Below are 230,686 nucleotides of genomic sequence, written 5' to 3' on the forward strand. Positions count from 1 at the left end.
CGACAGCGATATTGCAGTCAACTCCGACTATTTGCGTACTGTCTCGGCGCCGCTGGCCGATGCCGGAGTCGGCGTGGTGACGTGTCTTTACGTCGCGCAGAGTGTGGGTGGCTTCTGGCCCCGCCTGGGCGCGCTCTTCATCAACGAGTGGTTTGCGCCTTCCGTGCGTGTGGCGCACGCGGTTGGCTCCCGCCGGTTTGGCTTTGGCGCGACCCTCGCATTGCGACGCACGACGCTTGAGCGCATCGGCGGTTTCGCCGTGCTGAAAGATTGTCTGGCCGACGACTACTGGCTCGCCGAGCACGTCCGCAACCTTGGACTCCGCACGGTGCTGTCACCTGTGATGGTCGCCACGGACGTCATTGAACCGACATTCGCGACGCTGTGGCTGAGGGAAACCCGTTGGTTGCGTACGATCCGGTCAGTGAACCAGCCGGGGTTCGCGTCGCTCATCATTACGTTTGCCACACCATGGATTGTGGCCGGTGCATGGCTAGCGTTCGATTTTCGTTCGGGCGAGCTAGCGAGTGCGCATCCCTGGGGGGCAACAGCGCTGGCGGTGAATTCGGCCATAGGCGTGGCCGCGCGAATAGTGCTCCACGCGCGTGGCGCCAGTGATTCACATTCGTTCTGGCGAGATCTGCCACTCGTGCCGCTGCGTGATACGTTGCTGGCGTTGCAATGGCTTGCGGGAGCGTTCGGTTCTCACGTCGTGTGGCGTGGAGCGCGCGTGCCGGTCGCACCGTCCAGCAACCCGATCAATCCTTCCGTATAAACGCGCCGGATTCCACTGAAGCATCCGATGGACTTTGAAATGACATACAGTTCGCTCGCGCAACGCGAAATTTTCCCTATAGAACACAAGTTGCCGGAGCAATCATGAAAGCGCTTTTTTTGCAGGCGCCGTCGTACGACGGCTTCGATGGTGGCGCGGGTTCGCGCTATCAGGCCAAACGCGAAGTCCGCTCGTTCTGGTATCCGACGTGGCTTGCGCAGCCCGCGGCACTCGTGCCCGATAGCCGCGTGCTCGATGCACCGGCAGATGGTCTGTCGGTGGATCAAACGCTCGACATTGCGCAGCAATACGATCTGGTGGTGATCCACACCAGCACGCCGTCCTTTCCGACCGACGCCCTGTTCGCCGAAGACCTGAAGAAGCGCAAGCCTTCCGTACTGATCGGCATGGTGGGCGCGAAGGTCGCCGTCGATCCTCACAATTCGCTGGTTGCCACCGAGGCGATCGATTTCCTCTGCCGCGAAGAATTCGACTTCACCTGTCAGGAAGTGGCCGAAGGCAAACCGTTCTCGCAGATCAAGGGCCTCAGCTATCGCGCCGCCGACGGCTCGATCGAGCACAACGAAGCGCGCCCGATCCTCGAAAACATGGACGAGCTGCCGTTCGTGGCGCCCATCTACAAGCGCGATCTGAAGATCGACAACTACTTCATCGGCTATCTGAAGCATCCGTACGTGTCGATCTACACGGGCCGCGGCTGCCGCTCGAAGTGCACGTTCTGTTTGTGGCCGCAAACCGTGGGCGGCCACCGCTACCGCACGCGCTCGGTCGAGAACGTGCTGGCCGAAGTGAAGTGGATTCGCGACAACATGCCCGAAGTGAAGGAGATCATGTTCGACGACGACACGTTCACCGATTTCAAGCCGCGCGTCGAGGAAATCGCCCGCGGTCTTGGGAAACTGGGCGTGACGTGGTCGTGCAACGCGAAGGCGAACGTGCCGTACTCGACGCTGAAGATCATGAAGGAAAACGGCCTGCGCCTGCTGCTGGTCGGCTACGAGTCCGGCGACGACCAGATTCTGCTGAACATCAAGAAGGGTCTGCGCACCGACATCGCGCGCCGTTTCAGCGAAGATTGCCGCAAGCTCGGCATCAAGATTCACGGCACTTTCATTCTCGGTCTGCCCGGCGAGACGCAGGACACGATCCAGAAGACGATCGAATACGCCAAGGAGATCAATCCGCACACGATCCAGGTGTCGCTCGCCGCGCCGTATCCCGGCACCAGGCTCTACAACGAGGCCGTTGAAAACGGCTGGCTCGAAGAGAACAAGGTGATCAACCTCGTCAGCAAGTCGGGCGTGCAGCTCGCGGCGATCGGTTATCCGCATCTTTCGCGCGACGAGATCTACCATCAGCTAGAAAACTTCTATAAGCGTTTCTATTTCCGGCCGTCGAAGATCTGGGAAATCCTGCGCGAGATGCTGACGAGCTGGGACATGATGAAGCGGCGCTTGCGTGAAGGCGTCGAATTCTTCCGTTTCCTGCGCGCGCACGAGGCATGAACGACACTGATCGCTTGCGTCAACGGATGCTGATTATCACGGCCGACGACTTCGGCTTGCATCCTCGCGTAAACGAAGCGGTTGAACTCGCCCACCGGCACGGCGTCTTGACCGCAGCGAGCCTGATGGTGGGCGCGCCTGCGGCCGAGGACGCAGTTGCGCGCGCCCGCTCGCTTCCCCAGCTGTGCGTCGGCTTGCATCTTGTCCTCGCCGATGGCACGGCTCAACTGCCACGCGAGGTGATTCCCGCACTGGTGAACGCAGAAGGCCGGTTCGGCAGCAACATGGTGCGCGACGGCTTCCGCTTCTATTTTCTACCACACGTTCGCGCACAGCTTGCTCTCGAAATTCGCGCGCAGTTCGCGGCGTTCGTGAAGACCGGCTTGCCACTCGATCACGTCAACACGCACAAGCATTTTCACCTGCATCCAACCGTGCTCTCGCTGATCATCGAAATCGGACGCGACTTCGGAATGCACGCGATGCGTCTGCCGATCGAACGCGATGCACCCCTCTGGTTGCGGCCATGGATGAGCCTGGTGCGCAGCCGGCTCGACCGCGCCGGCATCGCACACAACGACTATGTGGTCGGACTCGCGGACACCGGGCGCATGAGCGAATCGGCCTGGCTTGCCGCGCTCGAAGGGCTGCCTGGCGGTGTCGGCGAAATCTATTGTCACCCTGCCACACCGGGCGACGCTCCATTGACGCCCGGCATGCAGTCGTACCGTCACGCAGATGAACTCGACGCGCTGCTATCCCCGCGCGTGGCAGAGGCGATCGGTGCCGCGGGCGCGACGCGGGGCGGTTTTGTCGATTTGCTCGCAAGGCGCGTGCAATCGACATGAAATGGCTGCGTTGGATAGGATTGCCGCTCGGCATCGCGATACTCATCGCGCTCGTATTGCATGAAGGTGCGGGCGATGTCATGCGCGTCATCGCTAAAGCCGGATTCGGGCTGCTGTGGTTGCTGCCGCTACACGCGTTGCCATTGTTGCTCGACGCCTACGCGTGGTATCTGTTGCTGGGCAAGCGGGCCTCGTTGCCGTTTCTCTGGTGGGTCGCGACCGTGCGCGAGGCGGTCAGCCGATTGCTGCCGGTCGCGAGCATTGGCGGCGAATTCGTCGGGATCGGTCTCGCACGCTGGCGCATCCGGGACGCGAGCGCGGTCAGTGCGTCGGTCGTCGTCGAGGTGCTGGTCACGATGGCCGTGCAATACGCGTTTGCCGCGCTTGGGCTCGTACTGATCGCCACATCCACGCATCAAGTCAGCGCGATAAAGACGATCGGGCTCGCTTTGGGGCTCTCACTGCCGCTGCCGGTCCTGACGGCCGTACTCCTACGTCGTGGCCGGCTATTTCACAGGATCGAACGCTTCGCAGCGAGACTGTTGGGCCACGCGCACCCCTTGCTGCGCGATATCGACGGAAAGCGGCTCGATGCGGATATCGACGCACTGATGTCGCGCACAGGCCTGCTTCTGGGCGCTTTCTTCTGGCAATTCGCCGGCTACGTTGTGGGCGCGCTCGAGACATATTGGGCGCTGTCCATGCTGGGGCATCCGGTGTCGGTGAGCGGCGCGTTGGCAATCGAAGCTTTGACCCAAGCCGTGCGTCACGCGGCGTTCATGGTGCCGGCCGGTCTTGGTGTGCAGGAGGCAGCGGTCATGCTTCTCGCGCTGGTGGTCGGCGTGGATCGGGAGACAGCGCTATCGCTGGCACTCGTCAAGCGGGCACGCGAGGTAACATTCGGCTGCATTGCGCTTGTTTCATGGCAGGCGGCGGAAATCGTGCGCGGGCGCGTGAGGTGAATCGGAGCCGATATCTTATCGGCTTCGATGTTCGTTGCGGCAAATCAAGCCGCGCCAGCAGCACAGTACACACACAATCAAGGTAGAAAAGCATAGATGACGCAAACGCCAGTTCAGCCCGCTCCTTCACGTGATATGGGCGCACGCTCCGTTCAAGGAGGCGTCCCTGCGGAATGTGTCCTATGCGACTCACCCGATCTGACGTATGCGTACGAGGGTGACATGTGCGAGTCGCTGTGCTTTTCCAGCAATGAGCAAGCGCGAACAGCGCAGATCGAGGCTGCGCTGGCGGCTATTGTCGTGTGCAAAGACTGTGGTTTTGTTTGGGCAGTGCGCTAGGTTGGGCCACCGCCTGGTCGTTGCCATGCCGCCGATACGACTTTGCATGGCACATGCAGCCACTATTGCGAGCTTTGTGTGAAACAGCGCGTTTTCGGAAACAATACTTTCCAGGCGCGACGGTTACCGATTCGAGAGGACATGGATAGACTGCGCCAGCCAATAGCAACACTGGCTGTCGCTCAAACCACTACGTCCCACGAGGCCGTTCAACATGAAGTCTACGTTCCAACATGGCGTGCTCAGCGCGTTCGTCGCACTTGCTGCCGCTATTCCCGCACTCGCGTTCGCACAATCGACCACGCCTCTTACGCGTGCTCAGGTAAGAGCAGAACTGGTTGAACTGGAACTGGCAGGGTGGCACCCCGGCGCGGGCAGCGACCCGCATTACCCGGACGACATCCTTGCCGCGGAAGCGGTAGTGGCCGCGCGTCATGCGGCCGGCCGGACGGGCGCACAGGCCGGATATGGTGAAGATGATCAGGGTACGTCGGAGTCCGGAGGACCCCGAAAATAACTGCTTGTTGCGTGCCAACGCGCAAGAACCGTGTTGTGCGTTCGGCAACAACGACGCATGCCGGCGGCCTGCTTGCCGATGATTCACCTCTCCAAACCAGGTTGTTGCGCAGGTTGGAAAGGACTCTTCCGCTTTCGCTGATACGCGAAGAAATTTGGATCACTTAACGTTTGGCATCGATCAATCGAATGGCTTCATGCGGTGGCGCGTGAAGGCGTTGCTGGTCGACAAAAAACGAAGGTATTCAAACCATTCAACGGAAGGGGATTAGCGGTGGTGATGAAACGAATCTGCGTGGCGATGTTCGCAATCACGCTTGCGACAGCCGCACATGCGCAAAGCAGCGTGACGCTTTACGGGAAGATTGAAGATGGTTTCAATTACACGACCAACGCGCGAGGGCATGACGCGTTCCAGATGCAAAGCGGGTATGACTACGGAAGCCGCTGGGGTCTGAAGGGAACCGAAGATCTCGGCGCTGGATATCACGCTGTGTTCCAGCTCGAAAGCGGCTTTGACGTGAACACCGGCAAGATGGGGCAAGGTGGCAGGGAGTTCGGCCGCCAGGCGTTCGTGGGCATTGCATCGGACCAGTACGGCACGTTGACCGTGGGGCGGCAATACGACCCGAGCGTCGACATGTTTTCGCCGATGACAGCGAACGGTAACTGGACGGGATATCTCTTCGCGCACCCTTACGACAACGACAACACCGACTATTCGTTCCGCGTCAACAACTCGATCAAATACGTTACGCCGACCATTCATGGTTTCACAGCCGAAGGCATGTACGCATTCAGCAATCAGGCGGGCGGGTTTTCGAATAACCGGCTGTATGGTTTCGGTGCGCAGTACCAGAACGGCGGCCTGCAGATCGGAGCCTCGTATCTCAAGCTGAATAATGCGAGTTCCGCCGTGGTTGCGCCCGCCAATTCGTCCGGCGCGGTGACCAGCGACAATACATTCAACGCCCGGTCGCAGCAGAACATCGGCATTGGCGTCAACTACACGATCGGAAAGGCGCTCGTCGGTCTCGCGTATTCGCATGTCGATGTTTATGATCCGACGGCGAATGCGTACTTCACGGGCACCACGCAACCTCCTGGCGGCACATGGAACGCGTGGAAGTTCGATAACTTCGAAGTGAGCGGTCTGTATCACTTCACCCCCGCGCTTTATCTCGGCGCATGCTACACGTACACACAGGCGCGGCTTTCGTCGACGGTCGGGCAATTCGATCCCAAGTGGCATCAACTTAGCCTGAAGCTCAATTACGATCTGTCGTCGCGGACATCCGTCTTTGCCGAGGGAGCCTATCAACACGCGATCAGCGCGAACACGGGCACTGACTTCGACTTCGCCAATATTCCAGGTTCGGCCGACGTGTCGTCTGGACGTAACCAGATGGTCTATCGCGTTGCCTTGTTGCACATGTTCTAAGCCACCTGTGTGAATTGGCCGGATGCCAAGTCCCCACCTTCGCCGCCGCCCTGACCGGCGCCGGCGGAGGGTATTCGTACATTGCCGCGGGCCCCGGTACAGAACCATTGTTGTCCAATCTGGAACTGAGGTTCTTTCGATGTCCGATTGATCTACCCGTACAAGACTTCTAGAATTTTTGCCTGAAGCATAAAGGCGCGAGCGCTCATCTGGCCCCGCGCCAGTGCGTCGGCGCCACCCAACGCATGCGGCTACGCGCGTCGACCTTGCTTGTGGAGGCATGCAGCCAGGATGGAGAAAGCGGTGCAAGTGTCGATGGAACAGAATTCAAGGGAAATACAGTTACGCGCGCTGATGAAACTGGGCAAGGAGCGCGGTTTCCTGACCCACACGGAGATAGTCGACCACCTTCCGGATTGCGTCGCGGAGTCGGACGCCATTGAAGGCATCGTCAAGGCGTTCGGCGACATGGGTATTGCTGTGCGCGATACCGCTGCGGCCTGCGACGCGCTTTTGCTGAACGACGCCGCCCAGCAATCGGCGCCCGACGATGTCGCCGAAGACGAAACGGCCACGGCGCTGACCATCGCCATATCCGAACCCGGACCGGCAGCCGACCCGATGCGCGCCTATTTGCGTGAAATGGGCGCAACCCCTCTCTTGACGCGCGAAGGCGAAATTGCCGTCGCGCGCCGTATCGAAGCTTGCTTGCGAGAGATGCTCGAGGTAATCGCCTCGCGTCCCGCCACGATCGAGGCGATCCTCGCGCGCGCGGATCGTGTTGCATCCGGCGAACTCGATTTAGACGATCTGGTCGACGGAATCTTCGAGCCATGCGCCAATGAGGCGCTCCAGACATTGCAAGCTGGCGAGTCAGGGCAGGCCGACGACGGCATTGCATCCGATGAACCAGGCGCCACGGCCGAGGCCGACGAAGCCCGCATCAATCGGTTGACGGCGAGTTGCAAGGCGATCTTTTCGCAGGTACGCGAACGGCTTGTCTTGTGGCGGGCAGCGGTGGCGGGAGGAATCAGCCAGCGCGATAGGGTACAGGCCATGCTCGCGCTGATCGCAGCCACAGTCGGACAGATTCGCTTCAGTGCACGCACAATCGGCGAACTCAGCGCCGAAGTCCGGCAGGCGGTCGAGGAGATTCGCGGCATCGAGAGAAACGTTTTGCGGCTCGCCGTGGATCAAAGCGGCATGCCGCGCGACGTGTTCATTAGTACGTTCGTCGGAAGCGAAACGGATCCCGGCTGGCTTGCACGCGCGGCCGCCGCGGCACCACTTTGCAGTGCGGCGTTGATGCGCTGCGCGCCTTCGATTCAAGGCCAGCAGGAAAAGCTGACCCGGATCGAGGCGCGCGAAGGCTTGTCGCTGCAGGAACTCAAGCGGATCAGCAGACGGATGAACGTGGCGGATCGCGCGCTTCAGGAAGCGCGCCGCGCGATGATCGAAGCCAATCTGCGGCTGGTCGTTTCGGTCGCAAAGAAATACGTGCAGAGCGGCATGCCGTTGCTCGATCTGGTTCAGGAAGGCAACATCGGCTTGATGAAGGCAGTGGACCGCTTTGAGTACCGGCGTGGCTTCAAGTTCTCGACGTATGCCACCTGGTGGATTCGTCAGTCAGTTTCGCGAGCGATTGCGGACTATGGCCGCACGATACGAGTGCCGGTCCATATGGCGGACGCCATGCACCGCGTCAAGCGGGTGGCGGGCGAAATGCGTCAGGAAACGGGGCGGCAAGCCCGTTCCAGCGAACTCGCGGCGCGCCTGGGCATGAGCGAGGACAAGGTGCGCAACGTGCAGAAAGTCACGAGACAGCCGGTTTCGCTCGATATACCGATCGGCGAGGAGGCAGACACTACGCTTGGCGAAATGGTCGAAGATCCCTCCGCACTCGCCCCGCTCGACGCCCTGCTGCAAGCCGATCTGCGTGTGGCTATCGACGCGGCGCTGGGTGTGCTGACGCCGCGCGAGGCGAAGGTGATCAAGCTACGCTTCGGCGTCGATGCGGTTTCCGAACACACACTGGAAGAACTCGGCGATCAGTTCGACGTGACCCGTGAAAGGGTGCGCCAGATACAGAACAAGGCATTGCAGAAACTGCGTCACTCCGACGGGATCAACACCTTAAAAGGCTATCTCGAACATTGAGCCGTTTGGCGACAGATTGAGCCGCATGGTATGCGGCCAATCGCGCTCGCTTTGGAGTATTTGTTTGGTTTTGATGGCACGCAAATGAGCCGTTCGCCGCGAGCCGCAGTCATACGCGACCAGCAACGCTGGCGGCGCAGTGACCCTCGCGGCCCTGCGCCCTCCATTCCGCACGGTCTGTCCTTAATGCTTGGTGTAAAGCGACTGCCTATCCAGGCTGGCCGCCGGAACCGCGGCGCGGCTCGTGCCTGTTGCCGAGGTGCCGACCGTCGAGCCGCCGTACGAGGCTGCCGAGGCCTTTTGTGCGGCGACCTTGGCTTCCGCGGCCTGGATGTCGGCGGGATACGTTGGATCTTCGCCGCGCGCCGGGTTGTAGCCGGCCTTTTCAAGTTCGACGAGTTCGGCGCGCACCTGGGCGCGCGTTACCGGCTGATCGGATTGTTGTGCAAACGAAATTGCCGGTGCCGCAAGAATGGCGCTGATAGCAACAACCGGGAAAAGCGACCTGAACATGACTGACCTCATCTGTGTTTGATTGATGTGACCCATTTTATAAAGGATGACGTAATAAATTAGCCGCCTCGGGTGGAATGGTCCCTTGGTGGATGAGGATAGATCGAGCGAGCCTGCTGATCTCTCCCGGGCCGTAAGCGGGTGAATGACGTGGGCCGCACGGGCGCATTGTTACCCTGGCGACAACGGAGGTTCCCTAAGAGCCCGCTTAATACGCGTATTTGGCGGTCCTAGAATGGACATTCTTCCCTTGGCGACGGACGAAGCCATGACGCGGTTCAATTCCGTAAAGGGCAACCACCGCCGCGTTTTCCTATGGACCTCCGATATTCACGTAGTCCCTCATTGAGCCAAAGAAACGAGGTTTCGCGCTGGCTGAGGCTGGCGAGAAAGGCGTCGTCCCATTGGGCGCTCAATGACGGTCTGATCTGGTTGCACCTGTTCAAGACGGTGGCGGCGGCGCTGCTGGCGCTCGGCATCGGGATGCTGCTCGACCTCCAGCAGCCGCGCACCGCAATGACGACGGTCTTCGTTCTGATGCAGCCCGTCAGCGGAATGGTGCTCGCGAAGAGTTTTTACCGGGTAATTGGCACGGCTGTCGGCACCGTGTTTGCGATTCTGCTCGCGGGCGTCTGCGTGCAGGACCCGGAGTTGTATCTGTTCGGGCTGACCTGCTGGATTGGGCTGTGCACAGCGGCGGCGGTTCGAAACCGGCACTTTCGGTGGTATGGCTTCGTGCTCGCCGGTTATACGGCGGCGCTGATCGGCGTCCCTGCGTTGATGCAGCCGAACACGATTTTTCTGGCCGCGCTGACACGCGCTGCCGAGGTATCGATCGGTATTTTGTGTTCGACTGCGGTGAGCGCGCTCGTCTTCCCGATCAAGGCGACGACCACTTTATTCCGCACGTTGAAGCGGCGAACCATCGAGTTCACGGATTTTGCAGCCGGCGTACTGTCGACGGCGTCGTCGGCGGATATGTTCGAGAAGCGCTTTGCCGCACTTGTCGACGAGATCGTCGGATTCGAAGCGACCCGCACCTTCGCCTCGTACGAAGACCCCGACATGCGTGCCCGGGCGGCAAGGCTCGCGCGACTGAATAGCGACTTCATGAATGCGTGCGCCCGCCTGCATGCGCTGCACCAACTTCTCAAACGATTGCACAGCAGCGGCGCGGCAGAAACGATCGCCGCCATTTCCCCGTTTCTCGACGAACTATCCGTGTTGCTCGTGGATGTCGGAAAAAAGCTGCAAAAGGGGGAGGCCGACATGTCGGAGCTACTGGAGCGAATCAAGGGTTTCCAGAGCGGTCTCGCGCGGCGTGCGCGCGAAACGCAGCGGGAGATCGAACGGGTCGCGCCACGCTCCATGCTGGATTACGTCACCGCAATGGAGTTGGTTCACCGGTTCGCCGGCGAATTCCTGTCGTATTTCGACATTTACCTCTCGTTGGCCAATTCGCGCAAACATGCGCTTGACCGGTCGCGCGTACGGTACGAACCACAAACCAGTCCGTATGTTGTTGGACTCGCATTCGTTCGCACGGTATTGGCGGTCGGCGCCGCGAGCTGGTTCTGGATCGCTTCCGGCTGGCCGGGCGGCAGCTTTCTGGTGACGGGCGCGGCTATCACCTGCGCACTGAGTTCGACCTCGCCCGTGCCGCCAAAATTCACCTTGCAGATTGCAGCTGGAGCCGCGCTCTCGATTCTGTTCGGCTGCGTGTTCCTGTCTCACGTCTATCCGAACATCGATGGGTTTCCGCTCTTGTGCGCGGCGCTTCTGTTGCCGCTCGGCCTCGGTGCGTTCCTCACGGCGCGGCGGTCCACTGCGGCATACGGTGTCGGCTTCGCAGTGTTTTTCTGCTTGCTCGCCGGGCCCGACAATGTGATCGACTACGCTCCCGACGTTCTGATGAACAACGGATTGGCAATTCTCACGTCGATGCTGCTCTGCGCGATTGCGTTCGCGGTCATCTTTCCGCCTCAAATGCCCTGGCTCGTCGAGAAGATCAAGCGTCACTTGAGGGGGCAAGTCGCAATGGCATGCACCGCGCCACTGCCCGGACTCGACGGGCGCTTTCAGTCGAGCACGCACGACCTGATGTCGCAACTGCGCACGCTGCTCATCACGCAATCGCATCGACATCGCGACGCGTTGCAATGGATGCTCGCCACGCTCGAAGTGGGGCACGCGGCCATCGACCTGCGTGGCGAATTGCAACAGGCGAATGAAATGAGTGGCCGGTCGCCGAAGCCTCGCTGGCTTGCGTCGATCGATCTGGCGGTGCGCGCGTTGCCGGTGCTGTTCGATCAACCCAATGCGAAGCATCTGAGAAGCGCGCTCGCGACCGTTAACGTGGCGATCAGTACGGCGCAGATCCGGCTGGAGGAGTTGACACCCCATACGGCGGAGCGCTATCGCATGCTGAGGATAATCGGTTGCCTGCATTTCGTTCGGACCGCACTACTGGATCGCGACGCGCCGTTTCCGCGCGACTGAGGGCGGGGACGCGTTGCGTATCGCCATTAGCGCCGTGTGGTGGAAGAGTGCTTTACACATTGGCACCTGTATGGGCGCGATAGCGCGGTGGTAAAAAGTCGAGCGCCATATTCGCTCAACAATCGAATGCCATTGAAATCAGGTCATGGAGACCACGGACCGGCATCGATACCAACCCTACGCGTCATTCAATGAACAATTACAGGCAATCGGCCAGAAGCCGAGCCATTGCGCTTTCCGCGCACTTCGGGGACACACGCGGACACCGCCGCGGTGCGAGTCGTCACGCGCGGTTGCGAGTTGCTGTGGTTCTGGCTATCACGTCGCCATTCGTGCATGCGCAAGCTTCGTTGCGGCTGACAGGATCGATGGACGCCGGGATTGCGTACGTTAGCGATGCAGGCAACGCGTCGGGACATCGGTCGGCCTGGCAAGCGAAGAACGGCGACGTCAACATCAGCCGCTGGGCGCTGACGGGCGAAGAACCGATTACCAGCGACCTGAATGCGCTCTTTACGCTGACTAACGGCTTTTCCGTCATGACGGGCACAGCCGCGCAGCAGGGCCGGCTGTTCGGGTTCCAGTCGTTCGTCGGGCTGGCCTCGAAGCGTTCAGGGACGGTTACGTTAGGCCGTCAGTTCGACGCGGTGGTTCAATACGTCGAGCCTTTCGCACTCGGTGGGACCGCTTACGGCGGAACAGCCTTTGCGCATCCGTACGACAACGATAATCTGGATAACTATACGCGTACGAACAACTCGGTCAAATACTCGAGCCCGGAGTTTCACGGTTTGACTTTCGGCGGAACGTACGGCTTTTCAAACAAGGCCGGGGCTTTTGACGATAGCCGCGAGTACAGCTTGGGCGCCAGCTACCACTATGGCGGAATGCGCGTGGGCGCAGGTTACTTCCAGTTCAACCACGCTTCGAATCTCGCCACCGCCAACACGAATGGTGCTGAGCCGGCGGGTGCGCCTTTTAACGCCGACCGTCAACGAACGTATGCGGTGGGAGGAAACTACCGGTACGACAACGCACTCGTCGGACTCTTGCTGAGCGAGACGCGGCTCGACAACGCGACGTCGATCAACAACGTCGCCGACACGGCCATTTCGTTGCCACACGACGACATCCGTTTCGAGAATGCCGAAATCAACTTGCGCTACTTCATTACGCCTAAGTGGCATGTCTCGGCAAATTACGTGTTTACATACGGCCGCTTCGACACGCCTACTGGCGTGCGCTATCCGAAATGGCACCAGCTCGGGCTGTTGAACACTTACTTCCTGTCACCGCGAACGGACGTATATGCCGAAGCGTTATACCAGCGTGCGAACCAATTAGAAGGAACGGGTATTCAAGGCGCCCAGATTTCTAACTTTTCTCGCGCCTCGGGGGCGAATCAATTCGTCGCTGCTGTCGGTTTGCGTCATCGCTTCTAACGCGACGCCGCTTGCTTATCGCCGGCGACATGTGGGGTGCCTTTGGCGGCTAGACGCGTAGAGCACCACGCAGCTCCCGGAAATCGATGTGCGGCAGGCTCCCCGATGGTCGACGGTCCGCCACGCTGAATACAGGTTTGTCGTGTTCGGCGCACAACTTTGCCGCGATGTTATGTGGGAACGTGTGCAATGCCGCATTGTAGATCTGGGCCGCTTCGTCGTAACGCGTGCGAGCGTCACCAATGCGTGTCGCCCAAAGGGCTAGGTTGCCCTGCAGCGCACGGAACGTGGCATCCGAATTGAGGCGCGGCTCGGATTCGGCTTCGACCATCAGCGCGGACACCGCTTCGGTGAGCTGCCTTTGCGCAACGTCGAAACGCTCGAATGCAATGGGATGATTTGCCAGCGCGGGCGTGGCCTCCATGGCGACGATCTGGGCGCGGGCACTCGCCACCGCCGCGAGTACGGACGTCCCGCGTTTCAGCTTGGCCTGTGCGATTTCTGTCACCTGCGCGACGAGCCGGAGCCGTTGCGAATAGAGATCCAGCACCTCGCTCAATGATGCCTTGAGTTCGGCGTCGTTCGGCGGCGCAATATAGGTTCCGCAGCCGCCTGCTGCCAGAAGTGCGAAGGCAGCAGCCATGAAGCAAACCGTTTTCGTGAACGATCGGGTTGCTACATTGAACGCTGCGATCAGCGCCACTGTCATTGCGATTCCTTTCGGGTGACCAGAGGTTGAAAGAGCAGTCGCCGTGCGGCGTCGTCCCCATAATCCACTGCGTCGACCAGGTTAGACGAAGCGGCGCGGTTGAGTTTGACTACGATCAAGCGCGACGCGCTGCATCGTTGAATATGGCTGAATATGGCGTTTGCCATGAGGGAATACGTCGATGCCCTATGATAGGGTTCACGTACATCCATTCATGCGATGCTGGGAATGCGGCCGTCTCATCGAAACCGCCTTGTCGGCGCCGGTGCTCATCGCCGGACATGCGTCGCACCACCGACAGAAGAGACTGCAAGCTTATGGTGAATCCTGCGCAAAGCAGCGGCGCAATCAATCATTTGATGGATGACGAAGCGGACCTTTACGATCCAACGCGCCGGCTCATTTTCAGCGCTCTGTTGAGCGCGATGACCGATCACGCCGCGGACATAGTGGATGCCTTTTATCTGAAACTGGCCGCACTACCGAGGTCGAAAGCCATTCTCGAAGCGCTGTCGCCTGACGAACTGGAACACCTGAAAGCGAAGCAGCAGGACACGCTGTTGAAGATGGCGTCCCCCGATCTGACTGCACGGGAACATCGTGAAATGGCGTTGCGGGTGGGTCGCGTGCACGCGATTGTCGGCCTCGATCGCGAAGAACTGGTGCGCAGCCGGATCATTCTCTCGACTGAGATTCGTCGTTTGGTCGATACGGCGCAGCATAACGAGGCATTATCGCTGCTGGCGCGCCGGTTGACGCGCGATCTCGCCTTTCAGACCGAGGCCTATCAACAGGTGCAGGCGTCGCGGCAGCAGGTTCTCATGTCGCTCACACGTGTGGCGTGGGAGGCCGAAACTTATACCGAACTGATCGGCCTCACGGTGAATCTCCTTAGCCGGCACGAAGAAGTCGCGGGATGTTCTGTTGGCCGCCCTGACTCACAAGGCGTGTTTCGGTTCGAGTCCGCGTCGGGCGGGGCGATCCGCACGTATGTTTCGCATGTCGAGGCCGGCAGCGAGCAGCAGATCACGACAGACCCGATGCAGCCGCAAGGGCAGGGGCCGGCAGGGCGCGCATGGCGCAGCGGCGAGGTGCACCGGGTTGTCGATATTGCAACGGATCCGAGCATGGAGCCCTGGCGGGAGCGCGCCGAAACAGCGGGTTTTCGCTCCAGCATTGCCATTCCGTTGCGGCAGCCGGGCAAGACGGCGAAGGCCATTCTTTCGCTCTACAGTCCGTACCCCGGAGGCTATTCGTCTGAAGATCAGAGTGCGTTCATTGCCATGCTCCAGAGTCTGCTGGGGCTGGCGATCGACAGGATCGAGAACTTCGAAGGTCACACGCGCACCGTTCCCTATACGCAGCGGCAGCGTTGGACCGAGCTTCTCCACTCTGACGCGTTGCTGATGTATTACCAGCCCTTGCTCGACATCAAGACGGGGGAGGTCACGAAGATCGAGGCACTCGCCCGGCTGCGTGACGGCGCACATATTCTGAGTCCGGCCGCATTTTTTCCAGTCATGTCGTCGAACGATTTTTTCGACCTCTATGTCAGCGGCCTGAACCAGGCGCTCGCGCAAAGAAATGTGTGGTTGGAGGACGGCATCGACCTTGCCGTCTCGATCAATTTGCCGCCCGCCGCACTCAGCGATGTCCGGTATTTCGCGGCGACGCAGCACGCGTTGACGCAGCACGGCTGCACACCGCGTGTTCTCACGCTGGAGGTGCTGGAAACCGACGATCTGCCCGCGAGCAACGACGTTCTGCAGGCACTGAACCGCTTCAAGGCACTGGGCGTGATTCTCGCGGAGGACGACCTGGGTTCCGGTCACAGCAGCCTGAATCGTCTGCGGCAGTTGCCGTTCGACTGGATCAAGATTGATCGCAACATCACGAACCTCGCAGACCAGGATGCCAATAGCGTATTGCGCTTTATCTATCAGTTGACGAGACTCGGCCACTCGCTCGGGAAGTCGGTGGTGGTCGAAGGTATCGAACACGTCGATCTGCTCGACGCGATCGGCATTCTAGGTGCGGATTCCGTGCAAGGCTACGCGATCGCTGAGCCGATGGCCGCCGACCAGCTGGCAAACTGGCTGGCGACGCGCCCAAGTACACCACGCCCGCCACATGGCCTCGATCGCAACAGCGCATTCGTGAAGCTGGCGCAGTTGCTGATCTGGGAGGAGCGGCTGCATCTCGTGTCCGAGGACCGGCACGCATTGAGTCGGCTGGCTGATATCAGCAATACGGCGTCTGCGTCGAACGCCGGCGGCACGCTTTCGGAAGCTCCGCTCGCGTCCGCCTGTCAGATCTGCCCGTTCTCGACTTTCTTCTCCGATATGGATTCGATCTTTCCGGCCGGCTTCGCCGATCAATCCGCCAAGCGCGCTTTTATCGATACCGCAATCAACCATGGACCGCGCAGCGACGCTTACCTGCTCGCAAGGGAAGCGGTCGTCGAAGCGATTCTTGCGACAGCGGCGTGAGCGGCCGCTTTTCCCCGACCGCGATCAGACAGTCAGCCGCTACCGTGCTGTCCACTGCTCCCACGCAAGCAGCGCATCAGCACACTGCTTCGGCGCCAGCAGAGAAAACTCCGTGCGTTCCCGATTCGTCAAGGCCGATAGACGGCTAGCGCGATGGCATGCCTTGTGCTCTTTGTCTTGACGAGAAGAGCCGGATCGCTCTGCATGTTCGAGTCGGCGTCAGGCACTTTGCGATCAAACCCGCATTGACGGTTTGCGGCAAGCGTCTCGCCGTTGGCGGGGCAGCGTGCAATCTCAAACGCCGGGACGGATTCGCTTTCGGTCGGGCAGCACGGATAAGGGCTGCGCCGCCCCCCAAAAGCCCACGTCACCGCAGGAGAGAGTACCTTTCGATAATGGATTCCGCCCGGTTGCCCTTCCGCGAGCAGTCGGCTACCTTGAAGCCAGTCCGTTATCGGAGGATCTGCCGTGAATACCAAGCAAAGCAAGAAGGAACACCTCGACGCTGCTGCATCGCATCATGAGCAAGCAGCGCGATTTCACCGGGAGGCGTCGCAGTATTACGAGGCGGGCAAGGATTACGATCACGCCGCCCACCAGGCGGTATTGGCGCAAGGCCATGCACTATTTGCCATCGCAGAGTCCAATCTCGCCGCCAAACATACCGGCGCGCCATTGCCGGCAGGGTCCATTGAAAGCGGTTTGACTGCCGCAAAACATCATGCCGCCGCGTCGGAACTTCACACGCAGGCCGCGCAGCACATGCGCCGCGCTGCAAAAGTTTTCGACGACGATCGCAGCGCGGTTGCCCATGAAACGCAGTTGGGGTTTTCTCTTGCCTCGCGCGCAGTCGCGCACGGCAACGAGGCAGCCAGGCAATATGTCGCGTCGCTACGGGACAAAAGCGCTTGATTCTTATCTGTCGGCGATGCGCGTGAGCGCTTCACGAACAGAGCGGCAATGTCATGGTCTTCGGGGCGCGCTCAGCGTCCTGCTTTGAGCTGTGTCCACAACCTGTTTTCCAGGCGAAGAATCTCGGTCGGCAGCGGTAACGACAGCACCAGCGATTTCATTCGCTCACCGCTCGGATAGACCGCTTCATTCGAGAGGATCTCCGCATTGACAAAAGTACGGGCCGCAGCGTTAGCGTTCGGATAAAAGACGTGATTGGTAATCGCCGCACTGACTTTAGGCTGAAGGATGTAATTGATCCATTGCATCGCGGCTTCTGGATGAGGCGCGTCTTTGGGTACACCCATCAGATCGAACCACAGCACGGCCGTGCCTTTCGGAATCACGTAGCGAACTTCGTAGGCACGATGCGCCTCCTGCGCTCGCCGTTTGGCAATCCCGACGTCGCCCGACCATGCGAGCGCGAGGCAGACATCGTTATTGGCGAGGTCGTTGATATAGCCGGAGGAATTGAACTGGGTGATATAAGGTCGAATCGTCTTGAACAACTGATAGACAGCCTGGTAGTCAGCAGCGTTTGTGCTGTTCGGATCCTTATGCAGGTAGATCAGCCCAACCGAGAATGCATCCTCGGGCGAGTCGAGTACGGAAACGCCGCAGGATTTGAGTTTGGATAAATACTGCGGGTTAAACAGCAAGTCCCAACTGTCATATGGCGCGTCCTTGCCGAGTAGTTGCGTCACTTTCGTTACGTTGTAGCCAAGGCCATCCGTGCCCCACGACCACGGCACCGTGTACTGGTTGCCCGGATCGGCTGACGCAAGCATTTTCATGAGCCCTTGATCCAGATTGGCCAGATTGGGAATCTTGCTCTTGTCGAGTTTCCGGTAGACGCCCGCTTCGATCTGCCTGGCAGCATATGCGGACGATGGCACCACCACGTCGTAGCCGGATGAACCGCTAAGCAGTTTCGCCTGCAAAGTGTCGTCGCCATCGTAGACGTCATAGCGCGTGTGAATGCCCGTTTCCTTTTCGAAACCCGAAACTGTGTCATCCGCGATATTGTCCGACCAGTTGTAGACGTTCAGTTCGTCTGCTTTCGCATGATGTGCGCTCATGGCCATCAAGCCTGCCGCGGTGAGAATGCCAGTGATGAGATAGCGGGGAGACATAGTGCCCTTCCGGTAGTAGTCAGGTGTCTTGCTTAACGGGGATATGGCGAAGCAGGTCAGCCGGCGAACTGATGCATGACAGGATGCGAGTCACGGCGCCAACCAGCCTGCTTCAGCGCTTCCAGAAGCCGCGCCGCGCCGAGCGCGTGCACATGAACGCCTTGTCCATGCATATCGTCGGCCGCGAATAGCGCGTTGAGAATCGCCTCTTCAACGGCGTCCGCAGCGGCGACGAAGAGCGGCGAAATGAAATCACCGTTGACGCCCAGCACGCTCATAAGACGCTCGCCCGCCATGCCGTAATCCGCAGGCGGGATAGCATGGTTACCCACTGAAAAAGCGACGAAGATGTCACCGCTCGCATATTCGGTACCGCCGCCCACGCGAGCGAGCCCAATGCTCGCGCGTCGCGCGAGTTGGTCGCATTGATGCGGAAGCAGCGGGGCGTCGGTGGCCAGCGTCACCACGATCGATCCCATCCCCGGCACGCCTCTCTGGCGCGCGCCGAATGGCGAGGGCACTTCCCGTAACGCGTCGCCAACGGGATATCCGGCTACGCGAAGTGCCTCGCGGCGGCCGTAGTTCGCCTGGACCAACGCGCCAACCGTCCAGCCCCCTTCATGCGCTTCCAGTCTGCGAGAACTCGTTCCGATACCGCCTTTGAATTCATGACAGATCATGCCGGTACCACCGCCGACCGAGCCCTCGGCGACTGGCCCGCTCGCTGCTTGCGCCTGCGCTTCGTGAACGTGTGCCGCGGTGACATGCTGCCCCCAGATGTCGTTCAACACGCCGTCAAAAGTTTCCAGCACGACGGGCATGCACCAGTACTGGCTTTCGCCGACCGATGAGCGCTCGGCGGCGACTAGCGCATCGCGAACTACACCGACGCTGTGCGTGTTGGTGTAAGCGATCGGCGTGGACAGCAGACCTGACTCGCGAATCCATTCCAGACCGGTCGCGTCGCCGTTTCCGTTGAGTATGTGGCAGCCGGCAAAGCATGGCTCGAGCCGCGCCATGCCAGGGCGTGGCTCAATGACCGTGACACCGGTTCGAATCGTGATGTCCTCCCGGTTTTCGACCAGGGTACGATGACCGACTCTGACGCCTTGCACGTCGGTGATGGCGTTGAACGGGCCGGGCATGCCGTGACCGATCCGAACGCCGATGTTTCTGACACCCATAGGTTTGCTCCTGTATCGCTGCGAACCGCCCGTCCACGCGTATGCGTCGGGGTACTGCGATACTAGGGCGCGAGGCTGCGGGTGAACATCAGGCCGAAGGGCTAGAACGACAGTGCGATCTACCCTCATAGGGGTAGTTGGAGGAGATAGACATGCAGCTTGACGTGTCGGACGTGGCATTTCATCAACGGCTTGGACGCCTGGTTCAAAAACTCGACGACAAGCAGTTCTGGACTGCGCTCACGGATCTATTGCGTGGAGTGACCCACTTCGACAATTGGGTGGCGGTGATCTTCTGGAGTGGCGACAAGCCGAGATTGATTGCGGAGACTCAGACCCGCGAGCCACACGACGAGCTATTTCACGGATATTTGAACGGCGTTTATTTGCTTGATCCGTTCTACCAGTTCAGTCTGGGTGCAATCAGCCCAGGTGTGTATTGTCTCGACGAAGTTGCGCCGGATCACTTCCGCGAGACTGAGTACTTTCGCCGCTATTTTTCGATCAACGTACTCGAAGATGAAGTGCAGTTTCTCGCGCCGCTACCGGGCGGCGGGACATTGTCGCTATCGTTAGGCAGCAAGCGGCGCTTCAATTCCTCCGAAATCGGCACGCTCTGTCTTTACAGCGCGTGGATCATTCCATTGATGTGCCATGCCGTGACGGCGCAGGCCGGTGCGCTCGCGCCGGCTGCAGGCACGACGGCGGAAAGCGACCGACGCCTTCATTTCGAACAGGCCTTGCGCAAGCGCTCCACCGAATCGCTGACCAATCGTGAGATTGAAATCGCACTGATGATCCTTGCGGGCCATTCGACCAAGAATATGGCGCGGTTGCTTGGGGTGTCGCCTGCGACCGCGAAGGTTCACCGGCGAAATCTCTATAGGAAACTGGATATATCGTCGCAGGCAACGCTATTCCTGCTCATCCTTGACAAAGAGCCGGAAGCGCTCTGATATCAGGATGTTCTTATGCGGCGAGTGCCTCTCCGACTCTCCATTCGACAGCACAAGGAAAATCGTCGAGAATCGGTTGTAGTCACCACGCCGAACCGCCTTGCGTATAAGGTCGGCGCGTAGGTCGGCGCGTCATATCCAGGCCGATACGGCGTGCCGACTCGTCTGACAATGCCGCCGCTCCAAGCATTGCGGCTCTACGAAACGGGACCAGAATTCGATGAATAAAGATCCAGCGAATCCATCGGAACGCATCGATCAGCTGATCGCAGAACTAACGGATTGGCGCGGAAAAACGTTCGCCAGTATCCGCAAGATCATTCTTGAGACCGACGTGGAGATTGTCGAAGAATGGAAGTGGATGGGCAGTCCCGTGTGGTACCGGGATGGAATGATCGCGGTCGCTAACGCCCACAAAGGCAAGGTGAAACTCACGTTTGCAAACGGAGCGAGCCTCGCGGATCCCGACAAGCTCTTCAACGCAGGCCTCGAAGGCAACGCACGACGGGCAATCGATTTCTTCGAGGGCGACAAGGTCGAGGCGCGTACTCTAAAAAAACTCATCCGTGCCGCGATTGATTACAACCAGAGAAAATTGAAGAAGAAAGCGCCTGCGACTAAGCGGGCGAAAGCCGACAAAAGCGACGAGGCCTGAAGCTATGGCTATGCTTACGTGGTATCCCGCCGGCGCGATCAAGCCTCACCACCTCTCGCGAATACCGTCGACATCCAACGTTGCGCGGACCGCATAACCCAATCCGTCACACTAGACGCCCACAATTAGACCCGTTAGTCTGAGAGCGTTGCGCGACGTAGTTTGGCTATGCTGTTCCTAACCGACAACGTGGGAGCCGAATCATGGAAGTGAGCACGGAAGCGCTTGTTGACATGCTGAGAGAGGTCGAAGCCGACGACCCGATCGACTACGCCGATCTTCCTTTCGGGGAGCAGGAACTCAGGCGTCTTGTCATGACTTCTCTCGTCGAGCGCCACCACCAGGTGGAAGCCGGCAACCTGTCGGTCTCCGACATTCATGCGCTGTATCTTCTCAGCACCGCCAAGCTTGTGCTCGAAAACACCGTGCTTCACGCCAGGCTGCTTCTGCTTCAAGGGCAGCAGATCGATGTGCAGTCGCTGCTGGCCCCGTTCACCCTGAAAGGCAAACCCTAGGCCGGCAAGGCGAGGCGCCCGGCTACCGGGCGGCTCGCCGCCACGTGCCGCTTAGTTCTCGAAATAGTTCAGGCCGAGCGCGCCCTTCACCTCAGCCACCGTCGCGCCTGCCACTTCCCGTGCGCGCAGCGTGCCGCGGCGCAGGACGTTGAGGACCTCCGCACGGTCGGTTTCGAACTCGCGGCGGCGCTCGCGGATGGGGGCGAGCATCGATTGCAGACGTTCGTTCAGCACGCGCTTGACCACGCTGTCGCCAAGGCCGCCGCGGCGGTAGTGCGCCTTCAGTTCGTCGACCATTGGTACGTCGGGCTCGAACGCGTCGAGGAACGCGAACGCCACGTTGCCTTCCACCTGGCCCGGGTCGCTCACGCGCAAATGGTTGGGGTCCGTGTACATGTTGTTCACGGCCTTCGTGATTTCGTCGGGAGTTGCGCCCAGCGTAATGGCGTTACCCAGCGATTTGCTCATCTTCGCTTTGCCGTCGATGCCAGGCAGCCGCGCGACGTGCGAGAGCACCGCTTCGCATTCGACCAGCACCTGTTTGTCGACCGTGTTGTTGAAACGGCGCACCAGTTCGTTGGTTTGTTCGATCATCGGCAACTGGTCGTCGCCTACGGGCACGCGCGTCGCCTTGAACGCCGTGATGTCCGCGGCCTGGCTCACCGGATACGTCAGAAAGCCGGCGGGGATGTCCCGCTCGAAACCGCGCAGCACGATTTCCGCCTTGATGGTGGGATTGCGTTCGAGGCGCGCGACCGTCACGAGATTGAGCAGATACTGGGTCAATTCCGCCAGCTCCGGCACCTGCGACTGGATGAAGATGGTCGACTTGGCCGGGTCGATGCCGACGGCGAGGTAATCGAGCGCCACCTCGATCACGTTTTCCGTGACTTTCTGGTGACGGCCCACGTTGTCGGTCATGGCCTGCGCATCGGCAAGCAGCAGGAATTGCTGGGCTTCGTGCTGAAGCTGCACGCGCGAGCGCAGCGAGCCGATGTAGTGGCCAAGGTGAAGCGGTCCGGTCGTGCGGTCGCCGGTGAGAATAATGGGCGGGTTCGTGGTCTGGTTTGCGTCTGTCATGGTCTGGGGTCTGCGTTCTGCGTTTTGTCGATACCACCAGCCGTCAGCGCGCAGAAACGAAAATGCCGCCAGGACTGGCGGCATCACGTTTCGATGGACGAGTGGAAACGGGCCGCCTAAGTCAGGCGCGCCATCAACAGCTCAGCGTGATCGGCTTCGTATCCATGAACGGAGTATAACGCGGCGGATCGCCATGCCGCCAACCACGCACCGGACGATGTCGCAGCCCGGCGCCGCGGCCGTTCTCTCAACACCCCCGCCCGGAGCGTGCAGACGGCTTCCCCGCGCGAAGCCGCCGAACTGCGCGTTACCGCCTAAGCCGCGGAGAAAACGACGGCCGCGGCGTTCTCGACCTGAGTGAAAGTGCGGACAAAACGATAGGCCTGGCCGCCGATTTCCATCTCGTTGATGCCCGAGCGGGTCAGCTCCAGCATGTCATTGGCGAGCGGGATGGAGATTGTGCCGACCTTCTTCATTTCCTCGAGCAGGCCGGCCGGATCGCCGAGGTAGATGGTGCAAGCGTCGTTCGTATGGCGCGTCATGACCACGCTGGCCGCCTTGTCGAGGGAAAGCTCGAGATATTCGACCAGGGTCTGCAGCGACTCCGGCACGGGTTCGTGAGAGACGTGCATCGATGTATTTGCGACTGTCATTGTGTGGTCCCCCATCGCGCCAATGTCCGGGCAGTCCGCTGGAGATCAGCGGTGCATCCACTATACGGCATCGTACATCGATACTCGACCCGTCCAGAAGGCCTTGGACGATACCGTGAATGCCGGGCTTCATCGCTCTTGCGCAGCGTGCGGTTAAAGCGCATGCCGTGAGCGCGCGCTGAATCGCCGTCAAGAAGCCGCGCCATTGCGTCATTATTTCTTCTTCCCGGCGACCGTGGCCATTTCCTCAGTCGAATAAACCTGCTACTTTATGGTTGCGTAATAATTGCAATGCAAGCCGTTTTCGGCCCATCCACCACCAAAGATGCGTAGGTCATGGCTTTCAGCGAACCAAGGTCTCCATTTTTCGAGTGGGTTGTCTCTTCCTCTCAGAACCTGAGCGCGGACAATCGGCAGATATTGCTTGCGAATCTGTTCACGCGAACCTCGTCGATTGTGTTTGCGTCCGTTTGTGAAATCAGCGTCTGCGCGACCGCATACTTCCTTCATCCCAAGCCCCTCTACGCAGGCTGGGGCGCCGCCGTTGTCGCATTGTTGATCGCACGGCTCGCGTTGATCTGGTTGTGCTCCTCGCGTAGCGCCAAGGGGCGGCCAACACCGACATCCGCGTTTCTGTTCGCAAGCCTGCTCTGGAGCATGCTGTTCGGTTTCGGCGCGTTGCTTTGCAATATCAGCGGAGATCAAACACTTTTCCTGCTCGGCAACGTTTGCGCCGTGGGCGTGATTGGCGGATTGGCCGGACGCAATGCCGGCACGCCCCGGCTGGTCATGCTGCAGATTACGTGCATTCTGGCGCCCCTTGCTCTCGGCGCGGCGCTGTCTCCTGGTTCCGGCAAACTGGTGTTGCTGTTTCAGGCGCCCTTTTGCGCCGCAGGCTTCTTTACGGTCGCGCTGCGCAGCAATCGCGATACGGTCGCATTACTCCTCGCACGGGAAAGCAGCCATCGGCTCGCCCATCACGACAGCCTGACGGGCTTACCCAATCGCACGCGTATCAGTGAGCTGCTGCTTGAGCGCACAGAGAGAGGAGCGTTGGGCAAAGGCCAATCGTTCGCTGTTCTACTGATCGATCTCGACGGATTCAAGGCGATCAACGACAGTCTTGGCCATGCCGCCGGCGACCAGATCCTTCAGGAAGCGGCGATTCGCTTGCGCGAAGTGTTGCCCGGCGGCGAGCTCGTTGGACGACTGGCCGGCGACGAGTTCGTCGCGTTTTCCGACGGTGGCGGGCAGGCCCGCGACGTCCGGATTCTGGCGGACCGCATCGTCAAGACCCTGGCGCGCCCATTCGCGCTGCGCGAGGCGCTGGTGCATATCGGCGCGAGCGTGGGGATCTCGCTCTATCCCGAGCACGCGAGAACCGGCCCGCAATTGCTGATTTGCGCCGATCGCGCGTTGTATGCCGTGAAACGCAGCGGCAAGAGTGCGTACGCCATTTTCGATGCGGGCAAGCACGCGTCGGATGAAAGCCTGAGCCTTCTGCGCAGCGACCTGGAAGGCGCGCTGCATTCGTTCAGCGGCTTGCGCATGGAGTATCAGCCCATCGTCGATCTCAGCAGCGGCGCAGTGTCAGGACGCGAGGCGCTGATTCGCTGGACCCACCCGACCCGCGGCGAACTCCCGCCGTCCTCATTCATTCCCACTGCCGAACGTACGGGACTCATTCTGGCGTTGGGGCAGTGGGCTTTGCTGCAATCGTGCACGGAAGCGGTGACCTGGCGCGACAAGGTCACCGTCGCCGTGAACGTTTCACCTGTGCAATTGAGGGAGGAGTCGTTTGCGTCGACCGTCGCGGGGATTCTGCGCAAGACCAGGCTGCCGCCGCAGCGCCTGAATATCGAGGTCACGGAAACGGTACTCTTGAACGACGATGTCGTGACCCGGCGTAATATCGCGAGGCTGCGGGCATTGGGCATTGGTCTTGCGCTGGACGATTTCGGCACCGGCTTTTCCACCATGTCGACCCTTGTGCGTTTCTCGTTCGACAAGCTCAAGATCGACAGCTCTTTCGTCAAGGAGTCCGTGCATCGCCGCGAATCGGCTGCGGTGGTGCGTGGGATCGTGGCATTGGCGCGGGAGATCGGCATGCCGACCACGGCCGAGGGCATCGAGACGCAGGAACAGCTGGATTTCGTGCGCGTGTGCGGATGCACGCATGCTCAGGGTTTTCTGCTTGGCCGGCCCGTGCAGGGGCACGAGATCGCGCGGATCGAAGAAAAGGCCGCCGCGCATTCCGCGAAGGAATGAGCGCTCATCAATTCCGGCACGGAGGCCGATATGGAGCCCACCTTGCAATACCAACTGCGGCTTACCGTTTCGCCAGAACTGGCCGACGCATTACGTGCTGACCCGGCGTGTGCATCGCATAGCGCGCTGCGTGACGTGCTGCTCAGGCATGACGCGACGTTGAAATGCCAGTTCGACGCATTCGCCGACTACGTGCGCGAAGCGCAACAGCAGGGTACGGAAAATTATCCGCTCTATCAGTGGACTCTCGAGACGATCGAGAATCCGGAGAAGCAAGCCAGGTACTTGCGCTCGTTTACCGTCTACGTGAACGGCGGCGAAGTTTACGGCAAGGAAGTCACGGATATGATGGAGAACGAACTATTGGGATTGGTCAGCGAAGATGGAGTTCAGCGCGTCTCAAGGTTCGATACCAATCCTGCTAATAATCCGCAACCGCCAAGGCGCTAGCGCTTGCCGAATCTGAAGTCCGCCGCGCCTCCGCGCAGCGTCAGCTAATCGTCATTTTCGATTTTACATTTGACGACAGGACATCGAGTTCGTGAGACGATGCATGCTCACTTTTTCTTAAGGAGAGCGACATGGGACTCTTGGACGAAGTAGGAAAGATTGCGGGGGCGGTCGCCGCCGTTGAAGCGGCGGAAAAAGTGGATCCGGAAGCGGGTTTGCTTACGAAAGGCATCGCCGCTGTTGCCGGTTTCGAAGGTGCCGGTAAGCTGGAGTCAATGTTGGAAAAGAAAGACAACGACCAGCAGGACGTTGCGGACAACGCCCAACCCACAGACGACACGAATCCGCAGGCGTGAGCAGAAGTCTGCTGCCGGCCGCATGATCCGCGACGGAATGCATGGGCCGGCGATTCCTCGGCGCGCTTCGCCGAGCGCCGCCAGATACCCCATTACGTTGTGCACGTTGCCACCCGCTGGTAGTCGGGCGTTCTACCGTTAGCAGTTTTAAAATCAATCAAAGATCTTTATCGATCTACCAAGCTGTCAATTGTCTGAATGGCAATGCGGAGTGGACGCATGGAACTGTCCGCTTTGGGAGGTTTCATCCGGGTGTCATCGCCTCGCGCCTAGGATGGCTGTCGCCAGGCTCATGCGCCGGCATCCTTCCACCTCCGCAAAAAAACACCAGACATGTCGAACAGAAAAATCGTAAAGACTTCGCCGACCGATCAGGGTGCTTCCATCGTCTCGCGCCGCGGGTTCCTGAAGTTGGCCGGTGCGTCCAGTCTCGCTACGGCGGCGGGCACGCTTTCATCAGCGGCGCGCGCGGCGAACAGCGCGCCTGACGGCACACCGGAGCAGGTCCACCTGACCTGGGGTAACGATCCGGCCAGTGAGGTAACGGTCTCCTGGGCGTCGCTTGCACCCGCGGTGAACCCGCAAGTCCGTGTCGGCGTCGCGGGTGCGGCGAAACATACGGTGCATGGCGTCCAGACCACTTATACGGATGGCCTGAACGGCGAGGTTGTGTTCACGTATCACGCGCATCTGCGCGATCTGAAGCCCGCTACGAGCTATGAATACCAGGTGAGCGCGGAGAACGACAGCCATGCGGCTCAGCCTTTTACGGCGAGCTTTCGCACTGCGCCGCGCGGCCGCGCGCCGTTCCGCTGGACCAGCTATGGCGATCTCGCGACGCCGAACACCGGCTGGGTGTTGTCGTCGCCGCAAAGCCGTTTCGCGGTGCAGGCAGTCGAGCGCTTTGAGCCTCTGTTCCACCTGCTCAATGGCGACCTGTGTTACGCCAATCTGAATCCGGCGCACCAGCCGGAGGTATGGCGCGACTTCGGCAACAACTGCCAGACGTCGGCGTCGAACCGGCCGTGGATGCCGTGTCCGGGCAACCACGAACTCGAATTCAATAACGGTGAGCAGGGCCTCGCCTCGTATCTCGCACGCTATAAGCTGCCGGACAATCACACGCGCTTTCAGGGCCGCTGGTACAGCTTTCGCGTGAGTTCCGTGCTCTTCGTTTCGCTCGATGCGGACGACGTCGTGTATCAGGACGCAGCGGCCTTCGTCGCCGGCCCGGATCCTCTCGTGCCGGTTGCGAGCACCGGCAATCCGCCGATCCAACCCGGCACGTCGCTCTATGTGCGTGGATATAGCGCGGGCGAGCAGACGCATTGGCTCGAAAGGACGTTGCGCCGTGCGGCTGAAGACGACGAAGTCGACTGGATCGTCGTCCAGATGCATCAGGACGCGCTGAGTTCATCGAAGACCGGCAACGGTTCCGATAAAGGCATCCGCGAAGCCTGGTTGCCGCTGTTCGACCGCTATGGCGTCGACCTGGTGCTGTGCGGGCACGATCACGATTACGAACGCAGTTACCCCGTGCGTGGCTGCAATCACCACAAAGGCACCGACATCGCGACGGGCCAGCCGGTCGATACGCTGCAGCCGAAACCGGTGATGTCGGCAGTGTCCGCGGGCGCGTCGACGTTCGATACGAGTCACGGCACGATTCACCTGATTCTCGGCGGTGGCGGCACGAGCGCGCCGCTGGATGTCTACGGCGTGGATGCCGGCACGGGGCTGCCGCAGGCGCGTATCTTCACGCGGCCCAACCGCCCGGTTGCCGGCACCACGTCCGGGACGTTCGTGCGTGCGGGCGCGGACGCAGTGGAAGACGCGATCTGGTCGGCGCAACGCGATACCGGCACCGGTTATGGCATTGCGGTGTTCGATCATGATCCCGGGCATCCCGGCGGCGAGACCACGATTACGATGAACTACTATCACGCGCCTGGCGCAGATCAGACTCCGACGCAGAACTACGAGTTGTTCGAGACGATCGAGTTGAAGAAGACGCGACGCAGATAAGGTTCGAACACGCGGGGCTCGCCGGCATGACCTCGCGCGCCGCACGAACTACGCCTCCTCGACCTTTCCGGATGATTTTGTTACACGTCTTACGGATGTGAATCGACGCAGTTACAAAAGCCTTTCAAAAGCGCAGTTATACTCGGCGCCGTCCAAACATTGAAAAGGCTTTTTATGTCGAAGAGAATCCTCCGGATGGTTGCCGTCGCAGCGCTCACCGCTTCGGCATCGTTGTCGGCGCTCGCCGGCGATATGAATAACGCGCTTGGCGGCGCGCTCGGCGGCGTGGCCGGCGCAGCAGTGGGCGGTGCGTTAGGCGGCAGCACGGGCGCCGTGCTCGGCGGAGCAGTCGGCGGCGGCGCGGGCGGCGCGGTGACGTCGAACCGCAGGGAGCGTACGGGCGCGATCATCGGCGGCGCGCTGGGCGGCGGTGCGGGCACCGCGGCGGGCAATGCAATGGGCGGTCGCAGCGGCGGTCTCGTCGGCGCAGCGCTGGGCGGCGGCGCCGGGTCGGCGCTCGGCGGCAACATGTCGCGCTCCAACTCGTACGCGGACGACTATTCCCGCGGCTACCGGTCGCGCAAGCATCATCACAAGCATCGGCACGACGACTGAATGGCGCGCGAACGGGCGAGTGGCAGGCAAACTGCCTGCCCGCTCGCTGATTGCTTCGCGCAACACGTGACACACTCTGCATTGACATTGGTTCGTGCGCCGTTATCGTAAAGGCTCTTCGCAGTCGACTGCCGGCACGCTCGCTGCGGGAACACTTCACGATTTCCCCATCCTCACGGAACATAAAAACGATGCTACGAGTGTATTGCGCAGGGCCGCTGTTCAACGCAGCCGAGCGATCCGAAATGGATTCGATTGCCGCCACGCTGGAGGCTGCGGGATTGTCGACGTTTCTGCCGCATCGCGACGGGCTGGAGTTCGCGAAGCTCAAGCCGGAACTCGAGAAACTCGGCGCCTCGGTCGAAGAAGCCTCGCATATGCTCGACCGCGCGATCTTCAGTCTGGATACGTATCAATTGCTTACGCGTTGCGATGCGGTCGTGGCCAATCTCAACGGCCGGGTCGCCGACGAGGGCACGGTTGTCGAAGCGTCGCTTGCGTGGCACGCGGACAAGCCGCTTGTTTTATTCAAAGCTGACGCACGGACCATGCTCAGCGGGTCCGATAACCCGATGCTCACCGGGTTGGGTGATTTCAAGGTGGTCGATCAACTGGCTGCGCTGCCGCAGGCCATTCTGGAAGCTGTTGCGCGCGATCGGACCCAAAGGGCCGAGCAGACGTTGGAGAGCGGCGCGCAGATCGCGGCGCTTCGCGAGGGCGGCGGCGAGTTAAGTGCGCTTGCAAAGACGCTATACAGCGCTTTCAAAAAGCCATAAGGCCGATGCCTGCGTCAGCAGACGCACCGCAAAAATCCCGCTCCGCCGACTCCCCAATCGCGCCGGAAAACGCTAAGCTTCGCCCCCTCGTTGTTCCTTTCACGCCACGCCGTTTATTTTTTTGACGCGCCGTTTATTTTCATCGCCCTATGATTGGACTGCTCGTTTTTCCGCCGCAGTGGCTGGTACGCATTCACTGAGCGATTCGAAAACCCTGTAATCAATCAGCGCGCACGATGGCAAAACCATTTGAATTTCGTTGCGCGCAATAAAAATCAAACAACACCTCATGCTTCTCGCAGTTTGCGCAACAACGGTTGTAGAAACGTACTGCATGCACGGTCATGGCGCTGGCGGAAAGAGCAATTGATACCCTCAATGACTGCTTGATCACGATCACGGAGCCAACAAGTATGAAAAAGTCTTTACTCGCGGTCGCGCTCTTTGGCGCATATACAATGTCGGCGCATGCGCAAAGCAGCGTGACCCTCTACGGCCTTATCGATGCTGGATTGGTGTACACGAACAATCAGCTCGGACACAGTAATTGGCAGGAAGTGAGCAGTTCGACTCAGAACACGGTCTTCGGCCTTAAGGGCTCGGAGGATCTGGGCGGCGGCTTGCACGCGATCTTCAAACTCGAGCAGGGCTTCCTGCTGAACAACGGCGCCCAGGCATTCTCCGGTGATGGCTTCGGCTCCCAGGCATGGGTCGGCCTGCAAAGCGATCCTTACGGCACGTTGACGTTCGGCCGCCAGTTCGACGTGATGAACGACCTCGTCGGACCGCTCACGGCGGAGTTCAATACGTGGGGCGGTAACATGGCCGCGCATCCGTTCGAAAACGACAACCTCGCTGCGAATTCCGTCGTGATCAACAACTCGGTGAAGTACGCGAGCCCGACCTACCGGGGCATTACGTTCGAAACGATGTATTCGTTCAGCAACAAGGCGGGCGACTTCGGCAATAACCGTTCATATGGATTCGGCGTTTCCTATGCGCAAGGTCCGATCAATCTCGCTGCGGGCTACCTGCAACTGAACAACGCGGGCAACGGCAGTGGCGCGGTCACGTCGGGCGATACGAGCGCGAACTTCCTCGCGGAACGCCAGCGTATCTGGTCGCTGGGTGGCAATTACACATTCGGGCCGGCTACCGTCGGGCTGGTGTGGAGCCATTCTCAGATCGACAACGCAGCGGGCGTGTTCTCGTTCGGCACGGGCAGCTACCTCGGTGCGGGCGACACGTCTGTCGGATCGCTGAACGGTTCACTGCGCCTCGACAACTACGAAGTGAACGCAAAGTACGCGCTCACGCCGGCAGTGACCGTATCGGGCGCCTATACGTACACGCATGGCGCATATAACGGTTCGTCGCCGGGATGGAACACGGCCATGCTGCAAACGGACTACGCGATCAGCAAGCGCACGGACTTCTATCTGGAAGGCGTCTATCAGAACGTGCACGGTGCGCCGGCGGACTCCGTCCTGTCGCATGCGATGATCAACACGTTGTCGCCGTCGGCGACCAACACGCAGGTGGCGGTCACTGTCGGTATGCGTCACGCGTTCTAAGCAGCTTCGGATCGAGTGATTCATGAATGCGTATGCCTGGCATCTGCCGGGCATACGTCATCCTTCAAGCGCGATGCTCAAGGCCTTCGGTCGACCGGAGCGGTCCGGGTCAGCCGCGCAATCGTCCCATCTCCCACGCAGCGTTGCATCGCATGGACAAGGTTCAGCGCGACGCGTCCTGTGAATCCTCGTTCTTCGCTTCGGCCAGAATCTGCTGGATGGCCTGCTCGAAAGTTTCCACGGGTTGTCCGCCGCTCACCAGATAGCGGCGATTGAAGATAATGGCCGGCACCGACTGGATGCCCATCGCCTCGTTGTTCCGTTCCTCCGCTCGAACTTCGGCTGCATACGTTCCGTTTTGCAATACGTGACGGGCCTCCGTGGCGTCGAGTCCTACGGATTGCGCCGCTTCGATCAGCACTTCGTGGTCGCTCGTGTCCTTGCCTTCGGAGTGGTAAGCCCGCAGCAGCGCCAGTTTGAGCGGCAACTGCTCGCCCTTGACGCCGGCCCAATGCAGCAGACGGTGCGCGTCGAAGGTGTTGTAGACGTGTTTGCGCGGGCCGAATTCGAAACCCACGCTCGCACCGCGCTCGCGGATCGCCGCCTGCGTTTCCTCGATCTGCTCCGGCGTGCGCCCATACTTCTTGCCGAGGTAGTCGACAATATTCTCGCCGTCCGGCCCCATGTGCGGATTCAACTCGAACGGATGCACGACGATGCGAGCGTCGACCGCGTCGCCAAGGCGCGAAATCGCACGCTGGAGCGAGGAGAGGCCGATCGCGCACCACGGGCATGCGATATCGGAGACAAAATCGATGGTGAGCGCTTGTGTCATTGCGGTGTTCCTGATGGAGATGATCTAGTGCGTGGCCGGCCTGATGCCAAGGCGACAGCCGCGAACAGCGTAACCCGAATCGCGGGTATTTGCAGGAGCGCGCTCGTGACGGGGTGCGAGCCGGGGATTTACAATTCACCACCGCGGCAAGAGCGATTGACCACACGAGCAACAGGGATGCCGATAAACGTCATAATCCGTCGTCTACGGCAACAACTGCTTTTCCAACGTTGAAAGGAGTTTCAAATGAGCAAGGGATATTGGGTGTCGTCTTATCGCGCGACGAAAGATGCGGCCAGGCTGGCCGCGTATGCACAGCTCGCTGCGCCCGCCGTGGCGGCTGCCGGCGGCAAGTTCATCGTGCGCGGCGTGGCGGACGAGGCACGTGAGCAGGGTTTGAAGGAGCGTACGGTCGTGATCGAATTTCCGACCTACGAAGCGGCTGTCGCCGCCTATGACAGCGAGCCCTACAAGAAAGCGCTGGAGGCGTTGGGCGACGGCGTGGAGCGCGATCTGCGCATTGTGCGCGGCGCCGAGTAACAACGAGGATGGGGCGCCGCTCATACGGCGCACGCCCCGGCCGGTAACGCGGCATGATGAATGCGCGGGCAGGCCGCCACCTGCCGCGCTTACCCGCAAACTTTACTTCACCGCACCCAACGCAAGTCCCTTCACCAGATACCGTTGTAGCCACGCGAACACAACCGAAACCGGCAGTGTCGCGCAGAGCGTGGCGGCCATCACGAGATGCCACTGTACGACGTATTTCCCCGCGACCATGTCGGTCACCTGCACGGTCAGCGTCTTGTTCTCCGGTGAGCGGATCAACGTATAAACGACCGCAAATTCGTTCCACGCATTGATGAACGTGAAGATCGCGGTGACGACGATCGCAGGCACGGCCAGCGGCAAGAACACCTTGAAGACCGCCTTGGTCCGTCCGCACCCTTCGAGCCATGCCGACTCTTCCAGATCACGCGGCACCGTCTGGAAATACGAGGACAGCATCCACACGGCAAACGCGATATTGAAGGCTGCGTAAGAGACGATCACGCCGATCTTGGAGTCGACCAGGTTTCCATCGCCATAAGGAATCATCGCGGCGAGCCGGAACAGGCCGACCACGAGCAGGATAGGCGACAGCATCTGCGTGACGAGCAGAAACTGGCGATAGAACCCGCGGCCTCGAAACGGAAACCTCGCCAATGCATAAGCCGCCGGCAGACTGACAGCCAGCGCAAGCGCGGTCGACAGCAAACTGATCACCGTGCTGTTGCGCAGCGCCACGCCGAAGTTGGCTGCCACCCACATGTCGGAGAAATTGCTCCACTGCCAATGCACCGGCAGCCACCGCGCCGGATAGACAAAAATCTCGGAAGCCGGCTTCAACGCGGTGAACAGCATGACGGCAAATGGAAACAGCACGACCACGACCAGTGGCGACAGCGCGAGCCAGCACCACAGCGAACGCTTCATCTTGACGCTCAGACTCATGACGGATCTCCTTCTTTCGCGGGCTGCAGGCGCAGATAGGCGATCGAGAATACGAACAGCATGACGAGCATGATCAGCGACACGGCTGCCGCTTCGCCAGGACGCCCGAGCCGGAAGCCAAGCTCGTAGAGATAGGTGACGAGAATGTGCGTGCTGTTGTCGGGGCCGCCCTGCGTCATCACCCAGATGATCGGAAAAGAGTTGAACACGTAAATCACATTCAACAGAATCGTCATGTTGATGAACGGCCGCAACAGCGGCATGGTGAGCTTGCGAAACTGCTGCCAGGCGCTCGCGCCGTCCATGCGCGCGGCTTCATAAATATCGCCTGGCACGGACGACAATCCGCCGAGCAGAATCGTCACCGTAAACGGGATCGAGACCAGTATGCCGACCGCGATTTCGACAGGAAACGCGAGTTCCGGCGTAGCCAGCCAATGAATCGGACCGCTGATCAATCCCAGCCTTTGCAGCGTGACGTTGACCATGCCGTAGTCGTCGTTGAAGGCCCAGCGCCAGACCACGGCGGTCATGGTCAGCGAGACGGACCACGGCAGCATCACAATCGTGCGCGCCACGCCGCGTCCATAGAAATCCTGATTCAGCACCAGTGCGACCGGCACCGAGATCAGCACCGTGCCACCGACCACGCATACGGTCCAGACGAGGGTTCGTTTGGCGGCGGCAAGAAACGCGGGGTCGCCGAAGATCGTATAGAAATTCTGCAGACCGGTGAAATCGCGAATGGCGCCGAAGCGCGAGACCTCGTGAAGCGATTGCCACACGATGTTGAAGATCGGATAGCTGATGATGAAAAGCGCCAATATCAGACTCGGCGCTATCAGCAACCAGGGCGCTTGCAGGCGTGTAGAAGCGGAACGGCTCATGCGTGCTCGATCGTAAGACGCGTCTGGAGGAATCAGCAGGCGCGACGGGATGGGCCGGATAGTGCGTGATGGCCGGAACGCGCACCGCCTTCCTGGTGGCGGCGCGCGTTCCGTGTTCAGCAGATCAAGACGAGATCAGTGCGAGATCAGTACCGGATCGCTACGGAATCAATGGCCGAGCGACTTGTTCGCCTGCGTGGCCGCCGCGTTCAATGCGTCAGCCGGCTTCGCCTTGCCCAGGTAAATCGACTGCATTGCGTCGGTCACGGCCTTCGCGGTGTCTTCCCAACCCGTCACCGTGGGTGCGAAGCGGGCGGTCGGCAGCAAGGCGACGAACGCCTTCGTGTCCGGATCGTTGAACGCCGGATCCGTCGATTCAGCCTTGGTGGTCGGCAGGAAGCCCTCGGTCGTGGTGAACTCCACGCGCGGTTCCTTCGTGAACAGATAGTCGAGGAACTTCCACGCCGACTTCTTCACCTTCGAGTTCTTGAACATCACGATCGAGTCGGTGACGGCGTACGTAGCGTGCGTCGTGCCCATCGGAATCGGATCGATGCCGTACTTCAGATTCGGGGCTTCTTTCTTGATCTGTTTCGACAGGAACGGCGCCGAAATTACCATCGCAACGCGGCCCTGCTTGAAGAGGTTCTGCACGTCTTCGCGGCTATAGCCGGTCACACCCGGTTGCGTCAGACCTTGATCGATCATCGACTTGTACAGCGTGGCCGCCTTGATGCCGGCCGCCGAATTGAACGCCGCCTTGTTGTCCTTGCCGACCACGTCGCCGCCATTGGTCCACAGAGCGTAGTAATAGTAGACGTCGGTTTCGATTTCCTTGCCTTGCAAGCCGAAGCCGGCAATGCCCTGCGCCTTCAGTTTCTTCGACGCTTCGATCACGTCGTTCCAGGTCTTCGGGCCGTCCGGATAGCCGACCTTCGCGAGCAGGTCCTTGTTGTAGTACAGCGCGCGCGCCGAAGCGGCGATCGGCAGGCCGTAGACCTTGCCGTTGATTTCACCCGGTGCGAGGAACGGACCGATGAAGCGGCCCTTGAAGCTCGCATCCATGTAGCCGTCGAGCGGTTCCGCGACGTCGTCCTTCACGAAGTCGAGCAGCCAGCGCGTGCCGACGATCGCGAGGTCGGCGTTGGCGTTGCCGGAAATGTCGGTTTGCAGCTTCTGTTGCAGCGTGTCCCAGTTCACGTCTTCGATCTTGATGGTCGTGCCGGGATTGGCCTTCTCGAAGTTGCGGGCCATTTTTTCGAAGTACGGCGCGGTCGCGTCGCTGTAGTGGGCGACGGTCACGCGGACCGTGTCGGCGTGAGCCGCGACGGCGATACCTGCGAACGCGAGCGCCACGGCAACTTTGCCGAGCGCGAGGGAAGCACGGGCATGCAACGACATTTCTCTCTCCTGTGTCGAACGGAGTGAGCGCGCTGGCGCTGACTCCGGTCCCATCCAACGATGGTGGGGTGGTTGGCTGCCGTCGCCGGCCGCTTTGGGTTAAATTGTTTGAAAAAATCCTACATGACGAAAAATGGCTTGTCACGTAGGGTCTGCCATATTTTTTCCGAGCCGGTTTTGTGCATAAGATGCTGTAAAGCAGGGATATTCTGCATGGCGTGATGTCATGGATACCCAATCTTCGGGATGACTAGACGATCGCGTAAAGCCGGGCGTGTAAGAAATTTACAGGCTAATCCAGGCCTGGCGGTGCGATTGAAGAGCGAGGCGGACAATGAATCGTGTGGTGTTGGTAACGGGCGCTTGCGGCGGCATCGGCAGCGTGTTGTGCAAACGCTTCGTGGAACAGGGCGATACGGTGCTGGCGCTCGACATCGACGCCGCCGCGCTCGGCGCGTTGACCGCACAACTCGGCGAGGCGCATGTCACGCCGATTGCGGTCGACCTCGGCGAGGCCGCCGCAGTGCAGCAGGCGGTGGCCGCCGCGGTCAAGGTGCGGGGTCCGGTGGACGTGCTGGTCGCCAACGCGGGCGCGGCACAAGGTCTGACGCTTGCCACGACGGACGTTGCGAGCTGGCAGCGCGACATCCATCTGAATCTGAACGGCACGTATCACACGGTCGAAGCCGTGCGTGCGTCGATGATCGAGCGGCAGCGCGGCGCGCTGGTACTGATCGGTTCGGTGAACGGCATGGCCGCGCTCGGTCATCCGGCTTACAGCGCGGCGAAGGCCGGGCTCATCAGCTATACGAAGGCGCTTGCGCTCGAACTCGGCCGTTACGGTATTCGCGCCAACATCGTGTGTCCGGGCACGGTGAAGACGCAGGCGTGGCAGGCGCGCGTCGACAAGAATCCGCAGGTCTTCGAGGATCTGAAAAAGTGGTACCCGTTGCGTGACTTCGCGACGCCCGACGACATTGCCGACGCGGTGCTGTTTCTCGCCTCGCCGATGGCGCGCGTGATTACCGGCGTCGCGTTGCCGGTGGACGGCGGCCTGATGGCCGGCAACCGTCTGATGGCGGAAGAACTGACGCTCGAATCACTGTGAAATCACCGTGAACCGCCTGAAGCAACATGCGGGCGGCGTGAATTCGAGTCAACGAAAGAAGACGATGAGGACAGCATGGCAGCAGTGCAACTGAGTGGCATCTTCAAACGTTACGGCGACACGCAAGTGGTGCACGGCATCGATCTCGACATCGACGACGGCGAGTTCGTCGTGCTAGTCGGGCCGTCGGGCTGCGGCAAGAGCACGTTGATGCGCATGGTGGCGGGACTCGAAGAGATCAGTGGCGGCGATCTGATGATCGGCGGCACGCGCGCGAACAGCCTTGCGCCGCAGCAGCGCAATATCTCGATGGTGTTTCAGAGCTACGCGCTGTATCCGCATCTGTCCGTCTATGAAAACATCGCGTTCGGGCCGCGGATTCGCAAGGAGTCGGCGGCGAGCTTCAAGCCGCGGATCGAGGCCGCTGCAAAAATGCTGAACCTGGGCAGTTATCTGGACCGTTTGCCGCGCGCGCTGTCTGGCGGCCAGCGGCAACGCGTGGCAATGGGCCGCGCCGTGGTGCGCGAGCCGTCGCTGTTTCTGTTCGACGAGCCGCTCTCCAATCTCGACGCCAAGCTGCGCGTGCAGATGCGCACGGAAATCAAGGCGCTGCATCAACGGCTGAAGAATACGGTGATCTACGTCACGCACGATCAGATCGAAGCGATGACCATGGCGGACCGCATCGTGGTGATGAACGCGGGGCGTATCGAGCAGATCGGCCGTCCGCTGGAGCTATACGATCATCCGGCGAATCTGTTCGTGGCGAGCTTTCTCGGTTCGCCGTCGATGAATTTTGCCGAAGGTGTGATCGCGAACCGCGCGCAAGGCCAGGGTCTCGCACTGAAACTCACGGACGGCGGCGAGATCGTGCTGGAGGGCGCGCCCGCTTCGGCCGTGCTCGGCGCGAAGGTCACGCTCGGCGTGCGGCCGGAGCACATCGAGACGATGGCGCCGGCACCCGACGCGACGATGGAAGTCGAAGTGGTCGAGCCGACTGGCGCGGAAACGCACTTGTACGGGAAAATAGGCGGCAGCACGTGGTGCGTAACGACTCGTCAGCGCTCGAAGGTCGAGCCCGGCGAGCGCGTTGCGCTACGCCTGCCGGCCGAACATATTCACCTGTTCGATACGGAAAGTGGACGCAGGCTGGTCTGAACCGCGTGTTGTCGTTCGAGGTCGATCCAGGCTCGCCTCACGCATGATTGATGCTGCCACGTAAGGAACACCGGGTGTCCGCACCGAACTTGATTCCCCACATTCGCAGCGCACTCGCCAGTTTGCGGCCCGCCGAGCGCAAGGTCGCCGAGATGGTGTTGAACGACGTCGACTTCGCGATGCGCGCGAGCATTACCGAACTTGCGCAGCGCGCCGAGGTGTCCGAGCCATCTGTCACGCGTTTTTGCCGCGCGATCGGTGCGCATGGCCTGCGCGACTTCAAGATGCAATTGGCGCAGAGCGTAGCGGGCGGCGTGCCGTACGCATCCACGGCGGTGGCGCGCGACGACGATGTGCAAACGCTCATGGAGAAGGTGGGCGAGGCGGCGATCGACGGTATCGCCCATGCGCGCGGCGCGCTGGATCCAGCAGTGGTCGAGAGCGCGATTGCAGCGTTGTCGAGCGCACGGCGGGTATTTTTCTTCGGCGTCGGTTCGGGCTCGGGGCTGGTCGCGCAAGATGCGGCGTTGCGGTTTCTGCGGCTCGATATTGCGTCCACCGCATTTACGGATGGTCATCTCCAGCGGCTTTACGCGGGCCTCATGGAACCGGGCGACGTGGCCTTTGCGATTTCACATTCGGGCCGCAGCGTCGAAGTGAACGAGAGCATTCAGATCGCCAAGGAGCGTGGGGCGACGACGATTGCACTGACCAATGTCGGCTCGCGCCTCGCGTGGCTGGTCGATATTCCGCTGCTGCTGCGCGTGCCGAGTCCGATCGATCCGAATACGCCGGGCGTGTCGCGGCTCGTGCATCTTTGCATCATGGACGCGCTGGCGATCGGCGTCGCGCTCAAAGCAGGGCCGAATACGCTCGAAAAGATGCGGCATGCGAAGGCGAGGTTGGCCTCGCATGAGCCGGAGGCGGCGGGGGATTGATTGGAGGCGCGGTGGTGAGCCGCGCGCGCAACGCCGCTGCAGGTTTCAATCTTCTGCAGTTTCGATTATCCGGCTCCCCAAACGCGTACAAACTGACCTTTCTTCAAATTAAAAAAAACGATTACTCGGTCGTCGCCGCCATCCATCCAAAGCGCCGTGACAACCGCATGGTCGCGGCGCGCAGTGTCTGCGCCGGCCCGCCCTCCAATTCGCTGTCGAAGCTGCCGCTCGGTCCCATCAATGCCAGTACCAGGCAGATGCTGCCCGTATGATCCAGCACCGGCGCGGCCAGCGTGTCGATGCCCGGCACAGGTCGGCTCAACGCCGTATCGATTCCATGCGCGCGGATTTGCGCGAGGCGCTGCGCGTAGGGTTGAGTCAGTGGAGGCGGCGCAGACGTTGCCTCCGTGCCGCCGCGGACCTTAGCTCCACTCTCTGACGCCGCTTTCCCCGCAAAAACCTGTGCCGCATCCGCCCCCGCCAACCGCAGATGATCCTGCGTCAGCAAACCGGCGCGTACGTCGTCCGCGACGTAGGCGGCAAACACGCGGCCTATCGCCGTGTTCACCAGCGACATCACCGTCCCGACCCGCAGGCTCACATGCAGTGGCCGCGCCGATTCCTCCAGGCGCACGACCGTCGGCCCGAGCGGTCCCAGCACCGCCATCGCGACGCTCATGCCCGTGGACGCCGCCAGTTCGACCACCTCGGGTTCCGCTTCGCGCGTTGGCGATAAGCGCTGCAAACCGATCAGCCCAAGCTCCAGCGCGAGTGGCCCGGCTTCATAACAGCCGGACGCATCGCGATTGAGCAAACCGATTTTCAGCAGACTCACCAGATGCGGAAACGCCTTCGCTGGCGGCATGCCGGCGGCGGCCGCGAGATCGCGCAGGTTCAACGGCCGCGCCGCTGCGACCAGCGCCGCCAGCAACTCGCCGGTGCTGTCGAGCGACTGGATGCCGCGCTGCGGTTTCGCATCGGCGGATGGGGCGTGAGGGGTGTCGAGAGAATCGGTCACGATGCGAGAGACGCTGACAAGGAAGGTTCTGCTGCCAGTTGGGCGCCGATGTCGCGCGCCGTGGCAAGCAGCGCACGCGCGATCGGCCCGTCGCTTGCGACGTCGATCGCGCCGGTCGAGCCGATCACGGTGAGCGCGAGCGACAGGCGGCCATCGGCGTCCAGCACCGGCGCGCTCAGACTGCTGATGCCCGGACTCGGCGCATCCACGCTGCTTTCCAGGCCGCGCACGCGGATCGCGTCGAGGGCGGTCTCGAAGGCAGCGCTTTCGTCAGGCGGCGTCATGGTGCGATTCGCGGGGCCGGACTGATTTGCCCACATCGCATCGCGCACCTCGCGCGGCAGAAACGCGCAAAACACGCGTCCCGTCGATGTTGCCGGCAGCGACATCACCGTGCCCACATGCAAGTTGACGTGCAGCGGAAAGCCCGCGTGCTCATAGCGAACGATGGTCGGCCCTTGCGGCCCGGCAATACAGATCGCGACGCTAAAGCCGATCGCCTCGGCCAAGGCGGCCACGCGCGGCACGGCGGCGCGAAACGCCGGCTGGTTCTCCAGGTGTAGCAACCCGAGCCGCAGCGACAGCGGACCGGGTTCATAGCGGCCCGACAGTTCGTCACGCTTGATCAGACCCAGCCGGCTCAAGCTCACCAGATAAGCATGCGCCTGCCCCGGCGCGATCTGCGCGGCGGTGGCGAGGTCGGACAAGGCGAGCGGAGCGCGCGCCTGCGCGAGCGCCAGCAACACGCGGCCGCCCACTTCGACGCTCTGAATGCCACGCTGCGTCTTGCCGCCGTCCGCTGTCTCGCGGCCGTCCGCGCCTTTGCCCGTGGCCGGTTTCGCTGCTTTGCTCACACCTGCGCTCGTCCGTAAAAAAGGGTTCATGTTAACCGAAGGGCCGCGCATCGCTGTGCTGATCTTAGGCTGTTTGAAATTTGCGTATAGCGATACATTTCGCTATTGACAAATAATTGCCTGCCGTCCTAAGATGCATTCACCCCGACACACCGGCGCAGTCACAGAGTCAAAACGGGGCGAGACAATCCTCCAATACCGTCAGCCCGCGCGGCATTCGCGCAGCCGGCCGTCTCGCCTCACGTCCAACTTTTGAGGGAGACACGCATCATGGCAAAGGCATTCGCATCCCAGGCCGACCTGGAAGTCAAAAAAGTCACGTGGACCAAGTTGTCCGAGAACGCCTACGCCTACACGGCTGAAGGCGATCCGAATTCGGGCGTGATCATCGGCGACGACGGCGTGCTGATTGTCGACACCACCGCCACGCCGGCCATGGCGCAAGACCTCATCGCGAAGATTCGCAGCGTGACGGATAAGCCGATCAAATACGTCGTGCTGTCGCATTACCACGCGGTGCGCGTGCTCGGCGCATCGGCGTATTTCGAGGAAGGCGCGCAGGAAGTGATCGCGAGCCGCGGCACGTACGAGATGATCGTCGAGCGCGGCGAAGCGGACATGAAGTCGGAAATCGAGCGCTTCCCGCGTCTGTTCGCCGGTGTCGAAACGGTGCCGGGTTTGACGTGGCCCACGCTCGTATTCGAAAAGGAAATGACACTGTTCCTCGGCAAGCTCGAAGTGCGCATCGCGCATCTCGGCGCGGGTCACACCAAGGGCGACACGGTGGTGTGGCTGCCGTCGCAGAAGGTACTGTTCTCCGGCGATCTGGTCGAGTACGACGCGGCCTGCTACTGCGGCGATGCCCAACTCGAACAATGGCCGGCCACGCTGGAAGCATTGCGCGCGCTGAAGGCCGACAAGCTCGTGCCGGGCCGCGGCCCCGCGCTGACCACGCCGGAAGACGTCAACAAAGGTCTGGATTACACGAAGGACTTTGTCACCACGCTGCTGCAGCAGGGCCGCGAAGCCGTCGAGCAGCAACTCGACCTGAAGGCCGCGATGGCGCACACGCGCAAGGCGATGGACCCGAAATTCGGCCACGTCTTCATCTACGAGCACTGCCTGCCGTTCGACGTGTCGCGTGCTTTCGACGAAGCGAGCGGTATCACGCATCCGCGCATCTGGACCGCGCAACGCGACAAGGAAATGTGGGACGCGCTGCAAGCCTGACCGAGACAGACGCACAGTAAGACAAAGCAGAGCGGAGAAGGACGGAGACACAAGATGAGCACCAACTACCAGACGCTGTCGTTCGAATACCAGCCGTGCCGTGAACAGAGCGCGCCAGGCGGCGCGGAGCAGGCGGTCTATCCCGTGATCGTGGTCGGCGCGGGCCCGGTGGGTCTCGCTACCGCGATCGATATCGCGCAGCAGGGCGTGCCGGTCGTGCTGGTCGACGACGATTGTTCGCTGTCCACCGGTTCGCGCGCGATCTGCTTTTCGAAGCGCTCGCTCGATATTTTCGATCGCTTGGGATGCGGCCAGCGAATGGTGGACAAGGGCATCAGCTGGAACGTCGGCAAGGTGTTCCTGAAAGACGAACTGGTGTACACGTTCAATCTGCAACCGGAAGCGGGCCACAACCGGCCCGCCTTCATCAACCTGCAGCAATACTACGTTGAAGGCTTCCTGCTCGAACGCGCGCAGGAAATGCCCAATCTCGAAATCCGCTGGAAAAGCAAAGTGGTCGGCGTGCAGCAAAGCGGTACGCCCGGCACTCACGACGCCGGCGTGACGATGACCGTTGATACGCCCAACGGTCAATATGCGTTGCGCGGCCGCTATGTGGTTGCCGCCGACGGCTCGCGCAGTCCGATCCGCAACCTGATGGGACTCGACAGTAAAGGCGTGACGTTCAAGGATCGCTTCCTGATCGCCGACGTCAAGATGGAAGCCGAGTTTCCAACCGAACGCTGGTTCTGGTTCGATCCGCCGTTTCATCCGAATCAGTCGGTGCTGCTGCATCGTCAGCCGGATAACGTGTGGCGGATCGATTTCCAGTTGGGTTGGGACGCCGATCCGGTGCTGGAAAAGACGCCGGAGCGCGTGATCCCGCGCGTGCGTGCGTTGCTCGGGCCAGACGCGAAGTTCGAGCTGGAATGGGTCAGCGTCTATACGTTTTCGTGTTTGCGCATGGACCGCTTTCGCCACGGCAACGTGCTGTTCGCCGGTGACTCGGCGCATGGCGTGTCGCCGTTCGGCGCACGCGGTGCGAACAGCGGCGTGCAGGATGCGGAAAACCTCGCATGGAAACTGGCCATGGTGCTCGAAGGCAAGGCCTCCGACGCTTTGCTCGACACCTATGCGAGCGAACGCGAATTCGCCGCGGACGAAAACATTCGCAACTCCACCCGCTCCACCGATTTCATTACGCCGAAGAGCCCCGTGAGCCGTGTGTTCCGCGACGCGGTGCTGAAGCTCTCGCGTCATCATCCGTTCGCGCGGCAATTGACCAACAGCGGCCGTCTCTCGGTGCCGGCGGTGCTGCGCGATTCTCCGCTGAATACAGCGGACAGCGAGCCCTTCGAAGGCGCAATGGTGCCGGGCGCGTCGTGCGTGGATGCGCCGATGCAGGTGGCGGGACAGCCCGCGTGGTTCTTGCAGCACCTCGGCCAGCAATTCACCGGCGTGCTGTTCTGTGGCGAGCAAGGTGTCGATCAGGCCACTCAGGCCGCGTTGGACGCGTTGCGCAGCGGACCGATTCCGTTGAAGCTCGTGGTGGTGACGCGTGACTCCGAACAGCGCGGCGCGTTGGCAGGCGCTCAAGTCGCGCACGATATCGAAGGGCTGGCCCACTCGCGTTATGACGCAACGCCGGGCACGTTCTATCTGATTCGTCCGGACCAGCATGTTTGCGCGCGCTGGCGGCACCTTGCTGCGGCTGATGTGGAGGCCGCATTGAAACGCGCGCTGTACGTGCAAGGCACGGCTTGAACGTCCGGCAAAAGCGGCTCGCGTAGCACGCGCCGCATCAGCAAAAAATAGCAGGAGACAGACATGACACTGAATACGCAACCGAATCTCGCCCGTCCCGACGATTTCTACGAGGCGTTGATCGATATGCATCGGGATCTGGACGATGCGCAGAGCCAATCGGCCAATGCGCAACTGATCCTGCTGCTCGCCAACCATATCGGCGATCACGCCACGCTGCTCGAAGCGATGCAGCATGCGCGCGAGGGGGTGATCGACGTTTCTTCGGGGCGCGGCGCGCAGTCGCATCCGCTGGCGGCCTGACCCGGCTCTCGTAGAACCCTGATCCCGTACCTGTAACGAAAACCCGCGCGTGGCCGTTCGTGCCACGCGCAATCCACGACGGCAACGCGGCGTGTCGACCACCTCGCCTGCCGTTTCAGTAGCAGACAACAACGCGGCGCAGCAAGACGCCGGACCCAACGGGTCCGTTGGACCCTCACGTTTGGAGATAACCGATGAGCCAACCCCTCGCCCCCGCGCTCGAGCCGGGCGCATCCGCTGCCGCGCACGACGACCTGCTGTATCGCAAGGTTTCGCTACGGATCATTCCGTTTCTGTTTCTCTGTTATGTGGTGTCGTTTCTCGATCGCATCAATATCGGCTTTGCGCAATTGCAGATGAAGCACGATCTCGGCTTCAGCGACGCAATGTACGGGCTTGGCGCCGCGGTCTTCTATGTGGGATACGTGTTGTGCGAAGTGCCGAGCAACATGCTGCTCGCCCGCTTCGGCGCACGCCGCACGTTCACGCGGATCATGCTGCTGTGGGGGATTGCATCGGTCGGCATGATGCTGGTGTCGAAACCCACGCATTTCTATGTGTTGCGCTTCATGCTTGGCGTGTTCGAGGCGGGGTTCTTTCCCGGCATCGTCCTGTATCTCACCTACTGGTATCCGGCGCGGCGGCGCGCGGCCGTGCTCTCGATCTTCTTCGCGGGTGTGGCGGTGGCAGGGGTGCTCGGTGGCCTCGTGTCCGGCTGGATCATGCGTGACATGGGCGGCGTGCTGGGCCTGTTCGGCTGGCAATGGATGTTCGTGATCGAAGGCGCGCCCGCCATCGTGCTCGGCCTGCTTGCCGCGTTCTATCTGGTGGACGGCCCGCAACATGCCGCGTGGCTCACCGCGGCGGAGAAAGCGCAATTGATCGCGCAACGCGACGAAGACCGCCGGCCTGCGGCTGACGCGCATTCGTCACGCTCGTTCACGCAGGCGTTGGGTAATCCGCGGGTGTATCTGTTCGCGTTCGTCTACTTTTCGCTGACCTGCGCCTCGCTCACGCTGAACTTCTGGATGCCGCTGATGATTCGCGACTTCGGGGTGCACGACGTCCTCGCCATCAGCCTGTACACGGTGATTCCCAACGCCATCGGCGCGGTGGGGCTGATTCTGATCGCGCGTCATTCGGATCGCCATGGTGAACGTCGCCGGCATTTCGCGGTGTGCACGATTGGCGGCGGCGTGGCGCTCTCGTTGCTGACGCTTCATCTGACCAGCTTTCCCGCGATGCTCGCGATTCTTTCTCTGGCTGCGGTTCTGATCTTCGCGGCCCTGCCGATCTTCTGGACGGTGCCGTCGGGGTATTTGTCCGGCACGGCGGCGGCGGCCGGGATCGCGCTGATCAGCAGCATCGGCATTACGAGCGGTATTGTCAGTCCGTGGGTGATCGGGTTGATCAAGACGCACACCGGGAGCATGGACAACGCGCTGTATGTGCTGACCGCGTTGCTGTTCGTCAGCGGCGTGGCAATGCTGCTCGGCGTGCCGAAGGACGGCAAACGCGCGTGAAGACGCGTACCGGTCCGGACGGGATTATGGGGTACAGTCGCGAGTATTCTGTTGCGACAGCCCGTAGACCGTCCGAACCTTCGCGATGCATTTCATCGACCCTGTTCCGCTGCCGCACGACGGCCCGTCCGACATTGCAGTGTGGCGGATCGATATCGACTTCGCCGAGTCGCTGAACGCCCCGGCTTTCGCGTCCCTTAGCGACGAAGAACTCACGCGCGCCCGTCACTTTCGCCGTCATGAAGACGCGTTGCGTTTCGCCACCGTGCGTGCCGCGTTGCGTGAGCAACTCGCGCGGGGCCTTGGCATCGCGGCACACGCCGTGCGCTTTGCAGCCGATGCCAACCACCGTCCTCATCTCGCGGAGTCGGATCGCTTCGATTTCAACGTGTCGCATGCGGGCGAGCATGGCCTGATCGCGATCTCGCCGATGCGGCGCGTCGGTGTCGATATCGAGCAGCACAGCGACACATTCGATTGGCATTCGATCGCGACGCTGACGCTCGATCCGAAAGAAGCCGTATGGATCGAAGGTCTCGACGCGGCTCGGCAAACCGCTGCGTTTTACGATGCATGGGTTGCCAAGGAAGCGCTCGTCAAAACGACGGGCGCGGGCATCACGCGCGGGTTGCAACATCTGACGGTGCTGCCGCGTGAGAGCATGCGCGTGACGCTGCGCAATCAGATTCCCGACGACATGCGTGAAGTCGACGCGCGCTGGCTTGCCGCGCCGGACGGCTACGCCGCGTGCGTCGCCTGGTCGGCGACGGCGTTGCGGCGCTAGAGGCCATAGAGCGGCCCATGCAGCGCGTTACGCGTTTGCTTCCCCAAATACCAATGACTTCGGCCAGCCAAACGTATGTACCTGTGTGAGCGGCTGCGCTAGCGCGACCGCCGCACGAATCTTGCCGGCCATCGGCACATCGAGTACATGCCAGCGGCCATATTCCGCGAGATCGAACGCGCCGGTCGCGGTGGGACTGAACAGCAGTTCCAGATCGATATCGACAGGCGCGTAACGCAACGCACTGCAAAGGCTGCTATAGCGAGCGTGCCGGCGCGATGCTTCCGGCGTCTGATCCGGCGCCGCGCCGGGCGCGGGCACGACGACGCTCAATCCGAGCGTTGTCGCCGCAACACCGATCATGATCCAGATACCGCCGTACGCGATATCGATTGTGATGCCGCGGCCGTCGCGCGGATGGCGCGCGCGCAGTTTCTCGTTGCCGTCGTCGTGTAGATCGACGGCGTGCGGCTCGCTGTCGAACAGGTGAGCGACGATCCACCGCACCACCACGCGCGCGCTAATGAAGCGTTTGCGCAATGCGGCGTTGGGATGCAGTCGCGCGCGCTCCCGCTCGGTCTTGGAAAGCCAGCTATCGCCTTCCTGCACGGGCACCGGTAGCCATTCGCAGCGGAATCGCCACAGATGTAATTCGCCTGCGCGTGGTGCGACGACATTGTGTGGACGGCTACGTGTCAGTGGATGGCACTGGAATGCCGTTGCCGTGGCGATCTCGCGTGCGAGTCGGGCGGCGTGCGCTGCAGGTGTGCCAGCGGCGCCCTCAGCGGTGCGCTCAACCGCGCTTGCAACTGAGCCTTCAATTGCGCCTTCAACGCCGCCCTCGACTGCGCGTGACGCACCGCTGTCGCGCCCACGCGAGGCCGTCAGACAAACCTGGTCCGAGTCTAATGACATACGCGGGCTTCCTCAATGCATGTAGGTGACGCGCCTTGCTTGCACGTCGAGTTCCACACCGGCGTCGAGCAGATCGATGGCGAACCAGCGAATCAACTTCAGAACGCCGCTTACGGCGGGCGCCGGCAGCCAGTCGTTCAGCATGCGCAATGCGGCGCCGCTGTGCGTTTTTTGCAGCAGCGCGATGGTTTGCAAAACCACTGCTTCGTCTTTGCCGAGATCGCTGGCGCAGCGGCAGCGCATGTCGAGCGGACGATACGACACGTGCATTAGCGAACGCATCAGCAGATCGAAGTGTTCGATGCCGTCCTGGCGCAAGCCGGCGCCGCTGAGTATGTCGCGCCAGTGCGCACCGCCGCTCGCCGTCTCGCAAGAGGGGCGCAGCCAGGTGCGCACGGCGCTCAGGACGGTGCGATCGGGGGCGTCGGCGGAATCGGCCGGATGGTCGTCGATCAGTTCCGGACGGCCGGTGTGCTGAGAGCGAAAGTTCATCGATGCTCCTGGATGGACACGGTCCAACGAATCGCGCCGGCCAGATGGGACAGATGCCGCGTCGCAGGCCAGCGCATGTCGTGCGACGGATGGGCGATGACGCAGAGACTGCGTCAGATGTTTATGTCGGTGCCGGCATCAGCTGCTTGGTTCACCTTGAGCCGGCTGGGTTGGATGATGAGCCAAATTCCGTCTAAATGCAAATCATTCGCATTTAGAAGTGTTGTCACAGTGATGCACGCCCGGCGCCTGTCGGAACACGTGCGCGGCCATGGCGCAGAAGGTCGATGCCACAACGCAACTAACGGTCAACCCCGCCAGGCGTCCGCGGATATGATGGCGAAGTGCCGAATTCAGTCTTTCCGGCACAAACGGCTTGCAGTCTCCTTGCCCACTTCCGCCAGCCAAATGCCGATAAAAACACTCGACGCCGCCTCGACTTCCAAGCCTACCCAGACGGCGCAGCGCCTCCCCACGCTGATGCTTGCCGCCACGCTGTCGCTAGGAAGCGCGATTGCGCTCGGGCTTGCGCGTTTCGCCTACGCGCTGCTGTTGCCGTCGATGAAACTCGACCTCGGCTGGAGCTTCGCGCAAGCCGGCGCGATGAACACGGCTAATGCGTTGGGTTATCTGCTCGGAGCGCTGGCTTTTCCGCGCCTTGCGCGCCGCTGGTCAGCCGGCGCGCTGTTTGGCGGCGGTTGCGTGGCGACGGCGCTTTTAATGGCCGGCAGCGGCCTGGTTGCCGACACGCACTCACTGCTCGCGCTGCGCGTGGTCACCGGCGCGAGCAGTGCGGGGATTTTTATCAGCGGTGGCGTGTTGGCGGCACGGCTTGCGTCGGCGAGACCGCACGACGCGGGGCTCGTCCTTGGCTTGTATTACGGCGGCACGGGGTGGGGCATCGTGGCGTCGTCGGTGCTGGTGCCGCTGACCATTGTCAACGTCGCGCACGGTTGGCAGTTTGCATGGTTCGCCCTCGCGCTCGCGTGCGCGGTGCTCGCCGCGGTGGCCGTCGGCGCGGCGCGAAAAATCGAGAGCGTGCATCCGACGCTGTCGTCAGCTGCGCAGTCACACACGGCCGCCAACGCGCCCCGCTGGCCGCGATTCAGTCTGGCGCTGACGGGATACGGATTGTTCGGCGTCGGCTATATCGGCTACATGACGTTCATCGTCGCGTTGCTGCGCAATGCGGGCATGAGCGCGGCCGTCGTCACGGGCTTCTATCTGCTGCTCGGCGTGGCGACCGTGGTGTCGGCGCGCGTGTGGTCGAGTCTGCTCGACCGTATGCGCGGCGGCCAGGCGCTTGCGGTCCTCAACACATTGCTTGCAGTGGCGACGCTGCTGCCCGCGCTGTTCACGCAGCCTTGGGTGGCGTTCGTATCCGGCGCGCTGTTCGGCGCGACATTCCTTTCGGCCGTGGCGTCGACTACAGCCTTTGTGCGCCACAATCTGCCCGCGAGTCACTGGGCCAAGGGCATCAGCGCGTTCACGATCGTATTCGCGTTCGGGCAGATCGTCGGGCCGATGGTGATCGGCTGGGTCTCGGACGGCGCGGGCCTCGCGCGCGGGCTGGTGTATTCCGCGCTGTTGCTCGCGGCAGGCGCGGTGCTGGCGGCGTGTCAGAAGCCGCTGCGCTGAATGTGGGGCCGCGTATGCAGGCAAGTGCGCCGCGCGCCCCACATGCGCACCTCACATGTCACACCTGCACGGACGGGATGCTCTTCATGCAACGCAAGGCGAACATCGAACGGCTATGACGGATGCCGGCGATCTTGTAGAGCTTCTCGCGCAGAAAACGCTCGTAGCCCGCCGTACCGTCGACCGCCACCTTCACCAGATAGTCGTAGTCGCCCGATACGAGATAAGCCTCTAGCACCTCGGTGAGCGTAGCCAGTTCGGCGCCGAAGCGGGCGAGGGCGTCGTCGTCGTGGCGGTCTAACGTCACTTCGAGCAGGACGACGTCCGCGAAGCCGAGCTTCTGCTGATCGAGCAGGGCGACATAGCCGCGGATATACCCATCGGTTTCCAATTGACGCGTGCGGTTCCAGCACGCGGTGGTCGACATGCCAACCAGCTCGGCCAGTTCGGCGTTGCTCAGCCGGGCGTTTTTTTGCAACTCGCGCAGGATCTTGCGATCCTGGTTGTCGAGCGGGCGACTTCGGGTGCTCATGGGCGATAGCGGAAGATTGTTCTTTAAATTTGTATTCTAGCTGAATATCGTCCCGACTCTGACCATAAGCTTCATTGCTTTAAGAAGCCTATCCAGACTGTCTCCGGATATATTTTCAGGGTGCATTCATGCCCGGGACAACCGTCCGGGCCGCGGGCCTCGCGCCCACGGTCTCATGCGGCCACAAGCCGCCATCCGGGTCTCGCTGTCTTTCACAGGAAGGCGGCACGCGGGCGATTTCCGGCGTTACCCACGTCGGAGGGCGCGCTCGCCGGGCATGAACGCATGTTCCCAACCGACATGCATTGGTTCTCGTGTTTGCACGGAGCGTGGCATCGACGGCAATTTCTTCTCATCGTCTATGCACGGTTTTACATAGGCCGATGCGGCAACGTGCGGCGAATCATTGGTGCAGCGTGTGCTGGTTAGCATGGGCGCCGCTCTGCACTGAGCGCATCCACTACAGCGCAGCGCAGCGGCCATCATGGATCGCTTGGAAAAATAGCCACACGTTCTCGCTTGGTTAGCCCGCTTTGACGGGCCCCTTTACCGCGCTCTGTACCGCAACATTGCGATAGACGTCGCGACAAAATTGCATGCCGTGCTCATGCGTGCCGTTCACGGCCGCCGCAATATGAACCGTTCCTTCCACACGCTGGGGCGCCGGCGGATTGACCAATGCGGCGTCGATCGCGAACGGATCGGCCGGCGACGCGCGCATGATGCCGATGCCCCTGATCGTCACCGCAAGGCATGGATCGGATGCTTGCGCGCCGTGGCCGGCCGCCACGTCGAAATTGACGTTGAGCGTCCAGAAGCCCTCATGAATACCCTGATGAATAATGACGGCCTTCACCACGTCCTGGTGTGACAGCGTGTACTCGTTGCTTGCCATCGGTCCCTCCGTGCTCGCACGCTTTCCGGGCATACGTATGCAGATATGGCATTGTGCGTGGACCAGCGAAGATTAGTTTTACGCGCCATTCGCTGCAGTGCAAGCGGAAAGATATGCACGCGCGTGCGCCCGCAAGCGAGCATCGAGCGGACGCACGAAAGGCGACAGCCGAACACCGGCGTCGCCTTTCGTGTCGCAGCCTCAGAGAGGCCGCGCCGCAGTGAAACGAAGCAATGAAACGAAGTTCAGTTCAACTGCGCAAGTGGTGAATTCTCACCAAGGAGTTAATGGAAAATGAGGTACAGGATGACCAGTACGATCAACGGAACGCCAAGCAGCCAGCCGAGAAGATAAGGCATGGTGTGATCTCCTTTCGTATCGAGGTTTGAATACGAAAGTGATTGAGCATCCGGCGTGCCTGACGTGCGACGTGCTGTTACGGGACGCCCTGGCGGTCATCTCAGGGCAAATTTTCCCGCAGAACAATGCTGAATTGCACAGGCTTCACGTCGCTCAATGCATCGCGTTTCTCGCGCACGTTGCGGAAAATGCGCAGACAATTCCCCACCATGGCTTGCGGCGTCTGCGTGATCAACGCGTCCATGGTGCCGTCGATCAACAAGGCTCGCGTGTCCGGCGTCAAGCCATGACCGACGAACAGAATCTTCTGTTCCGAGCGCGCTTCGACAATCGCGCGCGCCACGCCATCCGATCCGCCGCCGCTGTTGTAAATGCCGGCCAGATCCGGATGCTGCTCCAGTAGCTTGCGCGTCTGCATATAGTTGCGCTCGCTATCATCGTGTCCTTCACGCAATCCAATCACGCGCACTTGTGGGAACGTCGATTCGATCAAATGGAGAAAGCCGATCTCGCGCTCCTCATGTCCACGATAGTTGAGGCTGCCCGCGAGCATCGCGATCTTTCCGCTCGGCCGCGGACCCATGAAGCGTCCGAGCAGTAGCGCAGCCGTGCGCCCGGCTGCACGATTGTCGATACCCACATAAGCCAGCCGCCGCGCATTCGATAAATCCGAAATCAACGTGATGGCCGGCACGCCCTGGTCGGCCAATGCATTCACGGCATCGCGCACAACGGGATGTTCGAGCGCCATGAACACCACGCCGTCCGCACGCTGTCCGTAATGCAACAGACGGTCGGCCAGTTCCTTCGGGTTGAAACTCTCGACGTAGTGCACGCGGCACTTCATATCCAACGCGTTCCATTGATCGTGCGCGAAGTCGATGTAGTCGCCGAGCATGCGCAAATAGCGATTGGTGCCGGCGGGCAGCAGAAACGCGATGCGCATCGGCTTCGAGGCGGACACGGTAGGCGCCTGAGGCGTGAGCAGATAGCCGAGTTGGGCGGCCGCTTGCAGCACGCGTTGCGCCGTTACGGCACGCACGCCTTCGCGGCCGTTGAGCACGCGATCCACCGTGGCGGTCGAAACGCCGGCGGCGCGCGCAATGTCGGGAATGCGCGCGCGCGCAGCGGCGCTGAGGTGAACCGTTTCGGACATAGCAGTCCTTCACAGAAAGGAAGTCCATCAAAAACCATCAAGTTCGCGGTTTGACAGCGCTTGCCGCGGACGCCTAGTCTTGCAGCTATCACGCGACGACTCAACACCGGCGACTGGAAATCAAGGCGTAGGAGCGGGCGATGATGGTTTTTGATGGATTCGACAGTCACATCAATTATAAGCAAGGAGACGCTCAAATGACCAACCTCGCGAGACGCACCCTGCTGCGTGCGGCGGCCGCCGTGCCGGTAGCCGGCGCGCTGGGCTTTCCGGCGATCGTGCGCGCGGCGTCCGGCCCGGAGTTCGTGTTCAAGTACGGCAACAACCTGCCGCTCACGCATCCGTTGAACGTGCGCTCGCAGGAAGCGGCCAACCAGATCAAAGAGGCGTCGAAAGGGCGCATGGAGATCCGGATATTCCCTAACAACCAGCTGGGCGGCGACACCGACATGCTCGCGCAGGTGCGCAGCGGCGGCATCGAAATGTTCACGCCGTCGGCGCTGGTGGTATCGACGCTTGCGCCATCGGTTGCGATCAACGCGGTCGGCTTCGCGTTCAGCGACTACAACCAGGTGTGGGGCGCCATGGACGGCAAGCTCGGCGCATACGTGCGCGCGGCGATGCAGAAGGCCGGCCTCGAATCGTTCGAAAAGATGTGGGACAACGGTTTTCGTCAGACCACCACCAGCAATGGCCCGATCACGAGCGCGCAGACCATGCGCGGTCTGAAGATTCGCGTGCCGGTGAGTCCGCTCAGCATCGATATGTTCAAAGGACTCGGCGCCGCGCCGACGAGCCTGCAATTCAGCGAGGTCTATTCGTCGCTGCAAACGCATATTGTCGATGCCCAGGAGAATCCGCTGCCGATCGTGCAGGTCGCCAAGCTCTACGAGGTGCAGAAGTACTGTTCGCTGACCAATCACATGTGGGACGGCTACTGGTTCGTGTTGAACCCGCGCGCGTGGCAACGCTTGCCCAAGGATCTGCAGGGCATTGCCAGCGACGCGTTCAACCAGTCGGCGCTCAGGCAGCGTGAGGATGTGCGCAAGCTGAACGACGCGGCAGTCGCGGATCTGCAAAGCAAGGGGCTCTCGATCAACCGTCCTGCGCCGGATACGTTTCGCGCGGCGTTGCGCCAGGCGGGTTTCTACGCGGAATGGAAAAGCAAGTTCGGCAATCAGGCGTGGGACCTGCTCGAACAGTCAGTCGGCAAGCTGGCCTGACCGTGCTGCATACGGGCGAGGCTGAGACGAAGCGCGGCGAGCCGCCGCGAGGAGGCAGCAGGATGTCGAATCACGCATTGAATCCGGCGGAAGCGGGAGTGCCGTTGCACACCGCGAGCATGCCGCGCCGCTGGCTGAGGAGTTTCGATCGCGGTCTGATCGCGCTCGTCGAAGTGTGCGCGGCGGCGCTGCTCGCCATGGAGATCGTCGTGATGCTGGCGGGCGTGGTGTGTCGTTATGCGCTGCACCAGCCGCTCGTATGGTCCGATGAACTGGCGGGCATTCTGTTCCTGTGGCTCGCCATGCTCGGCGCGGTGCTCGCGTTGCGGCGCGGCGAACATATGCGCATGACCGCGCTGGTCAGCCGGCTGTCGGCGCCGCGTCGCGCGTTGGTCGATACGCTGGCGATCGCCGCATCGATCGCGTTGCTCGCGCTGTTGATCGCTCCTGCGTACGACTATGCCTCCGGCGAGGCGGCGATCGTGACGCCCGCCTTGCAGATCAGCAATGCGTGGCGGGCGCTCGCGTTGCCGATCGGCGCCGCGCTCATGCTGCTGGTCGGGCTGATCCGGCTGGCCCAGGTGAGCCGCGTGCGCGACGTCGTGATCGCGCTCGGGATCACCGCCGTACTTGGCGCAGTGGTCGTGTTCGCCGGGCCGTGGTTTCAAACGCTCGGCAAGACCAATCTCGTGATCTTTTTCGTCGGCGTCGTGGCGGTCGGGATTTTTTCGGGCGTGCCGATCGGGTTTTCGTTTGCGCTCGCCACGTTCGGTTATCTGGGCCTCTCGACCTTTACGCCGCTCGAAGTCGTGGTCGGGCGCATGGACGAAGGCATGTCGCATCTCGTGCTGTTGGCTGTGCCGCTCTTCGTCTTTCTCGGCCTGCTGATCGAGATGACCGGCATGGCGCGCGCGATGATCGAGTTTCTCGCGAGCCTCGTCGGCCATGTGCATGGTGGCCTGTCGTTCGTGCTGATCGGCGCCATGTACCTGGTGTCGGGCATCTCCGGTTCGAAAGTGGCGGACATGGCGGCGATTGCGCCGGTGCTGTTCCCGGAGATGAAAAAACGCGGCGCTTCCGAAGGCGATCTGGTTGCGCTGCTCGCCACGACCGGCGCACAAAGCGAAACCATTCCGCCGAGCATTGTGCTGATCACGATCGGTTCGGTGACGGGCCTATCGATCTCCGCGCTCTTCACGGCGGGCATGCTGCCAGGCGCTGTGCTCGCGCTGATTCTATGTGCGGTGGTGTGGTGGCGCTATCGCAAGGAAGACCTGAGCGGCGCGCAACGTTTCAGCAAGCGGCAGATCGGGCGTCTGTTCATCGTGTCGCTGCCCGCGCTCGCGCTGCCGTTTGTGATTCGTATGGCCGTGGTCGAAGGCGTGGCGACGGCGACCGAGGTGTCGACCATCGGCATTGCGTATTCGATGCTGATCGGGCTGCTGGTGTATCGCCGCTTCGACTGGCGGCGGCTTGGCCGCATGCTGGTGGATGCGGCGACGTTGTCGGGTGCGATTCTTTTCATCATCGGCTGTGCCACTGCCATGGCGTGGGCGCTTACGCAGTCCGGCTTTTCGCAGGATCTCGCGCAAGTCATGGGCTCGATGCCAGGCGGCGCATACGGTTTTCTCGCGGTGTCGATCGTCGTGTTCGTGATGCTCGGCAGCGTGCTCGAAGGGATTCCGGCGATTGTGCTGTTCGGACCGCTGCTGTTTCCGATCGCGCGGCTCGCGGGTGTGCATGAAGTGCATTACGCGATCGTCGTGATTCTCTCGATGGGCGTGGGCCTCTTTTCGCCACCGTTCGGCGTCGGCTACTACTCGGCGTGCGCGATCAGCAAGGTCAATCCCGACGCGGGCATTCGGCCGATTGTCGGCTATATGGGCGCGTTGCTCGTCGGCCTGATCGTGGTCGCGGCAATTCCCTGGATTTCGATCGGGTTTCTCTAAGCGGGTCTCTCAGGTTTCTTAACAGGTTCGACCTTCGGGCGCCGCGTTTTCGCCGCGCCGGGGCGTCGCTCGTCTTTCAACCCCGCAGCATCGGGAGAGTTTCATGAGTCGTTTCTTTGGCGAAATCCGGCAGGCAGGTTACGTGGTGCGGGATATCGAAGCCGCGATGGACTATTGGAGCCGCGTGCTCGGCGTCGGTCCGTGGTTTTATAACGAACGCGTGCCGATCGAAAACTATACGTACCGTGGGCAAACGTACGAGGTGCATAACTCGGTTGCGCTGGCGAACTCGGGACCGTTGCAGGTCGAATTGATCCAGACGCGTAACGACGCACCGTCGATGTATCGCGACTTTCTCGCCGCGGGCCATACGGGCTTGCAGCACAACGCGTACTGGACCACCTCGTTCGACGCCGATCTCGCGCGCCTGCAGGCGCAAGGTTTCAAAGTCGCGATGAGCGGCGAAGTGGGACGCAACGGGCGCTTTGTCTACTTCGACACGGAGAATCATCCCGGTACGGTGATCGAGTTGTCCGAGATCGCCGGGCCGAAAGGCAAGCTCTTCGACATGATCTACAAGGCGTCGCTCGACTGGGACGGCCGCGAGCCGGTGCGCCGCTTTCCTGATCTGGGCACGCTATGAGCGCGGCGCCGCAACCACAGACCGTCGACGAAGACACGCTCGAAGCCGACTATCTGATCGAGACGCCGCTCGACCCTCGCCGCGTCGCGGACGTCATGGCCGGCGAACAGTCGAGCGGCACGTTCGTGCGCGTCGCCAACGAATCGGATGCGCTGCGCGCACGCAGCCGCGCGAGCGTGCTGCGCGTCGAAGAACTCGAGGCGGCGGCGCAGCCCAGCTTGCCGAATGCATGGCTCGCGCGCCAGGGCACGCCGGGGCCGTGGCGGCGCGCGCGCATCACGCTGTCGTTTCCGCTCGCCAATATCGACGCGAATCTGCCCACGTTGGCGGCGACCGTGGCCGGCAATCTATACGACCTCGGCGAGGTGACGGGCATGCGGCTGCTCTCGCTACGTTTGCCGGCTTCGTATCGCGCGCGTTTCGAATGGCCACGGCATGGCGTGGCGGGCACGCGCGCGCTGACGCAAGTGAAGGACCGGCCGATGATCGGCACCATCATCAAGCCTAATGTCGGCCTGAGCGCGGCGGAAACGGCGGCGCTGGTGCGCGATCTGTGCGAGGCGGGCGTCGATTTCATCAAGGACGACGAGGTGTGCGCAAATCCCGCGCATGCGCCGCTTGCGGAGCGCGTGCGGGCAGTGATGTCCGAAGTGCGCCGCTACCGTGAACGCAGCGGCCGGCCCGTGATGGTCGCGTTCAATATCACCGACGACCTCGACGCCATGCGTCGCCACGCGGAACTGGTCGAACGCGAGGGCGGCAGTTGCGTGATGGCGAGCATCAACTGGTGCGGCTTTTCCGCGATCCAGACGCTGCGCCGCGCGACCCCGCTGGTGCTTCACGCGCACCGCAACGGCTACGGCATGATGTCGCGCGATCCGGCGCTCGGCATGTCGTTTCAGGCTTATCAGACGCTGTGGCGCTTGAGCGGCGTCGATCACATGCACGTGCACGGTCTCGCCGGAAAATTCGCCCAGAGCGACGCCGAAGTGATCGAGTCGGCGCGCGATTGCGCGACACCGCTCGCCGCCGGTCGCGACGATACGGTGCTGCCGGCGTTTTCGTCAGGGCAGTGGGCCGGCACCGTGCAGGCGACCTTCGACGCGGTGCGCTCGACCGACTTGTTGTTCATGTCGGGCGGCGGCATTCTCGCGCATCCGGCCGGCCCAGCTGCGGGCGTCACGAGCGTGCGCCAGGCGTGGGCGGCGGTGCAGGCCGGCACGCCGCTGCCGGAGTACGCCGAGCACATGCCGGAACTGCGGCGCGCGCTGGCGTTTTTCGGCAGCCGCACGTGACCACTGCACGCGACACGGAACGAACGATGAGCACTGTGCGCGACAGATCTAGCGACGCTCCCACTTACGCCTTCTACGGCGACGACTTCACCGGCGCGACCGACACGCTGGCTCATCTCGCGCGCGCTGGTTTGCGCACCATGCTGTTCTTCGCGCCGCCGGATGCCGCGCGCCTTTCGACGCTCGGCCGGCTCGATGCGATTGGCGTGGCGGGCGCCGCTCGGAGCATGGCACCCGCTGCACAGCGGCAGGAGCTCGAGCAAGTCGGCGCCGCTTTTGCGGAACTCGGCGTGCGGGTGATGCACTACAAAGTGTGTTCGACGTTCGATAGCGCGCCGGAGACCGGCAGCATCGGCGTGGCGCTGCGCACGTTGCGCGCGTATTGTGCGAACGAACTCGTCGCGGTGATCGGCGGTCAGCCGAATTTGCGCCGCTATTGCGTGTTCGGCGAATTATTCGCGGCAGCCGGTGCGAACGATAGCGCGCAGACCGTCTATCGCATCGACCGTCATCCGACTATGAGCCGCCACCCTGTCACGCCGATGAACGAAGCGGACTTGCGCGTGCATCTTCAGCGTCAGGGTGTGGACAATGCGCAATTGATCGACTGGCGCTGCTATGCCGGCGGCGACGCCGGGCTCGAAGCGCAAGTCCAGCGCCGGCTCGATTCGAAACCCGACGCGTTGCTGTTCGACGTGCTCGACGATTCGCATCTGCAAGCGCTAGGCCGGCTCATCGCGCGTCATGCCGCGAGATCGGCGCCTTTGCTCGCGATCGGCGCGAGCAGCGTCGCGCAGGCGTACGCGTTAGCGCGTGAGACCGGCGCCGAACTTGCCGCGGCGCAAACCCGAAGCGCGCCCCTGTTGACCCGTGCGCGCGGACCCGTTTTCGTACTGGCGGGCAGTCTGTCGCCGTTGACCGAGGTGCAGATCCGAGCGGCGCAATCCTATCTGCGCGTGGAACTGGACCCCTTGCAAATGACGGGCGACGCGGCGAGCGACTATCTGGCCGGCCGGTTGGCGGCGATCACCGGCCCGTTGCGCGACGGACGCAACGTACTTGCGTTCACAAGGCGCCAACCGTCGGGCGAAGGCGGCGCGCTGCCGGCACTCGCGCACGCGTGTGCTTCACTGTTGCAACAGGTGCTCGGTGCCGTGCGCTTGCACCGCATCGGCATTGCGGGCGGCGACACGTCGAGTCTTGCCGTGCGCGCGCTCGGCGCATGGGGACTGTCGTATATCGCGCCGTTATCGGCGGGCGTCACCGTGTGCCGTCTTCACGCCGATCGCGCGGAACTCGATGGCATGGAGATCATGCTCAAGGGCGGGCAGATGGGCGATACGGATCTCTTCGAACAACTGCTCACGGGCAACGGCTAACCGTTGTCCCCGAAGCCCGGATACAGCGTCATGCCGCCGTCGACGAACAACGTCGTGGCGATCACGTAGTCGCTTTCATCCGAGGCGAGCCAGATTGCGGCCCTGCCGATATCCTCCGTTGCGCTCGGCCGCCTCGGCATGCGAGTGATAGTTCACGACGACGGCCGCGCCTGCGTCCGCAAGCGCTTTGGCGACACCGTAGCCTATGCCGGAACTGGCGCGTGTGACGAGAGCAACCTGATTCGCGAGTCATTTTTCCATCGTGTCCCCCCGGCGTGACAAGTTGGGATGTGAGCCGACCGTCGACAAGGAAAGGCCGCCGGATATCCATGCAGCGAACTGCAGAGATATCCGGCGGCCTTCGACCCAACTTCAAAGAATATGACTGTTGCGTCGCTACGGCATCAACGGCTAGATGACGCCGACGACCAGCAGCACGATCACCACGATCACCACGAGACCGATACCGCCGGTAGGACCGTAGCCCCACGAACGGCTATGCGGCCACGACGGGAGCGCACCGATCAAGAGAAGAATCAGCACGACTAGAAGAATAGTTCCCAACATATGAATGACCTCCGCCTGGTTGATAAGATCTGCCTTCACGACAGCCACACAGGGCCCGCATTGCGAGCGTTCCTGCGTACTGCAGTTTCGATGTCATGGTTCAGCAAACCGCATGCCCAGGGCGAAAGTCGAGCAGGAAATTCTTTGTCGCGTCACTGCGCGGGGTTGCGGGCGGTTCCGATACGCGATGCAACGAGATCCGCCACGAACGCGATAGCGAGTGCTATTGCTCCGCAAGTGAAGATCAACGCGTAATCGTTATGCGTGTGCGAGAAAAGGTACGAGTAGCCGTATCCGCCCAGCGCCTGGAAGAGCGCAAAGGCTGTCGTCGCGCGGCTCCACGCGGCGCGCTGTTCGGTGTGATCGTGCGGCACGAGTTCGTGAATGCGTCCGAGCACGAGCGGCACGACGCCCGGTGTGAAAATGCCCAGAATCACGGTCGATACAGCCAGCGCCACTGCGCTGCCTGAGAAGGCGAGCAGTGCGACCGCCGCGGCTTGCAGAAGCAGTCCGACGCGGTACGCCTTGCCGAAGCCGATGCGATCGGCAACGTTGCCGCAGATCACCGGACCGACGATCGCAGCGAGCCCATACAGCACCCAGTAGTCCGCGCCGATGGCAGCGCCACGCCCCAAGCCGCGAGCGACGTAGTCGACGAGCAGCACCATCGCCGGTACGAGGCCGAGGGCGTTCGCCGCGTATTGCGCGTACAGCACGCGCAGCGTCAAGCCGTGCGGGCGCGCCGTGTGATGTGCGCCGGGCGGCACGACTGCGGCGGGCGGGTTCGTGGAGGGCCAGCCGAACCAGCTCACGGCGGTCAGCACCAACGCCACGATGCCGAGGCCGATCCACGCAGACTGCAAGCCGAAGTGAAGCAATTTCGGAATCAACGTGCCGGATGCCGCGATGCCCAGGCCCAGCCCGAGAAAGATCATGCCGCTCACGAAGCCACGGCGCGGAGCCGGAATATGCGGAAGAATCGAGGTCGCCACCAGCACCATGATCGCGCCACCGGAAATGCCCGACAACAAACGCCACGCAAAGAACCAGCTCACCGAAAGCGGATACGCGCAGGCGAAGAAGGCGGCGGTCACCACGACCATCAGCAGGCGCAACGCGGTGCGGTTCGAGAGCGCCGATGCAAGCGGCCGGCCGATCAACGCGCCGACCAGATAACCGGCGAAGTTCGCCGCGCCGAGCGTAACCGCTTGCGACGAGCTGAACCAGTGCGCCTGGATCAGCGAGGGAATCAACGGCGTGTAAGCGAAGCGGGCGAGGCCGATGGCGACGAGACTGCCGCACAGTCCGGCGAGCGTTGCAAAGAGCGCGCGGGCGTCGAGTGAGACCGGACTGGCGGACGTTATCGGTGCAGCGGACATGACGGTTCCTTTACCGGTGCGCGCGCTGATGGCGGCGCTGCCGGATGGCGGTGATGAAATCGAATTGGAGGGTTGCGCCTTGTCAGGCGCCCGGCTCAAACGTTGTTGTCTTGCGCCGGTAGGGCAGGCAGACCGAGCAGCAGCAAAGCCGGTGCTATCGCGCCGATCAGCAGCGCCGGTTGCGGATCGACCCGCGCGAGGACGCGAACGCCGATCAGCGTGGCCAGCAGGTGCGTCGCGGCGTCGTCGGCGGAAACAACGGCGGTGATCTCGCCGTTCTCGCTCGCCGCGACCATGCGGCGGTAGAAAAACGCCCGGACTTCTGCGAATTCCGTGGCGACGATTTGACGGAATGCTTCGTCGTCCGATGCGGTTTCGATCGCCGTATTGACCAGCATGCAGCCGCGTTTTCCTGGGTCGGAGAACGTTCGCTCCAGGATCTCATGGAAGAACAGAGTGACGCCCTGAGCCGGCGACACGCTGCGCTCCAGCCGATTAATGCGCTCGCGCAACGTGTGCTCGAGATAATGCTCGAGCGCACGCAGATACAGCGTGCGCTTGTCGCCGAATGCGTTATAGAGGCTCGGCTGCGTCAGGCCGGTCGATTTGACCAGGTCACGCGTGGTGGTCGCCTCGTAGCCCTTTGTCCAGAAAGCCGCGCTCGCCGCTTCCAGCACTTCGTGTTCGTCGAATTCACGAGGTCTTGCCATGATGAATGTCCTTCCTGCGTCGCTGACGACTATTCTGTATCGGTCGATATAGAAACGGATTATATATCGACCGATACAGAATGCAAGAAGAAGATGGGGCGGCGTCTTCAGAGCACGCTGCGGTGCGGTGGAAGGGCGTCTGCGGCTGATTGGCCGTCCTGCGTGAGGTCGCTTTCCGAATAGCTGATGCGCACGGGGGGCACGAACCACGCGAGGCACAGCCCGATCAGCGCGGCGCCGCCAGCCACCAGAATGCCGATATGAATCGATTGCACCAGTGCTTCGCGGGCGGATCTCATCATGGCGTCGCCCGCGTGCCCGGCGCTCACCAGACGATTGATCAACGCGGCCTGTTCCGCGCGATCCACCAGCAGTTCAGGACTGGCGAAGGATTTGAACCACTGCGTCGCCTGATAGGTGTCGAGCGAGCGATGCACGCCGCGCGAATAGAGATGGCCGAGCAACGCGCCGGTCATCACGGTGCCGAGCATGCCGCCGAATGTCCTGAGCGATTGAAGCAGCGCGGTGGCCGCGCCGACATGATCCCGCGCGACGATCTGCTGCGAACAAATCGTCAGGCTGGTGGCGACCAGGCCGAGGCCGATTCCGCTGATACCCATACACGACATCCACACCAGATGCGGCTCCGTGCCTCGCAAGACGACCACGCTGAGACAGGCAAGCGCGGATAGCGCAAAACCGACATACATGATGCCGTTCGCGCGATGGATCCGTGTGACGATACGATTGTTGACCACGCTGCCCACCGTCGTGCCGAGCAGCAGCGGCGTAATCAGCATGCCCGAGTCATGCGCGGACATCGCGTAGCCGCCCTGAAACAGCAGCGGCACGTAAAACACTAGCGAAAACAGCGCGAAGCCGCCGAGCACCGACATGGCGAAGAGCGCGGAGAGCTTGCGGTCCATGAGCATGTCCACCGGCACAATCGGATAGCCGACGCGCCGCTCCCATAACCACAGAATCAGTCCGCAAGTCGCGCTCACGATGATCAGCACGACGGTCGTGGCGTCGAGACCGCGCCTCGGAAGCAGCTCGATCAGCAGTTGCACTGCGCCGAACGTGAGCGCGAGCAAGAACGCGCCGAGCCAGTCGAGCCGCACTGGGCCCTTGCGCCGCAGATGGAGAAGCGGCGGCAGAAAGCGCTGCACGAACAGCAGCGACACGAGTCCGACCGGAACGTTGACGAAGAACACCAGCCGCCAGCCGCCATATTGCGTCAACATGCCCCCGAGGGTCGGCCCGATCATGTTGGCGATGCCGAACGCGGACGTGACGAACACCAGCCAGCGCAACCGCAGTTTTGGATTGGGGAACAGATCGGCGACAGTGGCGAACACCGTGCCGATCAGAATGCCGCCGCCGATCCCTTGCAGGCCGCGTGAAATTACCAATACCAACATGCTGTTGGCGAGTCCGCACAAGACGGAAGCACCGGTGAACAACAGGATCGCGGCGAGTAGAAACCGCTTGCGGCCGAACAGATCGCCCAGTCGCCCGAAGATGGGAATCGTGATGACGGAAGCCAGCATGTACGACGTCGCGACCCACGCGTACAGGTCGAAGCCCTTCAATTCGGCGACGATGCGCGGCAGGGCGGTGCCGACAATGGTCTGGTCCAGCGCCACCAGCATCGCGACGAAGGCGATGCCGAGCATCGCCAGCAGCGATTCGCGGAACGGCAGCAGTTGCCCGCTCGGAAGCGGCGCGGCGAGCCCGGCGCTCATGATGTGTTTACTTGTTGCGGGCGGCCAGATGTCTACCGAGGGCGGCGCCCAGGTCTTCGTCGGTCATGGCCGGGAAGATGCTCATGGTGAGCAGGTCGCCCCATTCGAGCGCCAGCGCCGAGATGCCGCGCGTGTCGTCCGCTTCGACGACCGCAAAGCCGTGCAATCCGCCGATAGCGTGCCAACGCCCCAGCAGTTTGATACCGTCCGGCGCCTGGCCGCCGGTCTTCATGAAGCGTTCGATAACGGAACCCTCGGCAGTAGGTTGACCGGTCCATTGGACGATGAATTTCATGGGCGTCTCCAATTCGAATTGGCGATGCCGGCTCGTGGCGCGCTGCCATCGTCGCTGAAGGTCTGCGACGCGTCTTGGATGCGGCGCGACCGCTTTAGCGCCAGCAAGCTGTCCGGATAGTGCGTGCTATTGGCGGACGGCGAAAAAAACCACGTGGCGTCCTAAGCATCATAGGTGAGCGCACGGCCGGCGGCGTCGCCGCGTGCGGACATTCACCAGGCTAAATGAACAAGCCCGTTCCGCGACGAAGAAACGAAGCGGGATGTTTGCGGGCGCGGGCATCTCGGGCGTCGTCGGGCAGCAACTTGGCGGTGCGTCGCCCGAAAAGAAATCGAGCGGCTGGCCGGTGTGAATTGCCGGCTGCCGCCCGGGTGTCTTGTGAAGTGTGCTGAGGTCTCCTCGCACTATCAGTATAGGAAATCTATCCACGGCTCGCCGGATGGTGAGACTGTGCCGGCAGTAGTGAGGCCCCCCGGCCCTCGCTACTGCGAGCCGTCAGACGTTGGCGTAGTTGGCGCCCCAGAGCGAGGGGCTCACGTTCAGGTGCAGCGGCACGAAGCCCGCGCCGATCACGCCGACGTTGTTGAGTGCGGCAACGTTGACGTATTGCATCTGGTTGAGGTTCTGGTTGACCGAGACGTTGACGTTGGCAATGCCGCCAAGGCCGGCGACCGAGGGCAGGCCGGGCACGCTGCTGCCGGTGCCGCCGGCCACCGCCGACATGGCGCGGCGGTCGAGCTCGCGGGTGCCGGACAGATCGCGAATCATGAGGGATGACATGGTGCTTCTCCAAAGGTACGCGCAGGACGCGGGTAGTCGGCGGGCGGTGAAGCGCGCCGGAGAGCCGGGCGCCTCGCCGCGTCACGTCTTACACGTGGATGTTGTTGCTCGTGGTGACGTACGGGTTGACCGTCGAGTGGATGCCGGAGGCGAACGCGACGTTGTTGCCGTTGGCGTTCTGCAGGTTCAGTTCGTTGTTGATCAGCTGCGTGGCATCGACCTTCTTGCTGTTGTTCGGGGCAAAGACGGGGCTGAAGTTGAAGTACGACGACGAGGGATAGTAGCCGGTGCCACCGCGCACGGCGCTCATGGCCTTGCTGTCGAGTTGTTCGGTGATGGAGAGGTCTTTGATGGTCAGCGTGTTCATGGTGAATCTCCTGAAGGGAAAGGGCATTGGCCTGGGAAAGGTTGCGAGCAACTTGTCTGCTCGAGTGTCACTAATGCACGGGCTGTGCCAGTTTTATTCAAGGTTCCTAAGAAAGTTGACGGAGGCTTGCTGCGTAAGGCTTTCGCGTGGTGGTGCGAGGTTGGAAGTGGCGCATCGCGGCATGTGGGAGATGAGCGGCTGACGGTGTGCGCCCGACAGACCCCGTCGTGCTGTTGGATCTCTCACGACACCGGGCGCCGAGAACCCCGCTGCATCGGCGCGCGCGTGTGCCGACTTCGGGAATGCGAAGTCGCTGGAAACTGTCGAGCGGGAGTTGGAGGCGGCGCGCGCGAAATTCGCGGCAAGGGGGCTCGGCTGTCGCGCTGTCGTCAGCGCTGATCGCCTGAACGCGATCGGCCGGTAGGCGGGGGCATTGACCAGATCAAACGGACAGGCCCCCTGCGCAACGTGGTCGCGCAGGGGGCCTGTTTCCAATTGCGGACATCTCGCGCGTCCTACAGGTAGGTGCCGCTAATGCGTCCTTCGAAGATAGCGGTGTTGATTCCAAAGTCGTCGACGTGAGCTTGCGAGCCGCCGTCGACAGTGACGACAACGGAACGACCGCCGCGAACAGCTTTCATCTGTTCGGCGGTCAGCGTCAATTCGTCATGGGCGAGATCCGCGGAACGCGGAAGGTCTTTAATGATGAGGGCGGATTTCATGGCATTGCTCCTGAAGTTGGATGGGAGAGCACGGTGCGGTGCTCAGTCCATCATCTGCAAGGGCTATGCCAAATTGCGCGCGTTGAGCGAGGAAACCGTATGCGAGGCGTCAACGCAATGCCTGCAGGGGCGAGACGGCATGCGCCTATTCGACATGACGTCCGGGGACGGTGAAATGGCCAGGAAGTGTTCGGCAAGGCCCGACCAACCGCGTGCGGGCTGTCGGGCAGCAGCGCTCCATCTCCAGCACAAGAAAACGGCACGCGTGTGTGACGCGTGCCGCTTGCGTGAATATCGCGCTGAGAGTTCGCGCGGTTTAAGGTTTGCGCTGCATGGCCGCGCGTGCGATCGTCTGGTGCGCCGCGGGGAATCCGGGCGGATACTCGACGACGCGTGCGGAAGCCGGCACCAGCGGCGCGGCCACATTCAGCCGCGCGCCAATACGAGCGCCGCCAACAATGGCGGCCATTGCCTGACGATCGAGTTCGACGCTATCGGTGAGGTCCTTGATGATGAGTCTCGCCATGGTGGCTCCAGGAAAGAAGTCGAGCGGCTGGCCGGTGTGAATTGCCGGCTGCCGCCCGGGTGTCTTGTGAAGTGTGCTGAGGTCTCCTCGCACTATCAGTATAGGAAATCTATCCACGGCTCGCCGGATGGTGAGACTGTGCCGGCAGTAGTGAGGCCCCCCGGCCCTCGCTACTGCGAGCCGTCAGACGTTGGCGTAGTTGGCGCCCCAGAGCGAGGGGCTCACGTTCAGGTGCAGCGGCACGAAGCCCGCGCCGATCACGCCGACGTTGTTGAGTGCGGCAACGTTGACGTATTGCATCTGGTTGAGGTTCTGGTTGACCGAGACGTTGACGTTGGCAATGCCGCCAAGGCCGGCGACCGAGGGCAGGCCGGGCACGCTGCTGCCGGTGCCGCCGGCCACCGCCGACATGGCGCGGCGGTCGAGCTCGCGGGTGCCGGACAGATCGCGAATCATGAGGGATGACATGGTGCTTCTCCAAAGGTGCGCGCAGGACGCGGGTAGTCGGCGGGCGGTGAAGCGCGCCGGAGAGCCGGGCGCCTCGCCGCGTCACGTCTTACACGTGGATGTTGTTGCTCGTGGTGACGTACGGGTTGACCGTCGAGTGGATGCCGGAGGCGAACGCGACGTTGTTGCCGTTGGCGTTCTGCAGGTTCAGTTCGTTGTTGATCAGCTGCGTGGCATCGACCTTCTTGCTGTTGTTCGGGGCAAAGACGGGGCTGAAGTTGAAGTACGACGACGAGGGATAGTAGCCGGTGCCACCGCGCACGGCGCTCATGGCCTTGCTGTCGAGTTGTTCGGTGATGGAGAGGTCTTTGATGGTCAGCGTGTTCATGGTGAATCTCCTGAAGGGAAAGGGCATTGGCCTGGGAAAGGTTGCGAGCAACTTGTCTGCTCGAGTGTCACTAATGCACGGGCTGTGCCAGTTTTATTCAAGGTTCCTAAGAAAGTTGACGGAGGCTTGCTGCGTAAGGCTTTCGCGTGGTGGTGCGAGGTTGGTAGTGGCGCATCGCGGCATGTGGGAGATGAGCGGCTGACGGTGTGCGCCCGACAGACCCCATCGTGCTGTTGGATTTCCCGCGACACCGGTTCAGCGCGCAGGCAGCGGGCCAATCCTGGTTTGCGAAAGCACGGACCTGGAGCTAGTATCGAAGCGGCACATGTAACTGGTTACGACAGGTTTTCTATCGGCCTGAGAGGCTGGGATCGCATGCGATCCGGCCCAACGGCAGCGGCGGTGCTTCGCACAAATGGCTAGCCTTGCGCGTGTGATTCACGACTTTCAGAACGGCGAGCTGTCCCGTGACGAGTTCGTGGCTCAACTCGACAGCACGTTGACGACCGAGGGACTCGGTCCCACGCAGCTGCTGGACATGCTTGGCGCGGCCCAGCGCAAAGCACCGTTGCCCGACGATCTCTATGTGGAAGTGCGGCGGCGCATCGAACAGTTGCGCGTTTCGAACGTGGCTGCGGGCGGCGACGAAACGGGCATCCAGACCACAGTCGAAATTCCATCGGTGCGCTCGGCGAGCGCGGGTAGCGCCGGTAGCGCCGGCAACGCATCCCACGCAGCCGGTAACGGCAACGGCGGCGCGACGGGAAAGGACCAGATCAAAGGTACCGGCGACACGCTGAATAACCGCTTCGTGCTCGAGGAATGCCTGGGCGTCGGCGGTATGGGCACGGTGTACAAGGCGCTCGACCTGCGCAAGCTCGAGGCCTCGGATCGCAAACCGTACCTCGCGATCAAGGTGCTCAACGTCCAGTTCCGCGGCAACCCCAATTCGCTTGTCGCGTTACAGCGCGAGGCGCGCAAGGCGCAGGTGCTCGCGCATCGCAACATCATCACGGTGTACGACTTCGACCGCGACGGGCCGATCGTCTATCTGACCATGGAGTACCTGTCCGGCAAGCCGCTCAGCCAGTTGCTGCGCACGCCGGGCTACCAGGGCATGCCGGTGCGCGCCGCGCTGCCGATCGTGCGCGGCATGAGTAGCGCGCTCGCTTACGCGCACGAACGCGGCTTCGTGCATTGCGACTTCAAGCCCGCCAACGTATTTCTCACGACGAATGCCGAAGTGAAAGTGATCGACTTCGGCATCGCTCGCGTGTTTCAGCGTCCGGAAGAAGAGAGCGATGCCACCGTTTTCGATCCAGGCAGTCTCGGCGCATTGACGCCCGCGTATGCCAGCCCGGAGATGATCGAGCACCGCGAGCCGGATCCGCGCGACGATATCTACGCGCTCGGCTGCATCACCTATGAGCTGCTGACCGGCCACCACCCGTTCGACCGGTTGTCGGCGACACAAGCCCGCAATGCCGATTTCAAACCGCAGCGGCCGGCCAATCTCGACTCGAGACAATGGCGCGCACTGCGCTCGGCGCTGTCGTTCGATCGCAATACGCGCATGCCGAGCGTGGAGCGCTTCATCGCGGAGTTCGACAACGAGGCGCGCGCGGAGAAGTCGGGTACGTTGGCGAAGGTGGGACTCGCGAGTTTCGCGGTGGTGTGCGCGGCGGCGGTCGGGGTGTTCGCATTCCGCTCGGCGCCGAACCGGCAGAACGGGGCGCAGACGCAGGCGGGCGCGTCGCAGGCTTTGGCGGAGCAGACGGCTTCGTCGTCTGCGGGTGAGACGGTCTCTGGGCCGGTTGCCGCGGCAGCGCCGCCTCCGCCGGCCAATGTCGTCGCGGCGGCGCCTGCCACGGCACCCCCGGCAAGTCCGGTCGCGGCCGTGCCCGCCACGCCACCCACGCCCGCGCCGAAGCCGGCTCTCACGCTCGCCGCCATCACACCCGCGTTGACGCAAGTGCCCTGTTCCGCACTTTCCGCCTCAGTACAGGACCATTCGCTGACGGTGCGCGGTTATGTCTCGCAACGCTACGGCACCGCGCATCTGAAGGACACGCTGGCGGCGTTGCCGGGTGTCGATACGCTGACGCTGGCCGTCGAGCCGCTCGCCGACGACAAGTGCGACACCATCAAGGCGCTCGCGCCCTACTGGGTCGGCAACATGCAGGCCGGGCACGTTGCGGCCTTGCATGTGAGGCCGTCAGGCGGACAGTTGAGCGATGGCGACCCGCTCGTTGTCGACGTCACCACACCGGGCTACGACTCGTATGTGAACCTCGACTACTACCAGCTCGACGGCAGCGTCGTGCACATGGTGCCGAGCCCGCGCGCAAAGGACAATCAGGCGCCGCCGCACTACGCCGCCACCATCGGCAGCGCGGGGGACTGGATCATTTCAAAGCCGTTCGGATCGGAGATGGTCGTGCTGCTGATTACGCCGGCGCCGCTATTCGACAAGCCGCGTCCGGAAAGCGAAGCACGCGCCGATTATCTGCGCGCACTCGACGCGCGACTCGCACAGATCGGCGGCAAATACGGCCGTGATCACATCGTCGCCGATTTCGCGCCGATTACGACGAAGCCACGCTCGCCCTAAGTCCGCACCTTGGATGCGGCTTGCTTGACGGTGGCGAGCCGGGCGCGGGCCCGACAACTCACACCAGTCACTTGAGATCCTTGACGACCCGAAAGCCATCCTGCGACTGGCGCACGCCCGAGCTGTACTTGAAGCGTGTCGCGCTGAGCATATAGCCGCCGCCCTCGCGCCACGAACCGCCGCGAATTACGCGCATGTCGCAGCCGGGGCTGTCCCATGCGTGGCCGTCGGCAGGCGCGCCCTGGTAGGAGTTGTGCCAGCAGTCGGCGGTCCATTCCCACACGCTGCCGTTCATGTCGTACAGACCAAGCGGATTCGGTGCGAACGAGCCGGCGGACTCAGGTCCTTCCTTGTGCCACGGGTCGCCGCAGTCCTTGCAGTTGGCGTTACCTTTGCGCATCTGGTCGCCCCACCAGTAGGCAGTCGTCGTGCCGCCGCGATCCGCATATTCCCATTCCGCTTCGGTGGGCAAACGGTATGGTTTGCCGGTGCTCTTGCTCAACCATTTCACGTACTGCTGTGCGTCGTCCCAACTGAGATCGCGCGCCGGGGCAGCTTTGTTGGTATTGCTTTCGGGTGTGAGTTTCTGACAGCCGTTGGCGGCGACGCACGCGTTCCACTGCTCCACGGTCACCTCGTACTTGCCGATTGCGAACGGCGCACCAATGCTCACGTGATGTACCGGCTTTTCGGACGGATCGTCGGTGCTGTTGCCCATCGAGAATGAACCTGCAGGCACGGTAATCATGATCGGACAGGTGGCGCAATCGCGGCTTTCGCCGGCGACCGGCGTATGCGTGACGGGCTTTTGCGTTACCGCCGCCGCAGGTGGCGCGGCCGGCGGGGCGGCGCTTGCGGTGGGCTTCGGTGCCGGCGCACTGGGCGGCGGCGTTGGCCGTGCCGCTTGCGGCGCCGGTGCCACGGAAGGCGCGGCAGGTGTGGCTGCGGAGGGCGCACTCGACGCCCCCGCTGCGCGCAAACGCTCGATGCGCGCGTGAGCGAGCGTGGCGAAGCGGCCGCTTGGATAGGCCTTCAGATACGCCTCGTAGTCGCCCGGGTAATTACTGTCCTTGATCGAATTCCAGAACGTGATTTCGTATTGTTCGCTGCTGTCTTTCGGCAAGATGCCTCTGCTGCGCAGCGTGATCACGGGATTGTCCAGAGCGGCGGACGCAGCATCGGACACGAGCAACGACCGAGGCAGCGAGGAGGCCAGCCACGGCGTTTGCTCGCCACCCGTTACGTCGCGAACCTGCGCCGCGATGCGCTGGAACAGATTCGCCAGGGGCTGCGACGGAGCGCTGTCGAGCGCGTGCAGCCATGCATTCGTGTAGACGCCATGACGCACGCCGTCCGCCGCGAAACCGCCAGGCGCGGTCGCGTAGGCCACTACCGTGCTGTCCGGAAGCGCGGACGTATTGCCCGCCACGTCCGCCGAGAACGGGTTGTTCAGACACGTATCGAGGATCACGAGATTGAGCTGGCCGTCACGCGGCGCGCGCATTGCCTGCAATACGGCGTTGAGATCGACGCCCTCTCCGACGACCGCAGCCGGCAAGCGAGAATCGAGTCCCGCGGGGATGAGCAGTGTTTGCGGGCCGATTCGCATGCCGTGTCCCGCGAAATAAAAGAGGCCGACGCCGCCTGCCCGCAGGCGCTCATGGAATTCGCCGATGGCTTCCCGCATTTGCTGCGGCGTCGCGTTCGTGCGCATGATCACGTCGAAGCCGAGTGTTTTCAGCGCGTCACGCATGGCTTCGGCATCGCGCGGAGCGTTCTCACGCAGTGCATCCAATTGCGTGTCAGTGCGATCCACAAGTTCGGTGTGATCGGCGTGATCGGCACCGTACGCGCCGTTACCAATCACTAGCGCAATACGTGGAGAAGACTGCTTGCCTGATTGTGGCGTGAACGGAGTGAGCGGCAATGTCGCCATGTTCGCCGCACTCGCGCCCCGCTCGACGCCATCAGGTTGCGGCGCCGCATAAGCATCGCCCCAATGCGCCTGCATTGCCCCGGCCATGCACACCAGCATGAATATTCGCCACATCTTCACATCCTGTTTGTTCCGGACAGAACATAGGCAATCGAGGACCGCGCCACTCGCAGCAGTTGCTGGAGTCAAAGGCGCGAAGCATCGACGCCGCTATCGACCATCCATCTGCAACCTCTTAATAACGATAGCACGCGCTTTGCGCGCCACAACAGTCGGCGTGCCCCGAATGCGTTATACGGTTAACGAGTGTGGCGTATCTTTTTGGCAAGTTACGTCCTAAGCTAATTCACAAAGTAAGGCGGCACGGTCGTTTTATCCAAGGGCGGCCGTCCAACCACGCATGCGCCCGTGGCGTGCAGCCGAAACGTTCGGCATGCGTCGTGCAGTCGGGTCGCCATGACCATTCGTCGGGAGAGTGCGCTATGCGAAGAACCGTTACCCCCGTTGTTACCGACGTGCGTCATGGAGCGAATGCGCATTGCGAGGCGCGGCGCAAGGCGCTGCGCGCGACGCTTGTCCTCGTGTTCGGCAACATGGTGCCCGGCGCGTTTGCGCTGGCCGAGTCAACCACTTCGCCGCCGGGCGCGGAGGAGTACATCATCTGGCCACCGGATGGCGCGGTGATTCACGGCGGCAAGTTGTGGGTGCGCATGGGCTTGCGGAACATGGGCGTGTGCCCGAAGGGCGTCGTGTTCCCGAACACCGGCCATCACCATCTGCTGATCGACACCGACCTGCCGCCGCTCGATCAGGAAATCCCATCGGATCGCAATCACCTGCACTTCGGCGCGGGTGAGACGGACGCGCGGATCGAGTTGCCGCCGGGCAAGCACACACTGCAACTCATTCTCGGCGATCACAACCACGTGCCGCATGTGCCGCCCGTGTATTCGAAGAAGATCACCATCACCGTGCTAAAAGACTAGCGCGATCCGTTCGTTCAAAGCGGATCCGTCAGGACGGAGAGACCTCCATGTACAAGATCATCGCGGCCGCGGCGCTCGTCATGTCGGCGGCATTGGCTTCGCCAAATGTCGTCATTGCGGGTACGACGCCCGCACCGGCGGGTGCCCATGCATATATCGGCTATCCCAACGACGGGCAGGTCGTACCGGCCAACAAGCCATTCAAGGTGTGGTTCGGCCTGCGGTATATGGGCGTGGCGCCCAAAGGCGTCAAGTATCCGAATACCGGCCACCATCATCTGCTGATCGACACCGACCTGCCGCCGATGGATCAGGAAATTCCGTCGGATCGCAATCATCTGCATTTCGGTGCGGGCGAAACGGAGACCACGATTCAGCTCCCGCCAGGCAAGCACACGTTGCAGTTGCTGATGGGCGACGACATGCATATTCCGCACAATCCGCCTGTGTATTCGAAGAAGATCACCGTCATCGCGCGGTGACGCAATCCGCGGCGTGACGCTCCGGCAGTCGGATGTTACGCCGCAACCAACAGCTTCGCGCGTTCTGTTGGCCGCGATCCACCATGCTCCGCGCACCGCTTCTCCGCTTCTCTCGCGATCCGTCTTCCGATCCGCCCCGCAACCTTTTATCCACGGCGCTCCGGCAAATTTCTTAGGAGAAAAAAGGAAGACTGGCACAGCCCATGCATTAGTGACACTCGAGCAGACAAGATGCTCGAACCCAACCGCAAACTGTGCAGTATTCCCTTCCAGGAGATTGACCATGAACACGCTGACCATCAAAGACCTGTCCATCACCGAACAACTCGACAGCAAGGCCATGAGCGCCGTGCGCGGTGGCATGGGCTACTATCCTTCGTCGTCGTACTTCAACTTCATGCCGATGTACGCGCCGAACAACAGCAAGACGGTCAATGCCACCCAACTGATCAACACGCAACTGGACATTCAGAACGCCAACGGCAACAACGCAGCGTTCGTCTCCGGCATCACGACCACGATCGATCCGCACGTGAGCGCAAGCAACAACATCAACGTGCACTAAATGGCGCAGGCCGCCGCGGAGGCCAGACGGCCTCCGCGGGCTCTTACCGCCCGCTCCTCAAAAAGATTTCGCAGCCAATCGTTCTTTCCACGCGCCCCCCGCGTCACCGCACGAATCCCGCACCGATCTTCTTGCATCGCTCCGATGGTGAAGCCGCGCAGGAGATGCTTTACTTAAAGGGTGCGTTCTCCTCGTGCATTGAAATGGGCGTTATCGGAGACCATCGTGTCAGCGTCGCTTTCATCAACTCGTCAGCGCTTCTACCGCGGGATATCGTTGCTGCGCTGCGTTAGCGCGGCAACGGCTTGCGCGCTCTCGCTGGTGGCCTGCGTCGATGTGAGCATGCCCGACTACAAGCGTCCCGACACGCCCGCCAAAACGTCCTGGTCGGATCAGAAGGGCTCGCCGGTGTCGGCGGCCGCGACCATCGAGCCCGACTGGTGGAAGGGTTTCCACGATCCCTATCTCGACACGTTGATCGCGAAGGCAATTGCCGGTAACTTCGACATCAAGGTACTGGCAGCGCGTATCAACGTGGCTGGCACGCAGATAGGCGAAGCCAAAGCGGGCGCCTTGCCGACCATGGATTTAGGCGCCGGCGCCGATTTCGAAAAAACCACGCACCAGACCTTTTCCAAGCAGTACAACCTCGCGACGCAGGTGAACTGGGACATCGATATCTGGGGCAAAGTCGAAAAAGGCGTGCAGGCGCAAAAGGCGGAATTCCACGCCAGCGAGGCTGACTGGCGCGCTGGGTATCTCGAACTGGTGTCGAACGTGTCCAGCACGTACTTCCAGATTCTGCAATTCGACGACCAGATCGAGCAGCAGCAGAAAACGCTCGAAACGAACCGGCAGATCCTCACGATTTACGACGGCCAGCGGCGTAACGGCCTCGTGCCGCAAACCCAGGTGTTGCGCCAGCAGGCGGAGATCAACCGCCTGACCAATCAGTTGCTCGAGCTGCGCCGCTCGCGCGCGCTTGCCAACAACGCGCTCTGCACGTTGCTCGGCGTGCCGGCTGGCGAGTTTCAGATGCCCAAGGGGCATTTGCAGCAGCGCGTGCAACTGCCGCCCGTACCAGACGGCCTGCCCGCACAATTGCTCGCGCGGCGTCCCGACGTGGTCGCCGCTGAGTTCAGAGTGCTGGAAGCCTACGACCTCGTCGGCCAGGCCAAGCTCGCGCAACTGCCGACCATCAGCCTGACGGCGCACGGCGGCACCGCTAGTTTTGCGCTGACCGACCTGCTTAAATCCTTCACGTACGGATTCATGCCCAGCATCAACATTCCGCTGCTCGATCCGGGCGTGCGGGCACATGTGAAAGTCACGCAGGCCCAATCGACGGTTGCCGAACAGCAGTATCGCGTGGCGGTGATGGCCGCCTTCGAGGAAGTGGAAAACGCGCTGGTCAATGTGAATTCGCACAAGGAACAGCGCGCGGAGTTGCAGCAGGAAGTGTCGCGGCTGCAAATCGTGGCGGACCAGATCCAGTCGCAGTTGCGCCTCGGCCTCGTGTCCCAGCTGGAGGTTTTCGAAACCGAACGAACTCTGCTGGGGGCGCAGCAGGAGCTGCTCGCCAACCATCAGCAGATTCTGTCCGACACGGTATTGCTTTATAAGGCGCTGGGCGGAGGTTGGCCGAGCGTCGACGTGCAGGCAGAAGTAAAGGAGCACTGAGCTAATCCGCAGTGTGGCGCGCAGCAGGGGGTATTTCGGCTGTAACTGACGCACTCATTGCCTTCATAACCGACGATCGGAAAATTGACACGCGCCATGTGTGACTTACAATCTTTAAGGGGCCGCCTAATGCTCGGCTCACTCAAACAATATCTTTCCGCCGTAGTCCTTTGTCCCGTTTCCGTTGCGCGCTCGTCGCAACGGGTAAACGCTTAGTGATCCAGATAAAATGGCTGCCGGCGAAGCTCCGATTGCTGAGATACGCGCGACTGAAGACGCTGCGTTCGACGTAGTGTTGTCGCCGGCTGCGTCGGCGCAGCGTCCCGCGCTCGACGCGATCCGGATCGTCGACAATCTGTTTGCGATCGGGCGCAGCGAGGCACCTTTTACCGACTATCCCGCGGAACGGATTGCGCGCCTGTCCCGCCGTCATGCGCGGATTTTCATGGAACACGGCGCGGTCTACGTGGCCGACCTCGGCAGCAAGAACGGTACGACGGTGAACGGCGTCGCGGTGCGGCAAACGCCGGCCCGCGTGCGCGCCGGCGACGAACTGTGCTTCGGCGGCGAGCTCTGCTACCGGGTGAGCATCGAGCCACGCGCGCGTATCGTGGCGGCTGCCGCTTCTCCCGCCGCGCCGGGATTGCTGCTGGTGCCGCAGCGCGACGACCTCGGCCTGCAACCCATCGAGGTCCAGGCGTTTCCGTTTCTCGTCAGCAAAACAGACGACGTCTTTTCGCGCTACAAGGACCGCTATCCGCATCAGGTCAACTACATTTCGCGGCGTCACGCCCACATCTTTCTGAAGGGCGGTGAGCTGTATGTCGAAGATCTCGGCAGCACCAACGGCACATTCGTCGGCGGAAAACGTCTGGACGAATCCGCGCTGCCGCTCGTAGAGGGAGACCTCGTTGCATTTGGCGGAGATCACTTCGTCTACAGGGTGACGCTGCAGAAGCCCCCTGAAGTCGAGCCCACCGTGACCCAACTCTTTCTCAACCCGGCCGCCGACGAAGCCGGCGATCCAGACAAGACCACGTTCGTTGGCGCCGCGCATTCCTTCCTCGATATCTTTTGCGTCGACCCCGGTCTGCAACGCGAGGACGAAGTCAACGAGGCGGCGCAGTCCACCTCCGCGCACGCCAAGCGGGATGCGCCGACGGGCACGGAAAAAATGGCGAGCGGCACGAGCGGAGCGAATGGCGCCGCGCATGCAGGCGCGGGCAAGCGCAAACCGCAACGTTGGCGCCTGCTCGTGGGTGAACTCGGCAAGGCTTTTGCGATCGGCGACCGCACGAGCGTGCGGCGCATTGCGGTGTGGGGCGGCGTGGCCGGGGTGGTGCTGGTGGCGGTCGCCTCGGCGCTCTACATGCGTGGTTCGTCGGAGCGCGAGTTAAAGAATCTGCTGGCAAGCGGCGATTACAGTAGCGCGGTTACCACGGCAAAGGGCTATCTGGCGAGCCACCCCACGGACACGAAAGTCAGCGCGCTCGCGAGTGAAGCGCTGTTGAAGGCGAAAGTCCCCAACTGGCTGAATGCGCTGGAAAAGGCGCAGTTCGATCAGGCGGACGCGTTGCTCAACGAGATGAGATCGTGGAGTACCAACAATGTGGACGCTACTTCGCTGATCGGCGAATTGCAGTGGGTTGGCGATCTGGAACGCTTCGTGGCGGGCCGCGGTGGCATGGAAGCACCGATTCGCATGTACACGGACGAGGGCAAGATCGGCAATCTGCTGCAACGCTGGGAGGACGACGCGAAGAGCCATCAACGCGCGCTCGACCGGATCGCTTCCTATGTGCCCGTGTTCGCCGACCCCTATGCGCAGGCACTGAGCCATCTGCGCAAACTGGAAAGCGACGATTCGGTTTATCTCGCCGCCATCGACCGCCTGAATGGCACGATTCGCACCGAACTGGCGCGCGACAAACCCGCTGCGCTGCCTCCCGTGCTCGACGATTACGCGCAGCGCTATCCGCGCCTCGCGGGTATAGACCGGGTGCGCGGGGATTTGCGCCAATACACCGATTTGCTGAATGCCGCGTTGAGCCGGCAACTGACGCCATTGCTCGCCATGCTGAAAGCGGCGCATTTCAGCACGCCGCCGTTTCAGGCGCAGTTTCAGCAACTGGCGGCCAGCCGTTTGCCGTCACCCGATGTCATTGCTCGCCATGACGCCGTGACGGCGGCATGGCAGCACGGTGACGCACAACAGGCACTAGCCGGGTTGCAAGCCATGCCCGCCGGGCCGTGGTCCGATGTGCTCGCTGCGGAAATGGCGCACAAGAAGGCTCTGCTCGACCAGTATGCGCAATTGCAGAAAACGCGCGGCGACAAGGATTACGACCAGCGCCTGCTGTCGTTTTACGCAAGCCTCGATCCGGGAATAGACGTGTGGTTCCTGCAGTCGATTCAGAAAGACGTAGCCGCCTTGCACGACAAAGCGTTGGCGCGTGCGCAAGACCTGATGTTGCGCGCTCAAAGCTTGTGGAAGCAGTACCGCGCGAGTGGATCGATCGGCGGAACGCAGCGCCTCGAAGCGGGTATTTCGCCGGGATTTCGCAGCGAGGCGCGTCTGCTTTCGGATGCGCAAACGTCGGCGCAACAGGGCATGCGCATCTACACGCAACTGAAGGCCGATCATCCCGCCGACTTCGACCGTCTGCTCGCCGATATCGACGCCGAAGCCAATTTGCAGCGCCGCTCGCTGACGGAGTTGCGCATGGTGCTGGATCCGGGACTTCTGAAAGCGAAGCTGGCATTGATCGGAGGCGAGCAGAGTGAAACGCGACAGTCACCCTAGACCGTTGTCGGAGGCGCTGGAGGATCACAGTGTCGAAGGCATTGCGATTCTGATGGCGGAGCCGGTGCGGCTCGCGCGCGCGCTGATCTGGGCGATGGTCGCGCTCGTCGTGGTCGGCCTGCTGTGGTCGTTCGTGGGGCGCGCGGACGTGATCGTCAGCGCGCAAGGCACGTTGTCGCCCGAATCGGAGGTGCGCCGCATTTATGCGCCGATCGACGGCGAACTCACCGATCTGTATATCGCCGAAGGGCAACCCGTATCGAAAGGCGACGTGCTCGCGCGGCTCAATGCACGCGGCGCGATCGAGGCTGCCAGCAATGCGCTGCAAGCACAACTCAAACTGGAAGACGCCGAGCGCGACTGGAAGCAGTTTCCCGAGAAGAAGGCGCTGATGGAGCGCAAAGCCGCCGCGCTGAAGGCGCAGATGGAAGTGGAAGCGCGCCAGCACGAAAATCGCGTGTCCGAAGGCACGACCAAACTCGCGGAGGGGCAGAAGGCCGAACTCGACGAAGCGCGCAGCGTGCTCGACAACGCCCGCCGCACGCGTGAAGCGGCGCGTCAGGAACTGGACCGCTACTCGCGGCTCTTTGCGCAGCCGGGCGGCGGCGGCATCGCCGAATTGCAGGTGGAGCAGAAACGCACCGCGGCGATGGAAGCGGATAACGCATACCGTGTCGCGCAATCGAAACTCGCGGAACTGGATTTCCGCCTGAGCCACGAATATGCGCAGGCGAATGCGCAACTGGAAACCAGCGGCCAGCAGACCACCGACCTGCAGCTTCAATACGATTCGGCGGTGCGCGACATTACCGACGCGGAAGACAAGTTGCGCCTGCAACTGCAAAGCGCGCGGCTGGTGTCCGAAGCCGCCGCGCGGATTCGTTTCGAGAATATCGACAAGGACAATTTTCTGCTGATCCTCGCACCGGTCTCGGGCGTCATCACCGACGTCACGTCGACGCAGCGCGGCGACAAGATCCAGGCCAACGCGCCGCTCGGCGGCATTGCGCCCAAAGATGCGCGGCCCGTTCTGAAGATCGAAATTGCCGAGCACGACCGTGCTTTTCTGCACGAAGGTCTGCCCGTCAAGTTGAAATTCAATGCCTTTCCGTATCAGCGCTATGGGCTGATCAGCGGCACGCTGGCCTATATTTCGCCGGCCACCAAACCGTCGTCGACGGACAAGCAGCCGGTCTACGAAGGCCGCGTCACGCTGGACAAGGATTACTACCAGATTGCCGACACGCGCTATCCACTGCGTTACGGCATGACGGCAAGCGCCGAGATCGTGGTGCGTGAGCGCCGCCTGATCGATCTGGGTCTCGATCCGTTCAGGCAGGTGGCGGGTTGACCGCGCGGATCACACGTCAATAAAAGGAGCGAATGAGATGACCGCGATAGTGCGAATCGATGACGAAGTCGTGGACGTGGCCGAGTTCATTCGTCTTCTGAAACTGACCGGCCAGTTCGAGAGCCTGATCGAGCAGATCGTGCGCGACAAGCTCACGGTTCACGCCGCGAAGAAACAGGGCATCACCGTGAGCGCCGATGAAATCCAGCAGCGCGCCGATCAATTCCGCCGCGTGCGCGGCTTGCATCGCGCGACGGATATGAATCAGTACCTCGATGCGCTCAATGTCAGTCTCGACGAATTCGAGGCCTTCATTACCGACGGGCTGTACCAGGAGAAGATGCTCGACGAGATCGGCAACGACGCCGCGATCAAGGACTACTTCGCGCTGAATTCGCCGAAGTTCGACGCGATCGAAGTGAGCCATATCGTGCTCGACAGCGAGGGCAAGGCGAAGGAAATGATTTCGTATCTGCACGACGACCCCGATAGTTTCGCCGACATGGCGCGCGAGCACTCTATTGCTGATACGCGTGAGGCTGGCGGCGTGATTGGCAAGGTGCTGCGCGGCTCATTGAAGCCCGATATCGAAGCGAAGATTTTCAATGCGGCAGTGGGCGACCTGCTGGGGCCTTTTCCATCGGCGGATCGATCGTGCTTCGAGATTTTCGCCGTGACGGCCAAATATCCCGCAACGCTCGATGCCGATGTGGCTTCGGAAGTCCGGCGCCTGCTGCGCGAAAGCTGGCTGATTGCACGCGCTCAGGAGCACGTGATCGAAGCGCGCTAGCGCGTTCGTGCCCTGCACGCCGCATTGAAACAACGCAACTACACGCCGATTCGAGGTCCGCAAGCACATGGATGCACCCCAGACCGCGCCTTCCACAGCCGAGTTTCTAACCTCGGTGGAAATTCTCTCGCCGTTTTCGCGCGACGAGATCGACCGTCTTGCCGAATATGCGCAAGCGCGCTTCTATTCATTCGGCGAAACGGTCTGCTCCGCGGGTGAGACGGCCGACGGACTTTACGTGGTTCGTTCAGGTTCCGTGCGGATCTTCACGGAGGAGCACGGCAAGGAAACCAGCATGGGCGTGCGCAAATCGGGCGAGATCTTCGCCGATATTGCGATGTTGCGCGCCTATGTGCATGAAGCGTCGGTGCGGGCGTCGGCGAAAACCGAGTTGCTGTTCATTCCGCGCGCCGCGATCGAGCCGGTGATCGCCGGCAATCAGGCCGCGCTGGCGTTCGTCGCCAGTTATGTCGCGATCAACTCAGCGGGCGGCTTCGTCGCGCAGTTGTTCGATCTGCGCGGCAAACTGAACAAGGCGGAACTCGAAGAGTATGTGCGCAGCGTGGGTGTGAAGCGGGTCGCCGCCGGCAAGGAGATTCTCAAGCAGGACGGGCGCGAGGACCGGCGGCTGTATGTGGTGCGCCAGGGTGAAGTGCGCATCGTCCGGCATGAGGAAGGCCACGACTACACGCTTGCCACGCTCGGCGAAGGCGAAATATTCGGCGAGAAAGCGTGCCTGATGCGTCAGGAGCAGATGGCTTCGGTTGTCGCGACAACCGACACGCGCCTGCTGGTGATTCCGGAGCGCACGGTTCACTTCATTCTCGAACGCAATCCGAAGCTGCGTGAAGTGCTCGACGAACGGATTCGCTACGGGGACCGCGAGTTACAGCGGCAAAAGCGGGTCGAACAGCGGCGCAAGCTGCCGCTCATGCTCGATCTGCAGACCAAGCCGGAGTTCGGCGAGAAAGTCATCAAACGCTTCGCGCTGGTCGAGCAGGCTGAAGAAATGGATTGCGGCGCGGCGTGCCTCGCGATGATATGCCGCCACTACAGCATTCCAATGACGCTCGGCAAATTGCGCGAGCTAGCCAATGTCACGACTCAGGGCGCCACACTCGACAGTCTCGCCCGCGCCGGCGAATCGCTGGGTTTCACGGCGCGCGGTGTGCAATGCACATTCGATTCGTTGCGCGGCTTCGATCTACCGTTCATCGTGCATTGGGAGGGCTACCACTACGTCGTGGTGTATGGACTCTCCAAAGAGTATGTGTGGGTCGCAGACCCGGCCGTCGGCTTCAAGAAGATGACCGTGGAAGATTTCGAGCGCGGATGGAGCGGTACCTGTCTGCTGTTCACCGGCGGCCCGAATCTGCTGCAAATGTCCGCCGCGCGTTCGCCGTGGATACGCTTTGTCGGCTATCTCACGCCGTACAAAAAGATTCTCGGCCACCTGTTTCTCGCCACATTCGTGATTCAGGTGTTGGGTGTGATTCCGCCGCTGATTATCCAGAACATTCTCGACGGCGTGATCGTGCATCAGAATGTCAGCCTGCTGCATCTGCTGATTGGCGGGTTGATCATCGCTAATGTCTTTTCGCAATTGATGTCGTCGATTCGCGCCTATCTCGCTAATTTCATGGTGCGCAACATGGACTTCGCGATGATGTCGCAGTTCTTCAAGCACACGCTGTCGCTGCCGTTCTCGTTTTTTGCCAAGCGCAAGACCGGCGACATTTTCGCGCGCTTCCAGGAGAACCAGACGATCCGCGCCTTCCTGACCGAATCCACCGTCACCACCGCGCTGAACCTGCTGATGGTGTTCATCTACTTCACGATCATGTTCGTCTACAACGTGAAGATGACGCTGGTGCTGATCGCGTTCGTCATTCCGATCATGGCGCTGACGGCGATTGCCACGCCGAAGATCAAGGGTTATGCGCGCGAAGTGTTCACCGCCTCGACTGAATCGAAGTCGTTTTTGATGGAAGCGCTCGCGGGCGTGGAGACGATCAAGGGCATGGGCATCGAGCGGCCAGTGCGCTTGCGCTGGGAGAAGAAGTACGCGAAGGCGCTTGAAGTGCAATATCGCGCGCATGCATTCAACATTCTCGTGGGACTCGGCAGTCAGTTGCTGAACGCCGCCACGACGATTGCCATTCTCTGGGTCGGCGCGAATCTCGTGCTGGCGCGTGAAATGACGATTGGTCAGTTGATCGCGTTCAACGCATTCATGGGTAGCGTGCTGGGTCCGTTGATGGGTCTGGTCGGCTTGTGGAGCATGCTCAACGACGCGGGCGTGGCGATGGAGCGCCTCGGCGACGTGCTCGATATCGAGCCCGAACAGAAACCGCAGGATTTACCCTCGCGTGTGATGCTGCCCGAACTTCAGGGCGAAATCAGCCTGAGCGGCGTCTATTTCCGCTACGGCGAAAACGACTCGGCCTACGTGCTCGAGAACATCAGCTTCGATATCAAGCCGGGCGAACTGGTGGCGATCGTGGGCCGCAGCGGTTCGGGCAAGACCACGCTCGCCAAGCTGCTGGTAGGCTTCTACACGCCGACCGAGGGCAAGATGACGATAGACGGCTACGATCTCGGCGTGGTCGATAAAGCCTATTACCGTGCGCAGATCGGCTACGTGATGCAGAGCAACCTGCTGTTCTCCGGCACGATCGCGGAAAATATCGCGAGCGGCGACGACGCGCCCGACCGGCGTCGCATCGAGGAAGTGGCGAAAATGGCCGACGCGCACGCATTCATCAGCAAGATGCCGCTCGGCTACGAGCAGATTGTCGGCGAACGCGGCATCGGCTTGTCCGGCGGGCAGATCCAGCGGCTTTGCATTGCACGGGCGCTGTATCACGATCCGCGCCTGCTGGTGTTCGACGAAGCGACCTCGGCGCTGGATTCGCAGTCGGAGAGCAATATCCTCGGCAATATGCACGACATTCTGAAAGGCCGCACGGCGGTGATCATCGCGCACCGGCTTAGCACGATCATGCGCGCGGACAAGATTCTCGTGCTGTACGAAGGAGCGATTGTCGAACAGGGCCGTCACGATGAGTTGATCCAGCGCGGCGGCATGTATTACCAACTGGTCCAGAAACAGTTGAGCGCATGATGATGAAAATACTCGACCAGATTGAAGAGGCCAGCCCCGCGATTTCGTACGCGGGCCTGATCGAGCGGATCGAGATCTTGCGCTCGACGTTGCGCTGGTCGTCGCGGCTGGAGCGCGCGGACATCGACAAACTGCTTCGGCAAGCCACCTCGCTGCGCGACGAGGTGATGCAACTCTCGCACAAAGAGCGTTTCGTGCAAGCGGCGGTGGCCGCCGAACCGCAGGAGCGCGTCGACCAATCACGAGGCGCACGGCGCAAGGCGCTGCTCGAACGCAGCTTCATTTTTGAAGGGACGTTCGGCGACAATCCGCGTTTGCTCGAATCGCTCGAAATCGCCGAGAAAGCGGCGCCGACCGATTTGCCCGTGCTGATCGACGGCGAAAGCGGCACCGGCAAGGAATTGATGGCCAAGGTGATTCACGCCAACGGTTCGCGTGCGGACAAGCCCTTTATTTCCGTGAATTGCGGCGCGATTCCCGACAATTTGCTGGAGTCGGAATTGTTCGGGCATCGCAAGGGGGCATTCACGGGGGCTTCGAATGACCGCAAGGGTAAATTCGAAAGCGCCCATACCGGTACGATTTTTCTCGATGAGATTGGCGAATTGCCGCTCGCCGGGCAGGTGAAGTTGCTGCGTGTGCTGGAAGCGCACGAAATACAGCGCGTCGGGTCCGATGAAACGATCGCGGTGGATACGCGCATTGTCGCGGCGACCAATCGCAATCTGCGGCAACTTAGTGAAGAGGGCAAGTTCCGCGAAGACCTCTTTTACCGGCTGAGCGTGATTCATGTCACGCTGCCGCCGCTGCGTGAGCGCCGCGATGAAATTCCTTTGCTGATCGCGTGGTTCGGCGATGAAGCCGCGGGTACGCTCAAGCGCAGGCCCGTGCGAATGACGCCGCGTCTGCGGGACTTTCTGCTGAACTATGCGTATCCGGGCAATATCCGCGAACTGCGCAACGTGATGTATCGCGTATCGTGTCTAGCCGGCGATATGGCCGATGTCGATCACTTGCCGCAGGACATGCGGCCCGCGGCGCCCGGATCCGCGGCGTCGTTCAACGCGGCGACCACGACAGGGCAGGAGCCGATCAGCGTGACGAACCTGATGTCGCTGAGCGACGCAAAGCGTGCGGCCAGCGACGACGCCGAAAAAGCCTTTCTCGAGCGCGGCCTTCGCGAAGTGAGCGGCACGGTCGCGGAACTGGCCCGCCGTATCGACATGAACCGTTCGCATCTGCAGATGCTGCTGAAGAAGCACGGCCTGCATTCAAAGGACTTCCGCAATCGCAATGTGCCGGCCGCTAGCCGGAACGGCGCGGACGAGCGCGACGACGAAAGCGAAGAGACTTGAGTCCGCAACATTAATCGCTGTCAGTGCAACGGGCTCAAGGGGATGGGTTCAGCAAGGTTTTGTCGGATGCGTTCGGGTCTTCGGCGCGTACGACCACGGCGGTGATGTTGTCGCGGCCGCCGCGCGCGAGAGCCAGCTCGACGAGTTCTTCAGAGGCGTTTGCGTTCGCCGCCTTGCTGAGCACCGCGAGCATGTCTTCTTCGCCGACCTCGTTGCTCAGGCCGTCGCTGCAGAGCAGGAAGATGTCGCCGTCCATCACTTCGATGGCGTCGTCGTCGAGTTCGAGTACGTCTGTCGCGCCAACGGCTCGCGTGATCATATGCTGCGCCGGATGGTGCCGCGCCTCTTCCTCCGTGATCACGCCGAGTGACTTGAGCGCTTCAACCTGACTGTGATCGCGGGTGAGTTGCCGCAAGCTGCCTTCGCGCAGCAAATACAGGCGACTGTCGCCGGCCCACACATAGCCGCAGAAGCGGTCACAGGCAAGCAGTGCGACGACTGTACTGCCGATACGCTGCACCTGGCGGCGCGCGGCTTCTTCCCTCAATTGACGATTGGCGCTTTGCAGGCGCGAGCGCGCGTCGGCGACGAAGGCCTTCATGCTGACCGGCGAGGTCAGCCGGGCGAGCGCGTCGATCACCAGACGGCTCGCCAGATCGCCGACCGCGTGCCCGCCCATGCCGTCGGCAACGGCCCAGCGCCCGAGGTCGGACTGGTCCAGGCAGGCATCTTCGTTGATTTCGCGGACGCGTCCGGGATCGGAACGCGCTGACGACGTCCAGCGAAATTGGCTCGCACAGGTCACAACGTTTACACCGTATCGTTTCTGCTGCGTGCGTCGGGAGAGACACTGATGTTCGAGTTCGCGCCGGTGTTGCGGACGTCGACCGACTGGAACGTGTTGATCATCTGGTTAGCATAGAAGTTGTTGGTCACGTCGTACAGGTTCACGACGGGACCGATGCTGGGCGTGCTGCGTACGTAAGGCTGAATCCAGCCATACACCCACGGTGCGCCGCCGCCACCGCGAATCGCTGTCATCGCCTTACGGTCTAGCGCGAGGTTCAGCGAGAGGTCGTTCACAGTAATAGAAGACATGTCGTTCTCCGGTTGGCCGCGTGTAACGCGCGCGGTGACGCGCGGTTTTTAATGAATCTGGGCGTTATATTGCAAGTGCCATGCCAATTCGCCGGCCTTTTTCGTGGTTTGTCGTCATGCCTTGATGGCCGGGCGATTGCGTGCCTTGGCGCACATACCGGATGAGCGCATGCGGATTCATCGGTCGGCTGCAAGCCAACAAGCGCGAACGCTAACCGGTGTCGGACCCAACAGATTCTTGCGTCCCAATGCCCCCGCTATCGGACCGGCTTCCACCTCGTGTGGCAACCGTAAATGAGCGTCGTACGCCAACACTTCGTCGAAAATTCTGTCGGCTCACATCGCACACTCGTCGCATCCGAAACGCTCCAATTTCTCGCGAAGCCCTTTAAATAAAGGCTTTTGCGCGCATGGCCCGGATGATGCAAATAACCTCGCAACAGTGTTGGAAATCGAAGCGAGGCCAGCCATGAACACGAACCCTCTTCAGACGAGCAGCGACAGCAGCGAAGACCGCCGCGACGCCGCGTCCACCATCGACCTGCCGATCGGCGCGCATCTCGTCACGCAACGTCGCGGTTACGAACACCACGGCATCTATGTGGGCAATGGCCGCGTGGTTCATTACGCGGGCTTTGCGAGTTCAGCGCATCGCGGCCCTGTTGAGGAAGTGGAACTGGAACGCTTCGCTGCCGGACACCCGCTGTCGATCCGTTCGACCCCGTCGGCCCGCTACGTCGGCGACGAAGCCGTGCGCCGCGCACGCTCCCGTCTCGGTGAAAACCACTATCGCCTGCTGACGAACAACTGCGAGCACTTCTGCTCATGGTGCCTGCTCGGCGAAAGCCGTAGCGAACAGGTGCATTGCTGCCTGCGCCATCCGCGTACCGGCATGCATGCGCTGGTGTGCCTCGTGAAGGCTTTCGTGGAAGCCAGCGCGAAGGGCGCTCAAGGTTCCGTGCAGTTGGCGTGAGCCGGCCACATCCCGTTTCAGTGATTCAAACATTCAAGCATTCAAGCATTCAAGGAGAACATCATGGCTGCCGCGGAAAAGACCTTGCATTGGGCTGTGGACAAATGGCTCGCCCCGACCCCGTCGATGCCCGCACGCGTCGTGCAGTTTTGCCACCGTGCGTCGCAACATCAGCGCTATGTCTGCGTGGAAGCCTTGCGGCCAGGCGGCCTGCTGTCAATCTTCTTCTTCCGTCATGACGACGGCTCGTGGAATGTGTTCCCGCCGCAAGCCGAACGGCCCGCAATGAACGGCCATCGCCGCACGGCGCTCTGCTAACTGGCTAGTTGCGCGCCTGCGCGGCCGCTTCCTTGATGATCCACTGATTGAACAGCAGCATCGCCGGTGTCATGGGTTTGCCCTTCAACCATGTCAGCCAGTAACTGCCGGCGTGAACCTTCACCTCGAACGGGCGCACCAGCCGGCCTGTGTTGATCTCGTGATCGAACATCAACGCGGGCGCGAGCGCGATACCCGCGCCCTGCATTGCTGCTTCCACCATCAGCCGCGACGAATCGAACACCGGCCCGCGAATCGGTCGCGGCGGAATACCGGCGGCCGCGAACCAGCTCATCCAGTCGTCGGCGCGATAGGAGCGCAGCAAGGTCTCGTTGGCGAGATCGTCCGGCTTCGACAGCCGCGCGGCGATCTCCAGCGTGCACAGCAGCGCGAGCGGCGCGTCGAGCAGCCGCGTCGCGAGCGAACCGGGCCACGTGCCGTCACCGAAGCGGATCGCGAAGTCGAGACCTTCGGTGGCGAGGTCGACCAGGTTGTTGTTGGTCAGCAGCCGCAGTTCGACGAACGGATGTGCGTCGCGAAACGACTTGAGGCGCGGCATCAGCCAGCCCACCGCGAATGTGCCCACCACGCCGAGCGTCAGCACCTCGTGAAAGTGGCCGCCTTCGAATTGCTTGAGTACGGCTTCGATCCGATCGAATGCGTCGGTCAGCACCGGACGTAGCGCGAGGCCCTCGTCGGTCATGGCAAGGCCGCGCGGCAGGCGCTTGAAGAGTGCAGTGCCCAGCCGCTCTTCCAGGGTTCTGACCTGCTGGCTGACGGCGGCCTGGGTGACGTTCAGTTCGAGCGCCGCGCGGGTGAAGCTCAAGTGCCGCGCGGACGATTCGAAAGCGCGCAGCGCGTTCAATGGCAGGTACGGTCGCATGGCGAAGGCATAAGATTTTCTTGTGAGTTGGCTAACTTATCATCGTTTGTCAGCGGCTGGCGGAAAACCGATAGTTGCGGCTTCACACAAAGGAGCGGCGATGATCACGAGACGAAAGTTCGCGGGCGCGATGCTGGGTGTTTCAATAGCTGGGGTTGCGGTTGGCAGTGCCGGCGCGTTCGGCAAGGCGGTTAAAACGGGGGCCACCGCGCAGGGGCGCGAATTGGCCCGGGCGGATGCGATCCGTCGGCGGCTTGCCGAAATCGAGGCGGCGAGCGGTGGGCGCCTGGGGGTGTCGATCGTCGATACGACGTCGGGCTTGCACGCGGGTCTGCGGACCGACGAGCGCTTCCCGATGTGCAGCACCTTCAAGGTCCTGGCGGCGGGCGCCGTGCTGGCGCGCACCGACCGCGGCGCGGAAGATCTGCAGCGGCGCGTGGTGTTCTCACATAGCGACGTGGTACCGAATTCGCCCGCCACGAGCAAACACACGCGCGAGCTGACCGGCAACGCGGGCATGAGCATCGCCGAGTTATGCAAGGCGGCGATCACGCTGAGCGACAACACGGCAGCCAATCTGTTGCTGGCGACTTTCGGCGGACCGGCAGGGTTGACCGCATTCGCGCGGGGGCTGGGCGACGGCATCACGCGTCTGGATCGTAACGAGCCGACGCTGAACGAAGCCATTCCCGGCGATCCGCGCGACACCACCACGCCTAACGCCATGCTCGGCAATCTGCGCGAGCTCCTGCTCGGCGAGTATTTGGCGTCGTCGTCGCGGGCACAACTGCTGGCGTGGCTCGCCGCCAACGAAACCGGCGGAGCGCGGCTTCGCGCCAAGTTGCCGAAGGGCTGGGGCGTGGGCGACAAAACCGGCACTGGCGATCACGGCACCGCCAATGACATCGCGATTCTGTGGCCGCCCGGCCGCGGCCCGGTATTGGTGACAGTGTATCTGACTGAAACGGATGGCAACGCGGCGCGCAGCAATGCGGCGATTGCGGATGTGGGCGCGCTGGTGGCGGCGTCCATCTGAGCGCGGCGCGCAGCGGGTCGCGCTGGCAACCTGGGCCGCGCGAGAGTGCGGCGCGCCTCGCCGAAATCCGTTGCGGCAGTCTAGCTGGCTTGTGCGATTCGTGAAGCGGCCGGTGCGTCCGATGCGGACCGGGAGCTAGCCGCTGGGGCCGCGGCCGCGGGAATCAGCTTGCCATTCACCAGCAGACTCAGCGTCTTCACCACCAGGATCCCGATGATCAGATTCGCCGCAATGAACAGAAGCGGCGCGGCCCATTCGAGCGGACCCGTCGCGCCGCGTTCGACCATCCGAAGGGCCATGGTCGGCAGGGCGGCGACGCCGAAGCTGAAGGCCCAGTAACCCGGCGTGAAGGCCTGTTGGCGAATCCACGGCAGCAGGCGCAGGAGCAGCACCGCCTGGTACAGGCCATAGCCGAGCAGCACCAGGGCAAACAGGTCAGGCGTGCCGCTGCTCAGGCTCAAATAGGTCACGCCACCCACCACCGGCGGCGCGAGTTGCACGCCGAGCAGCGGGCGCAATGCTTCGGGCAGTGGTTCATGCACGGCGGCGCGGTGCAGGATCAGCGATTCGATTGCAAGCCACGACAGCACACCCGCGCCGAAGAGAAGCCCGCCCAACTGATGGAACCCGAACGCGGCCGCAGCCGTGCCGGCAACGAAGCTCGGCGCTACCGTCGGCAGATAAATGGCGGGCGTTACCAGTTCAGGCTTGCGCCCGCCCTGCCAGAGCCGTCCATGCAAATACACGCCAAGCGCCAGTTGTGCAATCGCGGCCACGCCGAACAGAGCGAGCGCCAGCGTATGCGCGTACGGCTCTATCAGTTGCGCGGCGAGCAGGCTCGAAACCGGACCGAGCGCCGCAAACGACGATTGCACGGGATGCTGCATTTCCGCGCGCGCTTCGGCGCCATGCGTCAACCATTTTTGGCCGTAGGCGGCCAGAATGACGAGCCACACGACGAGCGCGGCCACCGTCATCAAGCCGCCTATCGCGGCCGGCAGGTGCCAGAGCCTGATCGCCACGCGCCACAAATTGGCAAACGCCAGTGCGCCCACCGCGATCCCGAAGAAAGCAACTGGAATTCTCCCGCGATTGCTGCTCATCACCGATCCTCCGAAAGTTGCGTCGCGCTCCAGTGTTCCGGTATCGCGCGATCGATGACGTACTGTAAAAGGCTGCGGCAAAACGCAGAATGCTGGGTGCGCTCAACAAATGGCGCGATCGTCTCAAGATGCCGGGAGCGGCATGGGCTGGGAGGTGTTGCCCGCGTTGCGCGTGGTTTCGCTGGCGTTCCGAATGTCGCACGCAGCGGTGAAGGCGGGTTGCGGCCGGGCGCTTTCGCGTTTAGCGCGTCGGCCCGCCGAATCAGCGGCCTGACGTTGCTTTATGCGGCCATGCGCTGAAGCATCGCGAGCAATGCGTCGAATGACAGCGGCTTGCGGGCGTATGCGATGGTGGGGTTCGGCTGCGTGGGGATATCGGCGGCCGCGCTGCACAAAATGATCGGAATGGCGCGCAGATCGGGATCGGCGTTGAGCGCCGCGCACAACTGCAGCCCCGACATGACCGGCATCATGCAGTCCGAGACGATGATGTCCGGACGGGTCTTGCGTATCTGTTCGAGCGCGGCGGCCCCGTTCGACGCGACCAGCACCGTGTAGCCGTGCCGCTCCAGCAGCAACCGCCACACTGTGAGAATGTCGAACTCGTCGTCCACGACCAGAATGGTTTTCATGGGCGGCTACGTATTTCGCCGTGGCGGCAGCGTGGCCGACAGGCCGGTCGCCGGATACACGTTGGCGGGGTTCGCCAGGGTGTCAATCACGTCGAGGCCCTGAGCCGAAATAACGAGTTCTCGCAAGGAGGTGTCGTGAGCACTCTCACGTTGCTTGACCACGGAAATCATGCGCCGTAGGCCCGTTTCCGTTTCGGCGTAACGCAGCAGCAAGAGGTTTTCGGTCAGCGCCGACATCCGCACGCTCTTCGCATGGCCGGGGTCGGCATAAAGCGGCAGCTCTTCAGTCAGCAGCGTGGTGACACAGGCTTCGCGAAGCTGGTGCAGCAGCGCATTCAGGAACAGGCCAAAACGCTCGGGGCGCAACGCGGAATCGCGGAACCCCTCCACCCCGTCAATCACGATGCGCGACGCGCCGATCTTCTTGACCGTGGCGAGTGCGGTGGCCGCAAGCTCATCGACAGCCAGCTCGACGGCCGGTTGCCACTGGACGACGAGCCGGCCGTCTTCGTGAGCCTCGGTGAGCCCGATCGATACGGCCTCGGCTTTACCGATCAGCCGCTGCGGACCTTCGTAAAAGCCAAGGTAGACGCAGCGCTCGCCGCGCGCGACGCCGGCCGCAAGAAACTGCAGGCACAGCAGCGTCTTGCCGACGCCCGACGGCCCGATCAGCGTAGTCGTGGAGCCTTGCGCAAAGCCGCCGCCCAGCAGGCTGTCGAGATGCGGCAGGCCAAAGCCGAGGCGCGCTTTCAGATCCACAGGACCCGGCGGCGCAGCACATTGCGCTTCGAGACGCGGGAACATCAGGAGCCCGCTTTCGGCAATGCGGAAGAAATGCTTGCCCATTAAATGATTGCGCGCGCGCATCTTGTGGACTTCGATTTCGCGCGCGCGGCGCATGCCGTCGTTGTACCGGTTCAGTTCGATCAGACCGTCGACCAGCGTATGCTCCGGATGCGGTTCGTTACCCGAGAGCGGCGCGAGCAGCAAGGTCGTGCAATCCATGGCTGCGACCAGCGCGTTCAACTCATGGATAAATTTCGATAGCGACAACTCGGTTTCGCTGAATTCGCGCGCGCTGCGAAAGCCGTCGATGATCATGAGGCTCGGGCGGTAATCGTAAATGCTCGAGGCGATCAGTTTGAGGAAGCCGTCGAGACCGTCCTGCATCAGTTCGTGATAGCCGGAGACGAACAGCATCTGCTGTGCGACCGCTTTTTCATCGAAGAAGCTCAGACCCTTGAGATGCCCCAGCAGCTTGTCGTGCGATTCGGCGATCAAGGTCATATACAGCACCTTCTCGCCCTGGCTTACACGATGAAAACCAATCTGGCTCGACAGAATCGTCTTGCCGGCGCCGGCCATGCCTTCCAGCAGGTAGACGCCGCCGCGGACCAGACCTCCGCCCAGGATCTCGTCGAGACCGGGGACGCCCGTTTCCACGTTGGATCGGGAAGACGACGGAGATTCGTGGATAGTCATTGTCGAAGTGTCATTCAAGGTGCGCAGAAGCGACGGCCCGCACTCGAACCGTCTGTTACTCAAACTACATTTACCAGCAATTCGCGTTCCCGCTGTCGCACGGCAACGCTCTCGCGTGGGCGCGGATGCGGGGGATTCTATCTGGTGACGGCCCGGTTGGCGAACCGCCACTCGGGGCGGCGCGGAAGGGACGCGCGGCCAATGGGCGCGAACGGGCCGATCCGATGGCCGCCATATAGGCAAGCTTTTCAATCGATGCAATGGCAACCGAAAGAAGAGTGGCGGCGCCGCGCCGTATACAATTCGGCAGCGCCAGATTTCTGCCCACTTTTCGCCATTCCCGACCTGATCCAATCCATGCCGAATTTGACCCGGGCCTTCCTTCTCGGCCCGCTCCTGAAAGGCGTTTCACGCTCCTTTTATCTCACACTGCGCGTGCTGCCCACCGGGATGCGCGATCCGATCGGACTTGCCTACCTGCTGGCGCGCGCGGCCGACACGATTGCGGACACTTCGCTGATCTCTCCGGAACAGCGCCTCGCCTTGCTGCTGTCGCTGCGCGATCAGGTGAACGGCGCAGCGGACGACGATGTGCTGTTCCAGCGCATGGCGGCCGAAGTGGCCGGGCAGCAGGTTCAGTCGGATGAGAAGGTGCTGCTCGAATCGCTTGGCCCGGCGCTCGACGTGTTGTTGCAACTGAGCGAATTCGATCGCAAGGCCGTTCGCGAGATCGTTTCGACGCTGACCGAGGGCATGGAGTTTGACCTTCGCACCTTCCCGGACGAACGTTCCGGCCAGATTGCTGCGCTGCGAGAATACGAAGAACTCGACCGCTACACGTACCTGGTGGCGGGTTGCGTTGGCGAATTCTGGACCACGATGACTTACGCGCACATGCCCGGCACGCTGAAAGAGCAGCCCGAAACCATGGCGCGGCGCGGTGTGCGTTTCGGCAAGGCGCTGCAGATGACCAACGTGCTGCGCGACTGTGGCAAGGATTTGCGGATTGGCCGCTGCTACCTTCCGCAGACTATGCTCGACCGATATGGTCTAAGCGCGCAAGACCTGCTGCTGCCAGCCAATTCCGTGCGGGCCCGGCCGCTGATGATCGAGCTCCTGCGGAAGACACTCGATCATTTTCGTGAGGCGCTCGACTATACGCTGGCGATTCCGGCGTTTGCGGTACGACTGCGTCTCGCGAGCCTCTGGCCGATTCTGATCGGTCTGGAGACGCTCATCCTTCTCGTGGACAACAATGCCTGGCTCGATCCCGAGAAAGTCTCTAAAGTCAGGCGAAACAAGGTGTATCAGATCATTGCTTCGTCGCTGTTGCTGGTGCCTTCGAATGGGCTGGTGCGCCACGCTGTCGAACGGCGGATCAGCCAGATCGAAGCGCGTTTCTGAATGTCGTGAGCTGTTCGTTGTTTCGGTAGGGCGCCGCACCGTCTCCCATGCAATGTGGGAGAGCGTACCGAATAAAAACAGGGTGGGCCGTAGTTTGACGGACAACTCCTTTGTCCGATTCAGATTTACATGGCGCTTACCGGCAAACAACATTGCGACACGCTGGACCTGATCCGCGCATTAGCGGCGGGCGCGGTGTGCGTTAGCCATCTGCGCAATCTCATGTTTGTCGATTACCGCGCGAGCGCCGGAATCGGGCTGGCCGGCAAGCTGTTTTATTTCATCAGCAACTACGGCCACACCGCGGTGATCGTGTTCTTCCTGCTGAGCGGATACTTCGTGGGCGGTTCAGTGTTGCGCCAGGTCGAGGCTGGAACATGGAACTGGCAGCGTTATCTGACCGAACGCATGTCGCGGCTGTGGATCGTGCTGATTCCCGCATTGCTTCTAACCATGTTCTGGGACCGCATGGGTATCGCGCTGGCAGGCGGGCCGTTCTATCTTGGCACCGAAGGTACGTTCGATCAGCAGATCAACGTCGCTTCGCATCTCGGTGGCGCGACGCTGGCATGCAACCTCGTGTTCCTGCAGACCCTCGCGTGCGGCACTTATGGTTCCAACGGACCGCTGTGGAGCCTCGCCAACGAGTTCTGGTATTACCTCTGGTTTCCTGCGTGCTTCGTGCTATTGCGTCGGCGGCGAGGCTTTGTGGCCTTCGGCGCGGCTGCATTCGCATTCGCCACGATGATTGCGTTTCCGTCGCTTCTGAACGGGTTCGGACTATGGCTGCTCGGCGTCGTCCTGGTGGTGCTGGAGAAACGCTTTCCGTCGCGCGGCGCGCGTACGGGCTTGCCCTGGTTCACGCTCGCCAGCGGAGCGGCGTTTATCACCGCGCTGGTGTGTTCGCGTTTGTTCCTGTGGAGCAACGATTGGATCGTCGGCGTACCGTGTTTCCTGTTCCTGCGCTGCATTCTTTGGGAAAACGTTCGACTGCGTCCGGCGCTTGTGTCGCGTGTCGCGATACGCTTTTCCGGGTTGTCCTATTCGCTGTATCTGACGCATTTCTCTTTCATTCTATTCGTCGCCGCAGTCGGATTCGGGCAGCGCATCCAGTTCGATGCCCGCGGCGCGCTGGTGCTCATGATCATGCTCGTTGCGTGCTACCTGTATGCGTACGCGGTCTATATGCTGTTCGAGCAGAATACAAAACGTGTGCAGAAGAGCATACAGAGGCTTCGCTTTCTGCGCGTCACGCCTGATCCAGTCACCTCGCATAACGGATCGCGCGGAAGCATTACCTGATTTAATCTGCATCATAAAACAGCGTTCGATCGGGAAACCCCTAGGACCACGCATCCAAGGTTCGCGTTAGTCTGCTCAAAAGAGGAGGCGAACCATGAGACAGGCGTTCAATATTGCCGTGGTGCTGCTGCTTGGCTATCTGATGGCGGATAGGGCGCTGATGCGCGCGCAAGCGGGGGAGATGGGGACGATAACGTGCCACCAGGGCGCTGAGCTGGTCAAATCGAACGCGCTGAAAAAAGGCTTTGGAGACATGGGCGCCAGCAGCCAGGGCGAGAATTTTCTATCGAGCTGTCTCGTCACCGGGCGCGGTCAGGTGGGCGATCTGGTGGCGCGCGACTGACGCGATTCGCTCGCCCAATATATGAAGCTGGCCTATACCCGCGTTCTGCCGAGGTTGAGGCGTAGCCAAACCGGTTGCCAGTAAAAAGCGCCCGGACCGCTAAGGTCCAGGCGGAAGCCATCGGGAGCCCGATGACGGAGGTAAGGAATACACAACTGGCCCGCGATCGGGAAGACTCGGTCGCGGGCCAGTTCATTTGAATCAGTGCGCGCATTGTGTCCGCGCGCTGAGCGTCCTGGCATCGCGCAAGCGGCGTTGCCTGCGTGCGCCGGACCGCTGAACAGCGGGTTGAGGCTAGGCTCCTGCCTGATTACCGCTTGGGCCTCGGCTTAGTTGCCGAAGTAGACCGACCTCGGGCCGTTCGCGAGTGCCGGGCGGCCGGATTGCGACGCGCCACTCACCACACCGCCAAAACCACTTTGTGCTGCCTGCGCGGTGCCATTCTGAGCGTCGACGCGAGCTTGCGCGGCCCGAATGTCAGCCGGGTAGTGCGGGTCGTCGCGGCCGGGTTGATAGCCTGCTTTCTCGAGTTGAATCAATTCCGCACGCACTTGAGCGCGGGTCACGGGCTGGTTGGACTGCGCAAACGAAGCGACAGGAGCGGCCAGTACAGTGGCGATAACAACAGCTTGAATGAGCGATTTCATGATCAACTACCTCCAGTTCGGTTTTTTGTGTTGCTACGAGCGTTCTCGTTCGTAGTCAGTGATTGCATTCTAGATTTGCGATCTGGAGAGAGTAATCCCCGTTTCAGGTAATGTTTGTTGCTGAAACTGAGACAAACTGCCATCAACGGACGATGCACATGGAGAGTCGTTCGCCCATCATTGCATCGTCCGGACGTCGAAGCGCGAGTCAACTGCCTGAATAAATCGGACCTTGTCCACCCGGTGCGAACGGCTGAAATATCTCGCCATGCGAAGGAGCGGGCGCTGCTTGTGAGCGCGCCGCGGAAGTGGCGGGCTCGCGTAGCGTGACGGCGCTGTCCGGCGTAATGGGTACGCTGGGCTTGGCGAGTAACTCGGTCTTTCGCATCGATCCTACCGAGGTGCCGAAGTAGTAGCCGATGATGCTGATCCACGCCGTTCCCAAAGCGCCGACGATCACGTTGACGAGATCCTTGTTCGGCCCCGGAAGCGGTTGGAACGCCATGAGCAACAGAATGCCGAAAAAGCCTGCCGTCACCGCCATGGCGAGCACTTTGGGCACCCAATCCTTATTGCTGATACCCATTGCGCGCGCGTCGGCCCGATCGGCGGCCTGAATACGCGCCATGTCGCTTTCGTGCGCGAGGCCTGCCTGGGCGGCAGTGACCATCAGTTGTTGCAACTGCAACGAGTTCGCGCTCTCCGCCTGCCGGATCTTCTCCATTGCGCCGGGATCGTTCAACGCGGATTCCACGAAGGTGGGGTCGCTCGGCGTTCCGAGTGCATGTGAAATGATCGACGCTGCGGCGGTGACACCGAGGCCGACCGGACCACCCACGAGCCCTGCGAGAAGCGGGGCGGTGCTGCCAATGTTCGATGCTACTTTTGACCAGTCCATCATGCTGCTCCAAGGAGAAGGTTAGCGGCCATTCTTTCTGTCCATCCACGGCTGAAATTGGGCCATGCATGCAGGTTCCGCAGGTAACGCAAGCGATAGGCGGCAAAGCGCATGACAAACTTCAGCGGGTCCGCGCTTTTGACCGCGTCCAGGGTGTCCGGGCCGAACTTGCCGTCTTCTTGCGCGCCGGACGCTTTTTGCATCCACAACACCACCAGTCCGCCGTTGTAGTTGGCGTCGAATATCTGGAACGCCACTCGCGAGTCGAGTTCGTCGAGGTGCAAGGGATCCCAGTACCGTTGTTTCGCGATCTGTTTCGCGGTGTCCAGCGGCAGATCTTTCATGGCGCCGGTATAGCCCTGGCTGCGCGCCACGCGTGCTGTTACGCCCCACATCGTTTCTCCGCCAGGATCATGCGGATTGAAGGAGTACCCGCCTTCATTTCCGATCAGAGCCTTGAACGCTTCATCGAAGTTGTCCATCGATCATCTCCTCTTCCACTGTGTGTATGACTGCAACGGTAAAAGTGTGTCTGGGCCGAGCCGCTTGCGTGGCGGTCCATCCGGTACTACTGGGCGCCTGTTAAGCGGTTTGAAACGGAAGTGCTGCGGGGGGATGGGAAACCGGTCTGACTTGACTATCGGGTTTCGTCATGTCGCGGCGATCGCCTTCCTGAACCGCTTTGGCGACGCGCGCCAGACGACTCTCCCGCGCCGACAGACTCCCTGCGTCGAGTTGCAACGCTTGCGCATATTTGCGCGAGGCGCCGAGCAGATCGCCTTTGCGATCCAGTGCGCGGCCCCATTCCGCGTATGAAGGCGCCAGATCCGGGCGCAGTGCGACCGCGCGGGAGAGCTTTTCTATCGCTTCGTCATATCGGCCGACAGTGACGAGCGCTTCGCCCCAATCGTGCAGGTTGTCGACGGAATCCGGCTTCATGCGGTCCGCCTGCTTGAATGCGTCGAGTGCTTCGGAGTGACGATTCGCATGCAGCAGCACGTCGCCGAGAAGGCGCAAATTTTCGGCCGTCTTCGATTTCTCGCTCGCGCCGGCTCGCAATGCTTCGAGTGCGTCGTCGATGCGATGCTGCTGTTCGAGTGCAATGCCGAGGCTTGCACGCAGCACCGCCGAATGTGTGTAGACGGTCAGCGCTTCGCGGGTCTGCTGTTCGGCTTCTTTGGAGAGTCCCTGATTGGCGAGCAGCCACGCTTTGCCGGCGAGTGCCCATTCGCCTTGTTCGGAGGCGGGCAGTGCCAGAACTTCGTCATAGATCGAGACGATCTCGCCGTAATCACATTGCGCGAGCGAGCATCGGGTTCTCTGCACTTGCGAATAGAGGTGACTGGCGAGAATATTCGGCTCGGCCAGACGCATGGCTTTGACAGCGATGTCGTTCACGAACTTTTCCAGATCGCGTCCTTCGAAAGGCACCGTGCTTTCACGGGAATTGAAGGGGCCACCTTCAATCTGCACATGGGCGATGTAGGAATCCGCGCTGTCGTTCACCTTGGTGATGCCGACGTGAACGACAACGTCCGTGCGCTTGATGATGCCTTTGATGAAACGCACCGTCGTCGCATATGACATTTCCTGACCGGGGATTTGAATGTCCGGTTGCGCGTCGTTATCGGTCATGGTGTCGTGGGGAATCGATTCGGCGTCCTGGCCGATCGCTCTCATCGAAGACATGATGCGTTCCGCGAGGAAGTTCGACGTATAGCCGCGTTCCACGAGCGACTGCGGCGTTTCGACCGGCGGCACCAGCAATTGCCGCGTCAGCACGCCACGTACGACGAGACAGAAGAAGCCGATGGTGAGCACCGCGAAGACCCACGGCAAAACATAGGGCCACAATTGCTTCGGACCGCGCCCGATGAAGCCGGCGGTGCGTAATCCGAACGGCACGAGTCCGTTGGCAAGGTGATGAGTTCGAGTGCGATGCTTCGAACCACTCTCCGCGGAAAAAGACCGGCTTCGCCAATTCACTGGGCGACGCTGACTTTGCACACTCGACATGACGCACCTCGATTCAACCGATGTTGGTAAGTGCACGACTGGATGTCGACTCTTATGCATCGACCGTGCCATAGCGCACGGTGTCTTGTACGGCGGGCGTGTACGGGATGACGGCCGTTGTGAACGGCGCAAATGTGTTGTGCGTGGACCGACGAATGCGGATCGCGAGTTTGTTGGGGTGAGACAGGCGGCGCGAAACGGTGAAGCAGGCGGCCGCCTGTCTACGAAAAATGGCTGCTTCGATTAGACGCCGCATTCGCTTCGTCCAGCCAGACGATCACGAAATTACGGCGTTATTACGCAATGAAGTGGACGATTCACGATCCACGTCATGCCGTCGGTTTCAACGCTATTGCGCTCTTTAATTGCCGCCCTTGAATAGATCTTGCAAGCGCGCCGCTTCGCCGCTTTTCTGCGATTGAACGAGTTGCTGGTAGACAGCTGCGCGTGAAAGTCCTTGTGTGCTTGCAGGGCCGCCGGACATCGAAGTGGTGGCGGGTTGTCCGCCCACCGCGTCGGCTGCCGACGGTTGAGTTTGCGCCGTACTCTCCGTGCCGGCGTCCTGAGCGTGCGCTTGCCATGTCAAAGCGCAAAGCAGTCCGCCTGCGATGATCAGAGCCTTCTTCATGTCCATCTCCTTCAAACCCTCGGCGTCGCTCTCGCGACACCTCATTGCGGAACTTCCGCCGGACCTGCACGCAACACATGGCGTCCAATCCGACGAAACACAGGGCGGAGACGATTACCGGCTTCCCTGTCGAATTCTGCGCAGCGCACCAGAGAGGTGCGTTATCGAAGTGCTTCGTGTAGCAAGGAAAGGCGCGCGCTGAGGCTCTTTTGTTCGGCGACGGTTCAGAGAGCCGTTCTTGCCTCCGCCATGTGAAGCAGACGTATAGATCGGTTCCGGATTCAAGCATTAATCAGCCATCCTGAATGCGTATTTGGAAAAAGTATCGGGGGGTGGAGTGGCGGTGATACGACATGTGTCGGCGGTGGCCAGCGCACAAACAAAAATGCCGTTCAATCCATGATTGAACGGCATTAGCCTTCGACGCAAGGTGTTGCTACTCGGCGTACAGCGACTCCGCGATCAAACGGCAGCCGGCCGCCACTTCAACAGCCGCTGTTCGACCGCAGTCAACAGATAATCCGCTGCGAGTGCGACCACAGCCAACACAATCATCGCTGCGAACACGCCGCTTGCGTTGAATGCGCCTTGGGCAGTGGAAATCAGCAGACCGATACCCTGCTTCGAGCCGAGAAACTCTCCCACGACCGCACCGACCAGCGCAAAACCGAAGCTCACGTGCAAGCTGGCGAGAATCCAGCTCAACGCCGACGGAATCACCACCGAAGTCGTTACCTGCCGGCGCGACGCGCCGAGAATCTGCGCGTTCGCGATCATATAGCGGTCAGCTTCACGCACGCCCTGGAAAGCGTTGGCGAACACGACGAAGAACACCATCACCACGGCCAGCGCCACCTTCGACGCCATGCCTAGACCGAGCGCAATCACGAACACCGAACCGAGCACCACGCGCGGAATCGAGTTGGCGATCTTGATGTAGAGGCTAAATACGTCGGAGAGCAGCTTGTTGCGGCCGAGCACGATGCCGCAGAACACCCCGGCGACCGAACCGATAATGAAGCCGAGGCCCGTTTCTTCGAGCGTGACCCACACCTGGGTGAGCAGCGGACCTTGCGAGGTGCCGTTGACGAACCAGTCGACGATCTGGTCGAAAATCGCGCTTGGCATCGAGAAGAAGAACGGGTCGATCCACTTCAGGCGCGCCGACAGTTCCCACCCGCCGAGTACGACCACCAGCACGACAATACGCAACGAGATCACCAGCGCGTGACGCTGCCGAATGCGTTTTTGGGCCACACGTTCGACTTGCGCGAGCGATGCGGCGTCGATGCCCGAAGGCATCATCTGTTGAGGGGTTGTAGACATGTTTGCCGTTCCTTGATTAACCAATCTGCACTTCTTCGCGCAGGTCGTGCCAGATGTCACGCGAGATTTCGATGAAGCGCGGTTCGTAGCGGATCTCAGACGTAACGCGCGGACGCGGCAGATCGATTTCGTACACTTTCTTCAGTGTGGCCGGGCGCGCGGTCAGTACGAACACGCGGTCGGCCAGCGCAATCGCTTCTTCCAGATCGTGCGTGACGAATACCACCGAACCAACACCGCCCCACAATTGCAGAAGCTCGTCCTGCATCAACGTGCGCGTCTGCATGTCGAGTGCCGAGAATGGTTCATCCATCAACAGGATCTCCGGCTTGTTGATGAAAGTCTGCGCGAGTGCCACACGCTTCCTCATGCCGCCGGACAGTTGATGCGGATAGTGCTTGCCGAACTTGTCGAGGCCCACGCGACGCAGCCATTCGTTGGCTTCGTCATACGCGGCCGATTTCGAGCGGCCGCGATACAGCGGGCCCGCCGCCACGTTGTCGAGCACGGAGCGCCACGGGAACACGGCATCGGCCTGAAACACGAAGCCGATGCGCGGATCGATGCCGTCCACCGGCGCGCCCATCACGCGTACTTCGCCCGTGGTGGGCTTCAGCAAACCGGTAATCATGCTGAGTGTGGTGGACTTGCCGCAACCCGTGGGGCCGACTACCGCGACGAATTCGCCACGAGCCACCGACATGCTGAAGTCGCGCAACGCGATGGTCGCCTTGCCATCGGGAGAAATGAAACGGCACGATACGTTGCGCAGTTCGATCGCTGGCGTATCGCGTGACATGGGTTGATTCATCGGCTGCTGCCTCGCTGTTCTCGTGACGTTGATTTAAGAGCGTTACTTCGCCGCGGTCTTGACCGCTGCCGACACGTAGTCGTTGGTGTAGGTCTTGGCGAGATCGATATGCTTGCCCTTCACCGAAGGATTGAACGCCGAGAGCACCTTCAACACCGTATCCGGACCATCGGCAGGCATCTTGCCGTCCTTCGTGAACATCGGCAGCGATGCTTTCAGCGCGCCGACGTACAGGTCTTTATTGTTGCCGTAGTAGTCCTTCGGCATCTTCGCGGCGATTTCTTCCGCGCTATGCGTCGCGATGAAGTTCAGCGTTTTCGCGAAAGCGTGCGACAGCTTGGCAGCCTCGTCCTTGTGAGATTCGGCCCACGCGCGCTGCACGTAGAAGCTCGAAGCCGGATAGGTGCCGCCGAGCGCGGCGCGCGTGCCTTCCAGGGTGCGCATGTCGACCAGCACCTTGGCGTCGCCGGTCTTCAGCAACTGCGAGACAGTCGGCTCGGTCGTCATGCCCGCGTCGATGCGGTTCTGCTTGATGGCCGCAATAAAACTGTTGTCCGCGCCGACGGGCAGCAGCGTGTATTGTGTCGACGGCACGCCCGCACGTTGTGCGAGGTACTGCGTGAGAAAACTGGTCGACGAGCCGAGGCCCGTCACGCCGAGGGTCTTGCCCTTCGAGTCGGCCATGCTCTTGAAGGTCTCCGCCGCCTTGGTGGAAACCATCTCCACTTCACCCGGCACCTGACCGAAAATCACCAGCGCCTGGACTTCCTTGCCTTTGCTTTGCAGGTCGATGGTGTGGTCGTAAAAGCCCACTACACCTTGTACCGCGCCCGCCAGCAGTTCGTTTTCCGCGTCGACGCCGGCCGGTTGCGAGAGGATTTCGACGTCGAGCCCTTCGTCCTTGAAGTAGCCGAGTTGCTCCGTGAGCTTGGCGGGGAGGTAGATGATCTTGGTGGCGCCGCCGACCATGATCGTGAGCTTTTCGGCGTGAGCCGCGGCCGAGGCGGCGGCGAGGGTGAATGCAACACCTGACACGGCGGCAATCTGGCGCAAGGTACGCATGAAGCAGTCTCCTTAGGTTTAGTCGCCGCAGGGTGATGCATGCGGCGCTTTCTGGGTGAATGACGGCGATTATAGAAATTTGAAACCTTCTGGTAGCTTTCGGGGTTGGGGGCAAATCATGGGTGTTAACCCGCAACTTAGCCGCAACCCCGCCCAAAACTCGACAGCGTATGCCGCAAACCACAGGGGAAGCGCGCAAAGCCCTTGTTTTACGGCACAATCGACGGCCTGACTTTTGCCGTTCCCGCCATGAAGCTGCTGCTCATCGAAGACAACCCCACACTGGCGCACTGGCTCGCGAAGATGCTGGAGCAGGAGTCGTTCGCGCTCGACGCCGTGCAGGACGGCGACGCGGCTGACCAGTTGCTGCGCACGAACCACTACGACGTGATCCTGCTCGACCTGAATCTGCCCAAGCTGTCGGGCAAGAACGTGCTGCGCCGTCTGCGCCAGCGCGGCGACGCGACGCCGGTGCTGATTCTCACGGCGAGCGGCTCGATCGACGAAAAGGTCGAACTGCTTGGGGCCGGCGCGGACGATTATCTGGTCAAGCCGTTCGAAGTGCGTGAACTGATTGCGCGGATCAAGGTGGCGATTCGCCGGCAGTCACCCTCGAAGGCGAGTGAAGTGGTGTGCGGCGATCTGGCGTTCGACATCGATACGCGGCAGTTCACGCTGAAGGGCGCACCGCTGAACGTCACACCGCGCGAGCGCTCGGTGCTCGAAGCGCTGATCCTGCGACTGGGAAAGACCGTCACCAAGCCGGCGCTGGTCGACGCGATCTTCACGCTCGCGGATGAGCCCAGTGAGGACGCTGTCGAAATTTACATCTCGCGTCTGCGCAAGAAACTCGACGGCAGCTCGGCGGCGATCGTCACGTTGCGCGGCCTCGGCTATCTGCTGCGCAAGAAAGAAGATGACCAATAGCCTGCGCATGCGCCTGTTGTGGTGGCTGCTGGTGCCACTCGCGTTGTATGTATTCGTGACCGGCAAGGCCGAATACGATAACGCGCGGCGCACAGCGGATCTGGTGCAAGACAATCAACTGATCTCGTCGGCGCGGATGATCGCCGGCGAAGTGGAATGGGTGGACGGCTTCCTGCGCGCGGACGTGCCGCCCGCTGCGCTCGAAGTATTCGTGTCGCCTTACCGCGACCAGGTGTTCTATAGCGTGAGCGTCGACGACCGCCGGCTCCTCGCGGGCACGCCTGAGTTTCCCACACGTCCTACGCAGACCGCGGATACGCCCGATCACTACGACACGCATTTGCAGGGCCACGCCGTGCGCGCGGTCGGCCTTGTGCGTCTCATGTACGACAACGGCGCGACTCATCGCGTGCTCGTGACGGTCGGTAAAACCGTGCGCTCGCGCGATGCCATGGCCGAGCAGTTATGGCAGCCGCAACTTGTGCGGCAGATCGAGATGATCGTGCTGGCGGTCGCACTGGTGTGCATCGGCCTGACTTTCGAATTGCGGCCGCTAATGAAAGTGAAAGAGGATGTGGCCGACCGCGATCCAATGCAACTCGCACCGATTCGTGTCGAGAGGCTGCATACCGAGTTGCGGCCAATCGTCGAAGCTATCAATCAGTGCATTGCGCGGCTGGGCGTTCAGGTGGCCGCGCAGCGCCGCTTTATCGCCGACGCTGCGCATCAGTTGCGCACGCCGCTTACTTTGCTCGGCACGCAGTTGCAGTTCGCGCGTCAACAGGGGGGCTTGAACCCCGCTCTCGATGAAGCATTGGCCGCCATGCATCGCAGTAATCGTTCGATGGTTGGGCTCACGAACAAGCTACTGTTGCTCGCGCAAGCGGAGGCGGCAGACAACACGCAACTGGCGGTGGAAACGGTGGACCTGGTCCCACTTGCCATGGAAGTTGTGGAAGATTTCGCCCTGCTCGCGCAGGCGCGGGGCATCGATCTGGGCGCCGAACTGAACGGGACCGCGCCGGTAGCCGGGCACCGCGGGCTGCTTCAGGCGTTGATAGCGAACCTCGCTGAGAATGCGATTCGCTATACCGGAAGTGGCGGTCACGTGACCGTGGGCGTGGATGCCAAAGCCGATACCGTCACCGTACGCGTATTGGATGATGGCCCTGGCATTCCGGCCGAGTCGCGCAGCCGCGTTTTCGAGCCGTTTTTCCGTGCGTCCGCGGATACGGAGGGCACTGGACTCGGCCTTGCCATTGTGCGTGAAATCGCAGATGCCCATCACGGCGCAATCACGCTGAAGCCGGGCGAGGGCGGCAAAGGCGTGCATATCAGCGTTTCGTTTCCACGCGCGGCGGCAGAGCAGCCTCAGGCGGTTTAAAGCCTCGGTAAAGCGGCGTCGCGTGTACGGTTGCAGAGGATCTAATGACTGACGGTGATGCGGATCAGTGCGTCCTGCAAACACGACCGTCAACGCAGTAGCTCGCCTCCGATTTGCTACGGCATGCGAAGCAAATCAAATAGCCGATCAGCAACTCGAAAGCTCTGCGCAACATACTGGAAGCAGCTCATTCACCTGGTCGAGCACGCCCGTCTTCTTCCAGGTCATATATCGAAGATAACAAGTCTGCTGCGGCGGAAAAGTGGCCGGAAGCCTGTGCCATTTCTCTTTTCTTTGCTGCAACCAGAGTATCGCGTTGAGAATTTCCCGATCGCTGCGGCGAGGCCGACCGCGGGTAGATCGAAGGTCGGGAAAGAGACTCTCGACGCGCGCCCAGTCGTCGTCGGAAAGAGGGATTTGTAGCATGGCTGCCCCGGAACACTGTGTGAGGAATGCGCAGTCGTTTTCCGCTGCATCTGTGGCGATACTAGTAAATCTTTTCTTATCGGTCAAATCGTCTTGTTGCGATGCGTCGCGGTAGATTGTTCCGGGTTTTCTCGCTTGAAGTGCTTGACTTCTTTGATGGGCTGGACTTGGCGAGCTTGGTCAGTATCCGCATTTGTTCCGCGCACTAGCGATGATGTGCGGTGCAACGTAACGTAAAGCGGAACGCTACGTAACGTATGGCGTCGCGCAAACGTTTGGCGAGGCAAATCACGCTTCGCCAAGGTTGCTCCTTGCGCTGTGCAATGCGATGCCCGGCGGGGGTTTCCGGCAATCCGGCGAGCTCTAAGCGGTAGTGGTCGCGCCTATTGGCACGACATGTGCATATGTCGGCGGGACAAAAAACAAATTCGCCATGCACACGCTCGACTATGCAAAACCTGAATTGCTTGCGCTCCCGCTCACGAAGCGTGCGGCGCATGCCGCGCGTATCGCGCCAAACGACCTGGATGATGCCGGTGATGTTCCCGTGGGACTGAGCGAATTCGAAAGCCGTGTCCTGGAGGGGTTGAGCGCGGATGAATTTCACCTTGTGTTTCAAGGTGCATATCGTGCGGCGAGCGGAATTCTGGCGCGTCTGGAAGCGCAGGTTCGTTGGACGCATCCTGATTATGGCGTGCTGCTTCCGGGCAGTTTCATGATGCCGATCGAGCATCCGCAGGTCGCGTTGGAAATGGCGTTGTTTATTGTGGACGGTGTATGCCGCGAACTGCGCGGTTGTCTTGACGCGAATCTGCCCTTGCAGCCGGTCGCGATCGCGATGCCGGTTCATGTGGCGCTGCATGAGTCGCTCGCGGGCGAAATTGCGCGAGTGTCCGATTCCTATGGGGTGTCTCCTGCGTTGTTTGAAATTGAGGTTTCAGATAGCGCTGAAGCGGCGAAACTCCTTTCGTTGCGCACGTTGACTGGGAGTCTGCGGGATGCGGGTGTCAGCATCACGCTCGGCAAATGGGGCAACGGCGGGTCATCGATGGCGCTACTCGGTGCGCTGGATGTGGACACCGTGACGGTCGCGCGTGAATTGATGGCGACCGTGCCGCACGATAAGCGGGCGGGGGCGGTGATGACCGCGCTGATGGATCTGCTGCATGCGCTCGATGTGCGAGTGGTGGTGAGCGGTGTCGATACTAAAGAGCAATTTCAGTGGCTGAAGCGGTGGCCTGAGGTGTTGGTGCAGGGGTTTCTGTTCGAGCGTCCGCGGGCTGGGTTGGCGAGTGTGTTGGGGCTACGGCGGGAGGCGTGACACGCGCGCCGGACGTTACGTAACATCGCGCGGTGCATTGCAATCTAATCGACATCGGCAGACGTTTCACGTTGTCAATTTATCTTCTCGGATCAAGCGTGGACGCGCTGCTCAGGGAATAGACGCTGACGATCACACGAATAAAAAAGAAATTGGCACGCTTGGTGCTTTATTGGTTTCGCGCTGCACATACCGCGCGTGAAGTAGAAACATAAGTTGCTACGAATTCTGTTTAAAACGATCGCCTGATCGGGGGTTATCAGGCGGCCTTCTCAGCGCAGAGCGATGCGGTCTTCCGCCGAAGATCGCGGAGTATTTGCGTTCAGTCGCCGTGTCCGCATCAAGCTGGGACGCGGGTGTTTTTTCGAAAAATCCCCCAATTTTTATTTGCGTTCAACCGGTCGGCCCGTCGCGCGACCCGTTGAGCGAATCCACGTTATCCGCGCCGGGGTGCTGTTGTCGTGAATAGCGTGTGATGGAAGCAGGTCATGAGAACTGTTGAGCCAACGCAGGTTCAGCGGCTCGAAATAAACGTTTGGCGTGAGAGACCAGCGCGGGGTAAAGAATGGATACGGCGAATTTCAGGCCGCAGATAAAGACGATATCGGGGTTGCAAAGCCCTATCGCGCGTTTGCTCGACGTGATGCTTGTCGTGCTGGGCGCGTTGGCTGCGGCGCAAGTGCGTTTCGGAGATTTTGCGCCAGACCGGATAGATAGTGGGTTCATTACGTTTGCAGCAGCTTCAACGCTAGTTCTCTTTCCAGTGCTCGGCGTCTATGGCTCATGGCGCGGACGTGCCATGTGGCGGTTGATAGGACAGGTGTCGTTGGCGTGGCTCATCGTTCAGGGTTGTGGACTCGTGTTGATGTTCTCGCTGCATCGTACGGACTACGTATCACGACTTTGGTTCGCTTATTGGACTGCGCTGAGTGGCGGCGCGTTGATTGTCTCGCGCGTTGCCATGCATATCGTGCTGGACCGAATTCGCAATGCGGGTCTCAATCTGCGCAGAGTCGCTGTAGTCGGATGCGGCGCCCACTGCCAGCAGGTGGTGCGCAATATCGAAGGTTCGCCGTCTAGCGGCTTCCGAGCCGTGGTGGCATTCGATCTGCGGCCGGCTGTGGGAGTCGTCGGATCCGGCGTGCCGGTTTTTGACGAGATCGACAAATTTGCTGCGCACGTCAGGTCACACGGTGTACAGGAGCTGTGGCTCGCACTGCCATTATCGGAGGAGCAAGCCATCTCGCGTTTCGTGAGCGAGTTTCGCGACGATCTTGTAAACGTACGCTTTGTGCCGGACATGCGCAGCGTCGCGCTATTCGATAGCGACGTGATCGATTTGATCGGTATGCCAGCGATCAATCTGGTGGCGTCACCTGTGCCTGCACGCGCTCTGTTGAAGAAAGAGATATTCGACCGCATATTCGCCGCGCTTGCGCTCATTGCACTCGCGCCGCTGCTGATTGCCATTGCTACCGCGGTGAAATTGTCGTCGCGTGGCCCGGTGTTCTTCACACAGAAGCGTAAGGGCGCGGATGGCCGTATCTTCAGGATCTACAAGTTTCGCTCAATGCGCTCCCATGTGGTTGAGTCAGGTGTCGTCAAGCAGGCCACGAAGGGTGATCCGCGGATCACGCGAGTCGGGGCGTTTCTCAGGCGCACGAGTCTCGATGAGCTTCCGCAATTCTTCAATGTGCTCTGCGGCGACATGTCGGTCGTCGGACCGCGGCCGCATGCAATCGAACACGATGAGCTCTATCAGAAAGTCGTCAACGGATATATCCACCGTTACCGCATCAAGCCGGGCATCACTGGATGGGCACAGATCAACGGATTCCGCGGGGAAACGGATCAGATCGAGAAGATGCAAGGGCGAGTCGAACACGATTTGTATTACCTGCGTAACTGGTCATTCGGCCTCGATATGAGAATTGTCGTCGCGACGATTGCGAAGGGCTTCGTCCATAGCAATGCGTATTGACGGACCTATAACAGCAAAACATGGCCACGACATTGCGCGGACAAATACTACTATTGGCTCGGACAGCAGTGACCTTGGCAGTTTCCCTGACATTCTCGGCTTCGGCGTTCGCCGTGGAACCCGCGCTAAGCGCGTTGGGTCAGGCGGGTGGACTCGTGATTCCGTATGCGTTTGCATTGCCGGAAGGTACGGTGGAAGTGCAGTACAACAACTATATCGATCCGCGCTACGGGAAAGAGGCGACAGACTCGCAGATGTATTGGGGCGCCGTCGGGTTGTTGCCGTATGTCGAGCTTTCCGGCGGGCTTGCGAATTATCCGGGCGATGTTCACGCGCCTTTTACGAATGCGGACCACTTTTTGTTTCGTCACTTGATGGGTGACGTAAAAGTCGAAGTGCCGAAGTTCTTCAAATATCAGCCGAGCATAGCGTTCGGTGTGACGGACGTTGGCGGGCAAACGCATTTCTTCCGCTCGAAATACGGCGTGGTGTCACAGGCGTTTGGACCGATGACGTTGACTGCCGGTTATGGACAAGGGGATCGGCTCGACGGATTTTTTGGCGGTGCGCAGATATTGCTCTGGAATACCGGCTTGTCGCTGTTGGCGGAAGACGATTCGAGAACGCCTTATGCGGGCGTTCGTTACCAGTCGCCACGAATTAGCTGGCTTGCCGATGCAAACGTGATCGGCACATTGATGCGCTCGATCCGTTCGACAAACGGAGTTTCGCCGCGCACGTCTTTTTCCGTGGGTATTGAAATTCCGCTGGGTAAGCGCTTTAGCGCGCAACGTTGTGCCGATGGATTGTGCGAAGCGCCGAAAGCGTTGCCGGTGCAAGCGGAAGAGGATGACGAGCAAGTGTCGACCAGGCTCGCAAGTCTAAGGCCGATCGACGTGCGGGACTCGGCAAGCAGCATAAATGCTCTTGCCGGTGCGCCGATCGCGTATGTGCCGCCACTGCACTCGTATGCGTCGGTAATGTTGAGTGAAATCGCGCCCGCCAGATCGTTGGGTTCGCCGGCTCCTGTCATGCCGGATGCGCTCGAAACATTCGCACTCGATGAAATTGCCGCGCAACTTTTCGCAGCCGGTCTGGAACGTGTACGTGTCGGCATGAGTGGGCGTGACCTGGTCGTCGAATATGAAAACCATCGTTACAACCAGAACGAGACCGACGCGCTTGGCATCGTCCTTGGTGTGGCAAGCGTGAATGCGCCGCAAGGTACAGAGAAGATTCGCGTGGTCATCAAGAAGGCGAATGAGCCTTTGGGCGAGGTTGTGGTCGATCGGGCGGCATTCGCCCAGTTCGTTGCAGGCGCTGCGCCGTCGGCTGCCAGCGCCTCGCTGACGATGAGCACGCGGCCGACATATGACCCGGACTCCATTGCGTGGCATGGCAATGAGCACACGCATGGGCTGACCCGTATTCAGATCGAACCGATAGTGAGCTATCTGTATGGTACTGAGTACGGCGTTTTTGATGCATCTCTCGGTGCCAACATCGAGGGATTTGTCCCACTCTGGCGCGGCGCGGAGTTATACGCGAGCTATATCGCGCCGCTCTACAACACGAAGAATATGGATGAGGGTCGTGTCTTTAGCGACTACCGCTTGCGTGGAGGGCTGAATGCGGTTGCGTTGGCGCAGAGCTTCTGGATTGTGCCGGGGGTTTTCAACGTGGCGTCGGTGGGCAAGTTCGACTACTCGTATGTCGGCGTGCAAAACGAAACGACTATGTTCGTGCCCGGTCGGCCTGACCTGATCCGTTTGCGCCTCGCCTATTTGCATCATGAACCCGGCCACGACACCTTGCCGAGTGAGAAGAACGCGCAACTGACGTACCGCTGGGTGCAGCCGTCCTGGAAGCTGTGGATCGAGGCAGGCGTCGCACGCTTTGTCGGTGGGGACAAGGGTCCGGTCGCGACGTTCACGCGCTGGTTCGACGACGTGTCCGTCAGCGTGCACGGCGAGCATAGCGGGCAAGGTACCTTTGTGGGCGCTGCGGTCAGTTTTCCGCTCACGCTTCGGCAGGGCATGAAGCCGGGGATCAGTCAGGTGGATGGGACGGGGCAGTTCGATCTGGATTTCCGTACGCGGGTTGGATCGACGAATTATCTGTCGGCGAACGGGGCAGAGAGCATGAGTTTCCCGTATAGCACGCAGCAGTTTTTGTTGAATCAAGGGCGCTTTAGCGGAGAGTACTTCTCCACGCAGCTTTACCGGATGAGAGATGCGTATTTGCGGTACGGGCGGCGCGATGACGACGCGAATAGAACGCAACCTCAGCCGGACGCAAGGGAGCTTTCAAGGCGCATCGAACTTTGTCGCGAAGCCTACGGGAACGGGTTGAAAGGCGTTAGCGATGCACCGGTAGTTGTGCCAGTCAATTGTGAATGATCTTCTTTGGAGATAGCGATGAAGCTTCTTAACGGCGCCACGCTGCGCACGCTGCAGTTCGGATCGATGGTTCTTGCGGCTAGTGCGCTGGTGGCTTGCGGTGGTGGTCATGATAGCGGCAGTTCGCCCGGCGCTACGGTCAACGGCACGGCAGCCATTGGCGCTGCGCTGGCGAACGCAAGTGTCGTGCTGACGTGCAAGAACGGCAATGGCAGCGCGACGGCGAATGCGAGCGGTGCTTATTCGGCGAAGTTTAGTTTCGACGGTCCTTGTGCAATTACCGCGTCGAGCGGCGCGATCGCGATTCATTCGTTTGCGGCCGGTGCGGGTACGTTCAACGTGACGCCGCTGACGGAGTTGCTTTTGAGTTATCTGGCTGGGCAGTTGGGGACGACGGTGAGTGGGTTGCTGTCCGGCATCTCTTCCAACGCTTCGTTTCAGAGTGCACTGACGAATAGCGCGGTGATTGCGAATGCCCAGGCGGCTGTGGTGCAACTGATCCAGAAAACGTATGGGATCACGCTGTCGTCATCGTCGTTTTTGACGGTTTCGTTTACGCCTGGCTCACCTGGTGCGGATGCGGATCTTGAGACGTTGATGGCCGCGGGCGCGATCACGAGCTATGGGCAACCGGCTCCCGCGCTGGCTGCTGCGGCGGTGGCGGCTGGGGCGGCGGCGCCGATTTCGGGCGGTAATACCGGGGCGACGGGGGGAACTGGCGGAACGGGAGGGGCGGGGACCAATAGCAAATAGGCCACATAACCTTGGACGGGCAAACTGACTCTCGATGATGGCAGCGCGCAGTTCCAGGTTTCCGCGGATTTTTAGGAAACCTCTGGTGCTTGACACGCATCGATTCGCGATGAGAAAGCGAGGCGCGGTCTCTGGATCAAGCAGCGGGTAGCTAGGCTGACGCGAGAGCAGTGCGCTGCAGGTGGTGGAGACGCTTTAAAGGGCTAGCACGCTAGAGACGTTGATACGCGAATAGCGAAATGACAAGAACGAGAGGATCGGCTGGGGGCCGGGAAAATGAGAATACTGCATGCCGCAGAGACCATAAAAGGCGGGGTAGCGACTGTTATGCGTCAACTTATGCTGGCGCACGTCAACGAACAGGATGTACGTGGAATCTCATGCCTTGTTCCGGCGCACCATCGAGATGAACTCCCGTCGCTTGGCGCGGATACTATCCATTGCTTTGAGCGTTCCGGTCGAAACTTCATTTCGCTGTGGCGCTTCCTGACAGCTTTTGTCACTGTAGTTTTAAGGGAACGCCCTGATGTGGTTCACCTTCACAGTTCGTTCGCTGGTGTAGTCGGGCGCCTATGCTTGCTTCCCCTAGCTGTGGTCGTGCGCCCAAAGGTTGTTTATTGCCCCCACGCGTTTCCGTTCCTGATAAAAACTTCGAAGTCCTGGCTGCTGATGTACAGAACTGTGGAAAACCTCCTCGCGTTTTTTACGGATGTGATCATTTGCGTCAGCCAGCATGAGCGGCAGTTGGCGCTTCGTGCAGGGTTGAAAGCGAAAAAGTTGATCCTGGTGCACAACGGGATACAGCTTCCGAAGCAACTGCAAGAGCTTCGTTCATGCGAGAAGGAATCTCCGCTTCAGTTGCTGTTCGTCGGTCGCTTCGACCGGCAAAAGGGCTTCGACGTACTTCTTGCAGCAATGAATTTGCTGGAGGAGTACCCGGTGGAGTTGGTTGCCGTAGGTGAGCCGGTAAATGGTGCGGTCGCTCCCGTTCCTCAGAAGAACGTCAGATATTTGGGTTGGCTTGATTCCGAAAGTCTGGGACCTGTCTTTGCGGCAGCACATGTTCTGGTTGTGCCGAGCCGATGGGAAGGTTTTGCGATGGTGCCACTCGAGGGGATGAGTTACGGACTACCCATTATTGCCAGCGATTGTTCGTCTCTGCCAGAGGTTGTCGTCAACGGTGTAACGGGATGTCTTTTCCCGGTCGAGGACAGCAAAGCTCTCGCCGAATGTATTCTGAGCAGAACAAAAGAGGATTGGATAACAATGGGCGCGAACGGGTCGACCAAATTCTTCAATGAGTTCACCGCCTCCAGAATGACCAATTCGACGTTGAATATCTATCGCAGTCTACTCGGTCGGCAAGTGGCTGTTTACGGTCTGTCCAAACTTTCATAGACACACTTGGAATCAGAAGGCGGACAAGCGAATGGTCAGGATCAAAGACTCGCTAGTTTCGATGAGCGGCGTTGTTACGGCGCAGGTCCTGTTGTTTCTCAGCATTGTGTTGCTGGGCCGGGAGCGCGGTCCAGAGATTCTGGGGCAATTCAACGGCTCTGTCGCGCTAGGTACTTTGGTGGGAACACTGCTGGCGTTGCGTTACGAATTAGCCTGTCTGTCTGACAGATCGGAAGTTTCTTTCGAGGCGCTGATTCACGTACTCGCTTTGGGTGCGGCCATCGCTACGGCGGTTGCCGCGGTCTTGCTGGCGTACGGGCGGCATCATTTGCTTCTGGTCGAACTGTATGCGGTCGCCACATTCATGTTCAATCTGGCTGCGGCATATCTGAACAGCCTGAAACGCTATGGATTGATTGCGTTAGCAAGAATAGCGGTGAATGTCGGGTTGCTCGTGTGTGTGGCCAGTCCATTTCGGGGCTGGCTCAAGGCGGAGCCGTTTTTTGCCTATACGATCGTCACTACCGTTATAGGGCTATTGGCATTGACCGCGACACTATGCAATGGGTGGTCTAAGGGTTACCGGGTCACATTCGATCCGAAATTCTATTCTGTGAATCGCCGATTTGCTGCATATATCCTTCCCGCGACTGTCTTGGGGTCGGTTATGACCTACGCATTAGCGATCGCCGTCCCTTCGTGGTACGGGGCGAAGGAAGCAGGTTATTTCGCAGTGGCTTATCGGCTAGGTTTTTCCCCGGTTTCACTTGTCGGTCAAAGCATCGGCGGAGTGTTTCGAAGGGATGCGCTCGGCGCAGTCCGTACAAACACGGGTGGAGGCGAGCTAGTCCAGGTCTACCGAACCTATGCGCGGGGCTTGATCGCGGTCAGCCTGATTTACGCGTTCCTTGCATTCGTTCTCTTCGAACCGGTCGTTGCGCTGTTCCTTGGAGCGAAGTGGGAAGGCGCCACGCCGTTCTTTTATTTCCTGATCCCGCTGTTTTCTGTGCAGATTTTGTACGTTCCACTTTCGCAGGTTTTTCTGGCGGTGCGAAAGCAGAAGCTGGATTTCTTATTCCAATTGTGGTCAGGCAGCGTCTTGATTGCCACGCTATACGCGACGCATGTTTTGAACTTATCTGCCGTCGTCAGCGTGGCGATATTTTCGATCGTAGGGGCGATCGTCACGGTATGGGGTGTGACGGTAACCGCTCGGGCTGCAAGCTCGAGGACTTCGGGATACCGGGCCGTGTTGGATTGTCTGATTTGACGGAGTAATGATGATCGTCGTAGTTATCGATTCGATGGAAAGATGTTACTTCTTCTTGCGGTTGGTAGAGAACCTGAGAAGTGGTCACCAGTTCTATTTTCTTACAACAGAGCCTCTTGCCCACACCCTCGCGGTGCTGTCCAACATTCGGTCGGTATTCGTGCGTCGCAAGGCTCTGAAGTCGGAGAACTCTGCGCAGCGCGCAGAAGATGGCTATTGGAAAAATGCTATCGAGGTTCTCAATGGGCACATCTCGCTACCTCAAGCGAGAAGGGATGCCGCCGCAATCGAAGCCGCGATGGCGAAAATCAGCGAGTCTAATAGCGTAGAGCGGTGTCTGATCTGGAATGGTCAGCAACTACTCGGGCGAGCCGTTACCGAGGCATGCAATCGGCACGGTGTGGAAACGATCTTTCTGGAAATTTCGAACCTGCCGTCCAAACTGTTTGTGGATCGAGAAGGGGTGAATGCTCTCTCGTCAATTGCCTCTTTGCCGCATCGGTTGGACGCTCTTCCGTTGCCGTCGATGGATGCCCACGAGGCCTGGTTTCGACGGTATGAGCAATCAAAAAGAGCGCCGCTACCTCAGTCGCGGTTCCGTCTGAGCCGGAAACTGATTTCGGCGATTAATCTGCTTATGAAAATCGTTGGGCGGGGCGCTGTGCTCAACACATCCAATGTTCTAAAGTTAAGCAACGCCGTCCCAAAAATTCCTGGATCGAAATGTTACTCCGGTGACGAGTTGGCAAAGCGCGTCTACGTATTTCTTCCCCTACAGGTGTCGGCGGATACGCAGCTAAAACTTCATTCCGACGTGACCAATATAGAAGCGATTCGTCAGGCCGTGGGTTATGCCGAGAAGATCGGCGCTGAGCTGTTTGTGAAGGTTCATCCGGCCGAGACTGATCGAGGCGAATTGCGGCAAATTTGCGATTTAAGCTCGAAGCTGAATTTCGATATTGTCTCTTCCGCCACTCTGGATCTTGTAAGGAATGCGCATTTGGTTGTGACTATTAATTCAACCGTGGGTCTGGAGGCGTTGATGTACAACAAGAAGGTTATTACGTTGGGGCGATCCTTTTATCGGGATTTCGACAGCGACCGGCTAAAAAAGTACATTCATCATTTCCTGGTAGATGGTATCGATTATTTCGGGAGTGGCGCAGTCTCTGCCGACGCGGCGAAGGCACTGTTAAATCGATAATTTGATGTTTTGGATATTTTGAGATTTGAATTGCTGAACTAAAATTAGATTAGAGAAAATAATATGAATGTCAAGATCGGCCAGCATATTGTCGTTGGGGAAAATCAGCCGTTTGTCTTGTTCGGCGGCTTGAACGTTTTGGAGAGTGTGGACCTGACTTTGCGTGCCTGTTCCGAGTTCGTGCGAGTGACTAGCAAACTCGGCATTCCATTTGTGTTTAAAGCGTCTTTTGACAAGGCAAACCGCTCATCCATGCGGTCTTACCGAGGCGTTGGGTTAGATGCCGGATTGGATATTTTCCGAAAAATCAAGCAGGAATTCGATATCCCAATCATCACCGACGTTCACGAAGTATTCCAGGCGCCGCTGGTCGGCGAAGTGGTAGATGTGTTGCAGGTTCCGGCGTTCCTTGCGCGACAAACGGATCTGATCACGGCTATCGCGGAAGTCGGCAAACCGATTAACGTAAAGAAGCCGCAATTCGTTAGCCCGACGCAGATGAAAAATGTCGTTCGAAAATGCCGTGAGGCGGGTAACGACCAAATAATCCTCTGCGAGCGCGGAACCTCATTTGGATATGACAACCTCGTTGTCGACATGCTCGGATTCGGGCTGATGCGTGAGGCGACGGGAGGTTGTCCGTTAATATTTGACGTGACTCATAGTCTCCAATGCAGAGACGCGTTCAGCGAGGCGTCGAGCGGACGACGCCGGCAAGTCCTACATCTCGCGAGAGCCGGGATGGCTGTAGGTCTGAGTGGGCTTTTTCTGGAGGCGCATCCCAATCCGGAAGAAGCACTTTGTGACGGAGCGAGTGCATTGCCATTGGCTGCTCTGGAGGCGTTCTTGGTTCAAGTCAAAGCAGTTGACGATCTTGTGAAGTCGTTGCCTCGACTGGAGATCGAATAGCGGTGACACGGGGCTCGATCTTTCGCTGATGGACAGGCTGCGCATTGGCGTCTTGCAGGAAACAATAATTGACTATTTATTTCCGGCAATTTTTGTGCGGGGTCTTTGTCGGGATTGAGATTTGTCGGTATTGAAAGTAATTCTATATTTAGAAGGTCGTTCAAGATGATCCATGCTTCAGCTGCTAGCAAGACTATATTTATAGTTCATCCGGGTAAGGCGAATTATCCCGAGATAGCCGCATATGCTTCATATTTTGGCGGCCTCGGATTCCACGTTATGTCGGGTAGTAAGTGGGATTATGCGAAAATTCCAAAGGATGTGCGAAAGCGCACTGTGGTCTGGTGCATTATGGGATTCTACCCCACGAAATTCGATGCACGGCTCGTGATTCACGATTACCGGTCTCTGTCGGTAGGCCGATGTGCCAGTTTAAAGGATCGGGTGAAGCGACATCTCCAACCCACGCCAGCTTTGCGCATCTTTCAGACGGCAGAGATGGAAAAGATGATGGGTTTCAGTGGTAACGGAAAAAGCGTAATTCTTCCAATGGGAGTTCCTGAGTGGATTTTCAGCATGAACGAAGATGCGATCGCAGACGATGTACCTTCAGCGACGTTCTGTTACATAGGCGAGATTTCGCGTGAAAGAGGATTTGATTCCTTTCTCGATGGGTTTTGTCGTTTTCGGAGATCTGATGAAACACTGATTCTTGTGGGCGACGCCGAAAGGTGTATCGTTGAGCGCTTCGAAGGCGCGCCGGGGGTGACGTTTACTGGTCGTTTGCCTCAACGCAATGCGTTGGCAGTTGTTCGGAAAAGCCGCTTCGCTGTATCGACCATTCCGAGTGTTCGGCCATACAACGTTCAGGCTCCGACAAAATTGCTGGAATATGCTGCGCTAGGCAAACCAATTGTGTGCAATGACTCGCGTTCAAACCTCGATGTGATAAACAAATTCGGCATTAATTGTTTGATCACTGGGCCGACGATTTTTGACAGATTGGATCGTGAAAGATTGATTTCCAGTCTGCCGAACGATCCCGGTAAACTGCACATGCTGCGCTGGAATGAAATCATTCGACGAGCAGATATTGAAAGCATGTTTTAAGAAAGAAAAATGCGGTGATATTGACCGAATGACATGGAACGGTTTCGCGCGGCGGGCAGAATGCGTTCGCGCATAGACGCTTGTTAACCTGTGTTGACCGATTGGCTGACGCAGACCGCAAGACCATACTTAAGCGGCTCGTGTATGCGGCCAGCCTGCGGAGGCCGAGCGACATTGTCTCCTCAACCACGTTCCGCAACCGGCCCTGTTACGCAACGCGTAACGTTACGTGTTCCGTCAAAGCGCAGGACACATAGCCGGAGCGGTCCATTCTATCGGCATTTCCTGACGATTTTCCATTTGCACGGTTAGTGCTTAATCTCAGCCGTCTGTTAGATGGTGAAGATAAAAAGCTATAGGCCATACGGGGAAATTAATGTCAGTTAAGACCAGTTGTTTATCGGGCGTCGGTGCGTCTCGCCGCTCTATCGCGGCGCGCGCGACCTCATGCCTGATCGCTGTGGCGTTTCTCGCAGGATGCGCGGCCGCGCCAGGAATGAGAATGGAACGGCCGCCTAGCATTGCGAATTCGGCCACCGCTTCCAATTCAACGGAAGCGCAGCTTTCCGTTCCGATTATCGATATCGATTTATCGCTGATCAAGAAGATCCGCGAGTCCAACCGAAGCGTGGATCTCGACTCGAGCCGTCTGGAGAGCGCTGTGGGTTCATACAAAATCGGCGCTGGCGACGTGCTTCAAATAACAGTTTGGGACCATCCCGAACTAGCTGCTGCGTTGGGCGGTCAGCCCCAGGCAGTCGCGCGGCCCTCTGATGCGCCGCCGGGTTTCGTCGTGGATGACGCAGGCTACTTGGTATTCCCGTACGCGGGCCGAATACACGTGGCTGGCTTGCGACCCGAGCAGGTACAAGCCATTCTGTCGGAGTCGTTCACCAAGGCATTTCGTGATCCGCAAGTAACCGTTCGCGTCGCATCCTTCCGCTCCCAGCGTGTTTATGTCGAAGGGGAAGTGCATGCGCCAGGTACTCAAGTCATCAACGATATACAGATGAACCTGGTCGATGCCATCAGTCGGGCGGGTGGGTTTTCGTCGACTGCAGATCAGAGTCACGTTGAATTGAAGCGCAAATCGATCACTACAGTGATCGACATGTCCAGTGCGAGAAGCGGAAAACTGGATCCATCGCAGATCGTACTGAAAGACGGTGACGTGTTGCGAATTCCGTCAAGAGACGAATTCGGTGTTTTCGTGATGGGCGAGGTGAATAAGCCTGTAACAGCTATTCCGCGCACTACCGGATCATTGAGTTTGAGTGAAGCTCTGGCGCAGGCCGGAAGTCTGAATTCCAATTCGGCGGATGCTGCGCAATTGTATGTTGTCCGCGGATCGCTCGACGGAGCGCCGGAAGTCTTCCACCTGGACGCTCGATCTCCGGTGGCGATGGTGCTTGCGAACGAGTTTCCTTTGAAACCTAAAGACATTGTCTACGTCGACGGTAACGGGCTGGTTCGTTTCAATCGCGTGTTGACTCTGTTGTTGCCGGCTATCAATGCTGGTCTTACTGCGGCGATCGTAACAAAGTGACCCAAAGAATACTTTTCCTTTGCGAGGGCAATATTTGCCGGAGCCCAATGGCTGAGGCGATGCTGAAGGCAGTATTACCAGACCGGACGGTGAGTTCGGCGGGACTGAATGCGCTCGTGGGCATGCCGCCAGCAGATTACGCCTGCGAAGTCATGTCGACAAGAGGCATTTCTATACAGGCACATCGGGCTCAACAGATCACTCACAAGATGTTTGTCGATGCGGACCTGGTTTTGGTGATGGATGGTCACCAACGACGATACGTCGAGGCAAATTTCCCTTCTTTTAAGGGGCGGGTTTACCGGCTGGGAGAGTTTGGTAGGTTTGATGTTGCCGATCCGTATCGACAGTCGAGAGATGTTTTTGAGCAGTGCGCTAACAGCATTCAAGTCGGCGTATCTGAATGGGTCAAAAGAATCTTGTCGATCGGGTGAAATTGAAAACAAGCTAGTCAAATAGGCCAACGGATTTTGAGAACTATTATGAACCAACTGACCGAGCCGCAGCAGATTGTACATGGCGACGAAGAAAGTGCGGATTTTCTGCAAGTTATCGACACAGTAGTCGAGAACAAATGGACGATCGCGGTAGTCACAATAATATTTGTGATAATCGGAATCGGCTACGCACTTTTCGCGGCGCCAGTGTACGAGACCAGCATTTTGGTTCAGGTTGAAGACAATCCTGATACGTCTGCAGCAAAAAGTTTGATTGGCGACGTGTCGTCACTGTTTGATGTGAAGTCATCGGCAGCTGCAGAAACACAGATTTTGGCATCGCAGCTTGTCGTTTCGCGCACTGTGGATTCGCTCCATTTGTTCATCCAGGCCAGACCACTTCGATTTCCAATTATTGGTGACTGGGTATCTCGAAGGAATGATGGGTTGTCGCATCCGGGTATCTTCGGATACGGCGGTTTCGCGTGGGCCCAAGAAAGCATCGACGTGCCAGTCTTCAATGTTCCTCTGCGGATGGAAGACAGTACTTTCAAACTTACCATCCTGTCCATGGATCGTTTCCGACTCGAACAATCTGACCTCGACGCGCCCATTGAAGGACGGCTAGGCGTCCTGCAGCGCTTTAGCACCGCAAAGGGTGTTGTTGAATTGAAAGTTGCGGGTGCGCAGGCGCAGTCGGGTACGACATTTGTTTTGGTGCGCAAATCTCGCCTTGAGACCATCGCTGACCTGCAAGATGCACTGGACGTGCAGGAGAAAATCAAGCAATCGGATGTTGTGGTTGCAAGCTTGCGCGGCAACGACCCTCTATTGGTAAGTGCAATTTTGAATGAGATCGGGCGGCAGTACATTAGACAAAATGTTGACCGAAAATCGGAGGAGGCTGCCCAGTCTCTTGCATTTCTGAGTACGCAGTTGCCAGAACTAAAAAGGCAGCTAACCGAATCCGAGCAGAAACTAACAAAACTGAGAGATCAACGGGGAACTGTTGACCTCAACGAAGAGGCCAAACTTGCGCTGCTTCAATCCGCCGATGCTAGAACTCGCCTCCTGGAATTGCAGGAAAAACGCCATGAGCTCGTCACGCGATTTGCCGATACGCACCCCAGCGTGCTCGCGATTGATCGGCAGATCGCAGCGCTTGGCAGCTACCGAACGAGTGCGGAAGCTCAAATCAAGCGCTTGCCTGAGTTGCAACAGGAAACGGTGCAGATCATGACGGATTTGAAGGTCAACACGGATCTATACACAGGCCTTCTCAACAACGTGCAACAGCTTCAATTGGTTCGCGCGGGGAAAGTTGGCAATGTTCGCCTTGTCGACACAGCACTCATTCCAGAAATTCCAGTCAGACCAAAGAAGCCGTTGGTGGTAATTGCGTCGCTTTTGCTCGGACTAATAGTAGGAATCGGAATCTCTATTGGGCGGGCAATTTTGTTCCACGGCATATCGGACTCCAACGAAATTGAACGTCGTCTGGGTATGACAGTGTCAGCAATTGTTCCCCTTTGTGAGCAACAAAAAGTGATAAGCCGTGATATCTCGAGCAGTAATGCTGCGTCTCTTCTCCTGTCGACCCGATTTCCCAATGATCCGGCGGTGGAGAGCATCCGTAGCCTTCGGACGGCCATGCAGTTCGCTCTTTTAGAGGCAAGAAACAATGTAGTTGTCGTGGGCGGTCCGGCACCGGGCATTGGGAAGAGCTTCATTTCATCTAATCTTGCGGCGGTCCTATCCATGGGCGGAAAACGGGTGCTTTTGATTGATGCTGACATGCGCAGGGGACATCTTCATGAGACGTTTGGAGTGTCTCGAGGTGCGGGACTGTCCGATGTCATTGTCCATTCAGCATCACTTGCTGATGTGGTCCACTCCAACGTATTGGACAAGTTGGATTTTGTTTCGACAGGCGCAATTCCTCAGAATCCGTCGGAGCTACTTCTTCGACCTGCCTTGAAGGAGATTCTTGCTGAATGTTCGCGGAACTACGACATTGTATTGATCGATTCGCCACCAATCTTGGCCGTGTCCGACACTGCGACAATCGCTGCGTTCGCGGGATCAACGTTTATTGTTGCACGGTCGGGAGTCACGCGGCTGGGTGAGATTTCCGAGGCGGCCAAGCGCTTGTCGCAAAATGGAATAAACACAAATGGTGTGATTTTTAACGGCGTGAATCCGAAACACGGTCGCTATGGGTACGGTTCTCGTTACGGTAGTTATCGGTACGCGGCGTACGATTATGGTAACGATCGCTAGCCTTGGTGAGCAGCAAAATGATGTGCAGATCGGGTCTAGTTGCCTCCGCGAATGTGAATTTCAGGAATTAAAGATGCGGCACCGACGTGTGTCATCAGCTATATTTTCGTTAAGCACCTTATTCTTTTCGTTGAATGCGTTTAGCGTGCGCGCGACCGCGATTTCATACGTTCTCGTGTGCTTACTCGCGTTCCTCAATTCCCCTACACTGAGTAGGCGCACGGAGAGCTTGGTTCGCATAGCGACGTACTGGTGGCTTACTGTATTCTTCGCTTTTGTAGTTTCTGCATTTGGAGACTTTTATATTAATTCGTACATTAAGTTTCTGTTGATACAGATGTATATTTGCTTGATCTATTGGATGTTTTCAAGTGATGTTTTAAATAGGGTTTCTATGGAATGGGCGTGCCAGTTTTTGATTTATACGCATGCTACATTTTTTATTTTTCAGCTTGCATATTACCTCACCACAGGTCATTTCATTGATTTTGATAATTACGTTCGCGAGACTGACGCAGAGGCGCTTTACGCCACAAAAGCCTTGAATGACAGTTTGATTTCAATTCGAGCTCTCGGTTTGTATTCGGAGCCGTCCTTTTATGCGATGACTGTTGTACCGTGCGGCACTCTTCTTCTGCTGCTGAAGCGCCGAGTGACAATTCCTTCTGTCGTGGCATTTGGCACCGCACTTCTTAGTTTCTCCGTTGCGGCGATGATTATTGTTGCAATGATATGTGCCCTATACGTTATATTTGGCCAAGTTCCGAACAAAATCAGACTCGCCGCGTTTGTTGTCGCACTGCTGAGCATTCCACCCCTCTATCATGTATACGACTTACGCGTAAACCAATCGGTTGATTATGACGCAGTTGCCAGTCGAACTATGGTATTTAACGAGATCGAAAAAAGAGATGTTTTGTCGAATGTGTTCGGAAATGGACTTTTCTGGAACGAACAGAATAATGTAGGGAAAACGCATCTTCGCGGTTTCAATGTTCGTGACAGTTCATTCTATGTCTATATAGTCTTTGCCGCCGGCGGTTTTGGCGCATTAGTTTTTTGTGGAGCGCTACTCTATATGTTCTGGGTAAAAGGTCGTAGGCAATACATATTTTACTTGTTTGCAATTCTCCTGTTCAAATATCACGTTTTATATGGAATGTTCTGGCTAACTGTTCTTATGTTTTTGGTGCTTTCGCGGCAGGTGATCCAGCCGACAGTCTTTCGCTTGCGCAGCTGAGGCTCGCTTGCTCTGTTTCGTGAGATTTGGAGAAGTGGCTTTATAGGTAGGTCTAGCATGAAACATTGGTTCGGGTGTGTCCTGTATCTAGCTTCTGTATTGTCGGCTTGTGGGCAAGTATTGCCCGCTTCGTTAGGCGGAAAGGTGCTCGCATTTAGTCCGGCGTCCACGAAAGTCTATCTTGGGTCACCGTCCATAGTCATTTTGCCTAATGGAAGCTATGTAGCGTCGTATGACACTTTTGGCCCGTCGTCAAATTCTGACACCGCAACTCTACTCGCGTCCTCCGATAAGGGAAAGAACTGGAAAACACTGACGGCTTTGCATGATCAATACTGGTCTTCGCTTTTCGTTCTCAAGGGCTTCCTTTACATAATTGGAACGGATCGAGCGATTGGTAGGCCGGTGATTCGCCGTTCTCAGGACAACGGCGCGACATGGACCACTCCAACTACCGATGCTGCTGGGCGATTCCCAATGCGTGGGCGATACATTACCGGACCGGTCCCGGTTTTAGTCGATCACGGACGTGTCTGGCGCACATTTGAGGTCATCGACGGCGACGACTTGCGCGAAATAGTAATGTCAGCACCATCAGGCGGCGATATCCTTGACACTAGAAACTGGACCGTGTCCACGGAGTTAGCGTCTAACAAAGCGTGGTTAGACGGAAAGTTTCTGTCTTGGGAAGAGGGAAATTTGGTGGAGACCCGTGGGGGACTGCCGGCGGTCCTTCTCCGCGTCAACACGACGGTGGGCCCAGAAAAGGCGGCGGTGATAAATTTTGCGCAGGATCGCCGAACTCTGTCATTTAATCCGGCATCCGGATTTATCGACTTCCCTGGAGGAGGAAAAAAATTCACGGTCCGTTTCGATCCACAAACGCAGCGATACTGGTCGATCACGAATGCAGTGTCGAATGACGATGGGCGAACCAATCTAGAGCGCGTTAGAAATACCCTTGCATTGATTTGGTCGTCGGATTTACGAACTTGGAAAGTGCAGCGGATTTTGCTACAGCACCCTGATCGGTCGCATCACGGATTTCAGTATGCTGATTGGCAATTCGACGGTAAGGACATTGTTTCGGTCATACGCACGGCCTATGATGACGATCACGGCGGCGCCGAGAGCCAGCACAATTCAAACTACATTATGTTCTTGCGAATCCCTAATTTTGCGGAGCCGTGAAGGAGCGTGTCACATCCTGAATAAGGACTCTCCTGCCCGTTCGAGTACAGGACGTCGCCACTTTATTAAACGGTTACGCATGACCCTTCGGGGCCGCTTTGACGTTCATTGTCTGTCTTTGAAGAGATTTCTCAGCTTGCCTATCGCTACGTGGGTCTTGTAATTAAGAGCTTCGCCAGTAAGCGATGAAGCGCGTGACTTTGACGTTAGATGCGAGTTGCCTCTTTGCCTTACCGCGCGATGAGCGAGGACGGTAAAGGCTGTGAAGTGAAGGGATACGCCGCCCAACATTTACCAAGCGGATTTGCCTTTGCGAAAGACGCCGATATCGCTTTGTCTCCGCACTGAATTTTCATTCCGGGAGATATCTCTCCGTCTCAAAACTATCCAGATCCCCCAGCAAATGCTGTATCTGCGAAGCTTGCGTCTCAGTCAACCGGAATTCGCTCTGTATACGCTGAAGCCGCCTCCGCCAATAAGCCGGCTGCAAAACGGGTTCACCGCGAAACGCGCTCAGCGATGGCACCATCACACGCGCCACGTGCGCGATATCTTCATCCATTGTCATGCCATAACCCCGATGACCTCACCATTCATTTAGTAGTGGCCTTGTTCTTGTGTTGCGGGTGGACTGGATCTATCCTGCAGTGTGAGCCGATTGCGGCGGCCATCATCCTACAAAGCCGCAATCTTACGGCCAAGGTTCCTAATGCTTAATGACGCAAGGACTGCCTGACTCAAGTCGAACCGTCACGCGGTTTGTTCGATCCGACATGCACTTGCTGCGCCGCATGATCTGCTGTTTCTCGGAAGCTGGCGAATTCGAGCATCGTGTCAGTGATCTGCATCCGTAAAAAGGTGACTCACTTACGGTTGTCTTGCAATGTGTCCGATGGCGGTGCTTGCTCGATTGGCGTTAGCATTTGCAACTCGTGATTGAGTCGGTTGTGATCAGCGGACCTCGTGAGGCGTCGACGTTGTTTGATCGGAAAGGGTATTAAAACGCAGGCTTCTCTCTAAGACTTCGTCGCTCAATCAAACACTCGCGCCAACCTCGCAAACACCCCATTCCTCGAAATCCACTCCGCGTACTCCCGGTACTCCGGATCATTCATCAAATGCTTTTCTTCCGTCTTAGCCCGCAAGAAATAAAGCATATTCACCGCTAGTAGCGCCGCGCAATGCGTCACGGCCGCTCGCCACCCCAGCGGTTCGACAAACGGCACCGTCACCATCCAGTAAGACAGATTCTTAGCGATATAAGCTGGATGCTTGGTGAACCGATAAGGCCCTGAAGTGATGATCCCGCGATTAGTCAGATTCGAAAACCGCAAGCCAAAAGAAATAGTCGCCAGCGCATAGCACAGCAGCAAAGCAATGATGACCGTACCCCAGACCACCCGCACAACAGGCATTGAAATAAGCCAACTGTCCCAAAACACCGAACCTTCATAGTGAATGTACTGGTTGGAAATCAGCGACCAGAACGGCTGATAACAGATCAGTGCAACGAGCCAACCCAACGTGGTCGGCTCAGCGCTGCGCACGTGACTATCCAGAATGCGCAATGTACACAGGTAACCCACCGTACCGAACATCAGATCCATCGCAAACGACAGGTCGTACATAAACCGGAAAGTCGCAAGCGAAAACGGCGCATTCAGCGCGGTCGTCAACGACGCATTCAGATGGTCCGCATTAGTCGACAGGTAGACGATCATCAGCGGAAGGAAGAACGCCTTCACCATCCACCCGGCCAGCATCTCTCGCACAGGGCGCCAGTTCGCCGGCCGCACGCCGCGAAATAAGAAGCGGGCCCATAGCAGGTACGCGTCGTCGGATTCGCGCTGATGCCGATCCATCCACGCGAAGTAGAAGGGCGTCGCGATCAGCACCCACGGTGCTAGCGTGCCAAGCAGCGACCAGAACGGGTTATAGAAGGCGCCGTGATACTCGGGCAGCAGCCAGTAAAGCGCGCCGATGCCCGCGTACACCGAGGCCAGCGCCGCGAGGCGCAATTCCACGCGCACGATGCTCAGCGGCCGCACCGCGCGACTCGCGAGGCCGGCGCTCGGGCGCAAATAGACTCGCGCGACGAATAGCTCGTAGATTGCGATGGTCGCGATGATCGCCAGACATGCAACGGTGCTACGCGTCGCGCCATCGATCGAACCGCTGTCGCGTAGCAACCAGAGTGTGAGCAATCCGACGCCGATCCCGAGCAAGCCGATTGAAAACGGCGTCGCCGAGCGCGGCCGCGGGTCGTACGTGCGCGCGACCGTATTGAAGGTGGAGTTCATGTCATCCCTCGTAGTCATGACATTGATGGCGGCCGGGCTGTTGGTTTTTTTGCGCCCGGCCGCTGAGCTTGCGTAATGCTTATTTGCCGGCTGTCGCCACGCCACCGAGCAATCCGCCGACTAGGTTCGTCACCGGCGCGAGCGGGTTCTTGCTGGTCGAGCCGCTGCTGCCTGTGCCGCTCGCTGAGCCGCCGGTCAATCCGCTGACAAGACCGGTGAGCGGATTGGCTGGCGTGCTTCCTTGCGAGGCGCCATTGAGTGCGCCCGTCACGCCGCTCGTCAACGAGCCGACCAGAGTGACGACGGGCGCGAGCGGACTGCTCGTGCCGGTCGTCCCACCCAATGAGCCAACCTTGCCGAGGAGCCCTGTGACGGGTGCCAGCAGACCGGCAGCGCCGCCTGTGCCGCTGGAACCTCCGGTAGCGCCGCCCAGCGATCCGAGGTTGCCGATCAGGCCAGTCAACGGCGGAATGGAGACGCCGCCCGAACTACCAGTGCCGCCGAGGCCGCCGAGCGGCCCGAGCAAACCCGTGATCGGCGCGAGCGGATTGGTGGTCGCGCCAGTGAGCAATCCGCCCGCACTCGTCACGGTGTTACCCAATTGGCTCACGATTCCGCCGACATCTTTGCCGACCTGATCACCCGTGGCTCCCGACACTTTCACCCCGGCCCCATTGAGTCCGTTGCCGAGCGTGCCAAGCAGCTTGTCCAGCGGCGTGCCGAGGCCCGTCGCGTTGCCGATGGTCTGCGTCGTGTTGGAGACGGCTAGGGTGATCGGGTTGATCGCGGAACTGAGTCCCGTCTCGAGTTGCTGGACCGGCGCGCTGGAGAGCGTGGTGTTCAATCCCGCTCCGACAGAGCCGACACCGCTGCCCACGCCATCGACAATGCTGCCGAGCGTCGAAGTCACCGGAGAAAGCGGCTTGAGCGGGCCGCTCGAGAGACTCGACACCGCACCGCCAAGTGCGGTGACGGCAGCACCGGCATTCGAGATGACGCCCGTGGTGGAGTTCAGCGTCGGACTGAGCGGATTGGCCGCGCTGCCCAGGGTGCCGAGGCCGGCGGCGGTGCCGTTACCCAGCACCTTCACGCCGTTGCCGAGGTCGGTGAGAGCGGTGCCGACGCCGGCGGTCGTTGCCCCGTTCACGCCAGGAATCGACGTGCCCGTGACCTTGGTGCCGGTATCGGCGACTGTGGTGCCGACGGCCGTGATGAGATTGCTAGCTTGGGTGACGACAGTGCCGATGGGGGTGGAAGAAGTACCCGAGGTGCCGGAAGTGCCCGAGGTGCCCGAGGTGCCCGAGGTGCCCGAGGTGCCCGAGGTGCCGGAGGTGCCGGAGGTGCCGGAGGTGCCGGAGGTGCCGGAAGTACCCGAGGTGCCGGAAGTGCCCGAGGTGCCCGACGTGCCCGACGTGCCCGACGTACCCGACGTACCCGACGTACCCGACGTACCCGACGTACCCGAGGTACCCGAGGTACCCGAGGTACCCGAGGTGCCCGAGGTACCGGAAGTACCCGAAGTACCCGAAGTGCCCGAAGTGCCCGAAGTGCCCGAAGTGCCCGAAGTGCCCGAAGTGCCCGAAGTGCCCGAAGTGCCCGAAGTACCGGAAGTACCGGAAGTACCGGAAGTACCGGAAGTACCGGAAGTACCGGAAGTACCGGAAGTACCGGAAGTACCGGAAGTACCGGAAGTACCAGACGTACCCGAAGTACCGGAAGTACCCGAAGTACCCGAAGTACCCGAAGTACCCGAAGTACCCGAAGTACCCGAAGTACCCGAAGTACCCGAAGTACCCGAAGTACCCGAAGTGCCCGAAGTACCGGAAGTACCGGAAGTACCCGAGGAAGTGCCCGAAGTGCCCCCCAGTCCGCCCCCACCGATACTTGGGGTATGAAGCGTCGATCCGCAACCGTAGAGCGCGAGTAATGTGGATGTCGCAACAGCGATGGCTGTCCGACCGGCAAGTTTCTTCATGATGTCCCCGTAGAACGACTGTTGATAGGGACATTCATGCAAGATGCACGCCAAAGTCTGTTATGCTGCAATATTGTTTTCTGAAAGAATATATATCGAACTATTGTGTAATTAATGAAATATAAACTGAAAAAATGGCCGTTAATTCAACTCGGCAAAACCATGTTCCGCTTGCGTGCTACGTAACGCCGCAGCCCCACGTAACAGTGCAAACCTGCCGTCAATCGATCACGCAGCCAACGCTCACCACGTTCGAAATTCCCTTCGATACAGCTGAAAAAATCATACGGATACCTAAAACAATCAAAGCTGCCGCTGGCCAGAAGCAACGACCGTCGCCCACCCCGGCTATGCCCCCCGAATCAACATACAAAACTATCGAAAACTGTAAGGTCATTCCCAATCTTGATTGAGAATGATTCGCGTTTACGTTAGATTGGCGCCCTGTCCTTTGACAAAACGGAGCGAATCTATGGCTGAGGTGCTTGTCCGGCGAGAGCCTTCAACAGCGATGCCGATAGCGGTTCTCAGCGCCGCAGGCGCCTGTCCCACCGTCTCGCGCCGCACTCGCGCCCACCCGCGCCCGGTGAATTGGGAGAAGGGCACGCTGCTCGACGTGCTAATCGAGCACCGACCGATGCTCGTCAATCTGGCGCGCGGTTTCGTGGGTTGCGCGAGTCTCGCGGAAGACGTGGTGCACGACGTCTTCATCAAGCTGGTCGACTTTCCGGATCAGGACGCGGTGCGGCAACCGGTCGCCTACGTCACGCGCATGGTGCGCAACGCGTCGATCGACGCCTTTCGCCGCCAGAGCCTCGAAAACACCTATCACGCCGACGAAGACGACGGCCTGCACGTGCCATCACCGGAACCCTCGCCGGAAGCCGCGCTGCTCGTAAGGGACACGCTGCGGCATGTCTACAACGCGCTCGAGCAACTGCCGCCGCGCAGCCGCGCCGCATTCGAAATGGTGCGTCTGTGCGAAGAAACGCTGCAAAGCACGGCGCGCGCACTCGACGTCTCGCAAACGCTGGTGCATTTCATGGTGCGCGACGCCGAGAAGCATTGCGCCGATTGCCTCGACGCCTGCAATCGCGGCGAGGCGGGTCCCGCGTTTTGCAGTGGCCGCGCGCGTCGGCGGTAAAAAAGCGCGCACTCCAAACGTCAACTGAATAGAAGCGGTGCGCGCGCAACACGCGGACACCGCTGTGCCGGGACATGCGAGCGCACTGTCCGGGCGCCTTCTGACCTTTCATCGACTGAGCCTTTCATCATGACGCAAGCACAGCAGACCTCCAGCACGGCAGCAGGCGAGGCGGACGACCTCGCCTACACGGTCGTCATCAACGACGAAGAGCAGTACTCGATCTGGCCGACATTCCGCGACGTGCCGGCCGGCTGGCGCGAAGTGGGCGTGAGTGGTCCGAAAGCCGAATGCCTCGCGCACATCGAGACGGTATGGACTGACATGCGTCCTGCCAGCTTGCGCAGCCACATGGACGGAACGGCGTAAAGCGCGCGCAGCGAAATCCGGCAGCCTCGGGCATGCGCCCGGCCACGCCGCTCCAGCAAAAGGATTCAGAGTATGACCATGCTTTCCATGCCGCTGCCCACGCTCGCCGATCTATCGATCGAGCCCGGTCTGCCGACTATCGTCTCGCCGCGCGCGGGCGCCGCGATTTCATTGGAGGAAGCGGCGCCGCTGCTGCGCGCGATAGTCGACGACACGCTTGAGCGCGCGGGCGGTGTTCTGTTCACCGGTTTTCACGTGGGCTCGATCGACGCGTTTCAACGTTTCGCGGGATCGTTCGGGCATCCGCTGATCGGCTATGAATTCGCATCGACGCCGCGCAGCCAGGTGGAGGGCGCGGTTTACACGTCGACGGAATATCCGCCGCATCGCTCGATTCCTTTGCATAACGAACAGTCGTACACGCGCGAATGGCCGTTGCGTATCTGGTTTCACTGCGCGCTGGCTGCACGCTCAGGCGGCGCGACGCCGATCGCCGATAGCCGTGCGATCTACCGTGCGCTCGATCCGTCGCTAGTCGAGCGCTTTACGAAGCGTGAACTGCTCTATGTGCGCAATTTCGGGCAAGGGCTCGATCTGCCCTGGGAGCAGGCGTTCGGTTCGGACGACCCGCGCACGGTCGAGCAGATTTGCCGCGCGCGTGGCATCGAGTGCGAATGGCGCGATAGCGAAGACGGCGAACTGCTGCTGCGCACGCGCGAGCGTTGCCAGGCGGTAGCGCGTCATCCACGCACCGGCGAGCAAGTCTGGTTCAATCAGGCGAACCTGTTCCACCTTTCGTCGCTCGATGAAGACATGCAGGAGGCGTTGATCGACTCAGTCGGCCTGGAAAACGTGCCGCGCAACGTCTATTACGGCGACGGCGAACCGCTCGAAGCGGACGCACTGGCGGAGATCCGCGGCGTGCTCGATCAGCAACGTATCGTGTTTCCGTGGCTGACCGGCGACGTGCTGATGCTCGACAACATGCTCACCGCGCATGCTCGCGATCCGTTCGAAGGGCCACGCAAAGTCGTGGTGGCGATGTCAAGAAGCTATAGCGAAGCCGAAGGCGAAAAACGGATGGCTTCGCAATGACGAAATCGCAGGGCGTGGCGCTCGCGGCGCATTCGCTGACGGTCGGCTATCGCGATCACGTCGTGCTCCACGGTCTGAACCTGAACATCGCGGCCGGCCGCGTCACGGCGTTGTGCGGGCCGAACGGCTGCGGCAAAAGCACGCTGTTGCGCACGCTCGCCGGTTTGCAACCGGCCTTGTCCGGCAGTGTCGATGTCAACGGCGTGCCGCTCGCTTCGCACGGGCGCCGTGTACTCGCCCGTACGCTCACCATGCTCGCGCAGTTCAACCAGATTCCTTCGGGCCTCACCGTACGCGAGTTGGTCGCGTACGGCCGGTACGCGCACGGCGGCTGGCTGCGCGGACTGTCGCGCGCCGACCACGCGGCGATCGACGAGGCGCTCGCGACCAGCGGACTCGCGGCCGACGCCGCGCGTGACGTCGCCGCGCTCTCGGGCGGCGAAAGGCAACGCGCGTGGATTGCGATGGCGCTGGCACAGCAGGCGCCGATCGTGCTGCTCGACGAGCCGACTACGTATCTCGACATCCATCATCAACTGGACATTCTGCGCGAATTGCGCCGATTGAATCGAACGCGCGGCCTCACGATCGTGTGGGTGCTCCACGATCTCAACCAGGCCGCAGCCTATAGCGACGAAATCGTGCTGATGCGCGCCGGCCGCATCGTTGCGCAAGGGTCGCCCGATGCCATGCTCGACCCGCGCCACCTGAACGAAACCTTCAGTGTGCCGATGCTCAAGATCGCGCATCCGCAAACGGGCGCGCCGATGTGCGTGCCGGCGTATGACGGCGATGCAGTGGATATCGCCAGCGCCTCCGCCTCACTTCCTGAAGAAGCCACGAGCAAGGACCTCGCCGCATGACGACGCTGGCAGCGCGCAAACGCATGCGCCGCAATGCGCCGGCGCTCAACAGCTACCGTGCGCCCGTCAAAAGCCGCGTCACCACGATCGCCGCCGCGCTAGTCGCGTTGATCGTCGTCGTGTCTGTGATGCGTGTCGCGCCCGGTTTTCGCGCATGGTTCTCCGCGCCGGTAGGCAGCGACGCCGCGCAGCTCGCCGGCATTCTGCTGTTCGACCTGAGTGTGTCGCGCATTCTAGCGGCGCTGGTGGCAGGCGGCTGCCTCGCAGTGGCGGGCACGTTGTTCCAGTCGCTGACACGCAATCCGCTGGCTTCGCCGGATCTTCTCGGCATTACCGGCGGCGCGCAGCTCGGCTTGCTCGCCGCGATGCTGGTGCCGTCGCTGGCCGGCGTGGCATCCGTGCCGCTGCTGTTCGCATGCGGTCTCGGCGCGGCGGCGTGCGTGGCCGCGGCCGCGGGCGCGGGCGGCTGGCGCGCGACGCCGTTGCGGCTCGTTCTTGCCGGCAGCGTCTGCATGCTGCTGTTCTCCGCGCTGACCACGCTGATTCTTGCGTTCTTCGAGCAGAGCATCGTCGGCGTGTCGTTGTGGGCGAGCGGCAGTCTGTATCAACCTGGCGCGGCCGGGTTGAAGATCGCGGCAACCTGGCTCGTGCTGCCGCTGATCGCGTTGCCGTTCGTGATTCGCCCGCTCGATCCGCTCGCCCTCGGCGACGAAGCCGCCGCGGCGGCCGGCGTTCGCGTGGATGCCACGCGGCTCGCGGCGATGGTGGTGGCGGTGGGCTTCGCGAGCGTCGCGGTCAGTGTCGCCGGACCGCTCTCGTATGTCGGCCTGATCGCACCCAATCTGCTGCGGCAGATACGCGGCGCGAAGTCTTCGAGGCTGGCCGCGCTCGTACCCTTGTCCGCGCTGGTCGGCGGCACGCTGGTGCTCGTCACCGATAGCGCCGTGCAGGCGCTCGATCTCGACGCAACCCTTTCGACCGGCGTCGCGATTGCCTTTGTCGGCACGCCTTTGATGCTGGCGATGATCCGGAGCGGCGCCGCGTGGTCGGGCGCATTGCATGCCGGTCATGACCGCGCCGTCGCACGAACTGGCACGCGCCTCGTGCGCATTGTTGATAGGTGGCCCTGGCCGCTGACGGCAAGCATATTAGTGCTGCTCGGCATCGCGATCGTGTGTGCGGGCGCGTCGTTCGGCCCGACGACGATCGGTGTGCAACGTTGGCTCGCCGCCTTCGATCATCGCGACGAGCTGGCGAGAATGCTGCTCGATCTGCGTCTGCCGCGCCTTATCTGCGCATTGCTGGCGGGGGCGCTGCTCGCCGCGAGCGGCGTACTGATGCAAAGCATCGTACGCAATCCGCTCGCCGGTCCGGAAGTGCTGGGCGTGACGCAAGGCGCGGGCCTTGCAACGCTCGCGGCGCTCGTCATGTGGCCGCTCGCGGCACATTCGACGCTGGCCGTCGCGTCGCTTGCGGGCGGCGGCATCACGTTGGCCTTGACCCTCGTGCTGAATCGCCGGCATCGCTATGCGCCGCTCGCGGTTGCGCTCACGGGTATCGTGATCGGCACGCTGTGGACGACACTGTCGCAATGGCTCATCACCCAGCAAAGCGTGCAGCCCGCGCGCTTCGTGGTGTGGTTGGTCGGTGGCACGTACGGGCGCAGCTGGGGCGAAGTGACGACGCTGCTGCCGTGGTGCGTGCTGGCCGTGCCGGTGTTCGCACTGCTCGCGCGTCCGCTCGATCTGCTCGCCTTGGGCGACGATCAGGCCGCCTCGCTCGGTTTGCCGATTGGCGTGCTGCGTCCGCTGGTGCTGACCGTGGCGACGCTGGCTGCGTGCGCGGCGGTGGCCGCGGTGGGGCCGGTTGGTTTCATCGGTTTGATGGCGCCGCATCTGGCGTCGATGCTCGGCGCGCGTGCTCATCGCACGCGCTTATGGCTGGCTGCGGCGTGCGGCGCACTGGTGCTGGTCGTGGCCGATATCGCCGCGCGCACGTTGCTGGCACCGCGCGAAATTCCCGCGGGTGTGCTGACCGCATTGATCGGTGCGCCTTATCTGCTTGCGCTATTGATCGTGGAGGCGCGTCGCGAGAAGCGGGGCAAACGGTGATGCGGCAACCTGTGCATGACGAGCGAGCGCGCTGCTTTGCGGGCTTCGCGCCGGAGTCGATCGCGCATTATCTCGAGCATGTGTGGCTCGGTACGCCGAACGTGGTCGATGAACCCGCACTCGCCGTTGACCCGACCGCTGGGCTGACCGTGATCGCTGTTAGTGAACTGGCCAACCATCGCACGGAATTGCTCGATGCGATGGTCAAGCTATACGGCGGCGAGCGCGAAACGCATGCACGCGCGTTGCTGTCGCAATGGACCAAGTACTACTTCGGTTTCACCGCGACCGCGGGATTCGTCGCGGCGGCGTTGCTGCGCAGGCCGCTCGTCATGTCGCCGGATAAAACGCATGTCGTGCTGCGCGACGGCCTTCCCATCGCCGCGTATTTCGCATGCGATGCACTGCAGCCCGTCGAATGTGAACCTGCTCGCCGATATGCGCCGCTCGTCGAGCACTTGAATGCGGTGATCGAGACACTGTGCGCGCTGACCCGAATCGCGCCGCGCGTTTTGTGGAGCAATGCAGGCAATCTGCTGGACTACCTGTTCGAACAGTGCGCGCCGCAATTCGATTTGAGCGACGACATGGCATGGCTGTTCGGTCCGCTTGGTGCCAATGGCGAGGCCAATCCGCTACGTCTGCCGGTGCGTCAGGCAAAGCCGCGCGCCGCCAGTTTGCCGAACCCGTTCAGCGCACGGCGCGTGTGCTGTGTACGTTATGAAATTCCCGGAGAGACGCAACTGTGCGGACGCTGCCCCCTGCTATTGACAATGAGCGATGCGGAGATCGCATTGCAGACCGCGTCACGATGACGAGGCTGGCGGCGTCGGCGCCCAAGCCACGTCATGCGAATAAAATCCCGCGTTTCAGGCAGCTTTGCGTGACCGCCGCTGTGGCGGCAACGTTGTTTTCCAACTCGTATGTGTTCGCACAAAGCACTAGCACTGCCGCGGCCGCAACGAAAACAGGCCTCGCAACTCGCGCGACCAACCCGAAAACACAGCAGGAAGCCTGCACGCCGTTGGCCGACAATCCGATCGTTTCGCAATCGAGTCCGACGTTGCCCGCACAGCCAAAGCGTATCGTCGTGCTCGAATTCATGTTCGCCGAAGACCTCGCGGCAGTCGGCATCACGCCGGTCGGCATGGCCGATCCCGAGTATTACCCGGTGTGGATCGGCTACGACAACGCGCGCCTCGCGTCGGTGCCCGACATCGGCACACGGCAGGAGCCGAGCCTCGAAGCGATCGCAGCAGTCAAACCCGATCTGATCCTCGGCGTCGGTTTGCGCCATGCGCCGATCTTCGCGGCCCTTGAACGCATCGCGCCGACCGTACTGTTCAAATACGGCCCGAACTTCACCGAAGACGGCGCCCACGTCACGCAACTCGATTGGAGCCGCAAGATTCTGCGCACCATCGGTTGCCTGACCGGACGCGAAGAGGCGGCGCGTGCCGTCGAGGCGAAGGTCGATACCGGGTTCGCCCGCGACGCCCAGCGCCTTGCCGAAGCCGGCCGCCGTGGCGAACAGGTGGCCTGGTTGCAGGAATTGGGCTTGCCGGACCGCTACTGGGCGTTTACGGGCAACAGCACGGCGGCGGGTGTCGCGCAAGCGCTCGGACTCGATCCGTGGCCCGCCGAAGCGACACGCGAAGGCACTGCATACGTGAGTTCGGAAGACCTATTGAAGAAGCCGGCGCTGACCGTGCTGTTCGTCAGCGCGACTGGAAAAGATGTCCCGCTCGCCACCAAACTCGATTCACCGATCTGGCGTTTCGTGCCGGCTCGCAGTTCGGGGCGCGTTGGGCTTGTCGAGCGCAATATCTGGGGATTTGGTGGACCGATGTCGGCGTTGCGGCTCGCCGATACGATGACGGACATGCTGTTGTCCTTGCCGAAGCCCGCAGTAAAGAAGTAAGCGACCCACGCTCCAGCAAGCAGAGCGCAGAAAAAACAGCGCTCTGCTTGCAGATCTCTCACTTCATCATCCCATCGTACCGTTGGCCGCTGCCGGGCTCAGCACCGCCTGTGCCGAACCATGCGTCTCGCTGACGATACTGCCGTTTTCCAGCTTCAACACCCGGTCCGCGAGGTGGAAGTAACGGTCGTCGTGACTGATCACCAGCACTGTCTTGCCGCGTGAACGCAACTCCGGCAACAGTTGCTCATAGAACACTGCTTTGAATTGCGGATCCTGATCCGCCGCCCATTCGTCGAACAGATAAAACGGCCGGTCTTCCAGATACGCGACCACCAGTGCCAGGCGTTTGCGTTGTCCTGTGGAAAGCGCTCGCGTGGAGAATGCGCCGTTCACGACCTGCACCTTGTGATCGAGCGCGAGCTTCGCGACCAGCGCGTTGGCTCGGGCATCCTCCTGCGCGCGCGAGGCGTCGTTCGGATCGACGATGCCGAGCAGCGCGTCGAAAAGATGAAAATCGTTGAATACGGCGGTGAAACGCTGGCGATATGCGGCGCGTTCCGCAAAGCCGACCGGCTTGCCGTCCAGTTCAATCGTGCCGTCTTCGGGTTCGTAGAGGCCGGTCAGCACTTTTGCGAGCGTGGTCTTGCCACTGCCGTTGCCGCCCACGATGAACACCAGTTCGCCCGGCCTGAAGGTCAGATTGACCGGCCCGACGCGGAACATCCGCTCATCGCGCTCGTGGAAGTACGAGTGTGTGACATTGCTGAGCGTGAGCGTGCGATACGGCGCATGCGAAGCGTTTTCGTCGGGCGGCGGCGAGATGCGCAGCGCGCCGAATTCAGCCATCACTTTCTCGATGCGATCGAGCGAAACGCGCGCGGCGTTCAGCGTCGGCACATTGTTGAGCAGGCCGTCCAGCGGCAGCAGCATGAACAGGAACACGACCACGTAGCCCGATGCGGACGGCGCGTCGGCATGCACGCCGAGCGCCGGCCAGAACGCCGCAACGCCGAGAAACACGTAGAACAGGAACACGATCCAGCCGACCCCGACCGCATAGGCGCTGAACGCCCGGCGCCGATGATCGCGTACTTCGTCGATCGCGGAGCCGAGCTGGCCGTCCACGAATTGACGCGAACGCGCCTGGTGCAGCTTCAGTTCCTTCGCGCCGGTGAAGAGCGCGCCGAGGTAGCCGAACAGCTTGTCCTGAGAGCGGCCCGCGGCTTCGAGCGAGGCGATCGCGCGCTTGTCGCCGGCGTGATAGCCGAGCGAGCCGACCAGGATCGCGGCGAGCGCGAGCAGGCAGACCGGCCACGATAGCCACGCGAGATAACCCAGGCAACCGAACACGATCGAGCCGTGCATCACGAGATTGGGCAACGCGAAGAACAGCATCGAGACGTTGGTGGCGTCGTCGGTCAGCACGGATTGGACGGGCGCCGCGCCGATCCGCTCGACATCGCGCAACTCGGCTTCGGCCACACGCCGCGCGACATGTTCGCGCAACTGCGCCATCGTGTCTTGCGAAAGGCGCGCGAACAGCACGCCGGTGATGACACGCGTGACGAGTGCGATCACCGCGCACAACGCGAAGCGCATGGCGAGCGACATATCGGCGGCGCCCGCTTGCGACAGCGCGCGGCTCAAGGTGGCAACGAGCAGCACACTGGCGATGCCGTTCAGCACGCAGGCGCTCAACGCGATCGCGAACGAACCGCGAGAGCGCTTGAGCAGCGCCACGATCAGGCGCATGGCGGGCTTGGCCGCGGAACCGGAGGGAGAGGAAGAAGACGAGGGTGGCGCGTCGTAGCGCTCGTTGGCAGCGGTCATCGGCAAGGTATCGCAGTGGGTCGCAATGGATCGGTAAATCGCAGCGCATGCGTGCATGCGGCCATTCAGCGGGGCGCGAAGACTCGCCCCTCGCCTGATAGACGAATGGGCGAAGCAAACATTTACCGCGCACAGCGATCTGCCACGACGAAATGATGCAGTCCAAATAAAACGCCATGCGCGGTAAAGATTTGCGATTGCGGATCGTCACACCAATGAAGCGGCCCATTGCGGCCGGCGACTTGGCCGAAGCGGCCGGTTCTAACGGATTTCATGCCCATGACGAGCTTCCCGATTGCGTTGCACCACCAGATCCGCGCCATGGCGCGCATCGATCCCGATGCGCCCGCACTGGCGTCATTCACGCCGTACACTGTGCGCTTGACGCGCGGGGAACTGGAGAGTCGCGCGGCGCGTCTTGCCGCGCGACTGCGTGCCGCGGGTGTGACGACTGAAGTTCGCGTGGGCGTGTGCGTTGCGCGTTCCTGCGATCTGTTCGTCGCGTTGCTGGCTGTATTGAAGGCGGGCGGCGTGTTCGTCGCGCTCGATCCGCGTCATCCGCCAGCGCGCCTCGATTGGGTCGCGCGGGATGCTGGGCTCATGCACGGCATCGTCGACGGTTCGGCTGATGCGGCAATGCGCACGCGTTTCGTTCAATGTTTCGACGTGGCAAGCGTTGCTACGGCAGACACGGCAGATGCGGCAGCGCCATATTTCGACGACGAAGACGCGCCGGTGCATCCGCGCGCGGCGGCCTACATGATTTACACCTCCGGCTCGACAGGCACGCCGAAGGCGGTGGCTGTCGAGCACGGTCCGCTCGCCGCGCACGGCGAAGCGCTCGCAGGCTCGTTGCCGATCAGCGCCGCCGACCGTGTGCTGCATTTTGCTTCGGTCAATTTCGACGTCTCCATCGAAGCGTGGCTAGTACCGCTTGCCGTCGGCGGCAGCGTGGTGATCAGCGATCCACCGCCGTTCGCGCCGGAGACCACGCACGCGTTCATGCTGCGCGAAAACATCACCAATACGACGCTGCCGCCCGCTTATGTGCGCGAGTTCGCGAACGTTTGCGAGCGTCTAGGCGTGCCGCCTTCGCTGCGCACGCTGCTGTTCGGCGGCGAAGCGATGTCGCAAGACAGTTTCGACGAGATTCGCCGCGTATTTCCGTCGGTGCGTCTCGTCAATGGGTATGGACCGACGGAGGCGGTGATCTCGCCGATGCTATGGCCCGTCGATCCGGGTGTGACGCCGGCGCTAGAAGACGGCAATGGTTTTGCATCGCTGCCGATAGGCTGGCCGATCGGGCGGCGCGTGGCGCGTGTCGATGGCGCGGCGCAACGGGGCGAGGCCGGCGAATTGTTGCTCGGCGGCGTGTGCCTCGCACGCGGCTATCACGGCCGTGCGGCGCTGACGGCGGAACGTTTTTTGCCGGACCCGCACGGCGCACCGGGCGAACGGATTTACCGCACCGGCGACCTCGCACGCGAACGTGACGACGGCTCGTTCGATTATCTCGGCCGCATCGACGATCAGGTTCAGGTGCGCGGCGTGCGCGTCGAGCCCGGCGAAATCGCGGCCTGCCTGCTGACGCATCCGGCGGTGGCCGATGCGGGCGTGCTGGCCGAAGCCGCAGGCGGCCGGACGCAATTGATCGCCTGCGTGGTGCTGCGCGACGACGCACTCGACGATGCCGCACTGCAAGCGCATCTCGCCGCGCATTTGCCTCAAGCGTGGATGCCGCAGCGCATCGCGCGCTTCGTGCGTCTGCCTTATACGCTGAATGGCAAGCTCGATCGCGCCGCCTTGCGCGACTCCATTGCCGCGATGCCGGTCGCGGCCGATGCGCATCATGTCGCGCCTCGCACCGCCACGGAAACGCGCCTGGCGGCGCTTTGGCAAACGCTGTTGAACGGCGCCGCGCCGATTGGCTGCACGGATCGATTCTTCGCTTGCGGTGGCGACTCGCTCACGGCGATGCAATTGCAAGCGGCGATTCGTATCGAGTGGCGCGTGAATCTGCGGCTCGATGCGCTGTTTGCCGATCAACCGCTCGAAGCGCTGGCGCGTCTGATCGACGAGAGCGAGCCCGAAACAGCGGCAGGTTCGCATTCGATCAACGTCGTGCATACCGCCGACGCGCCGTTCGTTGACCGTGCGGCCTCGTTCGCGCAACAGCGCTTCTGGGTGCTCGCGCAAACGCAGCACGCAGGCGCGGCGTATCACGTCGCCGTGCAATGGAATGTGCGGGGCGCACTCGAGTTTGGCGCGCTGCAACGCGCGCTCGACTGTGTCATCGCACGCCATCAGGCATGGCGAACCACGCTGGTCGAGTCCGATGATGGGGTCGTCGTGCAACGCATTCACGCACGCTTGCCGGTGCCGATTGCGTACATTGATTTGCGCGCCGAGAGTGAGGTCGAACGCGTCGCGCGATTGGCGGCGTTCACGGAACAGCACGTTGGCGCGGCCTTCGATCTATCGAAAGGGCCATTGGTGCGCGCCGCGCTTGTCACGCTAACCGACAACACGCAGCGTTTCCTGTTGACCACGCATCATTCGATCAGCGATGGCTGGAGCTCACGCTGTGCCTTCGACGAAATCCGAACAGCTTACACAGCGTTCGCGATGGGAAGCGAGCCGCAGTTGCCCGCACTGACGGTGCAGTACGCCGACTACGCGCAATGGCAACGCGACTGGCTTGCCGCGGGCGAAGGCGCACGGCAACTGGCGTACTGGCGCGATGCGCTGAGCGATGCACCCGGACCACTCGCGTTGCCGCTCGACCGGCCGCGCTCACCGGAACACGACTATCGTGGCGGCCGTCTCGCGCTGCGTTTACCCGCAGCACTTTCCGAAGCCGTGCGCGAGACGGCGCGACGCGCGCGAGCAACCCCGTTCACGGTGCTGCTCGCCGCCTTCGACGCGTGGCTCTATCGTTTGACCGGCGCGACCGATGTCGTCGTGGCCGCGCCGATCGCTCATCGGCAGCGGGCGGAGACCGTGCCGCTGGTGGGCCTCTTCCTCAACACGCTTGCGCTACGAACGCGCGTCGCGCCGGACCAATCGTTCGCCGCGTTGCTCGACGGCGTGCGCCTTTCCACGTTCAATGCGTTCGCGCATCAGGATGTGCCCTTCGATCAGGTGCTCGACGCCGTCAAGCCGCCGGTGCGGCGCGGCGATGCGTGGCTGAAGGTCAAGTTCGCGCAGCAGTTCGATCTGGAGTTGACGGCTGAATTGCCGGGCGCCTCGGTGCGCATGTCGCCGGGTCTGGATCTCGCCGCCCGCTTCGATTACGCGCTCGATTTCACCGACGACCCGCGCGGCATCGAACTGGTCGCGGCGTACGCGCTCGACGGTATCGACGAAGCGACCGCTCGCGCGTGGCTCCATAGCTACGCCGCGCTCGTCGCGGATGCCGTGCGCGATCCTCAGTGCGCGATTGCTGAACTGGATTGTGCGGATAGCGCCGAATATCGATCCGCGCGACGCGGACGCGAATTTCAACCGGCGGCTGGCAACGTGCTCGCGCTGTTCGCGCGCTATGTGCGTGAAACGCCGCACGGTGTGGCACTCGCGGATGTCGATCAGCAACTCACGTATGCCGACCTCGACGCGGCGTCCGACCGAATCGCATTTGCTTTGAGGCAGCGTGAGGTTGGCGCTGAACAGGCGGTGGCGGTGTGTATCGAGCGCTCGGTGCGCTTTGTGGTCGCGCTGATCGGCGTGATGAAGTCCGGCGCGTACGTTGTGCCGCTCGATCCCGCGGCGCCGAATGAGCGCTTGACTACGTCTGTCGATACCTGTGGCGCGCGCTGGATTTTGACAGCCGGTCAAGCGGTCACCACGTTAGGCGGCGCGGCCGCGCTCGACTTCGATGCGCTCACGCAAGCTGCATCGCCGGCGAGCGTGGATGACTCGATCGCTTCGCACATGCCACCGTTGGCCGATCAAGCCGCCTACCTGATCTTCACCTCAGGCTCGACCGGCACGCCCAAGGGCGTCGTGATTTCGCACGGTGCGCTGGCTGATTATGTCGAAGGCATGCTGGACGAACTCGCGTTCGCCGCGAACGCTTCGATGGCGATGGTCTCCACCGTCGCGGCCGACCTCGGCCATACGACGCTATTCGGCGCGCTGTGCTCGGGCCGCACGCTGCACCTGTTGCCCGCGGAATGCGCGTTCGATCCCGATCGCTTCGCCCACGAAATGCGCAGGCGCAACGTCGGCATTCTCAAGATCGTGCCGAGCCACTTGCACGCGTTGCTCGACGCGCAGCATCCCGCCGACGTGCTGCCCGCACACGCGCTGGTGACGGGTGGCGAAACGCTGCCGTGGTCGCTGGTTGAGCGGATCGCTGCGCTCAAGCCCGCCTGCCGCGTTATCAATCACTATGGCCCGACTGAAGCAACCGTAGGCGCATTGACGTGCGATACGTCCGCGCCGGAGCAAGCGGCATTGCGCGCGCCGAGCACGCAAGCGGCACACGCCGTGCCGCTCGGTCTGCCGTTGCCGAACGCCTACGCGTGTGTGCTCGACAGCAGCGGCGCGAGCGTGCCGCCAGGCGCAATCGGAGAGTTGTATCTTGGCGGCCCGGGTTTGGCGCGCGGCTATCTGGGTCGTCCTGCCGCAACCGCCGAGCGTTTTGTACCGAATCCTTTCGTGCCAGGCGAGCGACTCTATCGAACCGGCGACCGCGTCAGACTGCGCGCCGATCGCCGACTGGATTTTCTGGGCCGGCTCGACGACCAGGTGAAGATTCGCGGCTACCGTGTCGAGCCGGGCGAGGTCAGCGCGGCGCTGCGCGTGCTCGAAGGCGTCGCTCAGGCCGAAACGCTTGCCGTGGAGCATGACGGGCGTTTGCGTCTGGCGTCGTTCGTTGCGATGACGAGCGGAGCGCGTTTTGACGAAGCCTCGTTGCGCGCGGCGTTGAGCGTCAGCCTGCCGGATTACATGGTGCCGGCGGTGTTGCAGCAGGTCGCCGCGTTGCCCGTGACTGCCAACGGCAAGGTGGATCGGGCGGCATTGCGGGCGCTGGCGGTCGCGCCAGCGCCCGCAATGGCCGCCGCCGACGCGCCGCAAGGCCCGACCGAAGAAACCCTCGCCGCCGTCTGGAAGGACGTGCTCAAAGCCGAACGTGTGGGCCGCGACGACAACTTCTTCGAACTGGGCGGCGACTCTATTCTGGTGTTGCAGGTGATCGCCCGTTCGCGCAAACGCGGCGTGCGCTTCACGCCCAAGCAACTATTCGATGCGCCAACGCTTGCGCAACTGGCGCGCGTCGCGACTACGGTGGAACTCGCCGTGCAAGCGGCGCCCGCCATCCCGAATGCGCAAGGCACGCCACCCAAAACGGACGAGGCCACCACGCTCACGCCCGCACAACTGCGCTTCTTTGCGTTGGATATTCCGCAGCGTGGCCACTGGAATCAATCCATTGAACTCGACGCGCAAGCGCCGTTCGACTTCGACGCATTCGCCCGCGCCTTCGAAACGCTGCTGACGCACCACGACATTTTCCGCCAGCGCTTCACGCCGGTCGGGTCGCATGGCGAATGGCGGCTCACGCTGGCCGCGCAAGCGTTCGAAACACTGCCGCTAGCAGCGGTCTGCGCACGCGACGAGGCGGACGCGCTCGCTCAGTTCGACGGGTTGCAAAGCACGCTCGATCTGACACGCGGCCCGCTCGTCTGTGCCCTGGCTGCGCTGCTGCCTGACGGTGCCACCAAACTCTATCTGGCGATCCATCACATCATCGTCGACGGTGTGTCGTGGCGCGTGCTGCTGGACGATCTCGATGCCGTCTATCGCGCCGCTTGCGAGCGCCGCAGCGTGCGGCTCGCGTCCACGGGAACGAGTGCGCAGGAATGGGCGGTGCGCCTCGCACGCGCCGCGCGCGACATGACACACTCGCCGTTCGCCGCAGAAATACCGTACTGGACCGCGCTCGCCGCGCCGTACGACGATCTGCCGCTCGACGATCCGCACGCCAGGGCGACCAACGCCGACGCGCAATCCGTGATCCAGACGATCGGCGCCGATCTCACGCGCGCCGCGTTGACGGAGGCGAATGCCGCCTATCGAACGCAGACGATCGAACTGCTGATTGCCGCGCTGGCGCAGTCGCTCGGCTTGCCGGTGTGCCGCATCGAACTCGAAGGTCACGGCCGCGAGGCCTTGTTCGACGACGTCGACGTGAGCCGCACGCCAGGCTGGCTGACGAGTCACTATCCGGTGCAGTTCTCGCTTGAAAGCACCCCGGCCGCTACGCTCGGCGTGGTCAAGGACACGTTGCGCGCGGTGCCGAACAAAGGCCTCGGTTTCGGCGTGCTGCGCCACTACGGCGACACGGCGACGCGTGCGGCGCTCGCCGCCGTGCCACGCCCGCATGTGACCTTCAACTACCTCGGCCAGTTCGACGCCCCTCGCGAGGCGGCGCTCGTACCGCGTTTTGGTGGCGCGGGCCGCGAGCGCGATCCGGCGGGGCCGATTGGCAACGCGTTGGCGATTCACGCCTATATCGACGGCGACGCCACGCGCACGCTCAAAGTCCATTGGGTCTACGGCGCGACGCAGTTCGAGCGCGCTACTGTGGAGGCACACGCGCAGCGCTTCGAAGGCGCGCTCGCTGAACTTGTTGCCGAATGCGCTGCGCGTCTTGCGCAACGAGGCGGCGGCGCAACGCCTGGCGATTATCCGCTCGCGCGGGCGGGCGGCCTGACACAGGCTGCTATCGAACGCATGCCGCTCGACTTGCGCACGATCGACGATATCTATCCGCTTTCGCCGATGCAGCACGGCATTCTGTTTCACTCTCTATTCGCGCCCGAGCAGTCCACTTATGTGAATCAATTGGTCGCGACGTTGATCGACCCGGTTGTGGAGCGCCTGCGTGCGGCATTCGAGGCGGCGGTGCCGCGCCATGACATTTTGCGCACGAGCTTCACGCCGGATGAGGCGGCGCCGATGCAGATCGTGCATCGCCAGGCGCGCATGCCCGTCGAGATTCTCGACTGGCGCGAGCGCGGCGCGGGTGCGATGGATGCTTTCGAAAACTGGCTCCGCGCCGACCGCTCGCGCGGTTTCGATCTGACGTCGCCGCCGCTGATGCGCGTCGCGCTAATCCGCATCACGGACAACGCGTGGCGTCTCATCTGGACGCGTCACCATTTGCTGCTCGATGGCTGGAGCACCGCGCGCTTCTTTGCGGATGTGCTGCGCGATTACATCGAGCCGCCGCGTCCGCAGCTGTTCGCTGCGCCCACGAAGACGCGCTATCGCGACTTCATCGCGTGGCTCGCCGCGCGTGATGCCGACAGCGCGCGCGCATTCTGGCTGCAACGCCTCGCACTGCTCGACGAGCCGACGCTGATCGCCGCGCCGGAGTCCGCAAGCGGTCGCCGCGAATCGCGCCATCTCACGCGCCGTGAAACCGTCGACGCAGCCACGACGGCGCGTCTAATCGACACCGCGCGCCGTCTGAAAGTCACGCTCAATACGATGGTGCAAGGCGCGTGGGCGCTCGCGCTGCAACGTATGACGCATCACACGGCAGTCGCCTTCGGCGCGACCGTCGCGGGCCGTCCTGACGCGCTGCCGGACGTCGATACCGTGCTCGGTCTGTTCATCAACACGCTGCCGGTGATCACCGCGCCGTTGCCGCAACGCCGGGCTTCGGCATGGCTGCACGACCTGCAGCGCGATAACGCCGCGGCCGCCGAGCACGCGCATACGCCGCTGTCTGAAATCCAGCAATGGGCGGGGCAGGGTGGCGGCGCGCTGTTCGACACGTTGGTCGTGTTCGAAAACTACCCCGTGGACGAAGCCTGGCAGGGCCGCGACGAGCGAGCGCTGGAGCTGCGTGAGCTGCGCAATATCGAAGCGACGGACTTCGCTCTCACGCTGGTGATCGAAGCGGGCACCACGCTTACGATCGACTACGGTTACGACGCCGCGCAACTCGATGAAGCGCGTGTCGCCGCGTTGCATCGCGCGTTCGCTTCGTGTCTCGCGGGCCTGATCGCAAATCCGGACGCGCGGCTCGGCACGATTTCGATTGCCACGGCGGACGACCTCGCCGCGCTGAACCGCTTCAACGCGACGGTGCAAGCGTGGCCGCTCACGCAGCAACAGGCGCTGCATCGGCAGTTCGAACAGAAGGCGTTGATATCGCCAGAGGCTATCGCGCTGGAATTCGCCGATTCGCAAGGACGCACGCACCAGATGTCCTACGGCGAACTCGACGCGAACGCCGATCGCGTCGCCGCCTCGCTCATCGAAGCAGGCGTGCGCGCGGACACGGCGGTGGCGCTGTGTGTCGAGCGCTCGTTCGACATGGTGGTGGCGCTGCTCGGCGTGCTCAAAGCGGGCGCGGCTTATCTGCCGATCGATCCGGACTATCCGGCGGAGCGCATCGCGTATTTGCTCGACGACGCGAGACCGGCCGTCGTACTGACGCAGCCCAATCTGCTGGAAATGGTCACGAACGCAGTCAACAGCACCGGCGCGAAAATCCTGACCGTCGACGCACTACGCGGCGCGGACTTCACGCTCAGCGCTCCGGTCGCAGTCGCGCCCGATCAGCTCGCTTACCTGATCTACACCTCCGGTTCGACTGGCAAGCCGAAAGGCGCGGGCAATACGCATCGCGCACTGGCGAACCGGATTGCGTGGATGCAGGACGCGTATCGCCTCGACGCCCGCGACGTCGTGTTGCACAAGACGCCGTTCGGTTTCGACGTGTCGGTATGGGAGTTCGTGTGGCCGCTCGCCGTCGGCGCGAAGCTCGCGATCGCGGCGCCTGGCGAGCATCGCGATCCGGCGCGCCTCGTCGCCGCGATCGAAGCACACCGCGTTACGACGCTGCATTTCGTGCCGTCGATGCTCGCGGCCTTCGTCGCTCAACTGGAAGACTTCCACGCGGCGGCGCGCTGCGCGAGTATCGAGCGGATCGTCGCCAGCGGCGAAGCGCTGGCGCCGGAACTGGCGGCGCGCGTGGCAAAGCAACTCCCTCACGCGCGGCTCTACAACCTCTACGGCCCGACCGAAGCGGCCATCGACGTTTCGCACTGGACTTTCGATGCGCGCGATGCCGAGGCGGCCTCCGTGCCGATCGGTCATCCCATTGCGAACGTGCAGCTACACGTGCTCGACGCGGCGTTGCAGCCGTTGCCGCAAGGCGCGATCGGCGAACTGTACCTGGGCGGTGTGGGACTTGCGCGCGGCTATCTTGGCCGAGCCGCACTGACCGCCGATCGCTTTGTGCCCGATCCGTTCTCGCACGGCGCGCGGCTCTATCGAACCGGCGACCTTGCACGCCGCCGCGCGGACGGCGCGCTCGACTATCTCGGCCGTATGGATACGCAGGTGAAACTGCGAGGCCAGCGCGTCGAGCCGGGCGAAATCGAAGCCTTGCTGCGGACGGCACCGGGCGTGCACGATGCCGTGGTGATCGTGCGTGACGAGCAACTGATTGGCTACGTGGCGCGCAGCGCGGACAACGCGCTCGATACGCAGGCGCTGCTCGATGGTTTGCGAGCGCAACTGCCGACGTACATGGTGCCCTCGCATCTGATCGCGATGGATGCGCTGCCGGTCACGCCGAACGGCAAATGCGACCGTCACGCGCTGCCCGCACCCGTGCGCGGCTCTGTCGGTGAACACGCGCTGGAATTGCCGGCCACCGACACCGAGCGCGAACTCGCCGAGATCTGGAAGCGCGTGCTGCGCGTCGACACGATTGGCCGCGACGAAGATTTCTTCGTGTTAGGCGGCCACTCGCTGCTTGCGACACAAGCCAACGCGCAGGCGAATCTGCACTGGGCGCTCATCTTGCCGCTACGCACCTTGTTCGACGAACGCACGTTGCAGCGCTGTGCCGCCGCGATCGATCGTGCGCTCGCCGAACGCGAGGCTCATGGAGCAGGCGATACCGCGAGCGCGATCGATGCACTGCTCGACGAATTCGAACTGCAATAAGCCCACCACATCGACCGATCGACGCGCCGACCCGCCGACCCGCACTGAGACACCTGAGCATGACCACAGCCAAACCGGATCTGCTTTCCCTTGCGTCACGCTTCGCGCTGTTGCCGGACGCGCAGCGCAAAGCCTTTCTCACGAAGCTCGCCGCAGCCGGCATTGATTTTCGCGTGCTGCCGATTCCGCCGCGCACCGAGCGGACCGCGAGCGTGCCGGCGTCGTTTGCGCAAACGCGTTTATGGCTGCATGCGCGGATGATCGATGAACCCGCGGCGTATCACATCACCGAACGCCTGCGGCTCGACGGCACGCTCGATGCCAACGCATTGCGTCTTTCGTGCGATGCATTGGTCGCGCGCCACGAAGTATTGCGCACCACCTTCGCTGAAAACGGCAATGGCGTACTGCAAACGGTGCATGCGCCGTCGCGCTGCCCGTGGCGCGCGAGCGACGTGAGCACACTGCCCGCCGATCAGCGCGAGGCGCGCGCTGCCGAGATTGCACGCGCCGATGAAGCGAAGTCCTTCGATCTGTCGGTCGGGCCGTTGGTGCGCGCTCACCTGATTCGCCTCGACGCGAGCACCCATTGGCTCGCGTTGACGACGCATCACATCGTGTCAGACGGTTGGTCCGCGGACGTCATGCTTGCCGAACTCGCGTCGTTTTATCGCGCGTATGCGAAGAGCGAAGCGGTGTCGCTCGCGCCATTGCCGATCCAGTACGCCGACTTCGCGCTGTGGCAGCGCCGCTGGCTCGACGCGGGCGAGCGTGAGCGTCAATTGGTTTTCTGGCGCAAGCGGCTGGACGCGAATCGCGACGTGCTGATGTTGCCGAGCGCATCGCCGCGTCCGGCTCAGCGTAGCGCGCGTGGGGCGCGGCATCGTTTCGTTCTCTATGCCGCGCTTGCTCAGCGCGTGAAGACTTTGGCCAATGCGCAGCGCGCGACGCCGTTCGCCGTATTGCTGGCGGCACTGAGTGCACTGCTCGCGCGTTCGTCGGGGGAAACACAGATTCAGATCGGTGTGCCCGCGGCGAATCGCGAGCGCGGCGAAGTGGCGGGTCTCGTCGGGTTCTTCGTGAATACCTTGACGCTCGCCACGCCCGTTTCGGCAACGCAACCGTTCGCCGCGCTGGTCAACGCGACGCAACAAACGCTGATCGACGCCCAGTCGCATCAGGATGTGCCGTTCGAACAGGTGGTCGAAGCGCTGGGTGTGGTGCGCAGCGCGAGTCATCACCCGTTGTTTCAGGTGATGGCCGCTTATGGCGCGCGTCGGCGTTTGCCTTCACTTGCCGACGTGCGCATGACGGAGTTGCCATCGGGCGCGCCGTTCGCCAAGTTCGATCTGACGCTGAGTTTCGAGGAGCGCGACGATGGTTCGATCGACGCGACCTTCATCTATGCGCTCGATCTGTTCGACGCCGACGCGATAGAGCGCCTTGCCGCGCGCTTTATCGAGTTGCTGTCGAATGCGGCGGCGACACCCGCCATTGCGATCGGAGATGTGCAGTGGCTGCCTGAGGCCGAGCGCGTGCAACTCGATGCATGGAACTGCACGGCGCCACCGCGCGAAGCAACGTTCAGGCCGGTGCATCAGCGCGTGGCCGACCATGCCCATGCGCGGCCGGAAGCGCGCGGCGTCGCCGACATGAACTGCTCGCTCACGCGCGGCGAAGTGGATGCGCGCGCAACACGTTTGGCGCAGCGCCTCGTCGCGGCAGGCGTGCGTGCCGAAATGCGGGTGGGCGTGGCGCTGAGCCGCTCGGTCGACCTGCTGGTCGGCCTGATTGCAGCGTTGAAATCGGGCGGCGCGTTTGTACCGCTCGACCCGAGCCACCCGCGCGAGCGCCTCGCGCAGATTCTCGACGACGCAAAGATCACGCACGTTATTACGGAACGCGCGAGTCTCGCGGCATTGCCGGCGTCGGATCGTTTACGGTTGTGGCTGATCGACGAGGAACCGCAGCCTGAGGTTCAATGCGCGGCGGATATAGAGTTGCCGCGCGTGTCGCCACATCAGGCAGCTTATGTGATCTATACATCGGGCTCGACCGGCAAGCCTAAGGGCGTGGTGGTCGATCACGGTTCGTTTGCACTGCATTGCGCGGCAATTGCGGAGCGCTACGGCGCCGGTGAGCGTGACGTTTTCCTGCTGTTCCAGTCGGTCAATTTCGACGGCGCGCATGAAGGCTGGTTCTCGCAGTACATGTCCGGCGCAGCCGTCGCCATTACCGCGGATACGTTGTGGCCGCCCGCGCAAACCTGCCGGATGATGGTTCGCGAAGGCGTGACCATGACCTACGTGCCGCCCGGTTGCGCAACCCAGCTCGCCGAGTGGGCGCTCGCGCACGGTGCGCCGCCCAGCTTGCGTTCGTTGACGGTAGGCGGTGAAGCCACGTCGCGTGAGGCGTTCGCTCTGCTGCGCCGGGCGTTTCCGAAGGCGCGGATCGTCAACGGATACGGGCCGACCGAAACGGTCATCACGCCAATGCTGTGGATGTTCTATCCAACCGACGACACCGCGAAGCTCGCGGACAGCGCGTATCTGCCAATCGGCACGCTGGTCGGCGCGCGTTCGGCGCATGTGCTCGATGCGCGTCTGAATCCACTGCCGGTCGGCGTGATCGGCGAGTTGTATCTGGGTGGCGAGGGTGTAGGCGTGGCGCGTGGTTATCTCGACCGGCCGGCACTCACGGCCGAGCGCTTTGTGCCGGATCCGTTCGGCGCACCGGGTGCGCGGCTCTATCGCACGGGTGACCTGGTCAAGCGGCGCGTGGACGGCGTGTTCGACTTTATCGGCCGTGTCGATCATCAGGTGAAGTTGCGCGGCTTGCGGATCGAACTGGGTGAGATCGAAGCGCAACTCGCCGCGCACGGCGACGTGCGCGAAGCTGTGGCGATCGTGCATGGCAAGGGCGCGCAAGCGGCGCTGGTGGCGTATGTCGAATTGAGCGCCGAAGCGCGCGAGTGCAGCACACGCGCGGATGCAGCGAAACTCGATGCGCATCTGCGTCATACGTTGCCTGACTACATGGTGCCCGCGCATATCGTCGTGCTCGACGCGTTGCCGCGCAATGCCAATAGCAAGGTGGACCGCGCGGCGTTGCCGGAGCCGCCGCGCGTCGAGCGGGCCTATCAGGCGCCCGCTGCCGGACTCGAAACCACTCTTGCGCAGATTTTCCGCGAAGTGCTGGGTGTGGAGCGTGTCGGCCGTGCCGATCATTTCTTCGAACTCGGTGGACATTCGCTCGCCGCGGTCCGCGTGGCGACGCGCGTGGCTGAACGTCTCGCGCGCGATGTGCCGGTGCGCACGCTCTTCGAAGCGCCGACGCTCGCGCAATACGCGCAGCGCGTGATGGCGTCGGCGCGCAGCGAAACGGTGGCGGATACCGGAGAACGACAGCCGGGAGGCGGTTCCAATTCACTTATTGCGCCGGACGCGAACGGCATCCTGCCGCTTTCTTCCGCGCAATTGAGCTTGTGGTTCCTGTGGCGCTCGCAACCGGACAGCGCGTCCTACAACATTCCTGTCGCGCTGCGTCTGCGTGGGCCGCTCGATAGCGTTGCATTGCGCGACGCGTTTGCTCAAGCCGCTGCGCGACATCCCGCGCTGCGCGTGCAGATCGTCGAACGTGACGGGCAACTGCCGGGCCAAAGAGTCGTGGACTCGGCGGCGTTCGAACTGCCCGTGATCGATCTTTCTGGCGACCCTTCGCAAGCCGAACGCGAGAACGCCGCTATCGCGCTCACCGACCAGGACGCACTCACGCCGTTCCACCTGCTCGACGATGCGCCACTCTGGCGCGTGCGCTTATTACGCCTTGCCGAGCGGGATCATGTGCTGTCGCTGGTTGTGCATCACATCGTGTCAGACGGGCAGTCGATCGATCTGTGGCTCGAAGATGTGCGCGGCACTTATGTCGCGATCGTGCGCGGCGCGTCGCCGGCGGCTTCGGCTACGGGATCGCTTTCGGCTCGACAACTCGTCTTGCCTGTAACCGCGCCGCGTGCGCGCCTGTCGTTCTGGCGCGATGCGTTGGCCGATGCGCCGTCGCAAGTGCTGCCTTCGCCGCCGTCGGGCCGCGTGTCGTCGCCCACCTGGCGCGCCGGACGCCTCGCGTTCGAATTGTCCCCGGTTCTCGTGCGCCGCGCCCGTGCGATGGCGCTTGAAGTTCACGCCACCTTGCCCATGGTGTTGCACGCCGCGCTGAACGTCGCGCTATATCGCGCGACGGGCGCAACGGATCAGCCGGTCGGCGTTCTCGCTTCCACGCGCGAACTGACGGGCGAAGCCGCACGCCACGCACTGGGACTTTTCATCAACGCGGTGGTCGTGCGGACGCGGCTCGCCAAAACGGATACGCCGGTCACGCTGCTCGCTGAAGTGCGAGACGCCGCGCTCGCCGCTTATGCGCATGCGGACACGCCGTTCGCCGACGTGGTGGCGGCACTGCGCGCCACGCGCACCGAGGCCGGCAATCCGCTCTTTTCGGTGATGTTCAATTACCTGCGACCGGCCGGAACAGCGGGACGCGACTGGGCCGGCCTCACGCTTGACGATTTCAACGACGTGCGGCACCGGGTCGTGTTCGAGTTGGAACTGGACGTGGTCGAACATGCCGACGGACGTGTGACGGGCGCCTTCTCGTATGCGAACGAGTTGGTGGACGGCCGCTTCGTCGAGGCACTGTCCGCCAACTATCTGGACGTGGTGCAACGGTTCGTCGACGCGCCGCATGAACAACTGGGGGTTGCTTCAGCGCGCTTCACCCTGGAATCAGCCGGCGTTGCAAAGTGCGCGCAAGCAAACCTGGCATCTCACACTGAAGCAACGCGGCGCGCCACGGCACTCGAGCGCGTGTGGAGCGATCTGTTCGAAGGCAACACGCCCGCGCTTCACGACGATCTGTTCGAAGCGGGCGCAAGTTCGTTCGATGTCGTGCGCTTTGTCGATGCCGCGCGAGCCACTGGTCACGCGCTGGAGATTGCCGACGTGTTCGCCGCGCCGACCTTCACGCAACTGGGCGCTCGGCTCGATGCGCGAGCTTCTTGTGTCGCCGAGTTGCGCGACGGCGCTTGAACCCGGAGTCGAACACACAGCAAGGCAAAAAAGGCAGTGAATAAAAATCGCATCAATCACGAAAGAATTTTCGCCGGCCCGCGCATTCGGCGCGCCGGCTTCCACCGATAAGGACCTGCGACATGCACAGAGACACCGTATTTGATCTGATCGGAATCGGCTTCGGACCGTCGAATCTGGCGCTTGCCGTGCGCCTCGCCGAAGAAGCCGGCGTGTCGGACCTCACGCATTGCTTCATTGAGCGACAGCCGGAATTCGGCTGGCATCGCGGCATGCTGCTCGACGACTGCCGGATGCAGATTTCCTTCCTCAAGGATCTCGTGACCATGCGCGATCCCAAAAGCCGGTTCACGTTCATCAACTATCTGTTCGAGCGCGGACGTCTGGCGGATTTCGTCAATTTGAAGAATTTCTATCCGACGCGCGTGGAGTTCCACGATTACCTGAGCTGGGTGGCGGCGTCGTTCGACGATCGCGTGAGCTACGGCCAGACCGTGACCGGTATCGAAGCGATCAAGAGCGCTGACAATACCAACAACGTCGAAGCGCTACGCGTTTTCTCGCGCGACAACGAAGGCCGTGAATGGCAACGTGTGACACGGGCGTTGTCGGTCGGCATCGGTGGCGGGCCTCAGGTGCCGGAGGCGTTCGCCGCGCTCGGCACGCATAACATCGTGCATTCGTCGCAGTACCTCACGTCCATCGATCGCGTCGTCGGACCTGCGAACGGCGCGCGAAAACGCGTGGCGGTGATCGGCGCGGGGCAGAGCGCGGCCGAAGTGTTCGTCGATCTGACGCGCCGCTATCCGCACGTGGATGCGAGCCTCATCATTCGCTCGAGCGCGCTGAAACCCGCCGACGACAGCCCGTTCGTCAACGAGATTTTCAACCCCGCCTTTACCGATGTCGTCTACGCGCAGCCGCGCGACGGCCGGCGCGCGCTGATCGAGCGTTTTCGCGACACCAATTACGCGGTGGTCGACCGTCCTCTGATCGAGCAGATCTACGAAATGCTTTACCTGCAAAACGTCTGCGCCGAACCGCGCCACCGGTTGCTCGCGAACACCGGCATCGAAACGGCGGCGCGCACGGGCGGCGGCCGGATTGAACTCACGCTGCGTGACCGTTTGAGCGGCCAGGCCCGCGCCGAGCAATTCGACGCGCTGGTGCTCGCGACGGGATATCGCCGCGACACGCATGTCGAGTTGCTGGAGGGGCTTGCGCCGCATCTGGGCGATGCGCTCACGCAAGGCAATGTCGAGCGCGATTACAGGCTCGCCACGCCGGTGACCTTCAAACCACGCATTTACCTGCAAGGCTGCTGTGAAGACAGCCATGGACTGTCCGACACGCTGCTGTCGGTTCTCGCGTTGCGCTCCGACGAAATCGCCGCTTCGCTTGCGCATTACGCATCGCGCGACCGTTCGGCTGACCGGTCGAGACAGACGCACGCAAACGCGACTCGCGCGGACCGCATGACTTTCGCGCTTTGATAGAAAGCGGCGCCACGACACACACACATAGGAATCGACTATGCCGAAGAAAAAACTCGTTTATATCTGGTCGTTACGAAACGCGGCCGCCGACAAGGCGGGCCAGGACATCGCGTACAAAAGCGGCGCGCGCTACATGAAGTCGGTACTGGAGTCGCTTGTCGAAGCGCTCAACGAAACCGCACTCGGCGATCAATACTCGCTAGAAAAAGTTATCTACGACGACGATGCCGGATCCGGCACGGACCGCGAAAAACTGAAGGAATATGGATTTGCTTACGAGCCGGGCAAGCGCTGGTTCTATCCGCCGGATTTGCGCGTGCAGGGCAAGCGGGTCAACGATCTGCTGCTCGCGATTCCATCGACGTACCGGCGTGAGCCGCTCGATGCACCAGGCCGCGCGGCAGGCAAGAGCCGCTTTGAAAAGCACCTGCTCGATACGCTGGTGGCATTGAAAGCCGATATTGTCGTACTCGACGGTCTGCTGATCATTCTCGACGAACTGGTTCGGCCCGGCGCGCCGTTCTATCGCAAGATCGTGAATATTCACCCGGGCGTGACGCGTGCCGATTCGCCCTACGAGCGGCGCGGCGCCTACGCGACGCTCGACGCGCTCTACGGTGCGCGCGGCAAGAAAGTGGTCAACTGGAAGACGATGGAAACCGTGGCGGTCGAACCGTTGTATCTGACGGGCGCATCGTTTCACTATGTCGACAATGGGATCGACTCCGGCGAGGTGATTCACGACGTGCTGAATACCGAAATCGATAAGGACGATACGATCCTCGAACTACGCTGGAACAATTTCAACCGAAGCCTTTTCCCGGCTTTGAACGAAGGGCTCGCGATCATGGCCGGACAGCCGGTGCAAGTCGAGGCGTGATGCGGTGAGGAGCAGCGCGCACGCGCCACTCGAAGCGGCTAGTGGATGAGGACGAGGCTGTAAGCCACTTGATGACGCGCGATTCAGCACGCGTCGCAGCGGCTCGCCTGTTGCGCCGCAGGCGCGCGTTCCCGGTGGCCCAGCCTTCGCGACGCGCTGCCTGAAATCACGAAACTGAGCGCGGCGAGCACCCACACGCCAACGCCGCCGTAGAGCATTACCCACCCGAAACCTTGCATCAACGCAGCATGCACGATGCTGCCCGACGGATCGATACGCGCTAACGCGGGAATCCCCGCTCTCACCGCTTCGACATCTCCCGCGGCAATTTTCTCGGCCAGTGCGCCGAGCAGCGCGGTGTCGAGCGTCTGCGGAAGCCGCGTCTTCAGATTGAAGAGAACGCCGCCTACCAGGATCGCCCCCATCAACGCGATGTTGATCGCGAGCGTAATCATCCGCGCGCTCATATCGATGCCGGACGCCATGCCCGCGCGTTCGACGGGAACCGCGGCGGTCGTCGTATTGGTGACGGGCGTATTGGTGAGGCCGAGGCCCGCGCCCGCGATCACGCAACCGGGCAGCATGGTCCACGCGTTCGCATGCGCAGCGCCGCTGCCGTATCGCATCAGCATGAAGCCGAGACCGATCGTGAACAGGCCCACAGGTATGGCGATTCCCGAGCCGTAACGCAGCGCGAGACGTTCGCCGAGCGGAGGGAAGAGCAGGGTCGGCAGCGTGTAGGCGAGCAAGGCGAGTCCGGCGCTCACGCTGTCGTAGCCGAGCCCGATCTGGAAATAGATCGGCAAATAGATCATGAATGGCCAGAAGCTGAAGTTCATGCCCGCCGAGCCCATCAGTGCGCCGGAAAACTGCGGAATCCTGAAGACCGAGAAGTCGAACATGGGGCGGGCACTGAGTTTCTCGGCAACCACAAAGGCCACGAAGGCGAGCAGCGTTGCCGCGATGATGAAGAGCGCGCGAGGATTGCCGAAGCCGAGCGCCGGAACCTGCGTGATGAAATACACGAGGCCGAACACCGCGAGCGACAGCGTGACGACGCCCGCCACGTCGAGCGCATGCGCATTCGAGTCGCGCGATTCCTGCACGCCGCCGAACACGAGCGTCAAGGTTGCGACGGCGAGCAGCGCGTGCACCCAGAAGACCCACTGCCAGCTGGAGAGCGCGACGATCGTCCCGCCGATGATCGGCCCAAACCCGAGCCCGATGCCGAAGATGATGCCCCACGCGCTGAATGCGCGAGCGCGTTCCGGGCCCTCGTGGAACTGATGGGAGAGCACGGCCACCTGGCAGATCAGCATGGCGCCGCCGCTTGCGCCTTGCAGCAACCGCGCGACGATCAGCGTCGGCACACTGTGCGCGAGTCCGCAGACCAGCGAGGTGATGCCGAACAGCGCAATGCCGATCACGAAGACGCGTCGGCGGCCGAAGCGGTCCGCCAGCGTGCCGGTCGCCATCAGCACGGTGGTCACGGCGAGCGTGTAGGCGTTCATGATCCACTGCATGCCTTGGAAATCGCCGTGCAGCACGCGCTCGAGCGTCGGCAGGATCACCGGCACGCTGGAGATTTCGAGGCCGAACATTAGCGACGCAAGACACACCGCGCCCAACGCCAGGGCGTTTTTGCGGAGCGAGAAGAACGCGCGCGGTGTTTTGTCATCGGCGGTCTGCTCGGGGCGCACCTCGCGCGAGCCCGGCCGGCGTTCTGCCGCAGCCGTACGTGGCTGTTCTTCGCGCCGTGGCGGCGCGATCGGATCATTGTTCATGGATATTCACCTCGATAGTCGATGAGCTCGGCCCACATGGACTGTGTAATATAGGGGGAATGTCCGTCCCTATTGACGCGCAGAAATCCCAGCAATGTGTCCATTGAGGAATCAATCGGGTAAAGATATGAGCGACATCCTCGACGGTGTGACGACATTCGTTCGCGTGGTCGAAACGGGCAGTTTCGCGCTGGCCGCGGAGCGCATGAACCTGACGCGCTCCGCGGTCGGCAAAGCGATCGTGCGGCTCGAAAAGCGGCTCGGCGTGCGCCTGCTCAATCGCACGACCCGCAGTCAGAGTCTCACCGAAGACGGGCAGGCCTACTACGACCGCTGCGTGCGTGCGCTGGCCGAGCTCGAAGCGGCCGAGGCCGACCTCGATTCGGGGCGGCGCGAGCCGAAAGGGCGTTTGCGTGTGAGCGTGCCGCAGGCTTTCGGCCACTACTGCGTCGCGCCGGTGCTGCTCGAACTGGCGCGTAAGCATCCGCAATTGAAGATCGACATTTCGATTACGGATCGCTTCGTCGACGTGATCGAGGAGGGTTTCGATCTGGTGGTGCGCGTAGGCCCGTTGGCCGACAGCGTGAGTCTCGCCGCGCGCAAGCTCGGCGTGCAGCACGCGAGCATTGGCGCCGCGCCTGCCTATCTGGAGCGGCATGGCACGCCGCGCAGCGTGGACGACTTACGCGGGCACGCGGTGATCGCCTATTTGCGGGCAGGCTCGCCGCAGCCGTGGGATGTGGTCGACGTCGACGGGCAGATTCGCCGCGCGCAGGTTCAGCCGCAGCTCGGTTTCGACGATATGACGGGGATTGTGGATGCCGCGCTCGCCGGGTTCGGCCTCGCGTGGCTGCCGGCTTGGCTGCTGGCCCGCTATGCGCGAACCGGCGAGCTGGTGACGGTGATGGAGCCTTGTTTCCGGCCGACTCAGGAGATCCATCTGGTGTGGCCGAAGAGCCGCTATCTGCCGCTGAAAACGCGCTGTGCGATCGACGCGCTGGTGGCGCAGATTCCGCCGATGATCGGGGCGCCCGCAGCGGGAGCCCCTGTTTCACAAGACGCCTAGAACTGCAGCGTGGCGCTGGCGACGGCGGTACGCGTCGGCGACGGCGCCACGTAGTAGCCCCACGCCGTCGTCCAGTAACGGCGATTGAAGAGGTTGTTGATCCCCGCGCGGAACGTCACGTCCTTGCCGGCGATCTTCGTCTCGTACCGGCCGCTCAGATCGAAGGTGGTGTAAGCCGGCACGAACTGCGTGTTCTGCGCGTCCACGGCCTGGTTGCCGACATACTTGCCGCCGAACGCGAGCGTCAGCGGGCGCAGATACGACGGGTTGTATTCGATCCGGCCCGTCACGGTGAAGCGCGGTGCGCCGTAAATGCGCTTGCCTTCCACGCTCGCATCGTCCACGTCCATGGCCTTCGTGTCGAGCCACATCACGCCGCCCAGCACGCGCCATTCGCTCGTCAGCGCAAGCCAGCCGCTGGCGTCGACGCCCTGATAGCGCTTGGTGCCGTCCTGCACGAAGACGTTGGCCGAGTTCGTGTAGTTGTAGCCCTGGTCTACACGGAACAGCGCGAGGTTGGCGCCCCACTTGCTGTGGTCGGATTTGAAGCCGATCTCATACTGCTTGCTCTTCAGCGGACCGAACGTGGCCGGGTAGTTGACGTTGGTGTTCGACGCCGCGCCGCCCTGTTCGAGCGACTCCACGTAGCTCGCATACACCGTGGAATAGGGATCGGTCTTGAACATCAGCGCGAAGGTCGGCGTGACCGGATCCGCTTCGTATTGCGACGTCACCGCGCCGCTCGGGTCGTACACGTGCTGGCGATATTGCGTATAGCGCAGACCGACCAGTGCCGACAGGCGTGAGGTGAGCTGCACGGTGTCGCTCGCGTACACGGCAGCCTGCGTGGTGCGCTGCTGACGGTACAGGTCGGAGCCGATGCTGACTTCGTCGTTGGTCAGCAACGTGCTGTTGTACAGGTTGCCGTAGCCGAGGAAGTAGCCTTCGTTCCAACCCGTGCTGTTGCTGTACTCGCTGGTTTGCGTCTGGAAACCGGCGCCCACCACCACGTCATGCTTGATGCTGCCCGTGTTGAAATGCCCTTGCACCATCGCGTCGACGTTCTGGTAGAAGTAGCGCGTCATTGCCGCATACAGCGTGTTGCTGTAGTTGCCTGCTGCGTCCGTGACATACAGCAGACTGTCCGAATTGGTGCGATTCTCCTTGGCGAAGCGGTATTTCACGCTCGCGTGCCAGTTTTCGGAGATGCGGTAATCGAGGCCCGTGCCGAACGAGGCCATTTCGGTCTCGTAGTAGTTCTGCGGTTGCGTGAGCGCATGGGTGACTTTGCTCGCGTCGGGAATGCCGCCGGCGTCGCCGCTGAACATCAGGCCGAACAGCGTGCCGTTGGTTCTGCGCTTCTGATAGAACGCGTCGGCGCTCCACGTCAGGTCGGGCGTAATGCGGAAGTCGAACGCGAGCGACGCCACCTGGCGGCGAATGTGGCCGTGGTCCTCGGCGGTGTTGCCGTTTTCGTTGACGAGGTTCAGACGGTAGCCGAAACGATCGTCATTGCCGAAGCGGCCGCCCAGATCGACCGCTTCGCTGAACACGCCGGCCGACTTGTAGCCGATCGAGACGCTGCGGTAGGGCGTGTCGGTTGGCCGCTTCAACACGTAATTGACGATCCCGCCCGGCGAGCCGAAGCCGTACATGAAGCCGGACAGGCCCTTGAGCAGTTCCACCTGCTCGAACGGTTCGAGCGAGAGATCGGTATCCCACGACGGGAAAGTCTGGCCGTCCACCTTGATGCTGTTCAACGTGTCGATCGGCATGCCGCGCACGGTGAACATCGAATTTTCGCTGATCGCGTTTTCGCTGGTGACCGACACGGCCGGGTCGTATTTATACAGATCGTTGGCGGTGGTCGCGAAAAGGTCCTGCGCTTCGTCGCTCGTCACCACATGGGTCGAGAACGGCGTGTCAACCTGCTTGCGCGAACCCAGCGCGCCCGCGCTGACCGTGTCGGCTTGCGCCACGGTGCTGTCTTTCGACGCCGTGACGCTCACCGCCGGCAAGGTGGCGGCGGTGTCGCTTGCCGCGACCTGCGCCCATCCCGGCGACGACAGCGTGGAAAGCGTCAAACCGACGCTGGCGAAAAGCCCCGCGCTGAGCAGCGATGGGGTCCGACGTTGGCCGCGCGCAAAAGTTGGGCGGCCGGCGACAAATAAATTCTGCATGTTGTTTGAATTAGGCAGGTGGCGGCGCGCGCACCAAGTCTGTGCAAAAACGACGCCGTGCTAGCGAGTGGTTGTTAGACGACTGGGTGAAACTGAAAGATACGATCGAATGGTAATGCATCTGATTCGCATTCACAAATTATTTTGTGTCTTAGGTCATCTATAAGACATCTGTTTCAAGCCGTGGGTCATGAGGCTGTAAGCCTTATGCGGCGGGGCTGGAGCACGTTGGGCGTGCTTGCGGGATATGTTTGTTTCGCAGCGAATAGAGGAAAACACGCATATACTCACGCTCTGGCCGTAAAAAGTAGTGCCGAGCCTGCGCGCTGCGTTTTGCTGCTTCGTCGCAACCTCGCCGGCTCAGCGCTACCAAACGCTCTGTCTATCACTTCACCTAGCAAAGCATCGAACATGTCCACACCGCCGAAGATCATCTACACCCTGACTGACGAAGCGCCTGCTCTGGCGACCTACTCGCTGCTGCCGATCGTCAAGGCGTTCACGCGCTCGTCCGACGTGATCGTTGAAACGCGCGACATTTCGCTGGCCGGCCGGATCATCGCTGCATTTCCCGACTACCTGAGCGCGGAACAGAAGGGTTCCGACGATCTGGCGGAGCTGGGTGCGCTCACCACGCGTCCGGAAGCGAACATCATCAAGCTGCCGAACATCAGCGCGTCGGTGCCGCAACTGAAGGCCGCGATCACGGAACTGCGCGATCAGGGCTACAAGCTGCCGGCGTACCCGGACGTCGCAACGACCGACGCAGAAAAAGACGTCAAGGCTCGCTACGACAAGATCAAGGGCAGCGCGGTCAACCCGGTGCTGCGCGAAGGCAATTCGGACCGTCGCGCGCCGCTGTCGGTCAAGAACTACGCACGCAAGCATCCGCACAAGATGGGCGCGTGGAGCGCGGACTCGAAGTCGCACGTCTCGCACATGAGCGGTGGTGATTTCTACGGCAGCGAAAAATCGGCGCTGATCGCAGCGGCCGGCGCTGTGAAGATCGAACTGACGGCCGCGGACGGCTCGAAGACGGTCCTGAAGGAAAAGACGCCGGTGCAAGCGGGCGAGATCATCGACGCTTCGGTGCTGTCGAAGAACGCGCTGCGCAGCTTCATCGAAGCGGAAATCGCCGACGCGAAGGCGAAGGGCGTGCTGTTCTCGGTGCACCTGAAGGCCACCATGATGAAGGTGTCGGATCCGATCATCTTCGGTCACGTGGTGTCGGTGTTCTACAAAGACGTGCTCGCCAAGCACGCGGACGTGCTGGCGAAGGCCGGCTTCAACCCGAACAACGGTATCGGCGATCTGTACGCGCGCCTGAAAGACCTGCCGGCTGAAACGGTTGCCGCGATCGAAGCCGACATCAAGGCGCAATACGCAGAGCGTCCGCCGCTGGCCATGGTCAATTCGGACAAGGGCATTACCAGCCTGCACGTGCCGAGCGACGTGATCGTCGACGCGTCCATGCCGGCCATGATTCGCGAGTCGGGCAAGATGTGGGGTGCGGATGGCGCGCTGCACGACGCCAAGGCCGTGATTCCGGACCGTTGCTACGCGGACGTTTATCAGGCGGTGATTGAAGACTGCAAGAAGCACGGCGCGTTCGACCCGGTCACGATGGGCACGGTGCCCAACGTCGGCCTGATGGCGCAAGCCGCCGAGGAATACGGTTCACACGACAAGACGTTCCAGATTCCGGCCAACGGCGTGGTTCGCGTGACGGACGCAGCCGGCACGGTGTTGCTCGAGCAGCCGGTGGAAGCGGGCGACATCTGGCGCATGTGCCAGACCAAAGACGCGCCGGTGCAGGACTGGGTCAAGCTCGCGGTGAACCGCGCTCGCGCCTCCAACACGCCTGCCGTGTTCTGGCTGGATGCAGCGCGCGCGCACGACGCCCAGATTATCAAGAAGGTCGAGCACTACCTGAAGGACCACGACACCAGCGGTCTGGACATTCGCATCATGACGCCGGTCGAAGCGACGAAGTTCTCGGTCGAGCGCATCCGCGCCGGCAAGGACACGATTTCGGTCACCGGCAACGTGCTGCGCGACTACCTGACCGACCTGTTCCCGATCATGGAACTGGGCACCAGCGCGAAGATGCTGTCGATCGTTCCGCTGATGGCAGGTGGCGGCATGTTCGAGACCGGCGCGGGTGGTTCGGCGCCGAAGCACGTGCAGCAACTGGTCGAAGAAGGTTTCCTGCGTTGGGATTCGCTGGGTGAATTCCTGGCGTTGGCCGCCTCGCTCGAACATCTGAGCGGCGCGTATCACAACCCGAAGGCGCAGGTTTTGGCCAAGACGCTCGATCAGGCAACCGGCAAGTTCCTCGACAACGACAAGTCGCCGGCGCGCAAGGTTGGCGGTATCGACAACCGCGGCAGCCACTTCTACCTCGCGCTGTACTGGGCGGAAGCTCTGGCCGCGCAAACCGAAGATGCGGCGCTGCAGGCACAGTTCGCCGGCGTGGCGAAGGCACTGGCCGAGAACGAAGCGAAGATCGTCGAGGAGTTGGGTGCCGCGCAGGGCAAGCCGGTGGACATCGGCGGTTATTATCGCCCGAACGTCGAACTGACGAGCAAGGCTATGCGCCCGAGCGCCACGCTGAACAAGATCGTGGACGCGGTTGCTTGATGCACTGAAGAAACGTGCTGTACTGAAGTAGGCGGTAAGCATGACGATGGCGCTCTCGAGCGCCATCGTCATTTTTGTTTCCACGTGAGTCGCCGCCATAACTGCCATCACACGTGAACGATTTCCCAATCGCTGAGCTTCTCGGGAATTTCGAGCGTCGCTGTGTCGTCGCCTTCCGAGAGATGCGGGCAGATCAAGCCGCGTGCGAGGTCGTCGGCGGCCTGTTGCGGGCTGGCAAACTCGCCGAGCGTTTCGTTGCCGTAGGTTGCTTCCCAACCGTCCTGTCCCGGCAAAATGTAGAACGCGCCTTGATTCGAACCAAAACGAAAGCCTTTCATTTTTAGTCTCCCAATTGCCAATTAAAAACCGCGGTGCCGTGGCGGCTTCGTGCGAGAGGTTGGGGACCGTCAGACAGTGTTTCCGTCTCGTCCAACTCACTCGGCTACTGAAGCGCCGGCTCTTGTAAAAGAGTCTACGTCAGCAGGCAGTGGCGCAAGGGGTTGTTAGATGCTTCGTTCGAGTAAAAAATTGTGTTTAAAAATAAAGGCTTATCGTCTTTGTTCCACGATGTGCAACGTGGGGCGACATTGCGAAATGCCGGATTTGTGCCACGCACCACGATTTTTTACGAAGCAATCGATCGTTCCACATCGTGAAATTTTCGAGAGTTTAAGTGCGGTCGTTCTATTCGAGGCAGGATCGCAAGCGGCCGACGCGTCGGCACGATCCGCTTAGCCGGCAAGCCGGCGCAGGAAATCGAGCATCACACGATTGAATTGCGCCGGCCGTTGCAGCGGGGCGAAGTGACTCACGCCCGGCAATAGAACCAGCTCCGCGCCGGGAATGGTGCGGGCGAGGTATGCGGCGTGTTCCGGCTTGATGAACTCGTCGCGTTCGCTTTGCACGATGGCGACCGGCACACGGACTCGGGCCAGATCGTCGGCGCGGTAGTTGGGCTCGGTTTTCATCATCGTGCTGACGGCGGAGACGAATGCTTCGAAGTCGTCCGGTGTCGCCGATAGCTGCGCGTAGTCTTTTGCGTGGCGGCTGAAGCAGCGCTCGATCGTAGGCGTCGGCACAAATGGCTTCGTGCCGCTCGGGTCCATATTGCAGCCGAAGAAAAACACGCCCGCCACGCGCTCCGGGGCGGTGATGCCCAATACCATCGCGACGCAGGCGCCGTCGCTCCAGCCCACCAGCGCCGCGCGATCGAGCCGCAAGGCGTCCATGACGGCGAGCACGTCCGAGGCCATCAGTTCGTAGCGGTAGGGCCGTGCGTCGCGGGTGCTGCGACCGTGGCCGCGACTGTCGACGACCACCACGCGATGCCCTGCGCCGAGCAGCGCCGGAAGCTGGTAGCCCCAATTGCCGCTATGCCCGAGACCGCCGTGCAGCAGAATCACTGGTGCGCCGGTGCCATACGACGCGTACCAGATGCGCGCGCCTTCGTGCTCAACGTAGGCTTCTTCGTTCGGGACCGGCAGCGGCGCGGCGCCAGCGGCTTCGAAGTGTTCGAGGTCGTCGTCGTGCGATTTGCTGGTGGGTTCCATCGCCGTCGTCTCCGGTGTGTCGAGCGCCTTACTCTGGTCCCATGCACCCATTGCGGTAGCACGCAACAAGGTTGCCTGGAGGATTCGCTAGGTTGCCAGCGTTCCGGACTGCGATCAACGCACCTACGAGTTTTTGTGTCCAGTGGGTTTGCGCAACGTCGGTGCACTAAAAGCAAAACCCGGCGCAAAGGCCGGGTTCCGTTCTATCGCCGCACTGGCGGTAACACACCTATCACTGCATCCCGGACGACTCGTAATTCACATCCGACACCACGCCGTTCGGATCGATCGTGACGATCAGATCGCGCTTGGAGAACTTGAGGTTGAACGCCGAGCCGCTCGTCGTGTGGTACGCATAAACGAGGGCTTGGCCCTTCTTGTCCTTGATGATCGGATACACCGCATAGCCGGCGGGTCTGCCCAGCAACGCGATGACCTCGCCGCGGGTGGTCTTGCCTTTGACGATGGCCGAGCGTTTCGACGCGTCGAAGGAACTGGCGTCGTCCTTGAACGTGGAGACGAATACGTTGGACACCATCACGTCCTTCCAGAAGCCCAGTTCCAGCGAGCGCGCCGGTATCACGCCGGTTTCCAGCGGCGTGCCGCCAGTCGACGCATACGCATAGGAAAGCAGCGTCACGTCTTCGTCGTTCTTGGTGACGGTGCTCTGGCGAAACGGGCTACCGTATTTTGCTCGCGCCTCGGTAACGGTCGTTTTGCCGTTTTGCAAAGCCGAGTCATCAGGACGGACGAAGTTCGTCCCGGCGCAGCCACTCAGCATGCCGACCAGAGCAGCACTCAGGCAAATCATTGAAATCTTGTTCATCAGGTCCCCGAAGACATCGTAATAAGGCGTGCACGTGGCACTGTTTTGAATGCTTCTCTACCGAGCGAAGTTCGCATGTCACACGAACAGTGGAGATCGACGGCCTTCGCGATAACCACCGCTCGTAGTCACCGACGCTCAACTCGAAACGTACGCGACATACGGCCCCGTCCCGCCGCCGCTCGAGGCGCGGCCCGAGATGCCGTAGTAGACATGGCGGCCATAGAAGAACGGCAGGCCAAAGTCGAACTGCCGGGTCATATAGATACCGAGGTTGTTGAACGCGTTATTCCCCGATGCGTTCAGCGTCGCGCCGTTTGCGATATTGAAGCCGAGTGTCACGCTCGCCGGATTGGTCCCCACGAGGGTCGAGGTGCGGCCCACCGTCGCGGCCGGAATGTAGTACCCGGACGACGTGTCGCGCGCAATCGTGGTATCCGGAAAGAACAGCACGGTCGAGCCCGAATCGAAGAACGTCTGCGTGAATACAGTGCCGTTATAGCTGGACGTGAAGTCGCCGTTCAGGTTCGTCCGGAAGATCGGCGCACCTGTGCCGTTCAGCACGTTATTCGCCTGAGTGTCGATGCCGAACACGAGCGTGCCTTGAGCCGTCGCGCTGCCGCTATCCGACACTTGCGCCATCTCCAGAATCACGCCGTTGTTGTCTTGCGCGAAGAGCGACACCGGGTTGGTGATCTGGCCGCTGACCGGCACCGAGGTGACGTTGCCGGCGTTGGTGTAATAGAACTGCGGACGCGCCGTCAATTCACACGCCGAGCCGCAATCCGTCGGACTCACTCCAATGCCGAGAATGCCGTTTGCGCCAATATCGGCAACGCTCGCCAACTGCCTTCCCACCTGGCATTCGCTCGGCGCGGCCACGGTCAGCGCCGGATCGCCGATCACGTGGATCGGCACCGACGGCGCAATCTCGCTCGATAAACCCACGTCCGCGAGATGCACCGAACCCCATGCATAGCCGCTGCCGAACAACGCGCATTCGGCGAGCGGCAGGCCGCTCGTATGAGCCGTTTCGGCAGTGAGCGCGCTGAAAGTGGCGTCAGGAATCGCCGAGCGAATCAGACGCAGCCCAAACGACGCCGTGTCGACGATCACGTTGGGAATCGTCGCGCAACTTGTTGCCGCGTTGGAGCCGGGCGCGCAGATCTTGACGCTGACCATCGGCTGGTTATGAATGCCCGTTCCGCTTACCGTTACCAGCATCGTGTTGCCCGCGCCCACGAGTGTGGGCACGGCCGACGCGTCGACGGCGAGCACATTGGGTGTCGAGTCACTGGTAAGGGGCGTGTTCGCCGAGCCGCCCGATGCCGCGGGCGCGCTCGCGGCGGTGGGCGCGTTGGCCGTCGTGGTGCTGTTGCCGCCGCCACCACCGCCACCGCAGCCGGCAAGACCGAATGCCAATCCGAGCCCAAGCGCGAGCTCAAGCGCCGCGGCAATAATCCTTGCGATTTTGCGCACTGTTATTCTCTCTAATGATTTTAATGAGTTATTTGATATCGTCAGCGCTGACCCCTTGCGGCAGCGCTTGCGGTAAATAGGCGCGGCCCACGAAGGCGCCCATATGGCCGCCGGTCTCCACGACCAGCCCCGACTGATGCACGACGGCGGGTCCATAGCCGCCGCCTTGCGTGGCGTGGGCGTCGGTGAGTGCCTGGACGTAGGAAGGGAAGTAAGTGGCGAGCAGCGTTTTGAGCGGCGGCATGGTCGGGCCTTGCCAGCTCAACGCGAAGACGCTGTTGCCCGGGCCGATGTATTCGCTCACCACCGTCCCCGATGAAAGCGTTGTCTGGCTCACGGTGTAGCTCGCCGCTGCCGCGCTGCCACTGGCGGCGAAGCGCGCCACGGCCGCGCTACTCTGGCTCGCCGCCCCCGCGCTCGTACTGCTCGCCGTGACGGGATAGGTCGGTGCGCCGCCCAATGCCGCATACGCCGGAGCAATCAGAGCGAACGACGCCGCGGCCACCGCGAGCATTCGAAATTGGCTCATTATCATTTTTTCGTTTTCGAAGTTTTTGGAGTTTTTGGAAACACGCGCGAGCGGTTTTCTTATCCCTCGAACTCGCGCGAAGCCGATACTAGCGCGGGCACGTGGAAGTAAATCAGACGATTAATGGCGATAATCGGGCGCTGTTTGAAAATGAAAGGTAACGCGCATATTGCGCGCGGTTCAATCCTCGCCGAGTTTCTCGATCAGCATTGAAACGAAGGTCTCCGTCACCGGCGGCAAAGTGCGGCCGCGCTTCTTGATGAGCGCGATAGGCCGGGTGAACGCGGGATCGTCGACCGCGCGCACGATCAGCTCGGGCTCCGCTCTGACTTCGCGGGCCGACGCCGGCAGGATCGTCACGCCGAGCCCGGCGCGCGCCATCGCGACAGCGGTCATCATGTAGGTGGGCTCGCACGCAATCTCCGGCGTGCAGCGGGCGTTCGCGAAAGCGCTGTCGACAACGGCCCGCACGCTCGTACCCTGTGCGGTCAGCACGAGCGGCACGGCGGCGAGATCGGCGAGTGTGATGCGCCGCCGCCGGGCCAGTGCATGGCGCTTCGGAAACACGGCAACCAGCCGGTCGATGCCCGCATGCAGCACCTCGAACGCGGCATCGTCGAGCTGGCCGCCGGTCAGTCCGATATCGGCCTCTTCATTGCGCACGAGCGTATTGACCATGCTGGCGACCACGTCGCGCACATGAAAGCTCACGCGCGGCACGGCCTTCTTGAGGTCCTGTACGAGTTCAGGCAACACGCTGGCCGCGAACGTGGGCAGGCACGCGATCCGCACCGTGCCGCTCGCGCCTTCGCCGAGCGAGCGTGCGTCGATCAGCACGTGCTCCATGTCATGCAGCGACTTCTGCAGGAGCGGCAGCAATTCGCGGCCGGTCGGCGTCAGCGCGACGTTGCGGCTGTTGCGGTCCAAGAGGCGCATGCCGACGGTTTCTTCAAGCCGGCGAATTTGCACCGTCAGCGCCGGTTGCGACAGATGCAGCCGCGTCGCCGCCCGCGTGAAGCTGCCCGTTTGCGCCACTGCGATAAACGCGCGAATGTCCCGAAGATTCAGATCCATGATGGTTTGTAATTGCTGCGATCAAATCATTTCAATTGATTTATAAGCGCTTCGAACTTACGCTGGATCGCAGTAAAAAACAATCTCGGAGACAAGCACATGCTGCCATTACTGGGGCTCGCCACCATCGTCGTATTGCTCGGCGCGATTCTGTCCAAACGTATGTCGCCGCTGGTCGCGCTCATCATCGTGCCGATTGCGGCGTCGCTTATTGGCGGCTTCGGCTTTCAGACCAGCAAGTTCGTGATCGAAGGGCTCAAGAGTCTCGCGCCGGTCGTCGGCATGTTCGTATTCGCGATTCTTTACTTCGGCACGATCACCGACGCCGGCACGCTCGATCCGATCATCGACCGCATTCTGCGCGCGGTCGGCACGCGGCCCACGCGGATCGTAATGGGCACCACGCTGCTTGCGCTGCTGATCCATCTGGACGGCTCCGGCGCCGTCTGCTTTCTGGTCACGATTCCCGCCATGCTGCCGCTCTACGATCGCCTGAAGATGGATCGGCGCGTGCTGGCCGCGGCGGTTTCGATGGCGGCCGGCATCAACTTCCTGCCGTGGACGGGCCCGATGATTCGCGCCTCAGCGTCCCTGCATCTGCCGATCTCGGCGCTCTTTAATCCGCTGATTCCTGTGCAGGCAATCGGCCTCGTGTTCGTGTTCGGCATGGCGTTCTGGCTCGGTCGGCGCGAGGAAAAACGCCTCGGCCTCACGGCCGCGAGCGGTTCGGTGCCCATGCCGAAACGCGAACTCACGCCCGACGAACAGGCGCTGCGCCGGCCAAAGAACTTCTGGTTCAACATCGTGCTGACGCTGTTGGTGCTCGGCACCATGGTCGTGATGGGCGAGAAGATCCCGCCGGCGATCATGTTCATGGTCGGCCTGTGCATCGCGCTGATGGTGAACTATCCGAACGTCGACATGCAGCGCAAACGGATCGACGCCCATGCGCGAGCCGCATTGATGATGGCCGGCATTCTGCTCGCAGCCGGCGTGTTCACCGGCGTGATGCAAGGCAGCGGCATGCTGAAGGCGATGGCGCAGGCGGCGGTCGGTTTCGTACCGCCGGCGATGGCCAGTCATATTCCCGTCGCGCTCGGCTTGCTCTCGATGCCGCTCAGCATGTTGTTCGATCCCGACTCCTTCTATTTCGGTGTGCTGCCGGTGATCGCAGAAGTAGCCGGCCAGCTCGGCGTGCCCGCGGTGCACGTCGGCCAGGCCGCGTTGCTCGGCCAGATGACCACGGGCTTTCCGGTGAGCCCGCTGACACCCGCCACCTTCCTCGTGGTCGGCCTGTGCGGCATCGATCTCGCCGACCATCAGAAATTCACGTTCCCCTTGCTGTTCGGCGCGTCGGTCGTCATGACGATTGCCTGCGTCGCGCTGGGGATATTCTCACTGTGAGCTTCACTGAACGAACGGATGTGACCAGCATGACAGCCACTCAATCTCAACGCAGCGTGCGCGTCGGCGCGGGCGCGGGTTATTCGGGCGACCGGATCGAACCCGCCGTCGAACTGGCGGAGCACGGCGCGCTCGATTACCTCGTGTTCGAGTGCCTCGCTGAACGCACGATTGCTATCGCGCAGCAGGCGCGCAGCAAAGACCCGGAACTCGGCTACGACCCGTTGCTCGAAACGCGCATGCGGGCCGTGCTGCCGGCTGCGCTGCGCAACGGCGTGCGCATCATTTCGAACATGGGGGCGGCAAACCCCCTCGCGGCGGCGCGTAAAACCGTTGAGATCGCGCGCGAGCTCGGTCTCGGCGAGGTGAAGATCGCGGCGGTCACCGGCGACGATGTGCTCGACGTCGTGCGCCACGGCGATTTCTGCTTCGTCGAATCCGGAGAACGTGTGTCGGACTATCAGGACCGGCTGGTGTCCGCGAACGCCTATCTCGGCGCGAGCGCGATCGTCGATGCGCTCGCGGCCGGTGCACAGATCGTGCTGACCGGACGCGTGGCCGATCCGTCGCTGTTCGTCGCACCGCTGATTCACGAATTCGGCTGGCGCATGGACGACTGGCAGACGCTTGGCCAGGCGACCGTGATCGGTCATCTGCTGGAATGCGCGGGGCAGATTACCGGTGGCTATTTCGCGGATCCGGGCTTCAAGGATGTGCCTGAACTGGCGAGGCTCGGCTTCCCGATTGCCGAGGTCGGGCAGGACGGCGCAGTGGTTATCACCAAGCTCGCGCAAGCCGGCGGGCGAGTCACGGAAGCGACCTGCAAGGAACAGCTGCTGTACGAGATTCACGATCCGCAGCGCTATCTGCAACCGGACGTGGTCGCGGATTTCTCCCAGGTGCGCGTCGCGCAGGAAGCGCCGGATCGCGTTCGCGTGAGCGGCGGGCGAGGCACGCCGCGTACGGATACGTTGAAGGTGTCGGTTGCTTATTTCGATGGTTATATCGGCGAAGGGCAGATTTCGTACGGCGGTCCCGGTGCGTTGGCGCGCGCGCGGCTCGCGCTCGATATCGTGCGCGAGCGGCTCGTGTTGACCGGCGTGGAGACGCGTGAATTGCGCTTCGATCTGATCGGCGTGAACTCGTTGCATGGCGAGACGGCGGCCGCCGGTTATCCCGAACCTTACGAGGTGCGCGCAAGAGTGGCGGGGCGCACGGCCTCGCTTGCGCAAGCCGTGCGGATCGGCAACGAGGTGGAGACGCTGTACACCAATGGTCCCGCCGGCGGAGGCGGCGTCACGAAGTCGGCCCGCGAAGTCGTCGCGGTGCAATCGGTTTTGCTGCCGCGCGAGCATGTGACGCCGGCGTTTTCGATGGTGGAGGCGTGAGATGAAATTACGTGAGCTGGCTCATTCGCGTACCGGCGACAAAGGCAATACGCTGAACATCTCGGTGATCTGCTACGACGCGAAGAACTACGAACATCTGCGCGCGGCGCTGACGCCGGAACGGGTCAAAGCGCATCTGCGCGATGTCGTGCAAGGCGACGTGGTGCGTCATGAACTGCCCGGCATCGGCGCGTTCAACTTCGTGCTCGGCCATGCGCTTGGCGGCGGCGTGACGCGCTCGCTCGCACTCGACGCGCACGGCAAATCACTGAGCTCGGCGTTGATGGATCTCGATGTCGAGGCGCCCGCTTCGTAGATCACTCATTCGTTGCGGCCGCCTTCTGACTGGCGGCTCAATCGGCTCAATCGGCTCAATCGGCTCAATCGACTCAATCACCCGCTTTGCTCAGTTCGTGAGCGCGACGCAGCCGTTCGCGGCTATTGCTCAAATGCATGCGCATGGCGGCGCGCGCGTCGTCCGGGTCTTGCCGTTCGATTGCGCGATAGATCATCTGATGCTCGTTCAACACGTTGCGCAGATGCTCGATATGGTCGAGTTCCGCGATCTCCGCCGTGCCGAGCCGCGTACGCGGGCTCACCGCGCGGCCGAGTTGGCTCAGCACGTCGAAGAAATAGCGGTTGCCGCTCGCGCGGGCGATCTGCAAATGAAACTCGATGTCGTGCGCGACCGTATCGCTGCTGCCGCGCTCGAGTTCGGACTCGAAGCGGTCCAGTGCACCGCGGATCTGCTTGAGGTTCTGGTCGGTGCGCCGCGCCGCGGCGAGCGCGGCGGAGGCGGCCTCGACATCGATGCGGAATTCGATGATCGCCATGACGTCCAGCATGCTGGAGAGGTCGGCGGTCGGCAGCTTCATGGCTTGTTCCGTCGGCGGCGCCAGCACGAAGGTGCCGATGCCGTGACGCGTCTCGACCACCTGGGCCGCTTGCAGGCGCGAAATCGCCTCACGCACCACGGAGCGGCTGACCGAGAGCTGCTTCATCATCGCGACTTCGGTGGGAATGCGGTCGCCCGGCCTCAGGGCGCCGCGGCGAATTTCATCGGAAAGGGTGGCCACCACCTTCTCAGTTAGGCTGCTCATTTCTGGGGCTGGTCGGTTGTTCGGCTGGAAATGCACACATGGCGCGTGCGAATGGTGTCGTGTGTCGCCTCGGTATAGCCATCATAGCGGTTGTCCGGCCGGGAACGATTTCAATCGCGCGCTTGGGATGGTTGGCGGAAAAGGGGTTTCAGGGTTGGTTTGATCGGAAGTCTATGTCCGCTATTTCACAGTCATCAGACATCCTAGTTCGATTGTCGAAATGGCTGCCGGCGCGCGCCGTGTGCAATGATACGCAGATGGGCCGCAGTTCTGCAGGGTAAACACGGCATTGGAATAGCGCACGAAACAACGGTAGACTGTCATCAGACGACGTATCACAGGGTTGGGTGCGAAAAATCGGCGTGCCTAAATGCGCTGCGTTGCATTTGATTTGCCTGCATGACAGCCGAAACTGGAGACAACCTTGACATCTGCCCTCACCACCGCCGCCGACCCGCTCGGATCAGCGGTCTCCAAGGTCAAGCGGCACGTGCTGCCGCTGTTTCTGATCATGTTCATCGCGAACTACATCGACCGCGTGAACATCGGCTTCGTCAATTCCCACATGCAAACGGACCTCGGCATTGGCGCCGCGGCCTACGGTCTCGGGAGCGGTTTGTTCTTTATCGGCTACGCGCTGTTCGAGGTGCCCTCGAACGTGTTGATGCAGAAGTACGGTGCGCGCGCGTGGCTCACCCGCATCATGGGTACGTGGGGACTCGTCGCGGCAGCGATGGCGTTCGTCTGGAACGACACTTCGTTCTACGTGCTGCGGTTTCTGCTGGGCATCGCCGAGGCCGGCTTCTTTCCCGGCGTGGTCTTTTACTTCACGCAATGGCTGCCGCAGAAGGAACGCGGCAAGGCGGTGGCGGTTTTTCTCGGCGGCTCGGCGCTCGCGTCTGTGTTGTCCGGTCCGATCACCGGCAGCCTGCTGTCCATTCGTGGCTTCGGCTTACACGGCTGGCAATGGATGTTTCTCGTCGAAGGCGGCTTTTCGATAGCGCTGTGCGCGGTGAGCTGGATGCTGCTGAAGTCGCGTATCAGCGATGCCTCGTGGCTCTCCGCCGAAGAACAGAACGTGCTCGCCACGTCGATCGCGGCGGAGCAGGCCGAGCGCGAGGCGCACGGCGGCGCGCATCTACCGGCCATGAAGCTGTTGAAGGACCCGCAGATTCTGCTGTTCTGCTTCCTGTACTTCGCGATTCAACTGACCATCTACGCGGCCACCTTCTGGCTGCCCACCATCATTCGCAAAATGGGCGGCCTGTCCGACTTCGAAGTCGGCATGCTCAACGCGATTCCCTGGCTCATTGCCATGGTCGCGATGTACTGCTTCGCGCTGTTGTCGGCGAAATGGCGCTTTCAGCAAGCGTGGCTGGCCGTGGCGCTCGTCATCGCGGCGTGCGGGCTGTTCGCTTCGACTTCTGGCAATCCGGTGCTGTCGTTCGTGGCGATCTGTTTCTCGGCGATCGGCTTCAAGGCAGCGGCTTCGCTGTTCTGGCCGATCCCGCAGGGTTATCTGGATGCACGCGTGGCCGCCGCGGTCATTGCGCTGATCAACTCGGTGGGCAACCTCGGCGGATTTTTCGCGCCGGCCGCGTTCGGTTATCTGCAGCAGCACACCGGTTCGATCACGGGTGGGCTGTACGGTCTGGCCGTGGCTTCGCTGATTGCGGCAGCGGCTGGCTTTCTGACCCGCAATCGCCGCGTGAAGCACGACCCGTTGCCGGAATCGCTGCAGCATCGAGCCCACTGACTACACTGACTAACAGCGTCGCCGATCATGCGTCACGTACTTTCCAGTTTCCGTCCGGTGCCCGTGCCAAGTGCGATCGCACTGGGCCTCGCCTTGCGGCACCCGGCTCATTAACTCATCTGGTCCAACCTCATGTCCACGAAACCTTCCCAATCGAACGCCACGCCTGTCGTCACCGAACTGCGCGTCGTGCCCGTCGCCGGCCGTGACAGTATGTTGCTCAATCTGAGCGGCGCGCATGGCCCGTTCTTCACGCGCAACATCGTCATTCTGCGCGATAGCGCCGGGCATACCGGCGTGGGCGAAGTACCGGGCGGCGAAAGTATTCGCAAGACCATCGACGACGCGCGCGCGCTCGTCGTCGGTCAGTCGATCGGCAATTTGCAGGCAGTCTTGAACAAGGTGCGCACGCAATTCGCCGACCGCGACGCCGGCGGCCGTGGTTTGCAGACGTTCGATCTGCGTACCACGATTCATGCGGTGACCGCGCTCGAAGCCGCGTTGCTCGACCTGCTCGGCCAGCATCTGGGCGTACCCGTTGCCGCGTTGCTAGGCGAAGGCCAGCAACGCGACGAAGTCGAAATGCTCGGCTATCTGTTCTATATCGGCGACCGCAAGAAGACCGACCTGGAATACGCGAGCGGCGCGGAGGGCCGCGACGACTGGGAGCGCGTGCGCACCGAAGAGGCGATGACGCCTGAGGCCGTCGTGCGTCTGGCCGAAGCCGCGCAGGCGCGCTACGGCTTCAACGACTTCAAGCTGAAGGGCGGCGTGTTGTCCGGCGACGCCGAAATCGAAGCTGTGACCGCGCTCGCCGAACGGTTTCCCAAGGCCCGCGTGACGCTCGACCCGAACGGCGCGTGGTCCTTGGCGGAAGCGGTGCGCCTGTGCCGTGACCAGCACGATGTGCTCGCCTATGCGGAAGATCCGTGCGGCGCGGAAAACGGTTATTCGGGCCGCGAGGTGATGGCCGAGTTCCGCCGCGCGACCGGCTTGCCGACGGCGACCAATATGATCGCCACCGACTGGCGCCAGATGGGCCACGCGATCCAGTTGCAATCCGTGGACATTCCGCTAGCCGATCCGCACTTCTGGACCATGCAGGGCTCGGTGCGCGTCGCGCAGATGTGCAACGACTGGGGTCTCACCTGGGGCTCGCACTCGAACAACCACTTCGACATTTCTCTCGCCATGTTCACGCATGTGGCGGCTGCCGCGCCCGGCAAGATCACGGCGATCGACACGCACTGGATCTGGCAGGACGGTCAGCGTTTGACGCGTGAGCCGCTGCAGATCGTCGGCGGCAAGGTCAGGGTGCCGCAGGCTGCGGGGCTCGGTGTCGAGCTGGACATGGACGAGATCGAGAAGGCGCACGCGCTGTATCAGCAGCACGGCCTGGGCGCCCGCGACGATGGCGTGGCGATGCAATACCTGATCCCGAACTGGACGTTCGATAACAAGCGCCCGTGTCTGGTGCGCTAACCAGCGGCAATATGGGCGGCGCCTTTAACTCTTGCGAAACACCACATGCGAGATGCGCTGCACCAGCAGCGCGGCCGCCAGCGCCGCCACCGCCGTCAGCCACACGCCGATATGAATCGACTGCACGAGCGCATCGCGTGCGGTGTCGATCAACGCGAGCGTATTGAGCCCTGACGGTTTCATATCCGCGATCAGCTTCAGACGCGAGGCTTCGTCGATCAGAATGCGCAGGTCGACGAAGCGAGGCCGCCATTGCGACGCGGCCGGTTCGCCGAGCACGCTCATCGTGCGCGTGACTACGTCGCGGTAATGATGTTGCACCACGGTTGCGACAATGCTGGTGCCGAGCATGCCGCCCACCATTCGGGTGGATTGCAGCAGCGCCGTCGTGATGCCGAAGCGCTCGCGCCCGGCAATCTCCTGGCCGAACACGTTCAGATTGTTGAGGATGAAGCCGAGGCCGATGCCGACCGCGGCCATCGGCAATTCGATCCACACATGCGGCGTGTCCGGATTCGCAAACGCCAGCGCAATCGAAGCGAACAACAGCAACGCGAAGCCGATCGACAGGATCTGCGTGGGCTTCTTCATGTGAATGACGATACGTGTATTCAGCAGACTGCCGAGCGCGATGCAGGCGGCGATCGGCGTGGCGAGCAGGCCGGCCTGCTGCGGCGACAATCCGAAGCCGCCTTGCAGCAACAGCGGCGCGAAAAAGATCAGCGAGAACATCACGAAGCCCGACAGCATGCCGAGCGTAAACAGCGTGACGAGTTGCGGGTCCTTGAACAGGTCGAGCGGAATGATCGGATGCGTGGCGCGCTTTTCGCATACGAGCAAGGCAATCGCGCCGACGATCACGCAGGCCGCCAGCGTGAGCGTGCCTGCGGTGAGGCCGTCTTTCGGCACGGCTTCGATGAAAGCCTGCAGACCGCCGAGCACGGCGGCGACCAGCGCCGCGCCGAGCCAGTCGATCTTCACTTCGCCTTCATGCGGACGCCGGAAGGCGGGCAGATGCGCCCAGATGAAATAGAGCGCCGCCGCGCCGACCGGCAAGTTGATCAGGAAGGTGGAGCGCCAGCCCCAGTGTTCGCTCATCCAGCCGCCGAGCGACGGTCCCGCCGCGGTGCCGATGCCGTAAGCGGCGGCCATCACCACTTGCCAGCGCACGCGCGCCCGTGGATCCGGAAAGAGATCGGGTATCGAAGCGAACGCCGTGCCGACCATCATCCCGCCCCCGACACCTTGCAAGCCGCGCGCGATCACGAGAAACAGCATGTCGTTCGCGACGCCGCAGAGCACCGACGCCACCGTGAACGTGATGACCGCGGCGATCACGAAACGCTTGCGGCCGAAGTAGTCGCCGAGCCGCCCGAACACCGGCACGGTCACGACCGAGGCCAGCAGGTAGGCGCTCGCGATCCACGCGTAGTACTCGAAGCCGTGCAACTCGGCGACGATGGAAGGCAGTGCGGTGCTGACGACGGTCTGGTCGAGTGCGACCAGCATGTTGACGAGGCCGATGCCGAGCATGGCGAACAGGGCGTTGCGGAACGGCAGGGCGGTGGCGGTCGGATTCACGGGCTTGAGAGAGAAAGCTTTGCAAGGTCGGCGCTGCGCGAATGGCGCAGGTCAGGGTCTTGACGAACCGTGTCCTCTAGTTGTCTGACCTCTTGACGGGATTATACGGGTTTTCCCTGGGCGAAACTAATCGTGGGCATTATGGGTGAAAAAAAGCCGCGCACAGTGGCGCGGCCTGATTGGTGAAATTCGGGGCGAAAACGAAAGGCGCGGCTGAGTTTCGCGCGCCCATCCGCGCCGGCTGCCTTAGCCGAAGCTCGGGTTCTTGCCGAGCGCCATCGCCATTGCTTGCAGCGCGACCAGATAGCCGTTTGCGCCGAGTCCGCAAATCACGCCGGTCGCCGCGCGCGAGATCAACGAGTGGCGATAGGTTTCATCGCGTTTGTGAATGTTGGTGATGTGCAGTTCGATTAACGGTTGCTCGATCAGCTTGACCGCGTCGAAGACCGGCACCGACGCGAACGAAAAGCCCGCCGGATTGATGATCACCGCGGCGTCGCGCTCGAACGCTTCCTGCAACCAGTCGACCATGGTGGCTTCGCTGTTGGTCTGGCGAAACTCGCATTTGAGTTCCAGCCGCGCCGCGAGCGTCTCCACCTGCTGCTGGATTTGCGCCAGCGTGGTCGTCCCATACAGGTGCGGCTCGCGCTTGCCGAGCATGTTGAGGTTCGAGCCGTTCAATACATATACGAGGTCAGTCATTGTTCTGTCGCCTGTTTGCAAAAATTCGATGTTCACCGTGACGCCTCGGCGCCGTGTGAATCACGTGCGGTGGCTGTTGCCCACGGCCGCCGGCGCAAAGTCCGCCGCGCCCGTCACGGCCGCCGTCGAGTCGGCGCGGTTCATGTCGATGCCGAGCGTTTCGCGTGCGGTCAGGATCATCACGAGCGAAATCACGTTGAAGACCACACAGACCGCGACGACGCCCCACGGCGAGCCATTGCACACGGAGAAGAGCCACACGGCCAGCACCGGCATCGGTCCGCCCGCCACCAGATTCGCGCCGGTATAGGCGAGCGCGGAGCCGGAATAACGCACATTGGTTGGAAACGCTTCGGCGAAGGCGACCGGCTGAATGCCGCTTTGAAACTGCGTGAAGCCGAGGAAGAAACCCATCGCCGCGAGCATCGGCACGAAGCTTCTGGTGTCCAGAATCTGGAAGTACACGAAGAGCATCAGCAGGGTCGCGGTGGAACCGATCGCGAGTGCCTTCTTGCGGCCGATTTTGTCGCTGAGCATGCCGCCGGCAAGCGCGCCGACGATCGCACAGACATTGGCACCCATCAGCAGAAGAAAGCCGGTTTGCTTCGGGATCGCGAGTGTCTTCGTGATGTAGCTGAGCGAGAACACCACGATCAGATAGAAGATCGCCGCAGGCCCGCAGAAGAACAGCATCCAGCGCAGAACGGTTCTCCAGTGCAAACGCAGCGCATCGCGCAACGGGCTGCCCACATGCACGACCTCCGTTTTACGCAGCGCAACGAAGGCAGGCGTCTCACTGACGCGCAAGCGGATATACACGCCGACCACCACGAGAACAAAACTCAACACGAATGGGATGCGCCAGCCATACGAATCGAATGCCTGCGCCGACATCGAGGACGAAAGGAGCAGCAGCACGCCGTTGGCCATGATCTGACTGAGCGGCGAGCACAGGCCCAGCAGCCCGGAATACTTGCCGCGCCGGTCGGGGCTGGCATGTTCGATCGCCATCAATTGCGCGCCGGTCGACTCGCCACCCAGCGCGAAGCCTTGCAGAATGCGCAGCAGCACCAGCAGAACCGGAGCCCATACGCCGATGCTCGCGTAGGTCGGCAGCAGACCCATCAGCATCGAGGCGAGACCCATCACCGTGACGGTGCCCAGCATGAGGTTGCGCCGCCCGAGCTTGTCGCCCAAATGGCCGCAGATGATCGCGCCGAGCGGCCGCGCGGCGAGCCCTACGCCGAAGGTCGCGAGCGAAGCGAGCAGGGCGGACGTCGAATCCATCGACGGGAAAAACAGTTTGGGCAAAACCGTGGCGGCCAATGCGCCGTAAAGCGTGAAATCGAACCACTCGAGCGCGGTGCCGACGGCCGCCGCCGTGACTGCTCGCGTGCGCATCGCGGCATGCGTGCCTTGCTGCGTTTCCTGAATCATGTTGTCTCCTTAACCGTCGCCGCACGGGATGCAGGTCGCGAGCGATGGTCGCCGCCTACCGTTTCCCGCTCTCTTGTCTGATCGATGAACTCGGGGCGTTTTCGTCGCGCTTTGCACGTCGCGCCGCCTTGGAAACAAGGTTAGCACCCCTGGGTGGGACACCGTTCCAGGGTGGAATTTCATCTCATAATGTGCAAGACTGCTGCGCGAGGCATCACGAAGAACACGGAGACTGATATGCCCGGCGTCACGGAGCGTACCCTCGCGGTACTCGAATTTCTCGCCACGCAAATGGAGGGAACGCCACTCGCGATGATCGCGGATGAACTCGATATTCCGCGCAGCGCATGTCATCGACTGCTCGTCGATCTGAAGCAATGCGGTTATGTGCGGCAGTTGCGCGAGCATGGAGACTACGTGCTCACCACCAAGCTCGTCGGCCTCGGGCTCGGCTTTCTCGCGACCTCCGGCATTGTCGACATCGCGCAGACCATGCTCGACAGGCTCGCGGAGACATCCGGCGAACTGGTGAGGCTGGCGATCGTGGACGGCGACCGGCTGACGTGGGTCGCGAAGGCGCAGGGCGCGCTGAAGGGCTTGCGCTACGACCCGGACATGGGCATGGACACGATTCTCTCCTGCAGCGCCACCGGCCACGCATGGATGATGACCATGACCGACGAGCGCGCGCTCGAACTCGTCTCGCGGCAGGGGTTCGGACAGCCGAAGCAATACGGTCCCAACGCGCCGACCACGATCAACGGACTGCTGAAGTTCGTGCACGCCGCGCGTGAACGAGGTTACGCGACGATCAACGAAGTCTTTGCGCCTGGCATGACAGCAATGGCCGCGCCCGTGCAGCGGCGCGGCTATCCGGCAATGGGGGTGATCAGTATTGCGGGACCGCTCGTGAGGCTCGACGAAAAACGCATGGCGAGCCTCGGCCCGACGTTGCTTGCGGCGGCCTCGGAACTCGCCGCCGCGAGCCACGCGTCGCCCCTGTTCGATCGAAGGCGCTAGACCGCCCGCGCGTGTTACTGCGGTGTTACTGCCGTGTCACTGCCGTGTCACTGCCGTGTCACTGCGGAATGATCCGCTCAGCCTTCAAGCGGTCGAACAGCGCGAAGAAGGAATCGGGCGTGCTCTGATAATCGACGAAGCCGGCCTTGCGGCTCTTGGTCATATCCGTGAGCACTTCCATCGGACGGCCGAGGTCCGCGTCGGTGTGCCACCACGAGGCGAGTTTGCCGATGTCGGCTTCTTTCAGGCCAAAGCGCGTGGTGATCTCGGACCATGCCTGGCCTGCGTCCTGCATGCGGCCTTCGAGCGGACGCGTCTCGCCATCGAACGGTACGGCTTCGATGCCGAAGTAACCGGCGATTTGCGACCACATCCATTTCCAGCGGAACACGTCGCCATTGACCACGTTGAAGTCTTCGTTGCGCGCGTTCGCGGACGTGGCGGCCCATTCGAGGTGGCGCGCGAGCAGCCGCGCGTCGGTCATGTCGGTGAGACTGTTCCATTGCGCCGCCGAGCCGGGGAAGATGAACGGCTGGCCGGTCTGCTTGCACAGCGTCGCGTAGACGGCGAGCGTCACGCCCATGTTCATTGCATTGCCGAGCGCAAAGCCGATGATCGTATGCGGACGATGCACGCTCCAACTGAAACCGTAGCGTTGCGCGGCGTCGAATAAACGGTCTTCCTGCTCGTAGTAGAAGTTATCCACGGGCTGGCGGCCTTGTTCCTCGCGAAACGGCGTGATCGGCACGGCGCCGGTCGCATAGGCTTCGAACGGGCCGAGGTAATGCTTCAGTCCTGTCACGAGTGCGGCGTGTTCGAGCGTGCCTGCCGGACCCACCGCGTCCATCACGTGACGCACCATGGCGCCGTTCACGCGAATGTTGTCTTTCTCCGTGGCCTGGCGCGACCACGCGGTCAGGAACACATGACTGAACTGCTTGCCGGCGAGCGCCTCGCTAACGGACTCGGCCGATTGCAGATCGGCCGTAATCGATTCGATGGCCGGCGACACCGGCGTGCGGCCGCGCGAGAGTCCGGCGACGTGCCAGCCGCCCGAAAGCAGCCGGTCCGCGAGATTGCCGCCGACAATGCCGCTCGCGCCAATGATGAGTGCTCGTTTTTCCATGAGAGTCGTGCTCGATAATTGAATGCCTGTTGACGCGGAGCGGTTCTGCGACCGATGTGCCCCGCGAGCTGAACGCGCCTGCATGTCCCATGCAAGAAAATTGCTGTACCACGAAAGTGACCCGCGTCAAACGGATCGGTTCAACACGAAATCGAATTCAAGCGTGCTGAACGGCGTGTCCATACGCGTCCCGTCCGGCGCCGTGCCTGCGTCGTGGCGATTCCACTGCGCGACCAGCGACGAGCGCACGCCGAACACCGCATCCGAATCGAGATATTGATCGCCTTCGCGAAACACGTGGGTCACGAGGCGCTCGTAGCCAGGCGCCGTGATCATGAAATGCAGATGCGCCGGGCGCCACGGATGCCGCCCCAGCGCTTCGAGCATGCGCCCGACCGGTCCGTCGTGAGGAATCGGATAAGGCTCGGCGACGATGGAGCGAAAGTGATAGCGCCCGTCCGCGAGACTATGGAGCACGCCTCTCGCCCGATGCGTGTCGTCGCCGCCGTGCTGGACGTCGTAGAAGCCGTCCGCGTCGGCCTGCCAGACGTCGATGCGAGCGTTGGCCACCGCTTCGCCGTCCGCGCCCCTGATGGTCCCCGCGACGAAGCAGGGCTTACCGTGCGCGCCGTTGGACACGTCGTCGCCATTTCGATAGACGGGCGCGTCTTCGACGAAAAACGGCCCGAATACCGTTGCTTCCGTGCAGCCCGGCGGCTTGCGGTTCGCCATGGCCGTGACGAGCATCGACAAACCCAGCGTGTCGGAGAGCAGGATGAATTCCTGGCGCTTGTCGTCGGTGATATGGCCCACGTCGGTCAGGAAACGAATGCCCTGTTCCCATTCGCTCTCTGTCAGGTTCACTTCGCGCGCGAAGGCATGCAGATGCCGCACGAGGCTCGTGACGATGGTCTTCAGACGCTCATCATCCGCGTGGGCGTGGCGTGCCAGAACCGCTTCCGTGATCGTGTTCTCGTCGAGATTGCGCATGACCGTGGCGTCTCCTTCCTGTCGGTCATGCGATTATCGGCTCGTTTGCAGACGCGCGTAGGCAAGCGACGTGCGCGCTAGCGCTTACCCCTTCGCCCAGGCCGCCGCCGTCTCCACCGCGAAGTCCCGATACGATCGCGGTCGGCGGCCCAGCAGCGCCGCGAAATGATCGATTTCCGCTTTCGATGCGACCGCGCCGTCCTGTTGATAGCGGTTCATCATCAGGCGCATGTCGAACGCGAGCCAGCCCGGCGCAACCGCCTTCATACGTTGTTCCAGCAGGTCGAGGTTGTCGCCGCCATAGCGCACCGCGCGCCCGAGCACGTCGGCCCAGATCGACGCCACGCTTTCCGAGGTGATCGCCTCAGGGCCGACCAGCTCATACGTTTCGCGCGGCAAACGGTCCGCGGCACGCTCGCGGCGCAGCAGTTCGCGCGCCGCGGCCTCGCCGATATCGCGCACATCGACCATCGAAATACCTTTGGCACCGATCGGCATGCCGTACACGCCGTGCGTCAGTAAAGGCTCTTTCTGGCGCACGTCGTTCTGGATGAAATACGCGGGACGCAATACGGTGGCCGGCAGATCGCAGTGTTCGATCATCCGCTCGACTGTGTGCTTGCCGGTGAAATGCGGCACGTCGACATAGTCGGCGCCTTTGAACACCGACAGATACACCACGCCTTTCACGCCGGCCTCGCGCGCCACGCTCAGTGCTTGCAGCGCTTGCGTGAGTTCGTCGGCGGCGTTGGGCGCGAGCAGGAACAGTGTGCTGACGCCGCTCATCGCGCGCCGCAATCCGTCCACGTCGGACAGGTCACCCTGAACCGCCGTGACACCCTCCGGAAACTGCGCTTTCTCCGGCGTGCGGGTCAGCGCGCGGATCTGCGCGCCGCTGCCGGCCAGATGGTCGAGAACCTGAGTGCCAACTACGCCGGTGCTGCCAGTTACGAGGATTGCCATGATCTTTCTCCTAAGGTTGGATGGACTGTGAGTCAGCCCGTAGACACACAATAGGTGTTCCATTTCAGTGGCGATAGTGCAAAAATTCAGACACCTCGTCTCATATTTGGAACGATCATGGATTTGACGTCGCTTGCCGATTTCAATGCTGTTGCGCTGCATGGCGGATTCGGGCCAGCCAGCCGGGCGCTCGACCGCCCCAAGGCCACGCTGTCGCGGCGCGTGGCCGAACTCGAGGAAGCGCTCGGCGTGCGGCTGATCGAGCGGGGCTCGCGCAGGTTGCGGCTGACGGAAGAAGGTCTCGTGCTGCACGAGCGCACGCGCGGGCCGATGGCGGAGATCCAGGAGGCGGGCGAAGCGGTGGCGTCGCGCGCGCCGGTGCCGCGCGGGCGCTTGCGGATCAGCGCGCCGATCGTGTTCTCGCATGTGGTGCTAGGCCGGATCGCGGCGCGTTTCGCGTTGGCTTATCCGCAGGTCGAACTCGAAGTCATAGCGGAAGACCGGATCGTCGATCCGGTGGAGGACGGCTACGACCTCGTGATCCGCGTCAATCCACCGCATGACGAGCAACTCGTGGGGCGACGTATTTACGGCGACGACCGGCTCCTGGTCGCCGCCCCCACTCTGTCGATGCCTGCCCACGCCGCCGGCGATGCGGCCGCCTTGCCGGTGCCCGCAATCGTGCTGGCTGCGGCGTCGCCGGGCGCGATCTGGACGGTCCGCACCGAAACCGGCTTGCGGACGCTCGCGCCGATGCCGGTGCTGCGCCTCTCGTCGCTGCTGATGGTGCGTGACGCGGCGGTGGACGGCGTGGGCGCGGCGCTTTTGCCCAAGCTGCTGGTCGAGCAGGATGTGGCGGCGGGACGGCTCGTCTGCTGGGGCGTGGCGGACGGGCCGCAGGTTGAAATCTGGGCGCTTTACAACTCGCGGCGTCTGTTGAGCGCCAAGGTGCGCGCGTTCATGAACCTGTTGCAGGACTTGCCGGGACGCGAGCCGAATCCGCGCTGATCCATAGGGCGATCATGGCTCGCGAGTGGAATCGGCACGCATCCGCCGGCTCATTTGGGCCGTCGCACGGCGCGCACCTTGCCGCTGCTTCCACCGCCGCAAAAGAAGCGGTCGCCGCCGTCGGATTCGAGTCCCGACACGCTGACGCCTGACGGCATCTCGAGCCGCTCCTGAACTTCGCCGCTGCGCGGATCGATGCGCCGCAATTCGCTTTCATCGCCTTCCCACGTGCCGTGCCAGAGTTCGCCGTCCACCCATGTAACGCCGGTCACGAAGCGGTTGGATTCGATGGTGCGCAAAACCGCGCCCGTCTGCGGATCGACCTGATGGATTTTGCGCTCCCGATACTGCCCGACCCACAGCGACCCTTCGGCCCATGCGAGCCCCGAGTCGCCTCCGCCGCCTGGCGCGGGGATTGTGGCGAGCACGCGGCCGGTTTCGGGATCGATCTTCTGGATGCGGTCTTCGGCGATCTGGAACAGATGCTTGCCGTCGAAGGCGGTGCCCGCGTGCGCGGCGACATCGATCGAACGGAGCGTCTTGCCGCTTTCCGGGTCGAACGCGTTCAACGTGCCGCCCGCTGCGAACCAGACATGCTGGCCGTCGTACGTGACGCCATGCACTTTTTCGACGCCCGGAAAGGGACCGTACTCATTGATGATTTCGGCGGCTGATCGTTTCATGGCTGTTCCCTCGTGGTTTTCGTGTTGCCATCCTAATCAATCGGCAACGGCGCAGGGAGTAACAAGGTCGTCGTGAATCCAGGCATGGGCGGGGTCATCCAGCGGCGCGCGCGGCCTTTGCCGACAGATTGCACCTTGCCTTGCACCGCGAGCGTATCGAGGCTCCGCTGCACGGTGCGCTGACTCGCGCCGAGCGCGAGCGCGAGGGCCGAACTCGACCACGACTCGCCGTCGGCGAGCAAGGCGAGCACGGGCGCGTGTTTATCCTCTACAGGCCGCGCCAGCACCACGACCTCTTGCGCGTGTCGTGGCATCAGCATGAAGCCGCGCCGCGTCGCGCTCACGCCGGCCACCGCGCGGAGCACCGAACGAACCCGACCGAGTTCGACCCGCAGACGCGCGCGGTGCGATTCGTCGGCAATCTTGGCCCGGAAGGCTCGCGCGACGAGTACGTCTCTCGGCACATCCTCCGGCCACGCTTCGGCGAGTGCGCGGGCGAGCACGAACAACACCGGACGGCCGGCGAGCGAGATCACCGCGCCTGTCTCGCGTATGACGTGACGGCACGCGTCCACGATCAAAGCTTTCGATGCAAGTAACGCTTCTACCTCGTCGAGCAGCAGCGGGCGTTCTTCGCCACGCGCAATGAGTCGCGCCGCGGGCGTGTTCAGAACGAGTGCGGCGTTGTCGACCTCCGCGATCAGTGCGGGGATACCCGCAAGACCCGCGGCACGCCTCGCGCGCTCTAGCGCGGCGCGTGCCGCGCGGGTCTGCAGGCGGCGCAGCGCGACACCGGCCACGACCAGTTCATGCGCGGCTCTCAAGGCCGGCGGGAATGGCGTGGGGTCAAGACCGGCAAGCGCGCGTTCGGCCTCGTCGAGGCGAGCTACCAACAGCAGGCGGCGGACTTCGAGATAGCGCGCATGCGCGGCGTTGAGCCGGTCGCCGTGCGCTTCGAGCGTGACGCGTGCCGCTTCCAGCGTTTTCGTGGGCCAGTTCAGATCGCGCGAGACGAGCGCGATCTCGGCTTCGGCGACGACACATCGTGCGCGGGCCACCGGCTCCCTTGCGCCAAACGCGCGCGCCGCGCTACGCACGAGCGCCTTTGCGCGAACCAGATCGCCGAGTTGCGCCATGGCGATGCCGCGCAGCGCGAGCGCGGGCGCGTCGTCGCGCAACGCCACGCGATTGAGCGCGCCGAGCGGATCGCCCGCTGCGAGCGCACGCGCTGCTGCCGTCATTAGCGAGTCCATGGTCTACGCGAATCCCGTCACACTTGTCACTCCCTTGGTCTGAAGCACGCGGCTAATCTAGCACGACACCCCGCAGCATTTCGCGCGGGACTTCGTACAGCGAACCAAGGAGAGAGGCATGGCGACGACACACACCACCGGTACACGGGAAGCATGGCTAGCAGCGCGGCTCGAATTGCTCGAAGCCGAAAAAGCGCTCACGCGGCAGAGCGACGAACTGGCCCGGCAGCGCCAGGCGCTGCCCTGGGTCCGCATCGACAAGGCATACCGGTTCGAGACCGATGAAGGAAGCGTCTCGCTGGCCGGGCTCTTTGCAGGACGCTCGCAGTTGCTCGTCTATCACTTCATGTTCGGTCCCGACTACACGGCGGGATGCCCGTCGTGTTCGGCGGTCGCGGACGGCTTCGCCGGGTCCGTCGTCCACCTCGCGAATCACGATGTCACGCTGACGGCGGTATCGCGGGCGCCGCTCGCAAAGCTGCAGGCATACAAGCGGCGCATGGGATGGACGTTTCCGTGGGCGTCCTCGGCCGGCAGCGACTTCAACTTCGACGTGAATGTCTCGTTCACCGAGCAGCAACAACGCGAAGGCAGCGTCGACTATAACTTCCAGCGCGGCGGCCATGCCATGGACGTGGTGCCGGCCCCGGCGCCCGTCGTCGAGTTCGCGGCCGCCTGCGGAACCGATGCGCCGACCTATTCGCTCGACAGGCCCGGCATGAGCGCGTTCGTGCTCGAAGACGGTGTCGTGTACCACACGTATTCCGCATACGGGCGCGGTGTGGATGCGCTATGGGGCATGTACCAGTGGCTCGACCGTGCACCCAAGGGACGCAATGAAACGGGTGTCTGGTGGCGCCGCCATGACGAGTACGGGAAGCACTGAGGCAGGGGGATCAGCAACGTGCGCGCAACGCGGAGAACGGCTCGGACCATCGAGCCGAAAATTGCAAACTGGCTCAGGTCTGTTATGTTCGCAACTGGTCCGGCGAGCGGCCTGTCTGAACATGCCAGGTTATCGTTTCGCGAGCGCACGTTGGACATCCCTACGGAGGACTTCATCTGGTCGGCGCCGCGAGATATTCACTGAATGAGCCACCACGAAAGTGGGCGCCTTTGGCACAGCTTGCCACCTGGCGCCGCCGCTTAAGTTGGCGTGCAGGCGTCGGCGGTTTGGCGCTGCTATTTTGCGCGCAGAGCCTGGCCGCGCCGGGCGCGAGCGCGGGCTCCGTCACGCTGTATGGCGTGCTCGACACCAGCCTCGAAATAACCGATCCCGGGTCCGGGTGGACGCCGCGTCTGGACTCGGGCGCCTATCGCGGCTCGCGGGTCGGCTTGCGCGGCAGCGAGCCGCTCGGCGCGGGCACCGATCTGGTCTTCACGCTGGAAAACGGCTTCAGCTCGGTCGACGGCTCGCTTCAGAGTCCCGGTCTTCTGTTCAACCGCCAGGCGTGGATCGGCACGCGTAGCGGCTGGGGCGAGATGCGGTTCGGCCGGCAATACTCGCCGATCTATATCCCGTTCAAGGGCGATCTCGACGCGTTCGGCGCCGGCACGATTGCGTCCGGACTCAACAACCTGTCGAAGATCACGCCCTACGCGAGCAACGCGATCACATATCTGTCACCGCTCGTCGGCGGATTCAGCGGCACTGTCATGATGGCCACGCGTGACCCGGCGGAAAACGACGGCAACGGCATCGACGGCTACTACGTCACCGCCGCCTATCAGCTCGACGAATTCAGGCTGCTCTACGCGCGTCAGCAGACACACGGCGCGGGCGCACTGCGCGCGAATCTCGGCGGTGCGACCTACGCGGTCGACAAAGTGCGGGTGTGGCTCGCCTTCTTCAATGGCGATGGCGGCACGCCGCTCTATCACGGCGCGGGTGGGGCACTCTCGGCGCAATACAGCTTTTCTTCGAATGCGCGCGCCTCGGTGGGCTACGCCCATGTGCGCGACTTCACCGGTGCGGGCGCGAGCGCTGATCAGTTCAGCCTGGCGTTCGAATATAACTTTTCTTCCGCCTTACTGTTCTATTTCAGTGCGGCGTATCTGTCGAATCACGACGGCGCCAGCTTCACCCTGCGCGGCGTCAACGTGACCGGGCTGCCGGTCGCCTATCCGGGCGCGCCGGTCGCGGGTGTGCAGTTCGGCGTCCTCGAGCGATTCTAGCGGGCAAGCCGCCCGTGGCAGCCCGCTGCCGCGGTTCGAACCGCGCGCCTCGGGCCGATCGCCGGTGTGATCGGCCGTCGCCCGACCGTCCCCGTTGCCGCGCAGTCCGTCGAACAGGCAGCAGACCATTTCGGCTGATTCGCGCTGTTCGCCGGGATGGACGTTCCGACCTCGTGCCGGCAGACGCGGGCCCTGCTGAACCGGGAGCCGACTCAGCCGGGCCCGATTGCCGACCTCGACCGGCCGTGCTGTTTCCCGACCTGACGCGCGGCATGTCGCGGCGAGCGCGCTTATTTCGTCTTGAGTACTATCGCTCAACGTCTCTCATGCGCGTATCGCCCGATCTTCACGGAGGACTCCATCATGGATCGCAACGACGTCACGAAGAAAATCATCGCCGCGAAAGTCAACAGCAAGCTAACGTGGGGAGAGATCGCCGCGAAGATTGGCCGAAGCAAGGAGTGGACGACCGCGACCATGCTCGGCCAGATGACGCTCGATGCGAAACAGGCCGCCGTCGCTCGCGAACTGTTCGACCTGACCGACGAGGAGACCGCCTGGCTGCAAATCGTCCCGTACAAGGGCTCGCTGCCGACGGCGGTTCCGGCCGATCCGCTGATCTATCGCTGGTATGAGATCGTCAGCGTGTACGGCACGACGATCAAGGAGCTGATCCACGAGGAATTCGGCGACGGCATTATGAGCGCGATCGACTTTTCGATGGATATCCAGCGGGAACCGAACCCGAACGGCGACCGGGTCAAGGTGGTGCTCAGCGGCAAATTCCTTCCCTACAAATCCTACTGATCGCTGCGGCCAGGCCGACCTGGCGCCGAGTCTGCAGAACCGCCCGCACTGGAGCTATGCTAGCGGCTTCGTCTACTTCGAGGAGCAACTGATGGCACAGACAGCGGGTTCGATGATCACGTTCAGCCGTCCCGACGGCAAGCAGATCCAGGGTTATCTGGCCAAGCCGGAAAAGCTGGAGGGCGCGCCCGGCATCGTCGTGATTCAGGAGTGGTGGGGCGTGAACGACCAGATTCGCGGCGTGGCGGACCGGCTCGCGCAGGCCGGTTACGTGGCGCTGGTGCCCGATCTTTTTCGCGGCAAAACCACGGTGGAAGAGGCGGAGGCCCACCACTTGCTCGACGGGCTCGATTTCGGCGACGCGGCCACGCAAGACGTGCGCGGCGCGGCTCAGTATCTGAAGCAGCATGCGGCGAAAGTCGGCGTGACGGGCTTTTGCATGGGCGGCGCGCTGACCTTGCTGGCGCTGTGCAATGTTCCCGAAGTGTCGGCCGGGGTGGTCTGGTATGGCTTCCCTCCGTTGGAGTACGTCGACGCATCGAAAATCACGGTGCCGGTGATCGGTCATTGGGCCACGCAAGACGAGTTCTTCACGGCAGAAACGGTCGATGCGCTGGAAGCCAAACTGAAGGGCGCGAATGTCGACGTGGAGTTTTACCGCTATCTCGCGCACCACGGCTTTGCCAACGAACAAGCCGTCGGCCCGGGCCGCATCGCGCGGACGCAGTTCGATCCGGTCTGGTCGCAATTGGCGTGGGATCGTACGCTGACGTTTTTCGGCCGCACCTTGTGGAAGTAAGCGGCGAGATCGGCAACCGACCCGGCCTCGCCGGGTTCAGTGCTTAAGCTCACCGCTGGCGATCACTTCGCGAGCTTGCGCGAAGCCGTCGGTCACGGCCGGGCGCAGTGGTCCATCGTGCCTCTGAAGTGGCTGTTGAACACGAGCGGCACGCCTCCCATCTTGCCGAAGCGGGCGGCCTGACCTTGGCGGCGTGCCGCTCCGTTTACCTATACTCATCTCACTCTGGACAGCCGCCCACTCGACGTGACACCAACAAGCCGGGGTTTCCACATGTCTGTAGCGATGCGAAACGCGGCCCTCGGACTGCTGGCCTGGTTCATGTTGGGCACGAGTGTCACGGCGCATGCCGACTCCAGTTGCAACGAAGCATGCACTGCGCGCGGCGAGCTTCTCGACCATCACGTCACGTTGACGCTGACCGCTCAGGAGTTGTCGACATTGCTGGCTTCGAGTGCGGGTGGCCGGCACCTCGCGCGGATTGCCGGCGAGCCCGCATGTGGCATCGAGATCGTGAACTTTCGCTACCGCACCATTGGCGGCGCGGGCGAACCCACTCATGCGAGCGGCGCGTTGATGATCCCTTCGGGACGTGCGGCGGCATGCAGCGGAGCGCTTCCACTGATGCTCTACGCGCACGGCACCACCGCGTACCGCAACTACAACCTCGCCGATCTCACGCAAACAGATCCGGGCAATGGCGACGGCGCAGGGGAAGGCATTAGCGTGGCGGCCATGTATGCGGCGCACGGCTATCTCGTCGTGGCGAGCAACTACGCGGGCTACGCCGGCTCCGATCTCCCGTACCACCCCTATCTGAACGCCGATCAGCAATCCGCCGATATGATCGATTCGCTGCGGGCGGCGCGGCTCGCGCTAGCCGACGTGAAGCCCGACCGAAGCGCACGCGAGAACGGCAAGCTATTCGTCACCGGCTATTCGCAAGGCGGCTTCGTTGCATTGGCGACGCATCGCGCGTTGCAGGCGGCCGGCATCAACGTGACCGCATCCGCGCCGGGCTCCGGTCCATATGCACTCGCTGCTATCGCCGACGCGTTGATCGAAGGCGCGGTCAACCTGGGCTCGACGCTCTTCGCGACGTTGATCGTGACCGGTTACCAGCGCGCTTACGAGAATATCTACCGCCGCCCCGGCGACTTTTACGACGCCGCCTACGCGTCCGGTATCGAGACGTTGCTGCCGAACGCACAGCCGCTCAATCAGCTGATCGCCGCGGGCAAGCTGCCGTCGACGCAACTCTTCAGCAGCGTGCCGCCCGCGCCGCAGTTTGCCTCGATCACGCCGCCCGCCGTGCCGCCATTGACGCCGCCTGTACTGATGCCGCCTGTACTGATGCCGCTATTCGCGGCGGGCTTCGGCAAGGCCAACCTCGTGCGCAACGCTTATCGCCTGACGCTGCTCGAAGATGCGGCCGCCAATCCCGACGGCGCATTTCCCAACGCGACCGCGGCGATGGAGCCGGCAACGGCTCCGCGGCATCCGTTGCGTCAGGCGTTCAAGCGCAACGACTTACGCAACTGGTTGCCACGCGCCCCCGTTCTTTTGTGCGGCGGCCAGTCGGATCCCACTGTGTTCTTTTTCAACGCGCGTATCGAGCAGGCATACTGGCAGAACGCCAAGGTGCCTGCGGGACTCACGTCCGTGCTGGATGTGGATTCCGCTGTCGCCGGGCCCGGCGATCCGTATGCGCCGATCAAACAGGGTTTCGCGAGCGCGAAGGCGGAGGTCGCGAGTCAGGCTGTCGCCGGCGGTGCGACCGACGGCGGAGCAGCAGCGGTATTGCGCGCCTATCACGGCAGACTGGTGGCGTCGTCTTGCATGGCGGCGGCGCGGGCTTTCTTCGCCCGCTTCTGAGGGCGACGAGTGAGGCGGCGATGCGCCAGGAACAGTGGGCTAAACGATCATGACGAAGCGCAACGGGCACGAGGATTTCGTCGTGCGCAGTATGTCGGCCGACGACCTCGCTTTGGCGGTGGAATGGGCCGCGCAGGAAGGCTGGAACCCCGGTCTGCACGACGCTGCCTGTTTTCGCGCGGCCGACCCGGACGGGTTCTTCATCGGCGAATGGCGCGGTGAGCCAGTGGCGTGTCTATCCGCTGTCGCGTACGGAGAGACCTTTGGCTTCATCGGGCTTTATATCGTGAAGGAGGCGTTTCGCGGTCGAGGTTTTGGTATGTGTGTCTGGCAACACGGCATGGCGTATCTGCGAAACCGTAACGTCGGTCTGGATGGCGTGGTCGCTCAGCAAGCGAATTACAAAAAGTCCGGATTTCGGCTTGCGTATCGCAACATCCGCTTTCAGGGCATTGCGCAAGGCGTCGTTCAGGGCGACGCACATGCCGGATTGCTGAACGCCTCGGCGCTGCCTTTCGAAGTGTTGAACCATTACGACCGGCAATGCTTCCCCGCTGCGCGTGAGCGTTTTCTCGCCGCATGGCTTGCGCAACCTGATGCGATTGCACGAGTCGCGGTGCGCGACGGGCAGCTTGTCGGTTACGGCGTATTGCGGCGTTGCAGGAGCGGCAGCAAGATCGGCCCATTGTTCGCGGACAACGTGGAGATTGCCAGCGAGCTGTTCTCCGGGTTGATGTCGAGCATTCCGGGCGAAACGTTTTTCTTCGACGTGCCGGAGATCAACGCAGAAGCGGTTGCATTGGCCGAACGGCACGGCATGACGAGCGTGTTCGAAACCGCGCGGATGTACACGCAGGAACCGCCCACTCTTCCCATTGAACGCATATTCGGCGTGACTTCGTTCGAACTCGGTTGACCGCGCGTGATAGTGCATTTGGAGTTGCGCAGCCGTCGGCGGTGCAAATCGGGAACCGCCAACGGCATGGGCTATTTCCACTTCGAGCCGAGATTCTCCAGTCCGGCTTTCATCAGGTCTTCCGGCAACATCGCAATACGCAATTCACAGTCGGCGTTGAATTTCAGAAACCATGGCTCCGCGAGTGCGGGAATCGATGATGCGGCGTCGATATCCACCACCATCACCGCCCCGCGTGCCCCGTTCTGTTCGGTAAAGTAGACGGTCTCCGGTTTTGCCTCTTCCAGTATTTGTCGGATCACGTTCCCGACGCTGCCTTCGCGCACCATGGTGTTGAACGGCTCGTGCGGGATTCGTATGTTGAGAAGCATGCGCATGTCATCCTCCTGTTGACGCCCCAAGGGCCTCTTAAGGATAGGTGCTTCTATGCGCATGGCAACGTGGCCGTTACGACGCGTTCAACGCGGCGCGACGAATCCGGCGTGCTCGTCGCGAGGCATGCGCCCGCTCAGTTTCCGAACAGTGAACTTTGCGTGCCGCGGCTCGGCGCATGGCGTGCGGGTTTCGTCTGGGCTTCGGATTTGGCCCGAGCCTCGACCGCGGGCTTCTCTTCGAGCGCGAACATATCGGTTTGCCTGTCGGCTTCCGCTTCCAGCGAAGTCTGGCCGGCTTCGAGCGACAGCAGAAACATCTTGTTCGCCAGGCCCCCCGCGAAGCCGGTCAATTCACCGGACGCGCCGATCACCCGGTGGCACGGCGTCACGATGGAGATCGGATTTCTGCCGTTCGCCGCACCGACCGCCCGCACCGCGTTGACGTTGCCGATCTGCATGGCAATTTCCGCGTAGCTGCGGGTCTGGCCGAACGGGATGGTCAACAGCGCGGCCCAGACCTGTTTCTGGAAGTCCGTTCCCTGGAACGTAAGCGGCAGGTCGAATTCGCGCCGCGTGCCGGCGAAATACTCGTTCAATTGCCGTTCGGTATCGATCAGAACTGGACGATCATTCGCTTCGATCCATTCCCCAAGACGCACCCGGTTCGGCTTGTCGTTCTCCCACAGAATGGCAGCGAGGCGCTCGCCGTTCGCAACGAGTTTCAACTGGCCGACGGGAGAGTCCATCAACTTGTAGGCGTAGGTCACTTTGCTTGCTCCTGACGGTTTGGAGGCACAGATGCTGCACGGCGAGTCCGCGAATGCGCGCGGCGAACGGGCCACAGCGGGCCGCAAACGCGCCGACATCCGACAGTGTCAGCCTCGTGCTCTCTGAAGACGCTCCGAATCTTGCTGTCCGGTCCCTTGCAAACGTTCGCCCATCGCTGGGCTGCTGTGCTGAAGGGAACGCGAACGAAGCGTCACTGTACAACCGTTTTCGCGTCAGGCTCGCGACTCAGTAGAATTGATACCTTCGACACGAAGCGCGCCGGCAACCGGACATCTCCACTACGACTGTGACGACAACACTTGAACAACTCCGGACCGGACAACTCGCGGGTACTCGCCGGCTCAAACTGGCATGCGGGTTGACCGAATTTCCCCGGGAGATTTTCGATCTGGCCGACACGCTGGAAGTTCTCGACCTGTCGGGCAACGCGCTCACGTCGCTTCCTGACGATTTGCCACGACTGGGCAAGCTGCGCATTCTCTTTGCGTCCGACAACCCGTTCACCGAGTTGCCGGAAGTACTGGGCCAGTGTTCGACATTGAGCATGGTCGGCTTCAAGGCAAACCGTATCCGGCGCGTTTCGGGCAACGCGCTCCCACCGCAACTGCGTTGGCTGATCCTCACCGACAACGAGATCGAAGCGCTGCCAACCGAAATCGGCGGCTGTACGCAATTGCAAAAGCTGATGCTGGCGGGCAACCGCCTGTGCATGCTTCCCGAGGCATTGGCCGACTGCTCGCGGCTCGAATTGCTGCGTCTCGCGGCGAATCAGTTCGGTGAACTGCCCGCGTGGCTGCTGCGCCTGCCGCGGCTTTCGTGGCTGGCGTACGCCGGCAATCCGTTTGGCGAAGCGCTTGAGGCGGCGGCGCTGATCGACACGCCGATCGCCACAATTCCATGGCACGAGTTGAAACTCGAAGCGCCGTTGGGCGAGGGCGCCTCCGGTGTCATCTATCGCGCGGAGCTTGCGGGCCGTCGCGATGCGTCCCGCGCTGTCGCCGTGAAGCTGTTCAAGGGATCAGTCACGAGCGACGGCTTGCCGGACTGCGAGATGGCGGCCTGCATTCGTGCGGGCGATCACGCAAATCTGATCCCGGTAGCGGGAAAGGTGAAGGACCATCCGGCAGGCACGCATGGCCTCGTGATGGAACTGATCGATCCGCAGTTCAGCAACCTCGCCGGTCCTCCGAGCCTCGAATCCTGCACGCGCGATGTGTACGGCGCCGACACGCGTTTCGATGCGGCGTCGGCATTGGGCATTGCATACGGTATGGCGTCGGCGGCGCGTCATCTGCATGAGCAAGGCATCATGCATGGCGATCTGTACGCCCACAATATTCTGTATGGCGGACACGGGCGCGCGTTGCTGGGAGATTTCGGCGCGGCGTCTTTCTATGCGCCCGGCGATCGGAACACCGGCCTCGCGCTTCAGCGTCTCGAAGTCAGGGCATATGGCTGTCTGCTCGAAGAGCTGCTCGAACGATGCGACTGGCTGGATTCGCACTCGGACACCGCAGCGGCGTTGGTGGAGTTGAAGGACAATTGCTTGAGCGAGGCGATCGAAAGCCGGCCGTTGTTCGACGACATCGCCGCCCGTTTGCTGGCGCTGAAGGGCGATTGATGATCGGCAAACAGCAGCGCGGCGAGCGTATCGAGCGGCTTTCATCCGAATGCGGCACGGCCATTCGTCGGCCCGCCCCAGAAGGAGAGATTCAATGATGCAGAACACGCCTCGAGGAAAGCCCTATCGGGAGACGCGCCGTCGCGTGTTGCTTGCCGCCGCGTTGGCCGCCGCCGGCATCACCGGCACGGTGGGCACCGTGGGCGCCGTGGCTGCGCAGGGCGGCAAGCTCAAGATCGCGCTCGTGCTGAAGTCCCAGACCGATCCATTCACGGTGGCGATGGCGAGTGCCGCGCAGGACTACCAGCGGCATTTCGCGTCGCAATTCGGTTTGACGGTGCGCGCCACGGCCACCGAAAGCGATACTGCCGGGCAGATCCGCATGGTCGAGGAGATGATCAAGGCAAAGATGAACGCGATCGTCTTCGCGCCGACGGATTCGAAAGCGCTGATCGCGGTTGTCGCTCGCGCGATCAAGGCGGGCATCATCATGATCGCGATCGACAACCCGCTCGATGACGCGTCGCAGGACGCGGCCGGAATTTCCGTGCCGTTCGTCGGGCCGAACAATCGCAAAGGCGCGCAGCAGGTCGGCAATTATCTGGCGGGGCGGCTCAATGCGGGCGATCAGGTGGGGATCATTGAAGGCAGTCCCGCCGATCGCAATGCGCAGCAACGCACGGAAGGTTGCCGAGACGCGATGAATGCGGCAGGCATCGGCATCGTCGCCGTTCAGTCCGGCGAATGGGAGTACGGGAAGGGCCGCGACGTCGCCTCGAAGATGCTCAACGAGCATCCGCAGATTCGCGGCTTGCTGTGCGGCAACGACAACATGGCAATGGGCGCGGTCGACGCGGTTCGCGACGCAGGCAGAACGGGCGGCGTCTACATCACCGGCTACAACGATATCGACGCGATCAAGCCGCTGCTCGCCGATGGCCGCGTGCTTGCCACGATCAATCAGTTCGCCGCTCGCCAGGCGATTTACGGCGTCGACGTGGCGTTGAAGGCGGTGACCGAGCAGAAAAAGCAGAGCGAACTGTCGAGGGTGATCGAAACGCCGCTGCAACTGGTCACGGCCGCCAATCGCTGAAACGAGGCTGTTGTAAGGCCTTTGCGGGAGCGAGCCGTGTCACTCCCGCATCACGGCCTGCCACGTCCCGTTATTCCACCTTGACCTTACGCGGCTTGGTCGCTTTTTCGAGCTTGTTGTACTCGAACTCGGGCACCGACTTCAGCGCATCCTTGGTCGCGCCGGCGAGGAACAGATTGCCGTCGCGGATCTGGAAGTGATCGACCGGAATCGCCACGAAGTGCTTGCCCATGCCGAGGAAGCCGCCCACCGACACGACGGCATACGTTGCCTTGCGGTCCGGCGAAATGATCACGTCATAGATGCTGCCGATCTTGTCGTTCAGATCGTTGTAGACAGGCTCGTCGACCAGGGCGCGCCGCACGCTCCAGCCTTTTAGCAGCGCATTGGTTTGCTCGACCGTGCCGCCGAGCGGCTGCAGTCCGGCAATTTGCGCGTAGGCGCCTTGCGACGCACAGATTGCGGCGAGAGCGGTCGCGCAGATGAGTGTCTTTGCTTTCATTTTGGCTCCTTGTTATCTGTTGAACAGTCAGCTTCGTACCAAGGCAAGAGGAAGCACGCCGTGTGCCCGGGGCGGCGCAAACCGGCATTCGTGCTTCTCCGTCAATACTTAATTGCCGTCGGAAGGGTGTTTGTCAGGTGTCCACTGCCCGACAATCCGTCGATTGCGATATTTGCAGGGAGAATAAGTATGAAACCAGGTATGAAACCGGGTATGAAACCAACCTGGGCACTGTTGGCCCTGGCTGTCGGCGCGTTCGGCATAGGCACGACCGAATTCGCGCCAATGGGCTTGTTGCCCGTGATCGCGAACGGCGTGGGCGTCTCCATTCCCGCCGCCGGCCTGCTGATCAGCGCCTACGCACTCGGCGTCATGCTCGGCGCGCCGTTGATGACGCTCGCGTTCGGCAGACTGCGCGCAAAGAAAGCGCTGATCGCGCTCATGTCGATCTTCGTGATCGGCAATCTGCTGTCGGCCATGGCGCCCGGCTACTGGACGCTGCTCGCCGCACGCCTTGTCACGAGCCTGAACCATGGCGCGTTTTTCGGCATCGGCTCCGTGGTCGCGGCGAATCTCGTGCCGCGCGAGAAGCGCGCGAGCGCGGTCGCCACCATGTTCATGGGACTCACGATCGCCAATATTGGCGGCGTGCCGGCCGCGACCTGGATCGGTCAGCAGATCGGCTGGCGCATGGCGTTCGCCGGCACCGCCGGGCTCGGCGTGCTGGCGATTGCCGCACTGGCCGTTGCGCTGCCGCGAGGCGATGCGGGCAAGATGCCGGACGTCCGCCGCGAGTTGCGGGTGCTGGCGCGGCCTGAAGTGCTGATGGCGCTGGCCACCACCGTGATGGGCGCCGGCGCGATGTTCACGCTTTACACCTATGTGGCGCCGGTGCTCGACAATTTGACGGGCGCCTCCGCGGGCTTCGTCACGATCGCGCTGGTGCTGATCGGCATCGGCTTCACGATCGGCAACGGTCTGGGCGGACGGCTCGCCGACTGGTCGCTCGACGGCAGCACGAAGCTGTTTCTCGGCGCGCTGGCGGTCATCATGGTGGCGTTGCCGTTCGTTCTCACGAGCCACGTGGGCGCCTTGATCGGCATGCTCGTGTGGGGCGCGGCCACGTTTGCGATCGTGCCGCCGGTGCAGATTCGCGTGATGCACGCGGCGGCCGAGGCGCCGGGGCTCGCGTCGTCGGTGAACGTGGGGGCGTTCAATCTCGGCAACGCGCTGGGCGCCGCCGCTGGCGGCGCGGTGATTTCAGCGGGGCTGGGTTATTCGGCGGTGCCGATTGCCGGCGCGGTGCTGGCTGCGGCCGGGCTGCTGCTGGTGTTCGCCGGCCGTGCCGGGCGCCAGGCGGTCGAGAGCTGCTGACGGTGAGGCTTCGATCGACTGTGCCAGCCTCGTCTCGTCCGCGAGAAGAGAGCTGCTAGCAGACGGACCTCACGCAGTCCGCGGCTCTGTACGCCCGGCCACAGAGCGCACTGCGGCAACCATGCACAATCGGAGCGAGATCCGGGCGGCGCCTGCGGCGCACCGGCGCCATGCGCGCCCGGGCCGCCTGCCGCCGTGCGTCGATGCACGGCGACGGCGATAACCCTCTGCCGATTGGAGACGCAATGGGTTGGAAAAGCCTGCTGATTGAATCGCCGGTCTGGTTGATGGGCCGGTTTCACCGTCCACGGTTCGACCCGCATCGCGACACGCCGCGCGAGATTTTCGTGCTGCGTCCGAACGATTTCGGCGAGCTGCTTACCACCACGCCGCTCTTCGAAGCGCTGCGCATGCGCTTTCCGACCACACGCCTGATCGCGGGCGTCGGCAGTTGGGGGCGTCCAATTCTCGAGAACAATCCTTTCGTCGACGAGATCGTGGAGATCGACGCGCCCTGGAACAACAAGCTCGTCGAAGACCGCTCGCACCGCAACGTGTTGCGGTTTCTGTGGAAGTCGCCGCAAGTCGCCGCGCTGCGCGCGCGCGGCGGCTTCGATGTCGGTATCGATGTGCTCGGCAGCTACATGGGCGCGCTGCTGCTGATGCGCGCCGGTGTGCGTTATCGCATCGGTGTGCGGGGTTATCGCGGCGGCTGGAGCGGGTGTCAGGCGCATATCGAATTCGCCGCCCGGCAATGCGGACGCGCGGCACTCGCGCAGGGTGAGCTGCTGGGCGCAACGGCGCTGCCGGAAGCACGCCCCCAACTGTTTCTGACCGACGACGAGCGCGCAACCGCCGCGCGGATCTGGAATACGGCTAGCGCGCCGGGCCGTCGCACCGTGCGGTTGATCGTCGGTGTCGGGGCGGGTGTTCCGACCAAGGCGTGGGACGCTCGCCAGGTCGGCGCCGCACTCGCGCAGATCACGCGGACGCTCGAACAAGCGGGTGATGCGTGCGATATCGTGATCGTCGGCAGCAAAGCCGATCAAACGCGCGCCGCCGAGGCGATCGCCGCAGCGGGGCCGCGCGTGCCGGTCCGTTCGGTGGCCGGCGAGGTGCCGATGCGCATCATGTTCGCTCTCACGGAACAGGCCGGCGTCGTGCTGACGAACTCAACGATGCTGATGCACGTCGGGGCCGCGTTCCGCCGTCCGACTGTCGCCGTGCTCGGCGGCAGCGTGACCAAACCCGAACGGCACGATGCCATCTGGGGCTATCCGCCGCCGTATCGCAGCGTGTCGCCCGAGCAGTATGTCGCGGGCGAGCACGCGCGGAACTGGCCGAGCGTCGAGCGGGTCGTGCAAGCGGTTCTGGAGGCGGTCGGCACGCAGCGGGCGCAAGTCAGCGCGGCGGCCTGATGTCGTACCGGCTCGTTCGCCATTGACGTTGATACGCCAGAACTCTCGAACCTCCATCGCGGCGGCATCGATCGGCTGACCAAACGGGGCTCGCTGAATCGCGGAGCATTGCCGTGCGCGATTTTAAAGCGATTGCGATTTGATCGCGTGCGATATATAATCGCGTCTACGAGGCACTTGCCTATGCCCAACGAGGACGCAGATGAAATCGACCGACCAGTCAGCCGCCGCGAATGTGAAACTGTCCGACTTCCTGTGCTTTGCGGTTTACTCCGCGAATCTGGCGTTTGGCAAGGCATACAAGCCCATTCTCGAAGAGCTCGGTCTGACCTATACGCAATACATCACGATCATTGCGCTGTGGGAGGAAGACAACCAGACCGTCAGCAGTCTGGGCGAGAAGCTCTTTCTCGAATCCAACACGCTCACGCCGATCCTGAAGAAGCTGGAAGCGGCGGGTTATGTGGAAAGGCAGCGCGACCCCAACGACGAACGCCAGGTGCTGGTCGGCCTGACGAAAAGCGGCCGGCGGCTGCGTGAGAAAGGCCTGAGCATGGACCTCGTCGAAGCGACCGGTCTCGCGCCGGACGAGTTCGCGAAAGTGCAGAAGGCGATCGTGACGCTGCGCAACAATCTCGTCAAAGCGGTTCACGACGGGGAATGAGCGGGGCGGTCGCTCGCGGTTGCCATGACCGCGCGATCCAAGGACTCTTCAAGCGCTTTGCCCATGAAAGAAGCCCATAGACGTCGCCGTCTATGGGCTTCCTCTTTTGCGCCGCGGCGTTGCTCGACCGTGCGCGCCCGGGTTCACCATCAGCCGCGCTTGGGCAGCTTCCAGTCCGGCCGGACGAAGTGGCACGTGTATCCGTTGGGAATCCGCTCCAGATAATCCTGATGTTCCGGTTCGGCTTCCCAGAACGGGCCTGCGGGAGCGATCTCGGTCACAACCTTGCCGGGCCACAGATCGGATGCTTCGACGTCGGCAATGGTGTTTTCGGCGACTCGCTTCTGCTCGTCGTCGAGATAGAAAATGGCCGAGCGGTAGCTCATTCCGACGTCGTTGCCCTGGCGGTTCCTGGTCGTCGGATCGTGAATCTGGAAGAAAAACTCCAGGATCTGACGGTAGCTGATCTGGGCAGGGTCGAACACGACCTCGAGCGCTTCTGCGTGCGTGCCGTGGTTGCGGTACGTGGCGTTGGGCACGTCGCCGCCGGTGTAGCCCACACGCGTGGACAGCACGCCGGGGTAACGGCGCAGCAGGTCTTGCATGCCCCAGAAGCAGCCGCCGGCCAGAATGGCGGTTTCGGTTTGCGTCGTCATTTCAATCCTTTTTGTCAGTGGCGCCGCGCCACTCGCAGGTGGGTTGGTTTGCCGTTGTCGGATGCGATTCCACAAGCATGCCAGAGATCGGCCTGGCCGGTCGGCCGGCGGCTAAAGCCCATCATGCCGGCATTGTCATGCCGAGCCGGCCGGGACCGTGCCGCGGCCGGCGACGCGGCCTAATGACGTGCGTAGAGACCGTCGCGCGGTGCAACGGCGGCACCACCCGCTGATTCGGAATGACCGGCGACCACGCCGCCGTATGCCGCTTGTGAGCCGGCCGCTTCATCGGCGCTCGCCGCGACGGTTTGCGCGCTTTGCCCACGTTGCGACGCCGGTGCGCCGGCCGAGGGCCGATAGAAGGGCGCCGGACCATATCCGCTCGCGAACGCGGGCGCGGCGGCGGAAGTAGACAGGGCGACGAGCAGTGCGGCAATGAGTTTGGATTTCATGATGAAACTCCGTGAAAAGTGGGGAGTGAGAGGCGCAGTCCATGCCGGATCGCGCCCCGGATTCGTTGAGTGGCCGATCAGGATCAGGCTACGTTGACGATGACGTCGATGTTTCCCCGCACGGCTTTCGAATACGGGCAGACTTCGTGCGCTTCGTGCGCGATGGCCTCGGCGAGCTCGCGCGCCACGCCCGGCACGCTGACGTTAAAGCGCGCCTGAAGGAAATAGGCGTTGCCGGTCATGCCCAGATCGACCTCGACCTCGACCGACAGATCAGCGGGAAGCTTCACCTTCTTTTCCTGAGCCACGAGGCCGATCGCCAGGATGTAGCAGGACGACCATGCGCCCGCGAACAGTTTTTCCGCGGTCGGATGGGCCTGCACGGCCGTGAACGCGAGGTCGTCGGCAGGGCCTTCGGACGAGGAGAGTTGCAGGTCGACGCGACCGCCACGGCCGTTGACTTTCGTATGGGTTTTGCCAGTGGAGAGGACAGTTTCGATCTTGGTCATGATGAATTCCTTGAAGAGTGCACAATGTCAAATCTCTTTAAATCGCATGCGATGTAATCGCATGCGTCGAATAATGGTCGGGAAGTTTGGTTTTGTCAAGCGCATGCGATTAAATCGCATGCGAGTTTCTATGGTAGAAAACCGCGATTCGCGGCTGGCGCTCAGCAAGTGGCGCTCGCGCCAAGGCAGGGCAGGCCGGCGGGGCAAGCCGCTGAGAACGATTTTCGACCGGAGCCGCTGCGTTCCTGTCGACTAGACTACGAGCTGCCCCGATTCGATAGCGCACAACGCCGTGAAGCCAGAAGTGATCCTCGAGGACGGTTTGCCTTCACGTTGATCGTGACGCTGGCGATCGGCGGCGTGCACTTTGTTTCGTTTCTTGGCGCGCGCGCCTGGGAGACGCTTCTCGGCGGGGCGCTCGGACTGCTCGCCGCGAAGTTTATTTTTCCGCTGCGATCCTGACACCCTCGCCGTCGCGCGAACACCTCCACGCCTACGATCCGAGCCTTTCCATCAGGAAGTCGACGAAACCGCGCACGCGTGACGACAGGTGTCGCGCATGCGGATAGAGCAGGACAAACGGCCGCGAACAACCGCCGTAAGGAATGAGCAACTCCTTCAGCGTGCCCTCGGCGATATCCTTCTCGACGATGAAACGATAGGTTTGAAAAAGGCCCGCTCCGTGACGCGCGAGCGTGGCCCCGGCAAGCACATCGCCCGAGGACGTGTAAGCGCCGCGTGTCATCGTCTCGACCACCGCGTCTTCGTGTTTGAACAGCCACGGGATGTTGCGGCCGGTGCTCGGCAACGCGAACTGGATGCAGTCGTGATGGACCAGATCGTCGGGCGTTTTGAGTTTGGCGGTGCCCCGCAGATAGGCCGGCGAAGCAACGACCACCAGTTCCGCGTCTTCGATCTTGCGCGCGATCAGACCGGAGTCGCCCGGCGCGCTGCCGCGAATGGCCAGGTCGAAGCCTTCTTCACCAAAGTCGATGTTGCGGTTGCTGAGATGCGTTTCGACCGTGACCCCCGGATAGCGGCTGCGAAACTCGGCCAGCAAGGGAAGCACGCGATAGTGGCCATATGGCGTCGGCATGCTGATTCGCAGCACGCCGGTGGGCGCCGTCTGTTGTCCGGTCGCTTCGCGTTCGGCTTCGGCGAGCTGGGCGAGCGCCTGCCGGCATTGTTCGAAGTACCGTCTTCCCGCATCCGTCAGCCGGATCTGCCGTGTGGTCCGCACAAACAGGCGCACGCCGAGCCGTTCCTCGAGACGTGCGACAGTGCGACTGACGGCGGCCGGCGTGACGCTCGCGGCGTTCGCGGCCTCGGTGAAACTCTCGAGTTCGGCCGCGAGACAGAACAGTTCGATACTGCCCAGAAGGACGTCTTCAAATTGACGCTGCATGGTCTCTCGGCGACTTGTCTGATCGTGCTGTCTTGTCCGGGCAGAATGTTGCCCGGAACGACCGCAACGCGAACACAACGACGGTGCGGCCGCGTCCGGTGCGCAATAGAGCTTCGTATGGAATATCAGGACTATATTGTAGTGAGACTCGATGGGGAAGCGACATGACCGACCGGACAGACAATCGTGCCTTGCTGCACCTGCTGGGTATCGACAAGCCAATCATTCAGGCGCCCATGGCCGGCGTCAGTACGCCCGCCATGGCTGCGGCTGTCTCCAATGCAGGCGGCCTCGGCTCGCTAGGTGTGGGAGCGATGAACGCTGAAGGCGCTCGCAAGGTGATCCGGGAGACCCGCGCGCTGACAGGCAAGCCGTTCAATATCAACGTCTTCTGCCATCAGCCGGCGCAAGCGGACGCGGCACGCGAGCAGCAATGGTTGAACTGGCTCGCGCCGCATTTCGAAAAGTATGGGGCGATGCCGCCGGCAAAGCTCTCGGAGATCTACACGAGCTTCGCGGCGGACCCGGCCATGCTGGCGGTTTTTCTCGAAGAGAAACCCTCGATCGTCAGTTTCCACTTCGGCTTGCCTTCCGCCAATGTCATCGCCGAACTGAAGACGGCGGGTATCAAGCTGCTTGCCAGCGCGACAAACCTGGAGGAGGCGGCGCAGGTTGAGGAGGCGGGCGTCGATGCGATTGTGGCGCAAGGCATCGAGGCCGGCGGGCATCGCGGTGTCTTCGATCCCGAAGCGTATGACGATGGGCTGGGCACCTTCGCGCTGACCCGTTTGCTGGTCAGCCGATGCCGGCTGCCGGTGATCGCTTCCGGCGGCATCATGGACGGTGCCGGTATTGCTGCGGCGCTCGCACTCGGCGCTCAGGCCGCGCAGCTTGGCACGGCATTCGTGACCTGCCCCGAAAGCTCGATCGACGACGGTTACCGCCGCGCGATGCTGGGCGAGGCGGCGCGCCGCACGACCTTCACGGCGGCAATCTCCGGGCGGACCGCGAGAAGCATGGCGAACCGCTTCACGGCCCTCGGCGCCGACGCGCGCTCACCTGAGCCGCCCGCGTATCCGATCGCCTACGATGCGGGAAAAGCCCTTCACGCCGCCGCGAAAGCCAAAGGGGAGTTCGGCTACGGCGCGCAGTGGGCCGGTCAGGCGGCCGCTCTGGCGAGGTCGTTGCCCGCTGCCGAACTGGTGGCCCAGTTGGAGCGCGAACTGAAGGAGAGCGTTCAGCGCTTGCGGCAGTTCGCGGAGTAATGGATCCGCGAACTGCGGGCCGACGGACTATACGGATTGAGCGATCGAGGTGCTGTCGCTCAACCCGGCTTCTGGCTCAGCTGCTTGCGATACGCTAGAACCGGCAATCCGCCCCAACCCCAGTTCTCGGTGTTCACTTCCTCGATGACCACGAAGGTCGATTCGAGCGGTTTGTGCAACACGTCCAGCAGCAACTGACTGACGCCCGCGATGAGTTGGGCTTTTTCGTCGGCCGTGACGGCATCGTTGCCGGGTTTGGAACCCTCGCGGGTCACCTGAATCGTGACGATAGGCATGTCGTTCTCCGTTGTCCTCGGTTGACGTGAAGGGCGCCGGCCAGCGGCGCCCTGGGCGCGATCAGTGGCCTGCGCTCTGGCCGCCGTCAACGTGCAGGATTTCACCTGTCACGAACGGCGCCGAATCCAGATACAGGACCGCACCCACGATATCGCTCATTTCGCCCATATGCCCGACCGGATGCAGTGCGCCGAGCGCTGCATGGGTCTCTTGCGGGTGCATCGGCGACTTGATGATGCCCGGCGAAACGGCGTTTGCGCGAATGCCCTTCTTCGCATATTCGATGGCGAGCGACTTCGTGGCCGAGTTCAGGCCGCCCTTGGTCAGCGAGGCCAGCACCGAGGGCACGCCGTCGATTGCGTGGTCGGTCAGGCTCGTCGTGACGCTCACCACGTGACCGCTACCCTGCTTTTCCATCTGGGCAATAGCGAGTTGCGTGATGTAGAAAAAGCCCGAGAGGTTCACGGCGGTGACGGTTGCGTAGTCTTCGGCCGTGTATTGGGTGAAGGGCTTGGCGACGAAAATGCCGGCGTTGTTGACCAGTGTGTCGATGCGGCCAAAACGGGCGAGGGCTTCGGAAACCACGCGCTGCGCGGTGGCCGGGTCGGCGATGTCGCCTGCCACGGTCAGGAGGTTGGGATCTTCCGACGGTTTGACCGAACGTGCGGTTGCAACGACGCGATAGTCGAGCTTGCGAAATGCGTTGACGATTTCGGCGCCAATGCCTTGCGATGCGCCCGTAACGACAACGACTTTTTGTGAGGTGCTCATGGCTAAATCTCCAGATAAGTGATTTGATCAGATGCTGATCGGGCCAGCGGCTCCGATGGGTATGAAATCTAGGCGCATTGGCGCCGATTTCGAACACCCGCCATGGACAAACAGTCTTGCGTGCAAGGTACAAATGGATTGGGCGGTGAGCGGCCGCGCCGGGCGTGCGTTGCGGCCGGCGTCGCGCCGGCGTTGCCGCTTGCGGTGCTGAGGCGATTTATTTCTGGCTGTCCGCCGAGTTCATGCGAAAGACCGAGATGCCTTCCATCGGGTCCAGCGTTTCCCGCCAGGGTGCGCGCTTCAACAGACGGGCCGTGTCCTCGTAGCCCGCGAGCCAGCGCCGCTTGATTCCCGCCGACGAAAAATCGATGTCCCGGTTCAGGTCATCGTTATCGAATGCCGGTGCGTCGAGTTCCAGCACTTGCATCGTCGTGCCGCAGCCCCAATCGAGCAGTTCCCGCACTTCCGGCGCGTTGCGTTGCTCTTCGGGCAGGTGCTGGCCGAGTTCACGAATCACATGACGAAGCCGGTGAATCTGCTTCTGCCGATCGAGATGGCTTTCCGCGCGACTCGAATACTGAATGTCGCGTTGCCGGCTCATTACCTGCAAGATCGATTCGGGCTCCGGACCGCTGGAGGGCCACAGCTGCACCGAAAAAATCACCGAGTCGCGGCGCGGCCGGTCGTCGAGCACGGCTTCGAGCGGCGTATTCGAATAGATGCCGCCATCCCAGTACGATTCGCCCTCCAGCCGCACCGCCGGAAAGCCAGGTGGAAAAGCGGCGGAGGCCATGACGTGTTCGACGTCGAGCAGATCGTCGCGATTGGTGAAGTACCGCATGCGGCCACTGCGGACATTGACGGTGCCCACGGTCAACCGCGTTGTCTTCTGATTCAGGTAGTCGAAATCGATCAGCGACGACAAGGTGTCGCGCAGTGGTCCGGTCGAATAGAACGCTGCCTGATCGGAGCGAACACGCGCCTGAATTCCCGCCCAACTCTGCCACTGTGGCGTGAAAAACGACGGCACGCCTTGAGTAACCGTGGCGACGTCGCGCAACCAGGTGGCAAGTCCGGGCAACCAGTTTGCCACCTCGACGCCATGACAGGCCACGCCGTTCCAGAACTGCGTCAGGCGCGCCATGCGGTTTTCCGGAAGATTGCCGGCAATGATCGCGCCATTGATCGCGCCGATCGACGTGCCGATTACCCAATGAGGTTCGACCTTGCCGTCATGAAGTGCCTGATATACCCCGGCCTGGTAAGCGCCAAGGGCACCGCCCCCCTGAAAGACCAGGACGATCTGGCCGGGAATGTCCGGTACGCCGTCCGGGCCGTTTTCTGCGTTGCTCTGGCTTTCGACGTGCGTCTTGTTACCCATGACAAGTCTCCGGGACACGTGCTGCGGTGCCGCTGATATTGCCACGGTATGGCCGGCGTGACGGTGGAGATAATCCGTGTCCGACCAACGACGAACTGGGTCAACCTCTCCTTAATCCTGGAGAGCGCGCGCAGCGCCGATAGGCGCACTTCTTTTTCGCAATGGTTCAGAACGTCGCGTCAGGTACGGACAACCTGGCGATTTGGACATCCACCGCTGGGGCGATGCCCTACGCCTTCGGCAGAGTCGATTTCCTTCCGCGATTGCGCGGTTTCGGCTCGACTCCCACGCGTGGATCGCGTGCGAGCACGAGCGCCGTCAGTTTTTCGGCGACGATCTCAAACGCCGGATCTTCCTGCGGGACGTAGAGCCACTTGCCGAGCACCGGATGCGGCCGCAAAGCGGGCATTTCATTGATGAGCGCGGCGTGGCGCTCTTGCGACGTGCACACCAGCAGGCCATTCCAGGGCGCGTCGCGATCGGCGGCCACGAGGCACAAGAGGCCGTCGATATAGGCGGCGTCGCTGCCGAACATACGCTTGCGGAAGAAGGTCGAATCGCGCTCGAACGCGTCGAAGATCCAGACGAGCGAGTTGCGGACAGACGAAGGCATCGGCGTAAAGTCCTGGGCGGCATGAACGAAGCGGAGCGAAAAGCATAGCACCGCGATGTTCAGACGCGCTGCGTCAATGCGTGCAGATCACCGCCGTCAGCAGTAACGGAATGACCATGTGTACAACGGCGGTGCTTCCGGCCGCGCGCAAGCGTTTTTCGACCGACTCGCTCGGTGCGGATAACACGGCGCCGTACAGCGGGCCGGCGAGTGCCTGGCCGCGGCCTTTCTTGAACATCTCGTCGTCCGGTTCGTAGCCGAGCACGGCATAGACGCGAAACCCGAACGCGGTCATGTCGCTGCCATGCACCGGTCGAAACGCGTTGACCGAATTCGTGTCGATCCGCATTGGATTCGGCTCGATGTACTTGTCTTCGATGAGCTGCCCGATGAAATCGTGGGGACGCGCCTGGCAGTCGAATTGCGCGTCGAGCGCGTACGCGTGCGAGGCCGGCGTATAAAAGCCGACGCTCGAGGCGAGTAGAGCTGCAACTGCGGTGAGAGGACGAGGTGCCATGGCTAACATGCCTGAACTGCGAGCGTCGACAGGCCGGACGCTCGCTAGTCATCAGTCTCTCACGTCCTTGCCTTTAGCGTACGTGCGTCAGCGAACCATGGTGGCGTCGGGGGCCGGTTCGCACCGGCGCTCGGTCTGCGTACCGCTCGACGCGTCAGTCACCGCGTTGTCATGCTTCTATGTGCGGTCCTGGAACAGAGCATTGAGTTGCGAGCCGGGCGCCGCGCCGGCGAAGCCGTCGAAGCGTCCCTGAACCAGCGACTGCGCGGCCTGCATGAAACCGCCCCATGCCGCACGCGCCAGCGCCCCGCCGACACTGATGCGCCGCACGCCGAGCGCGGCCACGTCCTGCACCGTGAGCGCCGACGTCGAACCGATCAGCAGATTGACGGGCTTCGGCGCCACCGCCGCCACCACGGCTTCGATCTGTTCGCGCGTCTGGATGCCCGGCGCGTACAGGCAGTCCGCGCCGGCCGCGGCATACGCCTTGAGGCGCGCAATCGTATCGTCCAGATCGGGCGAGCCGGCGAGGAAGTTCTCGGCCCGGCCGACCAACAGTGTCTCGCCGCCGGTTTCGTCGATGGCGCGGCGTGCCGCTCTGATCCGTTCCACGGCGGCTTCGATTGAAAACAGCGGCGCGGCGGCATTGCCGGTGGAGTCTTCAATCGACAGTCCGGCAACGCCGGTCTCGACGGCAAGCCTGACGCTTTGTGCGACCTCCGCCGGATCGCGGCCGAAGCCGTTCTCGAAGTCGGCGTTGACCGGCAGATCCGTTGCTTCGACGATCTCGCGCAAGTGCGCGAGGATGGCATCGCGAGGCAGTGTGTTGTCGGCGTGTCCGGTCGACCATGCAAAGCCGGAACTGGTCGTGGCGAGCGCCTGGAAGCCGAGGGATTGCAGATAGCGCGCGCTGCCGGCATCCCACGGATTGGGCAGGACGAAACAGCCGGAGGTGTGCAATGCCTTGAAAGCGGCGCGCTTCTCGACGACGGTGCGGGACATGCGTATCTCCTGAAAACGGACGAGCGTGAGGCGCTCGTGTTGTGATGTGACAGGGCGGCGGTGGACCTCATCATCCGTGAAATTCGACCGGTTGTGTCGGTTATACGTATGTTCGGAAAGGCATGGCGGACAACGGTCGACAGCGTGCGCGACAGCATGGGAACCGAGCGCAATGCGCCATCGAAATGGAAAATAAATTCTATTATTATTTATTTGGCAATTATTCTTGCAGATGCGCCGGATTGTCTTCTATGCTTGACCTCAAACGCCGCTGCAACGCGGTGAGGCTCACAGGAGACAGTCGTGGACAGGATCGAAACGAATGATGCGACACCGGGCGTGGTAGTCGAGGCTCTGACGCGTGGTCCCGGCGCGATATGCCTACGCGGACTGTTCAGCGAAAGCCAGGTGGCGGAGGCACGCCGCGTGGTGATGGCTCATTCGGAAGATCGCGCGCAAACCGTCACGCATTTTCAGGGGCAGGCCGCGGAAGAACAGCGGCTTCACTTGCAGCGGCGCGTGTGGAATCTGCTCGCCAAGGGCGACGTATTCTCCGAGATGTCGGAGCAGCCTGTGATCGTGGATGCGATGCGCCGCTTTCTCGGCGACGACTTCATCATGGGCTCGATAGCGGCCAACCGTATTCTGCCCGGCGGGCCCGGCCAGGAACCGCACATCGACTATCCATACTGGGACTACCACATGCCGGACACGTTTCCGCTCGGCATCAACACGTCGTTCCCGCTCAATGCACAGGTGACGATCCCGCTCGACCCCTTTACGGCCGAGACCGGCGCGACGGCGTTCGTGCCGCACACGCAGAACGAATTGCGCTATCCGGCGGAAGGCGACCGGTTCTTCGAGCGTTGCCAACGCATGACGGCCGAGCCGGGCGATGCCATCGTGTTCTTCGGCGCGACCTGGCATTGCGCGATGCCCAATCGCAGCACGCAGGATCGCAGCGCCGTGCTGATCCAGTACTTGCCCAAGTTCGTGAAGCCGATGGAAGACCTGCGCGCAATGGTCGGCGAAGAGTTCGTCAAACGGGCGAGTCCGACCATGCGTCAGTTGCTCGGCCTCAATTTCCCCTACCCGCAGAAGCTCGACGAGATCGCCGTGGCGACCAACGCCGAGGGTCGCAAGAATGCGATGCGTTGAGGCAGGGCGATCGTAGACGTTCGTCAAGTGGTAATGGACGGTTTTGGCGCGTCCAATGCGCGTGCAGGTCTATGCGCCGGCATCGGACGGGTTGCTGGAATCGGCGCGCAGGGACTTCTTTGCCGCGCGCACGAACGCCAGGAAATTTGCCACCACGGGATCGTCGCGACTGGCATGCCACGCCAGTCCGACTCGCCAGCGGCCGGCGGCGTCACGCAATGGCAGCACCCTTGCGTCGCGCAACAGGTATTGCGCCCGCGAGGGCAGGAACGCCGCGCCGACGCCCGCCGCCACCCCGGCGAGCACCGACTGGATGTCGTCGGCTTGCTGGATCACCTTGGGCACGAAGCCATGTTCGCCGCACCAGTGGTCGATTTGCGCTGCCAGCCCGGGACCGCGCCCGCGCGACAGCGCAATGAAGCCGGGCTCGTTCAACTCCTTCAGATTCGACGGAACGCGTTTCCAGCGCGCGTGCTGCGGTATCGCCAATGCCAGTGCCTCGTCGAGTATCGGCAACGTGGACAGGCCGGCGTCAGCCGGCAAGCGCAGGAAACCGACGTCGAGCTTGCCGGTGAGAATTCGCCGGGTTTGTTCCGCGGAAGAAAGATCGTTGAGTGTGACGCTGACGTTCGGATGGCGCTTGCGGAATTGGGCAATCAGTTGCGGCGCCTCGGTGAGGGTGGAAAGTCCAAGACCGACGCGCAGATAACCGCGCGTTCCGCTGCTCGCCTCGCGGGCGCGCGCGAGAACATTGTCCGCGTCACGGACCAGCGCTTCGGCGTCGGCGAGAAATGCTTCGCCGAAGATCGTCAGTTCCGCGCCGTGCCGGCCGCGCTCGAACAGCCGTGCGCCAAGGCTCATCTCCAATGCCACGATCTGCTTGCTCAAGGCGGGCTGGCTGACGCAAAGCGTGTGCGCGGCGTGGCCAAAGTGCCTGAGTTCAACCACGGTCAGAAAGGCGCGCAGTAATTTGAGTTCCATTCCGTGAAGTGATCGAATGTATTGAATTTTTCATTTCACTTATCGAAGCCTGGGCGGTCCAATGGGATCGTTGTGTCCATCGGGTCGTGAAGATGTCTTACTCCGCTGTTTCATCGCTGCGCGTTGCCGCCGTCCCGCTCGTTTCTCGTCCCGGCGACGCGCCGCATAACGTCGCGCGTATTGCGGCCTGTCTGGCACTTGCCGCCCGGGAAGATATCGTCCTCGCGGTATTTCCCGAGAGCTGTATCGTTGGCTATGGAAGCCTCGCGAAGCTTCATCGCGCCGAGCTCGACGCGCTTGCCGAACCGCTCGACGGACCGTCGATCAGTGCGATTGCCGACGCAGTCGAACGTTCTGGCGTCGCGGCCGGCGTCGGTTTTCTCGAGCGCGCAGCCGACGGGCGGCTGTTCAACAGTTACGCCGTTTGCCTGCCCGGCGGGGCGCGGCATTGTCACCGTAAGCTGCACGCGTTCGAGCATCGGCGGATCAGCAGCGGCGATCGGTTCACTGTCTTCGATGCGGCGTGGGGCGTTCGCATCGGCATTCTGATTGGCGGCGACAATTATCTGGTCGAGAACACGCGTATGACGGCGCTCATGGGCGCGACGCTGCTGCTCGCGCCGCATCGCCACGATGGCGTGAAGCGCGCCGCGGATCATCGGACACAGCCTGTTTCGATGGAGCAATCGCTACGATGCTGGCTGCCGGCGCGAGCTAACGACAACGGCATGTTCGTTGTCGTCAGCGAGGGAGCGGAAGACGACAGCCGTGAACAGTCGCGTGGGGCAGGCATGATCGTCGATCCATGCGGCTGCGTGCTTGCCGAGAGCAGTGCGCAAGACGCCCTCATTGCCCCCGATCTGCAGATGGACCTGATCGGCCGAAGCGCGGGGCAGCAATGGCTGACGGCCCGTCGCCCGGAACTCTATGGCTTGCTGGGCCGCTTCGGTCATCAAGCGACGGATTTCGAGCCACGCAGCGCTTCCTCCCGAGGCGGGATCGCGATCAGTTTTGCGCAGGTCGGGCGCGATCGCCTCATACGCTAGCGTTTCTCAAGCACCGCTAGCGGAAGATCTCGGCAATCAGGTTAGCCACGGTCCGGATCCGCTCGCTGTCGCGCAATGCCGGATGCAGCACCATCCACACGTCCTGATCGAGCGACTTGATATGCTTCTCCACGCAGACGAGGTCGCTTGTCGTGTCACCAGCCAGTTGGGCAAGGACGCCGAGCCCTGAGCCGCCCAGAACGCCGTCGAATACGCCCATGCCGTAGCTGCTGCGCAGCGACGGCGCCGGGGCGCCCGGCAGCGTTTTCAGCCATTGCGTGGCCGGATGGTCGGGCTGCCGGTCGTCGTAGCCGACGAACGACAGCTTGTCCCACTCCTTCTTCACGATCGCCGCGCGGTGGCGAAGGTAGTAGTCGCGCGAGCCGTAGAGCCCGAAGCGGATCCGCCCGATCCGCCGAACATACAGGTCACCTTCTTCCGGGCACTCGGACCACAGGGCAATGTCCGCCTCGCGCCGTGCAAGGCTATAGGGGCGGCGCGAAGTGAGCACTTCGATCGCGAGCCCGGGCAGCCTGTCCTGAAACGAGCCGAGCAGCTTCAGCAGGATGTACGACGGCCACTCGACGGCGTTGATCCGCACCGTGCCGTGCGCAGCCGCGCCGCCATTCACGTCCGCGGCGCGTTCGATCTGGTGAGCCAGGTCCTCCATCTGCTCCGCCCAGGCCAGCACCCGGGCGCCGAACGCGGTCATGGTACAGCCGGACGGCACCCGGTCGATGAGCGGTTCGCCCAGCCGCCTTTCCAGCTCGGTGAGGCGGCGCGACAAGGTTGGCGCGCTCAGGTCGCACGCCGCCGCGGCGGATCGCATCGTTCCCTCGCGGGCGATTGCGACCAGAATTCGAAGGTCGTCCCAATCGACGTGTTCCATTTTTGAAACGATAGGTTTTGAAATTTGGCATAGCATAACGCAGTTTGCGAGGATAGGATTGGAGCTGGCCATACTTGCCCGGCATCACACGACGAGACCTGCAAGGTCCGGCACGGCGTGGCAAGTGAGGCGTTCCTGCCCATCACACGACTCATCGGCTCTCAGTAGACCGAACGAGCGATACGGAGACATCAATGATTCGCCATTTTCTACCGGCGCGGCGTCGCGCCATCGCAGCCGGCGCGGCCTTCCTCGCCGTGTCGATTTTGCCGATGCCGGCGGCATTCGCCCAGGCCGCGCATAAGCCGAAAGTCGCGCTTGTCATGAAGTCGCTGGCGAACGAATTTTTCCTGACCATGGAAACGGGCGCCAAGGATTATCAGAAGCAGAATCCGGCGAAATTCGACCTGGTCACCAACGGCATCAAGGACGAGACGGACACCGCGAACCAGATCCGCATCGTCGAGCAGATGATCGTCTCGAAGGTCGACGCGCTGGTGATTGCACCGGCCGACTCGAAGGCGCTCGTGCCGGTCCTGAAGAAAGCGGTCGACGCCGGCATCATCGTGGTCAATATCGACAACAAGCTGGACGGCGACGTCCTCAAATCGAAAGACCTGAATATCCCGTTCGTCGGGCCGGATAACGCGAAGGGCGCACAGAAGGTCGGCGACTACCTGGCCAAGCACCTGAAGTCGGGTGACAACGTCGGCATTATCGAAGGCGTCTCGACCACGACCAATGCGCAGCAACGCACTGCCGGCTTCAAGCAGGCCATGGCGTCGGGCGGCATGAAGGTCGTCTCGTTGCAATCGGGCGAGTGGGAAATCGACAAGGGCAACGCCGTGGCGAGCCAGATCCTCAACGCGAATCCGGACGTCAAGGCCTTGCTGTGCGGCAACGACAACATGGCGATCGGCGCCGTATCGGCCGTGCGCGCGGCCGGCAAGGCCGGCAAGGTGCAGGTGGTCGGCTACGACGACATCAATGCGATCAAGCCCATGCTCGCCGACGGCCGCGTTCTCGCCACCGCCAATCAGTACGCCGCGAAGCAGGCTGTGTTCGGTATCGACACGGCTTTGAAAGCACTCTCCGCACACAAGAAACAGTCTGAATTGTCCGGCGTCGTCGAAACGCCTGTCGATCTGGTCACCAAGTAAGCGTGATGCAACGCGTGGCCCGCTGCGTCAAGGGGCCACGCTGACTGATTTCTGTCCAGCTCGATCTATCCGATGTCCATTCCCATTCCCTCCCTTGCCGATGCCCCGCCCGTGCTGCGTGTTCAGGGCATCGGCAAGACCTATGCCGAACCCGTGCTCGCCGACGTATCGCTGGAACTGCGCGCGGGCGAAGTGCTCGCGCTGACCGGCGAGAACGGCGCGGGCAAGAGCACCTTGTCCAAAATCATAGGCGGCCTCGTCACGCCGACTACCGGCTCGATGACTCTCGGCGGCGCGGCGTACGCGCCGGCCAGCCGCAAGGACGCCGAGGCGCTCGGCGTGCGCATGGTCATGCAGGAGTTGAACCTGCTGCCGACGCTCACGGTGGCGGAGAATCTGTTTCTGAACCGCTTGCCGCGGCGCGGCATGTTCGGCTGGATCGACCGCGCCAAACTGCGCGAGGACGCGCGGCACGCCATGGCGCAAGTCGGGCTCGACGCGATCGATCCCGACACGTTGGTTGGCACGCTCGGTATCGGGCATCAGCAGATGGTCGAGATCGCGCGCAATCTGATCGGCGACTGCCGCGTGTTGATTCTCGACGAACCGACCGCGATGTTGACCGCCCGCGAAGTCGATCTGCTGTTCGAGCAGGTCGAGCGGCTCAAGGCGCGCGGCGTGGCGTTGGTGTATATCTCGCACCGGCTCGAAGAATTGAAGCGAATCGCGCGGCACGCTGCCGTGTTGCGCGACGGCCGCCTCGTGCATGTCGACGAGATGGCCAACCTCACGACAGACCGTCTCGTGACGCTGATGGTGGGCCGCGATATCGGCGACAGGATCGATCTCGGCGAGCGGCGCATCGGCGAGGTGGCGTTCAAGGTCAGCGGCATGACGCGCGAGCCGGTGGTGCGCGACGTGTCCTTCGAGGTCAAGGCCGGCGAGATTTTCGGCATCAGCGGCCTGATTGGCGCAGGCCGCACGGAGCTGATGCGGCTCATTTATGGCGCGGACCGCGCGGACGCCGGCAGTGTCTCGATCCGACGTGAAGGCGGGTCACCCGTACCCGTGGCGATCGCCTCGCCCGCGGACGCCGTGAAGCACGGCATCGCACTGATCACCGAAGATCGCAAAGGCGAGGGGCTTCTGCTGACCCAGCCGATCGCCGCCAACATCTCGCTGGGCCACCTGCGCGCCGTGTCGAGCAAGGGTGTGGTGGACGGCCGTCGCGAGGCGGCCTTGGCGCACCAGCAGATCGACGCCATGCGCATTCGCAGCGCCGGGCCGTCGCAGCCGGTGTCGGAGCTGTCCGGCGGCAACCAGCAGAAGGTGGTGATCGGCCGGTGGCTTGCGCGCGATTGCACGGTGCTGCTATTTGACGAACCCACGCGCGGCATCGACGTCGGCGCGAAGTTCGATATTTATGCATTGATGGGCGCGCTGGCCCGCGAAGGCCGTGCCCTCGTGGTCGTATCGAGCGATCTGCGCGAATTGATGGCGATTTGCGACCGGATTGGCGTGATGTCGGCGGGACGGATGACGGGCCTGTTCGAACGCGGCAACTGGACCCAGGACGCGCTGCTGGCCGCGGCATTCGCAGGCTACGCGAAGCGCGAGGACCTGCTGCACGAGCCGATCGAACCCGACGCCAAAGCGCCCGACGAAAGCAAATTTGTGGAGTATTGAGTATGACCGTAGAAACCAGCCTGCCTACGTTGCAGAACGAACCACCCAAGCATGCAAAGCCGCTCGGCGCACGCCTCGGCTTTTCGAACTACATCGGACTGCTCGGCGCGCTCCTCGGGATGATCGTACTGTTCTCGCTGCTGAGTTCGCACTTCCTGACCTACGACACATTCAGCACGATCGCGAACCAGATTCCCGATCTCGTTGTGATGTCGATCGGCATGACCTTCGTGCTGATCATTGCCGGCATCGATCTGTCGGTCGGCTCGGTGCTGGCGCTCGGCGCGGCGCTCACGAGCGTCGCGGCCTTGCAGTGGCATTGGGCGGCGTTGCCCGCGGCCTTGCTCGGCATGGCTGGCGCGACCCTGACGGGCTGCGTGACCGGCGCGATCACGGTGGCCTGGCGGATTCCGTCGTTCATCGTGTCGCTCGGCGTGCTGGAAGCGGCGCGGGGTCTCGCGTATCAGTTGACCAACTCGCGCACGGCCTATATCGGCGACGCGTTCGATTTTCTCTCCAACCCCATCGCGTTCGGCATTTCGCCGGCGTTCATCATTGCCATTGTGGTGATGGTCGCCGCGCAGTTCGTGCTGACGCGCACGGTGTTCGGCCGCTATCTGGTCGGCATCGGCACGAATGAGGAGGCGGTGCGCCTTGCGGGCGTCAATCCGAGGCCCTACAAGATTGCGGTATTCGCGATGATGGGTCTGCTGGCCGGCCTTGCTTCACTGTTCCAGATTTCGCGGCTCGAGGCCGCCGACCCGAATGCCGGGCAGGGTATCGAATTGCAGGTGATCGCGGCGGTGGTTATCGGCGGAACGAGTTTGATGGGCGGGCGCGGTTCGGTGACGAGCACCTTCTTTGGCGTGTTGATCATCTCGGTGCTTGCCGCGGGGCTCGCGCAGATCGGCGCGACTGAGCCGACCAAGCGCATTATTACGGGAGCCGTCATTGTCGTCGCCGTCGTGCTGGATACTTATCGAAGCCGGCGTCGCGCCGCATAATCGGATCATTCGGTGAATGGTGGGCCGCAATCGTGTTGCGTGGGATGGGAGTCATTAAAAGTGTCAAAAGAAACTAAGCAGGGTCGCGTTCTGGTGGTAGGCAGCATCAATACGGATCTGGTCGCCCGTGCGCCACATTTGCCGCGCCCAGGCGAGACGATCGGCGGGCACGAGTTCTCGCAGGTTGCCGGCGGCAAGGGCGGGAACCAGGCTGTCGCGGCCGCGCGCATCGGCGCGCAGGTGGCCATGGTCGGATGTGTCGGGAAAGACGCGAACGGCGCGCAGCGGGTCAAGGATCTGGAAGCGGAAGGTATCGACTGCAGCGGCGTCGAGGTTCATCCGACCCGGCCCACCGGCGTTGCCATGGTAACGGTGTCGGACGACGGACAGAATACGATCGTCGTGGTCGCAGGTAGCAACGGCGAACTCACGCCACAGAGCGTGGCTCGCCATGAGGCGGCCATCAAGGCGTGCGATGTCGTGGTCTGCCAGCTCGAAACGCCGTGGGATTCCGTTCACGCGACGCTCGCACTGGCTCGGCGGCTCGGCAAGATCACCGTGTTGAACCCGGCGCCGGCAACGGGGCCCTTGCCGGCGGAATGGCTGCCGCTCGTCGATTACCTCGTGCCGAACGAGGTCGAGGCCGCGATCCTGGCCGGCCTGCCGGTCGAATCGCAAAGCGGCGCCCGCCGCGCGGCGACGGAGCTGCAAAGAGGCGGCGCGCGCAATGTGATCGTCACGCTCGGCGCGCAGGGGGCTTACCTCCTCGTGGAAGGCGGCGAGGGCATGCATTTTCCCGCGCCGCAAGTGCAAGCAGTCGACACCACGGCGGCCGGCGACACGTTTATCGGCGTCTTTGCCGCTCAACTCGCCTCACGGCAGCCGCTGGAAGGCGCGATCAACCTCGCGCAACGCGCGGCGGCGATTTCCGTGACGCGTGCCGGCGCGCAGCCTTCAATACCCACTCGCGCGGAAGTGGATAGCGCCGCCTGACACGGATGCCGGTTGTGACATGAGGCGGTCCGTACTGCCACGTTCGGTGGCTCGACGTTGATTTATCGGCACCATCTCGCGATGGTGTTCCCTTATCAATCAGGCTCTCGAATGGACGAAACATGAGATCACAATGCATAGGCATACTGATGATGTCGTTGGGTCTCGCTGCGTGCGGAGGAAGTATATCGACCACGGATCCTCTCGCTAACGCGCCGAAGATCATCATCGATTCAGACTTCAATACGATGGGGGACGACGGCCAGTTGTTCGCCATGACCACGCAGTTGATGGGACAGGGCAAGGTCAATCTGCTCGGGCTCACTGTCGTTACCGGCAACGACTGGCTGCTTCAGGAAGAATCGGATGCGCTCAAGGCAGTGGAGCGCATGGGCGTGCAGAACGTGGTGGGTGTCTACGGCGGCGCGGATTATCCGTTGCACTACGATGTGGCCAGTATTCGCGCCCAGCAGGCGGCTAACCCGCAAGGCTATTTTGGGGCATGGAGCCGCCCAGAGCCGACCCAGCAGTCGCAGCTAGTGGCTCCGCCGGATGGCTTCGCGGTGTCGACGAAACTGCAGACGCAGAGCGCTGCGGATTTCATGATTCAGACCATCAAGCGCTATCCGAACCAGGTCACCATTCTCGAAGTGGGACCCCCTACCAACCTAGCCACAGCGATCATGAAAGCGCCGGAGATCGTGCCGCTGATCAAGCGGATCGTCTATATGGGCGGCGCGATGGGCGTGCCGGGCAATGCTAACGCCGTCGGGGAGTTGAACTGGTGGTTCGATCCGCTCGCGGTACGCACGGTGTTGCAAACGCCGATTCCCCAAGCCGTGATTCCCCTCGACGTGACGAATACGGTGCCGCTGACGCAAAGCGTGTATGACCAGATCGTCAATGACCCGAACAGGCAGACCGCGGTGACGAAGGCGTATGGGATTGCCAATGCGGGTGCATTCGCAAGTCATACCGATCTGTTCGATACGCTCACCATTGCGTACTTTCTCGATCCTGGTTACGCCACGCAAACCAAAAGCGCCTACCTCGATATCGACACGGCGAGCGGCGAAGATCAGGGGCATGTGATGGTGTATCCCGATCAGCCGGCAGCGGACGCTTCTCCGCAGAAAATCACCTATGTGACGCAGTTCGATAACAGCCGGTTTTTCAGCCTTTATGTTGATCTGCTGACGCGACCCGTGCCGATTACGTTGCCGTGATGTCGTGCCGGTTGCGGGCGGCAGTAGAGTAAGTTCTCGTCGTATGCCTGGACTCAGGGCCGTTGACCTGGCAAAATAGGGTGCCCGGATGCCGTCATGCGTCGCGAGTCTGCAAGCGGTTCGGATATCTCTACGAATAGTAATGGTGGTATGGAAACGAAACGATCGCGGGTTCGCCGTCAAATATTGTGTCCGCCGATCGGTGCGCTGCTGCGCTACCAGACACGCATCGTCCGCGTCGTTGCAGAAGCGCGCGGGCAGCGGGCAATGATCGAATCGCTCGACACCACGGGCAGGGCATTCGTCAGTACCGTGAAGTGGGCTAGCCTGTGTGAACTCGGCGCGCAGTTGTTCTGATCCGGTCGCCACAGCGGTGTGAGCAGAATCAGGGAGCGGTCTTATGCGGAAACGGAAGGTCGCGGTAAAGATGGGTGGCGCATCGAGTCTGCCGGAACTGCTGAGTCGGCTTGAACTGGCATTGGTGGGAATGCCCGATCGCAAATCGGTTTGCAAGGCACTGCTGGATCTGAACCGGGCGCTCGGCTCGGTCGGCGAGACAGCGCCGAGACGATCCAGTCGGTCTACGCATCCGCGGCGTCAGCGCCAGACGGCGGTCGAATCTTTGTCGCTGTTTTCTTGAGTCTGTTTGTCGGGAGCTGTGATCCGCTAGCTTTTATCGCTGGCGTTCAAATAGCGGCGTGAAATGCGGATTGGCTTTTCCGTCTCGGGTTTGGGCTCAGGCCACACACTATGTGGATTCAGGAGCCTGCCAGGAGCGCGAAATCCACGTCTTTGCTCTCGACCACGCCGCCCGTGCGGCCCGGCGCGCGTTGATTGCTCCAATAGAGATTCGTGTGTGCGATCACTCCGTCCGGTGGAGGCGCGCCCCATGGCGTCATGTCGACCGTCGTATGAGCGTCGCTGACCAGAATCGCGTCATAGCCACGCACGAGCGCGCCGTGCAGCGTCGAACGAATACACATGTCGGTTTGCGCGCCGGTCACGATGAGCTTACCGACAGCAAGCGTCGATAGCACATGCTCCAGGTCAGTGCCTTCGAACGCGTCGCGGTAGCTCTTTTCAATAATCGCCTCCGAGTGTCGTGGCGACAGCTCGTCGACGATCTGCCACGGGCCGCTGCCAGGTTCCAGCTCTTCGTCGCCGTGGCGGACCCAAACGAGCGGTACGTTCGCGCTGCGCGCTTTCTCGACGAGCATGTTGACTGCGCGCAGCACTTCCTGGCGGCGATAGGCATGAGCGACGACGCCGTTCTGAAGATCGATGACAATGAGGGCGGTATTCGGGCGATTGACGAGCGTAGTCATGGAGTCTCGAGTCGGTTCGGTTGAATCGCAAACACGGCGAGAGAAATTCTGCGGTTCAGGTCTCATGGAGAATAACTCAAGCGCGCGGCTATGGCCGCCCTTTGCTGACATCTCCGCTATTGCCGCAGCGGCCTCAACCCTGCGCGAACTTCCTCTGCGAACAACTGCGGCTGTTCCCAGGCCGCAAAGTGTCCGCCCTTGTCGAGCCGGTTGTAATAGACAAGGTTGTGATACGCACGCTCAGTCCAACTCCTCGGGGCCTGATAGTTCTCGCGGGGAAAAACGCTCACGGCAGCGGGGACCGATACATCGGCGCTGGCCAGAAAGTTGAAATGAGACTCCCAATAAAAGCGCGCGGCGGAAATGCCCGTGTTCGTCAACCAATAGAGCGTGATGTCGTCGAGGACATCGTTGCGGGTCAATTCGCCCGCGGACTCACCCTTGACGGGATGCCCAAACACGGCCGAGGTCAGCGCCGCCGCTGGCTGAACATAGCCGTCGCCGTGATCGAGAAGCCAGCTCGCCAGCGCCACGGGCGAGTCGGACAATCCGTATAGCGTTTGTGGACGCGTCCCCATCTCCAGCGCGTAGGCGCGTCTTTTCCTGGCCGCACTGGCCAGCTGCTCATAAGCGTGCCTTTCGTCATCCGGGAGGCCGGCGGGCGTCGGATCGCCGGCCTGAAGCACCTTTGCTATTTCAGCGGGAACGGTGGCGGGAAAGTTGACATGAATGCCCAACAATTCCGGTGGCGCCTGCTTACCCATTACGTTGCAGACAACGCCGCCCAGGTCGCCGCCTTGTGCGGCGAATTTCTCGTAACCAAGGCGTTTCATCAGCACGACCCAGGCGCGCGCTGTCTTCTCCGGCCCCCAACCGGTCGTGGCCGGTTTGCCTGAAAAACCGTAGCCGGGCAGCGACGGAATGACCAGATGGAACGCATCCGACGCACTCGCGCCATAGGCCGTTGGATTGGTCAACGGATCGATGATCTTGAACTGCTCGATGACCGACCCGGGCCACCCGTGCGTGACGATGAGCGGCATCGCATTCTCGTGCTTCGACCGAACGTGGATGAAATGAATGTCCAGCCCATCGATCTCGGTTACGAACTGCGGCAGGGAATTCAGCTTCGCTTCACATTTGCGCCAGTCGTAGTCCGTTGCCCAATGGCGCGCGAGTTCCTGCACCATCGCGAGCGGCACGCCTTGGGAGTCGTCGGTAACCGTCTCCCGTTCAGGCCACCGTGTTGCGTTGATGCGCCTTCGCAAATCGACAAGCTGCGATTCAGGCACGTGTACACGAAGTCGACGAATAGCTGTTTTGTCGCCGTCGGCCGCTTGAGCGACCTGAGCGATAGCCGGGTTCGTTTCTGCAACCGCGAACTGGCTCAATGAGCCGGCCGCGACGGTAGCCGCCACGACGCCAACGAAATGACGGCGAGACGGCGATTGGGGAGAGGTGTTGTCTGACATACGGCCTCTAAATCGTGACGAAGACGGGTTGCTGTTCAATGGCGACGTGGTTCCTGCGAGCCACTGCTGGCATGACTCGACGCACAGAGCGCTCGACACGGACGCGTCGGGATGCGCGGAGGTACTTCTCCGGCTTCCTGGAAGTCGGTCCAAAAGCATGCGTAGAGTCACGCTCAACCTGACGTGGTACACGCAGATGCATTGCCGCACGAGCCCAACGCCCGATGTCCGTATTCGAACGCACGGATATATCCCGCATGTGTCGGGAACGGTGCTTTTTGTGTACGGCTGTATCAACCTGTTCTAAAGATACATTGCAATACAAACGGTCATTGTGCTCGCGCGATTCCCGCCTGATGCGGAGCGGATTGAGGCGGTGCCGCAATTGGCGGAGCATCTTGAGCGCATTCATGATGCTGATTGTGTCTGTGTCCATGGATGGGCCGGAGTGGTTGCATGCTGCCGTCGCGCAACCGGCGTTTTGACAGTCCATTCGGCGGCTCCGCCGCCATCGTCTCCCTGCTGCCCGCGTTTTCAACTCTTATATAAGACATAAGACATTTGACCTTGCCGCCGGATCCTATTAAAATCGCGTTGAAAACAGTGCCCGGCACAGTCTCGGCGTGCCTTGCAAGCTATCCCCTGAAACGCAAATACCAGCAGGTTTCCCATGCTTGAAAACTATCGTGTTCACGCGGCCGCACGCGCCGCGCTCGGCATTCCTCCCCTGCCGCTGACGGCCCAGCAGACCGCCGAGTTGGTCGAGCTTCTGGCGAATCCGCCGGCCGGTGAAGAGCAGACCCTGCTCGACCTGCTCACCCACCGCGTGCCCGCCGGCGTGGACGAAGCGGCCCGCGTGAAGGCAGGTTTCCTCGCCGCCGTGGCCAAAGGCCAGACCGCCTGCGCACTGATTTCGCGCGCCCGCGCCACCGAACTGCTGGGCACGATGCTGGGCGGCTACAACATCCAGCCGCTGATCGAGCTGCTGTCCGACGCCGAAGTGGCAGCCGTAGCCGCCGACGCGCTGAAGAAAACCCTCCTGATGTTCGACCAGTTCCACGACGTCAAGGAACTGGCCGACAAGGGCAACGCGCACGCCCAAGCCGTGATGCAAAGCTGGGCCGAGGCCGAATGGTTCACCAGCCGTCCGGAAGTGCCGCAAAGCCTGACCATCACCGTCTTCAAGGTGACGGGCGAAACCAATACCGACGACCTGTCGCCGGCGCCGGATGCCACCACCCGCCCGGACATCCCGCTGCACGCGCTAGCCATGCTGAAGAACGCGCGTCCCGGTATCACGCCGGAAGAAGACGGCAAGCGTGGCCCGATCAAGTTCATCGAGTCGCTGAAGGAAAAGGGTCACCTGGTCGCGTACGTGGGCGACGTGGTCGGCACCGGCTCCTCGCGCAAGTCGGCCACCAACTCGGTGCTGTGGTTCACGGGCGAAGACATTCCCTTCATCCCGAACAAGCGTTTCGGCGGCGTGTGCCTGGGCGGCAAGATCGCCCCGATCTTCTACAACACCATGGAAGACGCCGGCGCTCTGCCGATCGAACTCGATGTGTCGAAGATGGAAATGGGCGACGTGGTCGAACTGCGCCCGTACGAAGGCAAAGCGCTGAAGAACGGCGAAGTGATCGCCGAGTTTCAGGTCAAGTCCGACGTGCTGTTCGATGAAGTGCGCGCCGGCGGCCGCATTCCGCTGATCATCGGCCGTGGATTGACCGGCAAGGCGCGTGAAGCGCTGGGCTTGCCCCCGTCAACCCTGTTCCGCCTGCCGCAGCAGCCGGTCAACAGCGGCAAGGGCTTCTCGCTGGCCCAGAAGATGGTCGGCCGCGCCTGCGGCCTGCCGGAAGGCCAGGGCGTCCGTCCGGGCGCGTACTGCGAACCGAAAATGACCTCGGTCGGCTCGCAGGACACCACGGGCCCCATGACCCGCGACGAACTCAAGGACCTGGCGTGCCTGGGCTTTTCTGCCGACCTCGTCATGCAGTCGTTCTGCCACACCGCGGCTTATCCGAAGCCGGTGGACGTCAAGACCCATCACACCCTGCCGAACTTCATCAGCACCCGTGGCGGCATCGCGCTGCGCCCGGGTGACGGCGTGATCCACTCGTGGCTGAACCGCATGCTGTTGCCCGACACCGTGGGCACCGGCGGCGACTCGCACACGCGCTTCCCGATCGGTATCAGCTTCCCGGCCGGTTCGGGTCTGGTCGCGTTTGCCGCCGCCACCGGCACGATGCCGCTGGACATGCCGGAATCGGTGCTGGTCCGCTTCAAGGGCAAAATGCAGCCGGGTGTGACCCTGCGCGATCTGGTCAACGCGATTCCGCTCTACGCCATCAAGCAAGGCATGCTGACGGTGGCCAAGCAAGGCAAGAAGAACATCTTCTCGGGCCGGATTCTCGAAATCGAAGGCCTGCCCGAACTGAAGGTCGAGCAAGCGTTCGAATTGTCGGATGCTTCCGCAGAGCGCTCGGCCGCCGGTTGCACGGTCCACCTGAACAAGGAACCGATCATCGAATACCTCAACAGCAACGTCACGCTGCTGAAGTGGATGATCGCCGAGGGCTACCAGGACCCGCGCAGCCTGCAGCGCCGTATCAAGGCAATGGAACAGTGGCTGGCTGACCCGCAACTGCTGTCGCCGGACGCCGACGCCGAGTACGCAGCCGTCATCGAGATCGATCTCGCCGACATCCACGAGCCGATCGTGGCCTGCCCGAATGATCCGGACGACGTGAAGACACTCTCGGACGTGGCCGGTGCCAAAATCGACGAAGTGTTCATCGGCTCGTGCATGACCAACATCGGTCACTTCCGTGCCGCGTCGAAGCTGCTTGAAGGTAAGCGCGACATCCCCGTCAAGCTGTGGGTGGCCCCGCCGACCAAGATGGACCAGAAGCAGTTGACCGAGGAAGGCCACTACGGCGTCTTCGGTACAGCCGGCGCCCGTACCGAAATGCCGGGCTGCTCGCTGTGCATGGGCAACCAGGCTCAGGTGCGCGAAGGTGCGACGGTCATGTCGACCTCGACCCGTAACTTCCCGAACCGTCTGGGCAAGAACACGAACGTGTATCTCGGCTCGGCGGAACTGGCGGCGATCTGCTCGCGTCTGGGCAAAATCCCGAGCAAGGAAGAGTACATGGCAGACATGGGCGTGCTCACCGCCAATGGCGACAAGATTTACCAATACATGAACTTCGACCAGATCGAAGACTTCAAGGAAGTGGCCGACACCGTGCAGATGTAAGCGTGCTGTCGGGCTACGACGTGTTGTTCTGGTCGTAGCCCTGCAGAGTGGCGCCGCAGGCTGAAAGGCCTGCGGCGCCATTTTTTTGCGGCGCCGGAGAGCGACCGAAACGGCCGACGCCTATTTTGAAATCTCGTCGAGCATGCGGCCGCCCGTTTCCATCGCGAAGGCGCCGACCACAATCGACCCGAGCACCGAGACGATGGCGAAATAGCCAAATACCGCTTCAACGCTCAGATACGTCAGCAGTCCGCCGATAATGACCGGACCGACCACCGACGAAAGCCTTGTGATGGCGGACGCAGCCCCGGCGCCGCTGGCGCGGCTTCGGGTCGGATACACTTCGGGCGCATAGACATAGACTCCGCACTGGACGATCGCAATCATGGCAACGCTGATCGACGCCAGGACCAATACCTGTTCGGCGGGTACGCGCGCACCGCTGAAGGCGAGATAGAGCATCGGGAGCGCCGCGCCGAGAAAGGCGATGGCGAAAGTCTTTCTGCGACCGAGATAGTCGATCACGAATACGCCGATCACCGTGCCGATGAACGTCGCGATCATGCTCACCATTCCATAGCGCAATGCGACATTGAGCGGCAAGTGATAAACCGTCCGGTACAGCGACGGCAGCCAGACCAGAATGCCGTACGTCGTCAGACTCGCGCAGCAGGCCATCACCCACACCACCAACGTGCGCGCCGCAAAACCAGCCTTGAATAAGGCGCGAAACGACTCCTTCTTTCCGTCGGGTTGGGTTTCGACAATTTGCAAAGCGGGCAGGCGCGCATAGTCGGAAGCGGGCATGGATTGTTCGATGCGTTCGACGATCTGATTTGCTTCGGCAGCGCGTCCGTTGATCGCAAGCCAGCGCGGCGATTCAGGCGCGGTGCGCGGCAGGATCGCCGCGAGCACGATAGGTAGCGCGCCGACCACGAACATCGCCTGCCATCCATAGGTGGGAATCAGCCACATCGCGGCAATCGCGGCAATCAGATTACCGACCGCAAACGTCGATTGAAGAATGAAGATCAACCGGCCGCGTGTTTTCGCGGGGCACAGTTCGTTCATGTAAGTGGCCGAGACGGGCGACTCGCCACCGAGCCCAATGCCCTGGAAGAACCGCAACGCGATAAATACCGCATAGCTGGGCGCATACGCCGATGCGAGACTGCCCAGCGCCAGAATCACGAGAATCCAGCGCAGCACGCGCAAGCGCCCAAAGCGTTCGGCGGCGGCGCTGAAAAACAGCGCGCCGATGGTCTGGCCGACATAGCCGCCCGAGACCAGCCAACCCGCGTCCGCGGGCGTCAAATGCCACAGGCCGATCAGCACCGGCATGACGAAAGCGATCGTCAACGCGTCGAACGCATCGGTCATGTGGACGAAGCCGATGACTCCCAGCACCCGTGTATGCCAGCGTGTGAGCGGCAAACGTTCGATTCTCGCCGAGATGGTCGCCGCGTCATGCAGACCGCTTGCGCGCGTGACGACGTCAGCGTCGTTCTGTTTCATTGTGCTTGAGATTTCCATCATGTCCTCGAAAGGGATACTGCGGGGAAGAACGCGGCTTTAGATGAAATTCAGGCCAGGTCGAGGGTCAGCGATTCACTCTTCGCGCGGGAGACGCAGATCATCATTACCTTGCCGGCGGCTCGCTCGGATTGCGTCAGTACGGAATCGTGGTGGTCCGGGCAACCACTCAGCACGCGGGTTTCGCATGCGCCGCACAGTCCTTCGCGGCAGCTGTATTCGACATCGACGCCGGCCTCTAGCAACACGTCCAGCAGCGCTTTGCCAGCCGGTACGACGAGCTCTCTGCCGCTGCGCGCGAGCGTCACCGTGTAGCCGGACTGCTGCGTATCGGCGGCAGGAAGGCTCGCGGCAAAGCGCTCGATATGCACGTTGCGAATGCCGGCAACGGCGCAGCCCGCTTCGAACGCGCTCAGCATCGCGCCCGGTCCGCAACAGTAGGCGTGAACGCCAGCCGGTTGTTGCGCGAGGAATGCGGCGAGATCGAATGGGCGTCCGTCGTGTTCGTCGTCGAAATGCAGAATCACGTCGCCGCGCAGCGCCGCCAGTTCGTCGAGAAACGCCGCTTGCGCACGAGTGCGCGCGCAATACACGAGACACGCGTTCTTGCGCGTCTGACGCAAACGGCGGTACATGCACAGCATCGGCGTGATGCCGATGCCGCCCGCAACCAGCACGGTCCCACTTGCCTGTTCATCGAGCGCGAAGTTGTTGCGCGGCTTGCCGATCTGGATCGTCGTGCCGCAACGCAATTGCTCATGCACGTAGCGCGAACCGCCGCGACTCTTTGCATCGTCCAGCACGCCGATTACATAGCGAGCGCTTTCGTCCGGCGAGTTGACGAGCGAATAGCTGCGCGTGATGCCGTTCGGCAAATGCAGATCGATATGCGCACCCGGTGTGAAAGGCGGAAACACGGTGCCTTCCACCGGTACGAATTCGATACTCAGAACCCGCGCGGCTTCATGGCGGATCGTGCGAACCCGTGCACTGAGGCTCGCGCCAGGGCGCGCCGCGCCGCCGGCAACTGATTGTTCGTCCATGTGTTCATACTCTCGATAGATGACTGCGCCGCGCAATCAGGACGTCTCGGTTTCGCGCTCGTCTTTCTGACGCGCACCGTGCACCGAGAAAAAGCGCGCGCGATTGACCTTCTGTCCGATCGCCGCCTCATACGCTTCCCGAACTTCTTCGGGTTGTCCGTACTGTCCGATGAAATCGCGCAGATAGGCGCCGAGCAGCGGATGCGCGGCGAGCGCTTCGCGCGTCATGCCGTTCAGCATTTCGTCGCGGCACGCCGACGGCAAATAGACGTTGTGATTCGCGGCGCTGTCGGTAATCAAACCCTTCGGCGTCTTGCCCTCGGCCACCGCTTCGAGTTCCTCGAAGAAGCGCCGGCGCAACATCACAATGCCGCGATCGCTCGCGCCCAGCGTCTCTTTGGTGCGGTCGGTGATCGCGCCCTGGCCGACCCATGCGGCGAAGTCCTGATTGGCCACGTGGCTCGTGATCCACTCGCCGTTTTCGTCGCGCACTGGCCCATACCACGAAGGAATGTGTTGCTGAACATAGGGCTCCTGTTCTTTCGGCACCTTGTTGAATACCCACAGCAGGCTCAACGTGTTTTCATCGTCGATAGGCACGCGCCATTCGAAATGGTGTCCAAGGTAAAAGCCGTTCGGCCACAGAGTCACGCGGCCCGTGGTCCACATCGGGTTCTCCTCGTTTTCGTGCGCGCGCAGACGTTTGTAGATGAAGCCGTAATCGAACTCCTCGTACAGCGTGCGCAAGTGCGTCGGCACGTGTTCGGACTGGCTGTCCTGTTGCCGCTCGGTCCAGTTGTTGTGCGTCCATTCGAAGTGGATCGGGTCGATCGAATTCTCCTGGCACTGAAACCAGTTGCACGGAACCTCCGCCATCACGACCTGCGCGAAGCCATTCGTGTAGTTGAACGGCTCCCAGTCCGGCAATTCCGGCGCGGGCGCGGGGCCCATGTAGGCCCAGATCATGCCGGCCTTCGCGCGCACTTCGTACGCGGTGATCTTTGTCTTCTGACGCAGCCGCGCGTCGACGTCCACGATCTCTTCATACGGCTGGTGCGTGCATTGGCCGCTCGCATCGAATTCCCAGCCGTGATACGCGCAGCGCAAGCCGCATTGCTCGACGAAACCGAACGCGAGATCGGCGTTGCGATGCGGGCAACGGCGCTGCACGAGGCCGAACGTGCCGCTCAGGTCCTTGAAGAGCACGAGGTCCTCGCCGAACAACCGGATCGGTCGCACCGATTTCTGATCGAACTCGCTGACGCCCGCGACCGGGTGCCAGTAGCGGCGCAAGTAGTCGCCCATCGGCGTGCCCGGACCCACCTGGGTGAGTAGATTGTTTTTTTCCTGACTCAACATGTCCTGTGTCCTCGAACGTTGGAAACGCGGCTTGGCGCATGAGCCATGCACTGCCGGCGATGTGTGAATTCTTCGCGACGGGCCCGGCGTTGCACAACCTCTCCAAAATCCAAAAAGGTTGCCGTTCGTCTCGCGCGGCTATCCGCTTGCCTGACGCCGAGGGGCGGGTTTTTCCTGGTCTTTCCCGCTTGCTGTCAAAAACAATCCGCCTCAGAATGTCTGTTCATTTACGTTCTATATGTTCAATATTGAACATATAGAACGTCATAACGTGAGGATGGACATGCTGAAGATCGGGATCATCGGTGGCGGAATTGGCGGGCTGGCCGCAGCAATCGCATTGCGCAAGGCGGGGCATCAGGTCACCGTGTTTGAACAGGCGGAGCGCTTCGGGCGCGTCGGCGCGGACATCAACCTGACGCCCAACGCGGTGCGCGCGCTCGACGGGCTCGGCGTCGGCGCGCAGTTGCGCGAGACGGCGGCGCGTCCGAGCGCGCGGATCAGCCGGATGTGGGACACCGGCGCGGAAACCTCGCGGCTGGCCATGTCGGACGAGGCAGAACGCAAATACGGCGCGCCGCAACTGACCATGCATCGCGCGGACGTGATGGCGGCGCTCGAACAGGCGCTATTGTCCGGCGAACTTCACCTCGGCAAGCGCACGGAGACGTTCGGCGAAACCGGG

General features: G+C 61.8%; 196 protein-coding genes and 3 pseudogenes (2 of these 199 running past the window's edge). 111 read left to right on the forward strand and 88 right to left on the reverse strand.

Going from position 1 to position 230,686, the window contains the following annotated elements:
* The 7 genes from hpnI to rpoD form a co-directional block, all read left to right on the forward strand.
* Positions 1-775, forward strand: partial view of a bacteriohopanetetrol glucosamine biosynthesis glycosyltransferase HpnI gene (gene hpnI, locus AC57B1_RS30525; RefSeq protein ID WP_496419562.1) — the 3' portion only. It extends 431 nt beyond the left edge of the window; only the last 775 of its 1,206 coding nucleotides appear in the window; its start codon lies off the left edge, out of view; its stop codon occupies positions 773-775.
* Positions 776-879: 104 nt separating this feature from the next.
* Complete coding sequence (hpnJ, locus tag AC57B1_RS30530) at positions 880-2,301, forward strand: hopanoid biosynthesis associated radical SAM protein HpnJ (RefSeq protein WP_496419563.1); 1,422 nt, start codon at positions 880-882, stop codon at positions 2,299-2,301.
* On the forward strand, positions 2,298-3,149 hold the full coding sequence (hpnK, locus tag AC57B1_RS30535) for a hopanoid biosynthesis-associated protein HpnK (RefSeq protein WP_496419564.1): 852 nt from the start codon (positions 2,298-2,300) through the stop codon (positions 3,147-3,149). Before hpnJ ends, hpnK begins: the two co-directional genes overlap by 4 nt.
* Complete coding sequence (locus AC57B1_RS30540) at positions 3,146-4,111, forward strand: lysylphosphatidylglycerol synthase domain-containing protein (RefSeq protein ID WP_408341801.1); 966 nt, start codon at positions 3,146-3,148, stop codon at positions 4,109-4,111. The genes hpnK and AC57B1_RS30540 overlap by 4 nt, the downstream gene beginning before the upstream one ends.
* 553 nt (positions 4,112-4,664) lie before the next feature.
* Positions 4,665-4,967: a DUF4148 domain-containing protein gene (locus AC57B1_RS30545; RefSeq protein WP_496419565.1), complete on the forward strand. Its 303-nt coding sequence runs from the start codon at positions 4,665-4,667 to the stop codon at positions 4,965-4,967.
* Positions 4,968-5,246: 279 nt separating this feature from the next.
* Entirely contained in the window at positions 5,247-6,407 is a 1,161-nt protein-coding gene (locus AC57B1_RS30550; RefSeq protein WP_496419566.1) for a porin, read from the forward strand.
* Positions 6,408-6,710: 303 nt separating this feature from the next.
* Positions 6,711-8,564 (forward strand): RNA polymerase sigma factor RpoD, encoded by a 1,854-nt coding sequence (gene rpoD, locus AC57B1_RS30555; RefSeq protein ID WP_496419567.1) that lies wholly within the window; start codon positions 6,711-6,713, stop codon positions 8,562-8,564.
* 183 nt (positions 8,565-8,747) lie between these two features.
* Here the strand turns inward: rpoD and AC57B1_RS30560 are convergent, their stop codons facing one another.
* On the reverse strand, positions 8,748-9,077 hold the full coding sequence (locus tag AC57B1_RS30560; protein ID WP_091806018.1) for a DUF4148 domain-containing protein: 330 nt from the start codon (positions 9,075-9,077) through the stop codon (positions 8,748-8,750).
* Between the two features lie 315 nt (positions 9,078-9,392).
* On the opposite strand from AC57B1_RS30560, the gene AC57B1_RS30565 reads away from it, so the two are divergent.
* Together AC57B1_RS30565 and AC57B1_RS30570 are read left to right on the forward strand one after the other, a co-directional pair.
* The gene (locus tag AC57B1_RS30565) at positions 9,393-11,576 is read left to right on the forward strand and encodes an FUSC family protein (protein WP_408341809.1); all 2,184 of its coding nucleotides are present in this window, start codon (positions 9,393-9,395) and stop codon (positions 11,574-11,576) included.
* A gap of 305 nt (positions 11,577-11,881) precedes the next feature.
* Complete coding sequence (locus tag AC57B1_RS30570) at positions 11,882-13,018, forward strand: porin (RefSeq protein WP_496419568.1); 1,137 nt, start codon at positions 11,882-11,884, stop codon at positions 13,016-13,018.
* Positions 13,019-13,067: 49 nt separating this feature from the next.
* On the opposite strand, the gene AC57B1_RS30575 is transcribed toward AC57B1_RS30570, so the two are convergent.
* Positions 13,068-13,727, reverse strand: a complete 660-nt coding sequence (locus AC57B1_RS30575) for a LemA family protein (RefSeq protein WP_408341812.1) — start codon at positions 13,725-13,727, stop codon at positions 13,068-13,070.
* A 359-nt stretch (positions 13,728-14,086) separates the two neighbouring features.
* Between AC57B1_RS30575 and AC57B1_RS30580 the strand changes: the two genes are divergently transcribed.
* Together AC57B1_RS30580 and AC57B1_RS30585 are read left to right on the forward strand one after the other, a co-directional pair.
* Positions 14,087-16,216 carry an EAL domain-containing protein gene (locus AC57B1_RS30580; RefSeq protein WP_496419569.1) on the forward strand — a complete coding sequence of 710 codons (2,130 nt, stop codon included), beginning with the start codon at positions 14,087-14,089 and terminating at the stop codon, positions 16,214-16,216.
* 468 nt (positions 16,217-16,684) lie between these two features.
* Positions 16,685-17,128 carry a hypothetical protein gene (locus AC57B1_RS30585; RefSeq protein WP_408341816.1) on the forward strand — a complete coding sequence of 148 codons (444 nt, stop codon included), beginning with the start codon at positions 16,685-16,687 and terminating at the stop codon, positions 17,126-17,128.
* Between the two features lie 71 nt (positions 17,129-17,199).
* Here the strand turns inward: AC57B1_RS30585 and AC57B1_RS30590 are convergent, their stop codons facing one another.
* Both AC57B1_RS30590 and AC57B1_RS30595 read right to left on the reverse strand, forming a co-directional pair.
* Positions 17,200-18,300, reverse strand: a complete 1,101-nt coding sequence (locus AC57B1_RS30590; RefSeq protein WP_496419570.1) for a polyamine ABC transporter substrate-binding protein — start codon at positions 18,298-18,300, stop codon at positions 17,200-17,202.
* Between the two features lie 56 nt (positions 18,301-18,356).
* On the reverse strand, positions 18,357-19,484 hold the full coding sequence (locus tag AC57B1_RS30595) for a DmpA family aminopeptidase (protein ID WP_496419571.1): 1,128 nt from the start codon (positions 19,482-19,484) through the stop codon (positions 18,357-18,359).
* Between the two features lie 152 nt (positions 19,485-19,636).
* On the opposite strand from AC57B1_RS30595, the gene AC57B1_RS30600 reads away from it, so the two are divergent.
* The 3 genes from AC57B1_RS30600 to AC57B1_RS30610 all read left to right on the forward strand — a co-directional run bounded on the left by AC57B1_RS30600 (position 19,637) and on the right by AC57B1_RS30610 (position 21,610).
* Positions 19,637-20,440, forward strand: coding sequence for a helix-turn-helix transcriptional regulator (locus AC57B1_RS30600; protein WP_496419572.1), 804 nt, complete (start codon positions 19,637-19,639; stop codon positions 20,438-20,440).
* A gap of 220 nt (positions 20,441-20,660) precedes the next feature.
* The gene (locus AC57B1_RS30605) at positions 20,661-21,095 is read left to right on the forward strand and encodes a DUF1801 domain-containing protein (RefSeq protein ID WP_496419573.1); all 435 of its coding nucleotides are present in this window, start codon (positions 20,661-20,663) and stop codon (positions 21,093-21,095) included.
* Between the two features lie 203 nt (positions 21,096-21,298).
* Positions 21,299-21,610 (forward strand): hypothetical protein, encoded by a 312-nt coding sequence (locus tag AC57B1_RS30610; RefSeq protein WP_091806046.1) that lies wholly within the window; start codon positions 21,299-21,301, stop codon positions 21,608-21,610.
* 51 nt (positions 21,611-21,661) lie between these two features.
* Here the strand turns inward: AC57B1_RS30610 and trpS are convergent, their stop codons facing one another.
* Entirely contained in the window at positions 21,662-22,690 is a 1,029-nt protein-coding gene (gene trpS, locus AC57B1_RS30615; protein WP_496419574.1) for a tryptophan--tRNA ligase, read from the reverse strand.
* Between the two features lie 314 nt (positions 22,691-23,004).
* Positions 23,005-23,343, reverse strand: coding sequence for a hypothetical protein (locus tag AC57B1_RS30620; protein ID WP_091806055.1), 339 nt, complete (start codon positions 23,341-23,343; stop codon positions 23,005-23,007).
* Between the two features lie 336 nt (positions 23,344-23,679).
* Between AC57B1_RS30620 and AC57B1_RS30625 the strand changes: the two genes are divergently transcribed.
* From AC57B1_RS30625 to AC57B1_RS30650, 6 genes are all read left to right on the forward strand, one after another.
* Positions 23,680-25,611: a putative bifunctional diguanylate cyclase/phosphodiesterase gene (locus AC57B1_RS30625; RefSeq protein ID WP_496419575.1), complete on the forward strand. Its 1,932-nt coding sequence runs from the start codon at positions 23,680-23,682 to the stop codon at positions 25,609-25,611.
* Positions 25,612-25,641: 30 nt separating this feature from the next.
* The gene (locus tag AC57B1_RS30630; protein ID WP_496419576.1) at positions 25,642-26,061 is read left to right on the forward strand and encodes a hypothetical protein; all 420 of its coding nucleotides are present in this window, start codon (positions 25,642-25,644) and stop codon (positions 26,059-26,061) included.
* A gap of 131 nt (positions 26,062-26,192) precedes the next feature.
* A complete protein-coding gene (locus AC57B1_RS30635; RefSeq protein WP_496419577.1) occupies positions 26,193-26,417 on the forward strand; it encodes a hypothetical protein in 225 nt (74 codons plus the stop codon).
* Positions 26,418-26,750: 333 nt separating this feature from the next.
* Positions 26,751-28,442, forward strand: coding sequence for a purple acid phosphatase family protein (locus AC57B1_RS30640; RefSeq protein WP_496419578.1), 1,692 nt, complete (start codon positions 26,751-26,753; stop codon positions 28,440-28,442).
* 174 nt (positions 28,443-28,616) lie between these two features.
* Positions 28,617-29,057 (forward strand): hypothetical protein, encoded by a 441-nt coding sequence (locus AC57B1_RS30645; RefSeq protein WP_091806073.1) that lies wholly within the window; start codon positions 28,617-28,619, stop codon positions 29,055-29,057.
* A gap of 191 nt (positions 29,058-29,248) precedes the next feature.
* Entirely contained in the window at positions 29,249-29,833 is a 585-nt protein-coding gene (locus tag AC57B1_RS30650; protein ID WP_496419579.1) for a nucleoside 2-deoxyribosyltransferase, read from the forward strand.
* 220 nt (positions 29,834-30,053) lie between these two features.
* Here the strand turns inward: AC57B1_RS30650 and AC57B1_RS30655 are convergent, their stop codons facing one another.
* Entirely contained in the window at positions 30,054-30,233 is a 180-nt protein-coding gene (locus tag AC57B1_RS30655; protein WP_408341836.1) for a hypothetical protein, read from the reverse strand.
* A gap of 13 nt (positions 30,234-30,246) precedes the next feature.
* Between AC57B1_RS30655 and AC57B1_RS30660 the strand changes: the two genes are divergently transcribed.
* The gene (locus AC57B1_RS30660) at positions 30,247-31,407 is read left to right on the forward strand and encodes a porin (protein ID WP_091806078.1); all 1,161 of its coding nucleotides are present in this window, start codon (positions 30,247-30,249) and stop codon (positions 31,405-31,407) included.
* A gap of 163 nt (positions 31,408-31,570) precedes the next feature.
* Here the strand turns inward: AC57B1_RS30660 and AC57B1_RS30665 are convergent, their stop codons facing one another.
* Positions 31,571-32,242 (reverse strand): DsbA family oxidoreductase, encoded by a 672-nt coding sequence (locus AC57B1_RS30665; protein ID WP_496419580.1) that lies wholly within the window; start codon positions 32,240-32,242, stop codon positions 31,571-31,573.
* Positions 32,243-32,488: 246 nt separating this feature from the next.
* Here AC57B1_RS30665 and AC57B1_RS30670 point away from each other — a divergent pair, with 246 nt between their 5' ends.
* Positions 32,489-32,782, forward strand: a complete 294-nt coding sequence (locus AC57B1_RS30670; RefSeq protein ID WP_408186329.1) for a DUF1330 domain-containing protein — start codon at positions 32,489-32,491, stop codon at positions 32,780-32,782.
* Between the two features lie 102 nt (positions 32,783-32,884).
* Here AC57B1_RS30670 and AC57B1_RS30675 read toward each other — a convergent pair whose 3' ends face one another.
* From AC57B1_RS30675 to AC57B1_RS30685, 3 genes are all read right to left on the reverse strand, one after another.
* Entirely contained in the window at positions 32,885-33,736 is an 852-nt protein-coding gene (locus AC57B1_RS30675; protein WP_091806084.1) for a carbohydrate ABC transporter permease, read from the reverse strand.
* Positions 33,733-34,623 carry a carbohydrate ABC transporter permease gene (locus tag AC57B1_RS30680; protein WP_091806086.1) on the reverse strand — a complete coding sequence of 297 codons (891 nt, stop codon included), beginning with the start codon at positions 34,621-34,623 and terminating at the stop codon, positions 33,733-33,735. The genes AC57B1_RS30675 and AC57B1_RS30680 overlap by 4 nt, the downstream gene beginning before the upstream one ends.
* 168 nt (positions 34,624-34,791) lie before the next feature.
* Positions 34,792-36,024, reverse strand: a complete 1,233-nt coding sequence (locus AC57B1_RS30685) for an ABC transporter substrate-binding protein (RefSeq protein ID WP_091806088.1) — start codon at positions 36,022-36,024, stop codon at positions 34,792-34,794.
* Between the two features lie 334 nt (positions 36,025-36,358).
* Here AC57B1_RS30685 and AC57B1_RS30690 point away from each other — a divergent pair, with 334 nt between their 5' ends.
* The 3 genes from AC57B1_RS30690 (at position 36,359) to AC57B1_RS30700 (ending at position 39,228) form a co-directional block, all read left to right on the forward strand.
* Entirely contained in the window at positions 36,359-37,132 is a 774-nt protein-coding gene (locus tag AC57B1_RS30690) for an SDR family oxidoreductase (protein WP_091806090.1), read from the forward strand.
* 75 nt (positions 37,133-37,207) lie between these two features.
* Positions 37,208-38,290, forward strand: coding sequence for an ABC transporter ATP-binding protein (locus tag AC57B1_RS30695; RefSeq protein WP_091806092.1), 1,083 nt, complete (start codon positions 37,208-37,210; stop codon positions 38,288-38,290).
* 74 nt (positions 38,291-38,364) lie between these two features.
* Positions 38,365-39,228 (forward strand): MurR/RpiR family transcriptional regulator, encoded by an 864-nt coding sequence (locus tag AC57B1_RS30700; RefSeq protein WP_091806094.1) that lies wholly within the window; start codon positions 38,365-38,367, stop codon positions 39,226-39,228.
* Between the two features lie 121 nt (positions 39,229-39,349).
* Here the strand turns inward: AC57B1_RS30700 and AC57B1_RS30705 are convergent, their stop codons facing one another.
* On the reverse strand, positions 39,350-40,246 hold the full coding sequence (locus tag AC57B1_RS30705) for an IclR family transcriptional regulator (protein WP_496419581.1): 897 nt from the start codon (positions 40,244-40,246) through the stop codon (positions 39,350-39,352).
* The gene (locus AC57B1_RS30710) at positions 40,243-41,130 is read right to left on the reverse strand and encodes an IclR family transcriptional regulator (RefSeq protein ID WP_496419582.1); all 888 of its coding nucleotides are present in this window, start codon (positions 41,128-41,130) and stop codon (positions 40,243-40,245) included. Before AC57B1_RS30710 ends, AC57B1_RS30705 begins: the two co-directional genes overlap by 4 nt.
* A 240-nt stretch (positions 41,131-41,370) precedes the next feature.
* On the opposite strand from AC57B1_RS30710, the gene AC57B1_RS30715 reads away from it, so the two are divergent.
* From AC57B1_RS30715 to AC57B1_RS30735, 5 genes are all read left to right on the forward strand, one after another.
* Positions 41,371-42,330 carry an MBL fold metallo-hydrolase gene (locus AC57B1_RS30715; protein ID WP_091806102.1) on the forward strand — a complete coding sequence of 320 codons (960 nt, stop codon included), beginning with the start codon at positions 41,371-41,373 and terminating at the stop codon, positions 42,328-42,330.
* 54 nt (positions 42,331-42,384) lie between these two features.
* Positions 42,385-44,094, forward strand: coding sequence for an FAD-dependent oxidoreductase (locus AC57B1_RS30720; protein ID WP_496419583.1), 1,710 nt, complete (start codon positions 42,385-42,387; stop codon positions 44,092-44,094).
* A 63-nt stretch (positions 44,095-44,157) separates the two neighbouring features.
* Positions 44,158-44,397 carry a DUF2783 domain-containing protein gene (locus AC57B1_RS30725; RefSeq protein WP_091806107.1) on the forward strand — a complete coding sequence of 80 codons (240 nt, stop codon included), beginning with the start codon at positions 44,158-44,160 and terminating at the stop codon, positions 44,395-44,397.
* A 194-nt stretch (positions 44,398-44,591) separates the two neighbouring features.
* Entirely contained in the window at positions 44,592-45,920 is a 1,329-nt protein-coding gene (locus AC57B1_RS30730) for an MFS transporter (protein ID WP_496419584.1), read from the forward strand.
* 85 nt (positions 45,921-46,005) lie between these two features.
* On the forward strand, positions 46,006-46,704 hold the full coding sequence (locus AC57B1_RS30735) for a 4'-phosphopantetheinyl transferase family protein (protein WP_091806114.1): 699 nt from the start codon (positions 46,006-46,008) through the stop codon (positions 46,702-46,704).
* A gap of 27 nt (positions 46,705-46,731) precedes the next feature.
* Here AC57B1_RS30735 and AC57B1_RS30740 read toward each other — a convergent pair whose 3' ends face one another.
* Together AC57B1_RS30740 and AC57B1_RS30745 are read right to left on the reverse strand one after the other, a co-directional pair.
* A complete protein-coding gene (locus AC57B1_RS30740; protein WP_496419585.1) occupies positions 46,732-47,619 on the reverse strand; it encodes a 4'-phosphopantetheinyl transferase family protein in 888 nt (295 codons plus the stop codon).
* A gap of 12 nt (positions 47,620-47,631) precedes the next feature.
* Positions 47,632-48,111 carry a hypothetical protein gene (locus AC57B1_RS30745; protein WP_408186340.1) on the reverse strand — a complete coding sequence of 160 codons (480 nt, stop codon included), beginning with the start codon at positions 48,109-48,111 and terminating at the stop codon, positions 47,632-47,634.
* A gap of 408 nt (positions 48,112-48,519) precedes the next feature.
* Here AC57B1_RS30745 and AC57B1_RS30750 point away from each other — a divergent pair, with 408 nt between their 5' ends.
* The gene (locus tag AC57B1_RS30750; RefSeq protein WP_496419586.1) at positions 48,520-49,749 is read left to right on the forward strand and encodes a YbfB/YjiJ family MFS transporter; all 1,230 of its coding nucleotides are present in this window, start codon (positions 48,520-48,522) and stop codon (positions 49,747-49,749) included.
* Positions 49,750-49,807: 58 nt separating this feature from the next.
* Here the strand turns inward: AC57B1_RS30750 and AC57B1_RS30755 are convergent, their stop codons facing one another.
* The 3 genes from AC57B1_RS30755 to AC57B1_RS30765 form a co-directional block, all read right to left on the reverse strand.
* Complete coding sequence (locus AC57B1_RS30755; protein WP_496419587.1) at positions 49,808-50,281, reverse strand: Lrp/AsnC family transcriptional regulator; 474 nt, start codon at positions 50,279-50,281, stop codon at positions 49,808-49,810.
* A 523-nt stretch (positions 50,282-50,804) separates the two neighbouring features.
* Positions 50,805-51,176 carry a hypothetical protein gene (locus tag AC57B1_RS30760; protein WP_496419588.1) on the reverse strand — a complete coding sequence of 124 codons (372 nt, stop codon included), beginning with the start codon at positions 51,174-51,176 and terminating at the stop codon, positions 50,805-50,807.
* Positions 51,177-51,636: 460 nt separating this feature from the next.
* Positions 51,637-52,692: a LacI family DNA-binding transcriptional regulator gene (locus AC57B1_RS30765; RefSeq protein WP_408341865.1), complete on the reverse strand. Its 1,056-nt coding sequence runs from the start codon at positions 52,690-52,692 to the stop codon at positions 51,637-51,639.
* Between the two features lie 197 nt (positions 52,693-52,889).
* On the opposite strand from AC57B1_RS30765, the gene AC57B1_RS30770 reads away from it, so the two are divergent.
* The 5 genes from AC57B1_RS30770 (at position 52,890) to AC57B1_RS30790 (ending at position 59,181) form a co-directional block, all read left to right on the forward strand.
* Entirely contained in the window at positions 52,890-53,915 is a 1,026-nt protein-coding gene (locus tag AC57B1_RS30770; protein WP_091806136.1) for a TRAP transporter substrate-binding protein, read from the forward strand.
* A 62-nt stretch (positions 53,916-53,977) separates the two neighbouring features.
* Positions 53,978-55,864, forward strand: coding sequence for a TRAP transporter large permease (locus AC57B1_RS30775; protein ID WP_091806139.1), 1,887 nt, complete (start codon positions 53,978-53,980; stop codon positions 55,862-55,864).
* Between the two features lie 103 nt (positions 55,865-55,967).
* Positions 55,968-56,507 (forward strand): VOC family protein, encoded by a 540-nt coding sequence (locus AC57B1_RS30780; protein ID WP_091806143.1) that lies wholly within the window; start codon positions 55,968-55,970, stop codon positions 56,505-56,507.
* On the forward strand, positions 56,504-57,802 hold the full coding sequence (locus AC57B1_RS30785; RefSeq protein ID WP_496419589.1) for a ribulose-bisphosphate carboxylase large subunit family protein: 1,299 nt from the start codon (positions 56,504-56,506) through the stop codon (positions 57,800-57,802). The genes AC57B1_RS30780 and AC57B1_RS30785 overlap by 4 nt, the downstream gene beginning before the upstream one ends.
* Before the next feature lie 26 nt (positions 57,803-57,828).
* The gene (locus tag AC57B1_RS30790) at positions 57,829-59,181 is read left to right on the forward strand and encodes a four-carbon acid sugar kinase family protein (protein ID WP_496419590.1); all 1,353 of its coding nucleotides are present in this window, start codon (positions 57,829-57,831) and stop codon (positions 59,179-59,181) included.
* Here AC57B1_RS30790 and AC57B1_RS30795 read toward each other — a convergent pair.
* From AC57B1_RS30795 to AC57B1_RS30855, 13 genes and pseudogenes are all read right to left on the reverse strand, one after another.
* A pseudogene (locus AC57B1_RS30795) lies at positions 59,178-59,312 on the reverse strand (SDR family oxidoreductase); the annotation flags it as partial. The gene AC57B1_RS30790 and the pseudogene AC57B1_RS30795 sit on opposite strands and share 4 nt — an antisense overlap.
* Entirely contained in the window at positions 59,257-59,388 is a 132-nt protein-coding gene (locus tag AC57B1_RS30800) for a hypothetical protein (RefSeq protein ID WP_408342711.1), read from the reverse strand. The gene AC57B1_RS30800 and the pseudogene AC57B1_RS30795, both read right to left, overlap by 56 nt.
* A gap of 204 nt (positions 59,389-59,592) precedes the next feature.
* Entirely contained in the window at positions 59,593-59,748 is a 156-nt protein-coding gene (locus tag AC57B1_RS30805; protein WP_091809080.1) for a DUF3309 family protein, read from the reverse strand.
* Positions 59,749-59,900: 152 nt separating this feature from the next.
* Complete coding sequence (locus AC57B1_RS30810) at positions 59,901-61,127, reverse strand: YbfB/YjiJ family MFS transporter (protein ID WP_496419591.1); 1,227 nt, start codon at positions 61,125-61,127, stop codon at positions 59,901-59,903.
* A gap of 95 nt (positions 61,128-61,222) precedes the next feature.
* Positions 61,223-61,837 carry a TetR/AcrR family transcriptional regulator gene (locus tag AC57B1_RS30815; RefSeq protein ID WP_496419592.1) on the reverse strand — a complete coding sequence of 205 codons (615 nt, stop codon included), beginning with the start codon at positions 61,835-61,837 and terminating at the stop codon, positions 61,223-61,225.
* Between the two features lie 107 nt (positions 61,838-61,944).
* Positions 61,945-63,582: an MFS transporter gene (locus tag AC57B1_RS30820; RefSeq protein ID WP_496419593.1), complete on the reverse strand. Its 1,638-nt coding sequence runs from the start codon at positions 63,580-63,582 to the stop codon at positions 61,945-61,947.
* 7 nt (positions 63,583-63,589) lie between these two features.
* Positions 63,590-63,877, reverse strand: coding sequence for a DUF3303 domain-containing protein (locus AC57B1_RS30825; RefSeq protein ID WP_091806161.1), 288 nt, complete (start codon positions 63,875-63,877; stop codon positions 63,590-63,592).
* Between the two features lie 495 nt (positions 63,878-64,372).
* Positions 64,373-64,657, reverse strand: a complete 285-nt coding sequence (locus AC57B1_RS30830; RefSeq protein WP_496419594.1) for a hypothetical protein — start codon at positions 64,655-64,657, stop codon at positions 64,373-64,375.
* A gap of 88 nt (positions 64,658-64,745) precedes the next feature.
* On the reverse strand, positions 64,746-65,024 hold the full coding sequence (locus AC57B1_RS30835) for a hypothetical protein (protein ID WP_091806167.1): 279 nt from the start codon (positions 65,022-65,024) through the stop codon (positions 64,746-64,748).
* Between the two features lie 515 nt (positions 65,025-65,539).
* Positions 65,540-65,746: a hypothetical protein gene (locus tag AC57B1_RS30840; RefSeq protein ID WP_091806173.1), complete on the reverse strand. Its 207-nt coding sequence runs from the start codon at positions 65,744-65,746 to the stop codon at positions 65,540-65,542.
* A gap of 316 nt (positions 65,747-66,062) precedes the next feature.
* Positions 66,063-66,272, reverse strand: coding sequence for a hypothetical protein (locus AC57B1_RS30845; RefSeq protein WP_091806176.1), 210 nt, complete (start codon positions 66,270-66,272; stop codon positions 66,063-66,065).
* A 183-nt stretch (positions 66,273-66,455) separates the two neighbouring features.
* Positions 66,456-66,740, reverse strand: a complete 285-nt coding sequence (locus AC57B1_RS30850) for a hypothetical protein (protein WP_496419594.1) — start codon at positions 66,738-66,740, stop codon at positions 66,456-66,458.
* 88 nt (positions 66,741-66,828) lie between these two features.
* Complete coding sequence (locus AC57B1_RS30855; RefSeq protein WP_091806167.1) at positions 66,829-67,107, reverse strand: hypothetical protein; 279 nt, start codon at positions 67,105-67,107, stop codon at positions 66,829-66,831.
* Between the two features lie 415 nt (positions 67,108-67,522).
* On the opposite strand from AC57B1_RS30855, the gene AC57B1_RS30860 reads away from it, so the two are divergent.
* Positions 67,523-69,718, forward strand: coding sequence for a serine/threonine protein kinase (locus AC57B1_RS30860; protein ID WP_496419595.1), 2,196 nt, complete (start codon positions 67,523-67,525; stop codon positions 69,716-69,718).
* Positions 69,719-69,785: 67 nt separating this feature from the next.
* Here AC57B1_RS30860 and AC57B1_RS30865 read toward each other — a convergent pair whose 3' ends face one another.
* Together AC57B1_RS30865 and AC57B1_RS30870 are read right to left on the reverse strand one after the other, a co-directional pair.
* The gene (locus AC57B1_RS30865; RefSeq protein WP_496419781.1) at positions 69,786-70,904 is read right to left on the reverse strand and encodes a formylglycine-generating enzyme family protein; all 1,119 of its coding nucleotides are present in this window, start codon (positions 70,902-70,904) and stop codon (positions 69,786-69,788) included.
* An 18-nt stretch (positions 70,905-70,922) separates the two neighbouring features.
* Positions 70,923-71,768: pseudogene (locus AC57B1_RS30870) on the reverse strand (caspase family protein); the annotation flags it as partial.
* Positions 71,769-72,136: 368 nt separating this feature from the next.
* On the opposite strand from AC57B1_RS30870, the gene AC57B1_RS30875 reads away from it, so the two are divergent.
* The 9 genes from AC57B1_RS30875 to AC57B1_RS30915 all read left to right on the forward strand — a co-directional run bounded on the left by AC57B1_RS30875 (position 72,137) and on the right by AC57B1_RS30915 (position 84,790).
* Entirely contained in the window at positions 72,137-72,640 is a 504-nt protein-coding gene (locus AC57B1_RS30875; protein WP_408341879.1) for a DUF4399 domain-containing protein, read from the forward strand.
* Between the two features lie 47 nt (positions 72,641-72,687).
* Positions 72,688-73,122 (forward strand): DUF4399 domain-containing protein, encoded by a 435-nt coding sequence (locus AC57B1_RS30880; RefSeq protein WP_091806192.1) that lies wholly within the window; start codon positions 72,688-72,690, stop codon positions 73,120-73,122.
* A 283-nt stretch (positions 73,123-73,405) separates the two neighbouring features.
* Entirely contained in the window at positions 73,406-73,687 is a 282-nt protein-coding gene (locus tag AC57B1_RS30885; RefSeq protein WP_091806195.1) for a hypothetical protein, read from the forward strand.
* Between the two features lie 225 nt (positions 73,688-73,912).
* Positions 73,913-75,367 carry an efflux transporter outer membrane subunit gene (locus AC57B1_RS30890; RefSeq protein WP_408341883.1) on the forward strand — a complete coding sequence of 485 codons (1,455 nt, stop codon included), beginning with the start codon at positions 73,913-73,915 and terminating at the stop codon, positions 75,365-75,367.
* A gap of 229 nt (positions 75,368-75,596) precedes the next feature.
* Entirely contained in the window at positions 75,597-78,170 is a 2,574-nt protein-coding gene (locus tag AC57B1_RS30895; protein ID WP_496419596.1) for an FHA domain-containing protein, read from the forward strand.
* Positions 78,148-79,521: a beta-barrel domain-containing protein gene (locus tag AC57B1_RS30900; protein ID WP_496419597.1), complete on the forward strand. Its 1,374-nt coding sequence runs from the start codon at positions 78,148-78,150 to the stop codon at positions 79,519-79,521. The genes AC57B1_RS30895 and AC57B1_RS30900 overlap by 23 nt, the downstream gene beginning before the upstream one ends.
* Before the next feature lie 37 nt (positions 79,522-79,558).
* On the forward strand, positions 79,559-80,311 hold the full coding sequence (locus tag AC57B1_RS30905; protein ID WP_091806203.1) for a peptidylprolyl isomerase: 753 nt from the start codon (positions 79,559-79,561) through the stop codon (positions 80,309-80,311).
* A gap of 67 nt (positions 80,312-80,378) precedes the next feature.
* Positions 80,379-83,435, forward strand: a complete 3,057-nt coding sequence (locus AC57B1_RS30910; RefSeq protein WP_091806206.1) for a peptidase domain-containing ABC transporter — start codon at positions 80,379-80,381, stop codon at positions 83,433-83,435.
* Positions 83,435-84,790 carry a sigma-54 interaction domain-containing protein gene (locus tag AC57B1_RS30915; RefSeq protein ID WP_408342715.1) on the forward strand — a complete coding sequence of 452 codons (1,356 nt, stop codon included), beginning with the start codon at positions 83,435-83,437 and terminating at the stop codon, positions 84,788-84,790. The genes AC57B1_RS30910 and AC57B1_RS30915 overlap by 1 nt, the downstream gene beginning before the upstream one ends.
* A gap of 34 nt (positions 84,791-84,824) precedes the next feature.
* Here the strand turns inward: AC57B1_RS30915 and AC57B1_RS30920 are convergent, their stop codons facing one another.
* Positions 84,825-85,595, reverse strand: coding sequence for a PP2C family protein-serine/threonine phosphatase (locus AC57B1_RS30920; RefSeq protein ID WP_496419598.1), 771 nt, complete (start codon positions 85,593-85,595; stop codon positions 84,825-84,827).
* A gap of 5 nt (positions 85,596-85,600) precedes the next feature.
* A complete protein-coding gene (locus AC57B1_RS30925) occupies positions 85,601-85,888 on the reverse strand; it encodes a hypothetical protein (protein WP_091806216.1) in 288 nt (95 codons plus the stop codon).
* A 469-nt stretch (positions 85,889-86,357) separates the two neighbouring features.
* Between AC57B1_RS30925 and AC57B1_RS30930 the strand changes: the two genes are divergently transcribed.
* The gene (locus AC57B1_RS30930) at positions 86,358-86,861 is read left to right on the forward strand and encodes a lecithin retinol acyltransferase family protein (protein ID WP_408187407.1); all 504 of its coding nucleotides are present in this window, start codon (positions 86,358-86,360) and stop codon (positions 86,859-86,861) included.
* 63 nt (positions 86,862-86,924) lie between these two features.
* The gene (locus AC57B1_RS30935; protein ID WP_091806222.1) at positions 86,925-87,179 is read left to right on the forward strand and encodes a hypothetical protein; all 255 of its coding nucleotides are present in this window, start codon (positions 86,925-86,927) and stop codon (positions 87,177-87,179) included.
* Between the two features lie 4 nt (positions 87,180-87,183).
* Here AC57B1_RS30935 and AC57B1_RS30940 read toward each other — a convergent pair whose 3' ends face one another.
* Positions 87,184-88,062, reverse strand: coding sequence for a LysR family transcriptional regulator (locus AC57B1_RS30940; protein WP_496419599.1), 879 nt, complete (start codon positions 88,060-88,062; stop codon positions 87,184-87,186).
* A 100-nt stretch (positions 88,063-88,162) separates the two neighbouring features.
* On the opposite strand from AC57B1_RS30940, the gene bla reads away from it, so the two are divergent.
* Positions 88,163-89,098 carry a class A beta-lactamase gene (gene bla / locus AC57B1_RS30945; protein ID WP_496419600.1) on the forward strand — a complete coding sequence of 312 codons (936 nt, stop codon included), beginning with the start codon at positions 88,163-88,165 and terminating at the stop codon, positions 89,096-89,098.
* Between the two features lie 80 nt (positions 89,099-89,178).
* Here bla and tehA read toward each other — a convergent pair whose 3' ends face one another.
* The 3 genes from tehA to AC57B1_RS30960 form a co-directional block, all read right to left on the reverse strand.
* Entirely contained in the window at positions 89,179-90,201 is a 1,023-nt protein-coding gene (gene tehA / locus AC57B1_RS30950) for a dicarboxylate transporter/tellurite-resistance protein TehA (protein WP_408341893.1), read from the reverse strand.
* Between the two features lie 281 nt (positions 90,202-90,482).
* Positions 90,483-90,833 carry a response regulator gene (locus AC57B1_RS30955; RefSeq protein ID WP_091806234.1) on the reverse strand — a complete coding sequence of 117 codons (351 nt, stop codon included), beginning with the start codon at positions 90,831-90,833 and terminating at the stop codon, positions 90,483-90,485.
* Between the two features lie 6 nt (positions 90,834-90,839).
* Positions 90,840-92,315, reverse strand: coding sequence for an ATPase domain-containing protein (locus AC57B1_RS30960; protein WP_408341897.1), 1,476 nt, complete (start codon positions 92,313-92,315; stop codon positions 90,840-90,842).
* 357 nt (positions 92,316-92,672) lie between these two features.
* Here AC57B1_RS30960 and AC57B1_RS30965 point away from each other — a divergent pair, with 357 nt between their 5' ends.
* The 3 genes from AC57B1_RS30965 to AC57B1_RS30975 all read left to right on the forward strand — a co-directional run bounded on the left by AC57B1_RS30965 (position 92,673) and on the right by AC57B1_RS30975 (position 95,364).
* The gene (locus tag AC57B1_RS30965; protein ID WP_496419601.1) at positions 92,673-93,719 is read left to right on the forward strand and encodes a phytoene/squalene synthase family protein; all 1,047 of its coding nucleotides are present in this window, start codon (positions 92,673-92,675) and stop codon (positions 93,717-93,719) included.
* 129 nt (positions 93,720-93,848) lie between these two features.
* A complete protein-coding gene (locus tag AC57B1_RS30970; protein ID WP_496419602.1) occupies positions 93,849-95,021 on the forward strand; it encodes an acyltransferase family protein in 1,173 nt (390 codons plus the stop codon).
* Between the two features lie 94 nt (positions 95,022-95,115).
* Positions 95,116-95,364: a hypothetical protein gene (locus tag AC57B1_RS30975; RefSeq protein ID WP_091806243.1), complete on the forward strand. Its 249-nt coding sequence runs from the start codon at positions 95,116-95,118 to the stop codon at positions 95,362-95,364.
* A 329-nt stretch (positions 95,365-95,693) separates the two neighbouring features.
* On the opposite strand, the gene AC57B1_RS30980 is transcribed toward AC57B1_RS30975, so the two are convergent.
* The 8 genes from AC57B1_RS30980 to AC57B1_RS31015 all read right to left on the reverse strand — a co-directional run bounded on the left by AC57B1_RS30980 (position 95,694) and on the right by AC57B1_RS31015 (position 102,752).
* Complete coding sequence (locus tag AC57B1_RS30980) at positions 95,694-96,011, reverse strand: DUF4148 domain-containing protein (protein WP_496419603.1); 318 nt, start codon at positions 96,009-96,011, stop codon at positions 95,694-95,696.
* Positions 96,012-96,219: 208 nt separating this feature from the next.
* On the reverse strand, positions 96,220-96,909 hold the full coding sequence (locus AC57B1_RS30985) for a hypothetical protein (RefSeq protein ID WP_496419782.1): 690 nt from the start codon (positions 96,907-96,909) through the stop codon (positions 96,220-96,222).
* On the reverse strand, positions 96,909-97,391 hold the full coding sequence (locus tag AC57B1_RS30990) for a glycoside hydrolase family 108 protein (RefSeq protein WP_091806252.1): 483 nt from the start codon (positions 97,389-97,391) through the stop codon (positions 96,909-96,911). Before AC57B1_RS30990 ends, AC57B1_RS30985 begins: the two co-directional genes overlap by 1 nt.
* Positions 97,392-97,491: 100 nt before the next feature.
* Entirely contained in the window at positions 97,492-98,925 is a 1,434-nt protein-coding gene (locus AC57B1_RS30995) for a tetratricopeptide repeat protein (RefSeq protein ID WP_496419604.1), read from the reverse strand.
* A 361-nt stretch (positions 98,926-99,286) separates the two neighbouring features.
* Positions 99,287-99,553, reverse strand: coding sequence for a hypothetical protein (locus AC57B1_RS31000; RefSeq protein WP_408341907.1), 267 nt, complete (start codon positions 99,551-99,553; stop codon positions 99,287-99,289).
* A 462-nt stretch (positions 99,554-100,015) separates the two neighbouring features.
* The gene (locus tag AC57B1_RS31005) at positions 100,016-100,879 is read right to left on the reverse strand and encodes an ABC transporter permease (RefSeq protein WP_408341909.1); all 864 of its coding nucleotides are present in this window, start codon (positions 100,877-100,879) and stop codon (positions 100,016-100,018) included.
* A gap of 16 nt (positions 100,880-100,895) precedes the next feature.
* A complete protein-coding gene (locus AC57B1_RS31010; RefSeq protein ID WP_408341911.1) occupies positions 100,896-101,690 on the reverse strand; it encodes an ABC transporter ATP-binding protein in 795 nt (264 codons plus the stop codon).
* A gap of 42 nt (positions 101,691-101,732) precedes the next feature.
* A complete protein-coding gene (locus AC57B1_RS31015) occupies positions 101,733-102,752 on the reverse strand; it encodes an ABC transporter substrate-binding protein (protein WP_091806267.1) in 1,020 nt (339 codons plus the stop codon).
* A gap of 249 nt (positions 102,753-103,001) precedes the next feature.
* Here AC57B1_RS31015 and AC57B1_RS31020 point away from each other — a divergent pair, with 249 nt between their 5' ends.
* Positions 103,002-103,679 (forward strand): response regulator, encoded by a 678-nt coding sequence (locus AC57B1_RS31020; protein ID WP_408341913.1) that lies wholly within the window; start codon positions 103,002-103,004, stop codon positions 103,677-103,679.
* A complete protein-coding gene (locus AC57B1_RS31025; RefSeq protein WP_496419605.1) occupies positions 103,669-105,063 on the forward strand; it encodes a sensor histidine kinase in 1,395 nt (464 codons plus the stop codon). Before AC57B1_RS31020 ends, AC57B1_RS31025 begins: the two co-directional genes overlap by 11 nt.
* Before the next feature lie 147 nt (positions 105,064-105,210).
* Here the strand turns inward: AC57B1_RS31025 and AC57B1_RS31030 are convergent, their stop codons facing one another.
* Entirely contained in the window at positions 105,211-105,489 is a 279-nt protein-coding gene (locus tag AC57B1_RS31030; RefSeq protein WP_496419606.1) for a transposase, read from the reverse strand.
* A 433-nt stretch (positions 105,490-105,922) separates the two neighbouring features.
* On the opposite strand from AC57B1_RS31030, the gene AC57B1_RS31035 reads away from it, so the two are divergent.
* The 14 genes from AC57B1_RS31035 (at position 105,923) to AC57B1_RS31100 (ending at position 124,528) form a co-directional block, all read left to right on the forward strand.
* Positions 105,923-106,810 carry an EAL domain-containing protein gene (locus AC57B1_RS31035; protein ID WP_496419607.1) on the forward strand — a complete coding sequence of 296 codons (888 nt, stop codon included), beginning with the start codon at positions 105,923-105,925 and terminating at the stop codon, positions 106,808-106,810.
* Between the two features lie 601 nt (positions 106,811-107,411).
* Positions 107,412-108,791, forward strand: coding sequence for an undecaprenyl-phosphate glucose phosphotransferase (locus tag AC57B1_RS31040; protein WP_496419783.1), 1,380 nt, complete (start codon positions 107,412-107,414; stop codon positions 108,789-108,791).
* Positions 108,792-108,811: 20 nt separating this feature from the next.
* Positions 108,812-111,190: a YjbH domain-containing protein gene (locus tag AC57B1_RS31045; protein WP_496419608.1), complete on the forward strand. Its 2,379-nt coding sequence runs from the start codon at positions 108,812-108,814 to the stop codon at positions 111,188-111,190.
* An 18-nt stretch (positions 111,191-111,208) separates the two neighbouring features.
* Positions 111,209-111,943, forward strand: coding sequence for a carboxypeptidase regulatory-like domain-containing protein (locus tag AC57B1_RS31050; RefSeq protein WP_496419609.1), 735 nt, complete (start codon positions 111,209-111,211; stop codon positions 111,941-111,943).
* A gap of 276 nt (positions 111,944-112,219) precedes the next feature.
* Positions 112,220-113,341 (forward strand): glycosyltransferase, encoded by a 1,122-nt coding sequence (locus AC57B1_RS31055; protein ID WP_496419610.1) that lies wholly within the window; start codon positions 112,220-112,222, stop codon positions 113,339-113,341.
* Positions 113,342-113,372: 31 nt separating this feature from the next.
* Positions 113,373-114,611 (forward strand): lipopolysaccharide biosynthesis protein, encoded by a 1,239-nt coding sequence (locus AC57B1_RS31060; RefSeq protein ID WP_496419611.1) that lies wholly within the window; start codon positions 113,373-113,375, stop codon positions 114,609-114,611.
* A 7-nt stretch (positions 114,612-114,618) separates the two neighbouring features.
* The gene (locus AC57B1_RS31065) at positions 114,619-115,815 is read left to right on the forward strand and encodes a capsular polysaccharide export protein, LipB/KpsS family (protein ID WP_496419612.1); all 1,197 of its coding nucleotides are present in this window, start codon (positions 114,619-114,621) and stop codon (positions 115,813-115,815) included.
* A 63-nt stretch (positions 115,816-115,878) separates the two neighbouring features.
* The gene (gene kdsA, locus AC57B1_RS31070; RefSeq protein WP_496419613.1) at positions 115,879-116,724 is read left to right on the forward strand and encodes a 3-deoxy-8-phosphooctulonate synthase; all 846 of its coding nucleotides are present in this window, start codon (positions 115,879-115,881) and stop codon (positions 116,722-116,724) included.
* Between the two features lie 165 nt (positions 116,725-116,889).
* The gene (locus tag AC57B1_RS31075; RefSeq protein ID WP_496419614.1) at positions 116,890-117,834 is read left to right on the forward strand and encodes a glycosyltransferase; all 945 of its coding nucleotides are present in this window, start codon (positions 116,890-116,892) and stop codon (positions 117,832-117,834) included.
* Positions 117,835-118,210: 376 nt separating this feature from the next.
* Positions 118,211-119,380, forward strand: coding sequence for a polysaccharide biosynthesis/export family protein (locus AC57B1_RS31080; RefSeq protein ID WP_496419615.1), 1,170 nt, complete (start codon positions 118,211-118,213; stop codon positions 119,378-119,380).
* Positions 119,377-119,814 (forward strand): low molecular weight protein-tyrosine-phosphatase, encoded by a 438-nt coding sequence (locus tag AC57B1_RS31085; protein ID WP_408187727.1) that lies wholly within the window; start codon positions 119,377-119,379, stop codon positions 119,812-119,814. The genes AC57B1_RS31080 and AC57B1_RS31085 overlap by 4 nt, the downstream gene beginning before the upstream one ends.
* 48 nt (positions 119,815-119,862) lie before the next feature.
* Positions 119,863-122,097 (forward strand): polysaccharide biosynthesis tyrosine autokinase, encoded by a 2,235-nt coding sequence (locus AC57B1_RS31090; protein ID WP_496419616.1) that lies wholly within the window; start codon positions 119,863-119,865, stop codon positions 122,095-122,097.
* A 361-nt stretch (positions 122,098-122,458) separates the two neighbouring features.
* Positions 122,459-123,337, forward strand: coding sequence for a hypothetical protein (locus tag AC57B1_RS31095; RefSeq protein ID WP_496419617.1), 879 nt, complete (start codon positions 122,459-122,461; stop codon positions 123,335-123,337).
* A 57-nt stretch (positions 123,338-123,394) separates the two neighbouring features.
* Positions 123,395-124,528: a sialidase family protein gene (locus AC57B1_RS31100; protein WP_496419618.1), complete on the forward strand. Its 1,134-nt coding sequence runs from the start codon at positions 123,395-123,397 to the stop codon at positions 124,526-124,528.
* Positions 124,529-125,559: 1,031 nt separating this feature from the next.
* Here AC57B1_RS31100 and AC57B1_RS31105 read toward each other — a convergent pair.
* Together AC57B1_RS31105 and AC57B1_RS31110 are read right to left on the reverse strand one after the other, a co-directional pair.
* Positions 125,560-126,828: an isoprenylcysteine carboxylmethyltransferase family protein gene (locus tag AC57B1_RS31105; RefSeq protein WP_496419619.1), complete on the reverse strand. Its 1,269-nt coding sequence runs from the start codon at positions 126,826-126,828 to the stop codon at positions 125,560-125,562.
* 79 nt (positions 126,829-126,907) lie between these two features.
* Positions 126,908-128,803 carry a collagen-like triple helix repeat-containing protein gene (locus AC57B1_RS31110; protein WP_496419784.1) on the reverse strand — a complete coding sequence of 632 codons (1,896 nt, stop codon included), beginning with the start codon at positions 128,801-128,803 and terminating at the stop codon, positions 126,908-126,910.
* A gap of 472 nt (positions 128,804-129,275) precedes the next feature.
* Here AC57B1_RS31110 and AC57B1_RS31115 point away from each other — a divergent pair, with 472 nt between their 5' ends.
* The 7 genes from AC57B1_RS31115 (at position 129,276) to AC57B1_RS31145 (ending at position 136,306) form a co-directional block, all read left to right on the forward strand.
* Positions 129,276-129,947, forward strand: coding sequence for an RNA polymerase factor sigma-70 (locus tag AC57B1_RS31115; RefSeq protein ID WP_496419620.1), 672 nt, complete (start codon positions 129,276-129,278; stop codon positions 129,945-129,947).
* A 129-nt stretch (positions 129,948-130,076) separates the two neighbouring features.
* Positions 130,077-130,316, forward strand: coding sequence for an MbtH family protein (locus AC57B1_RS31120; RefSeq protein ID WP_496419621.1), 240 nt, complete (start codon positions 130,077-130,079; stop codon positions 130,314-130,316).
* A 72-nt stretch (positions 130,317-130,388) separates the two neighbouring features.
* Positions 130,389-131,411, forward strand: coding sequence for a TauD/TfdA family dioxygenase (locus AC57B1_RS31125; protein ID WP_408341950.1), 1,023 nt, complete (start codon positions 130,389-130,391; stop codon positions 131,409-131,411).
* A complete protein-coding gene (locus tag AC57B1_RS31130; protein WP_496419622.1) occupies positions 131,408-132,274 on the forward strand; it encodes an ABC transporter ATP-binding protein in 867 nt (288 codons plus the stop codon). Before AC57B1_RS31125 ends, AC57B1_RS31130 begins: the two co-directional genes overlap by 4 nt.
* On the forward strand, positions 132,271-134,385 hold the full coding sequence (fhuB, locus tag AC57B1_RS31135; protein ID WP_496419623.1) for a Fe(3+)-hydroxamate ABC transporter permease FhuB: 2,115 nt from the start codon (positions 132,271-132,273) through the stop codon (positions 134,383-134,385). The genes AC57B1_RS31130 and fhuB overlap by 4 nt, the downstream gene beginning before the upstream one ends.
* Positions 134,385-135,200, forward strand: a complete 816-nt coding sequence (gene fhuF / locus AC57B1_RS31140; RefSeq protein ID WP_408342719.1) for a siderophore-iron reductase FhuF — start codon at positions 134,385-134,387, stop codon at positions 135,198-135,200. Before fhuB ends, fhuF begins: the two co-directional genes overlap by 1 nt.
* Positions 135,201-135,268: 68 nt before the next feature.
* Entirely contained in the window at positions 135,269-136,306 is a 1,038-nt protein-coding gene (locus AC57B1_RS31145) for an ABC transporter substrate-binding protein (RefSeq protein WP_496419624.1), read from the forward strand.
* Positions 136,307-136,372: 66 nt separating this feature from the next.
* Here AC57B1_RS31145 and AC57B1_RS31150 read toward each other — a convergent pair whose 3' ends face one another.
* Complete coding sequence (locus tag AC57B1_RS31150) at positions 136,373-138,139, reverse strand: cyclic peptide export ABC transporter (protein ID WP_408341958.1); 1,767 nt, start codon at positions 138,137-138,139, stop codon at positions 136,373-136,375.
* A 279-nt stretch (positions 138,140-138,418) separates the two neighbouring features.
* Between AC57B1_RS31150 and AC57B1_RS31155 the strand changes: the two genes are divergently transcribed.
* The 4 genes from AC57B1_RS31155 to AC57B1_RS31170 all read left to right on the forward strand — a co-directional run bounded on the left by AC57B1_RS31155 (position 138,419) and on the right by AC57B1_RS31170 (position 155,574).
* Positions 138,419-148,114 carry an amino acid adenylation domain-containing protein gene (locus AC57B1_RS31155; RefSeq protein ID WP_496419625.1) on the forward strand — a complete coding sequence of 3,232 codons (9,696 nt, stop codon included), beginning with the start codon at positions 138,419-138,421 and terminating at the stop codon, positions 148,112-148,114.
* A 59-nt stretch (positions 148,115-148,173) separates the two neighbouring features.
* Positions 148,174-153,198 carry an amino acid adenylation domain-containing protein gene (locus tag AC57B1_RS31160; RefSeq protein ID WP_496419626.1) on the forward strand — a complete coding sequence of 1,675 codons (5,025 nt, stop codon included), beginning with the start codon at positions 148,174-148,176 and terminating at the stop codon, positions 153,196-153,198.
* A gap of 122 nt (positions 153,199-153,320) precedes the next feature.
* On the forward strand, positions 153,321-154,691 hold the full coding sequence (locus tag AC57B1_RS31165) for a lysine N(6)-hydroxylase/L-ornithine N(5)-oxygenase family protein (protein WP_496419627.1): 1,371 nt from the start codon (positions 153,321-153,323) through the stop codon (positions 154,689-154,691).
* 40 nt (positions 154,692-154,731) lie between these two features.
* Complete coding sequence (locus tag AC57B1_RS31170; protein WP_496419628.1) at positions 154,732-155,574, forward strand: N(5)-hydroxyornithine transformylase PvdF; 843 nt, start codon at positions 154,732-154,734, stop codon at positions 155,572-155,574.
* Between the two features lie 83 nt (positions 155,575-155,657).
* On the opposite strand, the gene AC57B1_RS31175 is transcribed toward AC57B1_RS31170, so the two are convergent.
* The gene (locus AC57B1_RS31175; protein WP_496419785.1) at positions 155,658-157,175 is read right to left on the reverse strand and encodes an MFS transporter; all 1,518 of its coding nucleotides are present in this window, start codon (positions 157,173-157,175) and stop codon (positions 155,658-155,660) included.
* A gap of 310 nt (positions 157,176-157,485) precedes the next feature.
* Here AC57B1_RS31175 and AC57B1_RS31180 point away from each other — a divergent pair, with 310 nt between their 5' ends.
* Positions 157,486-158,424, forward strand: coding sequence for a LysR family transcriptional regulator (locus tag AC57B1_RS31180; protein WP_496419629.1), 939 nt, complete (start codon positions 157,486-157,488; stop codon positions 158,422-158,424).
* Here AC57B1_RS31180 and AC57B1_RS31185 read toward each other — a convergent pair.
* Positions 158,421-160,604, reverse strand: coding sequence for a TonB-dependent siderophore receptor (locus AC57B1_RS31185; protein WP_408341970.1), 2,184 nt, complete (start codon positions 160,602-160,604; stop codon positions 158,421-158,423). The two genes, AC57B1_RS31180 and AC57B1_RS31185, sit on opposite strands and share 4 nt — an antisense overlap.
* Positions 160,605-161,015: 411 nt before the next feature.
* On the opposite strand from AC57B1_RS31185, the gene AC57B1_RS31190 reads away from it, so the two are divergent.
* Complete coding sequence (locus AC57B1_RS31190; protein ID WP_091806360.1) at positions 161,016-163,244, forward strand: NADP-dependent isocitrate dehydrogenase; 2,229 nt, start codon at positions 161,016-161,018, stop codon at positions 163,242-163,244.
* Positions 163,245-163,351: 107 nt separating this feature from the next.
* Here the strand turns inward: AC57B1_RS31190 and AC57B1_RS31195 are convergent, their stop codons facing one another.
* The 6 genes from AC57B1_RS31195 to AC57B1_RS31220 all read right to left on the reverse strand — a co-directional run bounded on the left by AC57B1_RS31195 (position 163,352) and on the right by AC57B1_RS31220 (position 168,702).
* Positions 163,352-163,582 (reverse strand): hypothetical protein, encoded by a 231-nt coding sequence (locus AC57B1_RS31195; protein WP_091806363.1) that lies wholly within the window; start codon positions 163,580-163,582, stop codon positions 163,352-163,354.
* 393 nt (positions 163,583-163,975) lie between these two features.
* Positions 163,976-164,794, reverse strand: a complete 819-nt coding sequence (locus tag AC57B1_RS31200; protein ID WP_496419630.1) for an alpha/beta fold hydrolase — start codon at positions 164,792-164,794, stop codon at positions 163,976-163,978.
* A gap of 232 nt (positions 164,795-165,026) precedes the next feature.
* Entirely contained in the window at positions 165,027-165,620 is a 594-nt protein-coding gene (locus tag AC57B1_RS31205; protein ID WP_496419631.1) for a hypothetical protein, read from the reverse strand.
* Positions 165,621-165,758: 138 nt separating this feature from the next.
* Entirely contained in the window at positions 165,759-167,099 is a 1,341-nt protein-coding gene (locus AC57B1_RS31210; RefSeq protein ID WP_496419632.1) for a DUF3443 domain-containing protein, read from the reverse strand.
* Positions 167,100-167,127: 28 nt separating this feature from the next.
* Positions 167,128-167,634, reverse strand: a complete 507-nt coding sequence (locus AC57B1_RS31215) for a DUF2844 domain-containing protein (protein WP_408341978.1) — start codon at positions 167,632-167,634, stop codon at positions 167,128-167,130.
* A gap of 174 nt (positions 167,635-167,808) precedes the next feature.
* Positions 167,809-168,702, reverse strand: a complete 894-nt coding sequence (locus tag AC57B1_RS31220) for a LysR family transcriptional regulator (RefSeq protein WP_496419633.1) — start codon at positions 168,700-168,702, stop codon at positions 167,809-167,811.
* A gap of 99 nt (positions 168,703-168,801) precedes the next feature.
* Here AC57B1_RS31220 and AC57B1_RS31225 point away from each other — a divergent pair, with 99 nt between their 5' ends.
* From AC57B1_RS31225 to AC57B1_RS31235, 3 genes are read left to right on the forward strand one after another with little or no spacing between them, the layout of a single operon-like run.
* Positions 168,802-170,106 carry a CitMHS family transporter gene (locus AC57B1_RS31225; RefSeq protein ID WP_496419634.1) on the forward strand — a complete coding sequence of 435 codons (1,305 nt, stop codon included), beginning with the start codon at positions 168,802-168,804 and terminating at the stop codon, positions 170,104-170,106.
* A 29-nt stretch (positions 170,107-170,135) separates the two neighbouring features.
* Positions 170,136-171,494, forward strand: a complete 1,359-nt coding sequence (locus tag AC57B1_RS31230) for an acyclic terpene utilization AtuA family protein (protein ID WP_496419635.1) — start codon at positions 170,136-170,138, stop codon at positions 171,492-171,494.
* A 1-nt stretch (position 171,495) separates the two neighbouring features.
* Complete coding sequence (locus AC57B1_RS31235; RefSeq protein WP_408341986.1) at positions 171,496-171,810, forward strand: AtuA-related protein; 315 nt, start codon at positions 171,496-171,498, stop codon at positions 171,808-171,810.
* Positions 171,811-171,883: 73 nt separating this feature from the next.
* Here AC57B1_RS31235 and AC57B1_RS31240 read toward each other — a convergent pair whose 3' ends face one another.
* Positions 171,884-172,594 carry a FadR/GntR family transcriptional regulator gene (locus tag AC57B1_RS31240; RefSeq protein WP_408341988.1) on the reverse strand — a complete coding sequence of 237 codons (711 nt, stop codon included), beginning with the start codon at positions 172,592-172,594 and terminating at the stop codon, positions 171,884-171,886.
* A 424-nt stretch (positions 172,595-173,018) separates the two neighbouring features.
* Here AC57B1_RS31240 and AC57B1_RS31245 point away from each other — a divergent pair, with 424 nt between their 5' ends.
* Positions 173,019-174,350, forward strand: a complete 1,332-nt coding sequence (locus tag AC57B1_RS31245) for an MFS transporter (RefSeq protein ID WP_408341990.1) — start codon at positions 173,019-173,021, stop codon at positions 174,348-174,350.
* A gap of 132 nt (positions 174,351-174,482) precedes the next feature.
* Positions 174,483-175,832: a glucarate dehydratase gene (gene gudD / locus AC57B1_RS31250; RefSeq protein ID WP_408341992.1), complete on the forward strand. Its 1,350-nt coding sequence runs from the start codon at positions 174,483-174,485 to the stop codon at positions 175,830-175,832.
* Between the two features lie 24 nt (positions 175,833-175,856).
* Here gudD and AC57B1_RS31255 read toward each other — a convergent pair whose 3' ends face one another.
* The 3 genes from AC57B1_RS31255 to AC57B1_RS31265 form a co-directional block, all read right to left on the reverse strand.
* Positions 175,857-177,365, reverse strand: a complete 1,509-nt coding sequence (locus AC57B1_RS31255; RefSeq protein ID WP_408342723.1) for an MFS transporter — start codon at positions 177,363-177,365, stop codon at positions 175,857-175,859.
* Positions 177,366-177,659: 294 nt separating this feature from the next.
* Positions 177,660-178,115, reverse strand: coding sequence for a type II 3-dehydroquinate dehydratase (locus tag AC57B1_RS31260; protein WP_496419636.1), 456 nt, complete (start codon positions 178,113-178,115; stop codon positions 177,660-177,662).
* A 60-nt stretch (positions 178,116-178,175) separates the two neighbouring features.
* Positions 178,176-179,552, reverse strand: a complete 1,377-nt coding sequence (locus AC57B1_RS31265) for an MFS transporter (protein WP_496419637.1) — start codon at positions 179,550-179,552, stop codon at positions 178,176-178,178.
* A gap of 237 nt (positions 179,553-179,789) precedes the next feature.
* On the opposite strand from AC57B1_RS31265, the gene AC57B1_RS31270 reads away from it, so the two are divergent.
* Positions 179,790-180,572, forward strand: coding sequence for an IclR family transcriptional regulator (locus AC57B1_RS31270; protein WP_091806405.1), 783 nt, complete (start codon positions 179,790-179,792; stop codon positions 180,570-180,572).
* Between the two features lie 58 nt (positions 180,573-180,630).
* On the opposite strand, the gene AC57B1_RS31275 is transcribed toward AC57B1_RS31270, so the two are convergent.
* The 3 genes from AC57B1_RS31275 to AC57B1_RS31285 all read right to left on the reverse strand — a co-directional run bounded on the left by AC57B1_RS31275 (position 180,631) and on the right by AC57B1_RS31285 (position 183,651).
* Positions 180,631-181,698 (reverse strand): SDR family oxidoreductase, encoded by a 1,068-nt coding sequence (locus tag AC57B1_RS31275; protein WP_496419638.1) that lies wholly within the window; start codon positions 181,696-181,698, stop codon positions 180,631-180,633.
* A 126-nt stretch (positions 181,699-181,824) separates the two neighbouring features.
* Positions 181,825-182,688 carry an intradiol ring-cleavage dioxygenase gene (locus tag AC57B1_RS31280; protein ID WP_496419639.1) on the reverse strand — a complete coding sequence of 288 codons (864 nt, stop codon included), beginning with the start codon at positions 182,686-182,688 and terminating at the stop codon, positions 181,825-181,827.
* A gap of 84 nt (positions 182,689-182,772) precedes the next feature.
* Positions 182,773-183,651: an SDR family oxidoreductase gene (locus tag AC57B1_RS31285; RefSeq protein WP_496419640.1), complete on the reverse strand. Its 879-nt coding sequence runs from the start codon at positions 183,649-183,651 to the stop codon at positions 182,773-182,775.
* A 117-nt stretch (positions 183,652-183,768) separates the two neighbouring features.
* Here AC57B1_RS31285 and AC57B1_RS31290 point away from each other — a divergent pair, with 117 nt between their 5' ends.
* Positions 183,769-184,659 carry a LysR family transcriptional regulator gene (locus AC57B1_RS31290; RefSeq protein WP_496419641.1) on the forward strand — a complete coding sequence of 297 codons (891 nt, stop codon included), beginning with the start codon at positions 183,769-183,771 and terminating at the stop codon, positions 184,657-184,659.
* A 50-nt stretch (positions 184,660-184,709) separates the two neighbouring features.
* Here the strand turns inward: AC57B1_RS31290 and AC57B1_RS31295 are convergent, their stop codons facing one another.
* Positions 184,710-185,342, reverse strand: coding sequence for a Vgb family protein (locus AC57B1_RS31295; protein WP_496419642.1), 633 nt, complete (start codon positions 185,340-185,342; stop codon positions 184,710-184,712).
* Positions 185,343-185,374: 32 nt separating this feature from the next.
* Positions 185,375-186,595, reverse strand: a complete 1,221-nt coding sequence (locus tag AC57B1_RS31300; protein WP_496419643.1) for a helix-turn-helix domain-containing protein — start codon at positions 186,593-186,595, stop codon at positions 185,375-185,377.
* A 118-nt stretch (positions 186,596-186,713) separates the two neighbouring features.
* Here AC57B1_RS31300 and AC57B1_RS31305 point away from each other — a divergent pair, with 118 nt between their 5' ends.
* The 6 genes from AC57B1_RS31305 (at position 186,714) to AC57B1_RS31330 (ending at position 193,167) form a co-directional block, all read left to right on the forward strand.
* The gene (locus AC57B1_RS31305; RefSeq protein WP_496419644.1) at positions 186,714-187,481 is read left to right on the forward strand and encodes a DUF899 domain-containing protein; all 768 of its coding nucleotides are present in this window, start codon (positions 186,714-186,716) and stop codon (positions 187,479-187,481) included.
* 230 nt (positions 187,482-187,711) lie between these two features.
* Complete coding sequence (locus tag AC57B1_RS31310) at positions 187,712-188,770, forward strand: porin (protein WP_496419645.1); 1,059 nt, start codon at positions 187,712-187,714, stop codon at positions 188,768-188,770.
* 363 nt (positions 188,771-189,133) lie between these two features.
* Positions 189,134-189,577 (forward strand): cyanase, encoded by a 444-nt coding sequence (gene cynS / locus AC57B1_RS31315; RefSeq protein WP_496419646.1) that lies wholly within the window; start codon positions 189,134-189,136, stop codon positions 189,575-189,577.
* A gap of 91 nt (positions 189,578-189,668) precedes the next feature.
* The gene (locus AC57B1_RS31320) at positions 189,669-190,376 is read left to right on the forward strand and encodes a dienelactone hydrolase family protein (protein WP_408184385.1); all 708 of its coding nucleotides are present in this window, start codon (positions 189,669-189,671) and stop codon (positions 190,374-190,376) included.
* Between the two features lie 273 nt (positions 190,377-190,649).
* Positions 190,650-192,251, forward strand: a complete 1,602-nt coding sequence (locus tag AC57B1_RS31325) for an alpha/beta hydrolase family protein (RefSeq protein WP_496419647.1) — start codon at positions 190,650-190,652, stop codon at positions 192,249-192,251.
* Positions 192,252-192,300: 49 nt separating this feature from the next.
* Positions 192,301-193,167 (forward strand): GNAT family N-acetyltransferase, encoded by an 867-nt coding sequence (locus AC57B1_RS31330; protein WP_496419648.1) that lies wholly within the window; start codon positions 192,301-192,303, stop codon positions 193,165-193,167.
* A 71-nt stretch (positions 193,168-193,238) separates the two neighbouring features.
* Here the strand turns inward: AC57B1_RS31330 and AC57B1_RS31335 are convergent, their stop codons facing one another.
* The gene (locus AC57B1_RS31335; RefSeq protein WP_091806445.1) at positions 193,239-193,544 is read right to left on the reverse strand and encodes a panthothenate synthetase; all 306 of its coding nucleotides are present in this window, start codon (positions 193,542-193,544) and stop codon (positions 193,239-193,241) included.
* 131 nt (positions 193,545-193,675) lie between these two features.
* The gene (locus AC57B1_RS31340) at positions 193,676-194,308 is read right to left on the reverse strand and encodes a methylated-DNA--[protein]-cysteine S-methyltransferase (RefSeq protein WP_091806448.1); all 633 of its coding nucleotides are present in this window, start codon (positions 194,306-194,308) and stop codon (positions 193,676-193,678) included.
* Between the two features lie 308 nt (positions 194,309-194,616).
* Between AC57B1_RS31340 and AC57B1_RS31345 the strand changes: the two genes are divergently transcribed.
* Both AC57B1_RS31345 and AC57B1_RS31350 read left to right on the forward strand, forming a co-directional pair.
* Entirely contained in the window at positions 194,617-195,951 is a 1,335-nt protein-coding gene (locus tag AC57B1_RS31345) for a leucine-rich repeat-containing protein kinase family protein (protein WP_496419649.1), read from the forward strand.
* A 94-nt stretch (positions 195,952-196,045) separates the two neighbouring features.
* Complete coding sequence (locus AC57B1_RS31350; protein WP_408342020.1) at positions 196,046-197,044, forward strand: substrate-binding domain-containing protein; 999 nt, start codon at positions 196,046-196,048, stop codon at positions 197,042-197,044.
* Between the two features lie 70 nt (positions 197,045-197,114).
* Here the strand turns inward: AC57B1_RS31350 and AC57B1_RS31355 are convergent, their stop codons facing one another.
* Positions 197,115-197,546, reverse strand: coding sequence for a PRC-barrel domain-containing protein (locus tag AC57B1_RS31355; RefSeq protein ID WP_408342022.1), 432 nt, complete (start codon positions 197,544-197,546; stop codon positions 197,115-197,117).
* Between the two features lie 213 nt (positions 197,547-197,759).
* Here AC57B1_RS31355 and AC57B1_RS31360 point away from each other — a divergent pair, with 213 nt between their 5' ends.
* The 3 genes from AC57B1_RS31360 to AC57B1_RS31370 all read left to right on the forward strand — a co-directional run bounded on the left by AC57B1_RS31360 (position 197,760) and on the right by AC57B1_RS31370 (position 201,002).
* Positions 197,760-198,920 carry an MFS transporter gene (locus tag AC57B1_RS31360; protein WP_496419650.1) on the forward strand — a complete coding sequence of 387 codons (1,161 nt, stop codon included), beginning with the start codon at positions 197,760-197,762 and terminating at the stop codon, positions 198,918-198,920.
* Between the two features lie 245 nt (positions 198,921-199,165).
* Complete coding sequence (locus AC57B1_RS31365; RefSeq protein ID WP_496419651.1) at positions 199,166-200,338, forward strand: glycosyltransferase family 9 protein; 1,173 nt, start codon at positions 199,166-199,168, stop codon at positions 200,336-200,338.
* A gap of 202 nt (positions 200,339-200,540) precedes the next feature.
* A complete protein-coding gene (locus AC57B1_RS31370) occupies positions 200,541-201,002 on the forward strand; it encodes a MarR family winged helix-turn-helix transcriptional regulator (protein ID WP_408342027.1) in 462 nt (153 codons plus the stop codon).
* A 149-nt stretch (positions 201,003-201,151) separates the two neighbouring features.
* Here the strand turns inward: AC57B1_RS31370 and msrA are convergent, their stop codons facing one another.
* The 3 genes from msrA to AC57B1_RS31385 all read right to left on the reverse strand — a co-directional run bounded on the left by msrA (position 201,152) and on the right by AC57B1_RS31385 (position 202,619).
* Positions 201,152-201,658, reverse strand: a complete 507-nt coding sequence (msrA, locus tag AC57B1_RS31375; protein ID WP_091806470.1) for a peptide-methionine (S)-S-oxide reductase MsrA — start codon at positions 201,656-201,658, stop codon at positions 201,152-201,154.
* 179 nt (positions 201,659-201,837) lie between these two features.
* Positions 201,838-202,110: a hypothetical protein gene (locus AC57B1_RS31380; protein ID WP_091806473.1), complete on the reverse strand. Its 273-nt coding sequence runs from the start codon at positions 202,108-202,110 to the stop codon at positions 201,838-201,840.
* A gap of 83 nt (positions 202,111-202,193) precedes the next feature.
* Positions 202,194-202,619, reverse strand: a complete 426-nt coding sequence (locus AC57B1_RS31385; RefSeq protein WP_496419652.1) for an Ohr family peroxiredoxin — start codon at positions 202,617-202,619, stop codon at positions 202,194-202,196.
* Between the two features lie 315 nt (positions 202,620-202,934).
* Between AC57B1_RS31385 and AC57B1_RS31390 the strand changes: the two are divergent.
* Positions 202,935-203,081 (forward strand): annotated as a pseudogene (locus tag AC57B1_RS31390) (FUSC family protein); the annotation flags it as partial.
* Between the two features lie 31 nt (positions 203,082-203,112).
* On the opposite strand, the gene AC57B1_RS31395 reads toward AC57B1_RS31390, so the two are convergent.
* On the reverse strand, positions 203,113-204,024 hold the full coding sequence (locus tag AC57B1_RS31395; protein WP_408342033.1) for a LysR family transcriptional regulator: 912 nt from the start codon (positions 204,022-204,024) through the stop codon (positions 203,113-203,115).
* 164 nt (positions 204,025-204,188) lie between these two features.
* Between AC57B1_RS31395 and AC57B1_RS31400 the strand changes: the two genes are divergently transcribed.
* Complete coding sequence (locus AC57B1_RS31400; RefSeq protein WP_496419653.1) at positions 204,189-205,289, forward strand: NAD(P)H-dependent flavin oxidoreductase; 1,101 nt, start codon at positions 204,189-204,191, stop codon at positions 205,287-205,289.
* A 59-nt stretch (positions 205,290-205,348) separates the two neighbouring features.
* Here AC57B1_RS31400 and AC57B1_RS31405 read toward each other — a convergent pair whose 3' ends face one another.
* The 6 genes from AC57B1_RS31405 to AC57B1_RS31430 all read right to left on the reverse strand — a co-directional run bounded on the left by AC57B1_RS31405 (position 205,349) and on the right by AC57B1_RS31430 (position 209,870).
* On the reverse strand, positions 205,349-205,585 hold the full coding sequence (locus AC57B1_RS31405) for a tautomerase family protein (protein ID WP_091806485.1): 237 nt from the start codon (positions 205,583-205,585) through the stop codon (positions 205,349-205,351).
* Between the two features lie 61 nt (positions 205,586-205,646).
* Positions 205,647-206,357, reverse strand: coding sequence for an SDR family NAD(P)-dependent oxidoreductase (locus tag AC57B1_RS31410; RefSeq protein WP_408342037.1), 711 nt, complete (start codon positions 206,355-206,357; stop codon positions 205,647-205,649).
* A 217-nt stretch (positions 206,358-206,574) separates the two neighbouring features.
* Positions 206,575-207,738: a patatin-like phospholipase family protein gene (locus tag AC57B1_RS31415; protein ID WP_408342039.1), complete on the reverse strand. Its 1,164-nt coding sequence runs from the start codon at positions 207,736-207,738 to the stop codon at positions 206,575-206,577.
* A gap of 229 nt (positions 207,739-207,967) precedes the next feature.
* Positions 207,968-208,351 carry a hypothetical protein gene (locus AC57B1_RS31420; protein ID WP_496419654.1) on the reverse strand — a complete coding sequence of 128 codons (384 nt, stop codon included), beginning with the start codon at positions 208,349-208,351 and terminating at the stop codon, positions 207,968-207,970.
* A gap of 73 nt (positions 208,352-208,424) precedes the next feature.
* Positions 208,425-208,868 carry a hypothetical protein gene (locus tag AC57B1_RS31425; RefSeq protein ID WP_091806495.1) on the reverse strand — a complete coding sequence of 148 codons (444 nt, stop codon included), beginning with the start codon at positions 208,866-208,868 and terminating at the stop codon, positions 208,425-208,427.
* 177 nt (positions 208,869-209,045) lie between these two features.
* Positions 209,046-209,870, reverse strand: coding sequence for an isocitrate lyase/PEP mutase family protein (locus AC57B1_RS31430; protein WP_496419655.1), 825 nt, complete (start codon positions 209,868-209,870; stop codon positions 209,046-209,048).
* 303 nt (positions 209,871-210,173) lie between these two features.
* Between AC57B1_RS31430 and AC57B1_RS31435 the strand changes: the two genes are divergently transcribed.
* Entirely contained in the window at positions 210,174-211,028 is an 855-nt protein-coding gene (locus tag AC57B1_RS31435; RefSeq protein WP_496419656.1) for a phytanoyl-CoA dioxygenase family protein, read from the forward strand.
* A gap of 69 nt (positions 211,029-211,097) precedes the next feature.
* On the opposite strand, the gene AC57B1_RS31440 is transcribed toward AC57B1_RS31435, so the two are convergent.
* Positions 211,098-212,009 (reverse strand): LysR family transcriptional regulator, encoded by a 912-nt coding sequence (locus tag AC57B1_RS31440; RefSeq protein WP_496419657.1) that lies wholly within the window; start codon positions 212,007-212,009, stop codon positions 211,098-211,100.
* Positions 212,010-212,101: 92 nt separating this feature from the next.
* Between AC57B1_RS31440 and AC57B1_RS31445 the strand changes: the two genes are divergently transcribed.
* The gene (locus tag AC57B1_RS31445) at positions 212,102-213,055 is read left to right on the forward strand and encodes a nitrilase-related carbon-nitrogen hydrolase (RefSeq protein ID WP_496419658.1); all 954 of its coding nucleotides are present in this window, start codon (positions 212,102-212,104) and stop codon (positions 213,053-213,055) included.
* Between the two features lie 16 nt (positions 213,056-213,071).
* Here the strand turns inward: AC57B1_RS31445 and AC57B1_RS31450 are convergent, their stop codons facing one another.
* Positions 213,072-213,944, reverse strand: a complete 873-nt coding sequence (locus tag AC57B1_RS31450; RefSeq protein ID WP_408184403.1) for a LysR family transcriptional regulator — start codon at positions 213,942-213,944, stop codon at positions 213,072-213,074.
* A 194-nt stretch (positions 213,945-214,138) separates the two neighbouring features.
* Here AC57B1_RS31450 and AC57B1_RS31455 point away from each other — a divergent pair, with 194 nt between their 5' ends.
* From AC57B1_RS31455 to AC57B1_RS31480, 6 genes are all read left to right on the forward strand, one after another.
* The gene (locus AC57B1_RS31455) at positions 214,139-215,104 is read left to right on the forward strand and encodes a sugar ABC transporter substrate-binding protein (protein WP_408184404.1); all 966 of its coding nucleotides are present in this window, start codon (positions 214,139-214,141) and stop codon (positions 215,102-215,104) included.
* 72 nt (positions 215,105-215,176) lie between these two features.
* Positions 215,177-216,790 (forward strand): sugar ABC transporter ATP-binding protein, encoded by a 1,614-nt coding sequence (locus AC57B1_RS31460; protein ID WP_496419659.1) that lies wholly within the window; start codon positions 215,177-215,179, stop codon positions 216,788-216,790.
* A gap of 2 nt (positions 216,791-216,792) precedes the next feature.
* Positions 216,793-217,794 (forward strand): ABC transporter permease, encoded by a 1,002-nt coding sequence (locus tag AC57B1_RS31465; RefSeq protein WP_408294015.1) that lies wholly within the window; start codon positions 216,793-216,795, stop codon positions 217,792-217,794.
* Between the two features lie 60 nt (positions 217,795-217,854).
* Positions 217,855-218,787 carry a ribokinase gene (gene rbsK, locus AC57B1_RS31470; RefSeq protein ID WP_496419660.1) on the forward strand — a complete coding sequence of 311 codons (933 nt, stop codon included), beginning with the start codon at positions 217,855-217,857 and terminating at the stop codon, positions 218,785-218,787.
* 122 nt (positions 218,788-218,909) lie between these two features.
* A complete protein-coding gene (locus tag AC57B1_RS31475; protein WP_496419661.1) occupies positions 218,910-220,013 on the forward strand; it encodes a nucleoside hydrolase in 1,104 nt (367 codons plus the stop codon).
* Positions 220,014-220,109: 96 nt separating this feature from the next.
* Positions 220,110-220,370 (forward strand): hypothetical protein, encoded by a 261-nt coding sequence (locus AC57B1_RS31480; protein ID WP_408342051.1) that lies wholly within the window; start codon positions 220,110-220,112, stop codon positions 220,368-220,370.
* Between the two features lie 401 nt (positions 220,371-220,771).
* On the opposite strand, the gene AC57B1_RS31485 is transcribed toward AC57B1_RS31480, so the two are convergent.
* On the reverse strand, positions 220,772-221,338 hold the full coding sequence (locus AC57B1_RS31485) for an isochorismatase family protein (protein ID WP_496419662.1): 567 nt from the start codon (positions 221,336-221,338) through the stop codon (positions 220,772-220,774).
* A gap of 116 nt (positions 221,339-221,454) precedes the next feature.
* Entirely contained in the window at positions 221,455-222,810 is a 1,356-nt protein-coding gene (locus tag AC57B1_RS31490; protein WP_496419663.1) for an epoxide hydrolase family protein, read from the reverse strand.
* Positions 222,811-223,480: 670 nt separating this feature from the next.
* Between AC57B1_RS31490 and acnB the strand changes: the two genes are divergently transcribed.
* Positions 223,481-226,066 carry a bifunctional aconitate hydratase 2/2-methylisocitrate dehydratase gene (gene acnB / locus AC57B1_RS31495; protein WP_408342057.1) on the forward strand — a complete coding sequence of 862 codons (2,586 nt, stop codon included), beginning with the start codon at positions 223,481-223,483 and terminating at the stop codon, positions 226,064-226,066.
* 120 nt (positions 226,067-226,186) lie between these two features.
* Here the strand turns inward: acnB and AC57B1_RS31500 are convergent, their stop codons facing one another.
* From AC57B1_RS31500 to AC57B1_RS31510, 3 genes are all read right to left on the reverse strand, one after another.
* Positions 226,187-227,581, reverse strand: coding sequence for an MFS transporter (locus AC57B1_RS31500; protein ID WP_496419664.1), 1,395 nt, complete (start codon positions 227,579-227,581; stop codon positions 226,187-226,189).
* 68 nt (positions 227,582-227,649) lie between these two features.
* Positions 227,650-228,642: a PDR/VanB family oxidoreductase gene (locus AC57B1_RS31505; protein ID WP_408342061.1), complete on the reverse strand. Its 993-nt coding sequence runs from the start codon at positions 228,640-228,642 to the stop codon at positions 227,650-227,652.
* Positions 228,643-228,678: 36 nt separating this feature from the next.
* Positions 228,679-230,001 (reverse strand): aromatic ring-hydroxylating oxygenase subunit alpha, encoded by a 1,323-nt coding sequence (locus tag AC57B1_RS31510; protein WP_091806544.1) that lies wholly within the window; start codon positions 229,999-230,001, stop codon positions 228,679-228,681.
* 283 nt (positions 230,002-230,284) lie between these two features.
* Between AC57B1_RS31510 and AC57B1_RS31515 the strand changes: the two genes are divergently transcribed.
* Positions 230,285-230,686, forward strand: the 5' end (the start) of a protein-coding gene (locus tag AC57B1_RS31515) for an FAD-dependent monooxygenase (protein WP_496419665.1). The gene runs 741 nt beyond the window's last position; the window shows 402 of its 1,143 coding nt (coding positions 1-402); the start codon lies at positions 230,285-230,287; its stop codon lies off the right edge, out of view.

The organism is Paraburkholderia sp. BGA-UO-ETr-F21 (genome assembly GCF_059567925.1).

Excerpts from the sequence above, each read along its gene's own strand:
- AC57B1_RS31475 (WP_496419661.1), top strand. The coding sequence starts at position 218,910 with ATGAGATCACAATGCATAGGCATACTGATGATGTCGTTGGGTCTCGCT.
- AC57B1_RS31150 (WP_408341958.1), bottom strand. The coding sequence starts at position 138,139 with ATGACCGCTGCCAACGAGCGCTACGACGCGCCACCCTCGTCTTCTTCC.
- AC57B1_RS31100 (WP_496419618.1), top strand. The coding sequence starts at position 123,395 with ATGAAACATTGGTTCGGGTGTGTCCTGTATCTAGCTTCTGTATTGTCG.
- AC57B1_RS30830 (WP_496419594.1), bottom strand. The coding sequence starts at position 64,657 with ATGTCATCCCTCATGATTCGCGATCTGTCCGGCACCCGCGAGCTCGAC.
- AC57B1_RS30965 (WP_496419601.1), top strand. The coding sequence starts at position 92,673 with ATGCCGAATTTGACCCGGGCCTTCCTTCTCGGCCCGCTCCTGAAAGGC.
- AC57B1_RS30790 (WP_496419590.1), top strand. The coding sequence starts at position 57,829 with ATGAGCACTGTGCGCGACAGATCTAGCGACGCTCCCACTTACGCCTTC.
- AC57B1_RS31280 (WP_496419639.1), bottom strand. The coding sequence starts at position 182,688 with ATGCGCAATCTCGACGAGAACACGATCACGGAAGCGGTTCTGGCACGC.
- AC57B1_RS31440 (WP_496419657.1), bottom strand. The coding sequence starts at position 212,009 with ATGGAACTCAAATTACTGCGCGCCTTTCTGACCGTGGTTGAACTCAGG.
- AC57B1_RS31095 (WP_496419617.1), top strand. The coding sequence starts at position 122,459 with ATGTTTTCAAGTGATGTTTTAAATAGGGTTTCTATGGAATGGGCGTGC.
- AC57B1_RS31050 (WP_496419609.1), top strand. The coding sequence starts at position 111,209 with ATGAAGCTTCTTAACGGCGCCACGCTGCGCACGCTGCAGTTCGGATCG.
- AC57B1_RS31090 (WP_496419616.1), top strand. The coding sequence starts at position 119,863 with ATGAACCAACTGACCGAGCCGCAGCAGATTGTACATGGCGACGAAGAA.
- AC57B1_RS30860 (WP_496419595.1), top strand. The coding sequence starts at position 67,523 with ATGGCTAGCCTTGCGCGTGTGATTCACGACTTTCAGAACGGCGAGCTG.
- AC57B1_RS30575 (WP_408341812.1), bottom strand. The coding sequence starts at position 13,727 with ATGACAGTGGCGCTGATCGCAGCGTTCAATGTAGCAACCCGATCGTTC.
- AC57B1_RS30685 (WP_091806088.1), bottom strand. The coding sequence starts at position 36,024 with ATGTCGTTGCATGCCCGTGCTTCCCTCGCGCTCGGCAAAGTTGCCGTG.
- AC57B1_RS30680 (WP_091806086.1), bottom strand. The coding sequence starts at position 34,623 with ATGAGCCGTTCCGCTTCTACACGCCTGCAAGCGCCCTGGTTGCTGATA.
- AC57B1_RS31180 (WP_496419629.1), top strand. The coding sequence starts at position 157,486 with ATGAGCGACATCCTCGACGGTGTGACGACATTCGTTCGCGTGGTCGAA.
- AC57B1_RS30690 (WP_091806090.1), top strand. The coding sequence starts at position 36,359 with ATGAATCGTGTGGTGTTGGTAACGGGCGCTTGCGGCGGCATCGGCAGC.
- AC57B1_RS30580 (WP_496419569.1), top strand. The coding sequence starts at position 14,087 with ATGGATGACGAAGCGGACCTTTACGATCCAACGCGCCGGCTCATTTTC.
- AC57B1_RS30640 (WP_496419578.1), top strand. The coding sequence starts at position 26,751 with ATGTCGAACAGAAAAATCGTAAAGACTTCGCCGACCGATCAGGGTGCT.
- AC57B1_RS31205 (WP_496419631.1), bottom strand. The coding sequence starts at position 165,620 with ATGAACAAGATTTCAATGATTTGCCTGAGTGCTGCTCTGGTCGGCATG.
- AC57B1_RS31025 (WP_496419605.1), top strand. The coding sequence starts at position 103,669 with ATGACCAATAGCCTGCGCATGCGCCTGTTGTGGTGGCTGCTGGTGCCA.
- AC57B1_RS30940 (WP_496419599.1), bottom strand. The coding sequence starts at position 88,062 with ATGCGACCGTACCTGCCATTGAACGCGCTGCGCGCTTTCGAATCGTCC.
- AC57B1_RS31415 (WP_408342039.1), bottom strand. The coding sequence starts at position 207,738 with ATGGGTAACAAGACGCACGTCGAAAGCCAGAGCAACGCAGAAAACGGC.
- AC57B1_RS31265 (WP_496419637.1), bottom strand. The coding sequence starts at position 179,552 with ATGATTCAGGAAACGCAGCAAGGCACGCATGCCGCGATGCGCACGCGA.
- AC57B1_RS31400 (WP_496419653.1), top strand. The coding sequence starts at position 204,189 with ATGACCGACCGGACAGACAATCGTGCCTTGCTGCACCTGCTGGGTATC.
- AC57B1_RS30785 (WP_496419589.1), top strand. The coding sequence starts at position 56,504 with ATGAGCGCGGCGCCGCAACCACAGACCGTCGACGAAGACACGCTCGAA.
- AC57B1_RS30925 (WP_091806216.1), bottom strand. The coding sequence starts at position 85,888 with ATGTCTTCTATTACTGTGAACGACCTCTCGCTGAACCTCGCGCTAGAC.
- AC57B1_RS30710 (WP_496419582.1), bottom strand. The coding sequence starts at position 41,130 with ATGAACCCTTTTTTACGGACGAGCGCAGGTGTGAGCAAAGCAGCGAAA.
- AC57B1_RS31115 (WP_496419620.1), top strand. The coding sequence starts at position 129,276 with ATGGCTGAGGTGCTTGTCCGGCGAGAGCCTTCAACAGCGATGCCGATA.
- AC57B1_RS30715 (WP_091806102.1), top strand. The coding sequence starts at position 41,371 with ATGGCAAAGGCATTCGCATCCCAGGCCGACCTGGAAGTCAAAAAAGTC.
- AC57B1_RS30770 (WP_091806136.1), top strand. The coding sequence starts at position 52,890 with ATGACCAACCTCGCGAGACGCACCCTGCTGCGTGCGGCGGCCGCCGTG.
- AC57B1_RS31405 (WP_091806485.1), bottom strand. The coding sequence starts at position 205,585 with ATGCCTATCGTCACGATTCAGGTGACCCGCGAGGGTTCCAAACCCGGC.
- AC57B1_RS30645 (WP_091806073.1), top strand. The coding sequence starts at position 28,617 with ATGTCGAAGAGAATCCTCCGGATGGTTGCCGTCGCAGCGCTCACCGCT.
- AC57B1_RS31285 (WP_496419640.1), bottom strand. The coding sequence starts at position 183,651 with ATGGCAATCCTCGTAACTGGCAGCACCGGCGTAGTTGGCACTCAGGTT.
- AC57B1_RS30665 (WP_496419580.1), bottom strand. The coding sequence starts at position 32,242 with ATGACACAAGCGCTCACCATCGATTTTGTCTCCGATATCGCATGCCCG.
- AC57B1_RS30840 (WP_091806173.1), bottom strand. The coding sequence starts at position 65,746 with ATGAAATCCGCCCTCATCATTAAAGACCTTCCGCGTTCCGCGGATCTC.
- AC57B1_RS30630 (WP_496419576.1), top strand. The coding sequence starts at position 25,642 with ATGGAGCCCACCTTGCAATACCAACTGCGGCTTACCGTTTCGCCAGAA.
- AC57B1_RS31055 (WP_496419610.1), top strand. The coding sequence starts at position 112,220 with ATGAGAATACTGCATGCCGCAGAGACCATAAAAGGCGGGGTAGCGACT.
- msrA (WP_091806470.1), bottom strand. The coding sequence starts at position 201,658 with ATGACGACGCAAACCGAAACCGCCATTCTGGCCGGCGGCTGCTTCTGG.
- AC57B1_RS31240 (WP_408341988.1), bottom strand. The coding sequence starts at position 172,594 with ATGAGCAGCCTAACTGAGAAGGTGGTGGCCACCCTTTCCGATGAAATT.
- AC57B1_RS30725 (WP_091806107.1), top strand. The coding sequence starts at position 44,158 with ATGACACTGAATACGCAACCGAATCTCGCCCGTCCCGACGATTTCTAC.
- AC57B1_RS31020 (WP_408341913.1), top strand. The coding sequence starts at position 103,002 with ATGAAGCTGCTGCTCATCGAAGACAACCCCACACTGGCGCACTGGCTC.
- AC57B1_RS31300 (WP_496419643.1), bottom strand. The coding sequence starts at position 186,595 with ATGGACTCGCTAATGACGGCAGCAGCGCGTGCGCTCGCAGCGGGCGAT.
- AC57B1_RS30905 (WP_091806203.1), top strand. The coding sequence starts at position 79,559 with ATGACCGCGATAGTGCGAATCGATGACGAAGTCGTGGACGTGGCCGAG.
- fhuB (WP_496419623.1), top strand. The coding sequence starts at position 132,271 with ATGACGACGCTGGCAGCGCGCAAACGCATGCGCCGCAATGCGCCGGCG.
- AC57B1_RS31295 (WP_496419642.1), bottom strand. The coding sequence starts at position 185,342 with ATGAAACGATCAGCCGCCGAAATCATCAATGAGTACGGTCCCTTTCCG.
- AC57B1_RS30620 (WP_091806055.1), bottom strand. The coding sequence starts at position 23,343 with ATGACAGTCGCAAATACATCGATGCACGTCTCTCACGAACCCGTGCCG.
- AC57B1_RS30825 (WP_091806161.1), bottom strand. The coding sequence starts at position 63,877 with ATGAAATTCATCGTCCAATGGACCGGTCAACCTACTGCCGAGGGTTCC.
- AC57B1_RS30590 (WP_496419570.1), bottom strand. The coding sequence starts at position 18,300 with ATGTCTCCCCGCTATCTCATCACTGGCATTCTCACCGCGGCAGGCTTG.
- AC57B1_RS30850 (WP_496419594.1), bottom strand. The coding sequence starts at position 66,740 with ATGTCATCCCTCATGATTCGCGATCTGTCCGGCACCCGCGAGCTCGAC.
- AC57B1_RS31350 (WP_408342020.1), top strand. The coding sequence starts at position 196,046 with ATGATGCAGAACACGCCTCGAGGAAAGCCCTATCGGGAGACGCGCCGT.
- AC57B1_RS30845 (WP_091806176.1), bottom strand. The coding sequence starts at position 66,272 with ATGGCGAGACTCATCATCAAGGACCTCACCGATAGCGTCGAACTCGAT.
- AC57B1_RS30810 (WP_496419591.1), bottom strand. The coding sequence starts at position 61,127 with ATGTCCGCTGCACCGATAACGTCCGCCAGTCCGGTCTCACTCGACGCC.
- AC57B1_RS30835 (WP_091806167.1), bottom strand. The coding sequence starts at position 65,024 with ATGAACACGCTGACCATCAAAGACCTCTCCATCACCGAACAACTCGAC.
- AC57B1_RS30600 (WP_496419572.1), top strand. The coding sequence starts at position 19,637 with ATGCAGCTTGACGTGTCGGACGTGGCATTTCATCAACGGCTTGGACGC.
- AC57B1_RS31445 (WP_496419658.1), top strand. The coding sequence starts at position 212,102 with ATGTCTTACTCCGCTGTTTCATCGCTGCGCGTTGCCGCCGTCCCGCTC.
- AC57B1_RS30750 (WP_496419586.1), top strand. The coding sequence starts at position 48,520 with ATGCCGATAAAAACACTCGACGCCGCCTCGACTTCCAAGCCTACCCAG.
- AC57B1_RS31325 (WP_496419647.1), top strand. The coding sequence starts at position 190,650 with ATGTCTGTAGCGATGCGAAACGCGGCCCTCGGACTGCTGGCCTGGTTC.
- AC57B1_RS31290 (WP_496419641.1), top strand. The coding sequence starts at position 183,769 with ATGGATTTGACGTCGCTTGCCGATTTCAATGCTGTTGCGCTGCATGGC.
- AC57B1_RS30560 (WP_091806018.1), bottom strand. The coding sequence starts at position 9,077 with ATGTTCAGGTCGCTTTTCCCGGTTGTTGCTATCAGCGCCATTCTTGCG.
- AC57B1_RS31195 (WP_091806363.1), bottom strand. The coding sequence starts at position 163,582 with ATGAAAGGCTTTCGTTTTGGTTCGAATCAAGGCGCGTTCTACATTTTG.
- AC57B1_RS31305 (WP_496419644.1), top strand. The coding sequence starts at position 186,714 with ATGGCGACGACACACACCACCGGTACACGGGAAGCATGGCTAGCAGCG.
- AC57B1_RS31455 (WP_408184404.1), top strand. The coding sequence starts at position 214,139 with ATGATTCGCCATTTTCTACCGGCGCGGCGTCGCGCCATCGCAGCCGGC.
- AC57B1_RS30885 (WP_091806195.1), top strand. The coding sequence starts at position 73,406 with ATGAACACGCTGACCATCAAAGACCTGTCCATCACCGAACAACTCGAC.
- AC57B1_RS30670 (WP_408186329.1), top strand. The coding sequence starts at position 32,489 with ATGAGCAAGGGATATTGGGTGTCGTCTTATCGCGCGACGAAAGATGCG.
- AC57B1_RS30985 (WP_496419782.1), bottom strand. The coding sequence starts at position 96,909 with ATGGACTGGTCAAAAGTAGCATCGAACATTGGCAGCACCGCCCCGCTT.
- AC57B1_RS30930 (WP_408187407.1), top strand. The coding sequence starts at position 86,358 with ATGAACACGAACCCTCTTCAGACGAGCAGCGACAGCAGCGAAGACCGC.
- AC57B1_RS31465 (WP_408294015.1), top strand. The coding sequence starts at position 216,793 with ATGACCGTAGAAACCAGCCTGCCTACGTTGCAGAACGAACCACCCAAG.
- AC57B1_RS31175 (WP_496419785.1), bottom strand. The coding sequence starts at position 157,175 with ATGTTCGGCCTCGAAATCTCCAGCGTGCCGGTGATCCTGCCGACGCTC.
- AC57B1_RS31450 (WP_408184403.1), bottom strand. The coding sequence starts at position 213,944 with ATGGAACACGTCGATTGGGACGACCTTCGAATTCTGGTCGCAATCGCC.
- cynS (WP_496419646.1), top strand. The coding sequence starts at position 189,134 with ATGGATCGCAACGACGTCACGAAGAAAATCATCGCCGCGAAAGTCAAC.
- AC57B1_RS30820 (WP_496419593.1), bottom strand. The coding sequence starts at position 63,582 with ATGAGCGCCGGGCTCGCCGCGCCGCTTCCGAGCGGGCAACTGCTGCCG.
- AC57B1_RS30650 (WP_496419579.1), top strand. The coding sequence starts at position 29,249 with ATGCTACGAGTGTATTGCGCAGGGCCGCTGTTCAACGCAGCCGAGCGA.
- AC57B1_RS31270 (WP_091806405.1), top strand. The coding sequence starts at position 179,790 with ATGCCCGGCGTCACGGAGCGTACCCTCGCGGTACTCGAATTTCTCGCC.
- AC57B1_RS31430 (WP_496419655.1), bottom strand. The coding sequence starts at position 209,870 with ATGTCCCGCACCGTCGTCGAGAAGCGCGCCGCTTTCAAGGCATTGCAC.
- AC57B1_RS30550 (WP_496419566.1), top strand. The coding sequence starts at position 5,247 with ATGAAACGAATCTGCGTGGCGATGTTCGCAATCACGCTTGCGACAGCC.
- AC57B1_RS30815 (WP_496419592.1), bottom strand. The coding sequence starts at position 61,837 with ATGGCAAGACCTCGTGAATTCGACGAACACGAAGTGCTGGAAGCGGCG.
- AC57B1_RS31385 (WP_496419652.1), bottom strand. The coding sequence starts at position 202,619 with ATGACCAAGATCGAAACTGTCCTCTCCACTGGCAAAACCCATACGAAA.
- AC57B1_RS31485 (WP_496419662.1), bottom strand. The coding sequence starts at position 221,338 with ATGACTACGCTCGTCAATCGCCCGAATACCGCCCTCATTGTCATCGAT.
- AC57B1_RS30775 (WP_091806139.1), top strand. The coding sequence starts at position 53,978 with ATGTCGAATCACGCATTGAATCCGGCGGAAGCGGGAGTGCCGTTGCAC.
- AC57B1_RS30895 (WP_496419596.1), top strand. The coding sequence starts at position 75,597 with ATGGCTGCCGGCGAAGCTCCGATTGCTGAGATACGCGCGACTGAAGAC.
- AC57B1_RS30955 (WP_091806234.1), bottom strand. The coding sequence starts at position 90,833 with ATGAAAACCATTCTGGTCGTGGACGACGAGTTCGACATTCTCACAGTG.
- AC57B1_RS31380 (WP_091806473.1), bottom strand. The coding sequence starts at position 202,110 with ATGAAATCCAAACTCATTGCCGCACTGCTCGTCGCCCTGTCTACTTCC.
- AC57B1_RS31225 (WP_496419634.1), top strand. The coding sequence starts at position 168,802 with ATGCTGCCATTACTGGGGCTCGCCACCATCGTCGTATTGCTCGGCGCG.
- AC57B1_RS31220 (WP_496419633.1), bottom strand. The coding sequence starts at position 168,702 with ATGGATCTGAATCTTCGGGACATTCGCGCGTTTATCGCAGTGGCGCAA.
- kdsA (WP_496419613.1), top strand. The coding sequence starts at position 115,879 with ATGAATGTCAAGATCGGCCAGCATATTGTCGTTGGGGAAAATCAGCCG.
- AC57B1_RS31480 (WP_408342051.1), top strand. The coding sequence starts at position 220,110 with ATGCGTCGCGAGTCTGCAAGCGGTTCGGATATCTCTACGAATAGTAAT.
- AC57B1_RS31330 (WP_496419648.1), top strand. The coding sequence starts at position 192,301 with ATGACGAAGCGCAACGGGCACGAGGATTTCGTCGTGCGCAGTATGTCG.
- AC57B1_RS31235 (WP_408341986.1), top strand. The coding sequence starts at position 171,496 with ATGAAATTACGTGAGCTGGCTCATTCGCGTACCGGCGACAAAGGCAAT.
- AC57B1_RS30545 (WP_496419565.1), top strand. The coding sequence starts at position 4,665 with ATGAAGTCTACGTTCCAACATGGCGTGCTCAGCGCGTTCGTCGCACTT.
- AC57B1_RS31420 (WP_496419654.1), bottom strand. The coding sequence starts at position 208,351 with ATGCCTTCGTCTGTCCGCAACTCGCTCGTCTGGATCTTCGACGCGTTC.
- AC57B1_RS30755 (WP_496419587.1), bottom strand. The coding sequence starts at position 50,281 with ATGAGCACCCGAAGTCGCCCGCTCGACAACCAGGATCGCAAGATCCTG.
- AC57B1_RS31230 (WP_496419635.1), top strand. The coding sequence starts at position 170,136 with ATGACAGCCACTCAATCTCAACGCAGCGTGCGCGTCGGCGCGGGCGCG.
- AC57B1_RS30720 (WP_496419583.1), top strand. The coding sequence starts at position 42,385 with ATGAGCACCAACTACCAGACGCTGTCGTTCGAATACCAGCCGTGCCGT.
- AC57B1_RS31125 (WP_408341950.1), top strand. The coding sequence starts at position 130,389 with ATGACCATGCTTTCCATGCCGCTGCCCACGCTCGCCGATCTATCGATC.
- AC57B1_RS31275 (WP_496419638.1), bottom strand. The coding sequence starts at position 181,698 with ATGGAAAAACGAGCACTCATCATTGGCGCGAGCGGCATTGTCGGCGGC.
- AC57B1_RS31155 (WP_496419625.1), top strand. The coding sequence starts at position 138,419 with ATGACGAGCTTCCCGATTGCGTTGCACCACCAGATCCGCGCCATGGCG.
- AC57B1_RS31490 (WP_496419663.1), bottom strand. The coding sequence starts at position 222,810 with ATGTCAGACAACACCTCTCCCCAATCGCCGTCTCGCCGTCATTTCGTT.
- AC57B1_RS30970 (WP_496419602.1), top strand. The coding sequence starts at position 93,849 with ATGGCGCTTACCGGCAAACAACATTGCGACACGCTGGACCTGATCCGC.
- AC57B1_RS31200 (WP_496419630.1), bottom strand. The coding sequence starts at position 164,794 with ATGGAACCCACCAGCAAATCGCACGACGACGACCTCGAACACTTCGAA.
- AC57B1_RS30675 (WP_091806084.1), bottom strand. The coding sequence starts at position 33,736 with ATGAGTCTGAGCGTCAAGATGAAGCGTTCGCTGTGGTGCTGGCTCGCG.
- AC57B1_RS31035 (WP_496419607.1), top strand. The coding sequence starts at position 105,923 with ATGCACACGCTCGACTATGCAAAACCTGAATTGCTTGCGCTCCCGCTC.
- AC57B1_RS30880 (WP_091806192.1), top strand. The coding sequence starts at position 72,688 with ATGTACAAGATCATCGCGGCCGCGGCGCTCGTCATGTCGGCGGCATTG.
- trpS (WP_496419574.1), bottom strand. The coding sequence starts at position 22,690 with ATGACAGACGCAAACCAGACCACGAACCCGCCCATTATTCTCACCGGC.
- AC57B1_RS31335 (WP_091806445.1), bottom strand. The coding sequence starts at position 193,544 with ATGCGCATGCTTCTCAACATACGAATCCCGCACGAGCCGTTCAACACC.
- gudD (WP_408341992.1), top strand. The coding sequence starts at position 174,483 with ATGTCCACGAAACCTTCCCAATCGAACGCCACGCCTGTCGTCACCGAA.
- AC57B1_RS31260 (WP_496419636.1), bottom strand. The coding sequence starts at position 178,115 with ATGACTGACCTCGTATATGTATTGAACGGCTCGAACCTCAACATGCTC.
- AC57B1_RS31065 (WP_496419612.1), top strand. The coding sequence starts at position 114,619 with ATGATGATCGTCGTAGTTATCGATTCGATGGAAAGATGTTACTTCTTC.
- AC57B1_RS31015 (WP_091806267.1), bottom strand. The coding sequence starts at position 102,752 with ATGCGTACCTTGCGCCAGATTGCCGCCGTGTCAGGTGTTGCATTCACC.
- AC57B1_RS30915 (WP_408342715.1), top strand. The coding sequence starts at position 83,435 with ATGATGAAAATACTCGACCAGATTGAAGAGGCCAGCCCCGCGATTTCG.
- AC57B1_RS31365 (WP_496419651.1), top strand. The coding sequence starts at position 199,166 with ATGGGTTGGAAAAGCCTGCTGATTGAATCGCCGGTCTGGTTGATGGGC.
- AC57B1_RS31190 (WP_091806360.1), top strand. The coding sequence starts at position 161,016 with ATGTCCACACCGCCGAAGATCATCTACACCCTGACTGACGAAGCGCCT.
- hpnJ (WP_496419563.1), top strand. The coding sequence starts at position 880 with ATGAAAGCGCTTTTTTTGCAGGCGCCGTCGTACGACGGCTTCGATGGT.
- AC57B1_RS31185 (WP_408341970.1), bottom strand. The coding sequence starts at position 160,604 with ATGCAGAATTTATTTGTCGCCGGCCGCCCAACTTTTGCGCGCGGCCAA.
- AC57B1_RS31355 (WP_408342022.1), bottom strand. The coding sequence starts at position 197,546 with ATGAAAGCAAAGACACTCATCTGCGCGACCGCTCTCGCCGCAATCTGT.
- AC57B1_RS30730 (WP_496419584.1), top strand. The coding sequence starts at position 44,592 with ATGAGCCAACCCCTCGCCCCCGCGCTCGAGCCGGGCGCATCCGCTGCC.
- AC57B1_RS31045 (WP_496419608.1), top strand. The coding sequence starts at position 108,812 with ATGGCCACGACATTGCGCGGACAAATACTACTATTGGCTCGGACAGCA.
- AC57B1_RS31000 (WP_408341907.1), bottom strand. The coding sequence starts at position 99,553 with ATGAAGAAGGCTCTGATCATCGCAGGCGGACTGCTTTGCGCTTTGACA.
- AC57B1_RS30595 (WP_496419571.1), bottom strand. The coding sequence starts at position 19,484 with ATGGGTGTCAGAAACATCGGCGTTCGGATCGGTCACGGCATGCCCGGC.
- AC57B1_RS30855 (WP_091806167.1), bottom strand. The coding sequence starts at position 67,107 with ATGAACACGCTGACCATCAAAGACCTCTCCATCACCGAACAACTCGAC.
- AC57B1_RS31510 (WP_091806544.1), bottom strand. The coding sequence starts at position 230,001 with ATGTTGAGTCAGGAAAAAAACAATCTACTCACCCAGGTGGGTCCGGGC.
- hpnK (WP_496419564.1), top strand. The coding sequence starts at position 2,298 with ATGAACGACACTGATCGCTTGCGTCAACGGATGCTGATTATCACGGCC.
- AC57B1_RS30605 (WP_496419573.1), top strand. The coding sequence starts at position 20,661 with ATGAATAAAGATCCAGCGAATCCATCGGAACGCATCGATCAGCTGATC.
- AC57B1_RS30695 (WP_091806092.1), top strand. The coding sequence starts at position 37,208 with ATGGCAGCAGTGCAACTGAGTGGCATCTTCAAACGTTACGGCGACACG.
- AC57B1_RS31005 (WP_408341909.1), bottom strand. The coding sequence starts at position 100,879 with ATGTCTACAACCCCTCAACAGATGATGCCTTCGGGCATCGACGCCGCA.
- AC57B1_RS30805 (WP_091809080.1), bottom strand. The coding sequence starts at position 59,748 with ATGTTGGGAACTATTCTTCTAGTCGTGCTGATTCTTCTCTTGATCGGT.
- AC57B1_RS31170 (WP_496419628.1), top strand. The coding sequence starts at position 154,732 with ATGCCGAAGAAAAAACTCGTTTATATCTGGTCGTTACGAAACGCGGCC.
- AC57B1_RS30780 (WP_091806143.1), top strand. The coding sequence starts at position 55,968 with ATGAGTCGTTTCTTTGGCGAAATCCGGCAGGCAGGTTACGTGGTGCGG.
- AC57B1_RS31130 (WP_496419622.1), top strand. The coding sequence starts at position 131,408 with ATGACGAAATCGCAGGGCGTGGCGCTCGCGGCGCATTCGCTGACGGTC.
- AC57B1_RS31160 (WP_496419626.1), top strand. The coding sequence starts at position 148,174 with ATGACCACAGCCAAACCGGATCTGCTTTCCCTTGCGTCACGCTTCGCG.
- AC57B1_RS30625 (WP_496419575.1), top strand. The coding sequence starts at position 23,680 with ATGGCTTTCAGCGAACCAAGGTCTCCATTTTTCGAGTGGGTTGTCTCT.
- fhuF (WP_408342719.1), top strand. The coding sequence starts at position 134,385 with ATGCGGCAACCTGTGCATGACGAGCGAGCGCGCTGCTTTGCGGGCTTC.
- AC57B1_RS31010 (WP_408341911.1), bottom strand. The coding sequence starts at position 101,690 with ATGAATCAACCCATGTCACGCGATACGCCAGCGATCGAACTGCGCAAC.
- tehA (WP_408341893.1), bottom strand. The coding sequence starts at position 90,201 with ATGAGCAGCAATCGCGGGAGAATTCCAGTTGCTTTCTTCGGGATCGCG.
- AC57B1_RS31215 (WP_408341978.1), bottom strand. The coding sequence starts at position 167,634 with ATGATAATGAGCCAATTTCGAATGCTCGCGGTGGCCGCGGCGTCGTTC.
- AC57B1_RS30935 (WP_091806222.1), top strand. The coding sequence starts at position 86,925 with ATGGCTGCCGCGGAAAAGACCTTGCATTGGGCTGTGGACAAATGGCTC.
- AC57B1_RS30960 (WP_408341897.1), bottom strand. The coding sequence starts at position 92,315 with ATGACTATCCACGAATCTCCGTCGTCTTCCCGATCCAACGTGGAAACG.
- AC57B1_RS31075 (WP_496419614.1), top strand. The coding sequence starts at position 116,890 with ATGATCCATGCTTCAGCTGCTAGCAAGACTATATTTATAGTTCATCCG.
- AC57B1_RS30610 (WP_091806046.1), top strand. The coding sequence starts at position 21,299 with ATGGAAGTGAGCACGGAAGCGCTTGTTGACATGCTGAGAGAGGTCGAA.
- AC57B1_RS30980 (WP_496419603.1), bottom strand. The coding sequence starts at position 96,011 with ATGAAATCGCTCATTCAAGCTGTTGTTATCGCCACTGTACTGGCCGCT.
- AC57B1_RS31360 (WP_496419650.1), top strand. The coding sequence starts at position 197,760 with ATGAAACCAACCTGGGCACTGTTGGCCCTGGCTGTCGGCGCGTTCGGC.
- AC57B1_RS31105 (WP_496419619.1), bottom strand. The coding sequence starts at position 126,828 with ATGAACTCCACCTTCAATACGGTCGCGCGCACGTACGACCCGCGGCCG.
- AC57B1_RS31500 (WP_496419664.1), bottom strand. The coding sequence starts at position 227,581 with ATGAAACAGAACGACGCTGACGTCGTCACGCGCGCAAGCGGTCTGCAT.
- AC57B1_RS31080 (WP_496419615.1), top strand. The coding sequence starts at position 118,211 with ATGTCAGTTAAGACCAGTTGTTTATCGGGCGTCGGTGCGTCTCGCCGC.
- AC57B1_RS31460 (WP_496419659.1), top strand. The coding sequence starts at position 215,177 with ATGTCCATTCCCATTCCCTCCCTTGCCGATGCCCCGCCCGTGCTGCGT.
- AC57B1_RS30565 (WP_408341809.1), top strand. The coding sequence starts at position 9,393 with ATGGACCTCCGATATTCACGTAGTCCCTCATTGAGCCAAAGAAACGAG.
- AC57B1_RS30875 (WP_408341879.1), top strand. The coding sequence starts at position 72,137 with ATGCGAAGAACCGTTACCCCCGTTGTTACCGACGTGCGTCATGGAGCG.
- AC57B1_RS31320 (WP_408184385.1), top strand. The coding sequence starts at position 189,669 with ATGGCACAGACAGCGGGTTCGATGATCACGTTCAGCCGTCCCGACGGC.
- AC57B1_RS30975 (WP_091806243.1), top strand. The coding sequence starts at position 95,116 with ATGAGACAGGCGTTCAATATTGCCGTGGTGCTGCTGCTTGGCTATCTG.
- bla (WP_496419600.1), top strand. The coding sequence starts at position 88,163 with ATGATCACGAGACGAAAGTTCGCGGGCGCGATGCTGGGTGTTTCAATA.
- AC57B1_RS31110 (WP_496419784.1), bottom strand. The coding sequence starts at position 128,803 with ATGAAGAAACTTGCCGGTCGGACAGCCATCGCTGTTGCGACATCCACA.
- AC57B1_RS30745 (WP_408186340.1), bottom strand. The coding sequence starts at position 48,111 with ATGAACTTTCGCTCTCAGCACACCGGCCGTCCGGAACTGATCGACGAC.
- AC57B1_RS31395 (WP_408342033.1), bottom strand. The coding sequence starts at position 204,024 with ATGCAGCGTCAATTTGAAGACGTCCTTCTGGGCAGTATCGAACTGTTC.
- AC57B1_RS31060 (WP_496419611.1), top strand. The coding sequence starts at position 113,373 with ATGGTCAGGATCAAAGACTCGCTAGTTTCGATGAGCGGCGTTGTTACG.
- AC57B1_RS31165 (WP_496419627.1), top strand. The coding sequence starts at position 153,321 with ATGCACAGAGACACCGTATTTGATCTGATCGGAATCGGCTTCGGACCG.
- AC57B1_RS31120 (WP_496419621.1), top strand. The coding sequence starts at position 130,077 with ATGACGCAAGCACAGCAGACCTCCAGCACGGCAGCAGGCGAGGCGGAC.
- AC57B1_RS31410 (WP_408342037.1), bottom strand. The coding sequence starts at position 206,357 with ATGAGCACCTCACAAAAAGTCGTTGTCGTTACGGGCGCATCGCAAGGC.
- AC57B1_RS31370 (WP_408342027.1), top strand. The coding sequence starts at position 200,541 with ATGAAATCGACCGACCAGTCAGCCGCCGCGAATGTGAAACTGTCCGAC.
- AC57B1_RS30760 (WP_496419588.1), bottom strand. The coding sequence starts at position 51,176 with ATGGCAAGCAACGAGTACACGCTGTCACACCAGGACGTGGTGAAGGCC.
- AC57B1_RS30910 (WP_091806206.1), top strand. The coding sequence starts at position 80,379 with ATGGATGCACCCCAGACCGCGCCTTCCACAGCCGAGTTTCTAACCTCG.
- AC57B1_RS30740 (WP_496419585.1), bottom strand. The coding sequence starts at position 47,619 with ATGTCATTAGACTCGGACCAGGTTTGTCTGACGGCCTCGCGTGGGCGC.
- AC57B1_RS30995 (WP_496419604.1), bottom strand. The coding sequence starts at position 98,925 with ATGTCGAGTGTGCAAAGTCAGCGTCGCCCAGTGAATTGGCGAAGCCGG.
- AC57B1_RS30540 (WP_408341801.1), top strand. The coding sequence starts at position 3,146 with ATGAAATGGCTGCGTTGGATAGGATTGCCGCTCGGCATCGCGATACTC.
- AC57B1_RS30990 (WP_091806252.1), bottom strand. The coding sequence starts at position 97,391 with ATGGACAACTTCGATGAAGCGTTCAAGGCTCTGATCGGAAATGAAGGC.
- AC57B1_RS31425 (WP_091806495.1), bottom strand. The coding sequence starts at position 208,868 with ATGGCACCTCGTCCTCTCACCGCAGTTGCAGCTCTACTCGCCTCGAGC.
- AC57B1_RS30735 (WP_091806114.1), top strand. The coding sequence starts at position 46,006 with ATGCATTTCATCGACCCTGTTCCGCTGCCGCACGACGGCCCGTCCGAC.
- acnB (WP_408342057.1), top strand. The coding sequence starts at position 223,481 with ATGCTTGAAAACTATCGTGTTCACGCGGCCGCACGCGCCGCGCTCGGC.
- AC57B1_RS30660 (WP_091806078.1), top strand. The coding sequence starts at position 30,247 with ATGAAAAAGTCTTTACTCGCGGTCGCGCTCTTTGGCGCATATACAATG.
- AC57B1_RS31505 (WP_408342061.1), bottom strand. The coding sequence starts at position 228,642 with ATGGACGAACAATCAGTTGCCGGCGGCGCGGCGCGCCCTGGCGCGAGC.
- AC57B1_RS30635 (WP_496419577.1), top strand. The coding sequence starts at position 26,193 with ATGGGACTCTTGGACGAAGTAGGAAAGATTGCGGGGGCGGTCGCCGCC.
- AC57B1_RS30765 (WP_408341865.1), bottom strand. The coding sequence starts at position 52,692 with ATGTCCGAAACGGTTCACCTCAGCGCCGCTGCGCGCGCGCGCATTCCC.
- AC57B1_RS31030 (WP_496419606.1), bottom strand. The coding sequence starts at position 105,489 with ATGCTACAAATCCCTCTTTCCGACGACGACTGGGCGCGCGTCGAGAGT.
- AC57B1_RS31255 (WP_408342723.1), bottom strand. The coding sequence starts at position 177,365 with ATGCTCGGCATCGGCCTCGTCAACATGCTGGTCGCACTCGACCAGACC.